Source organism: Ewingella americana (assembly GCF_006438725.1).
GTDB classification, from domain to species: domain Bacteria; phylum Pseudomonadota; class Gammaproteobacteria; order Enterobacterales; family Enterobacteriaceae; genus Ewingella; species Ewingella americana_A.
Map to the genome: position 1 here is coordinate 346,029 of NZ_RCZD01000002.1, position 230,686 is coordinate 576,714.

Annotated in this window: 218 protein-coding genes, 2 other RNA genes and 1 other annotated feature (2 of these 221 only partly in view); of the genes, 118 read left to right on the plus strand and 102 right to left on the minus strand. The window is 51.6% G+C overall.

What is annotated here, in order from left to right; all coding sequences use genetic code 11:
- The 5 genes from recR to EAH77_RS04745 form a co-directional block, all read right to left on the minus strand.
- Positions 1–588, minus strand: partial view of a recombination mediator RecR gene (gene recR, locus EAH77_RS04725; protein WP_140470651.1) — the 5' portion only. It extends 18 nt beyond the left edge of the window; 588 of the gene's 606 nt are visible here — the first part of the coding sequence; its start codon is at positions 586–588; the stop codon falls past the left edge of the window.
- Positions 588–917, minus strand: coding sequence for a YbaB/EbfC family nucleoid-associated protein (locus tag EAH77_RS04730; RefSeq protein WP_140470652.1), 330 nt, complete (start codon positions 915–917; stop codon positions 588–590). The genes recR and EAH77_RS04730 overlap by 1 nt, the downstream gene beginning before the upstream one ends.
- A gap of 42 nt (positions 918–959) precedes the next feature.
- On the minus strand, positions 960–2,903 hold the full coding sequence (gene dnaX / locus EAH77_RS04735) for a DNA polymerase III subunit gamma/tau (RefSeq protein ID WP_140470653.1): 1,944 nt from the start codon (positions 2,901–2,903) through the stop codon (positions 960–962).
- Positions 1,569–1,633 (minus strand) — a sequence feature (DnaX frameshifting element). Its footprint overlaps the gene before it by 65 nt.
- Positions 2,904–2,978: 75 nt before the next feature.
- On the minus strand, positions 2,979–3,530 hold the full coding sequence (apt, locus tag EAH77_RS04740) for an adenine phosphoribosyltransferase (RefSeq protein WP_140470654.1): 552 nt from the start codon (positions 3,528–3,530) through the stop codon (positions 2,979–2,981).
- Between the two features lie 182 nt (positions 3,531–3,712).
- Positions 3,713–4,081 (minus strand): DUF454 family protein, encoded by a 369-nt coding sequence (locus tag EAH77_RS04745; RefSeq protein ID WP_140470655.1) that lies wholly within the window; start codon positions 4,079–4,081, stop codon positions 3,713–3,715.
- 144 nt (positions 4,082–4,225) lie between these two features.
- On the opposite strand from EAH77_RS04745, the gene priC reads away from it, so the two are divergent.
- Both priC and rsmS read left to right on the plus strand, forming a co-directional pair.
- On the plus strand, positions 4,226–4,762 hold the full coding sequence (gene priC / locus EAH77_RS04750) for a primosomal replication protein PriC (RefSeq protein WP_140470656.1): 537 nt from the start codon (positions 4,226–4,228) through the stop codon (positions 4,760–4,762).
- A 231-nt stretch (positions 4,763–4,993) separates the two neighbouring features.
- Entirely contained in the window at positions 4,994–5,167 is a 174-nt protein-coding gene (gene rsmS, locus EAH77_RS04755) for a pleiotropic regulatory protein RsmS (RefSeq protein WP_140470657.1), read from the plus strand.
- Between the two features lie 84 nt (positions 5,168–5,251).
- Here rsmS and mscK read toward each other — a convergent pair whose 3' ends face one another.
- Positions 5,252–8,602 carry a mechanosensitive channel MscK gene (gene mscK / locus EAH77_RS04760; RefSeq protein ID WP_431306748.1) on the minus strand — a complete coding sequence of 1,117 codons (3,351 nt, stop codon included), beginning with the start codon at positions 8,600–8,602 and terminating at the stop codon, positions 5,252–5,254.
- Positions 8,603–8,797: 195 nt separating this feature from the next.
- On the minus strand, positions 8,798–9,445 hold the full coding sequence (gene acrR / locus EAH77_RS04765) for a multidrug efflux transporter transcriptional repressor AcrR (RefSeq protein WP_140470659.1): 648 nt from the start codon (positions 9,443–9,445) through the stop codon (positions 8,798–8,800).
- A gap of 141 nt (positions 9,446–9,586) precedes the next feature.
- On the opposite strand from acrR, the gene EAH77_RS04770 reads away from it, so the two are divergent.
- The 4 genes from EAH77_RS04770 (at position 9,587) to ykgO (ending at position 14,483) form a co-directional block, all read left to right on the plus strand.
- Entirely contained in the window at positions 9,587–10,777 is a 1,191-nt protein-coding gene (locus tag EAH77_RS04770) for an efflux RND transporter periplasmic adaptor subunit (RefSeq protein WP_140470660.1), read from the plus strand.
- 16 nt (positions 10,778–10,793) lie between these two features.
- Positions 10,794–13,946 (plus strand): multidrug efflux RND transporter permease subunit AcrB, encoded by a 3,153-nt coding sequence (acrB, locus tag EAH77_RS04775; RefSeq protein WP_140470661.1) that lies wholly within the window; start codon positions 10,794–10,796, stop codon positions 13,944–13,946.
- Between the two features lie 121 nt (positions 13,947–14,067).
- Positions 14,068–14,322: a type B 50S ribosomal protein L31 gene (locus EAH77_RS04780; RefSeq protein ID WP_140470662.1), complete on the plus strand. Its 255-nt coding sequence runs from the start codon at positions 14,068–14,070 to the stop codon at positions 14,320–14,322.
- 20 nt (positions 14,323–14,342) lie between these two features.
- A complete protein-coding gene (gene ykgO, locus EAH77_RS04785) occupies positions 14,343–14,483 on the plus strand; it encodes a type B 50S ribosomal protein L36 (protein ID WP_140470663.1) in 141 nt (46 codons plus the stop codon).
- Positions 14,484–14,605: 122 nt separating this feature from the next.
- On the opposite strand, the gene EAH77_RS04790 is transcribed toward ykgO, so the two are convergent.
- The 3 genes from EAH77_RS04790 to EAH77_RS04800 are packed head-to-tail and all read right to left on the minus strand — an operon-like array spanning position 14,606 to position 17,104.
- A complete protein-coding gene (locus EAH77_RS04790) occupies positions 14,606–15,484 on the minus strand; it encodes a metal ABC transporter substrate-binding protein (protein WP_140470664.1) in 879 nt (292 codons plus the stop codon).
- Positions 15,485–15,509: 25 nt separating this feature from the next.
- Positions 15,510–16,367 carry a metal ABC transporter permease gene (locus EAH77_RS04795; protein ID WP_140470665.1) on the minus strand — a complete coding sequence of 286 codons (858 nt, stop codon included), beginning with the start codon at positions 16,365–16,367 and terminating at the stop codon, positions 15,510–15,512.
- Complete coding sequence (locus EAH77_RS04800; RefSeq protein WP_194150477.1) at positions 16,364–17,104, minus strand: metal ABC transporter ATP-binding protein; 741 nt, start codon at positions 17,102–17,104, stop codon at positions 16,364–16,366. Before EAH77_RS04800 ends, EAH77_RS04795 begins: the two co-directional genes overlap by 4 nt.
- 409 nt (positions 17,105–17,513) lie before the next feature.
- Between EAH77_RS04800 and EAH77_RS04805 the strand changes: the two genes are divergently transcribed.
- The 3 genes from EAH77_RS04805 to EAH77_RS04815 all read left to right on the plus strand — a co-directional run bounded on the left by EAH77_RS04805 (position 17,514) and on the right by EAH77_RS04815 (position 18,726).
- Positions 17,514–17,867, plus strand: coding sequence for a hypothetical protein (locus tag EAH77_RS04805; protein ID WP_140470667.1), 354 nt, complete (start codon positions 17,514–17,516; stop codon positions 17,865–17,867).
- 239 nt (positions 17,868–18,106) lie between these two features.
- Positions 18,107–18,475: an Hha toxicity modulator TomB gene (gene tomB, locus EAH77_RS04810; RefSeq protein WP_140470668.1), complete on the plus strand. Its 369-nt coding sequence runs from the start codon at positions 18,107–18,109 to the stop codon at positions 18,473–18,475.
- A gap of 47 nt (positions 18,476–18,522) precedes the next feature.
- Entirely contained in the window at positions 18,523–18,726 is a 204-nt protein-coding gene (locus EAH77_RS04815) for an HHA domain-containing protein (protein ID WP_140470870.1), read from the plus strand.
- A 105-nt stretch (positions 18,727–18,831) separates the two neighbouring features.
- Here EAH77_RS04815 and EAH77_RS04820 read toward each other — a convergent pair whose 3' ends face one another.
- Positions 18,832–19,767, minus strand: coding sequence for a LysR family transcriptional regulator (locus EAH77_RS04820; RefSeq protein ID WP_140470669.1), 936 nt, complete (start codon positions 19,765–19,767; stop codon positions 18,832–18,834).
- Positions 19,768–19,907: 140 nt separating this feature from the next.
- Between EAH77_RS04820 and EAH77_RS04825 the strand changes: the two genes are divergently transcribed.
- Together EAH77_RS04825 and EAH77_RS04830 are read left to right on the plus strand one after the other, a co-directional pair.
- Positions 19,908–21,695 carry an adenine deaminase gene (locus tag EAH77_RS04825; protein ID WP_140470670.1) on the plus strand — a complete coding sequence of 596 codons (1,788 nt, stop codon included), beginning with the start codon at positions 19,908–19,910 and terminating at the stop codon, positions 21,693–21,695.
- 81 nt (positions 21,696–21,776) lie between these two features.
- The gene (locus EAH77_RS04830; RefSeq protein ID WP_140470671.1) at positions 21,777–23,126 is read left to right on the plus strand and encodes an NCS2 family permease; all 1,350 of its coding nucleotides are present in this window, start codon (positions 21,777–21,779) and stop codon (positions 23,124–23,126) included.
- Between the two features lie 129 nt (positions 23,127–23,255).
- On the opposite strand, the gene ffs is transcribed toward EAH77_RS04830, so the two are convergent.
- Positions 23,256–23,352: signal recognition particle sRNA small type (gene ffs / locus EAH77_RS04835), an RNA gene on the minus strand.
- Between the two features lie 206 nt (positions 23,353–23,558).
- Here ffs and EAH77_RS04840 point away from each other — a divergent pair.
- Complete coding sequence (locus EAH77_RS04840) at positions 23,559–23,867, plus strand: MGMT family protein (protein WP_140470672.1); 309 nt, start codon at positions 23,559–23,561, stop codon at positions 23,865–23,867.
- A 65-nt stretch (positions 23,868–23,932) separates the two neighbouring features.
- Here the strand turns inward: EAH77_RS04840 and EAH77_RS04845 are convergent, their stop codons facing one another.
- On the minus strand, positions 23,933–24,523 hold the full coding sequence (locus EAH77_RS04845; RefSeq protein WP_140470673.1) for a YbaY family lipoprotein: 591 nt from the start codon (positions 24,521–24,523) through the stop codon (positions 23,933–23,935).
- Positions 24,524–24,775: 252 nt separating this feature from the next.
- On the opposite strand from EAH77_RS04845, the gene tesB reads away from it, so the two are divergent.
- Complete coding sequence (gene tesB, locus EAH77_RS04850) at positions 24,776–25,642, plus strand: acyl-CoA thioesterase II (protein WP_140470674.1); 867 nt, start codon at positions 24,776–24,778, stop codon at positions 25,640–25,642.
- Between the two features lie 129 nt (positions 25,643–25,771).
- On the opposite strand, the gene amtB is transcribed toward tesB, so the two are convergent.
- From amtB to EAH77_RS04875, 5 genes are all read right to left on the minus strand, one after another.
- Entirely contained in the window at positions 25,772–27,061 is a 1,290-nt protein-coding gene (gene amtB / locus EAH77_RS04855) for an ammonium transporter AmtB (RefSeq protein ID WP_140470675.1), read from the minus strand.
- A 67-nt stretch (positions 27,062–27,128) separates the two neighbouring features.
- Entirely contained in the window at positions 27,129–27,467 is a 339-nt protein-coding gene (gene glnK / locus EAH77_RS04860; protein ID WP_009639071.1) for a P-II family nitrogen regulator, read from the minus strand.
- A 341-nt stretch (positions 27,468–27,808) separates the two neighbouring features.
- Positions 27,809–29,593 carry a SmdB family multidrug efflux ABC transporter permease/ATP-binding protein gene (locus EAH77_RS04865; RefSeq protein WP_140470676.1) on the minus strand — a complete coding sequence of 595 codons (1,785 nt, stop codon included), beginning with the start codon at positions 29,591–29,593 and terminating at the stop codon, positions 27,809–27,811.
- Entirely contained in the window at positions 29,586–31,373 is a 1,788-nt protein-coding gene (locus tag EAH77_RS04870) for a SmdA family multidrug ABC transporter permease/ATP-binding protein (RefSeq protein WP_140470677.1), read from the minus strand. Before EAH77_RS04870 ends, EAH77_RS04865 begins: the two co-directional genes overlap by 8 nt.
- Before the next feature lie 191 nt (positions 31,374–31,564).
- Positions 31,565–32,020, minus strand: a complete 456-nt coding sequence (locus EAH77_RS04875; RefSeq protein WP_140470678.1) for an Lrp/AsnC family transcriptional regulator — start codon at positions 32,018–32,020, stop codon at positions 31,565–31,567.
- A gap of 120 nt (positions 32,021–32,140) precedes the next feature.
- Between EAH77_RS04875 and EAH77_RS04880 the strand changes: the two genes are divergently transcribed.
- Positions 32,141–33,184 (plus strand): PLP-dependent cysteine synthase family protein, encoded by a 1,044-nt coding sequence (locus EAH77_RS04880; RefSeq protein ID WP_140470679.1) that lies wholly within the window; start codon positions 32,141–32,143, stop codon positions 33,182–33,184.
- Positions 33,185–33,332: 148 nt separating this feature from the next.
- Here EAH77_RS04880 and cof read toward each other — a convergent pair whose 3' ends face one another.
- Positions 33,333–34,154 (minus strand): HMP-PP phosphatase, encoded by an 822-nt coding sequence (gene cof / locus EAH77_RS04885; RefSeq protein ID WP_140470680.1) that lies wholly within the window; start codon positions 34,152–34,154, stop codon positions 33,333–33,335.
- Between the two features lie 231 nt (positions 34,155–34,385).
- Between cof and EAH77_RS04890 the strand changes: the two genes are divergently transcribed.
- Both EAH77_RS04890 and queC read left to right on the plus strand, forming a co-directional pair.
- The gene (locus tag EAH77_RS04890) at positions 34,386–36,086 is read left to right on the plus strand and encodes an SgrR family transcriptional regulator (protein WP_140470681.1); all 1,701 of its coding nucleotides are present in this window, start codon (positions 34,386–34,388) and stop codon (positions 36,084–36,086) included.
- An 89-nt stretch (positions 36,087–36,175) separates the two neighbouring features.
- Entirely contained in the window at positions 36,176–36,874 is a 699-nt protein-coding gene (gene queC, locus EAH77_RS04895) for a 7-cyano-7-deazaguanine synthase QueC (protein ID WP_140470682.1), read from the plus strand.
- Between the two features lie 84 nt (positions 36,875–36,958).
- Here queC and EAH77_RS04900 read toward each other — a convergent pair whose 3' ends face one another.
- From EAH77_RS04900 to bolA, 9 genes are all read right to left on the minus strand, one after another.
- A complete protein-coding gene (locus tag EAH77_RS04900) occupies positions 36,959–37,360 on the minus strand; it encodes a YbgC/FadM family acyl-CoA thioesterase (RefSeq protein WP_161985766.1) in 402 nt (133 codons plus the stop codon).
- A 119-nt stretch (positions 37,361–37,479) separates the two neighbouring features.
- Positions 37,480–37,872 (minus strand): ComEA family DNA-binding protein, encoded by a 393-nt coding sequence (locus EAH77_RS04905; protein WP_140470684.1) that lies wholly within the window; start codon positions 37,870–37,872, stop codon positions 37,480–37,482.
- A 137-nt stretch (positions 37,873–38,009) separates the two neighbouring features.
- Positions 38,010–39,890, minus strand: a complete 1,881-nt coding sequence (ppiD, locus tag EAH77_RS04910; protein WP_140470685.1) for a peptidylprolyl isomerase — start codon at positions 39,888–39,890, stop codon at positions 38,010–38,012.
- A 167-nt stretch (positions 39,891–40,057) separates the two neighbouring features.
- Complete coding sequence (gene hupB, locus EAH77_RS04915) at positions 40,058–40,333, minus strand: nucleoid-associated protein HU-beta (RefSeq protein ID WP_140470871.1); 276 nt, start codon at positions 40,331–40,333, stop codon at positions 40,058–40,060.
- A 216-nt stretch (positions 40,334–40,549) separates the two neighbouring features.
- The gene (lon, locus tag EAH77_RS04920) at positions 40,550–42,904 is read right to left on the minus strand and encodes an endopeptidase La (protein ID WP_140470686.1); all 2,355 of its coding nucleotides are present in this window, start codon (positions 42,902–42,904) and stop codon (positions 40,550–40,552) included.
- Positions 42,905–43,096: 192 nt separating this feature from the next.
- A complete protein-coding gene (clpX, locus tag EAH77_RS04925) occupies positions 43,097–44,371 on the minus strand; it encodes an ATP-dependent protease ATP-binding subunit ClpX (RefSeq protein ID WP_140470687.1) in 1,275 nt (424 codons plus the stop codon).
- Positions 44,372–44,565: 194 nt separating this feature from the next.
- The gene (gene clpP / locus EAH77_RS04930) at positions 44,566–45,189 is read right to left on the minus strand and encodes an ATP-dependent Clp endopeptidase proteolytic subunit ClpP (RefSeq protein ID WP_140470688.1); all 624 of its coding nucleotides are present in this window, start codon (positions 45,187–45,189) and stop codon (positions 44,566–44,568) included.
- 437 nt (positions 45,190–45,626) lie between these two features.
- A complete protein-coding gene (gene tig, locus EAH77_RS04935; protein ID WP_140470689.1) occupies positions 45,627–46,931 on the minus strand; it encodes a trigger factor in 1,305 nt (434 codons plus the stop codon).
- Positions 46,932–47,385: 454 nt separating this feature from the next.
- Positions 47,386–47,700 carry a transcriptional regulator BolA gene (bolA, locus tag EAH77_RS04945; RefSeq protein WP_140470690.1) on the minus strand — a complete coding sequence of 105 codons (315 nt, stop codon included), beginning with the start codon at positions 47,698–47,700 and terminating at the stop codon, positions 47,386–47,388.
- 353 nt (positions 47,701–48,053) lie between these two features.
- Here bolA and EAH77_RS04950 point away from each other — a divergent pair, with 353 nt between their 5' ends.
- The 8 genes from EAH77_RS04950 to EAH77_RS04985 all read left to right on the plus strand — a co-directional run bounded on the left by EAH77_RS04950 (position 48,054) and on the right by EAH77_RS04985 (position 57,185).
- Positions 48,054–48,632 (plus strand): lipoprotein, encoded by a 579-nt coding sequence (locus tag EAH77_RS04950; protein ID WP_140470691.1) that lies wholly within the window; start codon positions 48,054–48,056, stop codon positions 48,630–48,632.
- A gap of 172 nt (positions 48,633–48,804) precedes the next feature.
- On the plus strand, positions 48,805–50,283 hold the full coding sequence (gene ampG / locus EAH77_RS04955) for a muropeptide MFS transporter AmpG (RefSeq protein WP_140470692.1): 1,479 nt from the start codon (positions 48,805–48,807) through the stop codon (positions 50,281–50,283).
- Positions 50,284–50,836: 553 nt separating this feature from the next.
- Positions 50,837–51,796 (plus strand): cytochrome o ubiquinol oxidase subunit II, encoded by a 960-nt coding sequence (cyoA, locus tag EAH77_RS04960; protein WP_140470693.1) that lies wholly within the window; start codon positions 50,837–50,839, stop codon positions 51,794–51,796.
- Between the two features lie 3 nt (positions 51,797–51,799).
- Positions 51,800–53,791 (plus strand): cytochrome o ubiquinol oxidase subunit I, encoded by a 1,992-nt coding sequence (gene cyoB / locus EAH77_RS04965; RefSeq protein ID WP_140470694.1) that lies wholly within the window; start codon positions 51,800–51,802, stop codon positions 53,789–53,791.
- Positions 53,781–54,398, plus strand: coding sequence for a cytochrome o ubiquinol oxidase subunit III (locus EAH77_RS04970; RefSeq protein ID WP_140470695.1), 618 nt, complete (start codon positions 53,781–53,783; stop codon positions 54,396–54,398). Before cyoB ends, EAH77_RS04970 begins: the two co-directional genes overlap by 11 nt.
- Positions 54,395–54,727, plus strand: a complete 333-nt coding sequence (locus EAH77_RS04975; RefSeq protein ID WP_056771051.1) for a cytochrome o ubiquinol oxidase subunit IV — start codon at positions 54,395–54,397, stop codon at positions 54,725–54,727. The genes EAH77_RS04970 and EAH77_RS04975 overlap by 4 nt, the downstream gene beginning before the upstream one ends.
- Positions 54,728–54,745: 18 nt before the next feature.
- Positions 54,746–55,630: a heme o synthase gene (cyoE, locus tag EAH77_RS04980; protein WP_140470696.1), complete on the plus strand. Its 885-nt coding sequence runs from the start codon at positions 54,746–54,748 to the stop codon at positions 55,628–55,630.
- A gap of 190 nt (positions 55,631–55,820) precedes the next feature.
- Positions 55,821–57,185, plus strand: a complete 1,365-nt coding sequence (locus EAH77_RS04985; RefSeq protein ID WP_161985767.1) for an MFS transporter — start codon at positions 55,821–55,823, stop codon at positions 57,183–57,185.
- Positions 57,186–57,253: 68 nt separating this feature from the next.
- Here EAH77_RS04985 and EAH77_RS04990 read toward each other — a convergent pair whose 3' ends face one another.
- Positions 57,254–57,745, minus strand: a complete 492-nt coding sequence (locus EAH77_RS04990; protein WP_140470697.1) for a YajQ family cyclic di-GMP-binding protein — start codon at positions 57,743–57,745, stop codon at positions 57,254–57,256.
- Between the two features lie 258 nt (positions 57,746–58,003).
- Between EAH77_RS04990 and panE the strand changes: the two genes are divergently transcribed.
- Positions 58,004–58,915 carry a 2-dehydropantoate 2-reductase gene (gene panE, locus EAH77_RS04995; RefSeq protein ID WP_140470698.1) on the plus strand — a complete coding sequence of 304 codons (912 nt, stop codon included), beginning with the start codon at positions 58,004–58,006 and terminating at the stop codon, positions 58,913–58,915.
- Positions 58,878–59,483, plus strand: coding sequence for a protein deglycase YajL (yajL, locus tag EAH77_RS05000; RefSeq protein WP_140470699.1), 606 nt, complete (start codon positions 58,878–58,880; stop codon positions 59,481–59,483). The genes panE and yajL overlap by 38 nt, the downstream gene beginning before the upstream one ends.
- A 73-nt stretch (positions 59,484–59,556) precedes the next feature.
- Here the strand turns inward: yajL and thiI are convergent, their stop codons facing one another.
- On the minus strand, positions 59,557–61,005 hold the full coding sequence (gene thiI, locus EAH77_RS05005) for a tRNA uracil 4-sulfurtransferase ThiI (RefSeq protein WP_140470700.1): 1,449 nt from the start codon (positions 61,003–61,005) through the stop codon (positions 59,557–59,559).
- Positions 61,006–61,299: 294 nt separating this feature from the next.
- Here thiI and xseB point away from each other — a divergent pair, with 294 nt between their 5' ends.
- The 4 genes from xseB (at position 61,300) to EAH77_RS05025 (ending at position 65,483) form a co-directional block, all read left to right on the plus strand.
- Positions 61,300–61,542 carry an exodeoxyribonuclease VII small subunit gene (gene xseB, locus EAH77_RS05010; RefSeq protein WP_140470701.1) on the plus strand — a complete coding sequence of 81 codons (243 nt, stop codon included), beginning with the start codon at positions 61,300–61,302 and terminating at the stop codon, positions 61,540–61,542.
- A 6-nt stretch (positions 61,543–61,548) separates the two neighbouring features.
- On the plus strand, positions 61,549–62,478 hold the full coding sequence (ispA, locus tag EAH77_RS05015; protein ID WP_140470702.1) for a (2E,6E)-farnesyl diphosphate synthase: 930 nt from the start codon (positions 61,549–61,551) through the stop codon (positions 62,476–62,478).
- A gap of 19 nt (positions 62,479–62,497) precedes the next feature.
- Complete coding sequence (gene dxs, locus EAH77_RS05020; RefSeq protein WP_140470703.1) at positions 62,498–64,360, plus strand: 1-deoxy-D-xylulose-5-phosphate synthase; 1,863 nt, start codon at positions 62,498–62,500, stop codon at positions 64,358–64,360.
- 148 nt (positions 64,361–64,508) lie between these two features.
- Positions 64,509–65,483 carry an aldo/keto reductase gene (locus EAH77_RS05025; RefSeq protein WP_140470873.1) on the plus strand — a complete coding sequence of 325 codons (975 nt, stop codon included), beginning with the start codon at positions 64,509–64,511 and terminating at the stop codon, positions 65,481–65,483.
- A 77-nt stretch (positions 65,484–65,560) separates the two neighbouring features.
- Here the strand turns inward: EAH77_RS05025 and pgpA are convergent, their stop codons facing one another.
- The 6 genes from pgpA to nrdR all read right to left on the minus strand — a co-directional run bounded on the left by pgpA (position 65,561) and on the right by nrdR (position 70,044).
- Entirely contained in the window at positions 65,561–66,055 is a 495-nt protein-coding gene (gene pgpA / locus EAH77_RS05030) for a phosphatidylglycerophosphatase A (RefSeq protein ID WP_140470874.1), read from the minus strand.
- A 77-nt stretch (positions 66,056–66,132) separates the two neighbouring features.
- Positions 66,133–67,119 (minus strand): thiamine-phosphate kinase, encoded by a 987-nt coding sequence (gene thiL, locus EAH77_RS05035; RefSeq protein WP_140470704.1) that lies wholly within the window; start codon positions 67,117–67,119, stop codon positions 66,133–66,135.
- A 251-nt stretch (positions 67,120–67,370) separates the two neighbouring features.
- A complete protein-coding gene (gene nusB, locus EAH77_RS05040; RefSeq protein ID WP_140470705.1) occupies positions 67,371–67,790 on the minus strand; it encodes a transcription antitermination factor NusB in 420 nt (139 codons plus the stop codon).
- 20 nt (positions 67,791–67,810) lie between these two features.
- Positions 67,811–68,281 (minus strand): 6,7-dimethyl-8-ribityllumazine synthase, encoded by a 471-nt coding sequence (ribH, locus tag EAH77_RS05045; RefSeq protein WP_140470706.1) that lies wholly within the window; start codon positions 68,279–68,281, stop codon positions 67,811–67,813.
- 180 nt (positions 68,282–68,461) lie between these two features.
- Entirely contained in the window at positions 68,462–69,571 is a 1,110-nt protein-coding gene (gene ribD, locus EAH77_RS05050; protein WP_140470875.1) for a bifunctional diaminohydroxyphosphoribosylaminopyrimidine deaminase/5-amino-6-(5-phosphoribosylamino)uracil reductase RibD, read from the minus strand.
- Positions 69,572–69,594: 23 nt separating this feature from the next.
- On the minus strand, positions 69,595–70,044 hold the full coding sequence (nrdR, locus tag EAH77_RS05055) for a transcriptional regulator NrdR (protein ID WP_140470707.1): 450 nt from the start codon (positions 70,042–70,044) through the stop codon (positions 69,595–69,597).
- Between the two features lie 204 nt (positions 70,045–70,248).
- On the opposite strand from nrdR, the gene EAH77_RS05060 reads away from it, so the two are divergent.
- The gene (locus tag EAH77_RS05060; protein WP_140470708.1) at positions 70,249–70,818 is read left to right on the plus strand and encodes a DUF3251 domain-containing protein; all 570 of its coding nucleotides are present in this window, start codon (positions 70,249–70,251) and stop codon (positions 70,816–70,818) included.
- Positions 70,819–70,887: 69 nt separating this feature from the next.
- Here the strand turns inward: EAH77_RS05060 and EAH77_RS05065 are convergent, their stop codons facing one another.
- The 6 genes from EAH77_RS05065 to queA all read right to left on the minus strand — a co-directional run bounded on the left by EAH77_RS05065 (position 70,888) and on the right by queA (position 78,179).
- A complete protein-coding gene (locus EAH77_RS05065) occupies positions 70,888–72,282 on the minus strand; it encodes a cytochrome-c peroxidase (protein WP_140470709.1) in 1,395 nt (464 codons plus the stop codon).
- Between the two features lie 242 nt (positions 72,283–72,524).
- On the minus strand, positions 72,525–73,496 hold the full coding sequence (secF, locus tag EAH77_RS05070; protein ID WP_140470710.1) for a protein translocase subunit SecF: 972 nt from the start codon (positions 73,494–73,496) through the stop codon (positions 72,525–72,527).
- Positions 73,497–73,506: 10 nt separating this feature from the next.
- The gene (gene secD, locus EAH77_RS05075; RefSeq protein ID WP_140470711.1) at positions 73,507–75,354 is read right to left on the minus strand and encodes a protein translocase subunit SecD; all 1,848 of its coding nucleotides are present in this window, start codon (positions 75,352–75,354) and stop codon (positions 73,507–73,509) included.
- A 27-nt stretch (positions 75,355–75,381) separates the two neighbouring features.
- Entirely contained in the window at positions 75,382–75,714 is a 333-nt protein-coding gene (yajC, locus tag EAH77_RS05080) for a preprotein translocase subunit YajC (protein ID WP_140470712.1), read from the minus strand.
- Positions 75,715–75,882: 168 nt separating this feature from the next.
- On the minus strand, positions 75,883–77,007 hold the full coding sequence (gene tgt, locus EAH77_RS05085) for a tRNA guanosine(34) transglycosylase Tgt (protein WP_140470713.1): 1,125 nt from the start codon (positions 77,005–77,007) through the stop codon (positions 75,883–75,885).
- A 101-nt stretch (positions 77,008–77,108) separates the two neighbouring features.
- Complete coding sequence (gene queA / locus EAH77_RS05090; RefSeq protein ID WP_140470714.1) at positions 77,109–78,179, minus strand: tRNA preQ1(34) S-adenosylmethionine ribosyltransferase-isomerase QueA; 1,071 nt, start codon at positions 78,177–78,179, stop codon at positions 77,109–77,111.
- 135 nt (positions 78,180–78,314) lie between these two features.
- Between queA and EAH77_RS05095 the strand changes: the two genes are divergently transcribed.
- From EAH77_RS05095 to ggt, 3 genes are all read left to right on the plus strand, one after another.
- A complete protein-coding gene (locus tag EAH77_RS05095; RefSeq protein ID WP_140470715.1) occupies positions 78,315–78,896 on the plus strand; it encodes an ACP phosphodiesterase in 582 nt (193 codons plus the stop codon).
- Between the two features lie 207 nt (positions 78,897–79,103).
- Positions 79,104–79,706 (plus strand): peroxiredoxin C, encoded by a 603-nt coding sequence (locus tag EAH77_RS05100; RefSeq protein WP_101075463.1) that lies wholly within the window; start codon positions 79,104–79,106, stop codon positions 79,704–79,706.
- Between the two features lie 284 nt (positions 79,707–79,990).
- Positions 79,991–81,754 carry a gamma-glutamyltransferase gene (gene ggt / locus EAH77_RS05105; protein ID WP_140470716.1) on the plus strand — a complete coding sequence of 588 codons (1,764 nt, stop codon included), beginning with the start codon at positions 79,991–79,993 and terminating at the stop codon, positions 81,752–81,754.
- A 141-nt stretch (positions 81,755–81,895) separates the two neighbouring features.
- On the opposite strand, the gene proY is transcribed toward ggt, so the two are convergent.
- The 5 genes from proY to phoB all read right to left on the minus strand — a co-directional run bounded on the left by proY (position 81,896) and on the right by phoB (position 88,761).
- Positions 81,896–83,320 (minus strand): proline-specific permease ProY, encoded by a 1,425-nt coding sequence (gene proY, locus EAH77_RS05110; protein ID WP_140470717.1) that lies wholly within the window; start codon positions 83,318–83,320, stop codon positions 81,896–81,898.
- A 148-nt stretch (positions 83,321–83,468) separates the two neighbouring features.
- A complete protein-coding gene (gene brnQ, locus EAH77_RS05115) occupies positions 83,469–84,788 on the minus strand; it encodes a branched-chain amino acid transport system II carrier protein (protein ID WP_140470718.1) in 1,320 nt (439 codons plus the stop codon).
- 446 nt (positions 84,789–85,234) lie between these two features.
- Positions 85,235–86,338, minus strand: a complete 1,104-nt coding sequence (locus tag EAH77_RS05120; RefSeq protein WP_140470719.1) for a cobalamin-independent methionine synthase II family protein — start codon at positions 86,336–86,338, stop codon at positions 85,235–85,237.
- A gap of 237 nt (positions 86,339–86,575) precedes the next feature.
- Positions 86,576–87,901: a phosphate regulon sensor histidine kinase PhoR gene (phoR, locus tag EAH77_RS05125; RefSeq protein WP_140470720.1), complete on the minus strand. Its 1,326-nt coding sequence runs from the start codon at positions 87,899–87,901 to the stop codon at positions 86,576–86,578.
- Between the two features lie 170 nt (positions 87,902–88,071).
- On the minus strand, positions 88,072–88,761 hold the full coding sequence (phoB, locus tag EAH77_RS05130; protein WP_140470721.1) for a phosphate response regulator transcription factor PhoB: 690 nt from the start codon (positions 88,759–88,761) through the stop codon (positions 88,072–88,074).
- Between the two features lie 229 nt (positions 88,762–88,990).
- On the opposite strand from phoB, the gene sbcD reads away from it, so the two are divergent.
- The 3 genes from sbcD (at position 88,991) to EAH77_RS05145 (ending at position 94,205) form a co-directional block, all read left to right on the plus strand.
- A complete protein-coding gene (gene sbcD, locus EAH77_RS05135) occupies positions 88,991–90,229 on the plus strand; it encodes an exonuclease subunit SbcD (RefSeq protein WP_140470722.1) in 1,239 nt (412 codons plus the stop codon).
- A complete protein-coding gene (gene sbcC / locus EAH77_RS05140; RefSeq protein WP_140470723.1) occupies positions 90,226–93,477 on the plus strand; it encodes an exonuclease subunit SbcC in 3,252 nt (1,083 codons plus the stop codon). The genes sbcD and sbcC overlap by 4 nt, the downstream gene beginning before the upstream one ends.
- A gap of 143 nt (positions 93,478–93,620) precedes the next feature.
- Complete coding sequence (locus tag EAH77_RS05145) at positions 93,621–94,205, plus strand: NUDIX hydrolase (protein WP_140470724.1); 585 nt, start codon at positions 93,621–93,623, stop codon at positions 94,203–94,205.
- A gap of 9 nt (positions 94,206–94,214) precedes the next feature.
- Here the strand turns inward: EAH77_RS05145 and qhpR are convergent, their stop codons facing one another.
- Positions 94,215–95,309: an AraC-like transcriptional regulator QhpR gene (qhpR, locus tag EAH77_RS05150; protein WP_140470725.1), complete on the minus strand. Its 1,095-nt coding sequence runs from the start codon at positions 95,307–95,309 to the stop codon at positions 94,215–94,217.
- Between the two features lie 149 nt (positions 95,310–95,458).
- Positions 95,459–96,469, minus strand: coding sequence for a phosphotransferase enzyme family protein (locus EAH77_RS05155; RefSeq protein ID WP_140470726.1), 1,011 nt, complete (start codon positions 96,467–96,469; stop codon positions 95,459–95,461).
- 264 nt (positions 96,470–96,733) lie between these two features.
- On the opposite strand from EAH77_RS05155, the gene EAH77_RS05160 reads away from it, so the two are divergent.
- Together EAH77_RS05160 and eat are read left to right on the plus strand one after the other, a co-directional pair.
- Positions 96,734–98,047: an aspartate aminotransferase family protein gene (locus tag EAH77_RS05160; protein WP_140470727.1), complete on the plus strand. Its 1,314-nt coding sequence runs from the start codon at positions 96,734–96,736 to the stop codon at positions 98,045–98,047.
- 32 nt (positions 98,048–98,079) lie between these two features.
- A complete protein-coding gene (gene eat / locus EAH77_RS05165) occupies positions 98,080–99,444 on the plus strand; it encodes an ethanolamine permease (protein ID WP_140470728.1) in 1,365 nt (454 codons plus the stop codon).
- A gap of 181 nt (positions 99,445–99,625) precedes the next feature.
- On the opposite strand, the gene mak is transcribed toward eat, so the two are convergent.
- Positions 99,626–100,546: a fructokinase gene (gene mak, locus EAH77_RS05170; protein WP_140470729.1), complete on the minus strand. Its 921-nt coding sequence runs from the start codon at positions 100,544–100,546 to the stop codon at positions 99,626–99,628.
- Positions 100,547–100,722: 176 nt separating this feature from the next.
- Between mak and rdgC the strand changes: the two genes are divergently transcribed.
- Positions 100,723–101,637: a recombination-associated protein RdgC gene (rdgC, locus tag EAH77_RS05175; RefSeq protein ID WP_140470730.1), complete on the plus strand. Its 915-nt coding sequence runs from the start codon at positions 100,723–100,725 to the stop codon at positions 101,635–101,637.
- Between the two features lie 86 nt (positions 101,638–101,723).
- On the opposite strand, the gene ppnP is transcribed toward rdgC, so the two are convergent.
- From ppnP to EAH77_RS05220, 9 genes are all read right to left on the minus strand, one after another.
- Entirely contained in the window at positions 101,724–102,017 is a 294-nt protein-coding gene (gene ppnP, locus EAH77_RS05180) for a pyrimidine/purine nucleoside phosphorylase (RefSeq protein WP_140470731.1), read from the minus strand.
- Between the two features lie 247 nt (positions 102,018–102,264).
- Complete coding sequence (locus tag EAH77_RS05185; RefSeq protein ID WP_140470732.1) at positions 102,265–102,942, minus strand: AroM family protein; 678 nt, start codon at positions 102,940–102,942, stop codon at positions 102,265–102,267.
- A 5-nt stretch (positions 102,943–102,947) separates the two neighbouring features.
- Positions 102,948–103,877 (minus strand): DUF1177 domain-containing protein, encoded by a 930-nt coding sequence (locus EAH77_RS05190; protein ID WP_140470733.1) that lies wholly within the window; start codon positions 103,875–103,877, stop codon positions 102,948–102,950.
- Positions 103,878–104,041: 164 nt separating this feature from the next.
- Entirely contained in the window at positions 104,042–105,622 is a 1,581-nt protein-coding gene (locus tag EAH77_RS05195) for an OPT/YSL family transporter (RefSeq protein ID WP_140470734.1), read from the minus strand.
- Between the two features lie 95 nt (positions 105,623–105,717).
- Entirely contained in the window at positions 105,718–106,482 is a 765-nt protein-coding gene (locus EAH77_RS05200) for an IclR family transcriptional regulator (protein ID WP_140470735.1), read from the minus strand.
- A 267-nt stretch (positions 106,483–106,749) separates the two neighbouring features.
- Positions 106,750–106,941, minus strand: coding sequence for a YaiA family protein (locus tag EAH77_RS05205; protein WP_140470736.1), 192 nt, complete (start codon positions 106,939–106,941; stop codon positions 106,750–106,752).
- Positions 106,942–107,095: 154 nt separating this feature from the next.
- Positions 107,096–107,620: a shikimate kinase AroL gene (aroL, locus tag EAH77_RS05210; protein ID WP_140470737.1), complete on the minus strand. Its 525-nt coding sequence runs from the start codon at positions 107,618–107,620 to the stop codon at positions 107,096–107,098.
- 271 nt (positions 107,621–107,891) lie between these two features.
- Entirely contained in the window at positions 107,892–108,470 is a 579-nt protein-coding gene (locus EAH77_RS05215; RefSeq protein WP_140470738.1) for a class I SAM-dependent methyltransferase, read from the minus strand.
- Positions 108,471–108,759: 289 nt separating this feature from the next.
- Positions 108,760–109,035: a DUF1471 domain-containing protein gene (locus tag EAH77_RS05220; RefSeq protein WP_140470739.1), complete on the minus strand. Its 276-nt coding sequence runs from the start codon at positions 109,033–109,035 to the stop codon at positions 108,760–108,762.
- Between the two features lie 310 nt (positions 109,036–109,345).
- Between EAH77_RS05220 and EAH77_RS05225 the strand changes: the two genes are divergently transcribed.
- Positions 109,346–110,269: a DUF808 domain-containing protein gene (locus EAH77_RS05225; protein WP_140470740.1), complete on the plus strand. Its 924-nt coding sequence runs from the start codon at positions 109,346–109,348 to the stop codon at positions 110,267–110,269.
- A gap of 46 nt (positions 110,270–110,315) precedes the next feature.
- On the opposite strand, the gene EAH77_RS05230 is transcribed toward EAH77_RS05225, so the two are convergent.
- Entirely contained in the window at positions 110,316–111,086 is a 771-nt protein-coding gene (locus tag EAH77_RS05230; protein ID WP_140470741.1) for a class I SAM-dependent methyltransferase, read from the minus strand.
- A gap of 133 nt (positions 111,087–111,219) precedes the next feature.
- On the opposite strand from EAH77_RS05230, the gene EAH77_RS05235 reads away from it, so the two are divergent.
- The 3 genes from EAH77_RS05235 (at position 111,220) to sseA (ending at position 113,545) form a co-directional block, all read left to right on the plus strand.
- A complete protein-coding gene (locus EAH77_RS05235) occupies positions 111,220–112,008 on the plus strand; it encodes a helix-turn-helix transcriptional regulator (protein WP_140470742.1) in 789 nt (262 codons plus the stop codon).
- Between the two features lie 80 nt (positions 112,009–112,088).
- Positions 112,089–112,646: a GNAT family N-acetyltransferase gene (locus tag EAH77_RS05240; protein WP_241673398.1), complete on the plus strand. Its 558-nt coding sequence runs from the start codon at positions 112,089–112,091 to the stop codon at positions 112,644–112,646.
- A gap of 53 nt (positions 112,647–112,699) precedes the next feature.
- Entirely contained in the window at positions 112,700–113,545 is an 846-nt protein-coding gene (gene sseA / locus EAH77_RS05245) for a 3-mercaptopyruvate sulfurtransferase (protein ID WP_140470743.1), read from the plus strand.
- A gap of 10 nt (positions 113,546–113,555) precedes the next feature.
- Here sseA and EAH77_RS05250 read toward each other — a convergent pair whose 3' ends face one another.
- The 5 genes from EAH77_RS05250 to purL form a co-directional block, all read right to left on the minus strand.
- Positions 113,556–114,350: a phosphate/phosphite/phosphonate ABC transporter substrate-binding protein gene (locus tag EAH77_RS05250; protein WP_140470744.1), complete on the minus strand. Its 795-nt coding sequence runs from the start codon at positions 114,348–114,350 to the stop codon at positions 113,556–113,558.
- Positions 114,351–115,382, minus strand: coding sequence for a fatty acid desaturase (locus tag EAH77_RS05255; protein WP_140470745.1), 1,032 nt, complete (start codon positions 115,380–115,382; stop codon positions 114,351–114,353).
- A gap of 359 nt (positions 115,383–115,741) precedes the next feature.
- Complete coding sequence (agp, locus tag EAH77_RS05260) at positions 115,742–117,037, minus strand: bifunctional glucose-1-phosphatase/inositol phosphatase (protein WP_140470746.1); 1,296 nt, start codon at positions 117,035–117,037, stop codon at positions 115,742–115,744.
- Between the two features lie 166 nt (positions 117,038–117,203).
- On the minus strand, positions 117,204–117,803 hold the full coding sequence (gene pagP / locus EAH77_RS05265; protein ID WP_140470747.1) for a lipid IV(A) palmitoyltransferase PagP: 600 nt from the start codon (positions 117,801–117,803) through the stop codon (positions 117,204–117,206).
- Positions 117,804–118,083: 280 nt separating this feature from the next.
- Positions 118,084–121,977 (minus strand): phosphoribosylformylglycinamidine synthase, encoded by a 3,894-nt coding sequence (gene purL, locus EAH77_RS05270; protein WP_194150489.1) that lies wholly within the window; start codon positions 121,975–121,977, stop codon positions 118,084–118,086.
- A gap of 276 nt (positions 121,978–122,253) precedes the next feature.
- Between purL and mltF the strand changes: the two genes are divergently transcribed.
- Entirely contained in the window at positions 122,254–123,720 is a 1,467-nt protein-coding gene (gene mltF, locus EAH77_RS05275; RefSeq protein WP_140470749.1) for a membrane-bound lytic murein transglycosylase MltF, read from the plus strand.
- 2 nt (positions 123,721–123,722) lie between these two features.
- Here mltF and tadA read toward each other — a convergent pair whose 3' ends face one another.
- From tadA to murQ, 4 genes are all read right to left on the minus strand, one after another.
- Complete coding sequence (gene tadA, locus EAH77_RS05280; protein ID WP_277752541.1) at positions 123,723–124,241, minus strand: tRNA adenosine(34) deaminase TadA; 519 nt, start codon at positions 124,239–124,241, stop codon at positions 123,723–123,725.
- 101 nt (positions 124,242–124,342) lie between these two features.
- Complete coding sequence (gene yfhb / locus EAH77_RS05285; protein WP_140470750.1) at positions 124,343–124,981, minus strand: phosphatidylglycerophosphatase C; 639 nt, start codon at positions 124,979–124,981, stop codon at positions 124,343–124,345.
- Positions 124,982–124,985: 4 nt separating this feature from the next.
- Entirely contained in the window at positions 124,986–126,350 is a 1,365-nt protein-coding gene (locus EAH77_RS05290; protein ID WP_140470878.1) for a PTS transporter subunit EIIC, read from the minus strand.
- Between the two features lie 40 nt (positions 126,351–126,390).
- Positions 126,391–127,284 (minus strand): N-acetylmuramic acid 6-phosphate etherase, encoded by an 894-nt coding sequence (murQ, locus tag EAH77_RS05295; protein ID WP_140470751.1) that lies wholly within the window; start codon positions 127,282–127,284, stop codon positions 126,391–126,393.
- Between the two features lie 146 nt (positions 127,285–127,430).
- Here murQ and EAH77_RS05300 point away from each other — a divergent pair, with 146 nt between their 5' ends.
- From EAH77_RS05300 to EAH77_RS05315, 4 genes are all read left to right on the plus strand, one after another.
- Positions 127,431–128,279 carry a MurR/RpiR family transcriptional regulator gene (locus EAH77_RS05300; RefSeq protein ID WP_140470752.1) on the plus strand — a complete coding sequence of 283 codons (849 nt, stop codon included), beginning with the start codon at positions 127,431–127,433 and terminating at the stop codon, positions 128,277–128,279.
- A gap of 365 nt (positions 128,280–128,644) precedes the next feature.
- On the plus strand, positions 128,645–129,013 hold the full coding sequence (locus tag EAH77_RS05305; protein WP_140470753.1) for a hypothetical protein: 369 nt from the start codon (positions 128,645–128,647) through the stop codon (positions 129,011–129,013).
- Positions 129,013–129,495, plus strand: coding sequence for a YbjP/YqhG family protein (locus tag EAH77_RS05310; protein ID WP_140470754.1), 483 nt, complete (start codon positions 129,013–129,015; stop codon positions 129,493–129,495). Before EAH77_RS05305 ends, EAH77_RS05310 begins: the two co-directional genes overlap by 1 nt.
- A 678-nt stretch (positions 129,496–130,173) precedes the next feature.
- Positions 130,174–130,428: a YfhL family 4Fe-4S dicluster ferredoxin gene (locus EAH77_RS05315; protein WP_140470755.1), complete on the plus strand. Its 255-nt coding sequence runs from the start codon at positions 130,174–130,176 to the stop codon at positions 130,426–130,428.
- Positions 130,429–130,450: 22 nt separating this feature from the next.
- On the opposite strand, the gene acpS is transcribed toward EAH77_RS05315, so the two are convergent.
- The 7 genes from acpS to lepA form a co-directional block, all read right to left on the minus strand.
- Positions 130,451–130,831 carry a holo-ACP synthase gene (gene acpS, locus EAH77_RS05320; protein WP_140470756.1) on the minus strand — a complete coding sequence of 127 codons (381 nt, stop codon included), beginning with the start codon at positions 130,829–130,831 and terminating at the stop codon, positions 130,451–130,453.
- The gene (pdxJ, locus tag EAH77_RS05325) at positions 130,831–131,562 is read right to left on the minus strand and encodes a pyridoxine 5'-phosphate synthase (protein ID WP_140470757.1); all 732 of its coding nucleotides are present in this window, start codon (positions 131,560–131,562) and stop codon (positions 130,831–130,833) included. The genes acpS and pdxJ overlap by 1 nt, the downstream gene beginning before the upstream one ends.
- Before the next feature lie 104 nt (positions 131,563–131,666).
- Positions 131,667–132,404, minus strand: coding sequence for a DNA repair protein RecO (recO, locus tag EAH77_RS05330; RefSeq protein WP_140470758.1), 738 nt, complete (start codon positions 132,402–132,404; stop codon positions 131,667–131,669).
- A gap of 11 nt (positions 132,405–132,415) precedes the next feature.
- On the minus strand, positions 132,416–133,321 hold the full coding sequence (era, locus tag EAH77_RS05335; protein ID WP_140470759.1) for a GTPase Era: 906 nt from the start codon (positions 133,319–133,321) through the stop codon (positions 132,416–132,418).
- Positions 133,318–133,998: a ribonuclease III gene (gene rnc / locus EAH77_RS05340; RefSeq protein ID WP_140470760.1), complete on the minus strand. Its 681-nt coding sequence runs from the start codon at positions 133,996–133,998 to the stop codon at positions 133,318–133,320. The genes era and rnc overlap by 4 nt, the downstream gene beginning before the upstream one ends.
- Positions 133,999–134,216: 218 nt before the next feature.
- A complete protein-coding gene (gene lepB / locus EAH77_RS05345) occupies positions 134,217–135,194 on the minus strand; it encodes a signal peptidase I (RefSeq protein WP_140470761.1) in 978 nt (325 codons plus the stop codon).
- A 26-nt stretch (positions 135,195–135,220) separates the two neighbouring features.
- Positions 135,221–137,020, minus strand: coding sequence for a translation elongation factor 4 (lepA, locus tag EAH77_RS05350; RefSeq protein WP_140470762.1), 1,800 nt, complete (start codon positions 137,018–137,020; stop codon positions 135,221–135,223).
- Positions 137,021–137,413: 393 nt separating this feature from the next.
- Between lepA and EAH77_RS05355 the strand changes: the two genes are divergently transcribed.
- Positions 137,414–138,235: a DUF308 domain-containing protein gene (locus EAH77_RS05355; protein ID WP_140470763.1), complete on the plus strand. Its 822-nt coding sequence runs from the start codon at positions 137,414–137,416 to the stop codon at positions 138,233–138,235.
- Positions 138,236–138,255: 20 nt separating this feature from the next.
- Here the strand turns inward: EAH77_RS05355 and rseC are convergent, their stop codons facing one another.
- Genes rseC through rpoE form a run of 4 tightly spaced genes read right to left on the minus strand, consistent with a single transcriptional unit; the run spans position 138,256 to position 140,959 of the window.
- Complete coding sequence (gene rseC / locus EAH77_RS05360; RefSeq protein ID WP_140470764.1) at positions 138,256–138,735, minus strand: SoxR-reducing system protein RseC; 480 nt, start codon at positions 138,733–138,735, stop codon at positions 138,256–138,258.
- 17 nt (positions 138,736–138,752) lie between these two features.
- Positions 138,753–139,703: a sigma-E factor regulatory protein RseB gene (gene rseB, locus EAH77_RS05365; RefSeq protein ID WP_140470765.1), complete on the minus strand. Its 951-nt coding sequence runs from the start codon at positions 139,701–139,703 to the stop codon at positions 138,753–138,755.
- The gene (rseA, locus tag EAH77_RS05370; protein WP_140470766.1) at positions 139,703–140,353 is read right to left on the minus strand and encodes an anti-sigma-E factor RseA; all 651 of its coding nucleotides are present in this window, start codon (positions 140,351–140,353) and stop codon (positions 139,703–139,705) included. Before rseA ends, rseB begins: the two co-directional genes overlap by 1 nt.
- 30 nt (positions 140,354–140,383) lie before the next feature.
- Positions 140,384–140,959 carry an RNA polymerase sigma factor RpoE gene (rpoE, locus tag EAH77_RS05375; protein WP_140470879.1) on the minus strand — a complete coding sequence of 192 codons (576 nt, stop codon included), beginning with the start codon at positions 140,957–140,959 and terminating at the stop codon, positions 140,384–140,386.
- Positions 140,960–141,173: 214 nt separating this feature from the next.
- On the opposite strand from rpoE, the gene nadB reads away from it, so the two are divergent.
- On the plus strand, positions 141,174–142,775 hold the full coding sequence (gene nadB / locus EAH77_RS05380; protein ID WP_194150478.1) for an L-aspartate oxidase: 1,602 nt from the start codon (positions 141,174–141,176) through the stop codon (positions 142,773–142,775).
- A gap of 50 nt (positions 142,776–142,825) precedes the next feature.
- On the opposite strand, the gene trmN is transcribed toward nadB, so the two are convergent.
- On the minus strand, positions 142,826–143,569 hold the full coding sequence (gene trmN / locus EAH77_RS05385) for a tRNA(1)(Val) (adenine(37)-N(6))-methyltransferase TrmN (protein ID WP_431306745.1): 744 nt from the start codon (positions 143,567–143,569) through the stop codon (positions 142,826–142,828).
- A 160-nt stretch (positions 143,570–143,729) separates the two neighbouring features.
- On the opposite strand from trmN, the gene srmB reads away from it, so the two are divergent.
- Complete coding sequence (srmB, locus tag EAH77_RS05390) at positions 143,730–145,061, plus strand: ATP-dependent RNA helicase SrmB (protein WP_140470769.1); 1,332 nt, start codon at positions 143,730–143,732, stop codon at positions 145,059–145,061.
- 79 nt (positions 145,062–145,140) lie between these two features.
- On the opposite strand, the gene grcA is transcribed toward srmB, so the two are convergent.
- Positions 145,141–145,524 (minus strand): autonomous glycyl radical cofactor GrcA, encoded by a 384-nt coding sequence (gene grcA, locus EAH77_RS05395; protein WP_140470770.1) that lies wholly within the window; start codon positions 145,522–145,524, stop codon positions 145,141–145,143.
- A gap of 347 nt (positions 145,525–145,871) precedes the next feature.
- Here grcA and ung point away from each other — a divergent pair, with 347 nt between their 5' ends.
- Positions 145,872–146,552, plus strand: a complete 681-nt coding sequence (ung, locus tag EAH77_RS05400) for a uracil-DNA glycosylase (protein WP_140470771.1) — start codon at positions 145,872–145,874, stop codon at positions 146,550–146,552.
- A gap of 49 nt (positions 146,553–146,601) precedes the next feature.
- Here the strand turns inward: ung and grpE are convergent, their stop codons facing one another.
- Complete coding sequence (grpE, locus tag EAH77_RS05405) at positions 146,602–147,189, minus strand: nucleotide exchange factor GrpE (RefSeq protein WP_140470772.1); 588 nt, start codon at positions 147,187–147,189, stop codon at positions 146,602–146,604.
- 135 nt (positions 147,190–147,324) lie between these two features.
- Here grpE and nadK point away from each other — a divergent pair, with 135 nt between their 5' ends.
- From nadK to bamE, 3 genes are all read left to right on the plus strand, one after another.
- Complete coding sequence (nadK, locus tag EAH77_RS05410) at positions 147,325–148,203, plus strand: NAD(+) kinase (RefSeq protein ID WP_140470773.1); 879 nt, start codon at positions 147,325–147,327, stop codon at positions 148,201–148,203.
- A gap of 114 nt (positions 148,204–148,317) precedes the next feature.
- On the plus strand, positions 148,318–149,979 hold the full coding sequence (recN, locus tag EAH77_RS05415) for a DNA repair protein RecN (RefSeq protein ID WP_161985769.1): 1,662 nt from the start codon (positions 148,318–148,320) through the stop codon (positions 149,977–149,979).
- A gap of 112 nt (positions 149,980–150,091) precedes the next feature.
- Positions 150,092–150,436, plus strand: a complete 345-nt coding sequence (bamE, locus tag EAH77_RS05420; RefSeq protein WP_140470880.1) for an outer membrane protein assembly factor BamE — start codon at positions 150,092–150,094, stop codon at positions 150,434–150,436.
- 76 nt (positions 150,437–150,512) lie between these two features.
- Here the strand turns inward: bamE and EAH77_RS05425 are convergent, their stop codons facing one another.
- Positions 150,513–150,797, minus strand: a complete 285-nt coding sequence (locus EAH77_RS05425) for an RnfH family protein (protein ID WP_140470775.1) — start codon at positions 150,795–150,797, stop codon at positions 150,513–150,515.
- A complete protein-coding gene (locus EAH77_RS05430) occupies positions 150,790–151,224 on the minus strand; it encodes a type II toxin-antitoxin system RatA family toxin (protein ID WP_140470776.1) in 435 nt (144 codons plus the stop codon). Before EAH77_RS05430 ends, EAH77_RS05425 begins: the two co-directional genes overlap by 8 nt.
- A 157-nt stretch (positions 151,225–151,381) precedes the next feature.
- Between EAH77_RS05430 and smpB the strand changes: the two genes are divergently transcribed.
- The 5 genes from smpB to EAH77_RS05455 all read left to right on the plus strand — a co-directional run bounded on the left by smpB (position 151,382) and on the right by EAH77_RS05455 (position 158,269).
- Positions 151,382–151,864, plus strand: coding sequence for an SsrA-binding protein SmpB (smpB, locus tag EAH77_RS05435; protein WP_140470777.1), 483 nt, complete (start codon positions 151,382–151,384; stop codon positions 151,862–151,864).
- 49 nt (positions 151,865–151,913) lie between these two features.
- Positions 151,914–152,277, plus strand: a transfer-messenger RNA (tmRNA) gene (gene ssrA, locus EAH77_RS05440).
- Between the two features lie 193 nt (positions 152,278–152,470).
- On the plus strand, positions 152,471–153,685 hold the full coding sequence (locus EAH77_RS05445) for an integrase domain-containing protein (RefSeq protein ID WP_140470778.1): 1,215 nt from the start codon (positions 152,471–152,473) through the stop codon (positions 153,683–153,685).
- Positions 153,686–153,862: 177 nt separating this feature from the next.
- The gene (locus tag EAH77_RS05450; RefSeq protein WP_140470779.1) at positions 153,863–156,400 is read left to right on the plus strand and encodes a hypothetical protein; all 2,538 of its coding nucleotides are present in this window, start codon (positions 153,863–153,865) and stop codon (positions 156,398–156,400) included.
- Between the two features lie 12 nt (positions 156,401–156,412).
- The gene (locus EAH77_RS05455; RefSeq protein WP_194150479.1) at positions 156,413–158,269 is read left to right on the plus strand and encodes a DUF2357 domain-containing protein; all 1,857 of its coding nucleotides are present in this window, start codon (positions 156,413–156,415) and stop codon (positions 158,267–158,269) included.
- Between the two features lie 300 nt (positions 158,270–158,569).
- Here EAH77_RS05455 and EAH77_RS05460 read toward each other — a convergent pair whose 3' ends face one another.
- The 3 genes from EAH77_RS05460 to EAH77_RS05465 are packed head-to-tail and all read right to left on the minus strand — an operon-like array spanning position 158,570 to position 159,459.
- Positions 158,570–158,740 carry an ogr/Delta-like zinc finger family protein gene (locus EAH77_RS05460; protein ID WP_140470780.1) on the minus strand — a complete coding sequence of 57 codons (171 nt, stop codon included), beginning with the start codon at positions 158,738–158,740 and terminating at the stop codon, positions 158,570–158,572.
- Entirely contained in the window at positions 158,740–158,940 is a 201-nt protein-coding gene (locus EAH77_RS25470; protein WP_241673399.1) for a hypothetical protein, read from the minus strand. The genes EAH77_RS05460 and EAH77_RS25470 overlap by 1 nt, the downstream gene beginning before the upstream one ends.
- An 18-nt stretch (positions 158,941–158,958) precedes the next feature.
- Complete coding sequence (locus EAH77_RS05465; RefSeq protein WP_241673400.1) at positions 158,959–159,459, minus strand: hypothetical protein; 501 nt, start codon at positions 159,457–159,459, stop codon at positions 158,959–158,961.
- 576 nt (positions 159,460–160,035) lie between these two features.
- Here EAH77_RS05465 and EAH77_RS05470 point away from each other — a divergent pair.
- From EAH77_RS05470 to EAH77_RS05495, 6 genes are read left to right on the plus strand one after another with little or no spacing between them, the layout of a single operon-like run.
- Positions 160,036–160,296 (plus strand): helix-turn-helix transcriptional regulator, encoded by a 261-nt coding sequence (locus EAH77_RS05470; protein WP_140470781.1) that lies wholly within the window; start codon positions 160,036–160,038, stop codon positions 160,294–160,296.
- The gene (locus tag EAH77_RS05475) at positions 160,293–160,523 is read left to right on the plus strand and encodes a hypothetical protein (RefSeq protein WP_140470782.1); all 231 of its coding nucleotides are present in this window, start codon (positions 160,293–160,295) and stop codon (positions 160,521–160,523) included. Before EAH77_RS05470 ends, EAH77_RS05475 begins: the two co-directional genes overlap by 4 nt.
- Positions 160,524–160,536: 13 nt before the next feature.
- Positions 160,537–161,061, plus strand: a complete 525-nt coding sequence (locus tag EAH77_RS05480; RefSeq protein ID WP_140470783.1) for a host cell division inhibitor Icd-like protein — start codon at positions 160,537–160,539, stop codon at positions 161,059–161,061.
- The gene (locus tag EAH77_RS05485) at positions 161,058–161,321 is read left to right on the plus strand and encodes a hypothetical protein (protein ID WP_140470784.1); all 264 of its coding nucleotides are present in this window, start codon (positions 161,058–161,060) and stop codon (positions 161,319–161,321) included. Before EAH77_RS05480 ends, EAH77_RS05485 begins: the two co-directional genes overlap by 4 nt.
- Positions 161,318–161,659 (plus strand): DUF5375 family protein, encoded by a 342-nt coding sequence (locus EAH77_RS05490; protein WP_140470785.1) that lies wholly within the window; start codon positions 161,318–161,320, stop codon positions 161,657–161,659. Before EAH77_RS05485 ends, EAH77_RS05490 begins: the two co-directional genes overlap by 4 nt.
- Before the next feature lie 11 nt (positions 161,660–161,670).
- Complete coding sequence (locus tag EAH77_RS05495) at positions 161,671–163,998, plus strand: primase-helicase zinc-binding domain-containing protein (RefSeq protein ID WP_140470786.1); 2,328 nt, start codon at positions 161,671–161,673, stop codon at positions 163,996–163,998.
- Positions 163,999–164,198: 200 nt separating this feature from the next.
- Here the strand turns inward: EAH77_RS05495 and EAH77_RS05500 are convergent, their stop codons facing one another.
- Entirely contained in the window at positions 164,199–164,546 is a 348-nt protein-coding gene (locus tag EAH77_RS05500; RefSeq protein ID WP_140470881.1) for a DUF6404 family protein, read from the minus strand.
- A 1,529-nt stretch (positions 164,547–166,075) separates the two neighbouring features.
- Here EAH77_RS05500 and tssB point away from each other — a divergent pair.
- The 21 genes from tssB (at position 166,076) to EAH77_RS05605 (ending at position 188,627) form a co-directional block, all read left to right on the plus strand.
- Positions 166,076–166,561 (plus strand): type VI secretion system contractile sheath small subunit, encoded by a 486-nt coding sequence (gene tssB / locus EAH77_RS05505; protein ID WP_140470787.1) that lies wholly within the window; start codon positions 166,076–166,078, stop codon positions 166,559–166,561.
- Complete coding sequence (gene tssC, locus EAH77_RS05510; protein WP_140470788.1) at positions 166,558–168,039, plus strand: type VI secretion system contractile sheath large subunit; 1,482 nt, start codon at positions 166,558–166,560, stop codon at positions 168,037–168,039. The genes tssB and tssC overlap by 4 nt, the downstream gene beginning before the upstream one ends.
- 28 nt (positions 168,040–168,067) lie before the next feature.
- Positions 168,068–168,550 (plus strand): hypothetical protein, encoded by a 483-nt coding sequence (locus EAH77_RS05515; protein WP_140470789.1) that lies wholly within the window; start codon positions 168,068–168,070, stop codon positions 168,548–168,550.
- A gap of 56 nt (positions 168,551–168,606) precedes the next feature.
- Complete coding sequence (locus tag EAH77_RS05520) at positions 168,607–169,023, plus strand: type VI secretion system baseplate subunit TssE (RefSeq protein WP_140470790.1); 417 nt, start codon at positions 168,607–168,609, stop codon at positions 169,021–169,023.
- A complete protein-coding gene (gene tssF, locus EAH77_RS05525; protein WP_140470791.1) occupies positions 169,016–170,812 on the plus strand; it encodes a type VI secretion system baseplate subunit TssF in 1,797 nt (598 codons plus the stop codon). Before EAH77_RS05520 ends, tssF begins: the two co-directional genes overlap by 8 nt.
- Entirely contained in the window at positions 170,803–171,744 is a 942-nt protein-coding gene (tssG, locus tag EAH77_RS05530) for a type VI secretion system baseplate subunit TssG (protein WP_140470792.1), read from the plus strand. Before tssF ends, tssG begins: the two co-directional genes overlap by 10 nt.
- A gap of 26 nt (positions 171,745–171,770) precedes the next feature.
- On the plus strand, positions 171,771–173,732 hold the full coding sequence (locus EAH77_RS05535; RefSeq protein WP_140470793.1) for a type VI secretion system Vgr family protein: 1,962 nt from the start codon (positions 171,771–171,773) through the stop codon (positions 173,730–173,732).
- A 9-nt stretch (positions 173,733–173,741) separates the two neighbouring features.
- Positions 173,742–174,224 (plus strand): DUF6931 family protein, encoded by a 483-nt coding sequence (locus EAH77_RS05540; RefSeq protein WP_140470794.1) that lies wholly within the window; start codon positions 173,742–173,744, stop codon positions 174,222–174,224.
- Positions 174,224–174,523 (plus strand): PAAR domain-containing protein, encoded by a 300-nt coding sequence (locus EAH77_RS05545; protein WP_140470795.1) that lies wholly within the window; start codon positions 174,224–174,226, stop codon positions 174,521–174,523. The genes EAH77_RS05540 and EAH77_RS05545 overlap by 1 nt, the downstream gene beginning before the upstream one ends.
- Positions 174,524–174,526: 3 nt before the next feature.
- Positions 174,527–175,600, plus strand: a complete 1,074-nt coding sequence (gene tssA / locus EAH77_RS05550) for a type VI secretion system protein TssA (protein WP_140470796.1) — start codon at positions 174,527–174,529, stop codon at positions 175,598–175,600.
- Positions 175,597–176,247, plus strand: coding sequence for a type VI secretion system lipoprotein TssJ (tssJ, locus tag EAH77_RS05555; RefSeq protein ID WP_140470797.1), 651 nt, complete (start codon positions 175,597–175,599; stop codon positions 176,245–176,247). The genes tssA and tssJ overlap by 4 nt, the downstream gene beginning before the upstream one ends.
- Before the next feature lies 1 nt (position 176,248).
- Positions 176,249–177,628, plus strand: a complete 1,380-nt coding sequence (gene tssK / locus EAH77_RS05560) for a type VI secretion system baseplate subunit TssK (RefSeq protein ID WP_140470798.1) — start codon at positions 176,249–176,251, stop codon at positions 177,626–177,628.
- Entirely contained in the window at positions 177,625–178,242 is a 618-nt protein-coding gene (locus EAH77_RS05565; protein WP_140470799.1) for a DotU family type IV/VI secretion system protein, read from the plus strand. The genes tssK and EAH77_RS05565 overlap by 4 nt, the downstream gene beginning before the upstream one ends.
- A 6-nt stretch (positions 178,243–178,248) precedes the next feature.
- On the plus strand, positions 178,249–181,683 hold the full coding sequence (locus tag EAH77_RS05570) for a type VI secretion protein IcmF/TssM N-terminal domain-containing protein (RefSeq protein WP_140470800.1): 3,435 nt from the start codon (positions 178,249–178,251) through the stop codon (positions 181,681–181,683).
- Positions 181,684–181,702: 19 nt separating this feature from the next.
- On the plus strand, positions 181,703–184,243 hold the full coding sequence (tssH, locus tag EAH77_RS05575) for a type VI secretion system ATPase TssH (protein ID WP_140470801.1): 2,541 nt from the start codon (positions 181,703–181,705) through the stop codon (positions 184,241–184,243).
- The gene (locus tag EAH77_RS05580; RefSeq protein ID WP_140470802.1) at positions 184,233–185,351 is read left to right on the plus strand and encodes a VasL domain-containing protein; all 1,119 of its coding nucleotides are present in this window, start codon (positions 184,233–184,235) and stop codon (positions 185,349–185,351) included. Before tssH ends, EAH77_RS05580 begins: the two co-directional genes overlap by 11 nt.
- Before the next feature lie 377 nt (positions 185,352–185,728).
- Positions 185,729–186,046, plus strand: a complete 318-nt coding sequence (locus EAH77_RS05585; RefSeq protein ID WP_140470803.1) for an ArsR/SmtB family transcription factor — start codon at positions 185,729–185,731, stop codon at positions 186,044–186,046.
- Positions 186,043–186,573 (plus strand): rhodanese family protein, encoded by a 531-nt coding sequence (locus EAH77_RS05590; protein WP_140470804.1) that lies wholly within the window; start codon positions 186,043–186,045, stop codon positions 186,571–186,573. The genes EAH77_RS05585 and EAH77_RS05590 overlap by 4 nt, the downstream gene beginning before the upstream one ends.
- 233 nt (positions 186,574–186,806) lie before the next feature.
- A complete protein-coding gene (locus tag EAH77_RS05595; protein WP_140470805.1) occupies positions 186,807–187,361 on the plus strand; it encodes an isochorismatase family protein in 555 nt (184 codons plus the stop codon).
- Positions 187,362–187,439: 78 nt separating this feature from the next.
- Positions 187,440–188,201, plus strand: coding sequence for an ABC transporter substrate-binding protein (locus tag EAH77_RS05600; protein WP_140470882.1), 762 nt, complete (start codon positions 187,440–187,442; stop codon positions 188,199–188,201).
- Positions 188,202–188,225: 24 nt separating this feature from the next.
- The gene (locus EAH77_RS05605; protein ID WP_140470806.1) at positions 188,226–188,627 is read left to right on the plus strand and encodes a VOC family protein; all 402 of its coding nucleotides are present in this window, start codon (positions 188,226–188,228) and stop codon (positions 188,625–188,627) included.
- On the opposite strand, the gene EAH77_RS05610 is transcribed toward EAH77_RS05605, so the two are convergent.
- Positions 188,624–189,406, minus strand: coding sequence for a DeoR/GlpR family DNA-binding transcription regulator (locus tag EAH77_RS05610; protein ID WP_140470807.1), 783 nt, complete (start codon positions 189,404–189,406; stop codon positions 188,624–188,626). The two genes, EAH77_RS05605 and EAH77_RS05610, sit on opposite strands and share 4 nt — an antisense overlap.
- Positions 189,407–189,710: 304 nt before the next feature.
- Here EAH77_RS05610 and gatZ point away from each other — a divergent pair, with 304 nt between their 5' ends.
- From gatZ to EAH77_RS05645, 7 genes are all read left to right on the plus strand, one after another.
- Positions 189,711–191,006 carry a tagatose-bisphosphate aldolase subunit GatZ gene (gatZ, locus tag EAH77_RS05615; RefSeq protein WP_140470808.1) on the plus strand — a complete coding sequence of 432 codons (1,296 nt, stop codon included), beginning with the start codon at positions 189,711–189,713 and terminating at the stop codon, positions 191,004–191,006.
- On the plus strand, positions 190,999–191,523 hold the full coding sequence (gene gatA, locus EAH77_RS05620; protein WP_140470809.1) for a PTS galactitol transporter subunit IIA: 525 nt from the start codon (positions 190,999–191,001) through the stop codon (positions 191,521–191,523). The genes gatZ and gatA overlap by 8 nt, the downstream gene beginning before the upstream one ends.
- Entirely contained in the window at positions 191,520–191,804 is a 285-nt protein-coding gene (gene gatB, locus EAH77_RS05625; protein WP_140470810.1) for a PTS galactitol transporter subunit IIB, read from the plus strand. The genes gatA and gatB overlap by 4 nt, the downstream gene beginning before the upstream one ends.
- Positions 191,805–191,808: 4 nt before the next feature.
- Positions 191,809–193,188, plus strand: coding sequence for a galactitol-specific PTS transporter subunit IIC (locus EAH77_RS05630; RefSeq protein ID WP_140470811.1), 1,380 nt, complete (start codon positions 191,809–191,811; stop codon positions 193,186–193,188).
- Positions 193,189–193,223: 35 nt separating this feature from the next.
- The gene (gene gatD, locus EAH77_RS05635; RefSeq protein WP_140470812.1) at positions 193,224–194,273 is read left to right on the plus strand and encodes a galactitol-1-phosphate 5-dehydrogenase; all 1,050 of its coding nucleotides are present in this window, start codon (positions 193,224–193,226) and stop codon (positions 194,271–194,273) included.
- A gap of 4 nt (positions 194,274–194,277) precedes the next feature.
- The gene (locus EAH77_RS05640) at positions 194,278–195,132 is read left to right on the plus strand and encodes a tagatose bisphosphate family class II aldolase (RefSeq protein WP_140470813.1); all 855 of its coding nucleotides are present in this window, start codon (positions 194,278–194,280) and stop codon (positions 195,130–195,132) included.
- A 90-nt stretch (positions 195,133–195,222) separates the two neighbouring features.
- On the plus strand, positions 195,223–195,927 hold the full coding sequence (locus EAH77_RS05645) for a GNAT family N-acetyltransferase (RefSeq protein WP_140470814.1): 705 nt from the start codon (positions 195,223–195,225) through the stop codon (positions 195,925–195,927).
- Positions 195,928–195,935: 8 nt separating this feature from the next.
- Here EAH77_RS05645 and EAH77_RS05650 read toward each other — a convergent pair whose 3' ends face one another.
- On the minus strand, positions 195,936–196,490 hold the full coding sequence (locus EAH77_RS05650) for a GNAT family N-acetyltransferase (RefSeq protein WP_140470815.1): 555 nt from the start codon (positions 196,488–196,490) through the stop codon (positions 195,936–195,938).
- A 91-nt stretch (positions 196,491–196,581) separates the two neighbouring features.
- Between EAH77_RS05650 and EAH77_RS05655 the strand changes: the two genes are divergently transcribed.
- The gene (locus tag EAH77_RS05655) at positions 196,582–196,992 is read left to right on the plus strand and encodes a VOC family protein (RefSeq protein ID WP_140470816.1); all 411 of its coding nucleotides are present in this window, start codon (positions 196,582–196,584) and stop codon (positions 196,990–196,992) included.
- 5 nt (positions 196,993–196,997) lie between these two features.
- Here EAH77_RS05655 and ada read toward each other — a convergent pair whose 3' ends face one another.
- Positions 196,998–198,116, minus strand: coding sequence for a bifunctional DNA-binding transcriptional regulator/O6-methylguanine-DNA methyltransferase Ada (ada, locus tag EAH77_RS05660; protein WP_170215667.1), 1,119 nt, complete (start codon positions 198,114–198,116; stop codon positions 196,998–197,000).
- A gap of 230 nt (positions 198,117–198,346) precedes the next feature.
- Between ada and EAH77_RS05665 the strand changes: the two genes are divergently transcribed.
- A complete protein-coding gene (locus EAH77_RS05665; protein WP_140470817.1) occupies positions 198,347–198,823 on the plus strand; it encodes a GNAT family N-acetyltransferase in 477 nt (158 codons plus the stop codon).
- Here EAH77_RS05665 and EAH77_RS05670 read toward each other — a convergent pair.
- Together EAH77_RS05670 and EAH77_RS05675 are read right to left on the minus strand one after the other, a co-directional pair.
- Entirely contained in the window at positions 198,807–199,595 is a 789-nt protein-coding gene (locus EAH77_RS05670) for a transporter substrate-binding domain-containing protein (RefSeq protein WP_140470818.1), read from the minus strand. The genes EAH77_RS05665 and EAH77_RS05670 overlap by 17 nt on opposite strands.
- Before the next feature lie 23 nt (positions 199,596–199,618).
- Positions 199,619–200,806, minus strand: coding sequence for a M20 family metallopeptidase (locus tag EAH77_RS05675; RefSeq protein WP_140470819.1), 1,188 nt, complete (start codon positions 200,804–200,806; stop codon positions 199,619–199,621).
- Between the two features lie 198 nt (positions 200,807–201,004).
- Here EAH77_RS05675 and EAH77_RS05680 point away from each other — a divergent pair, with 198 nt between their 5' ends.
- On the plus strand, positions 201,005–201,874 hold the full coding sequence (locus tag EAH77_RS05680) for a LysR family transcriptional regulator (protein WP_140470820.1): 870 nt from the start codon (positions 201,005–201,007) through the stop codon (positions 201,872–201,874).
- A 17-nt stretch (positions 201,875–201,891) separates the two neighbouring features.
- On the opposite strand, the gene EAH77_RS05685 is transcribed toward EAH77_RS05680, so the two are convergent.
- Positions 201,892–202,773 carry a PhzF family phenazine biosynthesis protein gene (locus EAH77_RS05685; RefSeq protein ID WP_140470821.1) on the minus strand — a complete coding sequence of 294 codons (882 nt, stop codon included), beginning with the start codon at positions 202,771–202,773 and terminating at the stop codon, positions 201,892–201,894.
- Positions 202,774–202,851: 78 nt separating this feature from the next.
- Here EAH77_RS05685 and EAH77_RS05690 point away from each other — a divergent pair, with 78 nt between their 5' ends.
- The gene (locus EAH77_RS05690; RefSeq protein ID WP_140470822.1) at positions 202,852–204,132 is read left to right on the plus strand and encodes a lysine N(6)-hydroxylase/L-ornithine N(5)-oxygenase family protein; all 1,281 of its coding nucleotides are present in this window, start codon (positions 202,852–202,854) and stop codon (positions 204,130–204,132) included.
- Here EAH77_RS05690 and EAH77_RS05695 read toward each other — a convergent pair.
- Positions 204,129–204,662, minus strand: a complete 534-nt coding sequence (locus EAH77_RS05695; protein ID WP_140470823.1) for a class IV adenylate cyclase — start codon at positions 204,660–204,662, stop codon at positions 204,129–204,131. The two genes, EAH77_RS05690 and EAH77_RS05695, sit on opposite strands and share 4 nt — an antisense overlap.
- Positions 204,663–204,828: 166 nt before the next feature.
- Here EAH77_RS05695 and pfkB point away from each other — a divergent pair, with 166 nt between their 5' ends.
- The 3 genes from pfkB (at position 204,829) to EAH77_RS05710 (ending at position 207,416) form a co-directional block, all read left to right on the plus strand.
- Entirely contained in the window at positions 204,829–205,788 is a 960-nt protein-coding gene (pfkB, locus tag EAH77_RS05700) for a 6-phosphofructokinase II (protein WP_140470824.1), read from the plus strand.
- Positions 205,789–205,951: 163 nt separating this feature from the next.
- Positions 205,952–206,392, plus strand: coding sequence for a DUF1198 domain-containing protein (locus EAH77_RS05705; RefSeq protein WP_140470825.1), 441 nt, complete (start codon positions 205,952–205,954; stop codon positions 206,390–206,392).
- 136 nt (positions 206,393–206,528) lie between these two features.
- A complete protein-coding gene (locus EAH77_RS05710) occupies positions 206,529–207,416 on the plus strand; it encodes an AraC family transcriptional regulator (RefSeq protein WP_140470826.1) in 888 nt (295 codons plus the stop codon).
- Between the two features lie 59 nt (positions 207,417–207,475).
- Here EAH77_RS05710 and EAH77_RS05715 read toward each other — a convergent pair whose 3' ends face one another.
- Both EAH77_RS05715 and EAH77_RS05720 read right to left on the minus strand, forming a co-directional pair.
- The gene (locus EAH77_RS05715) at positions 207,476–207,811 is read right to left on the minus strand and encodes a DUF2002 family protein (protein WP_140470827.1); all 336 of its coding nucleotides are present in this window, start codon (positions 207,809–207,811) and stop codon (positions 207,476–207,478) included.
- A 164-nt stretch (positions 207,812–207,975) separates the two neighbouring features.
- Positions 207,976–209,175 (minus strand): MFS transporter, encoded by a 1,200-nt coding sequence (locus EAH77_RS05720; RefSeq protein ID WP_140470828.1) that lies wholly within the window; start codon positions 209,173–209,175, stop codon positions 207,976–207,978.
- Between the two features lie 279 nt (positions 209,176–209,454).
- On the opposite strand from EAH77_RS05720, the gene EAH77_RS05725 reads away from it, so the two are divergent.
- Positions 209,455–209,763 (plus strand): DUF883 family protein, encoded by a 309-nt coding sequence (locus EAH77_RS05725; RefSeq protein WP_140470829.1) that lies wholly within the window; start codon positions 209,455–209,457, stop codon positions 209,761–209,763.
- Between the two features lie 118 nt (positions 209,764–209,881).
- Here EAH77_RS05725 and EAH77_RS05730 read toward each other — a convergent pair whose 3' ends face one another.
- Positions 209,882–211,330 (minus strand): PLP-dependent aminotransferase family protein, encoded by a 1,449-nt coding sequence (locus EAH77_RS05730; RefSeq protein ID WP_140470884.1) that lies wholly within the window; start codon positions 211,328–211,330, stop codon positions 209,882–209,884.
- A gap of 123 nt (positions 211,331–211,453) precedes the next feature.
- Here EAH77_RS05730 and EAH77_RS05735 point away from each other — a divergent pair, with 123 nt between their 5' ends.
- The 6 genes from EAH77_RS05735 (at position 211,454) to mgrA (ending at position 217,122) form a co-directional block, all read left to right on the plus strand.
- On the plus strand, positions 211,454–211,885 hold the full coding sequence (locus EAH77_RS05735) for a carboxymuconolactone decarboxylase family protein (RefSeq protein WP_140470830.1): 432 nt from the start codon (positions 211,454–211,456) through the stop codon (positions 211,883–211,885).
- Between the two features lie 279 nt (positions 211,886–212,164).
- Complete coding sequence (nrdH, locus tag EAH77_RS05740; RefSeq protein ID WP_140470831.1) at positions 212,165–212,404, plus strand: glutaredoxin-like protein NrdH; 240 nt, start codon at positions 212,165–212,167, stop codon at positions 212,402–212,404.
- A gap of 10 nt (positions 212,405–212,414) precedes the next feature.
- Positions 212,415–212,819 (plus strand): class Ib ribonucleoside-diphosphate reductase assembly flavoprotein NrdI, encoded by a 405-nt coding sequence (gene nrdI, locus EAH77_RS05745; protein WP_140470832.1) that lies wholly within the window; start codon positions 212,415–212,417, stop codon positions 212,817–212,819.
- The gene (gene nrdE / locus EAH77_RS05750) at positions 212,801–214,963 is read left to right on the plus strand and encodes a class 1b ribonucleoside-diphosphate reductase subunit alpha (protein WP_140470833.1); all 2,163 of its coding nucleotides are present in this window, start codon (positions 212,801–212,803) and stop codon (positions 214,961–214,963) included. The genes nrdI and nrdE overlap by 19 nt, the downstream gene beginning before the upstream one ends.
- An 11-nt stretch (positions 214,964–214,974) precedes the next feature.
- Entirely contained in the window at positions 214,975–215,958 is a 984-nt protein-coding gene (gene nrdF / locus EAH77_RS05755; protein WP_140470834.1) for a class 1b ribonucleoside-diphosphate reductase subunit beta, read from the plus strand.
- A 123-nt stretch (positions 215,959–216,081) separates the two neighbouring features.
- Entirely contained in the window at positions 216,082–217,122 is a 1,041-nt protein-coding gene (gene mgrA / locus EAH77_RS05760) for an L-glyceraldehyde 3-phosphate reductase (RefSeq protein WP_140470835.1), read from the plus strand.
- Positions 217,123–217,172: 50 nt separating this feature from the next.
- On the opposite strand, the gene EAH77_RS05765 is transcribed toward mgrA, so the two are convergent.
- Positions 217,173–217,733: a C40 family peptidase gene (locus tag EAH77_RS05765; protein ID WP_140470836.1), complete on the minus strand. Its 561-nt coding sequence runs from the start codon at positions 217,731–217,733 to the stop codon at positions 217,173–217,175.
- Between the two features lie 202 nt (positions 217,734–217,935).
- Entirely contained in the window at positions 217,936–219,291 is a 1,356-nt protein-coding gene (locus EAH77_RS05770) for a 2-hydroxycarboxylate transporter family protein (RefSeq protein WP_140470837.1), read from the minus strand.
- Between the two features lie 317 nt (positions 219,292–219,608).
- On the opposite strand from EAH77_RS05770, the gene EAH77_RS05775 reads away from it, so the two are divergent.
- The 6 genes from EAH77_RS05775 (at position 219,609) to proX (EAH77_RS05800) (ending at position 227,172) form a co-directional block, all read left to right on the plus strand.
- Entirely contained in the window at positions 219,609–221,237 is a 1,629-nt protein-coding gene (locus EAH77_RS05775) for an ATP-binding protein (protein WP_140470838.1), read from the plus strand.
- Between the two features lie 17 nt (positions 221,238–221,254).
- Positions 221,255–221,998 carry a response regulator gene (locus tag EAH77_RS05780; RefSeq protein WP_241673401.1) on the plus strand — a complete coding sequence of 248 codons (744 nt, stop codon included), beginning with the start codon at positions 221,255–221,257 and terminating at the stop codon, positions 221,996–221,998.
- Between the two features lie 589 nt (positions 221,999–222,587).
- The gene (gene proV / locus EAH77_RS05785) at positions 222,588–223,784 is read left to right on the plus strand and encodes a glycine betaine/L-proline ABC transporter ATP-binding protein ProV (RefSeq protein WP_140470839.1); all 1,197 of its coding nucleotides are present in this window, start codon (positions 222,588–222,590) and stop codon (positions 223,782–223,784) included.
- Positions 223,784–224,965, plus strand: coding sequence for a glycine betaine/L-proline ABC transporter permease ProW (gene proW / locus EAH77_RS05790; protein WP_194150481.1), 1,182 nt, complete (start codon positions 223,784–223,786; stop codon positions 224,963–224,965). The genes proV and proW overlap by 1 nt, the downstream gene beginning before the upstream one ends.
- Positions 224,966–225,104: 139 nt before the next feature.
- The gene (proX, locus tag EAH77_RS05795) at positions 225,105–226,109 is read left to right on the plus strand and encodes a glycine betaine/L-proline ABC transporter substrate-binding protein ProX (protein ID WP_140470841.1); all 1,005 of its coding nucleotides are present in this window, start codon (positions 225,105–225,107) and stop codon (positions 226,107–226,109) included.
- Between the two features lie 73 nt (positions 226,110–226,182).
- Positions 226,183–227,172 carry a glycine betaine/L-proline ABC transporter substrate-binding protein ProX gene (gene proX, locus EAH77_RS05800; protein WP_431306749.1) on the plus strand — a complete coding sequence of 330 codons (990 nt, stop codon included), beginning with the start codon at positions 226,183–226,185 and terminating at the stop codon, positions 227,170–227,172.
- Between the two features lie 79 nt (positions 227,173–227,251).
- On the opposite strand, the gene EAH77_RS05805 is transcribed toward proX (EAH77_RS05800), so the two are convergent.
- Entirely contained in the window at positions 227,252–228,124 is an 873-nt protein-coding gene (locus EAH77_RS05805; protein WP_140470843.1) for a LysR family transcriptional regulator, read from the minus strand.
- A gap of 186 nt (positions 228,125–228,310) precedes the next feature.
- On the opposite strand from EAH77_RS05805, the gene EAH77_RS05810 reads away from it, so the two are divergent.
- From EAH77_RS05810 to EAH77_RS05820, 3 genes are all read left to right on the plus strand, one after another.
- Positions 228,311–229,495, plus strand: a complete 1,185-nt coding sequence (locus EAH77_RS05810; RefSeq protein ID WP_161985770.1) for an MFS transporter — start codon at positions 228,311–228,313, stop codon at positions 229,493–229,495.
- A gap of 532 nt (positions 229,496–230,027) precedes the next feature.
- A complete protein-coding gene (gene mprA, locus EAH77_RS05815) occupies positions 230,028–230,549 on the plus strand; it encodes a transcriptional repressor MprA (protein WP_140470844.1) in 522 nt (173 codons plus the stop codon).
- 22 nt (positions 230,550–230,571) lie between these two features.
- Positions 230,572–230,686, plus strand: partial view of an efflux transporter outer membrane subunit gene (locus EAH77_RS05820; RefSeq protein WP_140470845.1) — the 5' portion only. The gene runs 1,340 nt beyond the window's last position; the window shows 115 of its 1,455 coding nt (coding positions 1–115); its start codon is at positions 230,572–230,574; its stop codon lies off the right edge, out of view.

Consider the following 230,686-nt stretch of genomic DNA (forward strand, 5'->3'; position numbering starts at 1 on the left):
GCGCCCCGCCAGAGAGTGCGACAGCGTAGTGCCATCAACCATCTCCAGTTCACCGCCCACCGGCACGCCATGGGCGATCCGGCTGGCCATGACACCATACTGGCCGCACATTTCAGCGATGTAGTTCGCCGTCGCGTCCCCTTCCACCGTCGGGTTGGTCGCCAGAATCACCTCTTTCATGCTTTCGCTTGCAAGACGGTGCTCAAGACGATCCAGACCGATGTCATCAGGGCCAATGCCGTCCATCGGAGACAAGTGGCCCATAAGCACAAAGTAACGGCCGGAGAACTGACCGGTTTGTTCTACCGCGTGAATATCAGCCGGGCTTTCCACCACGCAAATCTGACCGTTTTCTTTACGCCGTGGGTTGGCGCAGATGGTGCAAATTTCCTGTTCGGTGAAAGTACGGCAATCGGCGCAGTGGCCGATTTCAGACATGGCACGCGTCAACGACTGCGCCAGCCGCATTCCGCCACTGCGATCGCGCTGCAGCAGTTGGAACGCCATACGTTGCGCTGATTTTGGGCCTACGCCCGGCAGGCAACGCAACGCCTCCATTAGTGATTCAAGGAGAGGGCTGGTTTGCATCAGAACGGCATCTTAAAGCCCGGTGGCAATTGCATGCCGCCCGAAACGGTAGCCATTTTTTCTTTCTGGGTTTCGTCGATACGACGCGCCGCATCATTGAATGCCGCAGCGACCAAGTCTTCCAGCATGTCTTTATCGTCTTCCAGCAGGCTTGGGTCAATTTCAACACGACGGCAGTTGTGCGCGCCGTTGATGGTGACTTTAACCATACCTGCACCAGATTCGCCGGTCACTTCCAACTGGGCGATTTCTGCCTGTACCTGCTGCATTTTTTCCTGCATTTGCTGGGCCTGTTTCATCAGGTTACCAATGCCGCCTTTTCCAAACATAATCATCTCTCTTTGCGTCGGGCCGCAGGGTAATTGCGGCGTTTAAACGGGGCGAATACTCTCTTCATCCAGTTCTGCGTCGAAGAAACGGCGCAGGGTTTGAATGTTGTTATCCGCAACAATCGACTGACGCGCCTGCGCCAGTTTTTCTTCATAAATGGCCTGTCGCCACTCTAGCGGCGTTTTGACCTCCAGATTATCATCTTCCAGCACGGTCAGTTCAACCGGCAACTGATGCAGGGCTGACAAAGCCTCCGCCAGCACCTTCTGCGCAGACGGTGAATTCAGATGGCGCTGCGAAGCGCGTAAATGAAGACAAATATTGCCGGGTTCCGACTGTTCACGCCAGGCGTTTAGCGCCAGTTGCTGTACCAGTTTAGGTATGGTCATCTGGTTGATTTCAGCTGCCCACGCGTCACGCTCGGTGGCTTCAACCGCCAGGCGCGCCGCCAGTTCCGGGGATTTTTCATGCTCCAGCGCGGTACGTAATGCTTTGGGCGTGGTCACCGGCTCCGGTGCTTCGTCCGGTTCGTTCAGCGCCTTCCAGCGGTAAGCTTCTTCTTTTACCGGCTGTTCGGGTTGCTTGTCTTTTTTGGCGCTGGCCTGCGTTTGCACACGCTCAGTCACCGAGGCGAGACGCTCCAGCGCTGAGTTTGCCGGCCGCGCTTTTCCTGGCGCCGCCGGCTCAGCTTTTTTTGGGGTGGTATTTCCCTGCTGTCGGAGTAATTGCGTACGCGCCTGCAAAAGTTGAGCGGTGGCATCAGGCATTCCCGATTGCCCCCCTCCCTGCGGCGGTGGGGTGTCTTGCTGAGCCGCTCGCACAGGCTGCGGTGCTGCCGGGGCGGCGAAAGCCTGCGGTGCAGATACCTGAGCAGGGGCTACCGGTTCAGCAATAAATACTTTTGGGTGGAAGGCCAGCGCACGCAACAGCGTCATTTCGACGCCCATACGCTTGTCTGGCGCATAGGCCAGCTCTTTGCGGCCAATCAGCAGCGTCTGGTAATAGAGTTGAACGTCAACCGGTGGGATCACCCGGGCCAGCTCGCGCAAACGTTGCTCGATGGCAGCGTAGTGGTTGTCGAGCACCGTCGGCAGCAGTTGTACCATTGCAATACGGTGCAGTAACGCCAGCGTCTCTACCAGCAGGTTTTCCCAGTCAACGCCGCGCGAAGCGGCCTGCTCAACCTGCGCCATCATCTGTGCGCCATCGGCGCTGACCAGCGCTTCAAGCACCGCCAGCGGTTGTTCGTCATCCAGCGTACCGAGCATCTGTGCCACGGTTTCTGTGGTGACGGCCCCCTGCCCCATGGCTATCGCCTGATCGGTGAGGCTTAAGCCATCACGCATGCTGCCGTCAGCAGCGCGCGCCAGCAGTTGCAGGGCGCGGGGTTCGCTGTTGATTTGCTCAGCAGTCAATACCCGCTCAAGCTGATGGCGGATCTGTTCGACATCCAGCGCTTTCAGATGAAATTGCAGGCAACGGGATAAAATAGTCACCGGCAGCTTTTGCGGATCGGTGGTGGCCAGCAGGAATTTAACGTGCGAAGGCGGCTCTTCCAGCGTTTTCAACAGCGCATTGAAGCTGTGACGCGAGAGCATGTGCACTTCATCGATCAGGTAAACTTTGAAACGGCCACGGGCTGGCGCGTACTGGACGTTATCCAGCAGTTCGCGGGTATCTTCCACTTTGGTGCGGGAGGCCGCATCGATTTCAATCAGATCAACAAAACGGCCCTGTTCGATTTCACGGCAATTATCACACACGCCGCACGGCGTAGAGGTGATGCCGGTTTCACAGTTCAGCCCTTTCGCCAGCAGGCGCGCAATAGAGGTTTTACCCACACCGCGCGTGCCGGAAAACAGATAGGCGTGATGGATGCGTCCGAGCGAAAGGCCATTAGCCAGCGCGGTCAGCACGTGTTCCTGTCCGACGACGTCGGCGAAAGTTTGGGGGCGCCACTTACGGGCCAGGACCTGATAGCTCATTAATACCGGAGAAGTTGAGTGGTCGGGAGGGTCATGCTATCACAGCCTCGCCTGAGCAGGCGAGGCTTGTCTGAATCAATGCCCAGCGAAGGAAACCAGGCTATAGCAGTTGATATTCAGATTGTTCAAACGCTGCTCACCACCCAGTTCTGGCAGGTTAATAATGAACGCCGCATCCGTCACTTCGCCCCCTAAACGGCGGATCAGTTTAGCCGTCGCTTCGATGGTGCCGCCGGTCGCCAGCAGGTCATCGATCACCAGAATTTTCTCGCCAGGTTTGATAGCGTCGGTGTGAATTTCAAGACTGTCAGTACCGTATTCCAGTTCATAGCTTTCGCTGATCGTAGCACGTGGCAGTTTGCCCGGCTTACGCACAGGGACAAAACCCACACCCAGCACCAGCGCGACAGGTGCGCCGAACAGGAAACCACGGGCTTCGGTACCCACGACTTTGGTCACACCGGCGTCACGGTAGCGGTCGGCCAGTAATTTAATGCTGGCGGCGTAAGCTTCTGGATTTTCCAGCAAGCTGGTGACGTCACGAAACAGAATACCCGGCTTCGGGTAGTCAGGAATGGTTTTGATGCTGCTTTTGATAAACTCTAGCTGCTGTGCGGTAGCTGTCATAGTAATTGCCTGATAAAGCTGCTGTTCATACTTAAACGCGGGCGGTCAAATGTCCCCCGCCGTGCCACGTGATACCGGCTGTTTAAGGAAGGAAAATGGGCGCGTAACGCAGTACGCGAGATGCCCAAATCTATGCAAAGCCGCGCTAAAAAGCAACCCGCAGCCGGACATGATCGCCTGTTTTATTGCTTCAGGTCAACCACCGGTAGACGCCACATCACAATCAGTAAAGTAATCATCATGCAGAGTAATAGGATCCGTGCCCACCCTAAGGGGACAAAATAGAGCGAAACAGCGAACGTCAGAAGGATCACCACCACGGCTTTGCTTTTCGCCCCCGGCGGTAAAGCACGGTGCGCCTGCCAGTGGCGCAGGTAACTGCCAAACCATGAACGATGCAGCAGCCAGTCATGAAAACGCGGTGAGGAGCGAGCAAAACACCAAGCGGCAAGCAGCAGAAATGGCGTAGTCGGCAATAGCGGCAGAACGACGCCCAGCGTGGCGAAAATTACCGCCAGCCAGCCGATAATAATCAGTAATAGACGTTTCATTTCACTCCCTGCGAAACCCTTCGGACGTTAATGCCTGGTGAAGAAAAACAGTGTAAACAACCGGGCGGCGGCTGCCAAATTCCGCATGCCTTGTTTCTGGTGGTGTACAGGTTAAGCTAGGCAGGTCGATATCGGAGAAACCCTGTGAGCACTGAACAAATTCTGCACGCCCTCAGCCAGCAAATTGAAACGCTGGCGAGCGAGATTGAACCTATCGGCCATGTTTCAGCCCAGCAGGCCCGTTTCGACGTGGCGCTGTTTGCGACCAAAGGGACACGTCTGCGAGATTACCTGGCAGAAATCCGCCTTAATCTCAGCCAGCTGAATCAGGTGGTCAGGGAGAAACGCCAGGCTCAGGTTGCCTTTGTAGCCGAAAGACTGGTTTCTCAAATCACCGCTCTGCAACGAGAACTCGCAACGCAGGCCGTGCGTAAAAATAATCAGTCCCCCGAACGCAAAAGTCATGACAACTATACCCGGCTGGCAGAGCATCAGCAGTTCGAACGCCGCCTGATGGCGATGATTCAGGACAGGGAGAGTACGCTGGGCCAGCTCGCCACCTTTAACGAACAGCAGCAGATGCAGAAAGAGTTGGCCGCGCTGGAAGGGCGTTTAATGCGATGCAGACAGGCGCTGGCAAAAATAGAACGACAGATTGAAAGGCAGGAAAAAGGTTTTTAAATCTTTATCACAATTTTTGAAAAGGGTAGGCCAGCCACCGGCGTTTATATCTATAATCAGTTCTCGACCCTGAATCATTAATATTTCCAAAATGCGGTGAATAGCGTGTAAACATTCTCGCAGAACCTGCGTCAGGTTAGCTTCGGATCCGGTGATAAGGACGTTTTGCTGCGTCGTTGATCATATAACACGGGATCTTTATATCGCACACTACAATGAATGTTGGCTTCCATGTCTGTTGAAAACGCATCACCCGAGCTACAGCTCGCTGTTGATTTGATCTACCTGCTTGAGAGCAATGAAATTGCCCCCGAGACAGCACTGGCTGCGCTGGAAATTGTGCGCCGTGATTATCAGGAAAAGCTCAAAGCCAGCAAAAACACGCTGTCCGTCAGCTATTTATAGCGCTAAAGAACATCGTTCTTATGCCCCTTTACGGCGGCAGAAAATGCAGGGAATGCCACATGACATTCCCTCAGACCCACTGAATTAATTCTGGTTTTGTGGCAAGGCATCGGGTTCATCGCCAGGCTGGCGCACGCTGCGTTTCACTTCCTGTACTTCCTCATCACCGTTCTGGTTATGCAAGTAAACCTCAAGCTGATTGAAAGCAATACTGATGCCATTTTCGCGGCACAGTTTATCGATGCTGCGGTTCAATTCATCAACGGTGTAACTGCGGTCGCCCAGTTCGCGCACATACAGACGCAATTCGTGATCGAGCGTGCTGGCACCAAAATTGAGGAAGAAGACCTGAGGAGCCGGATCACTCATCACGCGTGGGTTATCGTGGGCGGCCTGTAGCAGGATCTCTTTCACTTTTTCCAGATCCGATCCATAAGCCACACCAATTTTGATCAAGACGCGGGTCACCGTGTCAGACAATGACCAGTTGATCAGTCTTTCCGTGACGAAGGCTTTGTTTGGAATGATCACTTCTTTTCGATCGAAATCAGTAATAGTTGTGGCGCGGATGCGGATACGGCTGACCGAACCTGAATAGGTGCCGATGGTGACCGTATCACCAATGCGGATCGGGCGTTCGAACAAGATGATCAGGCCCGATACGAAGTTGGCGAAAATCTCCTGCAAACCAAAGCCCAACCCCACCGACAGCGCGGCGACCAGCCACTGCAGTTTGTCCCAAGATACGCCAAGCGATCCCAGCACGGTGATAATACCGATCACGGTGATCGAATAACTGAGAATGGTCGTGATGGCGTAAGAAGCCCCCTGCCGTAATTGCAGTCGCGAGAGCACCAGCACTTCCAGTAAACCGGGTAGGTTTCGGGTCATCACGTAGGCGACGATGATAGCAACAAACGCCAGCAGCAGATTACCGAGCGTGACCGTTTGCTGCACCACCGCGCCGGCAACATTACTTGAGTAGTGCCACAGGCTGATGCTGTCAAGATAAGAGATAACCGTCAGTAAGTCGGACCAAATCCAGTAGAACACCGAGGCAAAGACAAAGAACAGTGCCATGGTGGTCAGACGCAGAGATTGTTGGTTAATTTGATCCAAGCCGAGTGGCTGCTCTTCGATGACCTCGCTACCTTCCGCCCCCTCTTTGGCACTATTACTTTGACGCCGTGCCAGCGCACGCCGGTAAGCCAGCCGACGCGCAGCAACGCTTAAGCCGCGCAATGCGGTCTGATAGGTGAAATTCCACAGGATCAGCAAATAGAGGCTGTCTATCCAGCGCCCGGCCAGACGCAGGGTCGTATAGAAATACCCGGCCAGCATCAGGCCAATCAAAAATACCGGCGCAAGGGCAATCGCGGTCACAATCGTGAGGCGCACGGTTTGCGAGTTTTTCTCACGCCAGCCGTCGCGGCAGATAGGGAAAACCAGGACGGCCAGCACCGCCAGCGTCAGTAAAATCACCACCTGCCCGATGATGTCATCAACCAATCCCAGTGGTGCTTTTTCGCCGCCTACCGACCAGAATATCAGCGGCAACATCACCAAACTCAACCGCACCACAGACCTGCGATAATGGGCACACTGTTTAGCTGGCGTGTTGAAATGACGCTCGCTCACACCATTTGGCTTGAGCAGGCGGTAACAAAAACCCATGATCAGCAGGAAAACGGCCAGCCGCTGTGACAGCGTCCACAGGAAGTCACTGAGATGAATGTCGCACTGTGAGAACCAATACCCTACGCCAATAACAAATAGCACCAGCGGCAGCGTGTTCAGCAACGTAAGCAGCAGAGCACGTGGTGTATGCATTTGCGTATCGCGCTTTAGCTGCCCCACATCGTTGTTGAGGTTGTCGATATGCTTATCAATGGATTTTTTGCGCCAGAGCAGGACTAAAATAACCAACAAGAGAGGGACGGTCACCGGCAAAGAGTGCAGCGCACCTAGCATCAGTTCGCCCCGCGGCATATTCAGGTGAAACTCGCTGACCTGCGTTTTTACCTCACCAGGCAAAGACTTTATGAACTCCCAGTTCATTGGTTTGTTACTGCTCACCCAGAAAATCTGCTGCGTCAGGGTTTGAGTCAGCGACTCATTAATGCTCATTAACTGCTGCTGGTTGATTTGCAGGTTAATCGCCAGAGAGAGCTGGTTACCAAGTTGCTTATTGAGCTGATCAAGCAGTTCACGGCGCATATCCACAATCTGGTCCAACGCGTCACTGATATTTTCGTTGATCTTCTCTTTGCTGCTATCCACCACACTCTGAATATAGGTGTCCCCCTGGAATAACGCATCACGCTGCTGGTTTATGGTGAACTGCTCAAGGCGCAGGTCCGCAATACGGGTGCTCATGTCGGTGATAAGGCCCGTCGGCGGAGTGGTATTTTGCTGCTGCTGGTAAAGAATGCGGGACAGCAACAGGCTACCTTTCAGCACGCTGATCTGCTCTTTCAGGTCATGTTCAGCCTGAGAGGAACGGTCGAGCCAGTTTTTGATGGTGATGTTCTTTTGAACCAGCTGATTGCCCGCTTCCGTCGCGGCAATCAGGCGCTGGCTGAGCGTGCGGTTGATCCCCAACTCCTGCGCCACCAACGGATCATTTTGAATGTTAGAGTTGTCATCCGGCGTTTGCGCCGCTTTGGCCGTACGCTCAGACAAGGTCAGCCGTTTACCATTCACCACCTGCTGGAAAATCTGCGCCACGCGCTCCAGTTGGCTGATATGAGCATTAGTGAAGTCACGCTGCTTTTGCAATAAATCCTGCAAGGTGGTGTTGGCTTCAAGACTTTTACGCTGGAAGTCTATCTGCGCACTCAACAATGCCTGCTGCGCCATCAGCATGGTCTGCTGGCTCGCCCTCAGGTTCTCCTGACTTGGTGACAACCCATTGAGTTGATTTCGAATTTTCTGAATACCCAGCGAATAAGTGTACATCGCGTTTTGCACACGCTCAGGCTGGGTTTGTAATGAGATCAGTTGGGTATTGAAGGTGGATAAATCATCCTGTGATGACTGGAGATCATCAAGTGTGTCAGTCAGGTGGCTTTCCAACTGACGCAGCGACAGCGCAGCCAGAGACTCCTGAGTCACACCATCATTATTACCATTTTTCAGTTTTTCCAGGCCGTCAGTGGCAGCCCGTAACTTAGCGGGGGCCTCGCTGACCTGCTGGCGCAGTTGCGCGGCATCCTGTTTGACACGCTCAAGCGCATCCAGATATTCAAGGGTATGAATTAAATCCTGCTGGGAAAGTTTCTCGACCGGGGTCAGGCTTTTCTGCTTAGTCAGTGAATCGAGCTGATTTTGCACTTCATTACGCGTGGGTAAATCATTGCTGACTGCCGCGCTGGCGGGTGAAAGGCTGAAAGCGCCGAGGAATACGGTCAATATAAATGCCAGTACACGCCACAGTCTCAGCGAAAACAAAGATAACCACAGTGTGGAGAACAACGCGCAAAATCGGCTAAGCATGAGTTAACTTCATGTCAAAAAAGAGAGAATGATATTAACACCACAATAACAGCTGACCCAGAGCCAAAAGAGGGGAAAAGCGTGTCAGAATACAACAAAGCACAGCAGGAAAACCGGGGAAAAGGCCAGGGGAAATCAGAGGGCTTTTTTAGGCAGCAAGAGACTGGGACACAATTGTAACATTTCTATATAAGTATCAATGAACTGGCCTGCCTGACACTCCAAATCAAAGCTCTCAGGGATAAACAACCAGTTCTCCATCAACCCGGTCAAATAGGCGCGCAATATAATGGCCGCCTGTCGCGGGTGAAGATCTTTCGGCAATTGTTCAGCCTCAATGCATCGCTGCAGGATCCGCTCCACTTTGCCATAGCCTTCCATATAAAGCGCTTTTCGTGCGTCATGAACCGAGGTCATCTCCCCCACAAATTCACATTTGTGAAATATAATTTCCATCAATGCCCTACGACGGGTATCCGTTGCTGTGGCACGTAAAATGTAAATCAGTATCTCACGCAGAATACGCAGTGGATTATTAGGAAACTTTGTCTGATACTCTAATTCGAGATCATGTATCTGGGATTCACATTGTTCCCAGACGCCGTTAAACAGTTCCACTTTATTTTTGAAATGCCAGTAGATAGCGCCCCGTGTTACACCGGCTGCATTAGCAATATCGGTCAACGAAGTAGAAGCAACTCCGCGGGCAGAAAATTCCCGTACCGCAGCATTAATAATCTGCTGCCGTGTTTCAAGTGCCTGTAATTTGGTTTTTCGTGCCATAGGGTTAGCTTTTGGGGGCGTTTGATTTACATACATTCGGGAATGTATGTAACATAGCATGCACATATAAAAAGCGCAGCAATGGGTTTAAAAGCTTGTGATCCATTGGACAATTTGAAATCGGACACTTGAGGTTTATTTATGAACAAAAACAGAGGGTTAACGCCTCTGGCGGTAGTTCTGATGCTTTCCGGAAGCTTAGCACTTACAGGATGTAACGATAAAGAAGCTCCACAGGGTGCGCATAAAGCGCCAGACGTCGGCGTTGTTACGCTAAAATCTGCGCCTTTGAATGTGACAACTGAGCTTCCGGGTCGTACTGCCTCTTTCCGTATCGCAGAAGTCCGCCCACAAGTCACCGGAATTATCCTTAAACGTAACTTCGTTGAAGGCAGTGACATTAAAGCAGGCATGTCCTTGTATCAAATTGACCCGGCTACCTATCAGGCTGCCTATGACAGCGCTAAAGGTGATCTGGTTAAAGCTCAGGCTAATGCTCAGGTTTCCCGTGTGACAGTTAACCGCTACAAGTCATTGCTGGGCACCAACTACATCAGTAAACAAGACTATGACACGGCCTTCTCTACCGCTGCCCAGGCTGATGCGACAGTTGTCGCGGCTAAAGCGGCTGTTGAATCTGCCCGTATTAATTTGGCCTACACCAAAGTGACTTCACCGATTTCCGGCCGTATTGGCAAATCGTCGGTGACCGAAGGCGCACTGGTGACTAATGGTCAGGCGAATGCTCTGGCGACGGTTCAACAACTTGACCCTATCTATGTTGACGTTACTCAGTCCAGCAATGATTTCCTGCGTCTGAAACAGGAACTGGCTAACGGTTCGATTAAACAAGCTAACGGTAAAGCCCAGGTTAAATTGCTGTTAGATAACGGTAGTGAATATTCGCAGGCGGGTACATTGGAATTCTCTGATGTTACCGTTGACGAAACCACTGGCTCCATTACGCTGCGTGCTGTCTTCCCTAACCCGAAAGATGAGCTGTTGCCTGGCATGTTCGTTCGCGCCCGTCTTGATGAAGGTGTGAATGAGAATGCGTTACTGGCACCTCAGCAAGGTATCACCCGTAATCCACGCGGTGATGCGACTGCGATGGTCGTTGGCGCAGATAACAAAGTTGAACTTCGCACTGTCGTGACATCACAAGCCATTGGCGACAAATGGGTTGTGACCGATGGTCTGAAATCGGGTGACAAAATCATCGTGACCGGATTGCAGAAAATCAAGCCAGGCGTGCAGGTCAATGCGCAGGAAGTCGATCAAAACGCAGGTGCTGATAAAAAGCCTGCATCTGATACAGCGCCGAAGTCTTAATAGGAGCCGGTAATTCATGGCTAAGTTTTTTATAGATCGCCCGATATTTGCATGGGTTATCGCCATCATCATCATGTTGGCGGGTGGGTTGGCAATCATGAGTTTGCCAATCGCACAGTATCCAACCGTTGCGCCACCGGCTATCCAGCTGACCGCAACTTATCCGGGCGCAGATGCGCAAACGGTTCAGGATACCGTAACTCAGGTTATTGAACAGAACATGAACGGCATCGATAACATGATGTACATGTCCTCGACCAGTGACTCGTCGGGTACCGTTCAGATAACTATCACCTTTGCCTCCGGCACTGATGCGGATATCGCGCAGGTGCAGGTGCAGAACAAACTGCAGTTAGCAACGCCGTTGCTGCCGCAGGAAGTTCAACAGCAGGGTATTTCGGTTGAGAAATCGAGCAGCAGCTTCCTGATGGTGGCAGGCTTTATTTCCAACAACGGTACGATGAACCAGGATGACATCGCCGACTACGTTGGTTCTAACATCAAAGACCCTATCAGCCGAACTAACGGTGTGGGTGATGTTCAGCTGTTTGGTGCTCAGTACGCAATGCGTATCTGGATGGATCCAAACAAACTGAATAATTTCCAGCTGACGCCGGTTGATGTTATCAATGCGATTAAAATTCAGAACAACCAGATTGCAGCAGGTCAACTGGGTGGTACTCCACCGGTTCCAGGCCAGCAGTTGAACTCATCCATCGTGGCGCAGACCCGTCTGAAGTCTACGGATGAATTCGGTAAAATCATTCTGAAAGTGAATACCGACGGCTCGCAGGTTCGTCTGAAAGACGTGGCAAAAATCGAACTGGGTGGTGAAAACTACGACGTTATTGCCCGCTTCAATGGACAACCGGCATCAGGTTTGGGTATTAAACTCGCCACTGGCGCTAACGCCCTTGATACTGCAGCATCCGTCAAGGCGACGCTGGCTAAGCTTCAGCCGTTCTTCCCGGCGGGCTTAGAGGTTGTTTACCCGTATGACACCACGCCGTTCGTTAAAATCTCGATTAAAGAAGTAGGCAAAACGCTGTTCGAAGCCATCGTTCTGGTCTTCCTGGTGATGTTCCTGTTCCTGCAAAACTTCCGCGCCACGTTGATCCCAACGATTGCCGTGCCGGTGGTTCTGTTAGGTACATTTGCGATCCTGGCCGCGTTTGGCTATTCGATAAACACCCTGACGATGTTCGGGATGGTGCTCGCGATAGGCCTGTTAGTAGATGATGCTATCGTGGTGGTAGAAAACGTCGAGCGTGTCATGGCCGAAGAGGGCCTGCCGCCAAAAGAAGCCACTAAGAAGTCGATGGAGCAGATCCAGGGCGCACTGGTAGGTATTGCCATGGTGCTGTCAGCGGTATTTATCCCGATGGCCTTCTTCGGTGGTTCTACCGGTGTTATCTACCGTCAGTTCTCCATTACCATCGTTTCCGCGATGGTGCTGTCAGTGCTGGTAGCGATGATCCTGACCCCGGCATTGTGTGCCACCATGCTTAAACCTATTGCCAAGGGCGACCACGGCGAGAAAAAAGGTTTCTTCGGCTGGTTTAACAAGAAATTTGACCAAAGCGCACACCACTATACCGACAGCGTAGGCAACATTCTGCGCAGCACTGGTCGTTACTTGCTGATTTATCTGCTGATCGTAGTTGGGATGGCGTTGCTGTTTATCCGCCTGCCAACCTCCTTCCTGCCGGAAGAAGACCAGGGCGTATTCCTGACCATGGCGCAGTTGCCTGCAGGTGCGACTCAGGAACGTACGCAGAAAGTGCTCGATGAAGTCAGCAACTATTATCTGACCAAAGAAAAAGCCAACGTGAACTCAGTGTTTACCGTTAACGGCTTTGGCTTCGCCGGTCGTGGACAGAACACCGGTATAGCGTTCATCAGTCTGAAAGACTGGTCTGAGCGTAGCGGTGCTGAAAACAAAGTTCCTGCTATAGCAGGCCGTGCAATGGGTGCGTTCAGCACCATTAAAGATGCATTGGTGTTCCCGTTCAACTTACCCGCAATTGTTGAGTTGGGTACGGCGACAGGTTTTGACTTCCAGTTGATTGACCAGGCTAACCTTGGACATGACAAACTGACGCAGGCACGTAACCAGTTACTGGGCATGATTGCTCAACATCCTGACTTGCTGACTCAGGTGCGTCCAAACGGACTGGAAGATACACCACAGTTTAAAATTGAAATCGATCAGGAAAAAGCCACCGCGCTTGGTGTGTCCATTTCTGATATCAACACCACGCTGGGTGCGTCGATTGGTGGTAGCTATGTCAACGACTTCATCGACCGTGGTCGCGTGAAGAAAGTGTACATTCAGGCCGACAGCCAATACCGTATGTTGCCGAAAGACATCGATAACCTCTATGTCCGAAACAGCACCGGTCAGATGGTTCCATTCTCCTCGTTCTCGAGCGCGAAATGGGAATACGGTTCGCCGCGTCTGGAACGCTATAACGGTTTACCGTCGATGGAAATCCTCGGCCAGCCATCACCAGGCAAGAGTAGTGGTGATGCAATGGCGATGATGGAATCCCTGGCGTCGAAACTGCCTAGCGGTATCGGTTACGACTGGACAGGTCTGTCCTATCAGGAACGTTTATCTGGTAACCAGGCCCCTGCCCTGTATGCCATCTCCCTGATAGTGGTCTTCCTGTGTCTGGCCGCCTTGTATGAGAGCTGGTCTATACCGTTCTCGGTTATGCTGGTTGTTCCACTCGGCGTTGTGGGGGCATTGATCGCGGCCACCATGCGCGGCCTGAGCAATGACGTTTACTTCCAGGTGGGCCTGTTGACCACCATTGGATTGTCAGCGAAGAACGCCATATTGATTGTAGAGTTCGCCAAAGACCTGATGGACAAAGAAGGTAAGGGTCTGATTGAGGCGACACTCGAAGCTGTTCGTATGCGTTTACGTCCGATTCTGATGACGTCACTGGCATTCATCCTCGGTGTTATGCCGCTGGTTATCAGTAGTGGTGCCGGTTCAGGTGCACAGAACGCCGTAGGTACTGGCGTAATGGGCGGGATGATCACCGCAACGCTGCTGGCGATCTTCTTTGTTCCGGTCTTCTTCGTGGTGGTTCGCCGCCGCTTCGGTAAGAAGAACGTGGATATCGAACATACGCATGCACCAGAGCACCACAATCCGTAACGGATGAAAGAACATCATGAAGGCCGCGCAAGCGGCCTTTTTTTTTGCCTAAAGAGGCTTGAACCACAAAACGAACCGGTGCATACTATTGTTATAGTATAACATAACAATAGAGGCCAATATGAAACCCGGTATCCATCCTGCTTACCGCACCGTGGTATTTCACGACACCAGCGCAGACGAATATTTCAAAGTCGGCTCCACCATCAAAACCGATCGCACCATTGAACTGGAAGGCAATACCTTCCCGTACATCACTATCGAAGTCTCTTCTGCCTCGCACCCGTATTACACCGGTAAGCAGAAAGAGTACTCAAAAGAAGGCAGTACCGCGCGCTTCAACCAGCGTTTCGGCAGCTTCCTGGGTAAAAAGTAATACGTATTTAGGGAGTCAAGATGCAGGTATTAAGTTCATTGCGCTCGGCCAAAAATCGTCACCCGGACTGCCGGGTTGTTCGTCGCAAAGGCCGTATTTACGTGATTTGCAAAAGTAATCCACGCTTTAAGGCTGTACAGGGTAAGAAGAAGAGACGCTAATTTTCTTAAAACGCTTCTTTTTCTGAAGATAAAAAAAGCCCCGTCGCTTGCCCGACGGGGCTTTTCGTTATGACAGAAATGATGATCCCCTTTCCGCACTGGGTACGGAAGGGGGTTGGCACTTACTTCATGCTGGCGACAATAGATTCAACGTTGTGTTTAAAGGCTTTCTCATAGGTAGTTGCCGGTCCTTTCGGTCCTGACAGCGCTTCTGGGTAAAGTTCGCCCCCCGCCTGCGCGCCTGTTGCGGCAGCGATTTGCTTCACCAGACGAGGATCCGTCTGATTCTCAATAAAGTAGGTTTTGACCTTCTCTTCCTTGATCTGTTTGATCAACGATGCCACACCGCTGGCACTGGCTTCTGACTCGGTTGAAAAACCGACCGGTGCCATAAAGGTAACCTTGTACTCACGACCAAAATAACCAAAGGCATCATGGCTGGTCAGCACTTTACGCTTCTCTTGTGGAATACCGGCGAACTCAGACTTAGCCCATTCATCCAACTTTTTCAGTTGGTCTATATAGGCACCGCCACGCTGACGGAAATAATCCGCGTCTTCAGGATCCGCCGCAATTAGCGCATTCATTACGTTGGTCGCATAAATGACACCATTCGCCATACTGTTCCAGGCATGCGGATCGGTGATTTGTTTCCCGTCGTCTACCATCTGACGCGAGTTCACGCCGTCTGATGCGGTAACCACTTTGCCTTTATAGCCTGAGGCGGAAACCAGACGGTCGATCCACCCTTCCAGGCCCAGACCACTGACGAAAACGACGTCGGAGGCGTTGATGGCTTTACTGTCTTTTGGCGAAGGCTCGAAGCTGTGCGGATCACCATCGGGACCGACCAGGCTGGTGACTTTCACATGCTCACCACCGACTTCGTGGACGATATCCCCTAAAATTGAAAAACTGGCCACAGCATTAACAGTTTTCGCCATGGCCAGCGGGCTCGACAGCAGGGCAGCTACTGCCAGAGCAACAGGTAAACGTTTCATCATTTCTCCTTTCTTGTGGTACTGCTTAACGACGCGATGCAGTCAACATGCCGCCCCGCGTTCCAAATAAGACTGAGATAAAGAAAATAACGCTGGCGCTGAGAACAATCGCCGGCCCTGCCGGCAGCGATGCATAGTAAGACCACACCAGGCCAACCACGCTGCTGATGACGCCAATCACCATCGCGCTGAGAATGGTATGCGGCAGGTCACGCGCCCAAAAGCGTGCACTGGCAGCGGGCAACATCATCAGCCCGACGGACATCAATGTGCCGAGGATTTGGAAGCCGGCCACCAGGTTCACCACCACCAGCGCCAGGAATATCCCATGGATCGCCGCCAGCCATTTACCGGCACTGACTCGCAGAAAAAGCGAGTCAAACGATTCAATCACCAGCGCACGGTAAACCGCAGCCAACACCAGCAGTGAAACGCTGGTAATAATGCCCACCATGACGATGGCCGAAGAGTCGATCGCCAGAATCGAACCAAACAACACGTGCAGTAAATCCACGCTGGAACCGCGTAACGACACCAGCGTCACACCGAGCGCCAAAGAGCCCAGATAGAACCCGGCAAAACTGGCATCCTCTTTCAGTTGGGTGCGGCGACTTACCAGCCCGGAAAGCATGGCGACAGCCAGACCGGCAATAAACCCGCCGATCCCCATCGCCACCAAAGACATTCCTGAGATTAAATAGCCAATAGCCGCCCCCGGTAAAACGGCGTGAGATAAGGCATCGCCCACCAGGCTCATCCTGCGCAGCAAGAGAAAAACACCTAACGGCGTGGCGCTGATGGAAAGCGCCAGACAGGCAATTAAGGCACGGCGCATAAAGCCGAATTCGATAAAAGGATCAGTAAGGAGATGTAAAAGTATCATGACGCGGTGACCCCGGCTGCCAGACTAAAAGTCTCAGTAGAGACGCAGGCATGCGTCCGGTTGGGGAAATTATTGAGGACATCATCGGTGGTTCCCCAGATATTGCGCTCAGCACTGAGATATAAAACCTGAGGGAAATGACGCGCTACCATGGAAATATCGTGCAAAACTGCAATGACCGTTTTTCCTTCACGGTGCCACAGGGCAATCACCTTTAGCAGCAGTTCAATGGTCTGACTGTCGATGCCAGTGAATGGTTCATCTAGCATAATAAGCGGCGCCTGCTGAATAAGCAGTCGCGCAAACAGTGTACGTTGCAATTGCCCACCGGACAGCTCACCGACAGGCCAATGCGCCATATCACTCATACCGACTGTCTCCAGTGCCTCTGTCACCTGCACTACCGACCGGCGGCTAATGCCGCCAAATAATCCACTTTGCGGCCAACAGCCCATGGCAACCAGATCAAAAACGCTGATAGGAAACGCGCGGTCCAGCTCAGCCTGCTGAGGTAAATACGCCAACCGTGGCCGCTTACCGTCGCAGCCTGTGTCCTCGAAACTGACTTTTCCCGCGACAGGCGCCTGTAGCCCTGCCAGCGTTTTCAGGAAGGTTGATTTACCTGCACCATTCGCGCCGATAATGGCGGTCAGCGACCCCATGGCAAAACGTCCATTGATTGGCATCGCCACTGCGCGCCGGTCATAGCCGACGGAAAGTTCATTAACTGAAATCATGGCAATGAAATAGCCCAATAAATACCACCCCAAAGCAATGCCAACAGAGTGATAGCAGCACCGCAGCGGGTAAGTGCAGAGAGAGTAAATAGCGTTTTGTGCATGGGAAGCCTCTTTTTTGTTATAGTATAACATCACACACAAGACTTTTATTCAATGGCTGAGGTTGTAATCTTTTATGTCCCGCCGCGTTACTGCCCGTGAGAAAGCCCCCTCTGCGTCTGGAGCGCAGACAGCGCTTAGTTGAATTCATGTAAGTAAAAGGTAATTAAATATGAACTAACAATAAAAAACCTATAAATCATAAAGATATAAAACAAGCTGGGGTAAAAAAAATTTCAAGCCCAGACACATTCTGTTGGAAAATATGTAATAATAAGATTACGACCATTTCAAAGAGGGGAATCGCATGAAGAAATTAATCCCTTATGAAATCGATGGGAAAGAACTTTCCGTCGCGTATTTACAACATGTAATTGAAGGGCATCTTTCAGATATCGAAGACCCTTTGGTTGGCGATTTGAGTTATTACTCTGAAAATGCCCAATATACGCCCAGCTCTTTGAAGGTTACGTCTATCACCCCGATGGGTAACGAATCATATTCAATGAGTTATCAGTTCAAATGGACAATTTTTAATGGTTGTCTGGACATAAATTCTGATGAGTCCACCACTGAACGCGTGTCATTTAACGTTAAACCTCATGCACTAGAATTTGATATTATTGATACAATACGCTCTACAATGACGGATGAATTGTAAGTTTGAGTAATACGTTTGCGTAAGTTTGGGAAAATGAATTACATTTATAATGTGGTCATTTTAATAAACCCTCTTTTCAACGTTTCACTGTTATCTGTGTTTATTGTTGAGTAGCAACAAATGTTTTAGTTTGTCGTTCAAAGCGTTTCGACGTTGCTGTTATCCCGTAAGCCACCAAGTTTTGTTGTTTACTCACTGAGTGTTATCAACACCGAATAAGCCATTACGGAGGGGATGATATGGATGAGTACTCGCCTAAGCGACATGATATAGCACAGTTGCGGTTCCTGAATGAAAACCTGTACGACGAAGGAATTGCGACGCTGGGGGACAGCCACCACGGCTGGGTTAACGACCCGACATCAGCGGTCAATCTGCAACTTAATGAACTGATCGAACACATTGCGTCTTTCGTGATGAGCTTCAAAATAAAATATCCTGATGACAACCACCTGAGCGATCTGGTTGAAGAGTATCTGGATGATACCTATACCTTGTTCAGTAATTATGGAATTAATGATTCTGATTTACGTCAATGGCAAAAGACCAAAAAACGACTATTCAGAATGTTCTCAGGTGAGTACGTCTGTACCCTGATGAAAACTTAAGTAATACTTTACCCGCAGTATTTGAGATTAATAACGAAAAGGCCATGATGAACAAATTCGACTATTTGATGCGTTTAAGAAAATGCACCACAATTGATACACTTGAGCGCGTCATTGAGAAAAACAAGTATGAACTTTCCGACGATGAACTAGAGTTGTTTTACTCCGCAGCCGATCACCGCCTGGCAGAGCTAACCATGAATAAGCTCTACGACAAAGTGCCGGTTGCCGTTTGGAAATTCGTACGTTAACGTTGTTCATAAATGTCTTCATTGGGCCAGTAATATGACTGGCCCAATGGTTATTATATCAGCAAAAACATTCCTCGCCCTTAACTGTTCTGTTTATTGAAATGCTTAACTATCTTTCTTAATTCTTTCCTGAAAAGCCCTTAATAAAAATTGAAAACACTGCTCCGTTTGCGGCGAACGCAAAGGTGCAGGTTTACGCATCATGGCGACAGTTCGACTCAGCGTTGGTTGCTGCAACGGAATGACCGTTAATTCATCGTCATTGAGCGAGGCTGTATACAATTGGGGTAAAATGGCCAGCGCCAGCCGTGAACGCACCAGTCCGTACAGGGTTTCCTGAAAATCGACGCGATAGTTTATGCTCAGGTTGATTTTGTGACTCTCGACTATTGCCGTCACCAGCCTGCTGACATTCCCTTTCAGAAACAGCGCAATGGGCCTTTTAGCTAATTGCCGCCAAGGTAAATTGTGCGTTTCTGCTAATACATCGTCCTTACGCATCACCACCACAAATGGATCCTCAAGCAGAGGATAAACCGTCAGGCTGTCAGGCACCGTGCTGTCTGCCGCGCCAATGCCGAAATCCAGTGAACCATTATCCAACTCAACCAACAGCGCATCGTTGGTCAGATCGTGAAATTCGACGCGCATTGTAGGGAAGTGTTCGGAAAGTAACTGCGGTACAGCAGGAAACAACAACGTACTCACCGAAGGCACTAATCCGATGCGCAGCGTGCCATCACCGCCCTGCTGCATGATTTGCTGCATATCATCAAACGCACTGTGTGCAACATTCAGCAGCCGTTCCGCATGAGGCAATATCGCCACACCAAGCTCCGTTAGTGTCACGGCCTGCGCAGTGCGATTAAGCAGCTTCCCACCCAATACCGACTCTATTTGCCGTAACGCACTGCTGAGCGCAGGCTGGCTGATCGCCAGCCTGTTTGCGGTTTCCGTGAAACTGCGCAACTGCGCCAGAGTCACGAAATATTGCACCTGCTTGAGGGATAACGCAGGCAGTCGGCGCCAGGGTTCAGACATAGCTTGCGGTGATCCTGTCATAAAGGGAAACGATTGCTCAGCATAACCCCTTCTTATAGAGCGATAAAATAAATCATCTGTGCAAACCCCATTCCGCTCCCTACATTAGCCTGATGACTTTCCGCTTACGGACTTTATCCATGAATAATTATGCTTCTGACATCGCCCTGCGTCAGCGCGCGGTACAGGCAGCTTTAGGCAATATCCCTTTTGACCGTCTGCTAGTTAACACCCGGGTTATCGATATGGTCACTGGCGAAATCCGCAACGCCGATGTAGGCATGACCGGCAGCATGATTGCCAGCGTGCATCCGTGCGGAAAGTTTACTCAAACCGAAAACGTTGATGACCTGGCAGGCGCCTACTTATCTCCGGGGCTGATTGATACTCACGTTCATATCGAAAGTTCGCATCTGCCACCGGAGCGCTACGCAGAGATCGTCGTCGCACAGGGCACCACGACCGTGTTCTGGGATCCCCATGAGCTGGCGAATGTGCTGGGCGTAGACGGTGTGCGCTATGCGGTGGACTCCAGCCGTAATCTGCCCTTGAGAGTGATTTGCGCCGCGCCATCCAGCGTCCCTTCCACCCCTGATCTTGAAATGTCAGGGGCTGAATTCGGCGGTCTGGAGATGGAAACCATGTTGAGCTGGCCGGAAGTGGCGGGTGTGGCAGAAGTGATGGACATGCACGGCGTACTCAATGGCAGCGAGAAAATGCTGGAGATCCTTGAGGCAGGCTTGCGCAGTGGCAAACTTATCGAAGGTCATGCGCGCGGCCTGAAAGGTGCCGGGTTACAAGCGTACCTCGCCGCCGGAATCACCTCCGACCACGAACTCACCTCGGCAGAAGATGCTCTCGAAAAGCTTCGCGCCGGCCTGACGCTGCAAATTCGCGGTTCGCACCCCTATTTGTTGGCTGACATTGTGGTCGCACTAAAAACGCTTCCGCACCTCTCCTCGCAAATCACCCTGTGCACCGATGATGTCCCGCCGGACCATTTATTAGAAAAAGGCGGTTTGATCGCGCTAATTAAACTGCTTATATCCCACGGTCTGCGGGCTGAAGACGTGCTTCGCATGGCAACTTTCAATGCCGCAATCCGTATGCAGCGTCCTGACTTAGGCTTGATCGCCTCCGGGCGCATCGCCGATCTGGTCATCTTTGACTCACTGGAAACGCTCAATCCGCTGCGGGTCTACGTGGCGGGCAAGTGCGTTTCGCTCAACGGTAAACTGCTGTTTAGCCCACCAGCCGCCAGCGATGTTCTGCCACCGCGCGACACGATGCGCCTTTCAGCGCAAGTTGCCGAAGATTTCCAGCTGCACATTCCTGGCCTGAAAAACGGTCAGGCGCGGCTGCGTAATATTAAAGGCGCACGCTTTACCCAGTGGGGCGAAGTGACGGTAGAAGTTCGTGAAGGCGTAGTGCAGATCCCCGCGGGCTTTAGCCTGATTTGGGTCAAACACCGCCATGGCCGCCACGACGCCACGCCGCGCATGGCTCTGCTGGAAGGCTGGGGAGAGTTACGCGGCGCGATTGCTACCTCCTATTCCCATGACTCGCACAATCTGGTGGTGCTGGGCCGTGACCCGGCCGACATGATGCTGGCGGCAAATCAGCTTATCACCAGCGGCGGTGGCATGGCGCTCAGTCAGAACGGTGCGTTGCTGGCCCATATCGCTATGCCAATTGCAGGCATGTTGTCAGACTTGCCTGCCGCACAGCTGGCCGAACAGTTTAAAAACCTGCGGGAACTCAGCGGCCAAATCGCCGATTGGGAACCCCCTTATCGGGTATTTAAAGCCATTGAAGGCACGTGTCTGGCTTGCAATGCCGGCCCGCACTTGACGGATTTAGGCCTGACCGACGGTGAATTACGCGAAGTTGTCGACCCTGTCCTCGAAATTTGGGAAAACGACGCGTAACGGCGTGCACAAACACGCCGTTGAAACAGTGATAGCAAAAACAACATCATAATAAACAGAACGTTTCAGGGAGTTTTCATCATGACTGACAGTTCCATTAAAAACGTCGCGACGGCCAGCGACGAAAGCTGGTTACAGCGACGTTTTCAATTGCGCCAGCGTGGCACGCGGGTAAAAACCGAGTGTCTGGCGGGTATCACCGGTTTCCTGGCAGCGGCCTATTTATTGGTGGTGATCCCCGGTCTGCTGGCGACCGGCGGTATCGATAAAGGTGCAGCCACTACCGGCGTGATCCTGGTATTTGTGCTGGGGACGCTGCTGATGGCGTTCTATGCCAACTTGCCTTTTATGGTCGGCCCCGGCATAGGCGGTTCGGTACTGGTTGGGATCACACTGGCGGGAGATGGCATCAGTTGGCCCGTTGCGCTGGGGATCGCCTGCTGGTCGGGAATTCTGTTCTTCGTGATGACGGTGTTTGGGCTGCGGGAAGTGGTGACGCGCTCGGTGCCTCAGTCAATCAAGCTCGGGCTGACAGCATCCATCGGCATTTTCATCGCGCTGCTCGGGTTTCGTAATGCCGGTCTGGTGCTGGCGAATGCCAAAAACAGTGCACTGGCGTTGGGTGATTTCACCTCACCCGGCGCGCTGATAGCCCTGCTCGGCTTACTGGCCGCAGTTGGTTTAGAGGCAAGAAAAGTACCAGGCGCAATCTTATGGGCGATTTTGTTATCCACGCTGGTCGGTATTCCTTTTGGCGTAACGCATCTGCCGCCGCAATGGCTTTCGATGCCGCACTCGCTCGCGCCGCTGTTAGGTAAAGTTGATCTGATCGGTGCCATTAATATTGCTTTCTTACCCTTCCTGTTCATTTTCTTTGCGTCGGAATTCTTCTCTACCATGGGAACCACGCTGGCAGTCGGCGGTGAAGCCGGCCTGCTGGATGAACAAGGCAATATGCCGCACATCAACCGTCCGTTTATGGTGGACTCGATTGCTGCCGCACTCGGTCCCCTCGTCGGTATTCCGGCGGCCACTGCGCTGATTGAATCCTCTGCAGCGGCAGAAGCGGGCGGAAAAACCGGGCTGACGGCACTGACGGCCGCAGTGATGTTCCTGCTGACACTGCTTTTCACACCCATTGCGTTGATGATCCCCAAAGAAGCCACCGCCCCTGCGCTGATTCTTATCGGCCTGAATATGTTCAGCGGCCTGCGCAAAGTGGACCTGGCGAATTTCACCGACGGTTTACCGGTGCTGATGATGGTGATGATCACCCTGATTTCCAACAGTTTTGGTACCGGTATTGCCGGCGGCCTACTGTTTTACATCATCATTAAAGTGGTGGCGGGAAAAGCGCGGGAGGTACCGCTGGGGCTGTACATTTTGGCGATTCCGCTGGCCTACTACTTCACGACACTCGTGCATCACTGACGATTGGAAATCGTGTTAAAAACAGGGTGCGATGATCGTGCCCTTTTTTATGGGCGCAGAAAATGACTCAGGGAAAATACAGGGGGGAAAATACGGGTAAAAAAGAGGGTATGACAGAAATGGTGGAGGCCCTGCCAGCTACATCCCGGCACACACGACGCCTGCTGCGGCTGCTTCCTTCCGGACCTGACCGAGTTAACAAGTTAGTGTTGCGGGAGAACCAACAGGGCCCCCATTGTCATTACTGGCTCCGTGTCCCCATGCAGGAGAATCGAAGCGGTCTGCATTATCAGGGATGGGCGCGCCAAAAGCAAGGTAACCGCCGACGACCGTTGTTTTCTTATACAACCCCCCGATTCCTTCGCCATGTAAGAAGCTTTATGAAATCAGGGTTTACGGCATAATGGGGGCATCCACACTGAGGAGCCAACCATGTCGGAGACAGATAATTTTCGCCAGCGCGTCTATCAGATAATCGCGGCCATTCCGCCGGGGCAAGTCACGACTTATGGCAACGTGGCGCAGTTGGCCGGTTCTCCACGCGCCGCTCGTCAGGTCGGCGGGGTACTCAGAAGATTACCCGAAGGCAGTTCGCTGCCCTGGCACCGGGTGATTAACCGTCACGGCGAGATCTCCCAGCAGGGTGAAGATTTCAAACGTCAGCGGCAAGCGCTGCTATCAGAAGGCATTATGTTTGAAAACGGACGTATTGATCTGGAGAAATATGGTTGGAAGTGGTGATTAACATCCATAAAAAAACACCGCCGCAGCGGTGTTTTTGACGCTCATTGTCCTTTCGCCGGGTATTAATACATTGGCTGAGCTGGCGCCGGATCGACCGGTGCCGGAGCAGGTGCGGTCGGTGCAGCTTCAAGCCCCGGGTTATTCGGATTGCTCATCGGTCCCAGGCCTGCTGGTTTGGTAGCGACTGGTACGGAAGCAACGGGCACTAACTGCAAGTCAGCACGGGTACCCTGTCCACGGTTGACCACTTCTTTCACCGAGTCGGTGATGAAGGTCATCTGACCATTTACCGTCACAGCTGCACTCAAGATCACGCGTGCGTTTGGCGCGATATCCTGAGGGTTGTATGGCAGAATAAAGGTAAAGGGTGACTGTTTACCACCGGTACGGGCCACTTTCTGCGCAATGACGCGGGATGGTGCATCGGACATCGAGGCATCAGACATCGTTACCGTCAAAACGGCGTCAGGCGGCAGAGCAATGCGTTGAGAAATATTCACCGTACCGGATACATTCGGGCCGGTTATCGCCGGGCCTGACGGACTTGCCGAGGTATTGGCAGGAGCTTCCTGCGCTGGAGTAGAGTGCTGCGAAGCGCAACCGGCCAGAGTGAGAGACAGCGCGGTTCCACCTACAATCTGCCAAAGTTTCATTGATCGTTCTCCTTTTTATTTTCGCTTGTCGACCAACTCTAATAAACGCCGACTATGAGCAGTGGCTTTCACCACCTTACGCATTAATCATGGCACAAAAATCTGGTTCCCGCCTCCCGACCGCCAAATTCAGCTTCTTGGCTTGGTTTTTTTCTACTATTATGAAAGAGATAACGCACCGTTCCTCCTGCTGTTGATGAATTTATCGGAGTTTTCCGAACAGTCAGGCGACCTACTTTCATGAGGCCACCTATGAGTCAGGCACTGCAAAACTTACTGGATCTGCTTGATCTGGAAAAAATCGAAGAAGGGTTGTTTCGTGGTCAAAGTGAAGATCTTGGTTTACGCCAGGTCTTTGGCGGGCAGGTTGTCGGGCAAGCGTTGTATGCCGCCAAGCAATCCGTACCGAGCGACCGTGGGATCCATTCGTTCCATAGCTATTTTTTACGTCCCGGCGACAGCAGCAAACCGATCATTTATGACGTGGAAATCCTGCGCGACGGCAACAGTTTCAGCGCCCGCCGGGTGAAAGCCGTACAGAACGGCAAACCGATTTTCTATATGACTGCGTCTTTCCAGAGCCACGAAGAAGGGTTTGAACATCAGAACACCATGCCGGACGTGCCACCACCGGAGTCACTAATTTCGGAATCCGATATCGCCAAGAGTCTGACACATTTGATCCCGGAAAAAGTGCGGGAGAAATTCATCGGCCAGAAGCCTATCGAAATGCGCCCGGTGAAATTCCACAACCCACTCAAAGGCAGCAAAGAAGAACCGAACCGCGCGGTGTGGTTCCGCGCCAATGGCACCATGCCTGATGACCTGCGCATCCACCAGTACTTGCTCGGTTACGCGTCAGATTTCAATTTCCTGCCCACCGCGCTGCAACCTCACGGCATCGGCTTTCTCGAACCAGGCATGCAGGTCGCCACTATCGACCATTCGATGTGGTTCCACCGCCCGTTCCGTATGGATGACTGGCTGCTCTACGCGGTTGAAAGTACTTCAGCGTCGGGCGCGCGCGGGTTTGTGCGCGGTCAGTTCTATACCCGTGACGGCGTGCTGGTGGCCTCAACGGTGCAGGAAGGGGTTATCCGCAAGAGAACCCCAGAGTGAATAAGACCTTAGGGTAAAAGAAAAGGGGCGATACCCTCAGGTATCGCCCCTTTTACTTTCATCATTATTTTTTAATTATGTTCTGTTCATCAAAGAATCAAGTAGCACACTGCTTTCTCTGACCCCATTTTATTGGTTGTAAGCGTTTTCGCCGTGGCTGTTGACGTCCAGACCTTCGCGTTCCTGTTCTTCAGGGACACGCAGACCGACCAGCATATCCGCCACTTTGTAAGCGATGAAGGCGACAACACCAGACCATACCAGCGTAACACCGACGCTTAACAGCTGAATCAACACCTGATGACCCATAGTCACGCCTTCTGCGTAGCCTACGCCGCCCAGAGAGCTGGAAGTAAATACGCCAGTCAGGATACAACCCACAATACCGCACACGCCGTGGACACCGAATACGTCACAGGTGTCATCCACATTAAGCCATTTCTTCAGGGTAACCACACCCCACAGGCCGGCAACACCCCCAATCAGACCGATGACTAACGCACCACCCACACCGACCGTACCGCACGCAGGGGTGATAGCAACCAGACCCGCGATAGCACCAGAGCTCGCACCCAGCAGTGAAGGCTTACCACGTACCATCCACTCAACGAAGGTCCAGGAGAGGATTGCACCCGCTGTCGCCATGACGGTATTCAGGAAGGCCAGCGCAGCGATGGAACTTGCTGCACTTGCTGAACCGGCGTTGAAGCCAAACCAACCGACGTACAGAATTGAAGCGCCAGTGAAGACCATTGGCAGGTTGTGCGGTTTGAATGCTTCTTTACCAAAGCCTGCACGTTTACCCACCAGGTAAGCACCCACCAGACCCGCGATAGCGGCGTTGATGTGCACGACAGTACCGCCAGCAAAGTCCAGCGCACCATCTGCAGCCAGGAAACCACCTGCCCAAACCATGTGTGCAATCGGCAGATAAGAGAAGGTCAGCCAAATCACAGTGAAAATCAGGACTGCAGCGAAGCGTACACGTTCTGCCAGACCACCGACGACCAGCGCCACGGTGATACACGCAAATGAGCATTGGAAAGCGACGTGGATCAACTGCGAGAAGGTACCGGTGACAGAATCCAAGCCAATGCCTTTGAGCATGGCATTACCGAAACCACCAAAGAAGGCGTTGCCTTCGCTGAAGGCCAGACTGTAGCCATACAGCATCCAAAGGACACAAACCAGAGCAAAAGTGACGATGACCTGAGTCAGCATCGACAACACGTTTTTAGAACGCAGCAAACCGCCGTAAAACAGTGCCACACCCGGAACGGTCATGAACAAGACCAATGCGGTACAAATCATCATGAAGGCGTTATCAGCACCGTTCGCGACTGCTGGCGCAGCGGCCATTGCGAGTGATGGCAGCATGGCTACAGCGCCGAGTCCCATCATCGAAAGAAGTTTTTTCATTATTAACCCACCCCTGTTTCTCTAAGCTATTGTTCTAAAATTATGTTCTAAAGTCATGAGCCCGAAATTACAGTGCTGCTTCGTCAGTTTCGCCGGTACGAATGCGAATAACGCGTTGCAATTCAGCAACAAAAATTTTGCCATCACCGATCTTGCCGGTGTAGGCCGCTTTACTGATAACATCGATCACTTCATCAAGTTGATCATCAGCAATCGCAATATCAATTTTGACTTTTGGCAGGAAATTAACGCTGTACTCCGCACCACGATACAACTCCGCATGTCCCTTCTGACGACCAAAACCTTTAACTTCGGTCACGGTCAACCCTTGAATTCCTACAGCAGACAGCGCTTCGCGCACGTCTTCCAGCTTGAAAGGTTTGATCACCACAGTAACCAGTTTCATTTTGCCACTCCTCGAATTAAGAGCTTGTCGCGAGGGGATTCGCGCCCGATACGCATTGATTAAAGCAAAGGCTGTGCCAGAGTTGTGCTCAAGGTAGGATTAACAGCTTTGCCGCACGGCAACGCCATCTTCAGAATATTGTGATGTGGAACACAGTTGCTCGAGGGCGTATTAAACAGTCCGCCATGCACCATAAAAGTGCAGCACGCAATTTTTCAGTGCATTCGGGGAGCAGCGGCGAAGGCGGTGCCTGATGATGGTGCGGGAGTGATGCAGCGAGATAAAAAGGACAGGAAAGATGAAAACTGAAAGCCGCGCGAAACGCGGCTTTCAGTGGGGCGTCAAACGTTCTCAGGAACCGGTAATTCGTGCTGGCCAGAAGCCAGTTCTTCGCCCACCAGTTGCAACTGATACATTTGATAATAGCGGCCTTTTTCTGCCAGGAGCTGTTGATGATTCCCCTGCTCAACGGCCTGACCTCGATGCAACACCATAATATTGTCAGCATCGACAATGGTCGATAAACGGTGCGCGATCACCACCAGCGTAGTTTGTTGCCTGATGGCGCGAAGCGCACGCTGGATCGCCTGTTCTGTTCCCGAGTCAATATTAGCGGTTGCCTCGTCAAGGATCAGAATTTCTGGCGCTTGCACCAGAACACGTGCCATCGCCAGTAATTGCTTCTGCCCTACCGAGAGATTATTGCCCTGCTCGCCCAGCCGGGTATATACACCGTCAGACATCGCGCGGACCAACGGCGCAAGTTGCACGGTTTCCAGCGCATGCCAGACTTGCTCCTCGTCGATATCACGTCCTAATGTCACGTTAGCATAGACAGATTCAGCCAGAACCACCGGGTCCTGCTGGACCATCGCAATGCCTTTTCGCAGGCTGGTGTGAGATAGCTCAGAAAGCAAGCGCCCATCCACCCGAATCTCACCGTGGTTGACCGGGTAATAACCCATCAGTAAATTCGCCAGTGTGCTTTTACCACTGCCGGTATGACCGACTAACGCCGCAAAGCCACGCGAAGGCACATGAAGGGAGATGTTCTCCAGTACCCACTGTTCCTGGCGATAAGCAAAACTCAGGTCACGAATATCAATCTCGCCGCTGGCCAGTGGTTTGACGTCTTCACCATATTGCTGCTGCGTCCGGTCCATCAGATCAAAGATGCGCTCGCCGGCCACCACCGCTTGCTGGAAAATCGACTGCTGTGAGGTTAGCGCAATCAGCGGCTCATTAAGACGCCCCAGGTAATTAATGAAGGCATACAGCACACCGACGCCAATGGTTCCCTCGGCACTGAAGCCGAATAACAGCAAAAGACCGCAGAGGATCAGCGAGGAGAACAGGCTCAGCAGCGGTCGCAACAAGAAACCTTCCAGTTTGAGGGTCTGCATACGGGCAAGATAGTGCGACTGACTGGCTCTCGCCAAACGCTCACCAAAGCGCTTCTGCTGACGAAATTGCTGAATAACGCCCATACCGTTGATCACTTCATTGAAGCCATCATTAATGTCCGCCAGATAGCTGCGAACCCGGCGCACAACGGGCGTGCTGTATACCTGATATACCGCCATGACGATGAACACTGCCGGGAAAATACAGATGGCAATCGACGCCAGGCGCCAGTCGAGACTGTACATCGCCACCAGCATGGCACCGATCAGCGCCATACTGCGCAGCACCGTCGACACCACCGTGACATAAAGGTCACGGATCACCTCAGTGTCATTGGTCACGCGTGAAATTAACTGCCCGACCGGCTGAGTGTCGAAAGCGCTGAGAGGCTGGCGCAAGGCGGCATCCATCACATCGGTTCGCAGTTGCTGCACCACGCCAACCGCTGCACGGTTAAATAGCAGCGCCTGTGAGTAGTGGAGTCCGGCGGCCAGGAATTGCAGCAAAATAAAGGCAATCGCCAGCAGACTGACCATCCCAAGTGGCAACTCCCCTTTCGAGACATAGTGATCAATAAAAAAGCTGATAAGAATGGGCCCCAGTACTTCAGCCGCTGCGGCCACCCAAAGCATGATCACCGCGATCGACAATGGCTTGCGGTAGGCTTTGCCGTAACTCAGGAGTCTTTTCAGCGTCGGCCAGCTTTTCTGAATTTTAATCATGTTTATTTTCAACCAAAACCTGTGGAACCTGTTCTACCGGAACATCGTCAAGCGCGGCTTCAAGCTGCTGATAACGGTACATATCGCGATACCAGCCGGGTTGTGAGGACAGATGGTCATGATCGCCCCGCTGAGCCACGGTGCCGCTGTTAAACACCAAAATCTCACTGGCTTCGGTCAGGGCTGACAAACGGTGGGCGCTGATGATCACCGTGCGGTCACTGCCCCACTGGCGCAGATTGTGAAGAATTTGATGTTCGGTGCGCCCGTCCACGGCAGAAAGTGCGTCATCGAGGATGAGAATTTCCGCCTGCAACAGCAGCGCTCGGGCAATCGAAATACGCTGCTTCTGACCACCGGAAAGCATCACACCACGCTCACCCACTTCCGTTTCATACCCCTGCGGCAGGCGCAGAATATCGTCGTGAACGCTGGCTAGACGGGCGGCTTCCTCGATCTCCTGCTGGGTGGCTTGCGGGCGACCAAGAGCAATATTTTGCGCCACGGTGTCAGAGAACAGGAATGGCGTCTGACTCACCACCGCCATGCGGCCACGCCAGTCATCAAGCCTGACTTTTTTCAACGACATACCGTGATAGCTAATATCACCCTCACTCACATCAAACTGGCGTTGAATAAGCCCGAGCAACGTACTTTTACCCGACCCCGTCGGCCCACATAACCCCAGCATCTGGCCGGGCCGCAGAATGAATTCTACAGCGTGCAAAGCAGGCTGGCTGTTTTCGGGATAATGGAAATCAACAACCTGCACCTCAAGGCTGGAACGCCCGGCAGGCAACGGCGTTTCGCCATCAACTACACTTGGCGCTTCCTGCAATAAACTGCGGATCCGGCTGTATGCCGCGCTACCACGTTCAACAATATTGAACATCCAGGCCAGCGCCAGCATCGGCCAGATCATCAAACCGAGGTACATGACGAAGCTAGTCAGTTGCCCCAGCGTAAGATGGCCGTTCACCACCATCCAACTTCCCCCACCGATAGCCAACAGGTTGGCCATACCGATGGCGACATAGATCGTTGGGTCAAAACGCGCATCCACACGCGCGACACGCATATTTTTAACCCCGGTATCCGCCGCGACATCGGCAAACTGCGAGGACTGATGATTTTCCAGGCCGAAAGCTTTGATCATGCGGATACTGGTCAGACTCTCCTGTGCCTGATCGTTTAGCGAGGAGAACGCCGCCTGTGCAGTTTTAAAACGCTGATGCAACTGGTCGCCATAACGTTTGATGACAATCGCCATGATGGGCATCGGCACCAAAGAAAGCAGCGTCAGTTGCCAGCTGATCTGTGTGGCCATGACAATCAGCACTACCAGCCCCATCACCATCGAATCGACCAGCGTCAGTACCCCTTCGCCTGCGGCAAAAACAACGCGATCCACGTCATTGGTGGCACGGGCAATCAGATCCCCGGTTCGGTGACGCAGATAGAATGCCGGATGCTGACGGCTGAGCTGTTTAAAAAAGTTCTGACGCAGTTCGACGGCCAACTGATAGGAGGCTCCAAACAGCAGAACGCGCCAGACATAGCGCAACAGATACACCACAATAGCCGTGCCCAGCATCAGCCCGAGCCAGCCGAATAAGACTTTTGGGGTCATTTGTTTTGAGGCCACGCCATCAATGACAATCCCCACCAGTTTTGGCGGCAGTAACTGCAAAATAGCGATGACGATCAGCAGAGCGACAGCACCGAGGTAACGTCGCCATTCACGGCGGAAATACCAGCCTAATTGAGCAAACAATCTCACGCAGATTTATCCATTTATTGATGACCAACACATTGGCCTTCTAACACCCAGAATGATTTTTATTATCGAGCAGCGACCAGAATACCATTGTTAACATGCCATTCTGATGAAACTTTTTGCTGAAACATGGCATAACAATTTGACTTCAGCGGCGCCACAACACGGCAGCAATAGCGAAGATTTTGATGTGCTTACAATGGTAATGCAGTGGTGGATTTAATCCGTTCCATTGCAAAACTCGAAGTCACGTCGATCAGGCCAGGAACGCCGTTGACCAACCGCTTGTAAAAGTTGTCGTAGCTTTTCATATCCGCCACCTGCACTTGCAGCAAATAATCATATTCACCCGCCATACGGTAAAAGCTCAGCACCTCGGGCAGCGCGGCTACCTGATCAACAAAATTTCGATACCAGTCGCTGCTATGGTGCTGAGTTTTAATCAGCACAAATGCCGTCAGGCTCAGCCCCAGCTTTTCGTTATCCAGCAGCGCGACCCGGCCGCGAATGATCCCCTGATCCTCGAGGCGTTTCAGACGTTTCCAGCAGGGCGTAGTGGTCAGATTTACGGCGTCTGCCAGCACGGTGATCGACTGAGTGCAGTCTTCCTGCAACATCGCCAATAGTTTGCGGTCAATTTTATCTACCATTTATCCACTCTGGAGAAAAAAATTCTCTTATCATGTAATTTTATAGTCTAAAGAGTAACTTATTTCTCCGTTGAATACGTTAACCTAAAGACAATCAAAATCCTTTCCACGGACTTCAACATGACCAATGCCTGGGTGAATAACGCCATTAAAGAGATCGACGCAGATTTTCAGCGTTCTGCCGACACCCATCTGATGCGCCTGAATCTGGCGGATTTCCCCGGCATATCACTCTACCTGAAAGATGAAAGTACCCATCCGTCCGGCAGCCTGAAACACCGCCTGGCCCGTTCGCTGTTTTTGTATGGACTGTGCAACGGCTGGATCCGTGAGAATACGCCGATCATTGAAGCCTCTTCGGGCAGCACGGCTATTTCAGAAGCCTATTTTGCCCGCCTGCTCGGCCTGCCGTTTATCGCCGTCATGCCATCATGTACCGCGCCGCGTAAGATCCAGCAAATCGAATTTTACGGCGGACGCTGCCATTTCGTTGAGAATTCCGGCCAGATTTATGCTGCCTCCGAACAGTTGGCGCGCGAGTTAAAAGGCCACTATATGGATCAGTTTACCTATGCCGAGCGCGCGACCGACTGGCGCGGTAATAACAATATTGCCGACAGCATCTTCCGTCAGATGTCTTTGGAGCCACACCCAATACCGCGTTATCTGGTGATGAGCGCAGGAACCGGCGGTACTTCCGCCACGCTCGGCCGCTATATCCGCTATCAGGGGCATGATACGGAACTGGTCGTCGTCGACCCTGAGAATTCAGTGTTTTACGATTATTATCAGCAACGCGATCCGTCGGTTACCGCACAATGCAGCAGCCGTATTGAAGGGATTGGCCGCCCGCGCGCCGAACCGTCGTTTATTCCCAGCGTGATTGACAGTATGATCCGCGTGCCAGATGCCGCCAGCATTGCCACCCTGCGTTGGCTGGAAACCGTTCTGGGCCGCAAGGTCGGCGGTTCCACCGGTACCAACGTGTGGGGTGCGCTTGAACTGGCAAAACAGATGCGTGAGAAAGGCGAAACCGGCTCAATTGTGACGTTGCTATGCGACAGCGGCGAACGGTATCTGAATACCTATTTCAATGAAGAGTGGGTGGCAGCGAATATCGGCGACATCAGTCATTACAGCCAGCAATTAGCTGGCGTGTGCTGATTATTGATTGATACATAAAAGCCGGAATGAGTCACAGACAGGCTGGGTCAGCTCAGGTAACTGTATGAAATTCCTATGAGAATTTGACGGCAGAGGTACGGCAGACAGAAAAAAGCCGGGACAGATAGCCCGGCTGGCTGAAATAACCTTAATATTCGGGGGAATAGGTGAGGTGTGGTGAATGCAGCCAATGTTGTAAAAAGTGGGACACTGCCTGATTCTGGCAATGGCCGATAACTTGCAGATGAGGAGAATGTTGTTTCAGCACCGGCAACGCGTTCCCCATAACCAGCCCCATGCCGACGTTCTCCAGCATTTCGCGGTCATTCATCGCATCACCAAACGCCATGCATTCAGACATCTCAATTCCCAGTTTGCCCGTCAGCAGCGCCAGCGCACTGCCTTTATTACTGCCCGCGGGCATGATGTCCAGACAGTCAGCGGCGGAGAAACAGAGATCAACGCGTGAGCCGAAGTGAGCTTCTATCGACGGCACCAATTCAAGCAGCACTTCATGCGGCGCGGTAAAACAGACTTTGCTGTTACCGGTGACGGGCAGCGTTGACAGCTCGCATAACTGATAGCCAAAACCGCTGAACTCATGCGGCACCAGCAGCTGCGGGTCATCGAGGTCGGTGAACCAACCTTCATCACGAAAAACATGCAGACTGGCAGGCGTATTCCAGCGGGTATTCAACAGTTCTTCAGCACAATCTGACGATAAATCACTGGCATGCAGGCGGTGCCCGGCCAAGTCATGGATACGTGTTCCGTTGCCAGTGATCAAGTATCCTTCCAGATTCAGGTTCGCCAGAATGTCCTTCATTTCAAGGTAATGGCGTCCTGTCGCAAACGTCAGCGTCATCGGTTTATTAGCCAATTGACGCAAAGTAGACAGCGTTTTTTCACCCAACCGGTGATCTGGCATTAGCAGCGTGCCATCCATATCAAAAGCAGCCAAACGGAACATAAAACCTCGCAATTACCAGACAGAACGGCATGAAAGAGAGTTTCCTGACTGACTGCCTTCGAAAGAGTTCACCCTAAGAGTATGCCCCCGTATTTACGGAAGTAATAGGGAACACTTTATAAATACTGTTCCTGATTTAGCTCACATTCCGCCTTTCCGCCAGATGTGCCAGTGCGCAGACTCCGTTATGCTAACCCCCTAGCCTATATTATCTGAACGTTGCGAATTCCTATGCGATTGCAAAACCGTCTTAATCAGTATCAGCGGCTGTATGTGAACGTCGGCAATCAGCCTTCAGCATTAACCGTTGCCGATCTGGCTGAAATCTTTTGTTGCAGCGAACGTCATACACGCACTTTACTGGCGCAGTTTCAGCATGCAGGCTGGATAAGCTGGCAGTCACAGCCGGGCCGTGGAAAACGCGCCTCGATTCAGTGCCTGACATCGCCCGAAAGTTTGCGCGAGTCCTATCTGCAACAGTTGCTGAAAAATGGCGATCACTCAGCCGCTTTGCAACTCAGTGAAATGGATCCTCAGCATCTCAATGCCTTGCTGTCACCGCATCTTGGCGGGCAGTGGCAGGCAGATGCCCCGACGCTGCGCATTCCCTACTATCGCACTATGCAACGGTTGGACCCGCAAACCCTGACCGGAAGAGCAGAACAACATCTGGCGCATACTCTCCATGCGGGTCTGACGCGCTTTATTACCGGAGAACCCCTGCCGCAACCCGATCTGGCACACCACTGGCAGATCAGTAACAACGGGAAAACCTGGCGTTTCTTTCTGCGCAGCCAGCTCTATTGGCACAATGGTGAACCGGTGACCGCCAGCCAACTGTGCAGTTGCTTTGAAGTCCTGCGCCAATCGCCGCGCAGCAGCCACGGGCTGGCGAGTGTGGCTCAGCTCAGTCAACCTCATGCTCTTTGCCTGCAATTCGATTTAGAGGTCCCGGATTACTGGCTGGCCCACCGCCTTGCGGACCTCAACTGTCTGTTGTCGCATCCCAATGATCCGACTTGCGGGGCCGGGCCTTTTCGTCTGGCAAGTTTTGCGCCGGAATTGGTCCGCCTGGAGCAACATACTTATTACCATTTGCAGCATCCTTTTTTGGCCGCCATTGAATTTTGGATAACACCACAACTGTTCGCGCAAAAAGACAATGTCAGTTGTCAGCACCCCGTGCGGATCATGTTAGGTGAACAGAACGAACTCGATGAGGTAAAACCGGTAAAGCGCAGTACCAGCCTGGGGTTTTGCTATATTGCAGCCAACCTTCGGCGAGGGCATTTGTCCTGCGAGCAGGCACAGAAAATCATTATGATCATTCAGCATTCAGGCCTGCTGAATAGGTTGCCGATCGATCACGATCTCGTGAAACCCAGCAAAGAGATGCTGCCTGGATGGCCAATTCCTGAGCACGATGTGGCGCAGGTATCTCTGCCAAAAAAACTTAAATTAGTGTTTCATCCGCCAATAGAACTTGAATTTGTAGCCGAGGCACTGAAAACCTGTTTGGCTATTGAGGGTTGCGAGTTGGAGGTTCTCTATCATCCCGGCCGCTTGTGGGATGATGTTGAATCGATCGCGTCTGCCGATCTGCTGCTTGGCGACCGTCTGATTGGCGAAGCACCTGAAGCCACGCTGGAGAACTGGCTGCGTCAGGACCCGCTGTGGCCCGGTATTCTCAGTGATGAAGATCTACGGGAGCAAGAGTGTCGCTTGCGGTCGATTCAGCAAATTCCTCTCGCCAATAAAAGAGCAGAAGAGCTGCGGGAGCATTTTTATCGCTGGATGAAACGCGGGATCATCACGCCGCTGTTTAACTATCAATATCAGGTCAGCGCGCCGCCTCGCGTAAATGGCGTTCAGCTGACCGCGTGGGGTTGGTTTGATTTTTGTCAGGCGTGGATCCCGCCGCCTCTGCCCTGACCTTTTATATCAAGCGAAAGGGCAGTAACATGGGCGTGATTTTTATTGTCAGCGCATCGGGCAAACACTCGAATCAAACAGGTAAAAAAATGAAAAGAGCAGTGGTGGTTTTTAGCGGGGGTCAGGATTCAACGACCTGCCTTATTCAGGCATTGACGCAATATGATGAAGTGCAGTGCATTACCTTCGATTATGGTCAACGACATCGCGCTGAGATCGACATTGCCCGCCAGCTTTCCGTTAAGTTGGGTGCGAAAGCCCATAAGGTGCTGGATGTCGGCCTGCTGAACGAACTCGCGGTCAGCAGCCTGACCCGCGACAACATTCCCGTCCCTGCTTTAGGTGAGACGGAAGATAACGGCCTGCCTAGCACCTTTGTTCCGGGCCGCAATATTTTGTTCCTCACGCTGGCAGCGATTTACGCCTATCAGATTCAGGCTGAGGCAGTCATAACCGGCGTGTGTGAAACTGACTTCTCCGGCTACCCTGACTGTCGCGACGAATTCGTTAAAGCACTAAACCATGCGGTATCACTGGGCATCGCCCGTGAAATCCGCTTTGAAACGCCACTGATGTGGCTCAACAAGGCGGAAACCTGGGCACTGGCTGACTATTACCAGCAGTTGGAATTGGTACGCCACCAAACGCTCACCTGTTATAACGGCATTGCGGGTGAGGGCTGTGGTGAATGCGCCGCCTGTCATTTACGTGCCAACGGCCTGCAACAGTATCAGCAGGATAAAAACGGTGTGAATGCCAGTTTGAAAAAGAAAACGGGCCTGCGTTAAGGTCAACTATCTCATGGCTGGGTTGTGACCTCACGCCCGGCCAGTCACCTTCCCAGCCTTTAGCCTACTTTTCACCGCAATACCTTAATTCTCCTTCAGCTCCAGCTCACGCAATCTTTCCAGCAGTTCACCTTCAAGCGGCAAGGCTTTTTGTGTTCGCAAATCAATACAGACAAAGGTCAGGGTGGCGTCGGCGACAATATCACCTTCACGGGTGATCACCTGTTCTATGACGCCGCTTCGGCCATTGAGCTGTTGAAGGCTGCTGTCGATGCGTAATACATCGCCTAAGGTGGCTGGCTTGCGGTAGTTGATATTAATGTTAACTACGATGAACGCGATGTTATTGGCGCTCATCCACTTGAAGCCGCTTTTATTATCAAGCCACTCCCAGCGGGCAGATTCTAAAAACTCAAGATAGCGGGCATTATTAACATGTTGATAGACGTCGATATGAAAACCGCGAACGGTGATAAATGTATGCATAATCTCTTCGGCACTCCTGCGAAAGGGGTCAGATAAGGCATCTGTACTGGTCAGACGTCTTGAAAGATTAGCAGAAGAAAACGGCGATAACCTTTATCAGGTTATCGCCGCGACATCCGTCACAGTTTCAGACGGTCCTTGTTACGTTCAAATAATGCTGCACCAATTCCCGGGACTTCCTGCAACTGCTCTATCGCGGTGAACTGCCCCAACTCTTCGCGATAACTGATGATCGCCTGCCCTTTTTTGAGCCCCACGCCGTTCATCACCCGGGCAAAATCTTCGGCGGTTGCCGTATTGATGTTGACCGAAGCGTCATCCGTGGTGATAGCTTGCTCTTTTTTAGCTACAGACGTTCCCACCTTGTTGATCGGAGCCTGAGCTGCAGCCGACGTTGATGCCGTGGTGGCAACCGAACTGACCGCCGTTGGCGCTGCCTGAAGCATGACAGGAAGAGTAGAAAGACCCAAAGCCAGGGCCAGTGAGAGTGAAGTAATGCCTAATTTTTTCATGCTGTATCCTCCATGTGTTTTCAGCACGGACAGAGTGCAGCAAGTTTTATCAGGCAACAACGGGCAGATTCAACATATGGAAAAGGCCGCGAAAGCGGCCTTTGGTTGTTGCAACGCGTTGCAAATGTTTGCGGCGTTTACTGGACTTGAGCGGCAGAACCCAGCTTGATTTTGGCTTCCTGACGAAGGTTCGTCAGCAACGCATCAAAAGTAACGTTAGACGAAGACTGCTGCAATTCCTGCTCAAAGCGTGCCGTTTCATTATCTGGCAGCTTGCCCGGATTAACCGCAGTCAGCTCAACGAGAACACTGTTACCTTTCTCATCCTGCGATAAGCCGTATACCGGCTGGTCTTTTTGTGGATGCGGCAATGCATAAACGTTTTGTTCAAACGCGGATGGCTGCTGAGTGCGCTGGACTTTCAGTATGTCGCCAAAGCTCAGACCTGCGGCCTTCAACGCTTCATCACCTTTACCGGCTTTAAGTGCCGTCAGTAGCTTCTCACCATCGATACGTGCCTGGTTTTCCGCTTTCTGACGTTTCACTAATGCAACCACTTGATCTTTAACGTCAGCGAAAGGCTTGAAGCCTTCAGCTTTGTGAGCATCAACGCGCACAACAAACGCACGGTCGCCGTCAACAGTAATGATGTCTGAGTTGTTGCCCGGCGTGCCGTCCTGACCAATCAAACCACCTTCGAAGATAGCCTGAACGACAGGTTTGAAGTTAATGCCCGCGGGGATAGCTTGCTGAGTAAACCAGTCAGTATGGGTCGCTTTCACGCCAGCGACTTCTTCGGCCGAGGCCAAAGACTCGTTGTCGTTAGTCGCGGCTTCGCTGACTTTTTGCTGTAACGCATAGTATGCGTCAACGGCTTTCTCTTGTTTCAGCTTATTCACGATGCTGTCGTGTACCTGAGCCAGGGGCTTGGTCTGCTCTGGTTTAATGTCTTCGAGACGCAGAATGAAGAAGCCACTGTCAGATTTAATCACACCGGAAACCTGACCTTTGGTTGTCAGATTGGCGCTTTTGAATTCCGGCAGTGTCGTTTCAGGTTCAACCCAATCCATTAAGCCGCCCTGCTTACCGCTCAGCGTATCAATCGACTTGGATTTTGCCAGTGCGGCAAAATCAGCACCTTTGCTCAATTCAGCAGCAACGGCATCGGCATCCGCCTGGGTTTTGAGAACGATGACGCTATAACGACGTCGCTCTGGCTGACCGAACTCGCTCTTATGCTGGTCATAGTAAGCAGTTACATCGGCATCGCTTACGGTTGATTTTCCCTGCATAACCGCGGCATCCATTTGGATGTAGCTGACTTTTACCTGTTCAGGAGAGACAAAGTTATTTTTGTTCTGCTCGTAAAACGCCTGCGCTTCACTGTCGCTAACCTGCTGTTTCGCAGCCAGCGCTGCGGTATCCAGGGTTGCCGTACGCACGTCGCGTTCCTGCAAAAGCAACTCAGACATGGTTTTAGTTTCAGCCGGCAGAACGAAATCTGACGTGCCAAAAGCCTGAGCCAGCTGTTGACTGACCAATTGCTGTTTCATCAATTTAGCAAAATTGTCTGCGCTGTAACCCATACCCTGGATACTTTGCAGGTATTTGGTATTGTCGAAATGGCCATCAGTCTGGAATTGTGGGGTCGCCAGAATAGCGTCTTTGATCTGTTGATCGCTGACGGTGATACCCAATTTTTTGGAATACTGGTCGAGCAAAGTCACGTCAATCAGGTTATTAAGGGATTCCTGACGCAGTTGCTGCATGTAGCCATCACTGCCTGCCAGCGCAGAGAATTGATCCCCAAGCTGTTGCTGCAGTCGGCTACGCTGGCTTTGCACCGCTTCTTCCAACTGAGCACGTCCAATTTCCTGACCATTCACTTTCGCTGCATAGTCGCCCGAACCGCCGGTCAAGTAGCTACTCATCCCTGTCAAAACAAAGGACAGAATAATCAAGGCCAGAATGATTTTGAGCGCGACGTGACTGGAGGCCGCGCGTAAATTGTCCATCATAGTGAGGCAACACTCCGCTGTAATAAAAAAAGCGCATCGATTCCGATGCGCCTTGTATCTTACCTTACCAGCCCGGTGACGTCAGGTTATTGTTTAACAACCAGACCTGGGAATAAAGCACGCTTTGGGCTTTCGTCTCGCAGGTTTGACGCCTGACCTGCAGGTAATTAACCGTTGACGGCGTCTTTCAACGCTTTACCAGCACGGAAACCAGGTACTTTTGCCGCAGCAATACTGATTTCTTTCCCAGTCTGCGGGTTGCGTCCAGTGCGCGCAGAACGCTCACGAACAGAGAAAGTACCAAAGCCTACCAGTGCAACTTCTTCCCCAGATTTCAAGGTGTCTGTTACCGATCCAAGTACAGCATCCAATACACGCCCAGCAGCCGCTTTAGAAATATCAGCACCGGCGGCAATTTTGTCGATCAGTTGTGACTTATTCACTCTATTCATCCCCTCTTGAAATTCTATCGTCATATCGCATTTTCCCTGCAAATATGACAGCGCAGCTGTTATATCAAGCTTGTCAGGGCTATGCAAGCGGCTGAAAGCAGCCTGAAACTTCCTGACAGCTAACTAACTTAACGACACAAAAAAAGGCTGGCAAGTGAGATTTCACCTGCCAGCCTGTGTTTTATCTAACTGTGACGGTCATGATCACTATTTTGCTGCAACGGGTAAGGCACCGAAGGCTGGATTTTGTAGTGCAAAATTCAACACCTCATCGATACGTTTCACCGGATGTATCTCAAGATCACCCAACACGTTAGCCGGAATTTCTTCCAGATCACGTTTGTTGTCGTCTGGGATCAGCACCACTTTGATACCACCGCGGTGTGCGGCCAGCAGCTTCTCTTTCAGACCACCGATCGGCAGAACCAGACCACGCAGTGTGATCTCTCCTGTCATCGCCACGTCTGCACGCACCGGGTTCCCCGTCAGACAGGAAACCAGCGCAGTACACATCGCAATACCGGCACTTGGACCATCTTTTGGCGTTGCCCCTTCAGGTACGTGAACATGAATATCACGTTTTTCGTAGAAGTCAGGGTTGATACCCAGCTTCTCCGCACGTGCACGCACCACGGTCAGCGCCGCCTGAATGGATTCCTGCATCACTTCGCCCAAAGAGCCGGTATAGGTCAGTTTACCCTTACCTGGTACGCAGGCGGTTTCAATGGTCAGCAGTTCACCCCCCACTTCGGTCCAGGCCAGACCAGTCACCTGACCTACGCGGTTTTCGGTGTCAGCACGGCCGTAATCGACTTTCTGTACACCGAGGAAGTCTTTGAGGTTGTCACCGTTGATCTCAATATGCTTGAGGGTTTTATCCATCAGCAATTGTTTGACTGCTTTACGACACAATTTAGAAAGTTCACGTTCCAGACTACGCACGCCCGCTTCACGGGTATAGAAACGGATGATACCTATAATGGCGCTGTCGTCGATCGTCAGTTCGGTCTTCTTCAGGGCATTACGCTCTATCTGTTTCGGCATCAGATGCTGTTTGGCGATATTCAGTTTTTCATCTTCGGTATAACCGGAAAGACGAATCACTTCCATACGATCCAGTAAAGGTGCCGGGATATTCATTGAGTTGGACGTCGCCACAAACATCACATCGGACAGGTCGTAATCCACCTCCAGATAGTGATCGTTGAACGCGACGTTCTGCTCAGGATCCAGGACTTCCAACAGAGCGGAAGCCGGATCACCGCGCATGTCCGAGGACATTTTGTCGATCTCATCCAACAAGAATAGCGGGTTTTTAACGCCCACTTTGGCCATTTTCTGAATCATCTTGCCCGGCATGGAACCGATGTAAGTACGGCGATGCCCGCGGATTTCCGCTTCATCACGCACGCCACCCAGCGCCATACGCACATATTCACGACCTGTCGCACGGGCAATAGATTGCCCCAGTGAGGTTTTACCCACACCTGGAGGCCCAACCAGACAGAGGATTGGTCCTTTAATTTTGCTGACGCGCGTCTGCACTGCAAGATATTCAAGAATACGATCTTTAACACGTTCGAGGCCAAAGTGATCGCTATCGAGAACTTCCTGCGCTTTACGCAGATCTTTCTTCACTTTGCTGCGCGCGTTCCACGGTACCTGAAGCATCCAGTCGATGTAACCGCGCACCACGGTGGCTTCAGCGGACATCGGTGACATCATTTTCAGTTTTTGCAGCTCAGATTCGGTTTTTTCACGCGCTTCTTTCGGCATTTTTGCCGCTTCGATTTTGCGTTTCAGCGCTTCATGTTCGTCAGGTGTATCATCCATTTCACCCAGCTCTTTCTGAATCGCTTTCATTTGCTCATTCAGATAGTACTCACGCTGACTCTTTTCCATCTGTTTTTTGACACGGTTACGGATGCGTTTTTCAACCTGAAGCAGGTCGATTTCCGATTCCATCATCGCCATCAGATATTCCAGACGCTCGGTGATATCAAACATTTCCAGTACGGACTGTTTGTCGGCGAGTTTCAATGGCATATGTGCGGCAATGGTGTCAGCCAGACGGGCTGCGTCTTCAATACTGTTGAGCGACGTCAGCACTTCCGGCGGGATCTTTTTATTCAGTTTGATATAGCCTTCAAACTGATTAATAGCAGTACGAACCAGAACTTCCTGTTCCCGCTCGTCCACGGCCGGTGATTCAAGATATTCGGCCTCAGCAGCAAAGTGCTCACCGCTGTCAGACAGCGTGGTAATGCGTGCGCGCTGTAAACCTTCAACCAGGACTTTAACGGTACCGTCAGGCAGTTTAAGCATCTGTAATATGGAGGCAACGGTGCCTACAGAGAAGAGATCGTTAATGCCTGGCTCATCGGTAGACGCTTCTTTCTGCGCTACCAGCATGATTTTTTTGTCGTGATCCATCGCAGCTTCGAGGCAGCGAATCGATTTTTCCCTGCCAACAAACAACGGGATCACCATGTGCGGATAAACCACCACGTCGCGCAAAGGCAAGACGGGGATTTCTATGCGTTCGGAACGCTCAGGGTTCATAGAGCTCTCTCTTAGTTTAGCTTCCGCCAGGTTAAGGAAATCTCGTGAAACACGAGTCAGACGGGTTTCAGCAAGTCGTTATCTGAGTATATGGGGATGAATATCTGACATTCAACGACAAGAATGCGAGTAAAAAAAAATGGGGGACAAAATCCCCCATTTCTTCACTAACCTTATGGAACAGTTGGCTAATTATTCGCCAGATGCCTGTTGCGCTTCAGGTTTACCATAAATCATCAGCGGTTCTGACTGACCCAAAATAACGGATTCATCGATAACCACTTTCTCTACGCTGTCCAGTGATGGCAGGTCATACATGGTATCTAGCAGTGCGCCTTCAACAATTGAACGCAGACCACGGGCACCGGTTTTACGCACCATCGCTTTTTTGGCAATCGCCACCAGCGCTTCATCACGGAATTCCAGCTCAACGCCTTCCAGATTGAATAATGCCTGATACTGTTTGGTCAGGGCATTTTTCGGCTCTTTCAGAATCTGGATCAGCGCGTCTTCGCTGAGTTCGCTCAGGGTTGCGACCACAGGCAGGCGACCAATGAATTCAGGGATCAGACCAAATTTGATCAAATCTTCCGGTTCTGCCTGAGCAAGCAACTGACCTTCGGTGGCTTTTTCAGATTTGCCTTTCACTTCAGCACCAAAACCAATACCAGTACCGGTATTAATACGCTGGCCAATCACCTTATCCAGTCCGGCAAATGCACCGCCGCAGATGAAGAGGATTTTAGAGGTATCAACCTGCAGGAATTCCTGCTGTGGATGCTTACGCCCACCCTGAGGTGGAACCGCAGCCACGGTACCTTCGATCAGTTTCAACAGCGCTTGCTGTACACCTTCACCGGACACGTCACGCGTGATCGATGGGTTGTCAGACTTACGGGAAATTTTATCGATTTCATCGATATAAACGATCCCGCGTTGCGCTTTTTGTACGTCGTAATCACATTTCTGCAACAGTTTCTGGATGATGTTTTCCACATCTTCACCCACATAACCAGCTTCGGTCAGCGTGGTGGCATCAGCCATGGTGAATGGTACATCCAGGAAACGTGCGAGCGTTTCAGCCAACAACGTTTTACCGCTACCTGTTGGGCCGATCAGCAGAATGTTGCTCTTGCCCAATTCGATACCATTGGTGGTATCGCCATTACGCAGGCGCTTGTAGTGGTTATAAACCGCCACAGCCAGAACCTTTTTAGCGGGTTCCTGCCCGATGACATAGTCATCCAGGTGCTGGCGGATCTCATGTGGTGTAGGCAGTGCACTGCGTTCGCGGTGCGGCGCGACTTCTTTAATCTCTTCGCGAATAATGTCGTTACACAGATCGACACATTCATCGCAGATATACACTGACGGCCCGGCAATCAGCTTACGCACTTCATGCTGGCTTTTGCCGCAAAAAGAGCAGTACAGCAGCTTTCCTGAACCGTCTTTGCGCTTATCTGTCATCAGTAAACCTCTTCTTTAGTATCTGTTCCGCAAAATACGCGGCACGGCCATAATTAATCGCTACCGTTTTGGCGGCGGATGGCTGTTACGTCGGTGATGGGCAAAACCCAGGCTCACAGTAAAAACCTCCCTGTCAGCCTGCGTTGCCTCTGTATGACTTAACTATAGACCATCAGCCCGGCAGATTTAAGCCGTCAGACGCGATGGGAAAATACGGAGTCAACCAATCCATACTCTACAGATTCATCCGCTGACAAGAAACGGTCACGCTCAGTATCACGTTCGATCTCTTCCAGAGACTTGCCAGTATGTTTCGCCATAAGCTCATTCATACGGGCTTTCACTTTCAGGATCTCTTTGGCATGAATTTCAATATCCGTAGCCTGTCCCTGGAAACCGCCCAACGGCTGGTGGATCATAACCCGCGAATTAGGCAGGCAGAAACGCTTACCTTTCGCCCCTGCAGTGAGCAGGAATGCCCCCATTGAACAGGCCTGTCCCATACAAATGGTGCTGACGTCCGGCTTGATGAATTGCATGGTGTCATAGATAGACATCCCTGCAGTGATCACGCCACCCGGAGAGTTAATGTACAGGAAAATGTCTTTTTCTGGGCTTTCCGCTTCAAGGAACAGCATCTGAGCCACAATCAGGTTAGCCATATGGTCTTCAACCTGACCGGTCATGAAGATAATACGTTCCTTCAACAGGCGGGAGTAGATGTCGTAAGAACGCTCACCCCGTGAAGTCTGCTCCACAACCATGGGTACCAGAGCCATGTTCGGTGCAAATTGATCTCGTCCACTATTGTATGACATAACCGTCTCCTAATAGAATTCTCTTTGGCGCTAGTTAAACCGATTCTACTTGAGATAAGCATTGATGACTATGCTCAAGCGGCCAAGTCGCCATTTACACGGCTGACGGTTGTTATCAGTCAGAATTTAACAGCAAGTTACTCTGTATTTGTAATTAACAATTGGGGGAATAAAGACCTTTTTTCAAGTCTGGAGTGAGATTTCTTTTCACGACCGACACATTTTGTTCATCCCCCTGCAATGTAATAAATACCCGGCTCGCCTTCAATTTTGTCAGCCACTGACCCGCTTATCGGTTATCTCGTCTCTCTCGGATAAATATAGTGCAAAAACAACAGCAAAAAAGAAAATGTCATCGCTGACGCATAAAAAAACCCGCAGTAAAAACTGCGGGCTCTCATTTTGAGCATTTGAAAGCTCAACAACGTGCAAACACATTATGCAGGTTGAGTTTGGTTCATCAGTTCAGTAAAGGTCGTGGCTTTTTCAGTCACTTTCGCTTTAGACAACAGGGTTTCGACCGCTTGTTCTTCCAGCGCGACGTTACGCATGTTGTTCATCAGCTCTTTATTTTTGCTGTAGAACTCAACAACTTCAGAAGGATCTTCGTAAGCTGAAGCCATTTCTTCGATCAAAGCTTTAACGCGATCTTCGTCAGCTTTAAGTTCGTGCTGGCTGATCACTTCACCCAACAACAAACCAACAACTACGCGGCGCTTAGCCTGCTCTTCGAACAACTCACGCGGTAATTCCAGCGCTTGTTTTTCGTTGCCGCCAAAACGCTGTGCAGCCTGACGACGCAGAACATCAACTTCACCGTCGATCAGTGCAGCAGGAACGTCGATGTCGTTGGCGTTAACCAGACCGTCGATTGCCTGAGTTTTGATGCGGTTACGTACTGCACCTTTCAGTTCGCGTTCCATGTTTTTACGCACTTCAGCACGCAGACCTTCAACAGAACCATCAGCCACGCCGAAACGTTTGATGAATTCAGGTGTCAGCTCTGGCAGCTCACGCTCTTCAACTTTCTTCAGAGTAATGACGAACTTAGCCGCTTTACCTTTCAGGTTTTCAGCGTGGTAATCTTCTGGGAAGTTTACGTCGATGGTGAATTCTTCACCGGCTTTGTGACCAACCAAACCGTCTTCGAAGCCTGGGATCATGCGGCCCTGGCCCATCGCCAGAACGAAATCAGAGGCTTTGCCGCCTTCGAAATCTTCACCGTCGATTGAACCGGAGAAATCAACAGTGACACGATCTTCTGCAGTTACTGCAGCGTCAGTTTCTTTCCAGTCAGCTTGTTGCTTACGCAGAGTTTCCAGCATGGTGTCAACATCGGCATCGTTAACTTCAACGACTGGTTTTTCAACTTCGATGTTTTCAAGATCCTTCAACTCAACTTCTGGGTACACTTCAAATTCAACGGTATAGTTGAAATCTTCGCCCAGTTTGTATTCACCCGGCACATATTTAGGTGCGCCAGCTGGATTGATTTTTTCTTTGATGATGGCGTCAACGAAGTTGCGCTGCATCAGATCACCCAGAACGTCCTGACGAACAGAAGCACCGTAACGCTGCTCGATGATGTGTTTTGGTACTTTGCCTTTACGGAAGCCGTCAATACGTACTTTTTTAGATACGTTGACCAGTTCGCTGCTCACTGCTTTTTCAATGCTGTCAGCAGGAACAGTAATCGTTACACGGCGCCCAAGGCCTTGAGTGGTTTCAACAGAAACTTGCATCTTGTTACCTCAAAAAAATTACAGTGCTCGGTCAACTCCAGAAGTCGTTCTCAAGATGAGAAGCGTGGAAAAGAACGAACTTACCTTGAAAACGACTTCTAAGAACCGGGACAGTCCTCTATTAAGAACGTAGCCCTGTATTCGAAAGCGTCCCGAAACCATTCCGGAAAAATAAGACGCGACATTATAGCGGCGCATAGACGGCGAGTCGAGGACGGTAATCTACTGCGTGGGAGGAAAAATCGCATCGCGGTCGATCCCTCGTAACATGTCATCGATGCAAAGGCTTAAACAACCCTGTCGCCTGCCCGTCATTTATCATTCACGGCTAAAACAGAAACGGCCCGCAGGCCATTTCAATATTTGCCCCTACTAATACCGCATCTTGTGGATAAAGTTCCACTGATACCGTATCCAGAAAAGGATATTTGTGGTTTTTGAGAGCAGGGCCCTGTCAGGCCAACATACCGGCACCGCGACACGGCGGCGAGGCCGGGACAGTATCCTGTAAACCTTCCCACTCTTTTTGCGTATAAGTATGCAGTGCCAGCGCATGTACGCTGCCCGCAAGCTCCACTGACAGCTCACCGTAGATGGCGCGGTGGCGTGACAGGAAACGTTCGCCGACAAACTTATCAGACACCATCACTACTTTGAAATGGCTCTCAGAGCCTGCGGGAACGTTGTGACGATAACTCTCATCGGTCACTTCCAGGTACGCAGGTTCAAACGCTGCAACTAATTTTGCTTCTATTTGCTCGCGAATCATAGCAATCTCCTTTACACCGCTTTAGCAGAGAACTGCGCCCTCACAGGAACATCTGTCACATTATAAGGATAGGCGGTTTTGTGACGTATTAGTATGTTACAGAAACAAAATTTCTGCGGCGATTGATAAAAAAGGTAATTAGTTTGTCTTACCCAATGATATTTAGCCATCAATCCGTGTAATGGGTAAAATCATTAAATATCAATAAGTCAGTTAGGCTTAAATTTAGGCAAATGTTGTATTTCCAGACCGTCAACACTTCCCCCGTAAAAAGGCGATGTTATGATGTGCGAACTTTGCGTAACCCGTCCCATTTTACATCTTGAATCAGATGCATTAATAGAGAACTTAACATGTTGAAAAAAATCATTTTTCCCGTGCTGGCATTATTGATGCTTGCCGGTTGCGCCACCAGCACGAATACCCTGAACATTGCTCCAAAAATTTCTTTGCCAACGCAGGATCCGACCTTGCAGGGTATCACTATCAGCATCAATGGAGCCGATCAACGTCAGGATCAGGCGCTGGCTAAAGTGAACCGTGATGGGCAGTTAGTTTCTCTGACCCCTTCGCGCGACCTGCGTTTCCTTTTGCAGGAATCATTGGAAAAACAGATGACCGCACGCGGTTATATGATTGGTGCGGCTGGCGCAGTGGATCTGCAAATTGTCGTCAACAACCTGTTTGCTGACGTTCAGGAAGGCAATTTGCGCTACAACATCACCACTAAAGCAGACATTTCTATCATTGCGACGGCGAAAAATGGCAACAAACAGGTCAAGAACTATCGCTCGACCTATAATGTCCAGGGCGCACTTACTGCCACCAATGACAAAATCACTAATGCGGTTAACAGCACACTGGGCGATGTCATCAACGACATGGCACAGGACACCAGCATCAGCGATTTTATCAAGGCCAATGCCCGATAATTTCGCCCGTTTTATCTGACGTACATCTTCTGCCCGGCATTGTCGGGCAGAATTGTTTTAGTCGCCACGACCGACATATTCGCTGTTCCGGCAATCCCTTCTTTATTATCTCCCTGCATCCTTTATTATGCCCCTGCGACACTCTTTCACCGGTCTGCGGGAACATATTTTCATGGTAAGTCAGTACTTCAACATTTTCACACAACGCAACACCCTGATCCTGTTGTTGCTGGGTTTTGCTTCAGGCTTACCCCTCGCTCTGACTTCCGGCACGCTGCAGGCGTGGATGACGGTGGAGAATGTCGATTTAAAAACCATCGGCATCTTTTCGCTGGTCGGCCAGGCTTACGTGTTCAAGTTCCTCTGGTCCCCGATGATGGACCACTACACCCCTTCTTTCTTTGGCCGCCGCCGTGGATGGTTAATCCTCACGCAACTGCTTTTAGTTGCCGCCATTTTTGGCATGGGTTATATGGATCCGTCGAAAGAACTATTCTGGCTGGCGGCACTGGCGGTGTTAATAGCCTTTGCTTCGGCTTCTCAGGACATCGTTTTTGACGCTTACAAAACCGATTTACTGCCAGCAGCAGAGCGAGGCAGCGGTGCGGCGGTATCGGTACTCGGCTATCGGTTGGCGATGCTGGTGTCCGGTGGCCTGGCATTGTGGCTAGCCGACCGCTACCTAGGTTGGCAGCACATGTACTGGTTGATGGCCGGGTTGATGTTAATTGGCGTAATCGCCACTATTATGGCACCGGAGCCTGAGGTCTCTGAACCGGCACCCCGTACCATCGAAATCGCCGTTGTCGCTCCGCTAAAGGACTTTTTCGGGCGTAATAACGCCTGGCTTATTCTGCTATTGATTGTGATGTACAAAATGGGCGATGCCTTTGCCGGCAGCCTGAGTACCACGTTTTTAATCCGCGGAGTCGGCTTTGATGCCGGTGAAGTTGGGCTGGTGAACAAAACCCTCGGCTTGCTGGCGACTATCATTGGTGCGCTCTATGGCGGTATGCTCATGCAGCGCCTGAGCCTGTTCCGTGCCCTGATGATTTTTGGCATTTTGCAGGGCGTTTCCAATGCCGGATACTGGATTTTAGCGGTCACCGACAAGCATCTTTATTCGATGGGCACGGCGATTTTCTTTGAAAATTTGTGTGGCGGAATGGGGACCGCAGCCTTCGTTGCCCTGCTGATGACGCTGTGTAACAAATCTTTTTCTGCCACCCAGTTTGCCCTTCTTTCCGCGCTTTCTGCCGTGGGTCGTGTGTATGTCGGCCCAATTGCAGGCTGGTTTGTTGAAGCACACGGCTGGCCGTTGTTCTATCTATTTTCTATCGTGGCAGCCGTGCCGGGCTTGCTGCTGCTGGCGGTGTGCCGTCAGACACTGGAATATACTCAGCAGACTGACCGCTTCCTGCCAAGAAAGGCTTTCCCTGGCAGCTATAAATTGGCGTTGCGTATGCTGCTGCTCGGATGCGTTCTGCTGGCCGCCTGGCTTATCACGCTGGTGAGCAACGGGTTAGCCTGGACAAACTGGGACACACTGCCGCAGCGCCTGGTTGAAGCCGCTTCCTTGATTTGTCTGTCTGGGATCGCACTCGGCAGCACCTTGGATTTTCTGGCCTTGCGGCGCGAAAAGATGGCCTGACATCTGTTCGCTTAAATTTTAGGAATGAGTGTCGTTGCCCGGTAAATCAAAATCTGGCCTGATGTACCTTGTTGATCGGCAAGAGGGTTTCGGGTCGTTTTAGCGCTAACTGACGGAATTTAGTATTGTTATCCAGATAGTAAATTGGGGTTAATTTCCCTGCGCTAAGATAAGTTTTCCGCAATAAATAATATTTAATAAGTTACAGCATCTTTCAAATACACTTTTTTTTTACCTGGTTTGTATTTTTAAATTCACCGCATTTATACATTGCATTAACATTAATTAAACCTACCCAGAACATTACACTCAGCGTTAAATATCCTTCCTGACTGCTATACCTTGTTTTTGCTCACCATAGTAAAAGAACCTACTGCAACATATTGTTGACATTGAGAAATTGTCACTCTCCGTGACATCTGTGACTTCGTTAACATAATGTGGCAACGGCCTGCTGACACTTCCTTAAGCGTGTTTACAGTACTGCAACCTTCCCGTAAAATGCCCGCACACATGGAGCGACAATAGAGCCCTGATTTATTGAGGTCGTTAGATGAGACTTAAGAAATACAATAAAAGTATTGGGATGTTGTCCTTATTTGCCTCTGCGTTAATGTTAAGCGGTTGCAATACGGCATTGATGGATCCCAAAGGAGCAATTGGACTTGAGCAGAGAACGCTGATACTGACCGCCATCGGATTAATGCTGATCGTGGTTATACCGGTTATTATCATGGCCTTGGCGTTTGCCTGGAAGTATCGTGCTTCTAACACAAATGCTAAGTACAGCCCGAACTGGTCCCATTCCAACAAAATCGAAGCCGTGGTTTGGACTGTGCCGATTATCATTATTGCCATTCTGGCAACGATAACCTGGAAAACCACTCACTCGCTTGATCCGTTCAAGCCTATCGTTTCAGACCAAAAACCGATGACGGTTGAAGTCGTTTCTCTGGACTGGAAATGGTTATTCATTTACCCAGAACAGGGCATCGCCACTGTTAACGAATTGGTGATCCCAAAAGACGTCCCCGTTCAGTTCAAAGTCACCTCTGACTCTGTGATGAACGCGTTCTTTATTCCTCAGTTAGGCGGACAGATTTACGCGATGGCCGGTATGCAGACTCAGTTGCATTTGATTGCAAATGAAGCCGGTACCTATAAAGGCATCTCGTCAAGCTTCAGTGGCCGCGGTTTCTCTGGCATGAAGTTCAACGCAATTGCGACCCCAACCCGTGCCGATTTTGACACTTGGGTAGCAAAAGTGAAAAGCGCACCGAACCAACTGGCAACCACTGAAGATTTCAACAAACTGGCTGAACAGAGTATCGACAACCCGGTCGAATACTTCTCCACAGCAAAACCTGGTTTGTTTAAAGAAATCATTGGCAAATACTCCATGCATGACATGAAGGCTGCGCCAGAAGGTCACACCATGCCAATGCCTGCTGGCACTGACATGAAAGGCATGGATATGGGTGGGCAGTCTCACGCAGCCGGAGCCGAGGAATAAACGATGTTCGGAAAATTAACGCTTGATTCGGTTCCGTATCATGAACCGATTATCATGGTCACCGTTGCCGCGATAATTCTGGGTGGGCTGGCAGTAGTTGCCGGCATCACCTATTTCGGTAAATGGAAGTACCTGTGGACCGAATGGCTAACCTCAGTCGACCACAAAAAAATTGGTATCATGTACATCATCGTTGCTTTCGTCATGCTTCTGCGTGGCTTTGCTGATGCCATCATGATGCGTAGCCAGCAGGTACTCGCTTCAGCGGGTGAACCTGGCTTCTTACCGCCTCATCACTACGACCAAATCTTTACCGCGCACGGCGTGATCATGATCTTCTTCATGGCGATGCCTTTCGTTATCGGTTTGATGAACGTCGTCGTTCCTCTACAGATCGGTGCACGTGACGTAGCGTTCCCGTTCCTGAACAACGTCAGCTTCTGGTTCACCGCCGCCGCTGTGATTCTGATCAACATCTCTCTGGGTGTCGGTGAGTTCGCACAAACGGGTTGGTTGGCCTATCCGCCGTTATCAGGTAAGGAATACAGCCCTGGCGTGGGGGTCGATTACTGGATATGGAGTCTACAGATATCCGGTATAGGGACCTTGCTGACCGGTGTTAACTTCTTCGCCACCATCCTCAAGATGCGTGCGCCGGGTATGCCGCTGATGAAAATGCCGGTATTTACCTGGGCTGCACTGTGTACCAACGTCCTGATTATCGTGTCGTTCCCTATTCTGACTGTAACCGTTGCGTTGCTGACCCTGGATCGCTATCTGGGCACCCATTTCTTCACGAATGATATGGGCGGCAACATGATGATGTACATCAACCTGATTTGGGCCTGGGGCCATCCGGAAGTGTACATTTTGGTTCTGCCAGTGTTTGGGGTGTTCTCCGAAGTTACCGCGACCTTCTCCAAAAAACGTCTGTTCGGCTATACCTCACTGGTATGGGCAACCATCGCCATTACCGTGCTGTCATTCGTTGTTTGGTTGCACCACTTCTTCACCATGGGTTCAGGCGCCAACGTCAATGCCTTCTTCGGCATCATGACAATGATCATTTCTATCCCAACAGGGGTAAAAATCTTCAACTGGTTATTCACCATGTATCAGGGCCGTATCCAGCTTAACGCTGCGATGCTGTGGACCATCGGCTTCATCATCACCTTCTCCGTCGGTGGTATGACCGGTGTTCTGCTGGCGGTGCCGGGTGCAGACTTCGTGCTACACAACAGTCTGTTCCTGATTGCACACTTCCATAACGTGATTATCGGTGGTGTCGTCTTCGGTTGCTTCGCGGGTCTGACTTACTGGTTCCCTAAATCTTTCGGCTTCACGCTGAATGAAAAATGGGGTGTGCGTTCATTCTGGTGCTGGATCATCGGCTTCTTCGTTGCCTTCATGCCGCTCTACATTCTGGGCTTCATGGGCATGACCCGTCGTATCAGCCAGAATATCGACCCTGAGTTCCACCTGTTGCTGGTTATTGCAGCCTGTGGTGCAGCGTTGATCGCACTCGGTATTCTGTGTCAGTTGATCATGATCTTTGTGAGCGTGCGTGACCGCGATCAAAACCGTGATCTGACCGGTGACCCGTGGGGCGCCCGTACTCTGGAGTGGTCTACCTCTTCACCTCCTCCGTTCTATAACTTCGCTATCGTGCCGCAAGTTCACGACCGCGATGCATTCTGGGACATGAAAGAGAAAGGCGAAGCTTATGTAAAACCGGCTAAATATGAAAAAATTCATATGCCACGCAACAGCGGCGCAGGCTTCATCATCGCCATGCTCAGCCTGGTCAGCGGTTTTGCATTAATCTGGGACATCTGGTGGTTGGCGCTCGTGACCTTCATCGGCATCGTTGTGACCTGGATTGTAAAAAGCTTCGATGAAGATGTTGATTACTACGTTTCGGCTGAAGAAGTGGAACGTATCGAGAACCAGCATTTTGAACAAATCAGCAAAGCAGGCGTGAAACATGGCAACTGATACCCTGACTAACCACGACGCAGCCCATGCAGAGCATGGGCACCACGACGCAGGTGAAACCAAAGTCTTCGGCTTCTGGATCTACCTGATGAGCGACTGCATATTGTTTGCGAGTTTGTTCGCAACTTATGCAGTACTGGTGCACGGGACCGCTGGCGGCCCAACGGGTAAAGACATTTTCGAACTCCCGTTCGTTCTGGTCGAAACTTTCTTCCTGCTGTTTAGTAGTATTACTTACGGCATGGCGATGCTGGGCATGACCAAAGGCAGCGTAAAAGCTGTTAATACCTGGTTGTTCCTGACTTTCCTGTTCGGTTTAGGCTTTATCGGGATGGAGCTCTATGAATTTCATCACTTGATTAAAGAAGGTTTTGGTCCTGACCGCAGTGGCTTCCTGTCAGCCTTCTTCGCGCTGGTTGCCACTCACGGTATCCACGTGACCTGTGGTTTGATTTGGATCGTTGTGATGATGATTCAAGTGAGCCGTCGTGGCCTGACTGCCGTTAACCAAACCCGTCTGATGTGCCTAAGTCTGTTCTGGCACTTCCTGGACGTGGTCTGGATTTGCGTATTCACCGTTGTTTACCTGATGGGGGTATTAGCATGAGTCATTCTGCCACTTCCCATGGCGGCGCAAGCCACGGCAGCGTGAAGTCATACCTGATTGGCTTCATCCTGTCAGTTATCCTGACGGTTATCCCGTTTGCCATGGTGATGAGCGACACTGCTTCGCATTCGTTGATCATTGGCACCGTGGTAGCATCTGCGGTCATCCAGATCGTGGTCCATCTGGTGTTCTTCCTGCACTTAAGTACTGCGTCGGAAGCACGCTGGAACCTGGTGGCATTTCTGTTCACCGCTGTGATTATCTTTATCGTCGTTGTGGGCTCATTGTGGATTATGTATAACCTCAACCTCAATATGATGGTCAGTTAAAGAGCCGAGCTGCACGTGATGATTAAGCAATACCTGCAAGTAACGAAACCAGGAATTATTTTCGGCAACTTAATTTCTGTCATCGGGGGATTTCTCCTTGCTGCCAAAGGCAGCATCGACTTCCCACTCTTTCTCTCCACGCTGGTGGGTGTTTCGCTGGTCGTTGCCTCGGGTTGTGTCTTTAACAACTTCATCGACCGCGACATCGACCGGATCATGGAAAGAACGAAAAACCGGGTCCTGGTGATGGGGCTTATACCGCCGAAAACAACCCTGGTTTACGCGACCATTCTGGGTATTGTGGGCTTTGCGTTGCTGTATCTGGGCGCCAATCCGCTGGCAATGTGGCTGGCAGTGATGGGCTTTGTGGTTTATGTCGGCGTTTACAGCCTGTACATGAAGCGCAAATCAGTTTACGGCACGCTGGTTGGTAGCTTGTCAGGCGCTGCACCTCCGGTGATTGGTTACTGTGCCGTTACCGGCCAGTTCGATATGGGCGCTGCAATCTTGCTTCTGATCTTCAGCCTGTGGCAGATGCCGCACTCGTACGCGATTGCCATCTTCCGCTTTAAAGATTATCAGGCAGCGGGTATCCCGGTTTTGCCGGTGGTGAAAGGCATTTCTGTCGCCAAGCATCATATTACCGTCTACATTCTGGCGTTTATGATTGCCACGCTAATGCTGACCCTGAGCGGTTACGCAGGTTATAAATACCTGATTGTCGCCGGTGCTGTCAGTATCTGGTGGCTGGGCATGGCCCTGAAAGGGTACAAAGCCGAAAACGACATTGTCTGGGCGAGAAAGCTGTTTGGATTCTCCATCATCACGATCATGTCACTCAGCTTTATGATGTCTGTTGATTTCAACTCAGCACCGACATCGATGTTAACCTACGTTTGGTAACGCGAGCGGGTAGCCTAACGCGCTGTCATTTAGTTGGATAACGAGCATATCGAAAGGCCAGTAGCGATACTGGCCTTTTCTTTTGTTCTGCCGCTATGGCTCAACCCGTAATATCTGCTAAAGATCCATCGTTTTACCCTAACTGGCTAAGAGCACTACAATGTGCAGAATGTGATTTTGAGGTAGTAATGTGAACGATAACCAAATGACCCCGCAGGAAAGCCGGGCGACATGGGGATTAGGGACAGTTTTCTCCTTGCGCATGCTCGGCATGTTTATGGTTTTACCCGTCCTGACCACTTACGGTATGGCCCTGACAGGCGCCAGTGAAACCCTTATCGGCATTGCTATTGGCATCTACGGACTGGCTCAGGCCATCTTTCAAATTCCTTTCGGCTTGCTCTCTGACCGCGTTGGTCGCAAGCCGCTGATCGTCTTTGGCCTGATTATCTTCTGCATCGGCAGCGTGGTGGCCGCTTCCACAGATTCCATCTGGGGCGTGATCATCGGCCGCGCTATGCAAGGTTCAGGGGCAATTGCCGCCGCCGTGATGGCGCTGCTTTCAGACCTGACGCGCGAACAGAACCGCACCAAAGCGATGGCCTTTATCGGCATTAGCTTCGGCGTGACTTTCGCGATTGCCATGGTACTCGGCCCGATCATCACCCATGCCTGGGGCCTACACGCCCTGTTCTGGGCCATTGCACTACTGACACTGGTCGCGATCGTGATAACGCTGATGGTGGTCCCCTCCCCTTCCACGCACCTGCTCAACCGTGAATCAAGCATGGTCAAAGGCAGTTTCAGCAAAGTGCTGTCCAACGGCAAGTTGTTGAAACTCAACTTTGGCATTTTGTGTTTGCACATTTTGTTGATGTCGAGCTTCGTGGTATTGCCGCAGGTGATGGAACACGCGGGTTTCCCGCCGAGTGAGCACTGGCGCGTCTATCTGGTGACCATGTTGGTTTCTTTTGTTGCGGTGATCCCGGTCATCATTTACGCCGAGAAAAAGCGCCATATGAAGCAGGTGTTCATGGGCTGCGTAACGGTTATTCTGTTGGCAGAAATCGTATTGTGGTACGCCGGTTTACGCCTGTGGGTGGTGATCGCGGGTATTCAACTGTTCTTCCTGGCCTTCAACGTGATGGAGGCGATTTTACCGTCGCTCATCAGCAAAGAATCCCCCGCAGGATACAAAGGTACGGCAATGGGCATCTACTCTACCAGCCAGTTTCTGGGTGTCGCCATTGGCGGCAGCCTCGGTGGTTATGTTTACGGTCACGCGGGTGCCGGTGCAGTATTTCTGGTCTGCGCCGCCGTTGCCGTAGTCTGGCTGTTTGTCAGTTCAACCATGAGTGAACCGCCCTACGTCAGTAGCCTGCGTATCACTTTGTCTGAACTGGCCGTCAAGGATTCAGCCCTCGAAGCCCGTATCAAAGCCCAGCCTGGCGTAGCCGAAGCGGTGGTGGTGCCAGAAGAGTTGAGTGCCTACGTAAAAGTGGATACCAAACAGACTAACCGCCAAAAATTGGAACAACTGGTGGCTGTCGTCTGACTGCATCACCAAACAATGAAAAAGGACGCTGACAATAGCGTCCTTTTTCATTTCCAAAACAGTAAAAATCAGTCGCGGAAGTTTTTAAACTGGAAAGGCTGGCCTAACTCACCGTTACGCACCAGTGCCATGACCGCCTGCAAATCGTCACGGGCTTTGCCGGTCACACGCACTTCGTCGCCCTGAACCTGCGCCTGCACTTTAATTTTGCTGTCTTTGATGAGTTTCACAATCTTCTTCGCCAGCGTGGATTCAATCCCGGAATGCAGTTTGGCTGTCACGCTGTACGTTTTACCGCTGTGCTCCATCTGCTCAGGCACCTCCAGCGCCCCGCCTTCAATACTGCGTTTGGCCAGTTTCTCGCGCAGAATATCCACCAGCTGATTAACCTGGAAATCAGATTCGCTGGCGCACTTGATAGACTCGTCCTTTTCGTTCAGCTCGAAGCTGGCAGGAATGTTGCGAAAATCCCAACGAGTGGTCAGTTCACGGCTGGCATTCTCGACCGCATTGCGGACTTCCTGCATGTCAATTTCGGAAACAATGTCGAATGACGGCATAATCGCTTCTCCCTGGGATATTAACCCATGTCGTTATGATGATAAGTCGTTTGATGGCGTGCATAATACCGCCTTCGCCCTTTGATGCCAAAACCAAGCCGCATCCTTTTGTTGACTGAAGCCCGAACAGGCATAAAATCCCCGAAAAAGTGTGACGCACAGCACAAACAGCTATACTAATAACTACAAATAAATAACAAACAAGAAACATAACATTCGATTCACTGAGTGCGTTCATTCAATTGCTCAGGAGGCATAATGAAGATTACAGTACTTGGCTGCGGGGCTTTAGGCCAACTTTGGCTTTCCGCTTTGTATGAGCAAGGACACGATGTTCAGGGTTGGATCCGCATTGCACAGCCTTTCTGCGCGGTAAACGTAATCAATGCCGACGGCGGGGCATTTAACCGTAATTTGCCCACCAATGATCCGCAGCATCTGGCTGAAAGCGAGCTTTTGTTAGTCACCCTCAAAGCCTGGCAGGTTTCAGGCGCGGTCAGCGCATTAATGCCAATGCTGAATGATAACTGCACTCTGCTCCTGTTGCATAACGGCATGGGGACAATAGAAGAGCTACCGGCAAACCGCTTCTCGATTTTACAAGGTGCTACCACCCACGCCGCTCGCCATGAAGGCAATTCTATTCTTCACGTGGCCAGCGGCGTAACGCATATTGGTCCGGTATCCGCACGCGGTGCGGCGTCAAGCCATCTGGCGGACGTTTTGCATAATGCCCTGCCTGACGTCGCTTGGCATGACAACATCTATCCCTCGCTGTGGAATAAGCTGGCGGTAAATTGCGTGATCAATCCGCTAACCGCCGTACATAACTGTACGAACGGTGATCTTATGGCGTACTCGGGTGAAATCGAACAAATCTGTGCCGAAGTGGCCGATGTGATGGCCATTGAGGGATACCAGACACATACGGAATCGCTGCTGAGTTATGTTTATCAGGTAATCGACACCACTGCGGCCAATCACTCATCAATGTTGCAGGATATCCGGGGCCAACGTCATACCGAAATTGACTACATCACCGGCTACATTATTCGCCGCGCCCGTAAGCATGGGCTCACCCTGCCAGCAAATACCCGTTTATTTGAAATGATTAAAAGAAAGGAAAATAACTATGAGCGTTTCGGTTCTGGTTTGTCTGGCACCTGGTAGCGAAGAGATTGAAGCGGTCACCGCGATTGATTTGCTGGTCCGTGCAGGTGTCAACGTAACAACGGCCAGTGTGGCGGGTGACGGCAATCTGGAGATCCGCTGCTCGCGCGGCGTGCGTATTCTGGCAGATGTTGCACTGGTGGATGTGGCTGACAACCACTTTGAGGCCATTGTCCTGCCCGGTGGCCTTAAAGGCGCGGAGTGTTTTCGCGACAGCCCACTTTTAGTCGAAACCGTGCGTCAGACCCATTTTGCCGGCAAGATTGTAGCGGCCATCTGTGCTGCTCCTGCCCTGGTTCTGGAATATCATGACCTGTTCCCTATCGCTAATATCACCGGATCACCCTCTTTAAAAGAGAAGATCTCGCCATCAAAATGGTCCGATCGCCGCGTCATGTATGATCCGCGCGTCAATCTGCTGACCAGCCAAGGTCCTGGCAGCGCGATAGAGTTCACCCTCAAACTGATCGAACTGCTGCTTGGCAGACCCAAAGCGGCTGAAATTGCGGCACAGCTCGTGATGTCGCCGGGAATTTATAATTTCACTGACGAAGGAGCGCGGGAATAAGTGCCTGTTCTGATGTAGAAAAACACATAAAAAAACCCGGCAATGCCGGGTTTATATTTCGTTCCCGCAAAACTTACGGGCGATAGACTTTCACGTTTTTAAAGCCCTGCTCGATCAGGTATAGCGCCTGTAACCGGCTCATGACGCCACGGTCGCAATACAGCAGATAGGTTTTGCTCTGGTCGAGATCCGCAAACTGCGCACTGAGTTTGTAGAAAGGCAAGGTTTTGACCTCTACGTTGTCCAAATCCAGCGGCTTATCTTCGGCTTCGTCCGGTGCACGGATATCCAGCAGGATGTCCGTAGAAGCAAACGCGTCCACCGTTTCGACTTCTGCCACTTCCTTGGCGGTTTCTTCGGCGATATGGCGAATGTCATAGTTCTGCGCTTCACTGACCACTTTGTCGAGCACTGAGAAGTCAAACAGCTGCTCTTCGGCTTCGATTTTAGCTTTTACCGCTTTTACGGTCGGACTTTTAGAAATTACACCACAATATTCCGGCATCGTTTTGGCAAAGTCTTCGGTACCAATTTCACGGGCGATATTGATGATGTGCTCTTTATCGTGGGAAATTAGCGGGCGCAGAATCAGGGTATCAGTCGCATTGTCGATCAAACGCAGGTTGGTCAGCGTCTGGCTGGAAACCTGGCCCAGCGCTTCGCCGGTCACCAGCGCCTGCACACCATAGCGTTCAGCGATTTGCGACGCCGCGCGCACCATCATACGTTTCAGCACCACGCCCATCTGGCCATCTTCGATTTTTTCGAGAATTTCGCCCACTACCGGTTCGAAATCGATAGCAATAAAACGCACTTTGTGCGAACTGCCAAAGCGTTTCCACAGATAATACGCCACCTGCTTGACGCCAATCTCATGAGCAGAGCCGCCAAGATTGAAGAAGCAATAGTGTACGCGGCAGCCACGACGCATCAGCATGTAACTCGATACACCGGAGTCGAAACCACCTGAAATCAGTGACAACACGTCTTCCTGCGTACCAATCGGGTAGCCGCCCTGACCTTCATGACGGCTCTTAATCAGTACAAGCTGGTCGTCGTTGATTTCCAGCTTCACTGTGACTTGCGGCGCGGTCAGATTCACCTTCGCCGATTCAATATGCTGATTCAAACCGCCACCCACATAACGCTCGACATCACCGGAGCTGAAGGTATGTTTGCCACGGCGCTTTACGCGCACGCAGAAGGTTTTACCCTCCACTTCAGAACGGTAAGCTTCCAGCGCCTGCTCGAAGATATTGTGGACATCGGTATAAGGGCGGTCTTCCACTTCTTCAACGTGGCGGATGCCGGGGATGCGACACAACAATTCGATGATCAAGTCGTGTTTGCTTTCGTCTTTGCTGCGAACTTCGATATGATCCCAGTGGCGCACCACCGCGAGGGTCTCATCATGAGGCTTCACGATGTTACGGATGCTACTTGCGAGGATCTTAATGAAGCGCAAACGCACAGATTGACTCTTGATGGTGATTTCTGGGAACAATTTAATGATAAACTTCATGGCAGTCTTTTGTCAGCGGTGAGAATTAGGGGTCATGAGTGGCTGTATATGGCTCAGAGAGCCTATTATTGTTAAGCCAATAGCCATTTATGCAAAATGATGGGGCTTAACAATACTTTTTAAGTAAACAAAAACAACAGCGGCGCGGAGTATATCACCTAAACTGAGGACTCTGCGCGCAAAACCACATATCGGATGTGACGTCGATACGGAATTTCTACCGGGGCTTCACTCAGCATCGCAACGCCATATTGCAGCTCCGCCCATCGGATCCAACGAGTTTGAAAGAGAATTATGCCAAAAAAAGCTGCACCACCTGCCAATTTTGAAACCGCACTGACCGAACTGGAACAGATTGTCATCCGCCTGGAATCAGGTGAATTACCGCTGGAAGACGCGCTGAACGAATTTGAAAACGGCGTACAGCTGGCACGTCAGGGACAACAAAAATTACAACAGGCGGAGCAACGGGTGCAAATCCTGCTCGACAGCGACAACGACGCTGCGCTGGTGCCTTTTACCCCGGATGCTGAGTGATCTGTTATGGCTGATATTGAACAACAAGCCGACATCACCGATTTCAACAGCCAGCGTCGTGTGCTGCAAAAACGGGTTGATCGGGCACTGGCATCTTATATTGATGAGCAACCTTTTGCTGACAGCCCGCTGGTTGGCGCGATGCGCCACGGTGCCCTGCTCGGCGGCAAGCGCCTGCGCCCTTACCTGGTGTATGCTAGCGGCACGCTTTTCGGTGTTGATCTCAGTAATCTGGATGCACCGGCGGCGGCGATCGAATGTATTCACGCCTATTCGTTGATCCACGATGATCTCCCGGCGATGGACGATGACGATCTGCGCCGTGGCCAGCCGACTTGCCACATCAAATTTGGCGAAGCCAATGCGATTTTGGCCGGTGATGCCCTGCAAACCCTGGCCTTTACGCTGTTGGCCGACAGCCCGATGCCCGATGTCCGAATGCAAGATCGCCTGTCGATGATCTCTGAACTGGCCGCGGCAAGCGGTGTGGCAGGGATGTGTGCTGGTCAGGCACTGGACCTGGCTGCGGAAGGTCAGGACATAAATTTACAGGCGCTGGAGCAAATTCATCGCCACAAAACCGGGGCGCTTATCCGCGCCGCCGTGCGCCTGGGCGCGCTGGCAGCCGGTGAGGCGGGCAGAGCAGTACTGCCGGTGCTCGACCAATATTCCCAGGCCATCGGGCTGGCTTTCCAGGTACAGGATGACATTCTGGATGTCATTGGCGATACCGAGAAACTGGGTAAACGTCAGGGAGCCGATCAACACCTCGGCAAAAGTACCTATCCGGCCCTGCTGGGGTTGGACGGCGCACAGGCGAAAGCCAGGGATCTCTATCAGGAAGCCGTCTCTGCGTTAGACCAGTTGGCCGCACTTTCCTACAACACAGCGCCGCTTCTCGCGTTAGCCAGCTTCGTTATTGAACGCGACAATTAATAATTACTATGAGCAACTGATGAGTCTTGAACTAGCCAAATACCCGACACTGGCGCTGGCGGAGAACCCTGAAGAACTCCGTTCGCTCCCAAAAGAGAGCTTGCCTAAGCTTTGTGACGAACTGCGCCAATATCTGCTGGCCAGCGTCAGTCAGTCCAGCGGACATTTTGCGTCCGGTTTGGGCACGGTGGAACTGACCGTCGCGATGCATTACGTCTACAACACGCCGTTTGATCATCTGGTGTGGGACGTGGGTCATCAGGCTTACCCACATAAAATTCTGACGGGCCGCCGGGATAAAATCTCCACTATCCGCCAGAAAGGCGGGTTGCATCCGTTCCCATGGCGCGGTGAAAGTGAGTTTGACACGCTGTCCGTCGGCCACTCTTCGACGTCGATCAGTGCAGGTTTAGGCATGGCGGTAGCGGCCGAGCGCGAAGGCAAAGGCCGCCGCACTATCTGCGTGATTGGTGATGGTGCCATTACTGCGGGCATGGCTTTTGAAGCCATGAATCATGCGGGTGATATTAAGTCTGACATGCTGGTCGTGCTCAACGATAACGAGATGTCGATCTCCGAAAACGTCGGCGCGTTGAATAATCATCTGGCGCAGCTGCTTTCCGGCAAGCTTTACTCGCGACTGCGTGAAGGCGGCAAGAAAGTCTTGTCTGGTATTCCGCCAATCAAAGAGTTGGTGCGACGCACCGAAGAGCACCTGAAAGGGATGATGGTACCTGGCACGCTGTTCGAAGAGCTTGGTTTCAACTATATCGGCCCGGTTGACGGCCACGACGTGCTGGCGCTGGTGCAAACGCTGAAAAATATGCGTGACCTGAAAGGGCCACAGCTGTTGCACATCATGACCAAAAAAGGCAAAGGCTACGAGCCAGCCGAAAAAGATCCGATCGGCTGGCATGCGGTACCAAAATTTGATCCGGCACTGGGCACACTGCCAAAAAGCAAAGAAGGCCTGCCGACCTACTCGAAAGTTTTCGGTGACTGGTTGTGTGAAACTGCGGCCAAAGACAGCAAGCTGATGGCTGTTACGCCTGCCATGCGCGAAGGTTCTGGCATGGTGCGCTTCTCACGTGAATATCCGCAGCAATATTTCGACGTGGCGATCGCCGAACAGCACGCCGTCACCTTCGCTGCCGGTTTGGCGATTGGCGGCTATAAGCCTATCGTCGCCATATACTCCACGTTTCTCCAGCGCGCTTATGATCAGGTGATCCACGATGTGGCGATCCAAAATTTGCCGGTGCTGTTTGCCATTGACCGCGGCGGTATTGTCGGCGCTGACGGCCAGACCCACCAGGGCGCATTTGATCTGTCATTCCTGCGTTGTATTCCGAACATGATCATCATGGCGCCAAGCGATGAAAACGAATGCCGCCAGATGCTGCATACCGGTTATCACTATCAGGGCGGCCCGGTTGCTGTACGTTATCCGCGCGGCAGCGGAACGGGCGCGACCTGCGAAGCTCTGGCTTCGCTGCCAATAGGTAAAGGTATTGTGCGACGTGAAGGCGAGAAAATCGCCATCCTTAACTTCGGCACATTATTGCCAGAAGCGCAGGCCGTGGCCGAGAAACTGAATGCGACACTGGTCGATATGCGTTTTGTTAAACCCCTTGACGACGCGCTGGTCCTCGAACTGGCGGCCAGCCATGAAGTACTGGTGACGCTGGAAGAAAATGCCATCATGGGCGGTGCAGGCAGCGGCGTAAACGAACTGTTGATGGCAAAACGCACCATAGTGCCGGTGCTCAATATCGGCCTGCCAGACCACTTTGTTCCACAGGGAACGCAGGATGAAATTCGCGTTGATTTAGGTCTTGATGCCGCCGGCATTGAGCGTCAAATTACCGATTGGTTAGCCTGACCCCTCAAATTCCCCTCTTTAACCATTAAAGAGGGGCTTCTCTGCCTCTTCTCCGTAATTTCCTCAATTTCACCGCACGGTGAGCTACAGTTATAGCGTGCTAAGTATTTAACTTTTTCACTGATAAGAATAAAAACCAGGAGGAATGATGCAATTTATTACCCTCGGAAAAACCGATCTCAAGGTTTCGCGCCTGTGTCTCGGCTGCATGACGTTTGGCGAACCGGATCGCGGCACACACGCCTGGACATTGCCCGAAGAGAGCAGCCGCCCGATCATCAGACAGGCGTTGGATGCGGGGATTAACTTCTTCGATACCGCCAACAGTTATTCTGACGGCAGCAGCGAAGAAATTGTGGGCCGTGCCCTGCGCGATTTTGCCCAGCGCGACAACGTTGTGGTGGCGACCAAAGTCTATAATGCGGTAACCGGGCTGAAACCCGGTCTTTCTCGTGCTTCAATAATGCAATCCATTGACGACAGCCTGACGCGGCTCGGCATGGACTACGTTGACTTGCTACAAATTCACCGCTGGGACTACGAAACACCGATTGAGGAAACGCTTGAAGCACTCAATGACGTGGTCAAAGCCGGGAAAGCACGCTATATCGGGGCGTCATCCATGCATGCTCATCAATTCAAACAGGCGTTGGATGTCTCAGCAAAAAATGGCTGGGCGAGTTTTATTTCGATGCAGGATCAATACAACCTGATCCAGCGTGAGGAAGAAAATGAGATGCACCCGCTGTGCCTGCAGGAAAATATCGCCGTGCTGCCGTGGAGCCCGCTGGCACGAGGTAAATTGACCCGCCCGTGGGGTGAAACTACCGCCCGTTCAGTGTCGGATAAATTTGCCAGCCAACTCTATGACGCCACCGAAGCCGCCGATGCGAAAATCGCGGAACGCGTAGCAAAAGTGGCAGAAGATCACGGCGTGCCGCGCGCGCAGATAGCGCTGGCCTGGCTGCTGGCTAAACCGGCAGTGACAGCACCGATCATCGGTGCGTCGCGCGCAGAGCATCTTGACGATGCGATCGCAGCCTTACAGGTAAAACTGTCGCGAGAAGAGATCGCCGAACTGGAAATGGCCTATCAGCCACATGTTGCAACCGGCTTCCAGTAACACTTCCCCTTCGCTAACCAAAAATAAAAAGGGCGCTGAACGTACTGCATCAGCGCCCTTTCCTTATCTGGTCGTGATCAGAACAGGCCAAGTGGCCAGTGATGCCCCACCAGATAAATAATGCCTGCGGCAATAATACCGGCCACGACATCATCAATCATGATACCCATGCCGCCCTGCACGTTGCGATCAAACCAGCGGATCGGCCAGGGTTTCCAGATATCCAGAATACGGAATATCACAAAACCGGCCAGCACCCATTGCCAGTCATTGGTGGGCAACGCCATCAGCGTGATCCACATCCCGACAAACTCATCCCAGACAATGCTGCCATGGTCGTGTACGCGCATGTCTCTGGCCGTTTGACGACAAAGATAGACGCCAATACAGATGCTAAACATCACCACCAGTGAATAAACCTGCCACGGCAGATAAGTCAGCAGGATCCAGAAAGGAATGGCGGCAATCGAACCAGCCGTACCGGGGCCGACAGGAAATAAACCGCTGCCAAAACCGGTCGCCAGTAAATGCCACGGATTGCGTAAATCCAGACGCTTCTTCGCCGCAGCCATATCCTGCACGTGGTCGCCGGTTTTACCTTTGTAATTGGCCGGACGTTTTTTATGGCCGATAGGTTTTTGTTCGTTTGTCACAAGGTTTCTCCTGCAGCAAAGTGATCAAACCCGTGCCAGTCCAACTTAACCGGTGCGCCTGAACGCATAAACTTCATGCCTTCAGAAAGCGGGGCTATCTGGCCAACACAGGTAAAATCGACACCGAGATGGCTCAGCGCGACGTCCAATGCACCGCGATTGATTTCAGGAACCGTAAAGCAAAGTTCGTAGTCTTCACCCCCGGTCAACGCCCATTTCAGCGCTTGTTCTTTGTCCACACTGGCCAGCAGCGACTCAGACAGCGGCAGTGCATCGAGATCCAACCGGGCGCCACAGCCACTGGCGGTGAGCACATGCTGTAGATCAGAAATCAGGCCGTCGGAAATATCAATGGCAGACGTCGCGAGATCACGCAGTGCCTGCCCCTGAAGTATGCGCGGTGTCGGGCGCAAATGACGTTGCAGCAAGGTTTTACGGTACTGCGGGGAGCTAACCTCAAGCTTGTCGAGCAAAATCGCCAGACCAGCTGCGCTGTCACCGAGGGAGCCGGTGACAAAAATCCAGTCGCCTACGCCAGCCCCGGAGCGCGTTAGCGCCCGGTCCATCGGGATAAGGCCCTGAATGGTGAGAGTCATGCTTAGCGGACCGCGGGTAGTGTCACCACCAATCAGCTGCATACCGTAATAATTCAGTTGTTCAAACAGGCTGTCACTGAAGGCTTCAAGCCAGTCAGTGTTCACTTCGGGTAAGGTCAGCGCCAGAGAAACCCAGGCAGGGTCAGCGCCCATAGCAGCCAGATCGCTAAGGTTCACCGCCAACGCCTTGTAGCCAAGGTCTGCCGGATCAATTGTCTTGAGGAAGTGGATGCCTTCTACCAGGGTATCGGTGCTTACTGCCAATAACTGCTTTTCTGCCACAGTCAGCAAGGCGCAATCATCGCCAATGCCTAACTGTACATCCCGGCGTGCTGTTCTATACCGGTTAAAATAGCGCGCTATTAAATCAAATTCGCCGCATGCCATAGTACAATTCCAGATCGAGTGCTCCAAATCATTCGGGGTACAGGAAGACGGCGACGAAGCGCATCCCGATGAACTTACTAAAGTAAGTGATTCGGGTAAGCGAGGAAGCCAACACACCTGCAACCTGAAGGATGAAGGAGATAGAATGAATTAAGGCCGGATATCCGGCCTTAACAGGTTAGTCAGCGCCTATGGTAAGCGATGTAACATCACACGATTATCAACGAGCAGTGTGACTAACACATTTTCAGTTACTTCTTATTCGTACGAATGTGTGGGCCTGCTTTATCCAGCACGCCGTTAACAAACTTGTGGCTATCTTCTGCGCCGAAGGTTTTCGCCAGTTCGATCGCTTCGTTGATGGCCACTTTATATGGGACGTCCTGACGTTTGCTCAGCTCAAACAGAGCCAGACGTAAAATCGCTCTTTCCACCTGACCCAGTTCTTCGAGTTGACGAGAGAGGTACGGAGCCATCAGCGCATCAAGTTTCTCAGCATTGGTAGCTACACCGGTCAGCAACTCGCGGAAATAGGTGATGTCGACATCTTTGACATCCTGCTCAGTCAAGAATTCTAATTCAACATCGGCGATGTCATTTTTCGACAACTGCCAGGAGTAAATTGCCTGTACGGCACATTCACGGGCGCGGCGACGAGCAGCAGGTTTCACGGATTTCCCCTTAACTAGATTCAGGCCTTAATAGCCTTGATAACATTAATCATTTCAAGCGCGGTCAGGGCTGCTTCAGCACCTTTATTACCGGCTTTTGTCCCTGCTCGTTCAATGGCTTGCTCAATACTTTCAGTCGTCAGCACACCAAACGCAACCGGGATCTCGCTGCTCATGGCAACGCTGGACAGGCCAGAACTGCATTCACCAGCAACGAATTCGAAATGGGCAGTGCCCCCACGGATGACAGTACCCAGTGCGATCACGGCATCGTATTTGCCGCTGTTCGCCAGTACACGGGTAGCCAAAGGCAGTTCATAAGCGCCTGGGACCCATACAACGGTGATGTTGTCGTCGCTAACCTGACCGATACGTTTCAAGGCATCAATGGCGCCAGAAAGCAGGCTGTCGTTGATGAAATTGTTGAAACGGGCAATAGCGATTGCTACGCGCGCGTTCGGCGTGGCTACAACACCTTCGATAACGTTCATAGGTTTTCCTTTAAATGGGTTCAAGAGTTCAGCGTTTAACAACCCCAGCCTGGCCCAGCCGCAGGGGGGCGGATTCTATCATATTATTCTCTTGTCTGGACATGCGATTTATAAACCCATGTCAATCACAAGGATATCACCGGCGAGGCAATGTCCACCGGCTCTTTATTCAGTACCGTTTCAGTAGGAGGGTTTCAGACGCAGACGCAGATCCGCCCCGACTTGCCGCACGTCGCTGAGGGTGAATTGTGGCGCATCGGACAGGCTTTGCAAGCCGGGGAGCACGCAAAGCGCACGGCCATTTTCACCGAGTAATTTCGGCGCCATATAAACAATCAGCTCATCGACCAGCCCGGCCTGTAACAGCGCGCCAGCTAGCTCAGCACCGGCCTCAACCCACACCGAGTTCACCTGCCGTTTAGCCAGCATCATCATCATCAGGACCAGATCGACACGGTTGTCACGCCCCGGCACCACCCATTGCTGAGTGGCTTCAGGCCAGTCCTGCGTATCCGCCTGTAAACGGGCCAGCCAGGTCTCCCCCGCTTGATTCACCAGCTTATGCTGCGGCGTCACGCGGTTTTGGCTGTCGATAACAATGCGCAGTGGTTGGCGCAGATTCTCCTGCGGATAGCGTGCCTGGGTATCGCTGTCGAATTCGCTCCAGCGCACATTGAGGGAGGGATCATCTGCCAGAACCGTGGCGCTGGAGCTGAGGACAGCCGAGCTTTGGGCGCGAAAGCGCTGAACGTCCGCGCGGGCGGCGGCTGAGGTGATCCACTGGCTTTCACCGGACGCCATCGCAGTACGACCATCGAGCGAAGCGGCCATTTTCAATTGCACATAGGGAAAACCAGTGCGCATACGCTTAAGGAAACCCAGGTTTACTGCTTCGGCTTCGCTGTGCATCAGCCCGTGGCTGACCTCAATACCGGCCTGTTTAAGACGATAAAGTCCGCGCCCCGCCACTTCTGGATTGGGGTCCTGCATGGAGGCCACAACCCGTGTGACACCTGCACTAATCAGTGCATCAGCGCAAGGCGGCGTGCGGCCATGGTGACTGCACGGTTCGAGCGTGACATACGCCGTTGCGCCCTTTGCGCGGTCACCGGCCATGCGCAGTGCATGAACTTCCGCGTGAGGTTCTCCCGCACGCAGATGGTAGCCTTCGCCAACAATCTCGCCGTCACGGACAATCACACACCCGACGTTAGGATTAGGGGTCGTGGTGAAGCGCCCCCGGCGCGCCAGTTCAAACGCGCGCGCCATGTATTCTTCATCTGCATGCAACTGTTCAGCGGGCATAACGTTCCTTAATCTTGCAGGCGGGCGATCTCTTCACCAAACTCGCGAATATCTTCAAAACTGCGGTATACCGAAGCAAACCGAATGTAGGCGACTTTATCCAGCCCTTTGAGTGCATCCATTACCAGGTTGCCGATCATTTTGGCCGGAACTTCCCGCTCCCCCGTAGCACGCAGTTGCGATTTGATATGGCTGATGGCCATTTCGACGTCATCAGAACTGACCGGGCGCTTTTCCAGTGCTTTCAGGAAACCGCGGCGCAGTTTGTCTTCATTAAAAGGCTCACGAACGTCATTACTTTTAATGACTCGCGGCATCACTAATTCAGCCACTTCAAAAGTGGTGAAGCGTTCATGACACACCAGGCACTGGCGACGGCGGCGAACTTGTGATCCATCGCCAACCAGGCGGGAATCGATGACTTTCGTATCAACAGCAGCACAAAATGGGCAATGCATAGCACTTCCTGATGGCGGACCCGATTGACCCCTAGTTTAGCGCGAAGTGACACGACAACAAAGGCTGTCGCTACTTTGGCAGACATCGGGTTAAACTTAGCCACCCGTCAGAGGGGGCAGCGAGCATTCGCAGCACCCTCTCTATGACTTTATATGCCCTGACGGATGAACAATAACAGGGCAGCAGAAAAGGAAATCACTGACATGACAAGATATTTTGGCGCAGCATTTGCCGTTTCGGCTCTGCTGGCACTGGCTGGTTGCGCACAGCAAAATCCGCAATTGCCTGAACTGAAAACCGAAGTCAGCCAGTTAAATCAGAAATTACAGCACCTGACCGATTTAGCCAGCGCACTGGAGCAACAGACCACCCTTAACCGCCAGTCAAACAATGGCTTGTACTTGTTGCCTGCCGCCAAGAGTGCTGCGGTGCTAAAAAGTGACATCGGTGAGTTAAGTGTATCCCTGACTAACATCATGCCGGACGCCAGCGGTGTGCAGGGTATTTTGCATATTAAAGCTCTGTCCGGCCAGCCGTTACCGATGTTCACGGCCTCCGTTGACTGGGGGCAAATGGATCCGGTAACCGGTAAACCGCTCACCGTAGATATGCAAACGCAGAACATTACTAGTTCTCCAACCCTGCTGCCAAGCGCTGAGCAAACGCTGGATATTAGTTTGCGTAATATTCGCGTTGAAACCCTGGGCTTTATCCGCTTGCATCATATTACCGCCGTCCCTGAGCCAGCACCGCAGGTGGTCACTCAGCCCTGAGCGGCCTTAACGTTGACATAAAAAAACCGACGGCATAAATGACGTCGGTTTTTTTTATTCAGTCAGATATTAATTTCTCATAAGAACATAGGGCTGGTAGTGACCCTGCAAACTGCCAAGAAACGCCACAATATCATCCACATCTTGTTGTGACGGTGTTTCGCCAACCTGATACACCATCATCTGCTTCACGGCCTCGTCCAGCGTTGCAACATCTCCCCGGTGGAAATACGGAGCGGTCAGGGTAACGTTCCGCAGCGTTGGGACTTTCTGGCGAAAACGGTCGCGCTCGTTTTTAGTCACATTCAGACGGCCAATATCTGCATCTGTTATCTCAGCGTTAAAGTAATCCTTCCTGAGGCCAAGCGGCTCATAAGACTGACCTCCCAGGGTTTTACCAGTATGGCAAGTAGCACATTTATTCTGTTTGAAGAGCTGATACCCATGCGCCTGCTGAGTGATGATGGCATGTTCATCACCGCGCAGGTAGAGGTCAAACGGACTGTCCGGCGTCAGCAAGGTTTTTTCAAACTCACTGATGGCGTCGGTGATGGTTGAGGCCGTTAAGCCCTGCGGATAACTTTCGAAAAACTTCGCCTTCAGCCCTGCATCCTGGTCAAGTTTGGCTATGATCTCATCCCATGACGCGGATCCCATCTCTTTAGGATTGAGCGGCGGCCCACCGGCCTGAGCCTGCAAATCACCGGCACGACCGTCCCAGAACTGCTGATGATTAAACGCGGCGTTAAATACTGTTGGCGCATTGATAGGCCCCGTTTGCCCTCTTATTCCGATCGATGTTTTCCGGCTATCAACGCCCCCGGAAGCCAGTGCATGGCAGCTGGCACAAGAAACCGTACCATCGCCGGAAAGTCGGGGGTCATGAAACAGACGTGTTCCCAACGCCACCTTATTGCCATCCACGCTCAGCGAATTAGGCAGAATTTGTACAGGTTCATTCTGCCATTTTACCGCTCCCCCCGGCGTGCTGTAGTAGGTTTGGCGCTGATATTTTACCCAACCGAGTATGTCGTCACGCTCTGCCTGGGTCATTTTTCCCGCCCAGTGCAGCGCGGTATAGCGCGTCGGAGGCATTGCGTTGTACTGCATCACCCATTCGATCTTCGCCAGATCGGCCTCGGGGGCAGCCGTCCCTTCCAGCAGACTCTTGCGGATCGGCTGCAGGTCAAAGAGTTTGGTGCCGGTACGGATGTCGTAATCCATCAGTTGTTTGGCAACCGGCAGAGAGGCATAAAAAGGTAAAGGCGTGGAAGGTGTATGGCAGTAGTCACACCCTTTTTGATTGAGCGTTTTCAGGATCTTGGCATTTTCAGGCGTGAGTCCCGCCGCCGGGGATACACCACTACGTTGCGTGTCGAAATGATAAACATAGACGACAGTGCCCAGATAGCACAAGCCTCCGGCCAAAACGGCACCCGCTATGATTTTCTTAGTTTTTGTCATGAAATTTCCCTATCCAGATAACTTCCCGATAGCCTGCCGCAGCAGGCTATATTTTTCCGTTGAATTTCCGGCAAGTTATAATGAGGACGGGCAGACAGGCAAAGATTGATTAACGTCAAATAGCGCGGTGTCCATTACCTATCGCTGTAATAGAATTCAACGATTAATCATTAAATTAGCGGATTAGCAGGTATAAAAAAGCCCCGCAGTGCGGGGCTTTTAGTGACTCACGTCAGAACAACTTAAGGCAGAATTGAAGGCTGATCTGCGCCCTCTTTCTCGACTTTCTGTTGCAACATGTGTTCGCGTCTCATCCCGAGTTTCAGGGCCAGCGCGGACGCCACGTAGATTGACGAAGCAGTACCAATCGACACCCCAATCAACATGGTCAGTGAGAAGCCACGTAACATTGCACCACCAAACAGATACAACATCAGGATCACGACTAACGTCGTACCGGATGTGATTAATGTTCTGTGCAACGTCTGGGTCAACGACACGTTAAAGATTTCGTAAGGTGTCCCGCGACGGATCTTGCGGAAGTTCTCACGAATACGGTCCGATACCACGATGCTGTCGTTAAGCGAGTAACCGATAACCGACATCAACGAAGCGACAATGGTCAAGTCAACCTCGATATGGAACAACGAGATAACGCCCATGGTGATCACAACGTCGTGAGCAAGCGAGATAACAACACCTGCGGCCAAACGCCACTCGAAGCGGAAACCGACGTAAAGCAGGATAGCGATCAACGCCACTAACAGCGCCATAGCACCGTTCTGCGCCAAATCGGCCCCTACGCTCGGCCCAACGAACTCGATGCGTTTCACCTGGGCATTCTGGCTGGTCGTTTCGTTAATCACGCTAAGAACTTTGGTACCCAGAACCTGGCCGCCTGTTTCACCCTTAGTCGGTGGCATGCGTACCATGATGTCACGGCTGCTACCAAAGTTCTGTACCAGCGGTTCTGCGAATCCTGCTTTCTCAAGCGCTGCGCGCATCACGTCCAAATCCGCAGGTTTTTCCAGCGAGATTTCGATGACTGTACCGCCAGTGAAATCCAGACCCCAGTTGAAACCTTTCACACCGATAATGGCGATAGAAAGGATCAACAGGAAACCGGAGATACCGAAAGCCCAGTAATCCCAGCGCATAAAGTCATAGACTCTACGGCCATGGTTTAATTGTTCAACAGTATATTCCTGTGCCACAACGCACTCCTCAGATAGACAGCTTTTTGATGCGCTTGCCGCCGTACAACAGGTTTACGATGGCACGGGTACCGATGATTGCGGTAAACATTGACGTCGCTACACCAATACCGGTTGTAATCGCAAAGCCTTTAATTGCCCCGGTGCCGACGGCATACAGGATGATGACCTTGATTAGCGTCGTAACGTTGGCATCAAAGATGGAGCTGAACGCGCCTTTGTACCCTTCCTCAATGGCCTGCTGTATTGAACGTCCGTTACTAAGTTCTTCCTTAATACGTTCGTTGATCAGCACGTTGGCATCAACCGCTACCGCAAGGGTTAATACGATACCCGCAATACCCGGCATGGTGAGCGTCGCCCCTGGTATCAGAGACATGATCCCAACAATAAGCACCAGGTTAGCAATCAGCGCAGAGGTCGCAATCAGGCCAAACTTCTTATAGAAGAACAGCATGAAGATAATTGAGACCGCAAGTCCTGCCAGACAGGCTTCCAGACCTTGCTTGATGTTTTCCATACCCAAGGTCGGACCGATAGTACGTTCTTCAACAATCTGAATTGGCGCAATCAGGGCACCAGCGCGCAGCAGCAGAGAGAGCTGACGGGCTTCATTCGGATCATTAACGCCGGTAATACGGAAGCTGTTACCCAGACGTGACTGAATCGTCGCCACGTTGATCACTTCTTCCTGCTTAGCCAGAATCGAACGACCGTTGGCATCTTTATTACCGCTGTCTTTGTACTCCACAAACAGGGTCGCCATCGGTTTACCGATGTTGTCCTTGGTGAAGTTAGACATGGCGTTGCCGCCTGCGCTGTCAAGGGAGATGTTAACCTGCGGCTGGTTGTACTCGTCCATGTTGGACGTTGAGTCAGTGATATGATCGCCGGTCAGGATCACGCGCTTGTACAAGACAACCGGGCGACCTTCACGGGTATTTTTCACTTCGCTGTCACCCGGCACGCGGCCAGATGCTGCAGCAGTGGCATCAACGTTGGTATTAACCAGACGGAATTCCAATGTCGCCGTCGCACCTAAAATTTCTTTAGCGCGTGCTGTGTCCTGAATACCAGGCAGTTCAACGACGATGCGGTCAGCACCCTGACGCTGTACCAGTGGCTCAGCGACACCCAACTGGTTCACACGGTTACGCAGAATATTGATGTTCTGCTGAACAGCGTATTCACGGGCTTCGTTCAGACGCTCATCGGTCATCACAACGCGTGCAGCGTTACTACCGCTGGCACTGATCACCAAATCACGGTGGCGTGGAGAGAGATAGCTGATGGCACTGTCACGGGTCGCGGCATCACGGAAAGTGACTTCAGTACCGTAATTGTCGATTTTACGCACCGTCGCGTAAGGAATATTTTTCTCGCGCAAATCGCTACGCATGTTGTCCATGGTCTGCTCTTGCAGCTTGCTCAGTGCGGTATCCATGTCAACTTCCATCAGGAAGTGCACACCACCACGCAGGTCAAGACCGAGCTTCATCGGCTCAGCACCCATCATGCTTAACCATCGCGGCGTTGCCGGCGCAAGGTTAAGTGCAATAACAAATTTGTCGCCCAGGGCGCTGGTGAGGGCTTCGCGTGCGCGCAGCTGTACATCAGTGTCTTTAAAGCGGGCAAGGATCTGACCATTTTCCAGGGCAATAGATTTGCTCTGGATCTTGTCTTGATCTAATACGTTTTTGACTTGGTCCAGCGTTGCAACACTGGCGTCGGAGCCCCGAGCGCCAGTAATTTGAACAGCCGGATCCTCACCATAAAGGTTGGGAAGTGCATATAGCAGACCGACGATGATCACAACGATCAGCATCAGATACTTCCACAAAGGATAACGGTTTAACACGGCAGTTCCCTTCGGGAAAATCGAAAATTAAAGAGCCTTCATCGTACCTTTCGGCAGAACGGCAGCCACGAAGTCACGCTTGATCATCACTTCAGTGGTGTCATTCAGCGCGATAACAACATAACCGGTTTCGGCTACTTTGCTTACGCGACCGATCAGACCACCGGTGGTCATCACTTCGTCACCTTTACCGATGGAGTCCATCAGTTTTTTGTGTTCTTTAGAGCGTTTCTGTTGCGGGCGCAGGATCATGAAATAGAAAATCAGACCAAATACCACCAGCATGATGACCAGAGAGTAAGGACTTCCCTGTGACGGTGCGCCGGAAGCAGCGACTGCATCGGAAATGAAAAGACTCATTTAAATTCCCTCATTGTTGTTATGAAACATGACGATAAGCCGCCTGTTTCTGTTGAATCGACGCGTTTAAAAGCACCGCCAAAATGGCGACGCCAGGTAAATTGTTGACATCAGCTTGTGATATCAAAAATCTGCTATCAGAACGTGGTTTTCCAAAACTTTTACGAATCAGAAGTTTAGAGGCGGAACCTCTTTCCCTTTACCCTCGTAGAAGTCTTTTACAAACAGCTCTAATTTACCCTCTTCAATGGCCTGGCGTAAACCCGCCATCAAACGCTGGTAATAACGCAGATTATGAATAGTATTCAAACGTGCACCCAGTATTTCGTTGCAACGGTCGAGATGATGCAAGTAGGCACGGCTATAATTGCGGCACGTGTAACAGTCACAATGCTCATCAAGGGTCGTGGTGTCGTCTTTATATCGGGCATTACGGATTTTCACGATGCCATCGGTGACGAACAAGTGGCCGTTGCGCGCATTACGCGTTGGCATAACACAGTCAAACATGTCTACGCCACGACGCACGCCTTCGACCAAATCTTCAGGTTTCCCGACACCCATCAGATAACGCGGTTTGTCTTCTGGGATCTGCGGGCAGACATGCTCAAGAATGCGGTGCATGTCCTCTTTCGGCTCGCCCACTGCCAGGCCGCCCACAGCGTAACCATCAAAGCCGATATCTACCAGCCCTTTTAATGATACATCTCGTAAATCTTCGTAAACACTGCCCTGAATAATTCCGAACAAAGCATTCTTATTATTCAATTCGTTGTGACGATCACGGCTGCGTTTTGCCCAGCGCAGTGACATCTCCATCGAACGCTTGGCGTAATCCCAGTCAGCAGGGTATGGCGTACATTCATCAAAGATCATCACGATGTCAGAACCGAGATCATTTTGGATCTCCATCGACTTTTCAGGGCTGAGGAACACCGGATCGCCGTTGATCGGGTTGCGGAAATGCACGCCCTCTTCTTTGATCTTACGCATCGCGCCCAGGCTGAATACCTGGAAGCCGCCTGAATCGGTGAGGATCGGGCCATGCCAGTTCATGAAATCATGCAGATCGCCATGTAACTTCATGATCTCCTGACCTGGGCGCAACCACAGGTGGAAAGTGTTGCCGAGCAGGATCTGCGCGCCAGTCTCTTTCACTTCTTCCGGCGTCATACCTTTTACCGTGCCGTAAGTACCAACAGGCATAAAGGCAGGGGTTTCAACCACGCCACGTTCGAAAACCAGACGTCCGCGACGCGCGCGGCCATCGGTGGTGCTTAATTCGTACTTCACATTGCCTCCAGCATCAGAGAAACAGTCTGATGAGGTTTACTCCGCGACACTATGCGCGGAAAAATTAAGCCCAAATGTACCGAGTACGTCCGGGCCGGTGATCACTGGCTGACCACTTCAAGCGGTGCCAGAGGATTACGGTTGATGAACATCGCATCACCGTAACTAAAGAAGCGGTACTGCTCAACCACCGCCTGATGGTACGCATTCATCGTGTTTTTATATCCGGCAAACGCGGATACCAGCATGATTAACGTCGATTCAGGCAGGTGGAAATTAGTGATCAGGGCATCAATCACCTGATAATGATAGCCGGGATAAATGAAAATTTTAGTATCGCCAAAGAATGGCGCAATCAATGCATTCTCTGCGGCTTTGGCTGCACTTTCCAGTGAGCGCACAGATGTAGTGCCCACGGCGACAACCCGCTTGCCACGGGCTTTACAGGCCAGCACCGCATCCACCACGTCCTGAGGCACTTCGGCATACTCCGCGTGCATCACATGTTCTTCGATAGTCTCTACTCTCACCGGCTGGAAGGTGCCGGCACCCACGTGCAGCGTCACAAAAGCAAACTCAACACCCTTCTCTTTCAGGGCATCCATCAGCGGTTGGTCGAAGTGCAGACCGGCGGTCGGTGCGGCGACAGCGCCGAGACGCTCGCTGTAAACCGTCTGGTATAACTCACGGTCAGCGTCTTCATCAGGGCGATCGATATAAGGAGGCAACGGCATATGGCCGATTTCATCAAGCAACGTGAAGACATCGCGATCTTCATTAAATTCGAGTTCAAACAGCGTGTCGTGGCGTGCCACCATAGTGGCTTTAATATTTTCGTTATCGCCTAACAGCAGTTCTGCGCCCGGTTTGGGCGATTTTGAGGCCCGAACGTGCGCCAGAATGCGTTTAGTATCGAGCACGCGTTCGACCAGGACTTCAATTTTACCGCCGCTGGCTTTACGGCCAAACACGCGTGCAGGGATAACCCGGGTATTGTTGAAGACCAGCAGATCACCCGCCTCCAGTTTGTCGAGCAGGTCCGTAAAAATGCCGTGCGTCAGTTCGCCGGTCGGTCCATCCAGCGACAACAAACGGCAGCCGCTGCGCTGGGTCTGCGGATAGCGGGCAATCAGGGACTCGGGGAGTTCAAAAGAAAAATCGGCAACGCGCATGGCTTTTCACTTCACTTAACGGACAAAAACAGGCGGCTTAGTCTAGAGGTCCGGGCCTTTTGCTGCAAGCTTCTACCGTAATTAAGCGGGCGGCAAACGTGTCCTTTGTCATGTTTTCCGCGCTATAATGCCGGAATGAATTTTTTAGCTCATCTCCACCTGGCCTCACTGGCCAACAGCTCACTGCTGGGTAACCTGCTGGCTGACTTCGTACGTGGCAATCCCGAAGGGCTTTATTCTGACACCATTGTCAGCGGGATCCGCATGCACCGCCGGGTTGACGTTATGACCGACAGCCTGCCGGAAGTCAAAATCGCCCGCAGCTATTTCCGTGAAGAGTTTCGCCGCGTCGCCCCCATCACACTTGATGTGATGTGGGATCACTTCCTGTCACGCCACTGGGACATGCTGGTGCCAAATATTTCACTGGAAGAGTTTATCGGCCATTGTCAGTTGGAAATTGAGCCGCAGTTACCGCACATGCCTGAGCGCTTTCAAAATCTGAATGCCTGGTTGTGGCCAGACCGCTGGATGCAACGCTATGCCGCCCTGCCGTTTATCAGCCAGGTATTAAAGGGGATGGCGTCACGTCGGCCTAAACTTAGCGCACTGTCAGGTTCTTTCCATGACCTTGAACTGAACTATGACGCACTCGAACAACTTTTCTGGCAGTTTTATCCGCAAATGATGCAACAGGCGATAAAACAACAGATCTGACTCACCGCCTGAAATAGTGTGAGGCAGGACGCAATTCCATGCAATTCAGTCGGTTATTCATAGATTAAACTGGGATCTGACTCACAGACTGATAGCCAGATACTATCTGATTGATTGGTCTGATGGGGTTTATTCGCTTGTCTTCAGCCCCTATACTAGCTAGCGAATTATACATCCTATTCTCTTACCTACTATAAAGGAGTTCTTATGGTCCTGGTAACTCGTCCAGCCCCAGATTTCACCGCAGCAGCAGTTCTTGGTAGCGGCGAAGTTGTTGAAAACTTCAACTTCAAAAAACACACTGCAGGCAAACCTACTGTTATTTTCTTCTGGCCAATGGACTTCACCTTCGTGTGTCCTTCTGAGCTGATCGCTTTTGATCACCGTTACGAAGAATTCCAGAAACGTGGCGTAGAAGTTGTAGGTGTTTCCTTCGACTCCGAATTCGTTCACAACGCATGGCGTAACACGCCGGTTGAGAAAGGCGGTATCGGTCCGGTTAAATACGCGATGGTCGCTGACATCAAACGCGAAATTCAGAAAGCCTACGGTATTGAACATCCGGACGCTGGCGTTGCACTGCGCGGCTCTTTCTTGATCGACAAAGAAGGCGTTGTTCGTCACCAGGTCGTTAACGACCTGCCACTGGGCCGTAACATCGACGAAATGCTGCGCATGGTTGATGCATTGCAGTTCCACGAAGAGCATGGCGAAGTGTGCCCGGCTCAGTGGGAAAAAGGCAAAAAAGGCATGGGCGCATCTCCAGATGGCGTAGCTAAATACCTGTCTGAAAACGCTTCAAACCTGTAATCCTCTTTCGGATTTTAAGGTCAATAACGGTCAGCTTCGCTGGCCGTTTTTTTTACCTGCCCTCCAACTCCTTCACATATTCGTAACAAATCTCTGCGCCTTCCCCTGAATAAAAGCTACTCTCAATACGTCCTTTTGCCTGCTGTGCAACGCCTGAAGAACTGGCGCGTACCTTGCATAGATCCTCTGGGCGAAATGGACGCGATCGCCATCAAAAAAGCGTTATCACACAAGAGCCTGAAGGTTCTGATATTAAAATGACAGGGTAATAAACAGGAGTTTATATGTGGGTAATTCCATGGAAAAAATCGCTCATCGCGCTGGCCATGCTGTCCAGTGCACCGCTGTATGCGGCCTCTAACCCCGCAGTCGAAGCCAAAAACGGCATGGTGGTGACCTCACAATACCTGGCCTCACAAGTGGGCGTGGACATTCTGAAGATGGGCGGCAACGCCATTGATGCCGCCGTCGCCGTGGGCTATGCGCAGGCCGTGGTGAATCCGTGCTGTGGCAATATCGGCGGAGGCGGCTTTATGACCGTCCATCTGGCGGATGGCAAAGATACCTTTATCAACTTCCGCGAAACCGCACCGGCCGCAGCCAGCGCGGACATGTATCTCGACGCCGACGGCAAAGTGAAGAAAGACGCCAGTCTGTATGGCTACCTGGCCTCCGGCGTCCCCGGCACCGTGCTCGGCATGGATACCGTTCAGCGCGAGTACGGTAAGCTGACCCGCAAACAGGTGATGGCACCGGCCATTAAGCTGGCCCGCCAGGGCTTTGTTCTGACCCGCGCCGATACCGACATTCTCGATACCACCGTAAAACGCTTTAAACAAGACCCGGAAGCCGCACGTATTTTCCTGCGTAAAGATGGCACTGCCCTGCAACCGGGCGACAAACTGGTGCAAAAGGATCTGGCGAATACGCTTGAAGCCATATCTCAGCGCGGCCCGGATGCGTTTTATAAAGGCAAAATTCCTCAGGCAGTAGAGGCGGCTTCCAAGAAAGGGGGCGGGATTCTTACCGCTGCCGACTTCGCCAGCTATAAAGTCACCGAAACAGCACCCATAACCTGTAGCTATCGTGGCTATAAGTTTGTGTCAGCACCACCGCCGAGTTCAGGCGGTGTGACGATGTGTGAAATTCTTAATATCGTCGAAGGCTATGACCTGAAAAGCATGGGCTTCAACTCAGCGGCGTCTATCCACTATTTAACCGAAGCCATGCGTCACGCCTATATGGACCGTAATACCTATCTGGGTGACCCGGAATTCGTTAAAAACCCGATTGACCGCCTGGTCAGCAAAAGCTACGCGGAAGAAATTCGTAAAAAAATTGAAGCGGATAAAGCCACACCATCGGCTCAGGTTCAACCCGGGATGGAACCGCATGAAAAACCGGAAACCACCCATTACTCGATTGTTGATAAAATGGGCAATGCGGTCTCCACCACTTATACCGTTAACGGCCGCTTTGGTTCCGTAGTGATAGCCCCTGGCACTGGCTTCTTCCTCAATGACGAAATGGATGATTTCACGGTAAAAATTGGGGAGAAAAACCTCTATGGATTGGTACAGGGCAGCCGCAACTCTATCGCCCCCGGTAAGCGCCCACTTTCGTCGATGAGCCCGAGTTTAGTGACCAAAGACGGCAAAATCTTTATGGTGCTCGGCTCTCCGGGCGGTTCCCGCATCATCACCATTACGCTGCAAACCGCACTCAACGTCATCGACTATGGAATGCCACCACAGGAAGCGGTCGATGCACCGCGTATCCATCATCAGTGGTTGCCGGACGAAGTCTATTACGAGCAGCGCGGTGTCTCGGCTGACAGCCTGAATATTCTGGCCAAGATGGGATACAAAATGGTTGAACAGACCCCATGGGGCGCAGCAGAGCTGATTCTTGTCGGATTACCGGGCGCAGCTGGCGTAGTCTCAGCGAACTCGGGTAACGACTCGGCAGTATCAGGAAAAGTCCGTGAGGGCTATCTGTATGGCGCGAACGATGTACGCAGACCCGCGGGTGCGGCCATCGGCTATTAACCCTCATCCTTAAAGTTGTCTCTGCATTGGCTGCCTTGATACAACTCGAATGATTTTGGTTAACGGTAACTCATTAATAAAAAAGCCCCCGATATCGCAATGATATCGGGGGCTTTTCTTTACCCTAAGGTAAGTGCTTGCTTACGCCTGGTTGCTTAGCGCCAGTGCTTCTTTCTTACGATCGTTACGCAGCTTAAACGCGTAACCGACCAGCAGCACCACTACCCAGACCAAACCGACATAGAGAGATACGCGGGTATCCGGGAAGTAACCGATCAGGCCGATGATGAACACCAGGAAGAGGATGCCAAATACCGAAGTGTACATGCCGCCACGCAACGGAAATTCCAGCTCTTTAATCTGTTGTTTACTGAGTTTTCGGCGAAAACCAATCTGCGAGAATAGGATCATAATCCACACCCAGACGGTGGCGAACGTCGCCAGAGACGCAATCACCAGAAATACGTTGGAGGGCATAATGTAGTTAAGATAAACCGCAATCAGCAGTGCGCCCATCATCACCAAAACCGTGACCCACGGCGTCCCCAGACGTGACACCTTGCTGAACATTTTAGGCGCCTGCCCTTGTTCGGCCATCCCGTGCAGCATACGGCCAACGCCGAAAACGTCACTGTTAATGGCAGAAAGAGAGGCGGTGATCACCACGAAATTCAGAATACCCGCCGCCACGGTGATACCCATATGCTGGAACGTCAACACGAACGGACTGCCTTGCGTGCCCACCTGATCCCACGGGAAAATCGACATAATCACAAACAGCGTCCCCACGTAGAACACCAGAATACGCAATGGAACAGAGTTAATCGCTTTAGGAATCGACTTCTTCGGATCTTCAGCTTCACCGGCGGTAATACCAATGATTTCAATGCCACCGTAGGCAAACATCACCAGTTGCAGCGAGAAAATCGTGCCCATAATCCCCTGACTGAAGAACCCACCGTGGCTCCACAGATTGTGAATGCCGGTCGCCTGCCCGCCGTTGCCGATGCCCCAGAAAATAATGCCAAAGCCCGCCACAATCATGATGATGATGGTAAAGACTTTGAAAAAGGAGAACCAAAATTCCAGTTCGCCGAAAACCCTGACGCTCACCAGATTAATCGCGCCGATAATCAGTACCACGCTCAGCACCCAGGTCCACTGCGGGACATCCGGGAACCAGACGCCCATGTAAATGCCGAACGCTGTCACGTCGGCAATCGCCACGATCAGGATTTCAAAACAGTAGGTCCAGCCGGTGATGTAACCCGCCATCGGCCCGAGATAATCTTGCGCGTAACGCGAGAAAGAGCCGCTCTGAGGATTGTTAACCGACATCTCACCCAGGGCGCGCATGATAATGAACGCGATAATCCCGCCGACCAGATAGGCCAGCAATACACTGGGACCGGCCATTTTGATGGCATCCGCCGAACCGTAAAACAGGCCCGTACCGATAGCCGAACCGAGGGCCATAAAGCGGATATGTCGGGTAGTCAGACCGCGCTTTAGCTTGGTTGCAGGCGGCTCTTTCTCAACAGACGTTTGCTCAACTGATTGCTGCATGTGAATTAATCCAATTCCTGTTTTCATCAAAAGTGATGAGAGGCGGTGATCTAAACCAATGAAAAAGCCACGGAAGGGATCCCGTGGCCTGTGTGGCGAAAATCAATTATATGATCTAAACATCACGTCCGTGAACCATCAATACACATCACTGATGGGCGGTGACACTGCGCGGACCGCTGATTTTGTCATAGATACCGACCAGAACCAGCATCACCAGCGAAGGCGGTAACCATGCCAGCCCCTGAGCTGCCAGCGGCAGATGTGAGGTCCAGGCGGGCATGAAGTCAGCCAACGCGGACGCTTTTACGCCGTCGAGGATGCCGAACACAAAGCTGACCAGCATCACCGGCGCCACAATACGAGTGGTGTTATTCCACCAGCGCAGTGTGAAGCTCAGGACCACCAGTGCGATACATGGCGGGTAAATCGCCGTGAGTACCGGAATGGAGATCTGAATCAGGTGGCTCAGGCCGAGATTGGACACCAGCATGGAGAACAGCCCCAGAATAAACACCAGTGACTTATACGAGAGCGGCAGATATTGTGCGAAGAACTCGGCACAGGCGCAGGTCAGGCCAACCGCCGTCACCATGCAGGCGACAAATATCAGAGCGGCCAGGAAGAAGCTGCCGACACCACCGAAAGTATGTTCAACATAGGCATGCAGGATCACCGCACCGTTGGCAGCATCCGGCACCAGTGAAGCACTGTTTTTACCGAGTTTAAACAGGCTCAGGTAGACCAGCATCAGGCCAACACCGGCAATCAAACCCGCCAGTATGGTGTAACGGGTCAGTAATTTGGCATCCGTAACGCCACGTGAACGCGCCGCATTGACAATGACAATCCCGAACACCATCGCGCCCAGCGTGTCCATGGTCAGATAACCATTGACGAACCCGGTGGAGAACGGCACAGCATGATAGGCGTCGGTAGCCGGAATGCTCTGCCCAGCAGGCCACAACACGGCAGCAATGCCCAACACAGCCAGTGCGACCATCTTCAGCGGTGCCAGGAAGTGACCGACAGTATCAAGTAATTTCCCAGGATAAAGGGAGATACCAATCACCAGCGCAAAATAGAGCACGCTATAAATAAACAACGGCAGCGGGCCATCACCGGTCAGGGGCGCGATACCCACTTCGAAAGAAACGGTTGCGGTACGCGGTGTTGCAAACAGAGGGCCAACGGCGAGATAGCAGACCGTGGCCAGCAGTAAACCGGCAGCGCGGCCAATCGGCGTACTCAGGGCGTCAACACCGCCACCGACGCGCGCCAGCGCAATGACGGTCATGACAGGAAGGCCGACCGCCGTCACCATAAATCCGGCAGCAGCCCACCAGACTTCATGCCCGGCTTGTAAACCGACCATCGGTGGGAAAATGATATTCCCGGCACCGACGAATAAGGCGAAGGTCATAAAACCCAGCGCCAGAATATCTTTGCTTGCTAAACGAGTACTCATGATAGGTGTCGTGATGCCTGTTCAAATGAATAAAAGTAACCAATGCTGGCACCCTGCTCTTTCGTCATGAAGATAATGCCGTGAGGTGCGGCCATTAACGCCAATGTGAGGGCAGAAAGGAGCTTATAAACGCCTGATGATATGCAGATAAAGAAGTTGTTATACAGGGAATATCGAGCGACAGCGCGGGCTAAGGTAAACGTTTATAGTGCGGAAAGGCAAGTCGCGATCCAAAAAGCAGAGTCTTTCACCAGATAATTACTTAAAAGCAGTAAATAGTACTAAATAAGCATCGAAACACATCACATGATATGTATGATTTTTCAACAAGCAAAGCACAAGATATACACGAATGCCCCTAAAAGTGCGTGAAACAACCAGGTTACGGTCATTTCACGCACGTTTATAAAGTGTTAACCAAGCGTTAAGCTACTGATTTTCAACCATCACCAAACCCGGGCAGCGATATCCACCACCAGTTTCAGCTTCGCCCACTGCTGCTCTTCAGTCAGGCTGTTTCCCTCTTCCGTCGAGGCAAAACCGCATTGCGGGCTAAGGCAAATCTGGTTGATATCAAGAAATTCAGCCGCTTCCGTCAGACGGTTTTCCACCGTTTTCGCCAGCTCCAGTTGGCCTGATTTCGTCGTAATCAAGCCAAGCACCGCCTGCTGATGGCCCGGTTTGATGAAACGTAACGGTTCAAATCCACCGGAGCGCTCGTTGTCATATTCCAGGAAGAAAGCATCGATATTAACGCCGCCGAACAGAATTTCAGCCACTGGCTCGTATCCGCCTTCGGAGATCCAGGTGGAGCGAAAGTTACCACGGCACACGTGCAGACCAATCACCAGATCGTCTGGTTTGCCGGCAATGGCTTTATTAAGCACATCGGCGTAAGTACGCGCTAACTCCTCTGGCGAATCACCGCGTTCGCGGATCTGCTGCTTCTGATCTTCGGAACACAAGTAAGCCCACACGGTGTCATCAAGTTGCAGATAACGGCAACCGGCGTCGTAGAACGCTTTGATTGCGTCACGGTACACCTGCGCCAGATCGTCAAAATACGCTTTCAGATCCGGGTAAATCTCTTTGCTGATCGCATCACGGCCACCGCGGAAATGCATCACGCTTGGGCTCGGAATGGTCATTTTCGGCGTGGCAGAACCGCTGATGCTTTTCAGGAAGCGGAAATCTTCCAGCATCGGATGATCGCTAAACCCCAGCTTGCCGGTGACTTTGATGCTGCGTGCCTTGGTCTGCACGCCGTTGAACTGGATCCCCTGCACCGCATCGTAGCCTTCCACGCCGTCCAGCCCCTCGAAGAAATCGAAATGCCACCACGCGCGGCGGAACTCGCCGTCAGTCACGACCGCTAAACCGGCTTCCCGTTGCAACTCAACTACTCGGCGAATTTCTTTATCTTCGACCGCACGCAACTGCCCGGCATCGATCTCACCTGCCTGAAACTGCTTACGCACCTGTTTGATGGCTGCCGGGCGTAAAAAACTGCCAACGACGTCAGCACGGAATGGAGGGGTTGTACGTTGCATGAAAATCTCCTGAATGCGCACCCCGCCGCTGGCGAAGAGCGAATAATTTACAAAGTAAATAATCACCTTAAGTTACATAAAGCCATCTGGATGGCTAAACATCTTTAAGGCTATCCTGTCACGCAAAGGTTTCACCGACAAACGAGGATTTTTCATAGGACGTGAAGGAAATTCATGATGAAGAGGAGATTCGCGCAAGGCAAAAATAGAAAGCTGCCAGATCAGCAGCTTTCAGATTTAATCCGGATGTTTCACCCGCACACCGCTGTTTTGCCCCGCTGGCACAATCAGCCGCTGCGGCAGAGTGAACATAAAGCGGGTGCCAGTGCCCACTTCACTGATGATATCCAGCTTGGCGTTGTGATGGCTCAGCGCATGTTTAACGATCGCCAGCCCCAGTCCGCTGCCGCCGGTCTGGCGTGAGCGGGCTTTATCCACACGATAAAATCGTTCAGTCAGGCGCGGCAGATGCTGCGGTGCAATTCCCGGCCCGTTATCACTGACCTGAAACTGCGCACCCAGCGGCGTCTGCTGCCAGCTGACTTCAATACGGGTGCCCGCGGGGGTGTGGTTCACTGAGTTATACACCAGGTTCGACACCGCACTGCGCAGTTGATCTTCATTGCCGAATACCTGCAGCTTGTCGTTTACGCGGAACACAATCTCATGACGGCCACTGCTCAGCGTCTGCACTTCCCGCTCAAGCATGCCCAGCATCAACGGCATATCCACCCGTTCATTGAGATCAATATTGGTGGCAGCCTCGATGCGTGACAGCGTCAGCAGCTGTTTCACCAGCCCGTCCATGCGCCGCGTTTGCTCCTGCATCGTATCCAGTGCCTTGGTGCGGAAAGGCTCTTCCAGTTTGGCGTCTTCCATCATTTCGAGATAACCCTGCAACACCGTCAGCGGTGTACGCAGTTCATGGCTGACGTTGGCGAAGAAGTTGCGCCGCGCGCCTTCGAGTTGACGCATCTGAGTGACATCGCGCGCAACCATCAGCAACTGCCCTTCCGAATAAGGCATGACGCGAAATTCTACGTAGTGATCGTTGTTCAACTGTAAATTCAGCGCCCGGTCAAATTCGCGGGCCTGTACCCAGGCGCGAAATTCGGGATAACGCAGCAGGTTAAAAAGATGCTGCCCGCTGTCTTCCGGCCAGCGAAAGCCCAGCAGTTGCTGTGCCAGACCATTACACCAGAAAATATTCCCCTCTTCCGTCGCCAGCACCACCGCATCGGGCAGGGATTCTGCTCCGCTGCGAAAACGCTTAATCAACTGACCCAGTTCACGCCGCCGCCGCCGGTTGCGCATTTGCATCTGGTTGAGACCGTAAAACAGCGGTTCCCAGCTCCAGCGGCCATTCGGGGGAGTAATGCTGCGATCGAGCCACAACCAGTGAGAGAGTTTCAGCTGGTTATAATAGTTCCAGCCCAGCGCCGCCAAAAGAGACGCGAAAAGCAGCCATCCGAAATGGCCGAAGAAAATACCGATGATCAGTGCTGGCAGGCAAAACAGAAACAGTTCACCGGCCAGTCGTTTCCAGGAAAGACGTTCTAACACACCGTGACTCCATCAGTTGTTCTCGACCCTAAGTAATTCGAGTCGCCTAGAGGCGCCTACTTTTGGTGCAGGCAGGCGGCAAACGAAGGCATCCCGATAAGCTTACTCAAGTAAGTGATTCGGGTAGCTGAGAGAAGCCAACGCACCTGCAGCTTGAAGTATGACGGGTATTAGTAGCGCGTTGAGAACCGGTATCCGGTCCCACGCACGGTTTGGATCATCCGGTCGTGCCCGCTGCTTTCCAACGCTTTACGCAGGCGACGAATATGAACGTCCACCGTGCGGTCTTCCACATACACGTTAGTGCCCCAGACATTATTGAGCAACTGTTCGCGGCTGTAGACGCGTTCTGAATGTGTCATAAAGAAGTGCAGCAATTTAAATTCTGTTGGCCCCATGTCAAGCGCCTGCTCGTTCGCCATCACGCGGTGTGAGGACGGGTCGAGGATCAGCCCCTGCATGTCGATCACCTCTTCCACCGCCATCGGCGAAATACGGCGCATCACGGCTTTAATTCGCGCCACCAGCTCTTTGGGTGAGAATGGCTTGGTGATGTAATCGTCAGCACCGACTTCCAGCCCGCGCACCCGGTCTTCTTCTTCACCGCGCGCCGTCAGCATCATGACAGGAATTTCACGCGTCAGGGCTTCGCGTTTAAGATGTTTGATGAACTGAATGCCGGAACCGCCCGGTAACATCCAGTCGAGCAAAATAAGCTCGGGGAAAGGTTCGATCAACCGGGCGATAGCCGAGTCGAAATCTTCTGCTTCAATTGCCTGATAGCCATTCTGTTCCAGAACGAAGCAGACCATTTCACGGATCGGAGCTTCATCTTCAACCACTAATATACGTCTAGCCATCGTAGATCCTGCCAATAGGTTAGCGATCAATTGTTTGATTGCGGAGGGCATTATGCGTCACTTTTGTGACAGATTTATGAAATAAACCCAGCCGACGAAGTAAGTGTAGTTAAGCCTTCATTATTACGTCATGCCGCTGAAACGCGGTCGATTTTTCGGGGACAGCAGCTGGCGCTGGCGTTTATACTTTGCCGCACTACGTTCCGGCACATTACACCACGGGAGTCTCATGCGCCTGATCCACACCTCAGACTGGCATCTTGGTCAGTATTTTTTCACCAAAAGCCGCGCCGCCGAACATCAGGCGTTCTTACGCTGGCTGACGGAACAAGTGGAACATCATCAGGTTGACGCCGTGATTGTGGCCGGGGACATCTTCGATACCGGGTCGCCGCCGAGCTATGCCCGCGAGCTGTACAACCGCTTTGTCGTGGAGTTACAGCCCACCGGCTGTCAGTTGATTGTGTTGGCAGGCAACCATGACTCCGTCGCTACGCTGAATGAATCACGCGAACTGCTCTCCTGCCTGAATACCCAGGTGATTGCCACCGTAGGCGAGGACCTGTCGCAGCAGATTTTAGTGCTCAATCAGCGTGATGGCACCCCCGGCGCGGTGCTGTGTGCCATTCCGTTCCTGCGCCCGCGTGATTTGATTGCCAGTCAGGCGGGTCAGTCCGGTAGCGACAAGCAGCTGGCCTTGCAGGAAGCCATCGCCGCGCACTACGAGACACTTTATCAAGCCGCCCTGGCCGAGCGCGAACGCCTCGGCGTGCCATTACCGATCATCGCCACCGGCCACCTGACTACCGTGGGCGTCAGTACCTCAGACTCCGTGCGCGATATTTATATCGGCACGCTCGACGCCTTCCCGGCGCAGGCTTTTCCGCCGGTAGATTACGTCGCCCTCGGCCATATTCACCGCGCCCAGTGCGTCGCCAAAACCGAACATATTCGTTACAGCGGCTCGCCGATTGCCCTGAGTTTCGACGAACTGAGCAAAGCGAAAAGCGTCTATTTACTCGATTTCGACGGTGCAACGCTTAACGCCATCGACACGCTGGAGATCCCGCAATTTCAGCCGATGCAGATGATCAAAGGCCCGCTCGCCGACATCGAACAACAGTTAACCCAGTTTGCGGATGCCGATAGCAGCAGGCCGGTGTGGCTCGATATTGAAGTCGCCACGCAGGATTACCTCAGCGATATTCAGCGCCGCATCCAGGCCCTGACCGCCGACCTGCCGGTCGACGTGGTGTTACTGCGCCGCAGTAAAGAGCAACGGCAAAACAGCATTTCGCAGCAGGAAAAAGAGACGCTCAGCGAACTGAGCGTCGGCGAGGTGTTTGAACGCCGTCTGGCGCTGGAAACGGAGGTGGATGAAGATCGCCAGGCGCGGATGCGTACGCTGTTCGCGCAGGTTGTCGATCAGGTCACCAGCGGCCAACCCGCAGAGGATGCTGCACCATGAAAATTCTCAGCCTGCGTTTAAAGAACCTGAATTCGCTGCAAGGCGAATGGAAAATCGATTTCACTGCTGAACCTTTCGCCAGCAACGGTTTATTCGCTATCACCGGCCCGACCGGCGCAGGGAAAACCACCCTGCTCGACGCCATCTGTCTGGCGCTGTATCACCGCACACCACGAATAAAGATTATTTCTAAATCACAAAATGAATTAATGACTCGTAATACCGCCGAGTCTTTAACTGAAGTTGAGTTTGAAGTTAAAGGAATTGGATATCGTGCTTTCTGGAGCCAGAGGCGCTCAAGAGATTCCATTAATGGCGGATTATTAGAACCTAAGGTTGAATTAGCGTTATTGGCTGATGGAAAAATCCTTGCGGATAAAGTCAGTGACAAGATTCGTTTAACTGATGAAATAACTGGCTTAAATTTTTCTCGCTTCACCAAATCAATGATGTTGTCTCAAGGTGATTTTGCAGCCTTTTTAGAAGCAGATCCTAAAGAAAAGGCGGGACTATTGGAGGAGCTCACGGGCACAGAGATCTACGGTCTCATTTCTGAACGTGTGTTTGAGCAAGAAAAAGAAGCACGGATTGCTATGGATAGTTTGCATCAGCGCATGGCGGGCATTGAACTGCTCAGCGAAGAACAGCGCCAGTTGCTGGAAAGCCAGCTGGCGGCGGTCAGCTGGCAGGAACAGCAGCTAAGCCAGCAATCTCAGATTCGCCAAAAGGATCTTAACTGGCTGCACCAGTGGCAACTGGCACAGCAAAAACAGGCCGAATACCAGCGCCAGCTGGCAGCCACAGAACAGGAAGTCGCGCAGGCCGCGCCGCAGTTACAGCAACTGGCGCGCAGCGAACCGGCTGAAAAACTGCGCCCGTTGCTCAATGACCGCAACCGTATTCGTCAGGAAAATCAGGCACTGTCTCAGCAGATAACTGACCTGACGCAGCAGCAGGAACAGCAGCTGGCACAGATGGCGCCGTTGAATCAGGCGCTGGAACTGGCACGTACCGCCCGTCAGCAACAGCTGCAAGTTCAGGAGCAACAACAAAAGCTGATCGACGAGCAAGTGCAGCCGCTCGACAACCAGCTCGCCCAGTGGCGTAAAACGCAAGCCGAAACACTGCAATCGCTCACTGAAGCGAATAATCAGGTCCGGGAACAACACACCGCCCTCGAACAACTGACCGCCCAACGCGCTCAACTGGAAACCCAAAGCAGCCAGCATCAGACTCAACAGACCCAACTGACCGCAGCCCTGACCACCCAACAGCAGCAACAGGCCGAGTTGGAGCAACAGCAGCCGCTCGCCGCGTTGCGTTCACGCCAGGCAGAACTGGCGCTACTGCGTCCGGTGCGCCAGCAGCTGTTTTCGCTGTCCCAGCTGTACCCGCAAATCAGCCTGCGGGTCGCACAGCAGGCCCAGGAATTCACTCAGCGCCAAGCAGAACTGGCCGCTGCAGAACAGCAGCTTGAGCTTACCCGCCAGCAATTTAAGCAGCAGAAGGCGCATCTCAATGATGTCGAAAAATTGCATGATCAGGAAAAGCTGATTGTCAGTCTGGAGGCCGAGCGTGCCCGTCTGCAAACCGGAGAAGCCTGCCCGCTGTGCGGCTCAACGTCCCATCCGGCGATTGAGCGCTATCAGGAAATCAAACCCTCTGAAACGGCGCAACGCGTGGCCGAAATGCGCGCGAAAGCCGAGTCGTTGCATACCGCCGGTACAGAACTACGGGCCAGAACAGAAAGCCTGAAAGAGCAGCAGTTACGTCTGCAAACCAGCCTGATGCAAGACCAGCAACAGCTGGACTCTCACCTGAATACCTGGCAGCAACTTAGCGCGCCGCTGAAATTATCCTTCGCTTTGCAGGACACTGAGAAACTCGGGCAATGGCTGGAAAGTTGCGAGCAGGATGAACAGCAGTGTCAGCGGCACATCGCCACTCATGAGCAGGCTGAACGCACGCTGCAACAGGCCAAGGATGCGCTGGCAGCCGCCGTCAATGAACAGCAAAATGCCCGCCAGCAGGCCGCGCTGTTAACTGAACGCTTTACGCTGATGCAGAAAAATCAGGCGCAGATGCAGCTTCAGCTTACACGCCTGCAACAGCAGTTCAGCGATAGCGAAAAAGCGCTGGCGGAACTCAGCGCTCAGCGCACCGCCCTGTTTGGCGAACAGCAAATTACTCAGGTGCGTGAACAGCTGCGAACCCAAACGCAGGCGTGCGAGAAAGCGTTCCAGCTGGCATCGGAACAATTACTGAAAGCACAGGAGCAGCGCGATCGGCTGGCCGGTCAGTTGGCAACGTTGAACCAGCAACAGCAGCAATCTGCTTTACGTTTGCAGCAGGCCGAAGAAACGTTGCAGCAGGCGCTGAACGCCAGCGAGTTCAGCGACGAAGCGGCACTCGCGCAGGCTTTGCTCGACGATGCTTTGCGCCAGCAGTTACAACAGCGCAAAGAGCAGCTCCAACAGCGTCAGGCTGAGCACCGCGCCCTGCTCGAACAGGCCAACGCCACGCAGGAACAACTGCGTCAGGTGCGTCCGAAGACACTCGGTGATAACGACAGCGATGCCGCCACGCTGACGGCTGAGCTGGAACTGCTCTCCCAACAGTTGAAAACCCTGCAACAGCAGCAAGGCGAGATCCGCAACCAGCTGACCAGCGACATTACGCGTCGCGAAGGCCAGCAGGCGCTGTTCGCGCAGATCACGCAGTCGCAGCAGTTTTGCGATGACTGGGGTTATCTCAATGCGCTGATAGGCTCCAGCGACGGCGCGAAATTCCGCAAATTTGCCCAGGGGCTGACGCTGGATCATCTGGTCTATCTGGCCAATAAACAGCTGGAGAAGCTGCATGGCCGTTATCTGTTGCAGCGCAAAACCAGCGACGCGCTGGAGTTACAGGTGGTGGATACCTGGCAGGCCGACGCGGTGCGCGACACCCGCACGCTCTCCGGCGGCGAGAGTTTCCTGGTCAGTCTGGCGCTGGCGCTGGCATTGTCTGATCTGGTCAGCGACAAAACCCGCATCGATTCCCTGTTCCTTGATGAAGGTTTCGGCACGCTCGATGCCGATACGCTGGATACCGCCCTCGATGCGCTCGACAGCCTGAATGCTTCAGGTAAAACCATCGGCGTTATCAGCCATGTCGAAGCCATGAAAGACCGCATTCCGGTGCAGATCAAAGTCACTAAAGTGAACGGGTTAGGCGTCAGCCGCCTGAGCAGCCAGTTTAAAGTCTGATTGCCCTCCCCATCACGCCCGTCAGCCTTCAGGCCGACGGGCCAACATTTCTCGTCTAATGGCATCATCCTTCTGGCCGATTTTAACCGGCGCCGTGATCAATAACACTGTGGATCCCAACGGTTAACAAGTAAGGAAATACCATGCCTCAGGTCTATGTTTTTGTTTACTCCAGTGCCAACCAAACCTGTCTGATCGCCGAAAAAAAGCAACGCGGATTCTATTTTTCCAGAGCCGCCATCGCGCCGGCAGGACAGATTCTTAATTACTCCGGTCAGGATGTATTACCCGGGGGAGCCTTACAAATCAATCCATTACCCGCCGGTGAAAATCCCCAAACAGGGGCAATCCGTGAATTTAATGAAGAGACGGGCGTGGCGCTTGGCGGGATTGTTTCGGTGGCTCATGAAGTGAGATCGTTTAATGCGCAGGGAAATAACATTACCGGCGTAGCGGGTTTACCCGGGCTGGCATTTCATTGCCTCTATTTCAATGTTTCCGCCGCTGTTTTGGCTCAAATGGTGGTCACTATCACCAACAATCTGGCGCTCGCGCTGCCCGGCAAAATGGCCGTGGTGGCCGACGACGAACTGGCGAGGGTCTTCACTGCGCCCTATCCCCAGTCGAGGAATGTGTTGACGGCATTTGTGAATAACCGGGCAGCCCCTGGCTACGCGGGCAGCACAAATAAAGGCTGGTTTGGCAGCATTATGGATGCAAGGCCCTGATTGAGGGTATCAACCTGCGCCAGACTGCCGCCACTGGCGCGGGCTGATACCAAACCAGCGACGAAAAGCGCGCGAAAAAGCGCTGACTTCGGAATACCCAAGCAGCAACGCCATTTCAGAAATCGGCAGTTGCTGCTGTTGCAAGTAATGGGTCGCCAGTTCACAACGAACTTTATCCACCAGTTGAGTGAAGGTCAGGTTCTGTTCACGCAGGCGGCGCTGTAACGAACTCGGTGACAGCCCCATATTCTCCGCCACATCATCCAGCGCCGGCTCCCCGCGCAGTAACGCCTGGCGTACCCGCGAACGAGCGCTGTCCACCACAGACTGCTGCGCCGGTGCATCCGCATTCAGACGGCGAATAGCATCCTGCATCACCAGTAATAGCGTCTGGTCTCGTTCGGGCATGGTGCGCTGCAAATCCCGCTTGGGGATCAGCAGCGAGTTGTACGGCTGGTCGAAATAGACCGGCGCATCAAAGGCTTTACAGTGCTCGTGCCACTGCTGCGGGCGCGGATGCTCAAAATGCACTTCGCGCGGTGCCCAGTTTTTGCCCAGCCCATGACGCAATAAATTGAGGATCATGCCCAGCGTCAGCTCGGCGTCCTGCCGTTTACATAAAATACTGCCGTGACGGATCTGATAATCGAAGCGGTAATGATCGCCCTTGTCGACCAGGCGGGTCAGCGTGTTGTGCTGATGAAAAGGAAAGGCATTTACCACATTCTGAATCGCCGTTTCTACCGTGGTTGAACACAGTCCAATATAACCAATCAGCCCTAATGACTGCGGTTTGAACTGCTTGCCGTAATGCAAACCGAAGTTATCGCAGCCCGACTGCACGGCGGCCTCTTCCAGTACCTGGCAGTAATTGGTCAGCCCGAGGCTTAGCGTAGGCTGTTGCAGCAGTTCGGGATTGATACGGCAGATGCCAAGCACGCGGTCAACATCGGCCCCTTTGGAAAGAATAAATTCGCTCAACCCTGAAGCGGCCGCCGCCAGTACACCACGGTTGCTGGTATCGCGCGGGTCGAGCGCACCGAACGCCCCTCTCAGACCCGGTTGAAGACCAATGGATGCCTGAAGTAAAGGTTCAGTGTGCATTCTCTTTCACTCCATCACGCAAACAGGTGAAAGGTTTCTGCAAGTTTCGTACCAGCGTTGAGGAAATGATAAACCGAGCGATGACAGACACTTAGCACAGCACCCAAACGTATGGCTGCACGAAGCGCACGAAATACGTGCAGTCTGCCTCAGGCCAGCGCCTGCCCGACGCGCACCGTTGCCAGATAGTCGCGGCACAGTCTCAGGCTTTCGGCTTCCCATTCACTTCCCAGACTTTGCGCCATGTCAGTGGTGGCGTGTGAGCCGCGCCAGGCAAGCAGTTGGATCCGCCGCTGGACGATCATCGTCGGGATCACGGCCAGGTCGGCCTCGCTCAGCGGGCAGATTGTCTGGTAACCGCGCAGCCAGTGTTCAACCCACTCTGCCGCGCGGGGATGATGCTCAACGAAGCTGATTGCCGCCGCCGCATCATGCATATACCAGCCCATCCCGCAGTCATCAAAATCGATCACCCGCGTTTCTCCGTTAAGTAACAACAAATTGGTCAGCCGCAGATCGGCATGGATCAGGCCATAACGTTGGGCACTTTTGCCGTAGCCATGCAGTACGCGGCGGATCTGCGCCAGCGTCTCTTCAATCAGCGGGAAATCCTGTTCGCTCAGACCCGGTGCGTCCTGCCAGCGCCCCCAGTGCCCCTGCGGGCCAACCATGGTGTCGTTGTCCCAGACAATGCGGCGAAAACCGACAGGTGGCATCCAGCGCTGGCTGTGCTGATGCAAACGGGCGGTGACCGCGCCCAACTGTGCAAAGGCGCGCGGGTCAACGTCGGTGGTCGGCATGTCACCGTCAATCCAGTGGAACATCACCACGTGGCGACTTTCCGTGGCGTTGACGGGCAGCGTCTGCACAAGCCGCCCATCCATCCCGGTTAACGGTTCGGGCACCACCATGCCGGTACTGCGCAGCGCATCCAGCCACGCCAACTCGCTCTCTATTTCATCACGTTGATGATAATCCCCGCGATGGATCCGCATCGCAAAGCGCAGACCTTCGGTACCCTGCACCCTAAATGTGGCGTTTTCAGAACGACACAACAACGAAAGCGAGCCGTGGAAGGCCGCGGGGTAACGCTGCAACGCTTCAGTGGCAAGCTGATTCAGGCTGGCTTGATCGAGGGTATCAGACTGTTTGGCATTCATGGGTTTCACTCCGGCAGGTGGCGATGGCTCACTTCAATGAGCCTTCAGAATGAAAGCCGCCCGCCTTTACTGCTTGACCCGGCAGCAGCAAATATTGACCGCAGAACACGCGCAGGCCGGTGAAGGTGAAAACTTGACCGCAGGGCACGTCGATCGCGGCGTTAGGGTCAAGTTTTGCCGCCGCACCGGGCGCATTATCGGAAAACGTTCAGCACCGGACCCTCCGGTAATGAAGCCCACACAGCCCGCCAGGAGATGACGACCATGTTGAAAACCAATGCTTTTGATGCTGCGACCCGCGGTAATATTCCGGCAGAAAGTCTGGCGATGATCGAACGTCGCCGCCGCTTGCTCGGCCCCGCCTATCAGCTGTTTTATAAGAACCCGGTGCATCTGGTGCGCGGCGAAGGGGTCTGGGTGTACGACGCCGAAGGCCGCCGTTATCTGGATGTTTACAACAACGTGCCGTCAGTGGGGCATTGCCACCCGCACGTCCTGGAAGCGCTGGTGCGTCAGGCTTCCACTCTCAATACTCACACCCGCTATCTGCATGAGAATGTGTTGAACTTCGCCGAGAAGTTGATCGGCACGATGCCTGCCGAGTTGAGCCAGGTGATGTTCACCTGCACCGGCAGCGAAGCCAACGATCTGGCGCTGCGTATTGCTGAAGATTTTACCGGCGGCACCGGCGTTATCGTCACCGAATTCAGTTATCACGGCATGACGAAAGCCATCGCGGGCTTGTCAGCGTCGATGGGGCCTTACGTCAAAGTGAACGGCGATGCGCGGGTGATCCCGGCTCCGGTGCATAACCCGGCAAATCCGGCCGCAGTCGGCAAGAAATTTGCCAACGATATTCGCGCCGCCCTGGCTGATATGCAGCGCCACGGCATTAAACCAGCAGCACTGATGATTGACACCTTTTTCACCAGCGACGGGGGGTTCTTCGATCCGGCAGGTTTCTTGCAAGAAGCTATTGACGTGGTGCATGACGCCGGGGCGCTATATATCGCCGACGAAGTGCAACCGGGCTATGGCCGCTCAGGCGAGCACTGGTGGGGTTTCCAGCGTCACGGCGTGCTGCCGGACATCGTGTCGCTCGGCAAACCGATGGGCAACGGTCACCCGATGGCAGGCATTACCATTCAGCCGCATATCCTTGAGCGTTTCGGCAATGAGTCGAGCTATTTCAATACCTTCGGCGGTAACACGGTGTCATCCGCCGTCGGGCTGGCGGTGCTGGAAGTGATTGAGCAGGAGAACCTGATCCCAAGCGTGGGACGCGCAGGAAAAGCCATTGTTGAAGGCATCAGTGCACTGGCACAACGCTTCCCGGCAATTGGCAATGTACGCGGTGCCGGGTTGTTTGTCAGCGTCGACTTCGTGACCTCTGACGGTGCACCGGGCTGCGCCACTGCACTGGCAGTGGTCAATGCGTTGCGTGAGGAAGGTGTATTGATCGGCGCGTCAGGCCCTCAGGCCAATATTCTAAAAATTCGTCCGCCGCTGGTGTTCACCACCGAACACAGCCAGATCCTGGTCAGCGCGCTGGAAAATGTCTTAAGCAAAATGTTCTGACCTTCCCTTTTATCTGGTTTCAGGAGAGCACGATGACATCACAACTTAAACCGACGCTCGGCACGCTGCATCTGTGGGCGATTGCCGTCGGGCTGGTGATTTCCGGTGAATATTTTGGCTGGAGCTATGGCTGGGGCGTGGCAGGGACACTGGGTTTTCTGATCACCACATTGTTGGTCGCCACCATGTACACCTGCTTTATTTTCAGTTTTACCGAGCTGACCACCGCCATTCCTCACGCAGGTGGACCTTTTGCCTATAGCCGCCGCGCCTTCGGGGAAACCGGTGGGTTAATCGCCGGGATGGCGACGCTGATTGAGTTTGTTTTCGCACCGCCAGCGATTGCGCTGGCGATCGGAGCTTATCTGAATGTGCAATTCCCGGATCTCAATCCGAAAATCGCGGCGGTCGGTGCCTATGTGGTGTTTATGGGGCTGAACATTTTAGGCGTCAAGCTGGCGGCAGTGTTCGAGCTGGTGGTCACCGTGCTGGCGGTTCTTGAGTTACTGGTGTTTATGGGCGTAGTCGCACCAGGGTTCAGCGTGAGTAACTTTGTACTCAACGGCTGGGCCGGTGGCGAGCACTTCGGTATGTCGGCATTCTCGGGCATATTTGCTGCTATTCCCTTTGCTATCTGGTTTTTCCTGGCCATTGAGGGCGCCGCAATGGCCGCCGAAGAGGCTAAGGATCCGAAACGTACTATTCCTAAAGCCTATGTCAGCGGCATTCTGACGCTGGTGGTATTAGCCCTCGGCGTCATGGTGATGGCCGGTGGTGCGGGCGACTGGAGCAAGCTTTCCAATATTAATGATCCCCTGCCACAGGCGATGAAAATGGTGGTGGGTGAGAATTCCGGCTGGATGCATATGCTGGTGTGGATTGGTCTGTTCGGCTTAGTGGCGAGCTTCCACGGTATTATTCTGGGTTATTCGCGCCAGTTCTTTGCACTGGCCCGCGCCGGTTATCTGCCGGTTGGCCTGGCGAAATTGTCACGCTATCAGACACCACATCGCGCGATTCTACTGGGTGGCGTCATTGGTATTGCGGCAATTTTCAGCGACGGCTTAATCAACTTACAAGGCATGTCCCTGACAGCAGCCATGATCACCATGGCGGTATTTGGCGCCATCGTGATGTATCTGATGAGCATGTTGAGCCTGTTCCGGTTGCGTAAGACTGAGCCGAACATGGAGCGCAGTTTCCGCGCCCCAGGCTATCCGGTGGTACCGGCTATCGCGCTGATTTTAGCGGCGGTATGCCTGGTGGCGATGCTGTGGTTCAACCTGGTGATTGGCGGCGTATTCGTGCTGTTTATGGCCTGCGGTTATCTCTATTTCATGGCAACCAAAGTACAGCGTAGTAATGCACCCAAAGATCTCATGCTGGAGGGGGAGTGAAAGAAAAGGGTCTGCTTTTGGGCTGAGTTCTGTGCTGGATAGAGGCTCGAGACTCACGGGCATACTAAGGGGTGAGGCATACCTCATCCCCTTAGTCTCCCTGTAATTTAGCTTTATCGAACGGTCTGCATGGGTGATCCCGCAGACCGTTTTCTTTTGGGAGAGGGAAGGAATAAAAAAGTTAGAGGGAGAACCTGCCTTGCGGCCATAGCCACGCCGCGCCGCGCACGCCGCTGGAGTCGCCGTGGGTGGCTTTAAGGATTGGCGTTTCGCATTCACCGCCGAATACCCACTGTTTCAGCAGCAAAGGAACGGTCTGATACAGACGGTCGACGTTGCTCATGCCGCCACCGAGGACAATGACATCCGGGTCGAGGATATTAACCACGTTCGCCAGCGCCTTGGCTAAACGACGCTCGTAGCGGCCCAGTGCCAGTTCGGCGACCGGATCGCCACCGTCAGCAAGTTTGATGATTTCGGCACCCTTCAGGCGCTGAGTGGAGAGACGGAAATAATCCTCCTCAAAACCGGTACCTGAACAGAAGGTTTCTACGCAACCGGACTTACCGCAATAACAGGGCACTTCCTGCGCGAAGCGGATCTCGTCTTCGTCCGGCCACGGCAGCGGGTTATGCCCCCACTCGCCGGCGTTGCCGTTGCCCCCGGCATGCGCTGCGCTGTTCAATGCAATGCCTGAGCCACAGCCCGTGCCGATAATCACCGCAAATACTGTCATCTTGCCTGCGCCTGAGCCATCGGTCGCTTCAGACACGGCCAGACAGTTGGCATCGTTGGCAATCCGCACTTCGCGCCCCAGCAGTGTGGCGAGATCTTCGTCCAGTTGCTGGTTATTTAGCCACACCGAGTTAGCATTTTTAACTTTGCCGGTGAACGGTGACAATGTACCTGGAATACCCAGCCCCACGCTGCCGCGATGGCCAGTGGCTTTTTCGGCATCCAGAACCAGACCCTGGATGGCTTTCAGAGTCTTTTCATAATCGTTGCGCGGCGTGTCTACACGCTTGCGAAACAATTCACGGCCTTCATCAGACAGCGCGATCACTTCAATTTTTGTCCCACCTAAATCAATGCCAATTCGCACGGGTGCCTCACTTGGTTTATGTCTGCGGTTTAGGGTGTTCAGGTAACTCAGTGTAGAACCCGACGGCGAGTCTGCGGGAAGATTTCCTAACGACGCCCGCCGCTCAATTGGGTATCATGCCGCCCTGCATTCGATAAATCAGCGTACCACGGGTGCGCACGGACAGGGATAACATCATGTTATGGTTTAAAAATTTGTTGGTCTACCGTTTGAGCCGTGAAGTCTCTTTGTCTGCCGACGAGATGGAAAAACAGTTAAGCGCATTTACCTTCACGCCTTGCGGCAGTCAGGACATGGCTAAAACCGGCTGGGTCTCGCCAATGGGGTCTCACGGCGGCGATGCCCTGACGCATTCGCATAACGGCCAAATCCTGCTGTGTGCCCGTCAGGAGCAAAAAATCCTGCCCTCGCCGGTGATCAAGCAGGAGCTGCAAGCCAAGATCGAGCAGATTGAAGGCGAGCAGCACCGTAAGTTGAAGAAGACCGAAAAAGACTCGCTGAAAGACGAAGTTCTGCACTCGTTGATGCCGCGCGCATTCAGTCGCTTCAGCCAGACCTATATGTGGATCGACACCGTTAACGAACTGATCATGGTTGATGCCGCCAGCGCCAAGAAAGCCGAAGATATGCTGGCACTCCTGCGTAAAAGCCTGGGTTCACTGCCTGTGGTGCCGCTGACCATGGAAAGCCCGATTGAACTGACGCTGACCGAGTGGGTTCGCTCTGGCGTCACCCCGGCCGGTTTTACCTTACAGGATGAAGCTGAGCTGAAAGCGATTCTGGAAGAGGGTGGCGTGATCCGCTGCAAGAAGCAGGCGCTGGTCAGCGATGAAATTGCCACCCATATCGAAAACGGTAAGCTGGTGACCAAGCTGGCGGTAGACTGGCAGGAGCGTATCGCCGTGATGCTGGCCGATGATGGCAGTATTAAGCGTCTGAAGTTCAGCGATGTGATCCGCGAACAAAACGATGATATCGACCGCGAGGATTTCGCACAGCGTTTCGATGCAGACTTTATCCTGATGACCGGTGAAATTGCCGCGTTGATCAAAAACCTGGTAGAGGCTTTAGGCGGCGAAGCACAACGCTAATCGCGCAGTGCTGCTTTTGCCGGTACAAAAATGACTAAAGGACGCCAATGCGTCCTTTTTTATTGCTCACCGTATTCGGTCAGAAATTATTTATTCAGGTATTTGCATAGGTAAGCGGTAGGTTCAACCACTTGCAGATTAAACTCGCCGTGAGCCGGTACATAGAATTTTTCACCCGGCATAAACACCTGCCAGTCCAGCGAGCCAGGTATTAACACTTTCAGCGAGCCGAGCACGACGGTCATCTCTTCAGGTTTTTCAGTACTGAAGGTGTACTCCCCTTTTTCCATCACGCCGACGCTGACGGCACAACCGGCGCTGTCGCTGTCAAAACCAATCGACTTAACCTTCCCTGCAAAATACTCATTATTTTTCAACATAGATTGGCCCTTCGCGATAAGTTTCAGAAACTCCATATTAGGGTCAGGAAAGGGCTGCTGTCACTGATTATTGTTGATTTCTGGACGACTCCAGAGACATGCCGCAAAGACATGATACTGATTTGATTTTATCGGGTAGCAGTGCCATTGTGGACAGTTGCCATCGTATCTGTCCCGTTTCACCCACAGACTGCGCGCATAAAAAAGGCCTGAATCTCAGGCCTTTTGGGATCTCAATGCCTCGACCTCAGACAATCAGCTCTGCGGCCAGTTTGGCCACCAGCACGTTGGAGAGTAAAACCGGGATACCGAGCTTACTTTGCAGCAGATCGCTATGCTGACGATGATAGCCAATGCAGTCGAGCACCACGACCTGCGCGCCTTGCTCTTCCAACGACAGTGCCGCAGCAGTCAATTTGGCTTCATCGGCCAGATACGGGCTGGCGACGGCAAAACAGGGCGCTTTCGGCAGCTTCGACCACTTGATGGCCTGTTCAGCAATTTGCGATTCAATGGGCACCACGATACCGACTTGATGCGTGCCAACAATGGCGCGTATCAGCGGTGGAATAATACGGTCCGGTTCGAGCAACATGGCATTTTGAGCCCGCAGACTCTCAAATACGCCAGTACACAGCAGCAGTATGGTTTCGCAGCCGAGTGCTTCCAGCCAGTCGATCTTCTCCTGCAACCCCTGCTCAACACTGCGTGATCCGAGCGCGATCTGCGTACCATCCAACAAACGTGACACCAATACAGGCTCACCCTCTTCGGGGGAATAACGCAGCTCAATCTCCTCTGCCGTCATGGCATCAAGCAGACCAATGTGGGTCACTGACTCTTCGGGAAGGTATTCCATCAACAACGGCATGATGTCGCTGCGGGGGGCCTGGCCGATGGTTAGGGTGGCGAAGGGTGTCATCATAGTGATCAGCTCCGGCTTTGCAGGTGACGCAAGCTTCCGTACAGCGACAACAACAGTTGATATTCGTCGGCATCAAACAACTGACAGCTGCCGCGACCAAATTCTTTTGCCACTTCGACGACAAATTTTGCCGCCAGCGCGATGTCTACTTCATGGCTTGCGCCCGTTCCACAGCCCGGCACGACCGATTCGGCCGTGATCGCCACGCCCACGACAGGAACGTCAGTCGCCGTGGAAGGTTGCAGAATACTGTTGAGGTGGTGGACACCATTGCCGTAAGGCGTGATGTCCTGAGTGGTGATCGGGAAGGTTACCGCCGGTTTTCCGGTGGTCATCTCCATAATGCGCAACAGGTCTTCGGACACACGCAGGATGTAACCCTCTTTCACCGTTGGCGATATAGCAAAGCCTTTGTGATTGATAATGCGGTTACCTTTGGTGGTGTCGATGGACAAAATCGCGTCCACGCCCTCCACCACTTCATGGTCATTCATGGTGACGTCGTCGATAGGCGAGTCCATAAAATCTACCGGGTCATGCGGTCGGGTGGGTGCGTTGGGGCAGATGTGGGTGGTGATAATCACATCGCCATCGAGGACATCGCCTTTGCGTTGCATATCGGCCAGCTTCAGCGCACTGGCGACGGCCGCAATGGCGCCATCAGCGTCAGATACCACGCCGATACGCGTTGGCCGCGCACCAATACCGCCCAGACGGCCAATAATCCCAAGTGTCGGCGCAGTGCCCCCACGGCTTTTGCCCTGACTGCCAGGCACCGTGATGCGTACAAAATCGGTGCCGCCCTTCGGACCGTCGGCACGATGCGTGCTGGCAGTGACAGCGGGATAGCCCGCGAACAAATCCACTACGTCCTGGCCGCTGACGTAAGCACTGTCGATGACTTCGAACACGGTCAAGGTCTGTTGCAAACTCATGATGCTTTCCTCTTAACACATCGCGGCAGGCGCTGCGGGAGCGCACCAACCAAAACTGTCGCGAAAACTGTCAGCTGTTCATTTCATCTTTTCATTTCAGAAAGGTCTGAATGAATCAGTCTGTTTTTTCATTTGGCTTTAAAAGCCCTGGTGTTGACGCAGTATTACTTGGTTTTTGAACTGAAAATCGAGTTAAAGAAGCTGTACAGGGCATCACCGGCAATAAAACCGGCAGCCAGAATTTCCATCGGCGTGCGCCCTTTTTCACCCCAGATACGGATGATGATGATGCGCAGCACAATACCGGCGATCACTGCCCAACCGGCCATGACGCTGTTGATCAGCAAACCGGTAGCCAGCAGAACACCAAGCTGGCGTTTCGGCCCGCCGATCAGCTGAATAAGTGCGCCCGGAATGGCCCAAATCATGAGACTGTAAGCGATACCCGGCTGCGCACCGGCCTGAATAGTTTTGGCATACACGCGGGCAACCGGCGGGACCAAATCCTGAGCGAAGTAACCAATGTGCGCGAACCAGACCACCGGGATGGCAATGACAAAGGCGATCAGTGCAGCAAATAACTGGATGCGCCGCCCGGTGAGTTCAGCCTGTAGGTCTTTGCCATAACCGCGCAGGATAAACCCGGCTTTAAGATCAAAACCCATGTCGGCAAAAGCCGGACCCGTCGCGGCGGTAAAGCCTGTCAGTACGCACAGCGCCAGCGGCGGGAAGCCAATCAAAATCCCGACAATCAGCGTGATTAAGGCCACCGCGAAAGCAGGGAACCAACCAGAGTGCATCGCGGCAATGCCGACAATCAATTCGTGGAAGAAAGCGGCAAACGCGGCATAAACGATGAAGGCAACCAACATACCAACCGACATTTCGCTGTACAGACCACCCGCCAGTGCCAGCAATGCGGCGATAGCAATATAGCCCACCGCACCCAGCCCGAGTGCTTTACGTACTTCGGTGGCCGGTTGAGTGAAGCTGGTTCTGGCATCAGCATTTTTCGCCCGCACCACCTGAATCACCTGAATCAACGACACCAGCCCCGCGCCCACCATCATGCCGTGCGGAATATACATGGCACTCAAATCCAAACCGGCAATCGGCTGCGCATACGCGCGGATCAGCAGGCCAATACCAAACATGCTTAAGGCCCAGATATTACCAATGAACGCCGTACCAAAGGCCGCCATCGGGATTTTGAGCATCGCACCGCCCAGTCCAATCACTACGCCCACCACCAGCAACCAGGCCTGACGCCCGCCCTTGTCACCCGCTTTAATGGCTTCAGCGGCAGCAACGCCCGGTGGCCAGGCATTGCTGGCAGGGAAAACTTTGGTGTCAAACAAACGGTAAAGCAGGTAGGCATCAAGCAACATGGCGGCGGCGACACCGACAAACATCGGTAAAATCAGCTGCGGTTGGCCCATAACGTAAGGAATGGCAATCGGCATCAACAGGCTGTTGGCCGCGCCAAAGGTGGCGGAGGAGATGACCGTCTGAGCCAAATTCTGGGTGTGGATTGAGCGGTAACGCTGGAAAGCCTGCATCGGAATACGCGCCAGCAGCATGGCAAACAGCGCACCAATAATTGACGTATTTGGCGTAACACCTAATGTGGTGATCAACTGCACGCCGATGATGGCGCCCAATATAGAGAGCAAAATCATCACCAATAACGTGCCAATATCCCTGAGTGGATTGTGTTTATTATTCTGAAAATCGTTTTCTGACATAACGGCCCCTGAAGTTGGTGCAAATAAACGCGTTATTTTTCACGCCGGAGAAGACATGGATGCTCTCTGGCGAACAGTCGCAGTGCGGTATCAGTCTATTGCCAATACTCATCACCCAATTTCTCAGCTAATTGCTGAGTGACGGCGATCAGACCTTCTTTAATTCCAGCGGGAATATCCTGCCCTTCTTGCGGCGAAGGAAAGGATAAACACAATCCCACCATTTCATTACGGTGTTTATTGGTAATGCTAGTGGCTAATGTACTGATTCCATGCAAGGTTTCATTGCAGGCATGAGACACGCCGGTTTCCCGTATGGGTACTAGTCGGGCTAAAAGAGCCTCTAAGGTTTGTGGAGAATTAACTGAATTCACCTGGTAATCCAGGCCAAAACGTTGAATCACTTCTTCGTCAGTATAACGCGCCAGAATGGCGCGACCGATGGCGGTTTCATGCGCCGGAAGCAGACTGCCGGCGGGCGTAACCACCTGCAAATAAGTGCGTCCAGGGAACATGCGCATCACCATAATATCCCGCCCGGTCAGCATCGAAATATAACCCGTGCACTGGGTTAATTGCCCCAACTGCGTCATATAGGGTGAAGCTGCATCCACCAGCGGCGCTGAAAGATAATGACTGGCGACAGACAGAATCAATTTTCCAATGCGATATAAACGGCTATCCGGGTCGCGCTCCAATAACCCTTCACACTCCATGGTCATTAATAATCGCGATGCCGTACTTTTTGGCAGCTTTAAATGCTCCACCACCTCACTGAATGACAACCCTGGGTGGCCCTGTCTGCTTCCCTGCCGGGAAAATAATTGTAATACCGCAGAGGCGTTTTCTAATGTTGTCATGCAAGAGGTTCCGCTATATGGAACTCAGTTCCTGATTAGTTAAATAAAAGTTAAGGCTGATACCGGGAATGGTCAAGTTGTTTATTTCCTGGCAGGTGAGGGGCAGTAAGCAAATATGCTTATTGTGGAATAAAAAACACAGATAATGAGATGAGGTATAGCAATAAAACCGATTATTATTATGTTTTTTAAATTTTTGCCAGCAGAATGTTTTGATGAGGAAAAACAAAAAGGTCCGCCTCAGGGCAGACCGTTTTGAAAAAGTGCTTAACTGATACTTTGATCTTCGTAACGCCTTTTGGAGTCCAGTGCTTCACTTTCTGTTTCGTGTTCGCTTATCAGTGTGTCGGGTTTGGGATGGTCGGCCCGCAGCTCGTACCAAGTTTGCGTTTTACCTGGCTCACCCTTTTCAACCGGAACAATATAGGCACTGCGTGGGTAGGGAGGCTGACTCGGCATGTAAACTCCTTAGCGGATGATGAATACCTGAATGCTTCAGAGTTTAAGTATAGACAGTCAGCCGCCACGCTTCGCAAAGTCTGAGTCGGAAGCCTCTGAAAAGTAAAACGGGCCATCAAGGCCCGTTATCACACACCTTCTCGGCAGGCTGGCTTCAGCGTGCGACGGGAAGCGCCAGGGCATCAAGAATGGCGTCAACGACCAGGGCGGGGTCTTGCGCGCCATCAACGACAATGTGCGCCGCCGCCTGATACAGAGCTTCACGCTCATTCAACACTTCCTGCATCTCTTCGGTGATCGGTTTGCCGGTCAGCGTCGGACGCTGATCCTCCAGCGGGGACGCTTGCAGACGATGCGCAAGCGTTGAGGCTGGAGAACGCAGATAGATAACCGTTCCGCTGCGGCGCATAAAGTCACGGTTATGCTCCGCCAAAACCACGCCACCACCGGTCGCCACCACGGTCAGCGGCGAACTGATGCTTTCCAGCGCCTGAGTTTCACGACGGCGGAACCCTTCCCACCCTTCGCGCTCAACAATTTCAGCCACGCTGAGTCTGGAGGTTTGCAGCAGATAACTATCCGTATCGACAAATTTATAGCTCAGTGCAGTAGCCAGCGCACTGCCCACCGTGGTTTTACCTGCGCCGCGCGCGCCTATCATGAAAATGGGTTGAGTCATTAACGCTGTCCTTAATCCCCGGGAGCTTCGTTCATCCGCTGGATGACCAATCTAAGATTGTCTGATGAGTGTAAAACCGTCAAATCGTACTCGCAAAAGAGTACAACAAAAAAGCCTCATCAACAGGTCTATATTGCCCGCTGGTGAAGCCTTAAGTCAGTACTGCTTTGATACTAATAATAGTCTTACTTGAAGGCATCATACTGATAAATGCCGCAGGTGCAACGACTCCCCAGCCCCTGTAAAGAAGAAAGGCGGGCAGACCGTGATTTCAGAGTGGTTTACATACGTAGACCAGCGCGGGAGGAAAATTTTTCACCACGCGGACTTTTTGCCAGCTGAAGTAGCGTGACAACATTTTTTCAGAAAGGTGACTGTATTGAAACTGCACCATGACGCCGTTGTTTGCTTTCAATCTCTGTTGCGCTTTTTGCAAAATTCTCATGCTGATACGCGTTGGCATTGACAGTAATGGCAGGCAGGAAAAAATGGCATCGAAATCCCCATCCAGATGTTCGGCGGAATGCGCCATCACCTGCAGACGCGAATCATCAATTTGATTCAGCTTATGCACAAACCCGGATTGGATCTCAAACGCCTGGAGCTGGGCATCCACCCGCATATTATTGAGAATGCGCTTGGTCAGCACGCCGTCGGCGGAACCCAGTTCGGCAATCTTCAGTGATTTCGCCCAGTCAATCTGGCTCAGCATTGAGCGACATAACCAGGGAGAAGACGGTACCAGCGTGCCCATCGTGCGTGGTGACGAGATAAAATTCTGCAAGTAATAAAATTGATTCTGTAACGATACCCTGGTGTTTTTGATAGTCAGTCTTGTGGCATTTAGCATTTTTTATAACCCCTGGGGAAGTAGACCACTATCACATAGAAAAATTCTTAAGGAATAATTAATTAGCAGTATTATTTCCAAATCAAGGAGAGTTCACGCAACGAAATGAGAATATTCTCTTTTTCAGCACATTAAATTTATTCTTAGCCGGTGTTTTGTAAGAAAATATTGGCAGATTTAGATGAAGGGAAAAGAGATGATTTTTGCACAAATAAATAACCGGCTCAGATGACCTGATGCCGGTTATTTGTCTTGAGACGGAGAAGTGCCGGTTTCCCGGCAGCTTGACTTAACGATACAGTTCAACGCTGGCACGTTCGAGGCTGGAGTCGCCTGGGGTGCTCATGCCAATCACACGGTAGTGGTTGGCGCCTTTGTCAGTCGCTTCAGCATTCAGCTGTTCCTTAATGCTACCTGGCGCACCACTCATCTGACTGATAGAGACAACGCCCAGTGATTGATAATTACCGCTAGCGGCCTGTGCGGCGGTTATCTGAGTCGCTGCCAGAGCAGAGAAAGACGCGGTAGTAATAATGGCTGCTGCAAGAATCGGTAAGAGTTTCATAATGCACACCTTCTGCTGTTTTAATTACTGTTCTAAATAAATTAAGTTTGCGGATGTTTTCCGTTGAGTTAATTATCGGCCAGCCAATGCAAGAAGACGTAATGCGCAGTAAAGATGTTTAATCTTTGTGACGGAAATAAGGAGAGAGTGAAAGTAAAAATGTCAACACCAGGAAGAGGCTGGCAATTGAGGATATTTGATGGATTTTAAACGCGGATATTACAACCTGATCAGAAGATTCGCACAAATCGACGCCTGATAGCAATCACTGTTATGATTCTTTTTATTTACGACAAAACGGAGTTCGTTTATGGCTGGAACCAGCCTCCTGGCACTGATTGATGATATTGCATCAATTCTTGATGACGTTGCTGCGATGAGTAAAGTGGCGGCGAAGAAAACCGCGAGCGTACTGGGTGACGATCTGGCCCTGAATGCTCAGCAAGTCAGTGGCGTAAAAGCCGACCGTGAACTGCCGATCGTCTGGTCCGTTGCCAAAGGTTCTTTGATTAATAAAGCAATTTTAGTCCCACTGGCCCTGTTGATCAGCGCCTTTGCCCCATGGGCTATCACACCGCTGCTCATGATTGGTGGTGCTTATTTATGTTACGAGGGTTTCGAAAAGGTCGCGCATAAGCTTCTGCACGGCAAAAAAGAAGAGCATCACGAAAAACCGGATACCTCGAGCGAGGTGAAATCCGAGGCTGACGTGGCCAAAGTAGAGAAAGAGAAAATCAAAGGCGCAGTACGCACCGATTTTATTCTTTCCGCAGAGATCATTGTGATTTCGCTGGGCACCGTCGCTGCCGCACCATTCATGAGCCAGGTGACCGTCATGGTGCTGATTGCCGTGGCGATGACGCTCGGCGTTTACGGCCTGGTGGCGGCGATTGTCAAAATTGACGACGCCGGTTTATATCTGAGTAAATTGAACGGCGAAAGTGGTTTCATGAATGTTGTGCGCAGTTTTGGCGGGATGATCGTCAATGCCGCGCCATGGCTGATGAAAACCTTGTCCGTCGTCGGCACATTTGCCATGTTTCTGGTGGGTGGCAGCATCATCAGCCACGGCCTGCCGTTTATGCACAGCCTGATTGAAGTGCTCAATCATGGGCATCAGGGCTTTGTCAGCACGCTGATCACTGGCGCTACCGATCTGGTGGTTGGCCTGATTGTCGGGGCGCTGGTATTGGCCGTCGTGATGCTCGGGCAGAAGATCTTCAGCAAAAAATAACGGTTCAGGGCGCAGTATTCACCTTTTACTGCGCCCTGGCTCGCCGTCAGCGGTTGGTGGCCACGATCATCGCCAGATCGACAGTAAATGAGCCATCGGTCTGGATATCAAAGTGCTTAACGACGTCGTCCGGCATGACTTTTTGCAGCTCCCGAATCGCCACCACAAAATGTTCCGGGGTACGCATTCTCGCTACCCAACTGCTGAATTCCAGCACCAGACGCCCACTCGTCAACGCTTCTATCTGTAATCCTGCCTCCGTGAATAACCTCAGCCACTGGCCCGGTGCATAGTTGTGCACATGTGACGTATCACGCAGCTTTTCCACCGTTTGCAGATAGATATCCAGCAGCGGATGACCCGGTGAGGCGACATCCATCATGATCATTGTTCCGCCCGGCTTCAGCACGCGGCGAACTTCACGCAGCGCCTGACCGACATCATGCCAGTGATGCGCCGAATAGCGGCTGATGATCACATCAGCAAAGTTGTCGGCAAACGGCAGCGATTCCGCCACACCCTGTTGCACCGAGATATTGTTCAGGCCTTTGTCTTTCGCCGCCTGTGCCACCACCTCGAGCATCTGGGCTGACAGGTCATAGGCGATCACCTTGTGCACCACCGAGGCAGCGATAAAGCTGGCATGTCCTGCACCACAGCCTAAGTCAATAACCTGTGCTTCAGGATAAGACTGCAACAATGTCGCCAGCCGCTGTAAGTCGGCCCCCTGAGAGTGTACTGCGCTGGTCAGGTAATCCTGCGCTTGCGAACCGAACTGCTTTTCTACCGCCTGACTGTGACTGTTTTTGCTCTCCATTTTCTGCTCCTGTTATTGTGGTTTTTATAGGCTGACCCGTTGGCCGCAAAACTACTATAGGCAGCGTTATATACGAGTACAACATAAGCACTTATACTGGTATGAATAACACCCTGTCTAAGGTATCCAGTCTATGAACAGCACGGAATCCCTGAACGGCCCGAAAGCGCTGGGCGCCTTTTTACGCGCCCAGCGGGAACGCACAATGCCTCAGGACGTCGGCCTGCCTACATCGGCGCGCCGGCGAACCAGCGGATTACGCCGCGAAGAGTTGGCACAAATCAGCGGCATCAGCACCACCTGGTACACCTGGATTGAACAGGGCCGCGATGTGTCTATCTCCCCTGCCACCCTGGACCGCATGGCCGTCGCCCTGCGGCTTGAGGCAGCGGCACGCGAATATCTGTTCAGTTTAGCCGCAGTCAAAGATCCGCAGGCTCGGCTGGCCGCCGATGCCCCCGACGCACGGGTCAGCGCCTGCGTTAATCAGCTCACCTGCCCCGGTTATTTATTGGACAGCGCCTGGAACGTACTGACATGGAACCCACAGGCCGGGCAGCTTTTCTCCGGCTGGTTGGGGGTGGATCCACAGCCCAATTTACTGCGGTTTATGTTCCTGCATCCGCTGGCCCGCACGCTGGTGGTGGACTGGTCGGAGCGGGCGAAACGCGTGGTGGCAGAGTTTCGCGCAGAATCAGGTCATTTCGCTCAGTCCGACGCCATCCGCCAATGTGTGATGGCGTTACGCGAAGAGAGCGATGCCTTTAATCAGTGGTGGAATCAGCAAGATGTGCTGGGGCGTGAAGGCGGTGAACGGCGCTTTATGCACCCGACTCACGGCGAGGTGGTTTACCGTCAGCAAACCTTTTTCCCTGCCGGTCATGCGGAATTCAAGCTGGTAATGTTGGTCGAGCAGGTCTAATTGACAGAGTACCTGCGGATGTGTGAGGCTGAATTCGTTATCAAAATAACGACTTCTTTAACGCAGATGACAAGGAAACAATGATGATAATTCGTCAACTGTATCAGGACAGCGATACCGAGATCCGCATTGCCACTGAGCTGGAAGCCGGACTGCACCTGGAGGCGATCCGTGCTTCGGTGCAGGAGATCGGCCTCTGGGAAACCTGGTGTACCGAACAATACCGGTTGGAAGACAGCCGGAAGTACCTGATTGATTCAGAGCAAAAACGCCAACGCGGCGTCGAATTCAATTTTTTCCTGTTTGATCGCGCCAGCGGCCAGATGATTGGTTCTGTTGGCGTTAACCGCATCAATCAGGATTATAAGCTCGCCAACGTCGGTTACTGGATCCGCACCGGTTTCACCGGCCGGTCACTGGCACCGCTGGCGGTCCATGCTGTAGCACGCTTCGTCTTTGATGAACTGGCCCTGACGCGGCTGGAGATTGTCGCAATGGAAGGCAACCACCGTAGTTGCCGCGTGGCTGAAAAAGCCGGTGCCGTGTCCGAAGGTCTGCATCGCAACCGTCTTTATTATCGCGGAAAGCCGAGGAATGCCTGGGTATATTCACTTATCCCCGACGATCTACCGGCCTGATCCCCAAATCAGTTTCCAATCTCTCCCTACAAAATCTGGATAAGGCACTGAACATGACCTCTTCTACCCATATCGTCTCCACCGAGTGGCTGGCAAAAAACCTCAATTCACCGGACGTGGTGATCATTGACTGCCGAAAGTCAAAACCGGGTATCACTCCACCCATCGATTTCCACGGCAAATACCTCGAAGCGCATATTCCCGGCGCAATCTATGTTGAAGTCGATAATATTTCCGACTGCTCCACCGGGTTGCCACATATGATGCCAACGGCAGAAGAGTTCTCTGCCTCAATGAGCCGCCTCGGCGTTGCAGACGGTCAAACCGTGGTGCTTTATGACGAAGGCGATTTATTCTCTGCCCCGCGCGTCTGGTGGATGCTGACCAGTTTTGGCGCGAAAAGCGTACGGGTGTTGGACGGCGGTTTAAACGCATGGCTGGCCGAAGGCCGGCCGACAGAGAGCGGTGAAATTGTCCGCGTTCCCGCCACCTTCACGGCAAAACTGGTGCGCCCGGTGGTAGTCAGTGCTGAGCAGGTACAGGATTCTCTTGGCAAAGTGCAGATAATCGATGCTCGTTCTCTGGGCCGTTTCAAAGCCGAACAGCCTGAACCGCGCCCGCGCCTGCACGGTGGTCATATCCCCGGCAGTCTGAGCGTGCCCTTCACCGAACTGACGGAAAACGGCCACCTTAAATCGCCGCAGGCGTTAAAGGCGACTTTCGAAAGACTGGGCGTGGATTTGAATAAACCGGTGATCACCAGCTGCGGTTCCGGCGTTACCGCCGCTGCGCTGGCATTTGGACTGGATTCACTCGGTGTAAAAGAAGTGATGTTGTACGATGGCTCATGGGCCGAATGGGGCAATATCGACGAAGATTACCCGATAGAAACGCACTGACTCCCGCATTTTACAGCCCGGTGACGCCCCGTTGCCGGGCCTGTTCTTTCATCTGCTGAATCACCTGATACTCCTCACGCGGCAGCACGCTGAAATGGTGAATGAGCAGACGTTCGCACAGCGCCTCGTTGGGTGGATGAGCGACGGTTTCCAGCAAAGCCAGACGCAGCAGACTGAGGGTTTCAGGTGGCGTAGACGCCGACGCGATCAGCGGCAGCCCCGGTGCGGCGGCCGTTTCGCCAATGATACACAACCCCTCAAGTTCCTGTGGCTGATAGCGGCGCAGCAGCTCCAGCGTGACGCAATCAATAGCCGCGATATCCGCCTGACCTTGCCGGACAAGTTCCAGCGATTGCCGGTGTCCTCCACTTTCGACAGCCAGACCAAAGAACTGACCCTTTTCAGCCAAAGGCGCGACCAGCGCCCGCAAACTGTTGTATCCCGACTGCGAATCTGTGCTGTTAAACGCAGCCCTGCGCCCGCGAAAGTCACTCAGGCTGGCCAGCCTGTCTTCATCACGGACGACCAAAAAGCTGCGGTAATAAGGGCCGCTGCAACCCGGTGCGTCATAGCTGAAGGTACCGACCAGTTGCACCTGCGGCAAAAACTCGACCAGCGGAAATCCGCAGGTCTGGCTGAGGAGTAAATCCGGCTGTTGCCAGTGCGCAAGCAGTTCACCAGGCCAGTGCAATGCCAGGGGATAATCACGCTCACCGCTCAGTTGAATAAGCTGCTGGCGCAATGCCCGCCAGAACTGCTCGACATCGCCGGGCACGATGCCATACATCGGCAAAGAAATCAGCATTCACACCGTCCGCTCATTCACACCTCCCGATAAGTTGCTGCTGATAATCATAGCCGATGTACGGCGCGCCGCATCGGGTTCACCGGGTGCCAGCGGATGCACTTCCACCGCGAGCGGATTCAGCGCGTGGTCACTGAACCACTGCGCATACCCTTCAACCAGAAACCCTTCACTGCGCTGAATATAAGCTTCACGCTCAGCAAGATAGACTTTGCGCAAACCGAACCACGGCAGGCCGGGTAAGTCATGGTGAACCAAATGGTAATTCAGATTGAGGAACAGCAAGCGCCACCCCAGACCCGCTTCGTTAAGCGTTGAACGCGCTTGAGGTGCATCATGAGCGCGATGCTCAAAGAAAGAGCGCAGTTTGGTCAGGCTCAGCGCCGGATAACTCACCGCCAGCACAAAATAGAGCGGCGACAGCCCACGCTGTGACATCCAGTGAAACAGCCCGGCCAGCAGAACAGCATGAATCAGCCACATCAGTATGGTTTTGGGTTCGCCTCGTGCCACACTCAGCAATGCGCCTTTCATCGTGGCGCCGATATCCAGTAACGGGCCAATGATCATTCTTCCCGGCAAGGTATTACGCAGTTTAATCACCGCGATACACCAGACCGGAAATCTTTCCCAACGAGCACGGGTAAAGTAATAACCTTCCGGGTCATCCTCCGGTAACGTCAGGTGGTCATTACGGTGATGGCGCAGATGAGAATCGCGGTATAAACCGTACGGATACCACACCGCCAGCGGCAAGATACCGAAAAGCTGATTGAGCCACGCGTGGCGTGTCGGATGTCCATGGATCAGTTCATGTTGCAGCGACATATACCAGGTGGTGAAGAGAATAAGTAAAGGCGTTGCGGCCCAACTTCCCAGTGCCTGCCAGAAAAAAACCACGCCAAACCAGCCGCCATAGACCGTCACCATTAATAGCCAGGTCGGCAGTTCCAGACGCCACCACCAGACCTGAGAATGCCGGTGGATATCGGCCCGCTGGCGGGCATGCAGGTAATGAGCAGAAGAGGACATAAGGACACGCCTGAAGATAACATGGCGCAATTATCAGGTAGCGAAAAGAGTAAGTTAAATGACTAATAACGCATTGATAAGTGAATAAATTGCTAAGCAAGAAAGGGCAATAATGGCTTGTAGGGCGGGTTGAAATTAATACACTTCGCGCGTGTGCTCAGGATCTTTCTGTTCTGAGCATAAGTTTAGCAAGGCGCAGAAAGAGAAAAGCCCCGAATTGCTAATCACATATTAAACAAGAAGATACGGAGGTTGCGGCCACTCTGACTTACGAATCCAACAGGTAAGGCAACCCAATGGCGGGGTCATACCCGCCTTGGGTTGTTGTGCATCGATCCCTGAGCACCCATTCACTCCACTCAGCCTTGCAGATCTTTTTGCAGCGCCTGGGTAAACTGATCCATCGGGCAGAATCCTTGCTTATCGATCTCACAACCTGCAATTTGCAAGGTGACGCGCTGTGGCGGATTTTTCATGCTCAGCGGGGTGTTATTGCGGATCTGTTTTGCCGTCGGATAGACATATTCGATCTTCATCAGATCCTTGTTAGCTTTCTTATCATGCCAGCGCTGGAACACCACTGCGCCACTGATAGGCGTACGTTCGTACTGACCCGGCAAGGTGTAATCTTTGGTTTTCAGCGCCGCCAGCAAAGACGCAATGTTGGAGTCATGCCCGACCAGCAAGGCCAGTTTTGCCTGCTGTGCTGATTGCTGATCGGCAGATTTCGCGTCACTTTTATTCAGCGCGCCGGAAATAAAGGTCAGCAGAGGTTTTGCCGCATTGGCCGCAATGGCAGGCGAACCGAATAGCGTCTCGTGGTAGAGATTTTTGATGGTTTCCAGCTTCGTCCACTGCTCAGGCGTGGTGATCTGCCCCCAGGCGACATCTTTCAGCGGGAAGCCTTCGTAATACTGCAACATAAAGGCGTCAGTCGCGCCGGTCGCCATTCGCAAAGGCCCGGTAATGCCCGGTTCTTTACCCTGAACTAAAACCACGGCCGACGGCTGAGAAGCCAAATCGCACTGTTTATCCTGCTGACACAGTTTAGAATTCTGATAATCCATCACCTTTTGCAGCAGCAGGTAGTTCGGTTTCAGCCGCTGATTCAGCCCGTCAATCCCCCCCTCACCTGCATGTTGATTAATCGAATTCAGCGCATCCGTCTTAAACTTCTCGTTCACGTCTGCGGTAATAATCGGGTTGAACACCGGGTCCATTTTGCCAACGTCAACCCGGTTAACCACCGCCACATCACAGCCTGGGAATGCGCCAGTGACGAAGTGCTTTGCGGTGTCAATCGTACGCGGCAGGCTGTTTGCGTAAGCAAAAACCTGGCCGCCCGTAGGACATTGTGCCGCAGGCAGCAACTGACTTTTCGCCAGCCAGGCGCGGAAATACTGGCCCATATGCTCTTCAATTTCGCCGCCTTTCGGCGTCAGCAACCCACCTTCTGTCTGCCATTTTGGCCAGGTATGGGGTGTCGATTCCGCCAGCACGTCACCGTAATTGACCAGCGGTGCGCGGATCCCGTGGCGGCTCATCACCAGCACCTGTTGCAGTTCAAGAGAGGTGTTGGCAGCAAAAGAAGGGGCGGACATTGGCAGCAGACAAGCTAGCGCCGTCAGTGCAAAAACGCGGGGTAATGTTTTCACGTGTTGTTCCTCGATGGTTTCCTTGGCAATAGATATCCACCTCTGGCTCAACCTTTTCAACAGATTGATTCCAGAGATGAATTTCCAGCATAGGCGAAAATGAGATAACAGAGAGGGATCAAGCTCACATCAAAACATTAACAATGACACTTTTATGACAGCACAGTCAGAACTGGTAACGCAGCCAGGCAAAAAACACATTCCCGTTATTGTAAGTGCCTGGAATATACGTGGCCTGAAAGCTCAGCTTGTCATAACTTATAGAGGCTAAAGGCAACACAATAGGTATGGGAATATAAGAATAATCGTCACGCGCGGTAACAGCGGCGGTGTACCCCAGCCCCAGTCGGAAATTTTTATCTTTAGCCGGTTGCCATATTTTTTCATAGCCATAGCCACCGATAGGCTCCCATTTATTATGGGAGTCCTTAAAAGCCATAAAATAAAGACCGTGCCAGTCGCCATTTTCATCATAGCGGGAAATACCATAACCCCCGCCCCAAGGGCGCTCATTATAATTGTCCGTTTTCGCCTTATCATAGGTCAGGCGGTTATGCCAGGTGATAACCGGCAAATAAATATTGTCATCCGGTGAGTTGTTCCAGGTTGTAGCGACGTCATGTGACCATGAGTCCCACCACCCCATAAAACCGGGTCTGGCTGGTGTTGAAGGTGTGGCCGTGCTGACGGAACTGGCGAAAGCAGGCATAACCAAAAAATGGGATAATATAAATACCCAGCAAATCTTCTTTTTAAAAAAAACCATTTAATATAAAGCTCCATTTGTTATGGAACCATTATATCAATTTTCACTTAAATAGGTTTTAAACATCATAGAGCCATTTTGTAAGGAAACGTTCAAGCCCTTATTATTTGGGGGATTTTCATTTATATATTGGGATAATTCTTAGTATTAACAGGACGGGGAATTAACGCCTTTATATATTCACTGCCGATTATTTTCAACTTATATACCGTCATCTGGACGTGATAAAAAAATCCAGAGCCAACCCGCGCTCTGGATTTTTTATCACTCAGCCAGACGATCAGCCAAGCTGTTTACGCGCATTGCGGAACATGCGCATCCACGGGCTGTCTTCGCCCCACTCTTCAGGATGCCAGGAGTTACTGACGGTACGGAAAACGCGCTCAGGGTGAGGCATCATCACAGTAACGCGGCCTGAAAGGTTGGTGACTGCGGTGATACCGTTAGGTGAACCGTTAGGGTTCGCCGGATAGTCTTCTGTCACGCGCCCATGATTATCCACGAAGCGCAAGGCGATCAGGTTGGCATGTTCAAGCTGAGACAGATGCACAGCATCACGCACTTCCATATGACCTTCGCCGTGTGATACCGCAATTGGCATACGCGACCCGACCATCCCCTGCATCAGCAGCGACGGACTGGCAGTCACTTCTACCAGGCTGAAACGCGCCTCAAAGCGATCGGACAGGTTACGCACAAAGCGCGGCCAGTGTTCTGCGCCCGGAATAAGCTCTTTCAGGTTGGACATCATCTGGCAACCATTGCACACGCCGAGTGCCAGCGTTTGCGGACGATGGAAGAAGTCTTCGAACTCATCACGCACGCGGTCATTAAACAGCACTGACTTCGCCCAGCCTTCGCCCGCGCCCAACACATCACCATAAGAGAAGCCACCGCACGCGACCAGCGTGTGGAACTCCTGCAAATCGCGACGACCGGCCAGCAGGTCACTCATATGAACGTCTACCGCATCAAAGCCCGCACGGTGGAAAGCTGCAGCCATTTCAATGTGAGAGTTAACCCCCTGTTCGCGCAGAACCGCCACTTTTGGACGCACACCTTTAACAATATAAGGCGCGGCCACATCATCGTCTGGCGCAAAGCTCAGTTTAACGTTCAGACCTGGATCACGATCGTGGGTCTTGGCTTCATGCTCCTGATCGGCGCATTCCGGGTTGTCGCGCAGACGCTGCATCTGCCAGGTGGTTTCAGCCCACCAGGTGCGCAACGTGGTACGGCTTTCGCTGTACACCGGTTTGTCACCCTGGGTGATGACAAAGCGATCGCCCGCTTCGGCACGCCCCAGATAATGGGTGCAGTCGCCCAATCCGAACGTCGCCAGTGTCTGCTCAACGCCCGCGCGATCTTCGGCACGTACCTGAATCACAGCGCCCAGCTCTTCATTGAACAGTGCGGCCAGCGTATCTTTGCCTAATGCCGCGATGTCCGCCGTCAGGCCGCAGTGGCCGGCAAACGCCATTTCGGCCAGCGTCACCAGCAAACCGCCATCAGAACGGTCGTGGTACGCCAGTAGTTTACGGTCCGCTACCAGCGCCTGCATGGCGTTGAAGAAGCCACCCAGTTGTTCTGCACTGCGCACGTCAGCCGGGATATTGCCCAGTTGGCGATAGACCTGTGCCAGCGCCGTAGCGCCTAATGCATTGTGACCGCAGCCGAGATCCACCAGCAATAATGCGGTGTCCCCCTTATCGGTGCGCAATTGCGGTGTCACCGTGCTGCGCACGTCTTCGACCCGGGCAAACGCGGTGATCACCAATGACAGTGGCGAGGTCATTTCACGCTGTTCCGTGCCTTCCTGCCAGCGGGTTTTCATCGACATAGAATCTTTGCCGACCGGAATAGTAATGCCCAGCGCAGGACAGAGTTCCTCACCCACGGCTTTCACCGCCGCATAGAGACCGGCATCTTCACCCGGATGACCGGCAGCAGACATCCAGTTCGCGGAAAGCTTCACCCGTTTCAGATCGCCGATTTCGACGGCAGCCAGGTTAGTCAGCGCTTCGCCCACAGCCATGCGGCCAGAGGCAGCGAAGTCCAGTAAAGCGATTGGCGCACGTTCGCCAAGCGACATGGCTTCGCCATGGTAGCTGTCGAGACTGGCGGTAGTCACCGCGCAGTCGGCTACCGGGATTTGCCACGGGCCGACCATCTGGTCGCGTGCAACCATGCCGGTCACGGTGCGGTCACCGATGGTGATCAGGAAGGTTTTTTCCGCCACGGCAGGCAGATGCATGACGCGTTTTACGGCTTCAGTGAGCTGAATATTTTCTGCATTCAGGCTATCACCCACGGCTTTCAGCGTGGTGACGTCGCGGGTCATCTTCGGCGTTTTACCCAGTAACACATCAAGTGGCATGTCGATGGGCTGATTGTTGAAATGGCTGTCCTCAAGGGAAAGGTGCAGCTCTTCGGTCGCTTCACCAATCACCGCATAAGGTGCGCGCTCACGTTGACAGATAGCGTCAAACTCAGCCAATTGAGCCGGAGAAACCGCCAGCACGTAACGCTCCTGCGACTCGTTACACCAGACTTCCAGCGGGCTCATGCCCGGCTCGTCGTTCAGAATGTCACGCAGCTGGAAACGGCCACCACGGTTACCGTCGCTCACCAGTTCAGGCATGGCGTTGGACAAACCGCCGGCGCCCACGTCATGAATAAACAGAATCGGGTTGGCTTCACCCCGCTCCCAGCAACGGTCGATCACTTCCTGGCAGCGGCGTTCCATTTCCGGGTTGTCGCGCTGTACGGAAGCGAAATCCAGATCGGCATCAGACTGGCCAGAGGCCATCGACGAAGCTGCCCCACCACCCAGACCGATATTCATCGCCGGGCCACCGAGGACAATCAGTTTCGCGCCAACCGTGATCTCGCCTTTCTGCACGTGATCGGCGCGGATATTGCCGATCCCCCCCGCCAGCATGATCGGCTTATGGTAACCACGCAGCTCAGGGCCATTGTGACTGTTGACGTTTTCTTCGTAAGTACGGAAGTAGCCCAGTAGCGCCGGACGCCCAAATTCATTGTTGAACGCCGCGCCGCCCAGCGGACCGTCGGTCATGATTTCAAGTGCGGTCACGATGCGATCCGGCTTGCCGAAGTTCTCTTCCCACGGTTGTTCAAAACCGGGGATACGCAGGTTCGATACGGAGAAACCGACCAGACCGGCTTTCGGTTTGGCGCCACGCCCGGTGGCGCCTTCGTCACGGATTTCGCCGCCTGAACCGGTAGCGGCACCCGGCCACGGAGAAATAGCCGTTGGGTGGTTATGAGTTTCTACTTTCATCAGGATATGTGCCTGTTCCTGATGGAAGTCATACAAACCATCAGCCGCATTGGCATAAAAGCGCCCTACCTGCGAACCTTCCATCACGGCGGCGTTGTCTTTATAGGCCGAAAGCACGTGATCTGGCGTATGTTCAAAGGTGTTTTTAATCATCTTGAACAACGACTTTGGCTGTTCCTGACCGTCGATTATCCAGTCAGCGTTGAAAATTTTATGGCGGCAGTGCTCGGAATTCGCCTGCGCAAACATGTACAACTCAATGTCGGTCGGGTTGCGCCCCAGCGACGTAAAAGCGTCCATCAGATAGTCGATTTCGTCCTGGGCAAGCGCCAGCCCCAGTTTGATATTGGCGGCTGCCAGTGCGCCGCGGCCTTCGCCGAGAATATCGACGTGCTGCACCGGAGCGGGCTGATGGTGAGCAAACAGCGCCTGTGCCTCTTCGAGGCTTTCAAATAGGGTTTCCATCATGCGGTCGTGCAACAACGCACCTAACAGCGCCCACTGCTCGTCGGTCAGCGTCGGGGCCTGAACGTAGAACGCCAAACCGCGCTCAAGACGCAATACCTGAGACAAACCGCAGTTGTGCGCAATGTCAGTGGCTTTGGAAGACCAGGGAGAAATCGTGCCCGGACGCGGGGTAACCAGCAATAAGCGACCTGCGGGAGCGTGTGCGGCGAGAGAGGGGCCGTATTTGAGAAGGCGTTGTAACTTGGTTTGTTCGTCCGGGTTCAGCGGTGCGCTGACGTCGGCAAAGTGTACATATTCGGCGTAAATATCACTGACTGGAAGGCGGATATCCTGACAGCGGGACAATAACTTGTTAATGCGAAAAGCCGACAAAGCGGGCGAACCACGCAGTATTTCCATAATCACAGATCTCTCGTCTTCGAAGCAACTGACCGCAGTGCTTCATTGGGCGCAACAGGGGGAAAACGCGGGCTATTATAAAGAAAGCCAGAGCCAGACGAAACCGTTTGCGCAGTGAATATTCATATTAACTATAAGACTCACTTTACGCATGGCTATTGTGAATAAAGTTGCAGACTGCCGTTTTGTTGAGCAAAATGCGTCGACACTGGGAATATAACCATAGTAATGACAGAGCATAAGCTCATTAAAATAATAGCGCCGCAGAGAGATAACTATTTGACGCGCATAAAATTAAACTACTTTCTGGTCGGTCTTGCGGCCCTGTTGCTGGCGTTGGCTCTATGGCCAACTATCCCATGGCATCGGGGTGAAGGCGACCAGTTGGCACAGATAAAATCCCGTGGAGAATTACGCGTGAGTACGCTTAATTCTCCACTGACTTTTTTCAGCAGCCCCGATGGCAACCTCGGATTCGACTACGAATTGGCCAAGCGCTTTGCAGATTACCTTGGCGTGACGCTGGTGATGTCGCCACATAACAACGTTAATGCGATCTTCAACGACCTGGACAACAACAAAGCCGACATTCTGGCGTCTGGCCTTATCTACAATGCTGAGCGCCTGAAAAACTACCGCACCGGGCCAGAATACTACTCCGTGGCACAACAGCTGTTGTATCGCCAGGGATCTACGCGTCCAAAAACCCTGGCTGACGTCAAAGGAGAGTTGCTGGTCTCTTCCGGCACTGCCCACGTTGTTGCGCTGCAGGCGGCGAGTAAAAAATTCCCTGATTTACAGTGGAGCGAAACCGATAAGCTCTCGCCGCGTGATTTATTGCAGCAAGTCGCCGAAGGCAAACTGGATTACACATTGGGTGATTCCGTCACCGTGGCGCTAATGCAGCGCGTCTACCCGCGATTAGCCGTGGCGTTTAACGTCACCGCCGATGAGCCAGTGACCTGGTATTTCAGTAAAAAAACCGACGATGACAGCCTCTATGCCGCCATGCTGGACTTTTTCAGTCAGATTTCAGAAGACGGTACGCTGGAAAAACTGGAGGAGAAATACCTCGGGCACGTCGGCGAATTCGATTATGTGGATACACGGACTTTCTTGAAAGCCATCGACACCACCCTGCCAGCGCTGCAGCCGCTGTTTGAAAAATATGCCGTTGATATCGACTGGCGCCTTTTGGCAGCCATTTCCTATCAGGAATCACATTGGGATCCGCTGGCGAAATCCCCCACAGGGGTGCGCGGGATGATGATGCTGACCCGTGCGACAGCGTCAGGCCTGGATGTTGATGACCGCACCGACGCCGAACAAAGTATTCAGGGAGGTGCTATCTATCTGTCACGCCTGATGGAAAAAATGCCCCCTACCATCCCGCAGGATGAACGGATCTGGTTCGCCCTGGCGGCTTACAATATGGGGTATGGTCATATGCTGGATGCACGGAAGTTGACGGCAGATCAGAAAGGCAATCCTGACAGCTGGCTGGATGTGAAGCAACGTTTGCCGATGCTCAACCAAAAGCGCTATTTCAGCCGCACCACCTACGGCTATGCACGAGGTACGCAGGCCTACAAATATGTCGAAAACATCCGTCGCTATCAGTTGAGTCTGGTGGGTTATCTGATGGAAAAAGAGAAAAAACAGGCGCAGGAAGCGGCGTTGCAGGCTCAGTTGGGTTCCGGGTATCCGGCGGTGGATGCGGCGCAGGCTTTGGCTCCTGCACCATAAAATCAGGCCGGGTCGGCTGGCCCTGCTGCTTCGCGCTGCGCCAGTTTAAGGGCTTTGTGCTGACTGCGACGCTGGCGGAAAAAGGCGCTCAGCATCGCCGAGCAATCGTCCGCCAGAATACCTGAAATAACCTGCACCTGATGGTTCATCCCCGGATGGCCTAAAATATCCAGCAGTGACCCTGCCGCACCGGTTTTATGATCCGCTGCGCCGTAAACAACCCGCCGAATGCGGCCGTGGATCATCGCCCCGGCACACATCACGCAGGGTTCCAGCGTGACGTATAAAGTGGCATCTAGCAGACGGTAATTCTGAACGTTTTGCCCGCCCTGCCTCAGCGCCATGATTTCAGCATGGGCGGTGGGATCATGGTGACCAATAAGTCGGTTCCAGCCCTCGCCAATCACCTGGTTGTCTAACACCAGCACAGCCCCAACGGGCACTTCGCCCTCATCCTGCGCCTTAAGGGCCAGATTCAATGCGTAGCGCATCCAATCTTCATCGCTGTATTGCTCTGTCACTCTCACCTCATCCCGATCTCTGCGGTGGTCATTATACCGAAGGGAACCGGGGCAACCAATGCGTTGAATAGCCGTAAAAAAAGAATTCGACCGGATCTTATTTACTCAAGCTGCTGCAATTCACCGTGTTTACTGACGCGAAAGCGGTGCTCACAAAAGAACAACAACGGGTTGTCCTGTTTGCTGTCGCTGTAGCCGCTGTAGAGTTTCAATGGGGAACCGATGCGTTGTTCGAGCTGCGCCACTTTCTCCTCGCCGAGACAGCGTAAGGGCAGAACCCAGCCGCCTTTGCCTCTTGCCATACGGCTTCCCACCAGGCGTACCCGCGGCAGGAAAGGCGATGTGTTATACACCTGCTGCACCAGATTTTCCGGCGAGCCGGTGATCAGCCAGACTTCGGCATCGTGGTTTTCAATGTAGTCACGTAAACGCATCTGCACTACGGGAAAGACCACCACTTTCTGGCGAAACCAGTTCACAAAACGCAGTTCGAGATCTTTAAGTTTGGCTTCGCGGTGACCAAAGGTGATTGACCACAACAATAAACTCATCGGCCAGCGCGTCGCCCGCCCCTGCACCAGCATACCAAGACCCACGACGGGCAACAGCGGCACCACCAGCAGCAGGTTTTGTGGCATCCGCCACAACAGAAACCGCATAAAAGTGCCGAACATATCCTGCTGATGAAGCGTGCCATCCAGGTCAAAAAATACTACTCGTCGATCCGCCTTCGCGCTCAATGCGTTACTCCTCGGGATCGTTGAACCCCATCATCCAGGTGAAAATAAATCCGGCTAATACGGTAATCAATATCCCCGCCAGGTACAACATCACTTTTCCAGAGACAATGGTCAACGCCAGCGGCAAACCGGAGATGCCAAAAGTGATCACCGTGGCGACTTTCCAGTAACAGATTAGCGCACCACCGACTGCGCCGCCTAAACAGGCGCCGATAAATGGCCGGCCAAGAGGCAGCGTCACACCGAAAATCAGCGGCTCACCGATGCCGAGGATCCCCACCGGCAGCGCACCTTTAATCACTTTTTTCAGCCGCGGATTGCGGGTTTTCATATAGACGGCAATGGCCGCGCCCACCTGCCCAACACCAGCCATGGCTAAAATAGGCAACAGCGGATTAGAACCGTGGGCCTGAATCAGTTCGACGTGAATCGGCACCAACCCCTGATGCAGACCGGAGAGGACCAGCGGCAGGAAGAACCCAGCCAGCACCGCCCCCACCACTAAACCGCCTTTATCAATCGCCATATTGACGCCGTGCGCGATGGCATCTGAGATTACGCCACCTAGCGGCTGAAGGATCACAATCGCCAGCGTGGCCGTAATCAGCGTGGTGATCAGCGGATTAAGTATCAGCTCAACGGATTCCGGTAGCCACTGGCGCAGGCGTTTTTCCAGCCAGCACATCAAAGCCACCACGAATAATACGGCGATAACCCCGCCGCGCCCCGGCTGTAACGTCTCACCAAACAGGGTAATTTGCGCCAACGCCGGGCTGGAGAGGATACCGGCCATCACGCCCCCCATGGCCTGAGAGCCGCCAAATACTCGGGCGGCGTTCACGCCGACCAGAATATTCATAATGGCAAATACGGCACCGCCGAAGATCGCCAGCAAGCCCAGAATATTGGGGTAATCGAGTGCCAGTGAACCGGCGATATCCGGCCGCTTGAGCAAATTGATGATGCCCATGATCAGGCCCGAGGCGATAAACGCCGGGATCAGCGGAATAAACACATTGGCGAGTTGGCGCAGCGCCCCGCTCATCGGGGCGGAATATTTTGCTTTGGCCCGAGCCTTATTACGTGAAACGGTATCTTGTGCTGGAGCACTTTCTCCCCCCACCAGCAGCGCACGCATGGCATCCACGACTTTGGCCGCCGCTCCGGGGCCAACAATGAACTGATGCTGTTCACCTTGCTTGATATAGCCCTTGATGCCGGTCAGCGTTTTAATGTCGGTGAGATCAAGCTGCTGCTCGTCGTGGACTTCAACCCGCACGCGGGTCATGCAGTTTTCCAGCTTGCTGATGTTCGCCTCTCCGCCCACTCGTTGCAGGATTTGCGATGCCAGAAGTTGCGTTTTATCCATTGCCGTCGCCATACCCTTCCCCTTAATCAGTCTGAATGCATCAACCCGCCAGAGCGGCGCGCAGGAAGCCGTGATGTGTTGCCAGGCGCTGAATGGCCTCTTCGGCACTGATTTGACTTAGCAGCATCAGGATCGCCGGCTTAACTTCAAATTCAGTTTGCGCCAGTGCCGCTTCGGCATCGGCGCGCGCGGCACCGGTGGCCTCAACCACGATGCGGCAGGCGCGGTCCACCAGTTTGACGTTGGTGGCTTTCACATTGACCATCAGGTTCTGATACACCTTGCCGGTTTTCACCATCGCACCGGTGGAGATCATATTGAGCACCAGCTTTTGCGCGGTGCCGGATTTCATGCGGGTTGAGCCGGTCAGCGCTTCAGGCCCAACCACCGGAGAGATCGCCACTTTCGCTTCATGTGCAATGGGTGAGTCCGGGTTACAAGAGATAGCCACCGTCGCACAGCCAAGCTGGCTGGCATAACGCAGGGCACCGATGACATAAGGTGTGCGCCCCGATGCCGCGAGGCCGACTACAGTGTCGGCAGCGGTGAGTTTAATATTCTGCAAATCTTCAACGCCCAACGCTTCACTGTCTTCAGCCCCTTCGACGGCTTTGAGCAAAGCACCTGGACCACCGGCAATCAGACCAATAACCCTTCCGTGCGGGACACCAAAGGTTGGCGGGCATTCAGAGGCATCCAGTACGCCTAGTCGCCCGCTGGTACCGGCTCCCAGATAAATCAAACGGCCACCGGCGTTGAAAGAGGCCGCCGCCATATCGACGGCCTGCGCCACTTGCGGCAAAACCACGCGTATAGCCTCGGGGACTTTGCTGTCTTCATGATTAAAAACAGCCACCATATCGAGCGTCGACATTTCGTCGAGGCCCATTGTTGCCGGATTACGGCTTTCGGAAACCAGAGCGCCTAAATTCATAACATTACCTCGTGAATTTTTAATTCAAAAATATTAATCGATATTTGAATATTTTATTCTTAAAGGCGAGCAATATTTGCTACTTTAGATAACATAATTCTTAAATCGTGATGACGGTAGAGTCGCCATGGCAAGGGGTTCGAACAATGAGCAGCATGATCCGTATCCGCCAAATCTATCCGGCGTTGGCACAAAATGATCGCAAACTGGCGGATTTCCTGCTTGAACAGCCGGAACAGGCCAGGCATCTGAGCTCGCAAAAATTGGCTGAGCTGGTGGGGGTCAGCCAGTCCGGCGTGGTGAAATTCGCGCAAAAACTGGGGTACAAAGGTTTCCCCGCATTAAAGCTGGCTATGAGCGAAGCGCTGGCGCAGCCACAAACTGAGCTGGCGGTGACGGTGCATAATCAGATTATCAGCACCGACAGTTTGCAGGTGGTAGGCGAGAAGTTACTGGCCGAGAAGCAGTCCGCTCTGCGCGCGACCCTGGATATCAACAGTGAGCAGCGGCTGCAACAAGCCCTGGCGATGCTGGTCGGTGCACGAAAGATAGTCCTGACCGGGATTGGTGCATCCGGGCTGGTGGCAAAAGATTTGGCGTATAAACTGCTTAAAATTGGTCTGACGGCTATCGCGGAGTCGGATACGCATGTGCTGCTGGCGACCGCTCAGGCGTTGTCAGAAACAGACTTACTGTTGGCCATTTCTTCCAGTGGTGAAAGGCGGGAGATTAATCTGGCGGCGGATGTCGCACGTCAAAGCGGCGCAAAAGTGCTGGCGCTGACCGGGTTTTCACCCAATTCGCTTCAGCAGCAGGCCGACCATTGTCTTTATACCGTGGCAGTGCTGCCCGCAACCCGGGGCGCGGCAGTGTCAGCCACCACGGCGCAATACTCCCTCACCGATCTGCTGTTTATGGCCCTTATTCAGCAGGATACCGCTCATGCGCCGGAAAGAATCAAACATAGCGAAGAGTTGGTGAAAAAGCTGGTTTGATCCGGATCATTTCAGGGAGGAATAGGCAATGCGCAAAGGCGCTGCGGCAGTCAAATCTGCTATACTGCGCGCCCGGATTATTGCTGACACGAGAGAAATTATGGCCCTGCTTATCACACACAAATGCATCAATTGCGACATGTGCGAACATTCATATAAATCCAATTAATTAAATTAACGTGTTACTTTTCGCGTAACTTAAATCCTCCATATTTTTCCATTATCTCTCCTTCGCAACACAAAAACACCTTAATAAGAACGCTGCACCACGTCGCAATCTTTGAATTGTTACAATAAACCATGAGATTTATAAGGTTAATTATTTAAACTCGTCTTTAACTCAAATTTACGCCATAGGAGGCATTATGAGTTGGAACAGAGACACTGCAGTTTCACACATCAGATTGCGCGCGGGGGCAACTTCTCATCATCGATGCGCGGAGTTCACCGGTGCAGCCATTAGGGCTGGAGGCGTTGATCTTGGCTATGAAAGGGATGCAAAAAACTATGGCCGTCCGCTCGAGCGGGCTGGTTTTCATGAAGTTCCGGCTGGCTCAACATTACAAGCTGGAGACGTCGCAGTTATCCAGCCTTATCCTGGCGGGAATCCGTCTAGTCATATGACGATGTACGATGGAACAACTTGGTATTCAGATTTCAGGCAAAGAAGCATGTATCCGGGTGATGGATACAGAAACTTCCATCCGTCTTATAAAATTTACAGGAAAAACTGATGCGCATACTCATTCTGCTGGCCATCGGCCTGTTAGCGGCGTGCAGTTCTGGAGAGTCAGAAAATCAGCAGGCTATTAAACAAGTGGCCGATTTTTATGAATTTTATTTGCCAACTTTTGCTGGTGATCCGCCTTCAAATGATTCGGTGCAGATGCGGTGCTATGTATCTGCTGAAACACTCAGACAATTTGCAGTGATCGACAAAATCCCGGAACAAGAAATTCTTGGTTCTGATTACTTCACGTATACGCAAGATTACGATCAGGCGTGGATACCAGCGTTAAAAGTTGGGCCTGCACATGATCTAATGGGCGGTAAAGTCGTAGATGTTTCATTAGGTATAGAAGAAGGGAAGCATAAGCAACTTGAGGCTTATGTGAGGAAAGAAGCTGGGGCCTGGAAGATATACCGCGTTCGCGATATTTCGAATAACTATGAGGCTCCAATTTTCGATGCGGGTCGGATTAAGCGCGGTTGGTGATTTAACTTTGCGGCGTAAATGGGGCTCAAATAATATTTATTCGAACTCCATATTGATTGTGCCCCCTGGACACCAAGCTCAATATCAAACTTTGCTATGTACCACTCCTGATCTTCCGTGTCGCCAAAGCCTTGCGTTGCTACCAGGCACTGGACGGTTAGTGTCATGAGCTCAGGTAAAGTAATCAACGTAACGCTCATCCCCTTTAATTTCTTTTTGCTGCTTGTCGTAAAGCTACCTGCTATTTCTTGCGCATGGGCTAAGTTATCTTCGGGCCAGTACGCAGGTAGCTTTCTTTTCGTACTTTGATCTACGGGGTTGATCGATGTGTGCCGGAATGATTTTAGCCGCCGCACATGCGCGCCTCGGTGCAGGGTGGCTTACATGACTCTCAGCGTTCAGATGCGGCTATAAAATCGGCGTTATTGGGGTCAATTGGCTTTTGTGTTACAGTGCTCGGCATTAATATTTCCTTGCATCAGAGCCACCAGCGCATAAGCACACACATGCGGATAAAATGGCGCTCAGAAAAAGGCATATGTTGCCATTCCGTGTTACCGAGCAAGGTTTTATAACGTATTTAACGGTTGTTTTGCATCCGCATGGTGCGCAATGGCACTCAATGCGAAAGCACCATAAATACATGATATAACAGGATTTAATGGGTAAGTTATTGAAATGGCTCTATTGATTACTAAAAAATGCATCAATTGCGACATGTGCGAGCCGGAGTGTCCGAACCAAGCCATCTCGATGGGCGATGAGATTTACGAAATTGACAGCGACCGCTGTACCGAATGCATCGGCCACTATGATAAACCGACCTGCCAGAGCGTCTGCCCGATCGATAACACTATCATCATCGATCCCGCGCACAGCGAAACCAACGAACAGCTGTGGGATAAGTTTGTGGAATTACATCACGCTGTTTAGCTTAACAACGTGATGTAACGGATCAACTCTCTATGATGACCGTCGCGCACGCATAACGCCGTTCGTCGGCCAGCGTAACGTGTACCGCTTTGACCCCTAACTCTGCCGCCATTTCCGCTGCACGGTCGTGAAATATCAACCCCGGTTTCCCCAGCAGATCGTTGACCACTTCAAATTGTTCAAACGCCAGACCGTTGCGAATCCCGGTTCCCAACGCCTTGGCCGCAGCCTCTTTTACCGCAAAGCGCTTGGCCAGAAAACGCACCGGTTGCTGATGGTTCTGATAAAGCAGCCACTCGTTGTCACAGAGAATGCGCTTCGCCAAACGGTCACCGCTGCGCTCAACCACGGCTTCGATACGGGTGATCTCTACAATGTCAGTGCCAAGCCCGAGGATAGCCATTACCGGCGTGCTTCACGCATCAGCACTTTCATTTCGCGCACCGCACCTGACAGACCATCCATCACTGCCTGGCCGATGATAGCGTGGCCGATGTTCAATTCATGCATTTCCGGTAACGCGGCAATTGGCTGCACATTGTGATAGGTCAGGCCATGACCGGCGTTCACCTTTAGCCCCTTGCCCGCAGCATAAGCGGCTGCCTGTTTAATGCGCTCGAGTTCAGCACGGCGTTCAAGATCATTTTTCGCATCGGCATAGGCACCGGTGTGGATCTCAATGTAGGGTGCGCCGACAGCGACAGCTGCGTCGATCTGGCGCAGGTCAGCATCGATAAACAACGACACCAAGATGCCAGCTTCGGTTAAACGGGAGACGGCCACGGTCATTTTTTCTATCTGACCGGCAACATCCAGACCGCCTTCCGTGGTCACCTCTTCGCGTTTTTCAGGCACCAGACAGCAAAAATGTGGTTCGATTTCGCAGGCAATCCCCACCATTTCGTCGGTCACAGCCATCTCAAGATTCATGCGGGTCTGGATGGTCTGACGTAGCAAACGTACGTCGCGGTCGGTAATATGCCGGCGATCTTCACGCAGGTGCACGGTAATACCGTCAGCACCAGCCTGCTCGGCAATAAACGCAGCCTGAACCGGATCCGGGTAAGCCGTACCGCGCGCATTACGCAGTGTTGCGATGTGATCGATGTTAACGCCCAGCAGCAATTCAGCCATAACAGCTCCAGATTTTAGAATGGGTTGATTTAAGGATGGATCAAAAAAAGCGATTCCCGCAGTTTACACCTTACAGCGCACTGGGGTGTAGCCCGCAGGATAAATTAGCTGGCAGAATTGCCAGAAGAGGTGTCAGGCTTTTTAACGAAAAATTGACGAAAGAGTTCACGGCTTTTCAGTGGTTTACCACCCAAATACGGCTTCAGCGCCATACGGGTAAAACGCTTGGCTGCGCGCAGGGTCAGCGCATCGGGGAACTCCCGGTTGGCCAATGCCTTGAGGTCCCGCCCGGTGAAGCTGGTGTTATCGATAACCAGACTGGCAATAAAGCCTTTTTCTTCACGATAGCGGTACGTCATGGTGTCGCTCACTTCTTCCCCGCTGCCTGCACAATGCAGGAAATCGACCCCATAGCCGAGATGACTGAGCAAAGCCAGTTCGAACTGGCGCAGAGGCTGCTCAGGCGAACCGCTGGCACCAGCCAGATTCTGCAAACAGTTGAGGTAATCGAAAAACAGAGAAGAGTAGTTGGTCTCCTGCTCAAGCACACGAGAAACCAGCTCGTTGACGTAAAGGCCGCTGTAAAGCATCGAACCCGTTAGTGGTAATGCGAGGGAAACTGGCTCGGCGTTACGTAGGGTTTTCACTTCCCCTCGCCCGCTCCAGCGCACCAATAAAGGCGTAAAAGGCTGCAAGCAGCCTTTTAAATTTGACCGACGACCGCGCGCACCTTTTGCAAGAATGCGCACCCGCCCTTGTCCTTCAGTGAACAGATCCAGCATTAAACTGGTTTCACTGTAAGGTCGCCCATGCAAAACAAATGCGCGTTGCCAGCCTTCCATAGGCGCGGACCTTATAAGTCGTCTACATAACCCAGGCTGCGCAGTGCACGTTCGTCATCTGCCCAACCGGATTTAACCTTGACCCACAGCTCAAGATGGACTTTCGCTTCGAACATGTTTTCCATGTCCTGACGTGCTTCGATACCAATGGTTTTGATTTTCGAACCTTTGTTACCGATGACCATTTTCTTCTGGCCTTCACGTTCAACCAGAATCAAGCCATTGATGTCGTAGCCGCCGCGAGCGTTAGTCACGAAACGTTCGATTTCCACCGTCACCGAGTATGGCAGTTCTTCACCCAGGAAACGCATCAGTTTTTCACGGATGATTTCAGAGGCCATAAAACGCTGTGAACGGTCAGTGATGTAATCTTCAGGGAAATGATGAACAGCTTCTGGCAAGCGCTTACGAACAATGCTGGCGAGGGTATCAATGTTAATACCTTTCTCGGCAGACATTGGCACGATGTCGATGAAGTTCATCTGCTCGCTGAGGAACTGCAGGTGTGGCAACAGCTTCGATTTGTCAGTGACATTGTCGATTTTGTTAATCGCCAGCAGAACCGGGGCTTTACTGTCGCGCAGTTTATTGACGACCATTTCGTCGTCAGGCGTCCAGTGGGTGCCTTCAACCACGAAAATCACCAGCTCAACATCACCGATGGAGCTGCTGGCGGCGCGGTTCATCAGGCGGTTAATCGCCCGTTTTTCTTCAATATGTAACCCAGGGGTATCAACGTAGATAGCCTGATAAGGACCTTCTGTGTGGATGCCCATAATACGATGACGGGTTGTTTGTGGTTTCCGCGAAGTAATGGAGATCTTTTGCCCCAGTAATTCGTTCAGCAAGGTCGATTTGCCGACGTTTGGACGGCCCACGATGGCTACAAAACCACAATAATTTTTTTCTTCGCTCATTCAAGCTCCAGCTGTATCAGCGCTTGTTCCGCTGCCGCCTGCTCGGCTTTTCTGCGACTTGAACCGGTTCCTACAACCGGCTGGTTCAAGCCACTGACCTGGCAGTGGATAGTAAACTCCTGATCGTGCGCTTCACCGCGAACCTGCACAACCAGATAAGAAGGCAACGGCAGATGACGGCCCTGTAAAAACTCCTGTAAACGGGTTTTCGGGTCTTTCTGCTTATCACCGGGACTGATTTCGTCAAGACGACTGCGATACCATTCGAGAATCAGCCTTTCGACGTTTTGGATATCACTGTCCAGGAATACGCCGCCAATGAGCGCCTCCACCGTATCCGCAAGAATGGACTCGCGGCGGAAACCACCACTTTTCAATTCTCCCGGCCCTAAACGCAAACATTCGCCGAGATCAAATTCACGCGCCATTTCAGCCAATGTATTGCCACGCACCAGCGTCGCACGCATCCGGCTCATATCGCCTTCATCAACGCGGGGAAAGCGGTGATAAAGCGCATTGGCGATAACATAACTAAGGATTGAGTCACCCAGGAATTCTAACCGCTCGTTATGTTTGCTGCTGGCGCTGCGGTGAGTCAGTGCCTGCAATAAGAGCTCCTGCTGTTGAAAAGTGTAGCCCAGCTTTCGCTGTAGCCTATTTATTACGATGGGATTCATGAGTTACCAATAGATCAAGAATGCGTCAAAAACTTCAGCATACGGAACAGGCCTGCTTCGCCTAAAGCAAATCCAAAGCTGTTTCGTTTGCAGTGGCCCCCTCTGTTGTTCTTTCTTTCTAATAAAAGAGAACAAATCAGGGGAGCCAACTTTTATCGCTCGAAAGGGTATTCTACAACGTGTGGAAATATAATGCTGCGGAAATAGCCGGCATTAAATTAATGAATTCCACCGATACGGCTCAGGCGGACGCCCGTTGGCCACTCACCTTCCTGCTTTTTAAAACTCATCCAAATAGCGGATGCGCGGCCGACCAGATTTTTCTCCGGTACAAAGCCCCAATAACGGCTGTCAGCGCTGTTATCACGGTTGTCGCCCATCATGAAGTAATGGCCGGCCGGAACAACCCAGGTGCCCATAGGCTGACCCGGTTGCTGATAGTAAGCACCAAGCTGATCGCGTGCGCCGGGAACGGTCAGGATAGGATGCATCACGTTGCCCAGTGTTTCCTGACGTTCAAGCAAACGAATGCCATCTTGCGGCACGTTCGCCGAAGGGGGAATTTCAAAGAAGCCGCTGCTCGTTTCGCTGCCAGAAGACTGACCAAAAGTCTGCACGAAGTCACTCGCATGACCGGTACTGTAAGTTACCGCCAGCGCGGTACTGCAATTCTGACCACTGTTACAAGCTGGCTGAATAGTGACTTCCTTATTGAACGGATCATAAGTCACTCGGTCACCCGGCAAGCCGACTAAACGTTTGATGTAATCCAGACTTGGATCCAGCGGATATTTAAACACCACTACATCGCCGCGTTTAGGTTCACCGGTTGGAATAAGCTTGGTTTGCGTGATGGGGTCTTTCAGGCCGTAGGCATATTTCTCAACCACAATAAAATCGCCAACCAACAGCGTTGGCATCATAGAACCGGATGGGATCTGGAAGGGTTCGTAAATAAATGAACGCACCACGAAGACCACCAGCAATACCGGAAAAACAGAAGCACAAGTTTCCACCCAGCCTGGCTGTTTAGCCGCTTTGCTCAACGCTTTTTCATCCACTGTACCGGCAGTTTCAACTTTGAGTCTGGCAATTTTCGCCCGGCGAGCCGGAGCGAGCTTGAAACGATCAAGACACCAGATGATCCCGGACACCAGCGTTGCAACCGCCAGGATCAAGGCAAACATGTTAGCCATGCATACTCCTAAGACTTAATGAGAACTTATTTGCTGTCTTTACCAACATGAAGAATAGCCAGGAACGCTTCTTGTGGTAACTCAACGTTACCAACCTGTTTCATGCGTTTCTTACCATCTTTCTGTTTCTGCAGCAGTTTCTTCTTACGACTCACGTCGCCACCGTAACATTTCGCCAATACGTTTTTACGTAATTGCTTAACGGTTGCACGCGCGATGATATGGGCACCAATAGCTGCCTGAATCGCGATATCAAATTGCTGGCGCGGGATAAGTTCCTGCATCTTTTCAACCAACTGACGACCACGGAACTGAGAGTTACCGCGGTGCGTGATCAGCGCCAGCGCATCAACCCGCTCGCCGTTGATCAGAACATCAACACGCACCATGTCTGAAGTCTGGAAACGTTTAAAATTGTAGTCCAGCGAGGCGTAACCACGGGAGGTGGATTTCAGACGGTCAAAGAAGTCCAGCACCACTTCGGCCATTGGGATTTCATAGGTCAGCGCAACCTGGTTACCGTGGTAAACCATGTTAGTCTGCATGCCACGTTTCTCAATGCACAAGGTGATCACGCTGCCCAGATATTCCTGGGGCATCAGCATGTGACATTCAGCGATGGGCTCACGCAGCTCTTCGATGTTATTCAGCGCTGGCAGCTTAGACGGGCTATCAACGTAAATGGTCTCTTTACTGGTAGTTTCAACTTCATACACAACCGTCGGTGCGGTGGTGATCAGATCCAGATCGTATTCACGCTCCAGACGCTCCTGAATGATCTCCATGTGCAATAAGCCCAGGAAGCCACAGCGGAAGCCAAAGCCCAACGCAGTAGAGCTTTCTGGTTCATAGAACAGAGAAGCATCATTCAGGCTGAGTTTGCCGAGTGCATCTCGGAAGTTTTCGTAATCGTCAGAGCTGACCGGGAACAGGCCCGCATAAACCTGAGGTTTTACTTTCTTAAAACCAGGCAACGGTTTGTCCGCAGGATTACGGGACAAGGTCAGGGTATCGCCCACTGGCGCGCCCATAATTTCTTTGATAGCACAAACCAGCCAGCCAACTTCCCCGCAACCCAACACATCACGGTCGACGCGTTTTGGCGTGAAGATACCCAGACGATCTGCGTTGTATACCTGACCAGTACTCATCACTTTAATTTTGTCGCCCTTTCTCATGGTGCCGTTTTTAATACGGACCAAAGAAACCACGCCAAGGTAGTTATCGAACCATGAGTCGATGATCAGCGCCTGCAAAGGAGCTTCAGGATCACCTTCTGGCGGCGGAATATCGCGCACCAAACGTTCCAGAATGTCTGGCACACCCACGCCGGTTTTGGCAGAGCAGCGCACGGCGTCCGTGGCATCAATACCGACGATATCTTCGATTTCCTGTGCTACGCGATCGGGATCCGCCGCTGGCAGGTCAATCTTATTCAAGACCGGCACGACTTCGAGATTCATTTCCATCGCGGTGTAACAGTTCGCCAGCGTCTGGGCTTCTACGCCCTGCCCGGCATCAACCACCAGCAATGCGCCTTCACAAGCAGCGAGGGAGCGCGAAACTTCATAAGAGAAGTCGACATGGCCAGGGGTATCAATGAAGTTCAGGTGGTAAATCTCACCATCTTTTGCTTTGTAGTCCAGCGTCACGCTCTGGGCTTTGATGGTAATACCACGCTCACGCTCTAGGTCCATGGAGTCAAGAACCTGGGCTTCCATTTCACGATCGGACAAGCCACCGCAGATTTGAATAATACGGTCGGACAGCGTCGACTTACCGTGGTCAATGTGGGCGATGATGGAAAAGTTTCTTATGTTCTTCATTATAAAGATTTTCTACCTTGGTATTTCTGAATCATTCGCCATAACAACACAGCGACGGTTTGTAGGTTGGCTGTCTTTCGCCTGAGTCGCAGCATTCTACATGTGAGGGCCGTGAAAACCTAGTCTCCCCGCCACCTAACTGAGGATTATGCCTATCTTCTCGTTACACCCTGCAGCAGCAAATGCAATAAGTTGTAAGCAAGTCTGCATCATTGAAATCCCCCGCCGATGCCAGAACCGATGAGTCGCTGGATTTTAGGAAAATGCTCATTTACTCAACAACAAAAAAAGCTTTAAATGACTGTTATAAAAGCATTTATCTTCAGTCCATTTCAGTTCCTTTGATTCCCTGTTTTGTCTTACTTTTCTCAATCCGGTCACAAGGTTAGCATCATGATCAATGAAGGACGGCTGCTCAGTCAGCATGGCTTTGCCAGAGCCAACTCGTGGATCACTATGGTATTTGCCACGCTGTTAATCGTGGGAGGGGCAGTACAGTTCGTTTTCCTTCTTGCTTTTGGAAGAACGGGAAGCGGCGGCCTGCACATTATTACGACATCGGCTATTTTCAGCATCGGCTTAGGCACCCTTTTATTTTTTATCAGGCACTACATCAAACCTAAACAAATTTACCAATTACACGAAAATGGAATATCGGTGATTAATGAAAGGGATCAAAAACATCGTTTTGTCCCTTTTGACACAATAACCGAGATATACCGTTACAGAACTGGTAAATATAGCCGGAAAATATTAAATACGATGGTGTTTCGTGAAGGAAAGGATAAATCCTGGCACAAGATAACCCCGAACATCACGCATTCCGAAAGACTGATTGAAGTGATAAAGAATGAACAATTGATGTCACGTGGCCCACAGTCGCTGACTATTCTGGCTAACGATGGCAGTGTTTCCTTCACTTATCTGGCTGAATCAAAGTATAAATTTCAGCACATCTTCAGTCGTAACCTGCTGATGCTAAATGAGAAAAAACTAAGACTTAGTGCAAGACTTATTACATCAGATGATGGGCTTTGCGTACAGGTCGAGGATATACACTATATTAGCGGGGGTTGTAACAGTCAGAGGGTTCGTCTACTCGATGCTCACGGGCGGATTCTTTTTTCCATACTTTATACATCACTGTTCAGCGCCGATCTTTTCATCGCACTTATTGAACATATGATTCAAAACAGGATTCCGATCAGGGATTAGAATGACCACGCAATCGATCATCAGGAAGGAAGCTGAGTATTTTTGGGTTGAAATCGAAAGGCATCAGGGGGTAAACCGATTTGTAATATAACCGGCTGATACCCCGCCTGATCTTCCAGCTTCGACGCGAGCGCGCGCGCAATAACAAAACCCACTGCGCCCCCGGTAACCGCCCCAATCACTGAGTAGAGATCTCCCTGCGTCAACCATTGCAGTAACCCTCCCCCAAAAATAACGCCCAGCAACGGGGTCATATACACGAGAAAGGCGGAACGAAGTAAGCTGCCTTCCGTAATGCCAAGTTCAACTTTTTGACCAGGCTGAAGAGGCTCGGCAATATTGACCTGAAGATTATGTTCAGTCTGTGGACCAAGCTCGTTGAGAACCCGTGCTCCGCAGCCAGATCGCGAATGGCAGCTGCTGCAACCTGCTTGCGTTTCACAACGCAACGTAGCAATACCGTCCTGCCACGAAATCACAGTGGCCCATTCTTTCATCATGTTAATAACCTGACCTTTTATTGCGCAGCAAACACAATGCTGTCAGCAATTCTCTTGGCAGTTGCAGGGGGTAACTCACCTACAACGGTAATTTCATTGGCGTCACGGATCTCTGTTTGCACTGTACGACGTCCCTGCCTGACCAACTGTTCAGCAGGCGCACTGGTTGTCGTATTCACGTTGACCGAGAAACTAAAAAGCCCGTCGGAGTAAAGACGTGATTCTATCGCGACCGGCATATTTGGCAAGTTTCTGCGGCTGCTAGCGACTTCAGTCACGCCATCCGGTAACCATTTGGGCTGCCAGGAAAACTGAGCTTTGTCACCGGCTGGCACAGCAAGCACTGGCGGCAGTGTCGCTTTCTCTAACGTCGTGAGTGATTCTTTAACCGCTGCATCAGCAACAAAAGAGATGATCCTGAATTGTTCCAGCGTCTCACCATCGCGGTCAAGGAGATCAACGCGCAACGGCAGCCTGGTGGTTTCATCAATCCAGATCACGTAACTAAACCGGGTACCATCACGAGAGACAACACGAATAACCTGGCTAAGACGGTCAACCGCACGTGCCCTGCCCACCGGGATGAAATCATAATATTTTGTCAAACGACTGAAATCACTGAAAACAATCGCAGGCAAAGAATCAACAATGTGGTCACCATCAAGCGTGAAAGGCTGTAAGCCAGTTTCAAAATAGCTGATGTCTTTACCACGTTGAACGATTTCACGTCGGGGTCCGTCCATGAGGACTAACTGCGCGAGAGGCAAATTATTGGAGATAGCATGACGATAGCGATAGGAATCAATCCCTTGCTTAGTAATGCTAATAAATGAAATTTCATAATTTAATGACTGGCTCGCCTTACTCATTCCCTGCAATAACGCCTCGGGCGTTGGTACTGCCGAGGCGATTGCTGGAATATGCAGGCTGCCGGTCATTAAACAGACGGCAAACCAAAATTGCTTCATTACTGCGTTTGCATTCCTAAAGACTGAGTTCCGGGTACCTGAACGCCGGCCTGTTGTGGCGTGGCCGATTCCAACTGGAGCTGATCAGAGTGCAATCTGCGCTGCAGTTCGTAATCCTGCAACATGGCATTAACGCGTTTGCGTTGTTCCTGCACATTCTGCTGTCCACTGATCGACGTACTGTCGCTGTTAGGCACACCAAAACTTACCGGCGACGCTTTACCCATCATCGGCAACGTATTGAACGCTGGCGTTTCAGGTGAAGCACCTGATGCATCTGGCTGGTTGTAATATTGCACACCGACGATCACTGCCAGTGAAACACAAGCCGCAACACCAACCTGAGTCAGTTGGCTTGCCCATGGGCGCACTTTATGCCAGAACGGCATTTTTTGCCAGGTATGGGGCTGTGGCTGTGATTCTGGAACAGCGCCAGGAACCAAACGGGCAGGCTCATTAGCTAACGCAGCGGCTACACGATCTGCGATATCCAGATGCACAACATTTCCCATATCACCGCGCATACTATCGCGGATCAAGTGATAACTCTGCCAGCTTTGTTGAAGTGTTTTATCTTCCGACAGCGAACTCAGCAGTTCGGAATCTAAGACTTCACCATCCATTAGAGCGGAAAGCTTTTCTTTCTGCATGCCTAAGTACCCTTCCTGTGTCCGCCATCGTTAACGCTGAATCAGCGGTTGAACTTTATTATCAATAGCTTCCCGGGCGCGGAAAATACGCGATCTCACCGTGCCCACGGGGCAATCCATGATGGCGGCTATCTCTTCATAGCTCAAGCCATCTAACTCCCTCAAGGTGATCGCCATACGGAGATCTTCAGGAAGTGCTTCAATCGTGCGGAAAACTATTTGCCGCAACTCTTCTGACAACATCAAATTCTCAGGGTTCGAAATTTCTTTCAATGCGCCGCCACTTTCGAAGTTTTCGGCATCACTGGCATCCACATCACTGGCCGGTGGGCGCCGTCCCTGAGCAACTAAATAATTTTTCGCTGTGTTGACCGCGATACGGTACAACCACGTGTAAAAAGCGCTGTCGCCACGGAATGAATCCAGTGCGCGATAGGCTTTAATGAATGATTCCTGAACCACATCAGGCACATCGCCCTGCGGTACGTAGCGGGAAACCAGGCTCGCTACCTTATGCTGGTAACGAATAACCAGTAAATTGAACGATTTTTGATCACCCTTCTGGACCCGCTCAACCAGAATCTGATCGGCTAACTGCTCGCTCATCCGAGGTAAAATCTCCCCAAAACCATCTCCGCGCATAAAGTCGTACTGCCAGCTGCCATCATTATATTCCTGAGCAAGTACTGCTTGGAGTTCACATGGAACGTTAAGTTCCACATCGCCATTGTTTTTTCTATTGAAGTCTCAAGTCCGTGGCTTTTGCCAGGGCGTTTAGGCTAACATGAATTTCCCTCTTCTTCTGCAAACATCATACGTTATGCAACCTTCATCTGAATTTGTCAGCGATGTATTGATTATCGGGAGTGGCGCTGCCGGCCTGTCTTTGGCTTTACGACTCGCAGACCACTGTAGCGTTACTGTACTCAGCAAAGGACCCTTAAACGAAGGCTCAACCTTTTATGCTCAGGGCGGCATTGCCGCTGTGTTTGATGAGAAAGACAGCATTGCCTCTCACGTCGACGACACACTTATCGCAGGCGCAGGGTTGTGTGATAAAGATGCCGTCGAGTTCATCGCCGGTAATGCGCGCCACTGTGTACAGTGGTTGATTGACCAGGGTGTGTTGTTTGATACCGAAACGAACGCAAGCTCTGAGGAGCGTTATCACCTGACTCGCGAAGGCGGTCACAGTCACCGGCGCATACTGCATGCTGCTGATGCTACTGGTAAAGAAGTAGAGACCACCCTGGTAGGGAAAGCAAGATCACACCCCAATATTTGCGTTAAAGAACGCTATAACGCGGTTGACCTGATCACATCCAGCAAGATTGGTTTGGCAGGAACGCAGCGCGTGGTGGGTGCGTATGTCTGGAACCGACAAAAGGAACTCGTGGAAACCCTGCGAGCAAAAGCGGTGATTCTCGCTACCGGCGGCGCAGCAAAAGTATACCAGTACACGACTAACCCCGACATTTCTTCAGGTGATGGCATTGCGATGGCCTGGCGTGCGGGTTGCCGTGTCGCTAATCTGGAATTCAATCAATTCCATCCCACCTGTTTATACCATCCACAAGCCCGAAATTTTCTGCTGACCGAAGCCCTGCGTGGCGAAGGTGCCTTCCTCAAACGCCCCGATGGCAGCCGTTTTATGCCCGATTTCGATCCGCGCGGCGAACTGGCTCCCCGTGATGTAGTAGCTCGGGCCATCGACCATGAAATGAAGCGGCTTGGCGCAGACTGTATGTACCTTGATATCAGCCATCGCCCACCCGAATTCATCATGCAACATTTCCCGATGATTTATGAAAAGCTAATGTCGCTGGGGATTGACCTCACGAAAGAAGCTATTCCTATCGTCCCAGCCGCGCACTACACCTGTGGCGGCGTCATGGTAGACCAGCATGGCCGCACCGACCTGGATGGTCTCTATGCCATTGGGGAAGTGAGCTATACCGGTTTACATGGTGCTAACCGCCTGGCGTCAAACTCGCTGCTGGAATGTCTGGTGTATGGCTGGTCAGCCGCCGAGGACATTATCAAGCGCCTGCCACACGCCAAGCTGGCGAAGAATTTGCCACTATGGGATGAAAGCCGTGTCGACAACTCTGACGAACAGGTAGTCATTCAGCATAACTGGCATGAACTGCGTCTATTTATGTGGGACTACGTAGGCATTGTTCGCACGACTAAGCGCCTTGAGCGCGCCTTGCGCCGTATCACGACCCTGCAACAGGAGATTGATGAGTATTATGCCAATTTCCGCATTTCCAATAACTTACTGGAATTACGTAATCTGGTTCAGGTAGCGGAATTAATTGTGCGTAGTGCTATGGCGCGTAAAGAAAGCCGTGGATTGCACTTCACGCTCGATTATCCTGATCAGTTGGAAAACCCGCAGCCAACCATACTCCAGCCATAAGCACGACACTAAAACAGTGCGAGGGACCGCACCGTTTTTCAGCCTACGATTTAATAATTCAAATAAAAATCTGCGATCAGCGCGCGAAATGCCGGGCTGTAGACCCCTTCTCTTTCGCGTAAATCCAGCTCATGGGAATCGGCTTCGGCGGGCTGACGTGATAACGCCAACAGCAAACGGTTCAGCACCTTACCCGGGCGATCGCGAACGGCCAGGCGACGGACCGTGAACCACCCTTGCTGATGCGCGTTGCTTTCCAGCGCAAGACCCAGCTCATAAGGCAGCACAACGCAAAATACCCCCCGAGACATCAGTAACTTTTCGGCACACTTCAACAGCGCGGAGTGAGTCAGCGTTTGGGTATAACGCGCTGTGTTACGCGCTTCATCGCGACAGGCAACGGCAGATTCAAAATAAGGAGGATTACTGACGATTAAATCGTATTGGGCCGGGTGCGTTTGTGCGACGACATTGATATCCTGCGCAAAGACATTCAGGCGTTTAGCCCAGGGCGAGGCCTCAAAATTTTGTTTAGCCTGCTCCGCAGCGGGAAGATCCAGCTCAGCGGCGTCAATCATTACGGACGAGGGTGTGCGCTGTGCCAGCATTAGGGCAATCAGGCCACTGCCGGAACCAATATCCAGAATGCACGATGCCTGCTCAACCGAGGCCCAGGCTCCCAACAACACACCGTCAGTGCCCACTTTCATGGCACAGCGATCATGGGCGACAAAAAACTGCTTAAAAGTAAAACCATTACGCCGCAAAGGCTGACTGACACTGACTTCGTTCACCACATTATTCACCGTTATAACCATCAGCGAGACGGTCTAATATCCAAAACTGTCGTAGCATAGGGCAAACATCCGCCAAGGAAAAGCTGCGCTATCCGCTTAAATAGGTGAAGATCGCGTCTAACACGTCTATAATCGGCGCCCCAAGTAGAGGTAGACCATGACTGTAACCAATTTTTCCGAACTCGAACTCGATGAACGCCTGCTAGACGCCCTGGGCGAAAAAGGCTATACCCGTCCCACTGTCATTCAGGCAGAGGCAATTCCGCCTGCAATGGACGGACGCGATGTGTTGGGTTCGGCTCCTACCGGCACCGGCAAAACAGCGGCATTCTTGTTGCCTGCATTGCAACATTTGCTGGATTTCCCGCGTAAGAAATCTGGTCCGCCACGTATTCTGATCCTCACGCCAACCCGTGAGTTAGCCATGCAAGTTGCCGACCAGGCTCGCGAACTGGCTAAGCACACTGATCTGGATATCGCCACGATAACAGGCGGTGTGGCATACATGAACCATGCCGAAGTATTCAGTGAGAATCAGGACATCGTCGTTGCAACGACCGGTCGTTTGCTGCAATACATCAAAGAAGAAAACTTCGATTGCCGCGCGATTGAAACACTGATCCTCGACGAAGCCGACCGCATGCTGGACATGGGTTTTGCTCAGGATATCGAAACCATTTCTGCCGAAGCCCGCTGGCGCAAACAGACGTTGCTGTTCTCCGCAACGCTGGAAGGCGAGGCAATCCGTGAATTCGCCGAGCGCATTCTTAAAGAGCCGGTAGAAATCGAAGCCGACCCTTCGCGCCGTGAACGCAAAAAAATTCTGCAGTGGTACTACCGCGTCGATGATGTTGCGCACAAGACCCAGATGTTAATCCATTTGCTCAAGCAAGAAGATGTCACCAAATCGGTGATCTTCGTGCGTAAACGTGAACGTGTGCATGAACTGGTTGCCTGGCTGCGTGAAGCAGGGATCAACTCCTGTTACCTCGAAGGCGAAATGGTGCAGGTTAAGCGTACAGAAGCCGTGAAGCGTATGGTTGAAGACCGCGTTAACGTCCTGGTTGCTACCGATATCGCCGCGCGCGGACTGGATATCAATGATATCAGCCATGTATTTAACTTCGACCTGCCGCTGACTGCTGATACTTACCTGCACCGCATCGGCCGTACGGGCCGTATGGGCCGCAAAGGCACAGCGATTTCGTTTGTTGAAGCGCACGACCACCTGTTGCTGGGTAAAATCGGCCGTTACCTCAATGAACCGTTAAAGCCACGTGTCATTGATGAACTGCGTCCGAAAACCAAAGCGCCAAGCGAGAAGACTACCGGCAAGCCATCCAAGAAAGTATTGGCGAAGCGGAAAGAGAAGCAGAAAGAAGCTCAGGTGAAGTCTAAGGTGAAAGTAAAAGTTCGTCACCGTGACAGTAAAAACGTCGGCAAACGTCGCGTTAAAGCCGAAACTGAAACCAAAGATTCCTCTAAATAATCTGCTGATTTCACTCATAAAAAAACCGCCTTTCGGCGGTTTTTTTATTGCATCACAGACTGTATTTCGTCCGAAGCTTTTACAGGCTTTCGGTGAAAGTACGGGTGATGACATCACGTTGCTGTTCAGGCGTCAGTGAGTTGAAACGCACTGCATAGCCGGATACGCGAATAGTCAGCTGCGGGTATTTTTCCGGGTGCTTAACTGCATCTTCCAGAGTCTCACGACGCATCACGTTAACGTTCAGGTGCTGACCACCTTCAACGCGAACGGTCGGCTGAAACTCCATCGGTACTTCGCGATATTCGATCTGACCCAGATCACTCACTGCGACGATTTGATCTTCTTCATAACCGGCTTTGGCACAAACGCAACGTGCTTCTGCTTTCTCATCATCAAGAAGCCAGAAAGAGTTTTTCAGCGCTTCATTGTTTGCTTTGGTAATTTGGATTCCGGTGATCATGTGTTGCCTCCGTTAATGGCTACGAAACTAAGATTGTTAACATGACTGCCGTGCAAAACTGACGCCAGTCTTCTGTTCCTGATATCAGGTATAACAGTTGAAGACCCCGCATTCTTTGATAAATATCAACTTTAAACTTGTGGGTATTTATACCCGATGGCAAATTAATGTTTTATATCAATTTTTACTCGTCAGTAATTTCAATTTAATTTGAAAAATATCAATTAATTTTGCAATCACAGAGTCTGTGCAAGCCTTCTGCGCAATCATCGCACCGCATGGTTTCCCTGCTATGCACATGCAGGTAAGCTAACGCGATTGAAATCATAGAGAAAAGGAGCGCGTTAATGTCTACGACTCTCACATGGCATGACGTCATTGGTGCCGAAAAAGAACAACCCTACTTCGTTGACACCCTGAAGTACGTCGCCAGCGAACGCGCTGCCGGCAAAATTATTTATCCGCCTCAGGCGGATGTATTCAGTGCCTTTCGCTCAACGGAACTCTCAGACGTCAAAGTAGTGATCCTCGGCCAGGACCCCTACCACGGTCCAAATCAGGCGCACGGCCTCTCGTTCTCCGTCCGTCCAGGCATTCCAGCACCGCCTTCACTGGTCAATATCTACAAAGAACTGGTGACAGATATCCCAGGCTTCGAACGCCCCGCGCACGGCTACCTGCAGAGCTGGGCCGATCAGGGTGTATTATTGCTCAATACAGTATTAACCGTTGAGGGCGGTCAGGCCCATTCCCATGCAAAACTAGGCTGGGAAACCTTCACTGATAAAGTTATCGCCGCGCTCAACCAACATCGTGAGGGCATCATTTTCCTGCTATGGGGCTCCCACGCACAGAAAAAAGGCAACTTTATTGATGCACAACGTCATCATATTCTGAAAGCACCGCATCCTTCACCGCTGTCAGCACACCGCGGTTTCTTGGGGTGCAAACACTTCTCCGCAACCAATGCATTGCTGGAAAAGCAAGGTCTGGCCCCCATCAATTGGACGCCAATCCTGCCCGCTTAAAACAGAAAAGGCATCCCGCAGGATGCCTTTTTATCGGATCACAACGGGATCATGCCTTAGCTTTAGACACCGCCACCATGGCAGGACGAAGCAAGCGACCGTTCAGCGTGTAACCTTTTTGCATCACCATGATCACGTGGTTCGGCTCAAGATCCTCCGATTCCATCAGCGTCATAGCCTGATGCAATTCAGGATTGAATGGAACGTGAACATCACTCACCACTTCCATACCAAACTTACGTACTGCATCGAGCAGTGATTTCAGCGTTAATTCCACACCTTCAATCAAACCAACCAGTTCAGCATTGGACTTGTCAGCCAGGTCCAGCGCGCGTTCCAGATTGTCGATCACTGGCAGCAATTCGCTGGAGAATTTTTCCAGCGCGAATTTATGCGCTTTCTCGATATCCATCTCAGTACGGCGACGGATATTCTCCACTTCCGCTTTGGCACGCAACAGACTATCGCGTTCGCGTTGCTGAGCCTCTTTCAGCTGGGCTTCAAGTTCTGCAATACGCTCGTCGCGCGGGTCAACGACGTCTGCCGCCTCAGTTTCCGCTTCCGTATGCAGCGCTTGTCCCTGATTTAACTCATCTGAGACTTGCTCGTTGGGCGTCTTATGTTCTTTACTACTCATGAATATCTCCGCGTTTTAGCATTAATCTTGCTACTTGGCTTATTATGGGGATCAAAACTGCCGTTTCAAGGTTTGCTTTCAAAGGTTCGGACATAATGTAGGCGTCGCAAAGCCCTACTGAGGATAACCACCGCGATGAATAAAAAATTTGAGTGCATAGGCATTGTCGGCCACCCGCGTCATCCTTCTGCGCTCGCTACCCATGAAATGCTTTATCACTGGTTAATCTCAAAAGGTTATGAGGTTGTGGTTGAACAGCAGGTCGCACAAGATCTTAAGCTTGAAGGCGCGCAAACCGGCAGTCTGGCAGATATCGGTAAAAAGGCCGATCTGGCCGTAGTGGTCGGTGGCGATGGCAATATGCTTGGTGCCGCGCGCGTTCTGGCACGTTATGACATCAAAGTTATCGGCATTAACCGTGGGAATCTCGGCTTTCTGACCGATCTCGACCCAGACAACGCCCTACAGCAGCTGGATGATGTTCTTAAAGGAGAATATCTCAGCGAGCAACGTTTTCTTCTGGAAGCAACGGTGCGTTGCGAAGATCGCCAATGCCGGGTAAGTACTGCCATTAACGAAGTGGTCCTGCACCCTGGTAAAGTCGCACATATGATTGAATTTGAAGTCTATATAGACGAAAAATTCGCCTTTTCCCAGCGTTCAGATGGGTTGATCATATCTACCCCTACAGGTTCCACAGCCTACTCATTATCTGGCGGTGGCCCGATCCTGACCCCCACGCTGGATGCCATCGCGCTGGTACCGATGTTCCCGCATACTCTTTCAGCCCGCCCGCTGGTCATTAACAGCAGCAGCACTATTTGCCTGAAGTTTTCCCACATCAGCAGCGATCTGGAAATCAGTTGTGACAGCCAGATAGCGCTACCGATTCAGCAGGGTGAGGAAGTGGTGATCAGGCGCAGTGAGTACCATCTCAATCTTATTCATCCTAAAGATTACAGCTATTTTAATACTTTAAGCACTAAGCTGGGATGGTCGAAAAAATTGTTCTGATGGAATAGCTCTCGCAGAATATTAAAAAATAGTGCGCCGAAGACTTTACTGTATATAAAACCAGTTTATACTGTATGTAATTACAGGTCTGTTGTTATGTACAGGAAGGTGATCATGCTGGCGCAATTAACTATCAGTAACTTTGCCATTGTTCGTGAGTTAGACATCGATTTTCACCGTGGTATGACGGCAATCACCGGCGAAACCGGCGCGGGTAAGTCCATTGCGATTGACGCACTGGGTTTGTGCCTAGGTAACCGTGCAGATGGCAACACAGTACGTCTGGGCGCCACGCGTGCCGATATCTGTGCGCGCTTTACGCTGGTAGACACGCCTTCCGCAAAACAATGGCTGGCTGACAATCAACTGGATGAAGGTAATGACTGCTTGCTCCGCCGGACAATCAGCGCTGATGGCCGCTCGCGTGGTTTTATTAACGGCACGCCGGTACCGCTCTCCCAATTGCGGGAAGTCGGTCAGCACTTAATCCAAATCCACGGTCAGCATGCTCACCAGCTTTTGCTCAAACCAGAACATCAAAAGCAACTACTCGATGCCTATGCTGATCAGCCCGTGCTGCTGTCACAAATGCGACAGGCCTATCAGAATTGGCATTACAGCTGTCGCCAACTGGCGCAATATCAGCAACAGGTGACTGAGCGCGAAGCACGCCGTCAATTGCTGCAATACCAGCTAAAAGAGCTCAATGAATTCTCTCCACAGGCTGGCGAGTACGAACAGATCGATGAAGAGTACAAACGCCTGGCTAACAGTGGGCAACTGTTATCATTAAGCCAGAGTGCGCTCTACCTACTCGCTGACAGCGATGATCAAAATATTGTCAGCCTGCTCTATACCGCAAAAAACCAACTGGCCGAACTGGCCGAACTTGACAGCAAAATTAACGATCTGATCACCATGCTTGATGATGCATCGATTCAAATCAGCGAAGCGAGCGATGAACTGCGCCATTACAGCGAGCGTCTTGAGATGGACCCAAATCGTCTATTCGAGTTGGAGCAGCGGCTCTCACGCCAGCTAAGCCTGGCGAAAAAACACCATGTCAGTGCAGAAGATCTGCCGGAATTACATCGTCAGTTGCTTGAAGAGCAGCAGGTACTGGATGATCACGACATCAATCAGGCTGAACTGAGCGAAACGGTCAATCTACACTATCTTCAGGCACTCAAGATTGCCGAAGAACTCCATGAGAAACGACAGTTCTTTGCTGATGAACTTACACGACTTATTACCGACAGTATGCAGGCGCTCTCCATGCCACACGGTAAATTCAAAATTCAGGTTCAGTTTGTCCCTGAACACCTGAGTCAGGAAGGCGCTGACCGTCTGGAGTTCCAGGTGACCACTAACCCCGGACAACCGTTGCAGGCATTGGCTAAAGTGGCCTCAGGCGGCGAGCTTTCTCGTATTGCTCTGGCGATCCAGGTTATCACCGCGCAGAAAATGGAAACCCCGGCGCTTATTTTTGATGAGGTGGACGTAGGTATCAGCGGTCCTACAGCTGCCATTGTCGGCAAACTGCTACGCCAGTTAGGCGAATCAACTCAGGTTATGTGCGTAACGCATTTACCTCAGGTTGCTGGCTGTGGTCATCAACATTATTTTGTCAGCAAAGAGACCGATGGCGAAGTAACAGAAACACAGATCAACCGGCTCGATAAAAAGGCCAGATTGCAGGAACTGGCCCGTCTGCTGGGGGGTAGCGAAGTGACGCGTAATACGTTGGCGAACGCAAAAGAACTGCTGGCAGCGTGAAAAGCTCAACTTTTTTACATTTATGCGGTCATACAGGTGCCCCGCAAAGGTTTCAAACTGATGAAAGGTCTATTATCATCGGCATCTTATGCCCTAAAGGAATGTAATGACTATGCGCTGTAAAACGCTAACTGCCGCCGCAGTAACTCTTGTAATGCTGACTGCGGGCTGTTCCACACTGGAAAAGGTGGTTTATCGGCCTGACATCAATCAGGGGAACTATCTCTCTCCTGCTGATGTACAAAAAATTCATACCGGTATGACCAAGCAACAAGTTGCTTATGTTCTTGGCACACCGATGCTGGATGACCCATTCGGCAATAACACCTGGTACTATGTTTTCCGCGAACAGCCGGGCCATGAAGGCGTAAAACAGCAGACACTGACGCTGACCTTCAACGAAGCGGGTACGTTAACTAACATTGATAACAAACCTAAATTAGACAGTAAGAATTAATTTCCCCGTCAGAGAGTAATGGCAATTAGTCGCCAGCACTCATCCTCAGGGTAAAAACTAAGGCGCTCAAGGCGCCTTAGTTTTTGGAGCGTTCTGCACGCAATCGCCGGAGTTCTTTGGGGTCAGCAATTAGTGGGCGGTAAATTTCAATACGATCGCCATCATCAAGAATGTCTGTGAGTTTCACAGGGCGGCTATAAACGCCAACCTTGTTACTTTTAAGATCAATGTCCTTTCGTAACTCCAGCAGGCCTGAGGCCATAATAGCCTGTTCTACCGTACTGCCTGATTCCAGCTTGACCGTGCGCAGATACTGACGTTCAGGCAACGCATAAACTACCTCGACGCAGATCTCAGACACTGTAAACCTCTTTGGCGCGCACAGTGAAAGCCTGCACCATGCTACCGGCCAGCTCTTTGAAAATCTTACCGAATGCCAGTTCAATCAATTTATTGGTAAATTCGAAATCCAGATTAAGTTCGACCTTACAGGCCTCGGGGCTGAGCGCGATGAAATTCCAGCCGCCCATCAACTTACGAAATGGCCCATCAACCAGTTGCATATCAATGCGTTGATTATTGATCAGCGTATTTCGAGTTGTGAACGTTTTGCTGATACCCGCTTTGGAAACATCCACTGCGGCAATCATTGACTCGGGGCTTTGTTCTAAAATGCGGCTACCGGTACAACCCGGCAAAAATTGCGGATAAGCATCGACATCGTTTACTAAATTGTACATCTGCTCCACGCTGAACGGCACAAGCGCAGAACGACTTATCTGTGGCATATCATTTTCCAGGTGTCATAAATCGTACAAATCATACCATTTATCCACCTTGAGACAAAAAACTACCTGGCCGCTATAGCAACAATGGCCAAAATCCTCCGGCTGTAGACCGGTGGGGATTTCATTCGCCAACGCTTACAGTATAATAAGTATCACTATGACAAATAAAAAAGCACATAAACCCGGTTCCGCAACCATTGCGATGAACAAACGCGCTCGCCATGAATACTTCATTGAAGAAGAGTTCGAGGCGGGGCTTGCTTTGCAAGGTTGGGAAGTCAAATCGATGCGCGCTGGTAAAGCCAACATCACGGACAGCTACGTCACCTTCAGAGATGGGGAAGCCTTCCTGTTTGGTGCAACTATTCAGCCTTTAAGTGTCGCATCCAGCCACGTGGTCTGTGACCCGACGCGCACCCGAAAATTATTGCTTAACAAACGTGAACTTGAAACGTTGTTTGGCAAAGTGAGCCGTGATGGCTACACCGTTGTCGCCCTCTCCATGTATTGGAAAAATGCCTGGAGCAAAGTCAAAATTGGTCTGGCTAAGGGTAAGAAAGAACACGACAAGCGGGATAACATCAAAGATCGAGAATGGCAAGTAGACAAAGCGCGAATCATGAAGAACTCAAACCGCTAAGCTACTGGCTTAGCGTACCTATTTTCTGATATAGTGTTAAATAGTACTTGGGGCTGATTCTGGATTCGACGGGATTTGCGAAGCCCAAGGAGCATGCCGAGGGGCGGTTTGCCTCGTAAAAAGCCGCAAAAAAATAGTTGCAAACGACGAAAACTACGCACTAGCAGCTTAATAACCTGCTTAGAGCCCTCTCTCCCTAGCCTCCGCTCTTAGGACGGGGATCAAGAGAGGTCAAACCTAAAAGAGATCGCGCGGACACCTTGCCTGGGGTGAAAGCGTTAAACCCAATCAGGATAGTTTGTTAGTAGCGTGTCTGTCCGCAGCTAACCGGCGAATGTAAAGACTAGACTAAGCATGTAGTGCCGACGGTGTAGTAATTTCGGACGGGGGTTCAAATCCCCCCAGCTCCACCAAATAATGATCCGGTTATTACCAGATAAGTCCGGAGAAGTCCTGAAAGCCCGCATCCCTTCTAGGTTTGCGGGCTTTTTTGTGTCTGTAGTAGTCCGAGGAGATCCGCCTGAAACCGGAGTCTATTGGTATACGAATTGGTATACGCTAAGATGTATACCAATAAACGTATACCAATTAAGGGAAGATCCTTACATGGCGCGGACTACACGCCCCCTCACCCACACCGAAGTACAAAAAGCTAAAGCCCTCGACAAAGACCTCACCCTGCACGATGGTGACGGACTCTTTTTGTTAGTCAAAACCACCGGCAAGAAAATTTGGCGTTTCCGCTACCAACTTCCTAACAGTAACAAACGCACCATGATCAGCCTCGGTGCTTACCCTGCCCTCTCCCTTGCCGATGCCAGAGAGATTCGCGCTGAGAAGTTAGCGATGTTAGTCCGTGGAATAGATCCGCAGGCAAGTGCTGAAGAAGAGGCGGAGAAGCTCCAGATTGCTCAGGAAAGCATTTTCGTGAATGTAGCGCGTAAATGGTTCGAGCTGAAAGAAAGTCGCGTTAGCGCGGACCATGCTAAGGATATTTGGCGTTCTATCGAAAAGGACATTTTACCCAGCATCGAAAACGTTCCTGTTCACGAGCTTAAAGCGCGCACCCTGATTCAAGTATTAGAACCAATTAAAGCACGCGGAGCATTAGAGACTGTCAGGCGGTTAGTACAACGCATAAACGAGATAATGATTCACGCGGTTAATGTCGGGTTAATTGACGCCAACCCAGCCTCAGGTATTGGCAATGCTTTCGAACGCCCGAAGAAGCAGCATATGCCGACCATACGTCCCGAAGAACTACCTAAGTTGATGCGCACCATTTCTATGAGCAATTTATCTATACCAACCCGCTGCCTGCTTGAGTGGCAGCTACTGACGCTTATACGCCCTGCCGAAGCATCAGCAACAGCATGGGCAGAGATCGATATAGAGAATAAGCAGTGGTGTATTCCGGCAGAACGTATGAAGGCAAAGCGCGAACATATCGTTCCCTTGTCAGAACAAGCTTTAGAGCTGCTGGAAATCATGCGTCCAATTAGTGGACATCGTCAGCACGTATTCCCTAGCCGTAATGACCCACGTAAGCCAATGAATAGCCAAACGGCAAATGCTGCATTGAAACGTATTGGGTATGGGGGAAAGCTCGTTGCTCATGGCCTACGTTCTATCGCAAGTACAGCTATGAATGAAGCAGGTTTTAATGCAGATGTGATTGAAGCCGCTTTGGCGCATAGTGATAAAAATGAAGTTAGGAAAGCTTATAATCGCTCAACTTATCTTGAGCAACGGCGTAAACTAATGAGTTGGTGGGGGATAACTGTGATAACCCCCAAAAATTCTCAGAATCAAACAATATAGTCTAAACCGTGATGCACCATACATTCTAAGTAACAGATTGAAAGTTTTAGACCTTGTGTCACGAAGCATCTAGAAGTATATATATTGTGAGATAGATATAACCTTAGCAATAATAAGCAAAATAATAGTTTTCATTGTAAATCATTTAATTATCAGCAATATTTTTTAAGGACAAAAATGAGTAGAATTCTCGTAGTTAAAGAAGAAAATCATTCAGCCAACCCCGATATCGGGTTAGTTATCCCTGTTGCACATATTGAGGATGATGGCTCATTATCAGAAATAAGACCTGACGAGTTCCCGAATGGTGGAATATTCATATCCAAAGGTTTCTTAAGCATTAATCAACAGTTTAATTCAGATGAAATATTTATAATAAATGAATACCATGAAAGTAATGATGATGATTGGAAATCAAACTCGCGCCATCAAAAACATTACTCACTTGGAAATAAGGTCGAAAGATTAGATAGAAATGCCTTAGTCCCAATTATAAACATGGCCCTACCAGACTTGGCCTCAGGCTTTATAAATCATGACATGGACCTCCCAAATAGCCATTTTTTCATAGAAAATGACAATTTCTTATTTGGCCCGTTAAAAGCCTCCAAGCAAGATAATAACTGGCTTGTTTCGCCACTAACGACACCTTCCCCTTTGCAGCTAAAAACGGACTATATCGCAAAAATAACAAGCAGTGAACTTATTGGAGATGGCCTTATATTTTCCGTTAAGGTAAAGGGAGTAAATAAAAAATTCATTAGAAACCTCAAAGAAATATCCCACCTCGCTTTTGAACAAATTGACTTTATTTCTGATGTTAGATTAGTTTCTTACTTTACAAAAAACGGCTTTGGAAAAGGCAAAAATCCATTAGGTAAAAGTGAAGCGCAGAAACTATCGCAAGGAATTGATGAATACGTTAAAAAAAATAAAGTTCTCGGAAATAGCGAAAGACTGAAGAGATTAACAGATCTTCTTGAAAAATTCTTAGATGATAGTGGACTAGGGCAAGAAATCGTACAAGACTTCTTAGCTGACACCAGAGATGGAAGACTTTATCTAGACAACTACTTAAGAGAGAATAAAGGTATTCTTCTAAAGGATAAAGAAATTGAACTTGAGGAGCGAACAGAAGTTCAAAGACAAAGACTCGAACAAGAACTCAAGGAGATTGAGAGGCATATAAATTCTAAAAAGAAAGATTTAGAAAATGAAACCAAGGCTGTTGAAATTGCTAAAAAAAAGGCAAAGGACAGAATAGAAGAAATTAGGAAACAGTCTGACGAAGATGCACATCAGGTCCTTTTAGAAAAGCAGAAAGAGTTGACTGAAGAGAATTCTCGTCTAGAAAACAAGGCAATTGATTATAAAAATGAAATCAGTGAATTTTATACAAACTCAGAAAGAATTAAAGATTTTGAAGCCCTTAATAAAGAAATTGATTATTTAAAAAGACGAAAACAAGAAATAGATAAAGAGACTCGAGCTGTTGAAAAGGCCCTTACAACTCAAAAGGCAACGTTAGAGTCACCACAATTACCGGATAAGCTTGCAGAAATAAGCACACTCACATCATTATTAAATGGGAAAAAAAAGAAAGAGGATCATCAGAAAATAGATGTATTACCACTTAAGAAGTCAAAGATAGAATTAACAAAGGATAATAGAAGAGAATATATTGATTTCCTTGTAGATAGTTTCAGTAATGATTATGGACGTGACTTCTCTTTTGATGAGATGTCTAATTTAGTTTTATGCGTTTCGCAGTCATTTTTAACAATACTTGCCGGGCCACCAGGAACAGGTAAAACTTCAACTGCATTACGAGCTGCACGATATCTTGGCCTTACAGAAGAGAATAATAATTTTTCTTCAAGTAATTTCTTAAATGTTCCAGTAGGTAGAGCGTGGGTATCAGGAAGAGATGTACTTGGATTTTATAATTCCCTTAAGGATACATACCAGCCAGCAAGGACGGGCCTATATAATTTTTTGAAGAATGAAAACACTGACAACTATTTGAAGATGATCCTTCTTGATGAAGCAAATTTATCAAGCATGGAGCATTACTGGTCTGATTTTCTTGGCATGTGTGACCCCGAAGGTATGAATCGAAAAATAGATCTTGGCATACCGATCATTGACGAGCGTTATCTCAAAGTAAATGGAAATGTAAGATTCATTGCAACAATTAACAATGATTCTACAACTGAAAAATTATCGCCACGTCTTATTGATAGAGTCCCCGTTATTACGCTAAACCACAATAGTCATTATAAATCAATATCAAAGAAAACTTTGACTTTCGATGGCGCTATAAGCTTTAACGATTTCGATAATTGTTTCAACATTTCTGCCACAGAAGCAACGTTTACCCAAGAAGAACAGGATTCATTGAATCAAATAATTGATATATTAGGAAATCCAATTAATAGAACTACTGCTGTCAGAGTTAGCCAGAGAAAAATAAATGCAATCAAAAGATTCTGCCATGTAGCAAATGAAGTCGACGGAATGAGAACCCCGCCACTTGATTACGCTATAAATCAGCATATACTGCCGCTTATCGAAGGATATGGAAACTCCTTCAGAGAAAGATTGTCATATGTAGAGGAAAAACTTACTGAGCTTGACTTCAACCTATCAAAATCCACATTAAAAAATATAATTGAGAGTGGTGATGTATACAGTGATTCATATTCATTCTTCTAAGGAAATATGGTAATGATGAAAATGAAAATATTAAATGGCCAACGGATTGGCCATGTAATTACTCTCAATAATGGAGATATTTTAAGCACGCCTAAGGAATACATACTAGAAGATGAAGCCATTGAAATAATATTAGAAGTTCCGAATTTCTATAATCAGGTCCAGATAGTTCTTCATGAAAATGAAGTGGAATCTAATTCGATACTGGAAAATGATAACATATGGTTTTATAAATGGTATCCTAAAAGAATAGGCAGAAACTCCTTTGAGTGTTTTTTTCATAACTATTTTGGTATTGCAGAGTTGCAAATTAAATTAATTTCTGGAGAAGAAATTGAATTTATACGATTCCCGCAAATTGAAATTTTAGCAAAAAAAATAAATGCTGAAAGAGTAAATGATATGTTAAGTTTTCTTGCAAAGCACAATAGTGATGCGTTATGCGCATTTTTCCGAGTGACACGTCGCAGTGCGGGTTATAAAGAAGGTGACACTCCTGTGGATATTTTAATTGAGCAACTAGAAAAAGTGGTTTTAACTATCCATCCGCTTTTAGATAAAATAATTAAAAAACCCATAACAAAGTTAACTCTTAAAGACAAATATATTTTCCCTAACGAAAGTACAAAAATTGATGACATAACTTTGGCGTGGATATCAGATAACACTGATGAGCTGTATGAAACAGATAATAGTAATTTAGCGATACTTGAACATGAAGATAAGTTATTTGGCACTCAAAAACTTCGGGAAAACTCACTAGTTGAGGATTGTAATGTTTACGAAAATCAAGTAATACATGGATTTATCAAGACACTTATTATAACAACATCATCAATGCTGACAAACTTTGAAAAACCAAAAGTCGGTAATTCTAAATTTGAAAAAGTCTCAGATGGCTATTCTAGTTTTTTTTCTCAGATTAATAAATTCCACAGAAATATTAACCTTAAGAAAGTGGAAAAATGTAAGGAAATACTATCAAACCTTTCATATTTAAGAAAAAAAATTGATACAAACATGTATGTTTCGAAAAAAATAACCGGCATACCCAGTTTCACAATGAAAGCTAAGCACAACCCAAGTTATTTAATAATTTTCAACAAGATAGCTAACTGGCATAGATTTGGAAAACCGGATTGGAGTATAGAGGATGAATTATTTTCTATAAAAAGCATACCTAAGTTATTCGAATATTACACATTATTTTATATAAAAGGAGTTATGGATAGTATTTTTAAGGCGTCGCCTTCGTTACCATCTGTAGGTGAAAAAATTAGATTTAAATACACATTAGAAGATTTTGAATTCTCTTTAGATTATGAACCGAAATATTGGGTTGTTGGTCATCCTAAAACCGACCATAGAGATCTAATAAACTCAGAACAATGGACTATGTATAATGGGAAAGCGACTAGGAGATCTACAACAAACATAAATGCTAACAGATCCCCTGATTTTGTTATAAACCTCACCCATGAAAATAAATTAATACATAGTTACATTTTAGATGCTAAATACACCTACGATGACAAGGTTTTTTCTCACTACATCCCGGAACTTACCTTAAAGTACCTTCACGGACTTCATCCCATTGGGGGAGACAATAAGGTAATTATTGGGTTAATGATCATCAACCCAAGTAATGCTCACATTACGAGACATTTCCATAATAACGTATTCAATATATTCTCCGACAACCCTGTTTATCCTTCAATTATTTCAAGCTCAGTTAAACCCGGCGATGAAGAGTCAGTTAACTCAGAATTTGAAAGAGTAATAAAACGAATTATAGCACTTATGTTACTTGGAAACGATGTGAGAAAGGATCTGATAGACGAGAATGTCCATAAAAAATTATTAGCTTGATAGAATAAAGCCAGCGGCTTAAATGCAATCCTCTCCCGCCTGCCCGCTGTGACTTTACCATGCGTTTTTCATGCATGATGCAGAAGGTCTCTAAGCCCTTGTAGCAAGGGCTTCCTGCCAATTTCACCTTTGTTTCATGCATGCAAAACCATGCGCCCTATGCATGCAGAGGTCTTTAAAGACGGCTAGCCAGAGAAAAGGGGCTGCAGAAACGTAGACCTTGCGGATATGTCGTGAAAAAGCCACCTTAATTGAAAGCGGCTAATCGTAATATTTAAGTAGGTAACTGAAATTACACTTTCAGCTAATTCGGCTCTCTCTGTTTATTACCTTGCTTATGCTCTCAATCGTTTTAAAGGCACATGAGCAATCGAGATTGGCGCATTGATAATAAGCCTCTTTCGTCTTATCTGTAATATAACGACTGGTTCGAATATAAGAGACATGAGTACACAACGGGCAACGCATCATTATTTACTTTCTCGTTGCTGTAAATGAAGGCGTTGTTCGGCAAGCTTTGTTACAGCCTGCATCCGACGCATTGGACTATTTTGCAGCTCCGCCAATACGCCAGAAGCCTCGGGCCGTATTGGTCCTATTTCTTTCAATACTGGATGTTCGACGCGCTGTACTGCCATAGCTGCAGCGATACGCTCGCCTAGTACTTTCATCAGTCGGTTTCCGATAATTTACGTCGCGTTGCTCTGATATACACTATAGGCACATGCAGCTACTACACAGGCATTAATAACATCGGTATTTAGAATGAGCTTGGTGAAGGCATCCACAGCATTATCCATTGTATGTTCTGCAAATGCTGTCATCGCCGTTCTATGGGCATTAAGCAAAATGGGAGCAGACGAGCCGCACCTTAAATGGAGTTCCATCTTGTCTAGTTCCATTTCTTCAATCAGGCCATCGAATTCTTTCGCCAGTTCACGTTTAGAAATCCGGCTATCGTGCTGCGCTTGTAACTCCGGGGTTATTTCTCCTCGCAGCTTGCGGAACAAAGTACGCCACTGACTTTCAGCCTCATGGCTTTCTAGTTCCGTGTCTTTCTGCTGCTGCTGGCAACGGGCTATGCCCGCTACAACGTCAGACAGTGCCTGAGCGTTTTTGTTATGAGCGGCTCTCGCGTTATGCAGGACTTGCAGCTTTTCGGTGACATGTTGGGGTAAAGCAGTGTTCATGATGGAATTTCCTGTGTCAGTAAATATGAATCTATTGTGCGGAGGCTGACACAACATTTCTATTGAAGGGTTCTTGCTGGTCGCTAGTACAACAACCCCAAAGTCGCCCTCATGAGACAATGGTTTAGTTTTAGTTATATAAATACTGTTCACTACTATTCACTATAAAATTAAAACCATATAAATCATATTATTACATAGTGAACACTTAACTAGATACTCGTCACCAACCATTCACAAGTGTTCATTACTAAGAACATGACCTTTTTCTGGCTAGCTATATTTTTGAATGTTTATATCAATCAATTTCCTTACATTAATAACTATAAACTATAAAAAATGTATATTTAACCATCACCGCTGTATTAAATTTCATCGCGCACTTTGCCAATAATTGCCATTAAGTTCCACCCAGTGTCATGTGATGTCACCTGAAAAATGCAATCACTTTTTTGCAGGACAAAAGTCGCTGTAGGCCTTGTTGCCACCCTGAAAAAAATTCACATAATAGGGCGCTACTTAACGAAACCACCGGTATTGGACAGATCCAGCCGGACCCAAAAAAGAGGTAGCACCATGCTTTCCATCGCTCCAAATACTCCCCCTGCATCATACTCAGTCATGCCGCCTGCGTTTCCCCGTGACCGCTTTATGCGATTGCCGGAAGTCATCCATACCACCGGCCTGTCCCGGTCAACCATTTATGATTTGATCAGTCGCCAGCAGTTTCCCGCTCAGATCTCTCTCGGTGGTAAGAACGTTGCATGGCTGGCCTCAGAGATTGATGGCTGGATGAATGACCGTATCGCAGCACGCGTTCAGGGGACGGTTCAATGATTTCTCTGTCTGTCGGTCACCATAATATCCAGCTCAACGCAGAAGAAGCCGCCTACCTCGCTGAAGGCCTTATGGCTGCTGCTTGTGGCCGAAGTAATCCATTGCCTGCTTTCACCAGCAACACCCTTGGAGTGCTGTCGGTCAACTTAAAAGGCGATGCTCAAGACAATACTTCGCGCTTCCGATCAAATCCGCAGCAGTCCGATCAAGTCCTGACCGATTGCTAAGAGGGAAAGGCTAATGCACCAAAAAAGGCTTTTCTCTGGCAAGCGGCTGGTCTATAGTTTTTGGGCTGCCGAAAAATCGGCAGTCGGGCGTAGGAACCCGAGTTACTTATTGGCGACACAACACGCGCCAGGCGTGTTTTTTTATGTCGTAGCCTCAGCGCGCCTATTTTGTGCACAATGGTTTTTTTACCGTTGTACACATCAAACTATGGTAGCTCAGGCGGGGCAGCCTTCGGGCTGGCCGGTTTCCAATAAGGCCGGTATTCCTACCCCCGTCTGGGCTACCACCCATAAGCGTAGGAACTTTGGTGGTAGCAATAACCAATACTTATTGGAGGCTGCCACTATGGCTACAACCCTCGCGTTCCCACATCCGAAATTTACGTTCCTATTTGCTGCTGTTCGCCGTTCTGAACCTGCCGCACGTATCTGTATGCTCCGGTCTGCCGCAGACAGCGAACATTGCGCCCGCCGCCTGTACTCTCGCGATTATGTGCTGTGTTTCGCCGGTCGTCTGCCAGTACAGGAGGCCGCATGAACAAGCTGGCTTCCTTTTATTTTCCAAACACCCACTACCCTATTCCCCATGCTGATTTCCTGCGTCTGCAGCATGCGCATAACGTCGGCGTGATGTTCCTCGACATGCTTGATACGCAAGAGACATTCGGGCACACCCCGGATAAAAATCAGCTTAATTCCATGGCCTCAATGGTCGCGCTGCTCACAGACCAATTAGGGAAAGTCGTAGACACCTGCGAAACAGCCATAAAAACGCAGATGGAGGATCTCTACGAATGAACAGCACCCAACAATCATGCCTGCCTGTGGAAGTACTCACCGCCCTGTATCGCCGAGCACTGGCACAGGCTTATCTCGATGCCTGCGCCTCTCATGGTCTTGAAATTGGCTACACGCTTGATGAACTGCAAATGGCTATCGCGGCAGAAGTCGAAAATTATTACGTCGGTCAGCACGGTCCGAGGATTGGCATGGAGATGGCCTGCGCCATGCTCCGCGATATGGTTCAGCCGGATATTCTGGTAGCGAAACCCCGCCTGACGCTGCTCGGTGAATCCATGATGGACGAGTTGTGCCATCAACATATCGCATCTACACCTAACACAACGCTGCACTGATGGAGGCGCACATGACACAACTTACCGTTTCAAACACCGTCAGCGCAGCAAAAGGGCGTTGGCCTCAACTTTTGCCGCTGCTGGGTATCAACGTTGCCGTCAATGGCAATCACTCCCCCTGCCCTGTATGCGGTGGCAAAGACCGTTTTCGTTTTGATAATCAGGAAGGAAGAGGGACATGGGTCTGTAATCAATGCGGGGCCGGTGACGGGCTGAATCTGGTAGAAAAGGCATTTGATGTGACCACAAAAGACGCTGCCGGTAAGGTGGCGGCTATTCTTGGTAATACGCAAGCAGCTCAGGCGCCGGTTGAACGTTCTATGAATGCACAGGAAAAAGAGGCTGCCCGCAACAAAGCGATTGAAAGAGCCAAAGATCTGATCCGAACATCCTGTAAACAGACAGGTAATACCTATCTCACGACAAAAGCATGGTCCGATAAAGAAGTACCCACCTTGCAAGGGAATGAATTGCGGATCGCCGGCATTAACTACCGCGCAGGTGATTTATTGATACCGCTGACTGACCTGTCTGGCAGCTTGCTCAACGTGCAGCTCATTAACGCAGAAGGCATTAAACGCATGTTAGCGGGCGGTCAGGTGAAGGGGGCTTGCCATCACTTTGCCGGTAAAAGCGATGCCGTTATATGGCTTACCGAAGGTTACGCTACCGGACTGACCGTGCACGAACTGACGGGCGAAACGGTATACGTGGCGCTTAGCGCCAATAATTTCCCGTACCTTGCGCAGCGCCTGCGCGATGAGTATCCCGATGCCCTGCTGCTTATGGCCGCCGATAACGACGAAAATGGGATCGGCCAGAAAAAAGCCGAAGAAGCCGCCAGCCTGACCGGTGGCAAGGTAGCACTACCCTTCATAATCGGTGACTGGAATGATGTATTTATACAGGAAGGTCGTGTGGCAGCACTGGAACAACTCAGAGTGTTTACCCAACCTGAGGTAAAGAGTCCTTTCGAGACACTCAGTGAAGCAGATCTAAAATCCATGAGCGTCAGTGAAAAAGCTGAAATGTTGAATGTGCATTACAACTACCAGATAGCCGTTCCAATGATTGGTGAAGATCTGTGCCGCTATGAGAACGGCGCATGGCAGATATTGCCTCACCGCCTACTCAGTCGGGAAATTGCTGCCTTATTTCAGAAAATCCATGCGCCTTTCTCCGCGCCATCGATCAGCGGCATGATCGATACACTCAAATTAATGGTCCCAGAAATGGGCAAACCGGCGCGAAGACTGATTGGTTTTCGCAACGGCGTGTTTGATACCGTCACAGGCAAGTTTGGCCCACACAATCAAACCCACTGGTTGCGCACCGTAAACAGCGTCGATTTCACCCAACCCAAAGCCGGTGAAAACCTTGCCGATCATGCGCCGAACTTCTGGCAATGGCTGACGCGGGCGGCAAATCATCAAGTTGAAAAACAAGAGCGTATTCTCGCGGCGCTTTTTATGGTTCTGGCAAACCGTTATGACTGGCAACTCTTTCTTGAAATCACTGGGCCGGGCGGCAGCGGTAAAAGCGTAATGTCTTCGATTGCGCGAATGCTGGCAGGTGATGACAACACGACTTCCGCCAGTATCGAAACGCTGGAGTCAGCTCGGGAGCGTGCTTCGGTCGTCGGATTCTCATTGATTGTCTTACCCGATCAAGAGAAATGGAGCGGTGACGGCGCGGGGATTAAGGCGATCACCGGCGGCGATGCAGTAGCCATTGACCCGAAATATCGTGATGCTTATTCAACACATATTCCGGCGGTTATTCTGGCAGTGAACAACAACCCAATGCAGTTCAGTGACCGCAGCGGCGGTGTCTCGCGCAGGCGCGTGATCATCACTTTCCCCGAGGTGATACCCGCGAATGAACGAGATCCACAGCTGATAGAGAAAATAGGTCAGGAGCTGGCCGTCATTGTTCGCCACCTGATGCAACGCTTTGCAGTTCCCAGTGACGCACGCGAGCTGTTACAGGCACAGCAGAATTCCGATGAAGCTTTGGAGATAAAACGCAGTGCCGATTCGTTGGTAGATTTCTGCGGTTACCTGCTGGCTGTCAGCACACCAAACGGCCTTTATATTGGTAACGCCAACATTATTCCAGCTAACCCGCGCAAGTATCTCTATCACGCCTATCTGTCGTTTATGGAAGCGCGGGGGCATCAGCGCCCTATGAGCCTGACGGCCTTTGGTCGGGCCGTGCCGCAAACGTTAAGGGAGTATGAGATTGAATTTTTGAAGCGGAAGACTAATCAGGGAATGCAGACCAACCTCACCTTAAACGAGGATAGCGAGGCGGATTGGTTGCCGAAGTGTGACACTTAAACAAATCTAAACAGAAACCGGCTCAGGCCGGTTTTTTCATTTAGAAGTAGTAACTGGTCACTTGAAGTGATGAGTTATGGACAGTTCAGAGCAAACTAATCACCACATAATATAATGAAATTAAACAAAAAAAACCAAAAGTGAACACTGTGAACAGTTTTTATATAAATCTTTTTTCTGATGTTCAGATTATTGCCTTCTTAGAGACTCTTCCAGTCAGGCAACTTGTTGGCCCGCTTGCGCCAATAGTGGAGTAACGCCATGAATAAACCAAACAGCAAACCGGCAAAGAGGGCGCTGAATACCGCATGCAATACGCTGAAGTCTTGATTTTTCCAGCTATTAAACCACATGAAAATGCCCCATAGAGGGCTGTACCAGGCGGCGAAGAACATCGTATTCAGCCAGAAAGGGGCAAACGGAGGCGGTGGCATTTTACCCCCCATTTTCCAAAACAAGCGCAAGATAGGTGGCGCATAATTGCTCCGCCACATCTTTTTATTTTCCATCAGGTCTATTGCCTTTTTCTTCTTTTCTTCAAATACCATCATCCGACTCCTTTCATTAGATACCAATAAAGACTTTCTAATGATATGCCTTATTCAACGTAAGCCATTAGAGTGAAATAAACTAAACACTCAGCCTCCTATATCAGAATCAGAGCAGCCGACATCATCGTGAGCAGCACCTCAATAATCGGTTCAAGCCGGAATTTTGCATTTTTTGGCTAACTGTTCATTGTAAGTGATCAGTTAGGGTAAACTAACCACCAACCAATCACTGTTTAGATTTTGTTTTTAAACAAAAAAAATCAAAAATGAACAGTGTGAACAGTTTTTCCATAAATCTTTTTTCTGAGCTAGATGACGTATTTTCTCTGTCAAGGAGCAGATCCAAAAACAGACTCATTTAAGGGATAACTGCTGATGCCGGATTCTAAAATCGCCATCTAAATCCGTATTACTTTCCGGCATTGGTATACGTTTAGGTATACACTGAAAACATTAATTTATAATTATTAATACAAAACAATAAGTTAACAAATAATCTCAACTTCCCCCAGCGTTTCGGTTATTACCAGATAAGACCGTTACCGCAAAGAAAGCCGCAGCCCGCAAGGGTTTGCGGCTTTTTTATTGTCGATGACCTACTGGTTGGGCCTATATACAGCCGGCATTTTTAGATATACCTTTCGCTATATGGCCCCATATAGCTACTGAGCGTATAACTAAAATAACGCTGATCCTTTCCCCGATTTAAGTCCAGCCAACATCTGGATTTAGGGGTAGGATCAGGTCATGCGAAACTTAAGGATCTTGCTTCTGGCATCTCATGACACCCTGGTGTGTTGTTCATTATTATCTGCTGTCTAGTGCGTAGACATTTATGTACTTAATAATAAAACAACTTGAATTGACTAGCCTGATAATATACCAAAAACACTCGTTCATCAGGCTAACACAATAATCATTGATAATGAGGGCTCGGCTTTCCAAGCTATAATTCAGTGAGGAAAAACTAAGGGTTACATGATTATTATCATCACGAATGAATATTGAAAAATAAAAATCGCAGACTTCAGGCCATCCAAAAATATATTTTTATAATTCCTACCGTGACATTATTATTACTCTGAATGTATTAAAACTCACGTAAAGCAATAAATATTCCATATAAACACAATGACTATCATTTGCCGCGTGAATTAAAAAAACAAAACATCAAATTAATTTTACTTCAATCGATAAAAAGTTGGATATTACTTTGTTGTTCATGTTAGTGTGCACGCCTTAATTATATATCAAACAATCATACATCAGTTAATCAAACTCCACATATAGGCCCTACATCGAGTTGAGAGCACAAGAGAAATCTTGAGAACTAATAACTTTTATAGTGAAAGCTCTCAATTATTTCCTTTGTTGAGTGTCGCTCATTGGAGGGTATTAAGAACAGTGCGTTGCTCAGTGCTGGATTACCCAGATAAACACATTGATTACGACCACTGAAATATCGGTACGTTATAGCAACCATTCACTTGAGTTATAACATTGGTCACATATTGTCGGATGAGCATATGAGTAACACACAGCATAAATTAGATAAAGCAAGACCACCTCGCGTACAGATCACTTATGACGTTGATATAGGCGATGCCCAAACGGTAAAAGAGTTACCTTTGGTTATTGGCGTGATGGGTGATTTTACAAAAAGTAACGATTCACTGCGCGAACGAAAATTCCTCAATATTGATAAAGACAATTTTAACAGAATTATGTCGTCAATGAAGCCTGAGGCTGAATTACTCGTAAAGAGTGTTTTACCAGAGCAAAGCGGTGATCTCGCCGTGTCGCTAACCTTCAATAGTATGGAGGATTTTTCGCCGGATAGTATTGCTCGTCAAGTTGATCCCTTGCGAAAACTTATTGAACTGCGCGAACAACTCTGTGATTTACGTAACCGTGCAGCCAGCAATGAACGCTTAAAAGAGCAGCTTTCAGAGCTACTGCAGCAGGACCTCACATCGTTAAACCTGGATGAAACGAAAGGAGACGAAGAATGAGTGCTGAACAAACGCTGAATGCAACAACTGAGTATGCTATTAGCGAAGATTACCTAGATCAAATTATTGATAACACTCAGGCGATTCGCCGTGAATCTGATCGTGGGCGTATGAAATCGCAGTTGAACAACTTTCTTGCGGAAGTGGTTTCTGGGGCCGTGGTGGTTTCAAGCGATCTTATTGGCAGTATCGAAGACCGAATTACCGCCATTGATGAACTGCTCTCAAACCAGATTAGCCTGATCATGCACGCACCTGAGTTCCAGAAAAAGGAATCATCATGGCGCGGCCTACATAAATTGGTTGAGACAAGCTTAACTGAAAATACCCAGGTTCGCCTACTGCAATGTACAAAAAACGATCTAATCAAAGACTTTAAATCAGCGTCCGATTTCGATCAGTCGATGCTATTTAAATGCGTATACGAAAGCGAGTACGGTACTTTTGGTGGTGTGCCTTTCTCCGCCTTTGTAGGCGATTTTCAGTTCGATAATACTCCTCAGGATATTGATCTACTGGAGCAAATATCTCATGTTGCTGCCGCAGCTCATGCGCCCTTCCTGAGCGCTATTGCTCCGGGCATGCTGTCGATGAACGATTTCTCCGACATGCCACGTCCACGTGATCTGGCGAAAATGTTCGACACGACGGATTACGCGCGCTGGCGCTCATTCCGCCAGACAGACGACAGCCGCTACATCGGCCTGACCCTGCCAGCGGTGCTTGGCCGTATGCCTTATGGGGCTAAAACTATTCAGGTGGAAACCTTCGGTTTTGAAGAACAAATCCTGGAAAACGAAGTAGGCTCCGACTACCTGTGGATAAACTCCGCCTACGAATTAGCTGGCCGGATTGTGGACTCTTTCGAAGAGTATGGCTGGTGTGCCTCCATTCGTGGTGTAGAAGGTGGTGGTCTTGTCAATGCCTTGCCAGCCTATAACTACGTCTCTGAAAGCGGCGAGCGTGTGATGCAATGCCCAACGCAAATCGCCGTTTCCGATCGTCGTGAGAAAGAGCTGTCTGACCTCGGTTTTATCCCGCTGGTTTACTGTAAAGGTACAGATTACGCCGCATTCTTTGCCGTGCAATCTGTCAACAAACCGCCCCTTTATAGTTCCGATCAAGCCAACGCCAATGCACGGCTTTCCAGCCAGTTACAATATCTCCTCGCTACGTCACGTTTTGCACACTATCTGAAGTCCATTGTGCGCGACAAAGTCGGTAGTTTTATGTCACGCAGCGAGTGCGAAGAATATTTGCAGAAATGGATCATGCAATACGTGGTGGCCTCGGATAACGCAGGTCCTGAAACCAAAGCGCGTTACCCGCTGCGTGAAGCAAGCATCGAAGTCATCGAAGTGCCTGGTTTCCCTGGCACTTACCGCGCAATAGCCTATTTGAAACCTCACTTCCAGTTGGAAGGATTGAGTATGTCATTACGGTTAGTAGCAGATTTACCTGCTGCAGCCAGTGCTTAACTTTTATCAACAAATCGGGAAATAAAAAATGTCAAAATTAGAAAACTGTCAGTTCATACAAATCAGTATCGACGGTAATACTGTCGATGGTAACTGTGAAGAAGCAGATTATAAATCATGGAACGAAGGTTACTTACCGGTTAGTTTGTCTACCTATTCTGGTCCCGATGGAACTTACTTTGATTCCGCTAGCATCTCAATTCTGGTGACGGAAAAAACCAGTACACTGTACGAAAAATATTTAAGCCGCGGCTACAAAAAAATAAATATCACCTTGGTTTATCGTGGTTCAAACAAGTTAAATGCGAATTATGAAATCCAGCGTACTGTTTATACCGACTGCAGACTCAATTCTCTGAATTTTGAAATGAGGGATCATCTGTTTTTGAACCTTAACTTCAGTGTCGAACAAGAAATTGAGGTGACCTTTAACGTCCCTAATAAGGATGATTCAGCTCTGGATAAAGTCGGGCCAGTTAAATTCGACATTCCCACCAAAAAACTTAAATAACATCGCCATAATAAAGCAGTGCGCAAGCACTGCTTTACCTGGAAGAAGAACATACTATGCCATCATTATTATGCCGCCTGAGTGATAACCACCCGCGCATTGAAAAGGATGATTATCGGACTGAAGAAAAAAGCACCTGGCTGCTGAATGAGCTTAAGATGCTTTTTTCTTCACGTTCGCGTTTTTCCCATATTGAAACTATTCCACTGGTGAATTCTTCAATATTAAACTACGGCATCGACGAATCCGTTTCACAAATTCATGAAGTTGAACATCGAAAAATTGTTATTGAAGAACGGATAAAAAACGCCTTGCAACGCTTCGAACCTCGGTTAACTGAGGTAGACGTCATCACCAGAACGGATAATCCGTCTAGCGTCATGTTTGAAATAAATGCCATGCATAAGGAGTTGCCGATCAAGATTGAACTGGTCTGGGACGACTGCACAGGTAAGTTTTATTTCAATGAATAAGCTGCTGTCGTATTACCAGAAAGAACTGTCCTTTCTGAAACAACACGGTAAAGCTTTTGCCAGCCGTTTCCCTAAGATCGCTCGCCGCTTGGGGATGATCGACGGAGAATCCGAAGACCCGCACGTAGAAAGAATTATTGAATCTTTTGCGTTATTAACCTCACGTATTCATCAGCGTTTAGACGACGATATGCCTGAGCTAACTGAAGCATTACTCACCAGTATCGCTCCGCAGTTTTTGCGGGCTATGCCGTCAACCTGCATCGTGTCTATTGAACCGAACCGGCAGACCAGCGGTATCACGGATAAAAATATTATTGAGGCAGGTGCTTCGCTATTATCTCGTCACATCAAAGAGGGTGTCTGCCAGTTTCAGACCGTTTATCCCGTAACCCTGCTGCCACTGTCAGTGCATCATACTCAGTTGCGCTTTGATGAAGACGATCTTAGCTGGCATCTGCACTTAAGTTTTCAGGTCTGGTCCGGGGCTACCGTTGCGGGTGAATCACTGCGACTGTTTCTGCATGGCCCCAGTAATGCAGTGAACATCCTTTACACCCTGCTGTGCTCGGAAATTTATCAGCTGAATTTACATCAGGGCGAGGCGCTCTATCCGCTAAAAAGTACAGCGATTGGCGCAGCAGGTTTTAAGCAGCAGGATGGATTAATTACGCAGGATCCACGCGTGGCCCCCATTCATGCCCTGCTACAGGATTATTTCTTCTTCCCACAAAAATTCTATTTTCTGGATATCCAGTTACCGGACTCTTTCAGCGCCTCTGCTAATTCCACCTTCAGTCTTGAAGTCATGTTCAACCGTACACACCTAAACCACCATCTGGAGAAGTTGGCGCAAATCATTGATGCACAGTTCTTCAGGCTAAATTGTACTCCGGCCATCAATCTGTTCCCACAGCGTGCAGAACCCATAACCCTGACAGAAAACACGGCAGAGTACCCGGTGATACCGGACATTCGTCGACAGACGCAGATAGATGTCTGGGCCATCAATCATGTTTTTATCCAGAATAAGCAGGATAACGATATCGTGATGCTTCCTGTCCAGCCGCTATTTGGTATTGATCATTCGCGTATTGAGGGTGACGTGGGTATTTATTGGCAAAGTTTTCAGCGTGAAAGCATGACTGCAGCAGGTACCGAACACAAAATTTTTATCGCCTTTGCCAACCGCAATAGTAAACCCGCGACACCAAAGGCCAACATCATCACTCTCAGCTTAACGTGTACTAACCACGCCATCCCAAACCAGATGAAAAACGGGCATCCTGACGGAGACTTTGATTCAGACCTGCCCCTTGCAGGACTGAAGATCAGCGCACTGAACCGCCCGACAAGGCCCACATTGCCGCCAGAAAAAAGTGCTGTGCGCTGGCGATTAATCTCTCAACTCTCGCTTAACCATATGCTGTTAAGCGGCAGCCAAGGCGTGCTGATCCTGCGTGAAACGTTGATGCTGTATAACTTCAACGATCTCCCGGCGATCACCAGAATGATCAATATGATCCTGCATCTGGAGGTTAAACCGATCACCGCAAGATTGATGGCAAACGACCCGCAGACCCTGGCGCGCGGCATCGCCATGACACTAACGTTCAGCCATGAGGCGCTAAACGAACCGGAATACTATCTGATGTGTTGTTTCCTGGATCATTTCCTCGGGCTTTATGCACCAGTTAACAGCTTCACCCGCGTGACAACCCTTGTTGAACACGAAGAATATACCCGCCGCACCTGGCCGGTTCGTGCTGGGAAACTGTCATGGATTTAACGCGCATCACTAGCCGATTTAATTTTTACCAGCAAGTCAGAACCTTGCTATATAAGCTGCGCGACGGCAAAACGGCCGCTTCTGAAATGCTGGATAGCAAACTACATCTCGTCTCCACGCTCTCCCTTGAAGCTCCGGTCGGACAAATTGCCAGCATAAAACAAGAGACACAGGGAGACCCGCTCAATGTCACGCTGTGGCAAAACGGGCTAACCGGTGCGATGGGCGCATTACCCACTGTCTACAGCGAATGGATGATTGAGCGCCATTACCGCTATGGCGATCATAGTGCAAAAGCCTTTCTGGATATGTTCGGACACCGGCTTTATTGCCTGGACTATCTCGCATGGCAAAAAAATCACCTCTACGCCAGCGCAGAATCAGAAACACACCCGCCATTACAGCAAGCAACCTTGGCTCTGACGGGGTTATTAACCTCAATGTCGATGTTTGGCGGGGAAAACTACGCCCATCTGTTTTCATCGCCGGTCCGATCGCTTGTGAATCTGGAAGTGTGGCTCAGCCATTACTACGGTGTCCCTGCACATATCACGCCTTTTACGGGCGGCTGGAAAACCGTAGATGAAATAGAGCATTGCCAGCTAGGTAAACCGGGTCAGACCCTGGAAACAGCCCCCATGATTGGCAGCATGCGCTGGGAAGTTCAGTCCCATTTTGATGTCACTCTCGGACCAATGGAACAGGACAAGTCACAGCACTTCATCCCGCAAGGAAAGTTTTATTCGGAGATTTGGGGGCGCATTCGAGAATACGTTGGGCCAGGGCTCGACTTCACGATTCACCTCAGTATCCGCAGCCACAACAGCCTCCCTATACCGCTAGGTGAAGGCCAACTGGGACTGGATATTTGCCTTGGTCGCCGCGACCCCTCGCAGTTACGCCAGGTTTGCCTACCGACCTATACCGCATAAGTGCACCTCTTAAAAGGAAGATAAGAATGCTATTAACCGCACAACTAAAAGAGATGCAGAAAAATCACTTTCTGCACTGGAATGGGTCCGTCGCCGCCGATTTGTTGCTGCTGTCATTAACAGGCAAGGAGTCTGTTTCTACGCCTTTTTGTTTTGAGCTGCGCTCTCTGACTGAACTTGACGAAAAAGGGATAGCGGCGCTGCACGGCAAACAAGTTTCCTGCCAGATTGGCGACAGTTTGAACAACTTGCCCCAGCGCTATATCCACGGCGTCGTCACCCATATCCTGCGCGAGCGGGATGCCGATGACCAAGCGGTATGTATCCTCAGGCTGGAGCCCACTTTTGCGCTGTTGCATATGGGACGTTCGATGCGCGTCTGGCAAAACATAACGGTCCCAGATTTGGTCAGCAAGCTGCTCGGCGAGCGCGGTATCAACCAGATTGATATGCAGCTCCACAACACCTATCAGATCCGTGAATATTGCATTCAGTACCGCGAGTCAGACTTCGATTTCATCTGCCGCCTGCTGGAAGAAGAGGGCATTTACTACTTCTTTAAACATCAGGAAAATCAACACCAAATGGTGCTGGCAGACCACCCTGCCAGCCATCCAACCGCCAAAGCCGCCAGCCTTCTCTGGCATCATCAGGGTCAAACTCTGACACCCGGCAATATTGATAGCTGGTCGTCCAGCTCGGTACTTATTCCCGGTGAAGTTGCGCTTTCCGGCTACAACGTGCAACAGGCGGCAGGCATTGCCGATAATTACACCTCGAAATCAGAAAACCAGAGTATCGATCAGGTAAGTTTCACCGACATTACACCGTTGGTAGAGCGATCGCAGCTCACAAGCAAAGCTAAAAACGCCATGGAAGCCTTTGAGGCGAACGCCACGTTTTACGAGGCATCTGTCAACGCCCACTGGCTAACCTGCGGCGAGATATTCACTCTGACAGACCACCCAACCGACAGCGATAGCTATCGTATTCATGCGCTTAACATCGAAGCCACAAATAATTTCGACAGCAGCGCGGGCAACTGCCGCTGTGAGATCAAGTCACTGCGCAATAGCGTGAAATGGCGTGCAGCCTGCACACGCACACCGCCAGATATCGCGGGTGTACTAATAGCTAAAGTCGTTGGCCCATCCTCTGAAGAGATCCATACCGACGAGTCCGGGCGGATCAAAATTCAGTTTCCGTGGGACACCGAAAACAAAAATGACGACACCAGCTCCTGTTGGGTCCGCGTCTCTCAGCCGTGGACAGGCAGCAAATTTGGTGGGCAGTTTATCCCGCGCATCGGCAGTGAAGTATTGATCAGCTTTATTCAAGGTAATCCAGACTACCCGCTGGTCACCGGCTCGGTTTACAACGGCCAAAACAAACTTCCGTTCACCTTACCGGATGAGAAAACCGAATCCGGCTTCGCTTCACGCAGCACCAGTAAAGGCGGTATGGAAGAGGGTCATCGTCTAAGTTTTAACGACAAAAAAGGCGAAGAAAAGCTGACCATTACCGCGCAAAAAGATCTGCTGCTGACTGTAAAAAATGACGTCATAAGTGAAGTCACACATGAAGTAAAAAGCAAAGTTGGCGCAAACCGGGACACCGAAATCACCAAAGGCAACGACAACCTGGTACTGAAGCAAGGCAACCTGCTGGTTACGCTTAATAAAGGTGATATGGAGCAAAAAATCACCGGCAACGTCACCACCAGCTTGAGTAACGGTAACTATACCCTTACCGCCACGGGCGGCAGTGGCAAAATCAAAACTGACAAAACCTGCGTCATCGAATCAACCCAATCCATCGAGCTAAAAGTCGGCTCTAACAAAATCGCCATCTCGCCGAGTGGCATCACTATTAGCGGCACGATGATCAAAATAGAAGGATCCGGTACCGCCGAGCTGAAAGGGGCGATGACCACAGTGCAGGGCAGCGGCATGACGCAAATTAAAGGCGGCATCATCAATATTGGTTAAGGAGGCACCATGTCTGAATACACTTATCCCCGCAGCACCCCGGCAGCAAACTGGCAGAGTGATGCGCTCCAGCTTGTCGCAGCCGGGCGGTGGGAAGAGGTTCTTACCCTCTGGGTACAACAGGCCACGCCTCGTGCGTTGAGCCTTTGGCTGCTAGAACGTTTGCGTGAAATCGAGCCACCCGCTTTCGCACTGCTGCTTACAGAAATGCACCGCTGGAATACGCACCCCGAGGAAAAACTGCGCTGGCAGATATTTCACCACGCAGAAATTCTGGGTTTCGACACGCCGGCGGGTGCGCTCGCCCTGTCACTCTTCTGGTCAGAAGGCAGTATGAGCCCTGAAGGGCTGGAGCCGATCTATCCCGAGCCCCACCTTAGCGCAGAGATGCGCCGCTGCGTATTACTGATGCTGGCAACCCGCAACACTGACACCCCCGCGGAAGGCACCAGGCATCTGCTGGCACAGTGGAATAATCAGGAGAAAGCGTAATGGCACAACCCGCTGCTCGTGTTTCAGACATGCACGTCTGCCCGATGGTTGCCCCCGGGCTGCCACCGATTCCCCACGTTGGCGGCCCCATTCTGCCGCCCGGCGTACCCACGGTATTGATTGGCGGAATGCCCGCCGCCACCGTCGGCTCGATGGCCGTCTGTGTTGGCCCGCCAGACAGCATTGTGATGGGCAGCGTCAAAGTGTTAATCGGCAAAAAACCCGCAGCCCGCATGGGCGACAGTTGTGCTCATGGCGGCACGATCGTCGCGGGCTGCCCTAAAGTTCTTATTGGATAAAACATGCCAGTGATTCAGCCAGAAATAGCGGCTCTTTTAGTGCCCATCAGCCCGGAAAAACCGGCAGGCATCAACCTTGAGTATGAACAAATCTATGACGATATCCGCAAGTCGCGGGAAAGCGATCCTGACTATCTCCCGCAGGATGAATGGGCGGTAGCCGAACCACGGCGCGCAGACTGGTACAAAGTGCGCAAACTGTGCGAAACAGCGCTGTCGCAGCAAAGCAAAGATCTGCAAGTTGGCTGCTGGTTTGTCGAAGCCCTGACGCATTTGCAAGGCATCGAGGGCACGGAAGTCGGCTTTCATTTTCTGAGCGAATTCATCACCCGTTTCTGGTTTCAATGCTGGCCGGAGCTGGATGAGGACGGCACCACTTTTCGCTACGGCAAACTCATCCGCCTCGATCGTGACATCAGTCAGATACTCCACAGTCGCCCTCTCATGAGGCAACCAGAGTCCGCATTAGCCCACTGGAAAAAGGTTTTAGCCTTCGAGCATAAAATCTGCACCTGGCCGGATTCACGCAACGAGTTGATTGCCAAAGAAGGCGATCTGACGATGGAGAGTTTCGACAGACTTGTCTCCGGGTTTTCATCGATAGAAATCAGCCAGTTGGCCGATACCCTCGGACGGCTGCAAGAACAACTCGGTCGACTGGAAGCCTGCTATTTCTCGCTAAGCCAGGAAGAGCCACACGCCCTGTTTGCACAGACTCACCAAACCCTTAGCGACATTACGGATTTCCTGCAACGTCTGACGCAGCGCGCCATCCCTGTCGGCAACGAGATGATGAATCTGAACCTTGCAGACACAGTGGACGAACCTTCTGTCAGTGAGGTCAGCGAGATCCCGAGCAGAAATCAAGCGCTCTCACGAGATTTAGCCATCAGCCAGATGTTGTCGATTGCTCATTTCTTCCGCCAGACCGAACCTTCAAGCCCAGTCCCGTTCCTGATGGAGCGGGCAGCACGCTGGGCCAACATGACGCTAACTGAGTGGCTCGAAGAGATGTTGACCGACAACAGCAGCCTGCGTGAAATAAACAATGTGCTAAAAGGACAACATCAAGAGTGAAATCCATAAGCACAATCTTACTCGTGTTAATCGCCGGTATATCGCTGGGCGGCTGCTCAAGCGATATACCTAATACCGTGTCAACGGAACAGCAGGCGATAGACCAAGTCGCCGCGCCATTTTCTCAAGGGGCCATCACCCTCAACATCACGGCAGAACCCGGTCTGAATGCCTGGAATGAGATAGCCAACAGCTGCACCGTGCTGATCATTCAGGCGCAAAAATCCAGCTCGCTGAATAAGGTCCTGTCCAACCCGGCGCAATTAAAAAGCTTATTTAACGGCGCTGGAGCCGAGGACGATATCTTAAAAGTCGACAGATATGCCGCTATGCCCGGCCAGCAAACCACCCTGCACATTGACCGCAGCGAAAACGCCCGCCAGGTGGCGATTGTCGCCGGGTATTATCCGTTTCCGAAACAGCAGCACATGACGCTATTTAGCATCCCGGCCACTACCAGGAGTGAAGGGTGGTGGACTAAAAAATGGTCTGCTGAGCTTGCACCGTTGACGCTCAGCATCACACTCGGCAGCCAAAGCATCACGCAGATTAAAGGAGTGCAGCCCGAACCGGTCGTCCAGACGCAAGCCGAGCTTGCAGCCAGCCCCGGACAATCTCAGAACACGCCAGCACAGGAAGTGAAATAGCATGTACCCAGAACAACAACAGATTTACTGGTACTCGGGGCTTTATCTTCAGCCGCAGCATTTCCAGTCGGTGGATTTGCATCACAGCTATATGCTGGCACAACAGCGCCAGCTTGCACAGCCGTGGAACATGGGCGTGATCCAATGCGACATCAATCACGAGACCCTGCTGGATTTTTCATTAAAAATCGACCACCTGCGCCTGATTCTTCCCTCCGGTTATTACCTGGAATATCCGGGAAACTGCCTGATTGAGTCACGCCAGTTTCGCGATGCCTGGAAGCAGCGCGAGAAACCCTTCACGCTTTGGCTTGCCCTGCGTCGTTTCGATCCGGGCCACCCGAATGTCAGCACAGGCAACAGCAGTCGCTGGATAAACCACGCCGAAGACGGGGTGATGAAAGACGTTTATCACCATGGGCCAGAAAGTGCCGTGCCACGCATCGCCTATAACGTGCGGATCCTGAGCGAAGAAGAGAAAGAAACGGCAGTAGATTGCGAATGCCTTCCGCTTCTGCAACTCCGCTATGACAATGATCGCGTGATCCTCGATCAACATTTCAGCCCTCCAGCGATCACGTTGGCAGGATCTCCGGCGCTGCATAAAATACTTGAAGGCCTTTGCGCCGAACTCAGTAGCCGCGCCCATAAACTTGAAGAATATAAACGCCCGGACCATTTAACCCAAGGCAGTAAAAGTGCCGGTGACATCACGCAACTGCTGGCAATGCGCTCGTTAAACCGCGTAATACCGTTGCTCGACCACTACTGCCGGGCACCCACCATACACCCGTGGTTAATCTACGGCCTGTTAGTACAACTGGTGGGTGAACTCTCCTCCTTTAACGACATGTGCTCGTTTACCGGTGAGTGGCTCGACGGTGGGCCATCACTGCAGCCTTATGATCATTATCATTTGATCGACAGCTTTAACAGTGTGAAAAAAACGCTTATCACGCTGCTAAATGGCCTGGCGCTGGAAGACAACACTTACATCACGCTTAAGCCCGACGACCAAGGGATCTATCGCGGCGAGTTGCTCTCGATGAACACTCGTCGGGCCAACAGCGTTCTGCTGTTACTTCGCTCGGAAAAACTCACTTCCTGGCAGGCCAGCTTCCCGGCAAGCGCAGAATTTAAAATCGCCGCGCAGGAGTCGATCAGCGCGCTGATTCAGCATGCGTTACCCGGTGTTTCCTCGGACTGGGTAAATCCATCACCACGCGGTGTACCAAACCGAAAAGACTCCTATTACTTTGTGCTTAATCAGCATGAAGATGCATGGAAAAGCGTTGAACAGCAGCAAAACATCGCTTTTTATTGGGCAGATGCACCTGAAGATTTACAGGTGCAACTGGTATTCATGGTGCCATCACAATGAAATTGCTCGACTGCTACCTGCCGGTATTCAAACTGGCCGCGCATTTTGCGCATCAACCTGAACTTTTTGCAGATTACGACAGCTTCCGCACGCTTTGCATCACCCGGCTCGAACAAGCGGTGCAGGAAGCTGAGTATCAGGACGTTTCTGATTTTGAACGGGACCAGGCATTCTTCGCCACCGTAGTCTGGTTGGATGAAACCGTTCTGTGTTCTGGTCAGCCCTTTGCGCAAAGCTGGCGTGCCGATTTACTCCAACGCAAATACTTTCAGACCTCCATCGGCGGCGAGGCGTTTTTCGCCCGACTGAGCCACTTAAAAGAAGAACATCAGCAGGCAAGACAGGTTTTTCTGTTCTGTCTACAAAGCGGCTTCCACGGCAAATACAGCTCCGGGCAGGAGCGTTCGGCTCTCGCCTCGCTTATCGAGCAGCAACGCCAACACTCCCTGCCCGAAGACTGGCGGGCGTGGCCAAACGATGCACAGATAACACCGATCAACATAAAAAAACGCTCACTTACAGCGTCAGCAAAGAGCCGCGTTGGGCTGGCCGTGCTGAGTCTGGCGTTGATTTACGGTGCCCTTTTCCTTCTTCAGACCCATTATTTTTCATAAGAACGTATGCTGAAAAAATTATTCGTTTTTGCCGGATGGCTGCTGTTGTTGTGCCTGGTGTTACTTTTTTGTTGCACCGCAGGTCTTTGGCTTAACTGGAGTACCCCTACCATTTTTATGGTCTGGCTTGGGCTACTGGTGGCAGGAGTCATGCTGTGGGGGGCTTTGCTCTGGCTGACGCAGCTTATCAAAGAGAAAAAAGTTAACCGTTTTTTCCAGAAATTTCGCCTCTCACACCGGGAATATGTCCTTTTCGATTATTGGAAAACCGGTGCGGCGGTGGTCAAACGCATTCAACGTAAACGCCCTGCTATCCCATGGTATATCCTGCTTGGCGACCGCTGTGGTAAAACATCGTTGCTGGCTGGATCAGGCTTGCCGATGTTCTCAAGCGACGGAGAGGACAGCACCGTTGTGCACACACATACCTTACGCTGGTGGTTTTTCCGCAACGTTTGCTTCCTTGACCTCTCAAGCAACTTTCTGAATGGCACGCCCACCTTCCACCGTGCATGGGGAAAACTGGTTGGTTGGATCGCCCGTATTCCAGCACCGTCGGGCGTCATGATCTGCCTGTCTATTACCGATTTACTGAATGAAGATGTCAGCACGTTGCATGATAAAGCGCGTAAAATCCGTGCACAAATCGAACCCCTGACGCGTAAACTCAAACGTCAACTTCCGCTCTACATCACGATAACGCAGTGCGATAAATTCCTGGCATTCAGCCTTTGGGCGCAACAGCTATCCACCGCCCAGCGCCAGCAAGTTTTGGGTTATTACTGGCAGACGCCGCCCAACATTGACGGCAAAGATGCCTCCACGCTGCTGCCACTGTTTACGGCACTGAAAAATGGCCTCGATCTCGCTCGCCTCAGCATGACCGGCACACCAATGCCGCCGGATGTGCATGCTGCCCTGCTCGATTTCCCAGAGTCATTTACCCGACTGCAAAAACCGTTGCAAGTATTCCTGGCATCCCTGTGCGAACCTAACGCCTACTTCACCCGCACCTCACTCGGCGGCGTGTGGTTTACCGCCAGCGAACAACAGGATAAAAACAAAAGTCGCCGCACCGCTTACTTCGTTCACGATTTGCTGATGCACCATCTCCCGGCTTTCAGCACCTCCCGCGAAGTACTTTGGCAGTACAATAAAAGGCTGCGCGTTGTGTTCGGCAGTCTGCTGTTGCTGGGTTGCGTAGGAGTGCTGGGGTATAGCGCAGTGAAAAGTGCTGCCTTGATGCAACGTGACACAGCCAGCCTTACCCCGACAGAATTGGCTGATTTGCTGATGAAGAACGAAAGTCATCGTGACTCTCCCCTGCTCTACCTGCCGTTCTCCCCGGTGCTAAACCAACAACATCGACAGATTGAACAACAGTTGAGGGCGAAGCTTCCGCCGCGCCCGAGCAACAGCGAGCAGATGTCTATGGCTTATCTGCAACAATTCGTCACGGCCCCGACACAGACTCAGCGCCAGATGGTACTCGATCTCGCGCAAACCATTATTACCCGGCAAAGTATGCGCGATGGTGCCACCCTTGAAGCACTCAGTCTGCAGCCGATGACACCTGACGCACTGCGCCTTAATGCAGGCGATCCTGGGTCATCCCCGCACACTCTGCTGGCCCTTGACCGCTGGGTGATGCAACAACCTGCGGGTGCTGACCAGCTCGCGGCACTTCATGGCCTGCTGTCGACCCTCATTAATTATGATCAGACACTGGCGTGGCTTACTGCACCGGTTGATTCCCTGCCAGCGATTCAGGACAGCGATTTTTGGCCACAGGCCTTGGGCGTGGTCTCACTTTCAGGTATCTGGACACGGCAAGGCGAGCTGCAAATTAGCGAATGGGTTGCCCTGATAAACCAGGCGAATAACAAAACGCAACCAGAACCATTGTTGCAAAACTTTATGCAGACCCTACCAGCCCAACGCCAGAACGCATGGCGTCAACTGCTGCTGGACGTAACCCCTTGGCTCCAGGACAAAAAACCTCAATCTTTGCCGCAAAACCAACTTATCGCCCTGAGCCAAGGGCAAAGCCCGGCGATGAAATTCGCTCAACGTATCGCCTTCGAACTCGACAACATCCCGGACCAAAGCACCCAGCCCTGGTTGAGCGAACTACGTCGGCTACAAAAACTCCCGTCTCAGGCCGCAGAGAACCCTGCTCTACAGAAGATGCAGCAAGTGGATGCAAAACTGCGTAGCGGGTTTATAAAATGGTTACAGGGTGGAAAATTAATCGCTCTGGCCCATAATCTCACACCGCAACCTAACGCATGGCTGAAGTGGCAGACCTCGCTCAATGCTGCTGCCAGCAAGGCGCTTAACCAGGCAGTACTTAGCCCTGCGCTCACCGAGGGGCTTTTCGCCCCGCAGGCGGAGGCTAAGGCCATCAATCCATTGGTCACGCTGTTCGCCAGTTTTGACCAATTGCACAAAGCGCTGGAACCGCGCAGTCAGGAGATCGGCGTTGAGGCGGTCTGGTCGCTGTATCAAAGCGACGCCAGTTCGCTGCTCGCCCACGCCGTGGCTCGCTCCGGCTGTTGGCTTAACGACCAGTGGCAAAGCAAAGTCATGTGGCCAATGCGTAAAAATGCCGCAGAACAGGACTATGACACCCAACAAACGCTGGCCTGGCAATACCTCGCTGATTTTGTGCGTGGTCCGGCTAAAGGGCTGCTAACAGTCAGCGATCTGGGGCCGCAAGCCGGTGAATTCCACGGACAAACCTTACCTCTGACTGAAGAGTTTCTGAGTCTGGCTCGTCATATGCTCAACCCAGAAGACGTGTTGGATTCGCCGGTGCATCAGAATACGCAGAGCGAGGATCGACTCACGACCCTTAACGACCAGATCGGGCAGATCACCCAGCAGCAAAAAACGCTGGAAACCAAAGCTTATAACATCAGCATCGTGAGCGGACCGGCCACCATCGCAGAAGGTGCACGCTTAATCCCGATCGGTGAGCGTTTGACACTGGAATGCACAACCGGCACTCAAGTCCTCGACAGTATGAACTTTGCCGAACAGGCGCAGTTCATCTGGCACCCAGGCCAGTGCCAAAACGTCAAACTGGAGGTCAAGTTCCCCAATTTTAACGCGACCTACCGCTTCGAAGGTAATAACGCCTGGCCTGATTTCCTTCAACAGTTTATCCGTGGCGAAGCACTGCTCAACGCCCGGGATTTTGAGGACAACGCCGATTTACTGGCGGAGTTAAACATCAAGCATGTGCTGGTTCGCTTTAAGATTTCCGACCAACAGCTTCTGCAAAACGCCTGGGGCGAGTGGCTATATTTGGATGAGCAACTCAACACCCTTAAAGAACAAAAACAGGCCCTTGAAGAGCAAAAAATCAACCAACAACCTTCAGCTGCCCTGCGAGGGCGCCTCGCTGAACTTCCAGAAAATGCGGCAGAGTGCCGGTAACTTATTGAAAGGGATCTTTATGAGCAGTTACTTAAAACACATCGTTGACAAACTTACCCGCGAAAGCCGGGTATGTCTGGATACCGCTGTCAGCCAGGCCGTTTCGCGCACCCATCATGAGGTCGATGTTGAGCATCTCTTACTGGCCGTGATAGTTAATCATAGCGACCTGATGGAAACCCTCAGTTTAGGCGCAGGCCTGAAACCGGATGCACTGCTTAACGCCACGCAACAAACACTGAACACCTTACGCAGCGGCAACAGCCGTGCTCCGGTGTTCTCCACCGGCCTGGTTCAGTGGTTGGAAAAAGCCTGGCTTCACGCCAGTGCCAACTGGGGGCAATCACATCTCGCACCTCCGGTTCTGCTGGCCTGTCTGCTCGATGAAAATACTGCCCCAGATTTACCCAGCGGCGTGCGCGAAGCCCTGAGTTGCTCCCGAGATACGGCTGAACATCTGCTGCATAGCGCCTGCCAGACCACGGCCAATGTTTCCAGTTCTCCTGCGGAGATGGGCAATACTGCACTTGGCAAATTTACCCGTAACCTGAGCGCCCAGGCCCGCAAAGGCGAACTGGATCCGGTGCTGGGGCGCGAAGCTGAAATTCGTCAGATGATCGACATCCTGCTCCGTCGTCGCCAGAACAACCCCATTCTGACTGGCGAACCAGGTGTGGGGAAAACCGCACTGGTTGAAGGTTTGGCCCTGCGCATCGCTGCCGGTAATGTACCGGACGTTTTAAAACCGATGGAAGTACTGACGCTGGATCTGGGCCTGCTCCAGGCGGGCGCAAGTGTAAAAGGTGAGTTTGAAAATCGTCTTCAGGCGTTGATGAAAGAGATCGCCAGCGCAGCGCAGCCTATCATTCTGTTTATCGACGAAGCCCATACGCTGATTGGCGCAGGCGGCCAGGCGGGGCAAAACGACGCCGCCAATCTCCTTAAACCTGCACTTGCTCGCGGCGAATTGCGCGTAGTGGCCGCCACTACCTGGGCGGAATATAAAAAGTACGTCGAAAAAGACGCTGCGCTGGCCCGCCGCTTCCAACTGGTACAGGTAGCCGAACCCAATATCGACAGCGCCACCGCCATGTTACGTGCCATTGCTCCTGCCATGTCTCGCCACCACGGCGTGTTGATCCTGGAAAGCGCGATTCATGCTGCTGTTACACTCTCCAACCGTTACATCGCCGGACGGCAAATGCCGGATAAATCCGTCAGCCTGCTTGATACGGCATGCGCCCGCGTGGCAGTTTCCCAATCTCACAGTCCAAAAGAGATTGAAGATATCAATGCTCTGCTCAGCAACCTGAATACCGAACATGATGCGCTGCTTAAAGAGGGGCAACACGACCAGCGTCTGGCAAAACTGGCACTGCGTGAAAGCCAACTTCTGGCCGATCTCGCGTACCTTCAGCCACAGTGGGAAAAACAAAAAACATTGGTGCAGCAACTGATGCAAAGCAACGATGAAAGCGCCACCGCCCAGTGGCGAAAAGAACTCACGCAGCTTCATCAGGCACAGGCACTGGTATTTGACTGCGTAGACGCTACCTGCATCGCCGATGTTGTTTCTGGCTGGACCGGCGTGCCGCTAGGGCGCATGGTTGAAAAAGAACATCAACAGTTAGGCGAACTGCTCCATCGCCTGGAACAGCGCGTTTTGGGTCAACGCCACGCGCTCTCAACCATTGCCACACAAATACGCATCAGCCGCGCCAATCTTAGCGACCCGTTAAAACCGACCGGGGTGTACATGCTGGCAGGTCCGTCTGGGATCGGTAAAACAGAAACAGCCCTGATGTTGGCCGATTTACTCTATGGCGGCGAACAAAGTCTGGTGACGATCAACATGTCGGAATACCAGGAGGCCCATAGCGTTTCGGGTCTGAAAGGCTCGCCACCGGGCTATGTGGGTTACGGTCAGGGCGGGGTGCTGACTGAAGCGGTGAAACGCAATCCGTACAGCGTGGTCCTGCTCGACGAAGTGGAAAAAGCTCACCCAGACGTGATGGAGTTGTTTTATCAAGTGTTCGACAAAGGAGTGATCGAAGATGCGGAAGGTCAACGCATTAACTTTCGTAACACGCTGATAATAATGACATCAAACCTGGCAAGTGCGAGGATCACGGCCGCCTGCGCAGCAGGAGAAACGTCGCCAGAGGCACTCTGCACACTGATCCGCCCAGAGTTCGAACACGTTTTCCGCCCGGCGCTAATGGGCCGCGTCACGCTCATCCCCTATCTGCCACTGCAACCCAAAACGTTGGCGAAAATCATCAAGCTCAAACTTGAGCATATCTGCCAGCGTTATGACACTGCCAGCAACGGTGAGGCGCAACTCAAATATAGCGAGAGCGTGGTCGCCTGGGTGGCTGATTTGTGCCAGGTGAACCAGAGCGGTGCCCGTGATATTGATCAGGTATTGAACCAACATATTCTGCCGCTGCTGGCAGACAACCTGCTACAGGAAGAGAAAACTACGCCTGGGGGTCGGAAACTAAGCATCGTTAAAGGGGGATTGGTTATCACCACAGCAGGGAAAAAAAATGGCGAATAATAGCTACTCCGTGAAGCCAGGCGAGGTAAAAATCAATTGTCACGATCCTCGCCACCACAATGAATTTTTGCTGCTCAGTAACAGCGTTAACAACTGGAAAGGTCATGTTCACGATCGGTCCTGGTGGTTGACGCAGGAAAACCAGTGCCTGGAAATATTTCAGCGCCACGGCTATGACCTGCAAAGTGGCGTCTGGTTCTGCCTGATAAGTTGTCAGCGCCACGGTTGGGCGGGCATGGCGAACGCCACGCTGTTGCTGGCCGAAGGATTTAGCAAGAAACAGCGCCAGTGTTGGCCCCCCATTGCAGCAACCAATCTGCGTCAGCAAATTATCGAATGGTATTGCACACACGCTGCTACCTGTATTTATGGCTTACCGTTAACCAGTATTGAAGTAAAAACCCTTGAACAGCTTGAAGGAGCAGTGTCACTGATGCTCCAGCAGGCGTTAAGCCTGCAATCGCGCAGCCAGGCGGCATTGCGTAACCTTCTCGACTATCTTCAGTCATGTAGGCAATCGCTACAGAAAAGGGCATTGGTGGCCAAACTCGAAATCCAGGAATCACCTCGGCCGCCAGTCACCCCAGCCCCAATATTGGTTCCTGAGCAGACTCCGCTACCGGTTCAACGCCCGTGGAAAGCGTTGCTTACTGGTGGCGCTATCGGTATCGCCCTTACGCTTGGCATAGTTAGCGCGTCAAATTGGCTGGAGCAACCTTCGGCGGCGATCAGTTTATATAAGCTCTGGCCCGGCAATCCTGTCTCCGCACGCTGGCAAAAACATCTCGCCGAACAAATCGCCAGCTTGCCCAATACCAACAGCTGGGCGTTGGTAAACAAGCAGTTAAACGACCTCGAACAACGCCTGCTGGATGCCGAGCAAAAACGTAAACCTTATATGACGATTTCCGAGCTGAAAACCGCCATTTACCAGATGCGTCAGACACTGCAACAGGGCGGTGAACCTGCACTGGCGCAGCTTGATGCTTTGCAAAGTAAGCTGGATAGCCAGCAGCCGGTCAGCAACGCTGAAATAAATGCTGTCTCCCAGCATCTTGAAGCGTTAAACAGCCGGTTGATTCAGATAACGAGCAAACTACAGGAATGACCCCATCATTTTACGTGGAGTCTGTAATGAAAAAATTGCGGGCTAATTGGGGAGAGCGGTGAAAGTATCATTGTCGCGAATACCTCTTCAGGTATGTTTTGGCGGAGAACATTTTAATATATTCTCCGCCAGTTTTAATTTGGATAAAAATAAAAGACGCTGAGGATGGGAATCGACACATCAAGAAAATGTTTGCCGACCCCAGCCTTGAAATCGCGTGCAGTAAGATGTCATCGAAAAAACGTTAAGACCCGCGTTTATCGCTCAAATAGCCTAATCCTCCGCAAATCAGCCCATCTGCAAACCTTTTTTGTTGCATTGACGCATTAATTATTTTAGATTTTACTAAAATTAGATAAAGCTAAAATAAAGGACCTATGGCAAATACGGAACCTGGCCTGTTGCAAGAGAGCGCCTCACAGGCATCAAAACTGCTTAAATCCATGAGCAATGCTAACCGGCTATTGATCCTGTGCATGCTGGTTGATTCACCGGGCACATCGGCAGGCGACCTTTGCAAATTGACCGGATTAAGCCCTTCAGCAACCTCTCAGCACCTGGCCAGAATGAAAGAAGAAGGCTTGATTGAATGCGCCAGAGAGGGGCAAAAGATGAACTACTTCATCAAAAATGCATCCGTTAAAACCATCATTAGCACATTAAGGGACATTTACTGCCCTGAGGATTTAACATGACGCCTAAATTCGTTACCCCTGTAGAAGCGAAAGCACTCATCGAACATGGGGCCGTTCTGATTGATATTCGCGAACCCGCTGAGTTTTTGCGTGAACATGTCCCTGGTGCTACCTCCTTCCCTGTATCAGACATGATTGCAGGCAAAAGCATTACAGGCTTACCGACGCAGCAAACGGTTATCTTTTACTGTCAGGCGGGGTCTCGCACGTCCCAACATGCTGAAATCCTTATCAAGTCCGCACGGACTTCCCCAGTGCTGTTACTCACCGGCGGAATTAACGGCTGGAAAAGCGCAAACCTCCCTACGTTGGAGGATAAAAAACAACCCATTCCTGTCATGCGGCAAGTCCAGATTGCCGCAGGGATACTGATCCTCGTTGGTGTCGTGCTGGGATATACCCTGGATAAAAGCTTATTTTTACTCTCTGGATTAGTAGGAGCAGGCTTGATCTTTGCTGGTATCAGTGGCTGGTGCGGTATGGCGATTTTGCTTGCAAAAATGCCATGGAACACATTGAAGCGTTAACGAATGGGCCCGTTTTGCCCTCAGGAAAAAGCCTTTGACTTGTTCACAAGGCAAAGTCATATTCAGGTTATGAATATATCTCAGAACGTCTTACATACGACCACCCTAACGACCGCTCAAGGCGGGACGTAAGGTTGGTTCGTCGATGTAAAACGCGCTGACCCCAAGCCCCCGCCCGACAGGACGGGGGTTTTCTTTTCTCCGTACTTGAAGGCTATTTTAGGAGAAAAGAGATGAACCCCTCTTATCCTGTCAAAAAAGCTCTGGTTATCATCGATATGCAAAACGGTCTGTATTTCGCTGAACCAGCGGCTTATATGAAAGAGCATGTCCTTAAAAATATCAACTTCCTGATCAGGGAATTTCGCCGCAGAAACGAGCCCGTTATTTTTGTTCAGCATACCGGTCCGAAAGATTCCCCCATAGAACAGGGAAAGGCCGCCTGGCAACTCGTTAGTGAAATGGAGTCCAATCCAGCCACTGACCTGATCTTCAGTAAATTCAAAGCCAGCATTTTTACTGAGACACCCCTGCTCGAATGGTTAACACATCACGGCATCACCGATCTCTGTATCGCGGGGATGAAAACACAATATTGCGTTGATACCGCTTGCCGCGCTGCATCAGGTTTTGGGTTCAACGTGGTACTGGCATCCGACGCACATACCTGCATGGATACGCCGGCACTCACGGCTCAGCAAATAATCAACCACCATAATATGACACTCAGCGGCCCCTTTGCCAGGGTGAAAAGCACTGCCGAAATAGTCGGCACAGATATTGCTTAATCATCAGGGGATTTTATTTTTTTCAACAACGCTTCATCTATTTAACGGGGAAGTACTTTGAACAAATACAGTACGGTAATGTTCGTTTTGATGGGGTCTTTCAGTGCGATAAGTCATGCTGAAACCGTGATTAAGTTCGGCGTCGATCCCTCTTTTCCTCCGTTCGAATCAAAAGCGGCGGACGGTTCGCTGACCGGTTTTGATATTGATCTGGGGAATGCTATTTGCCAGCAAGCCCAAGCAAAATGCGTGTGGGTCGAAACGGCTTACGACAGTATTATTCCTGCGCTGAATGCCAAAAAGTTCGATGCCGTACTCTCCGCCATGGCCATTACCGAAAAACGTAAAGCTCAGGTCAATTTCTCCAACGTGCTCTACAACATCCCCAGCGTTTTGGTGGCAAAAAAAGGCAGCCAGCTTGATACCACCGTTGACTCACTAAAAGGAAAAGTGATCGGCGTGGCGCAAGGCACCACTCAGGAAGCTTACGCCATGGGCGTGTGGCAGTCGAAAGGCGTGCAGGTGGTGTCTTACCAGAATCAGGATTCGGTCAATCTGGATTTAGAAACAGGCAGAATTGATGCCACTTTCACCAATGCGGCGGCTGCAGAAACAGGATTTTTGAAAACACCACAGGGCGCTGACTTTGCTTTTGTCGGTAAAACCGTGCTTGACCCGCAATACTTAGGCGGCGGCGCAGCGATTGCTTTACGTAAAGAGGATCAGGCCCAATTGGCGATGATCAACAAAGCCCTGGCCGGTATACATGCTGATGGCACCTATACGAAGCTTGAGAAAAAATACTTCACCTTTGATGTCTTTAGTAATAACAAACCCTGAACCCCCTTGAGGTTAGGAGCAAGAATGTTTTCCCATCTTTGTATTGGCGTAAACGATTTTGATCGGGCATTCACCTTTTATTCTGCGATAGCCAAAATTCTGGGTCTGGAGCTCAAGTTCAGCGATAGCGAACGGGCATGGGCTGGCTGGCAAAGGCCAGCGATACCGCGTCCGCTATTGGTTATCGGTAAACCTCTGGACGGCCAAATCGCCACGGCTGGAAACGGGCAAATGGTGGCATTACTTGCTGATAACCGCACCCAGATTGAGCATGTCTATCAGGCGGCACTGAAACATGGTGCGACCTGCGAAGGCCCACCAGGCTTGCGTCCGCATTATCATGAACACTACTTTGGTGCCTACTTTCGCGACCCTGATGGCAATAAACTCTGCGTTTGTTGCCATCAGCCGGACGCAGACAGTTAAACAATCGTCACATTAGTCTGGGTTTGTGCCAGTGCCAGAGAGTCTTCTTCACTAATCCCGCTGTCGGTAATGATCGTGTCGATTTTTTCCATCGGCAGCACCAGATTAAAACCACGGCGGCCAAACTTACTGGAATCCGTCACGACAACGACCTGCCGGGCAGCTTCAGCCATTTTTGCGCTAATGGAATAGCCCTCATTGAACGTCGTAATACCACTGCTCGCATCCAGACCATCGGCCCCAACAAACATCAGATTAGCCACAATGCCCTGCAACGCGAATTCAGTAATGCTGCCATGAAGTGAACGGGTTTTATGACGCAACGTTCCTCCACATACCACCAGCGTAATATCCGGGTTTTCCGAAAGTACGAACGCGGCCGGCAAGTTGTTGGTGATCACCGTGATCTTGGCTGATTTGACCAACTCCTCAGCGATGAGCATTGTCGTGCTACCACTGTCGAGAATTACCGTATCACCCGGTTTCACCATCGCGGCGGCAGCCAGCGCGATACGTTTTTTCGGATCTTCCGCCTGTCGGTAACGCTCCTCAAGGACTAACTCCCCCGCAGTATTTGGGCTACTCACTTCAGACACGGGAACCGATTTTCCCGCCCCCCCGTGAAATCTCGTCATTAATCCTTTCTGTTCCAGCAACCGTAAGTCCGCACGGATAGTTACCTCAGACACTCCGAAAGAATTCGAAATATCGGAAACTAAAACGCTGCCATTTTCATTCACCATATCAATGATTTTGTGGCGTCTCTCATAAGAATTCATCGTTTCATGCCTGTTCCTTAACATTGCCATCAGTTTAAACAAAAGAATTCGAAAATGGGAGGAAAATAACTTCACTCTGTGAAATTCCCCACACCCCCGTACTTATGGTGGATCACCTCGTCTATCAATACCTTCATCGCAGCATTAACGTACCCCCGGACTTGTTCGAGATAACGCGAAAAACGAAAGCAACACCTTGTCGAAAGACAACGAAATATTTCGATCTCTATCACGAAATAAATACAACGACATTGTACGCATTACGAAATAAAACGATTATTTTCGGAAATAATCGGAGATAGAAATGAAAGACATTCTAAAAAGACATAAAAACGGCGAGCTAATAGGTATCTGTTCAGTCTGCTCAGCCCACCCTCTCGTCATTGAAGCGGCATTACGTCTGGATCTGCATTCAGATCGCCATGTGCTGATCGAAGCCACATCGAATCAGGTCAATCAGTTTGGTGGTTACACGGGCATGCGGCCTGTTGATTTCAGGGGCTTTGTACTGGCCATCGCAGAAAGCGTTGGTTTCCCGCAGCAACGATTGATCCTGGGGGGCGATCATCTGGGCCCGAACTGCTGGCAAGGTGAGGATGCAGAAAGCGCTATGGCCAAAGCGGAGGTATTGATCGCTCGCTATGTAGAGGCCGGGTTCAGTAAAATTCATTTAGACGCTTCAATGTCATGTGCTGATGATCCGGTTCCTCTGGATCCCTGGACTGTTGCAACCCGCGCAGCCCGTCTCTGTCAGGTTGCCGAACGCGTAGCGACACCCCAGCAGAAGGAAAAGCTGACCTATGTCATTGGAACTGAAGTCCCGGTTCCAGGCGGGGAATCTGCCGCTATTGAGCAGGTACATATCACGCTCGCTAAGGATGCACAGGCTACCATCGACCTGCATCATCAGGCGTTCGCTGACGCCGGACTGACGGAGGCAATTCGTCGCATTATTGCGGTTGTCGTCCAGCCAGGTGTGGAGTTCGACCACAGCAGCGTTATCCATTATCAACCACAGCAAGCCCGCCAGCTCTCCACGTTTATCGCATCGACGCCGCTGGTCTATGAGGCCCACTCAACCGATTACCAAACCCGCGAGTCTTACCGCCATCTGGTGGAAGATCACTATGCCATTTTGAAAGTCGGCCCGGCACTCACGTTTGCGCTGCGTGAAGCTATTTTTTCACTGGCAAATATCGAACAGGCCATCGTTGCCCCAGGTGAACAGAGCCAGGTTATGGCGGTTATCGATCGCGTGATGCTCGATGAACCCGATTATTGGAAAAAATATTATCACCCCACTTTCAGCCGTTCACTGATCGACCTGCACTTCAGTCTTTCCGACCGGATCCGCTATTACTGGCCTCACCCACGTATCAGCATGGCGGTAAATACCATGCTGAATAATTTGCAGATGTCTGATATCCCGCTCGGCCTGCTCAGTCAGTACATGCCGGTGCAGTTTGATCGCGTGATGTCCGATGTGCTCAGCGCAACACCACACGATCTCATCATCGACAAAATTCAGGACGTACTTCGCGCCTATCGTTATGGCTGTACGGTGGCCACACCCAATACGGAGGCTGGCAGCCATGCATAACTGCGAAGTCTTCGTTAAAACTGGCATCAGATTTTGCGATGCGCAAGAAGCCCTCAGGCACATTGGAAAAGAGATGCTGAGTGCAGGCGTTGTGCACATTAGCTATCCCCACGCATTGATCCGTCGTGAAGCTGAATTCCCTACCGGCATCATGCTGGAAAACCATGCTATCGCGATCCCCCATTGCGAAGCCGTTCATGCCATCAAACCTGCGATCTATCTGATCCGTCCTGAAGATGCCGTGCCATTTTCGCAGGCCGATGGCGATGAACCGGTCTCTGCCTTATTAATTATTGCGCTGATCGTCACACATCCGTCAGAGCAGTTGGTTTTACTCCGCACTCTGTTCAATCAGTTGCAGGATTCACAATTTATTGAACAGCTACTGTCAGCCCCTGAGCACCAATTGGCCGATCTTTTTAAGCAGCAGGTTTCCCCCACCCCGAGTACCCCGTCAGACCCTATAGCACCCAAAACAACAACATCAAAAACAGAACACCAAGGAGCCTTATCGTGAAAAGAAAAATCATCGTTGCCTGTGGCGGTGCCGTTGCCACCTCAACACTGGCCGCTGAAGAAATTAAAGAGCTGTGTGCAGAACACGGGATCACATTGGACCTTATCCAGTGCAGGGTCACCGAAATCGAAACCTATATGGACGGTGCAGATCTCATCTGCACTACGGCACGAGTCGATCGCCAATTTGGTGACATTCCCGTCGTTCACGGCATGCCCTTTGTTTCCGGTGTCGGCATCGACGTTCTGAGACAACAAATACTGACGCTGTTGCAGGAGTAACCCCATGTTTACTGACATCATGCGCTACATATTGGACCTGGGGCCAACGGTGATGTTGCCGTTGGTGATCATCATTTTCTCCATGATTTTGGGGATGAAAATCGGTGATTCCTTTAAATCTGGCCTGCATATCGGTATTGGTTTTGTCGGTATTGGGCTGGTTATCGGCCTGATGCTGGACTCCATCGGCCCCGCAGCCAAAGCGATGGCTGAGCATTTTCAAATTAACCTCCAAGTCGTCGATATTGGTTGGCCGGGTTCGTCGCCGATGACCTGGGCTTCACAAATCGCTCTGGTTGCCATTCCGATTGCCATCGGCGTCAACATTGTGATGCTGGTGACTCGTATGACCCGCGTAGTCAATGTCGATATCTGGAATATCTGGCACATGACATTCACCGGGGCCATGCTGCATCTGGCAACCGGATCCTATTGGCTGGGTATTATGGGTGTGGTGGTTCATGCCGCCTTCGTTTACAAACTTGGCGACTGGTTCGCCAAAGATACCCGCGATTTTTTCAATCTCGACGGTATTGCAATACCGCACGGTTCCTCGGCTTACCTCGGCCCGATAGCCGTGCTGGTTGATACCATTATTGAAAAAATACCCGGTCTGCGAAAAATCCACTTCAGTGCAGATGACGTGCAGAAGCGCTTTGGTCCCTTTGGGGAACCGGTGACCGTTGGTTTTATCATGGGCCTGATCATTGGTTACCTTGCCGGTTATGACATCAAAGGCATCATGCAACTGGCCGTCAAAACAGCGGCTGTCATGTTACTGATGCCCAGGGTCATCAAACCGATCATGGATGGCCTGACGCCAATTGCCCGCCATGCCCGTAGCCGTTTGCAGTCTAAATTCGGCGGTCAGGAGTTCCTGATTGGTCTGGACCCGGCACTGCTGCTCGGCCATACCGCCGTGGTATCCGCCAGCCTGATCTTTATTCCACTCACCATCTTAATTGCCGTCATTGTTCCGGGAAATCAGGTCCTGCCTTTTGGTGACTTAGCGACGATCGGTTTCTTTGTGGCGATTGCCGTGGCTGTCCATCAGGGCAATTTATTCCGCACCCTGATTTCCGGCGTGATCATCATGAGTATGACGTTGTGGATAGCGACCCAAACCATTGGTTTACACACCCAGTTGGCGGCAAATGCCGGGGCACTGAAAGCCGGTGGCCAGGTGGCCTCCATGGACCAAGGGGGCTCTCCGATCACCTATCTGCTGATTCAGCTTTGTACCTGGCAAAACATCGCGGGTCTGACAGGTATTGGTGTGATCTACGCCCTTGGTGTTTTCCTGACATGGCGCCGTGCGCGAGGTTTCCTGCATGAAGAACGCCAGGCAGCCGCTGCGATACTGAACAAATCTAACGCCCTTTAACCTGCGGGGGCGAAAGCCCCTTTATGGAGTTTTCAATGAAATCAGTTGTAGTTCACGTTGGTGGGAGCCTGGTTGTCGAAGAGAAACCCGCGCCCGAAATACAGCATCCGGATGACGTACTCGTCAAAATTGCCTATTCAGGACTCTGCGGCTCAGACATTCCGCGTATTTTTTCTCAGGGCGCTCATTTTTATCCGATAACGCTAGGCCACGAGTTCAGCGGTGAAGTGGTTGAGTGCGGTAGAAATGTCAATGATTTAGCGGCCGGTGACACCGTCGCGTGCGTTCCCCTACAGCCCTGCTTTACCTGCCCTGAATGCCAGCGTTACGCCTTCTCACAGTGTAAATACTATCAATTTATTGGTTCGCGCAGCGGTGGCGGCCATGCCGAGTATCTGGCAGTACGTCGCACCAGCCTGTTCAAACTGCCTAAAGGTACATCCCTATTGCAGGGCGCCTTTCTGGAACCCATCACGGTGAGTCTGCATGCGTTAAAACTGGCGGGCGGTTGCGAAGGCAAAGAAGTGATTGTGATTGGTGCAGGCACTATCGGCCAGTTAGCGATTCAATGCGCCAATGCGTTGGGCGCCAAAACAGTGACGGCTATCGACATCAACCCGCAACGCCTGCAATTGGCGCAGGAGACTGGTGCCTCTTTTGTTTACAACAGCGGTGAAATGAGTCCTGAGGAGATAGCCAAAGATCTGCACCCACGGCGCTTTGATCAGTTGATCCTCGAAACCGCAGGCACGCCACAAACCGTTACCTTAGCGCTGGAGATAGCCGGGCCACACGCGCAGGTTGCGTTAGTAGGCACGCTGCACAAAGACCTCACGCTCACTGCGGCGACCTTCGGTCATATCCTACGCAAAGAGCTGACTCTTCTCGGCAGTTGGATGAATTACTCCGCGCCATGGCCGGGCAGCGAATGGCAACAGGCGGCGACGTTATTCCAGCAAAAAAAGCTCCAACTGGAACCGCTGATCGCCAGCATTGGCGATGCACAAACTTTCGCGGACAGCGTCAATGCGCTCGCTGGCCAGCCGATGCAGGGAAAAATTCTGCTCAACATGACGGAGAGCTAAAAAAATGTATCTGATTTCAAACCGGGAAATGCTGAAAAAAGCCCAGCGCGGTGGTTATGCCGTACCGGCCTTTAATGTACACAATCTTGAAACCGTGCAAGTCGTAGCTGAAACCGCCGCCAGAATGGGTTCTCCGGTCATTATGGCGGGAACACCGGGGACCTTTAGTTATGCTGGTGTCGATTTTATGGTGTCAATTTGTCAGCAGGCCGCGCAACTTTATCGCCACCCCTTTGCTCTGCATCTCGACCACCACGAAGAGCTGGACGATATTGAAAGTAAAGTCCGGGCGGGGATCCGCTCGGTGATGATCGACGCCTCGCATTTCAACTTTGAACAAAACATCGATAAGGTCACGCAAGCCGTTCGCCTTTGTCACGGGTTTGATGTCAGCGTCGAGGCCGAACTCGGCCGCCTTGGCGGTCAGGAAGATGATCTTAACGTGGATAGCGCCGACAGTTTCTTTACCGATCCGCTGGCGGCAAAAGAGTTTGTCGCCCGCACGGGGATCGACTCGCTGGCGGTAGCGATTGGTTCAGCGCATGGCCTGTACGTGGGGGAACCTCATCTGGACTTTATGAGGCTGGAAAAAATTCGCCAGCAGGTAGAGATTCCGTTAGTCCTGCATGGCGCATCTGGAATCCCCGAATGCATGGTCAGAGAAGCGATTGCTCTGGGGGTCTGTAAGGTGAATATCGCCACGGAATTAAAAATCGCATTTGCTGACGCCGTAAAACAGTATTTTGGCGAACACCCGGATGCCAACGATCCGCGTAAATACATCGTGCCAGGGAAAGCCGCCATGCAAACGGTCGTGGAGGAAAAAATCCGAATCTGCGGTAGTGCAGGCCAACTTTAAACGTAACGTGGTCATACTTCGGGTTGCAGCGTTGTCAGGCTTCTGATTTTATAGAGACTATTCACTGGCGAAATGGAAACGGAATCAGACATGACAACGCTCAATCACTTTGGTCAGCCTATTGGCGACGCTCTACCCGACTGGAAACCACGCGAACTGCCGCAATCTCACCAGCTCGATGGCCGTTTTTGCCGGCTTGAACCGCTGGATAGTGCACTTCACAGCGAGGCTCTCTTCTCAGCCTGGCACAGCATTGATGACAACCGCGACTGGACCTATTTTTCCTCCGATCGCCCGGCAACCCAGGCAGAGTGTGATTCGCTGATCTCCCGCAACGCGGCAAGCCAGGATCCGCTGTTTTTTGCTGTTGTCGATAACACCACCCAACGCGCGATTGGCAGTGTCGCGCTGATGCGCATTGACCCGCTAAACGGCGTGGCTGAAATTGGCTGGGTGAATTGGTCGCCGCTGATGAAACGCTCGTGTCATGGAACTGAAGCTATCTTCCTGCTATTGAAATACCTGTTTGACGATCTGCAGTACCGCCGCTGCGAATGGAAATGCCACATCATGAACGCCGCGTCCAATGCTGCGGCAAAAAGATTCGGCTTTCAGTTCGAGGGGATATTCCGTCAGGTGATCGTCAACAAAGGCCACAACCGTGATACCTGCTGGTATTCCATGCTGGATAACGAATGGCCACAGCGCAAACCGGCGTTTGAACAGTGGCTAAGTGCGGAAAATTTTGATGCCGAAGGCCAGCAGAGAAAACGTCTGGAGGCCTTCAGAGAGTAACCAGAGTCTTAGCGGCGCTGCGGCTTCAGGGAGGTAGACAGAAGCTGGTCGATATCATCCCAGGCGTAAATGACATTTTTGGAAAGCCACAGTGGGCCGGAATCTATATAGCGTCCGGCCTCTTTGCCACCCAAAGCGGTATAGAAGCTGATAGCCGGGTCGTTTTCTTCAACGACACCCAGACCCACGCCAGTGAAACCGTTATTTTTCAGTCGCTGGGCTATCTCGGTCAGCAGGCAACGCCCGATTCCCTGACGCGCAAACTGAGTGTCGACATACAACAGTTTTATCTCGGCCAGTGCACCAAACTCAGCGTTACCTGAAGTCGAAGCCAGTGTGAACCCAGCCAGTTCACCGTTAATTTCAGCCAGCAGCACACACTGTTTTTCTGCCGGATGCGCAAACTTATCCTGCCAGAACGCCAGACGGCGAGCCTCGTCCAGCGCAGCAAAAGCGTCGGCCGGGGCGAGTTTACGGTAGGTTTCACGCCAGACAGCCACATGTAAACGGGCCAGTTCAGCGGCGTCAGAGGGTTTTGCATCTCTGATGGTAAGCGTAGTCACAGGAAATATCCTTAAATTTAACGGGTTAGCTTTCACTGATAGAAAGTCTATTCCGCCAGTATAAACCGACTTTCTAGTTAAAGGAGATAACATGCTGACTGGTTTCAATCATCTGACGCTTTCTTGCAGTAACCTTGACCAAAGCATCCGGTTTTACTGCGAACTATTGGGGCTGAAATTGAATGCCACTTGGGCTGGCGGCGCTTACCTTTCGTTGCCGGGCTTATGGTTGTGCCTGACTAACGAAACCACTAAAACCGCCCTCCCGCAGCCGGAATATACTCATTATGCTTTTAGCATCAAGAGTGAGAACATCAGCAAATTCAGAGAAATATTACAGGCCGCAGGCGTTACGGAATGGAAGCAGAACCATAGCGAAGGCGGCTCCTATTATTTTCTCGATCCCGATGGGCATAAACTGGAAGCCCACGATGGCGATTTATCGACTCGTCTGGCGGCATGCAGACTAAAGCCTTATTCGCAGATGACGATCTACGACTGACTGGGTTATTCGCTTTCGGTTTTCTTCTCATGTGCCAGCAATGCCTGTTTGCGCTCAACCCCCCAGCGATAGCCGGAAATCTGCCCGTCATTTTTCACCACCCGGTGACAGGGAATAGCCACCGCCAGTAAATTGGCGGCACAGGCGCCCGCCACTGCGCGAACTGCTGTCGGAGCCCCCATATTCTGCGCTATCTGCGAATAACTGGCCGTCGTGCCGAAGGGAATTTCACGTAATGCCTGCCAGACACGCTGCTGAAAAGCGGTGCCGCGAATGTCCAAAGGCAGATCTAACCCTTTTTGTGGCGCATCGACGAACCCGATGATTGTTGCCATCCGTTGCTCAAAATCTGGGTTTGCGCCCTGTAAAACTGCATGGTGGAAACTGTCCTGCAATTGTTGAATCAATCGCTCCGGGTCATCGCCCAACAAAATGGCACAGATCCCCCGCGAACTTTCGGCGACTAAAATATTGCCTAAAGAGCATTTCCCGATAGCAAACCACACCTCAACGCCGCGTCCGCCAGACCGGAAGGCATTAGGCGTCATGCCCAGCACAGCAGGTGAGTTTTCGTAAAATCGCCCATCCGAACCATAGCCCGACTGGTAAATCGCCTCAGTGACCGGCACATTCTCCAGCAAGTTTTCACGCATACGACGGGTACGCAGCGCTAACCCATACTCTTTCGGCGTGACCCCGGTTTGGGCTTTGAATAAACGATGAAAATAGTAAGGGCTGATACCCACGCTGGTGGCAAGATCATTGAGCGTAAGAGCCTGATCGGCTTGCTCAATCAGGCGGCAAGCGCGTTCAACTTGCCGTGTATGGTGCTGTACCAGCGAAATCAGCCCCTGACGGCAGCGCTTACAGGGACGAAAACCCGCCCGTTCTGCCGCCTCGGCATCGGTAAAAAACACCACATTTTTAGGATTGGGTTGCCGCGAGGCGCAGGACGGCGCGCAGTAAATACCGGTGGTTTTCACCGCATAAACGAATTGCCCATCGGCGGAGGCATTACAATCCACCACCGCCTGCCAGCGTGGATCATTGTGAGTCTCTGTTAGGGTATTTGACGGGTCAATTTGGCCGGACAAGGTTGTCACTGGCATGTTTTTTGCTGACATAGCGGAACCTCTTAGGTTTTCAGCGGGTTGAATAACAGCATATCCAGCCTGGTTTAGCTGCGCCCTCCGGCCCTTGCTTTCTCATTCTGCATCAGCCAGAAGCCGGCGTCATTAGGAGACAAACAATATTCACCCAGGTCACGCCAGCCCTGATACCTGCCCGGCACTTGCCCACGCAGAGGTTTATCATTATAAATCGTAGATTGTTTGCACCGTACGGAGTGGGTTTTATGTCCTTGAGTATTTTCCCGGTAGCCCTGATCGATCCCAGATTGACGGCACTGGTCGCCGAACTCGACCACTATCAGTCTGCGCTCTACCCCAATGGCAGCGATTACAGTATGCCACTGGAAGTGATGGCGAACGCGGTGACCTACCCTTTTCTGGCCGAAACAGAGGGTCAACCGGTGGGCTGCGCCTGCCTCTATCTGGGTAATGATGGGATTGCTGAAATTAAACGGGTTTATGTTGCACCCAACGGACGTGGCAAGGGCGTGGCCTCCCGGCTTATTCACTCTCTGGAGGACCACGTTCAAACCCTGAAGATTGCGGCGGTATATCTTGAAACCGGTATCCACCAGCATGACGCCATCAGCTTATACAAAAAACATGGCTTCAGCCTTACCGGGCCCTTTGGCAATTATGCCAATGACCCGCTCAGCGTATTTATGGTGAAGACCTTCTCCCCGGCTATTGCGAGCGCTTAACCGCCATTTCCAGCGAACCGAAATAGTGGGTTTTGATTTTTTCCCAGGTGCCGTCGGCAATAATTTTCGCCAGCCCCTCGTTAATCAGTTTTTTGGTTTTTTCGTCACCTTGGCGCATGCCGTAGGCTGAACCTATACTAAACAGCTTATCGTCACGGACTTCAGGGCCGGTCAGGGCGAAGTCTTTGCCCTCCGGTTTATTGAGGAAACCAAAGGTCACGGCCACGCCTGGACTGAGGGACGCATCAAGACGACCGGCGATCAAATCCTGATAAATCGTATCCTGATCGGCATAAGCCACCACGTCCACCCCCTTTGGCAACCAGAATGTATTGGCATACATTTCCTGAATTGAACCTTGCTGCACTGCGACGCGCTTACCTTTGAGGGACTCAGGTGTGGGTTGCAGCGGGCTGCCTTTACGCGCTACCAGTTTGGTCGGAATGTGGAAGACAAAGTCGCTGAAGTCGATCACTTTACGACGTTTTTCTGTTGCGCCCTGCGGCGAGATAAAATCAACTTTCTTGGCCATCAGCGAAGGAATTTCGGCGTCAAAGCTGCTGACCACAAACTCACATTTAACCTTCATCTCTTTGCAGATGGCATTGGTAATATCAATTTCGAAACCGCTCGGCGTGCCGTTGGCGTCACGAAACTGGAAAGGTGGGAAAGCCAGATCGGCGCCCACGCGCAGGGTTTCGCCTTCGGCGTGCACCATCGAACTGCCCATCATCAGGCCAAATGCGGCCAAAACCAGTGTTCTCTTGATCATTATTGTTCTCTCATTCCCAGGGGTTATCTTTGTGACTGCCAGTGTAAAAATTCTTCCCGTACCGCATGCAGCATGTCGGGGTTTTGACACAGATCGACAGCGGTCATCGCCAGCGCTTTCGCCGCCAGCAACATGGCATCCAGACCGGCTGCAGAACCCGCTGCTTCGGCAAATTCAGGGGTGTGGGGCAATACATCACCGATGCGTAAATAGGGGTGAATCGCCGCGGTTATTTGGCTGACATTGCCGATATCGGATGAACCAATACCGCCGCTGAGTGGGGGGGGAACCACGGCCATGCCGAGGGTCTCCAGGTTTTGCTGGAAGTATCCGGCCAGCGTCAGGTTGTTATTTCGCTCGGCGTAAGTCAGTCCTTCTTCGATTTCCAGCCGTGCACCGCTCATATCTGCTGCCCCCTGCGCGGCGGCGAAAACTTTCTTTTTCACCGAAGCCAGCCCACCGACGGTGTTGGCGCGCATCAAAAATTTAGCCTCCGCATACGCCGGAACAATATTGGTGGCGCTGCCGCCGTCGGTAATAATGCCGTGGACGCGCACGTCGTCGGTGAACAGCTGGCGCAGGGCGTTAATGCCGGTGAAGGTGTGGATCACCGCGTCCAGCGCGCTGATCCCATTTTGTGGAGCAGAGGCCGCATGGGCCGCTTTACCGAAGAATTTGAAGGTGGCATCGACACAAGCCAGACCGCCACGCGTCACCATGGTTTTATCGCGCGGGTGGAACATCATCACCGCGTCTATGTGGTCGAAAAAGCCTTTTTCGGCCAGAATAATTTTGCCTCCGCCCTCTTCCTCTGCCGGTGTCCCTATCACCTCGAGCTTGCCGGTCATCGCTGGGAAACCCACCTTTAACGCCAGCGCAGCCGCCACCGACGCCGTGCCGATCAGGTTATGGCCGCAGGCGTGTCCTAACCCTTCCAGCGCGTCATATTCCGCCAACATCGCAATGGTCGGGCCGGGTTTGCCGCTGTCGAAGGTGGCGCGAAATGCCGTTGCCAGTCCGCCAATTTGCTCTTCAATCGTAAAACCGGCGGCACGTAACGGAGCAATCAGCGCCGCCGACGACATTATCTCTGCAAAACTTAGCTCAGGATTGGCGTGAATCTTCAGCGCCAGCGCGATGAGTGGTGCCGCGTTTTGGTCGACACTGTCGATGACCTGCTTTTTTTGATCCGTGGTGGTGCAAAAAGACATTTTTAATTCCCTGCTCTGGTGCAAAACCAAAAAATATTTTGGCCTGAACGGATAAGTACGACGCAACAACTCGCTTTAATGCCTTAGAAATAGGGCTTTTATGGCGTTTGGTCAAATTCAGGCTTTTTATCTGTTGTGCTTTCTTCGCAAAAATTATTTTATGGGTATAGGTTTTTACACCCAACCCAGAGGGGCGGAATGAACGAGAAAGACTGGCTGATCCTGCGTGCCGTCTGGCAGCACAAAAATATTACCCGCGCCGCTGAGCAGCTCTATACCTCGCAACCGGCGCTGAGCTATCGCCTGCGGCAGATTGAACGCAAGCTGGCGATCCGGCTGTTTGTGGACGGGCAGAAAGGGTTGGTGTTCAGCGCGCAAGGAGAATATCTCGCCCAGCACGCGCTGACCGTATTGCGGGATTTACAGCAGCTAAAAATTACCCTGCACAGCATGGATCAGGGGCAGCAGGGGGAGATTTCCCTCGGCGTGTCGAGCAACTATGCAGCGTATCGCCTGCCCGCATTATTGAGTCAGTTCCGCCAGTCGCACCCAGGGATCCGCGTGAATCTGATGAGTGGTTTCAGCGAGGAGATATTTCAGAAGTTATTGCGTAATGAGATTGATATGGCGCTGGTCAAAGATGACTTTAACTGGAAAGAAGGCAAGCATCTGGTTGAAGAGGATGACTATTTTCTGGTGAACCGGCAGGATTTTGATTTTGCCCTGCTGCCACAGATGCCGCAAATCAAGATTCATCACGGCGCGCACGTCACGCAGTTAATTGAACGCTGGTGGAACGCCAATTTCTCTCATGCACCCAACATTGCCATGGAAGTGGACAAGCTCGAAGTCTGTCTGGCGAAGGTGGAACATGGTCTCGGTTACGCCATTGTTGCCACCTATTTGCCGCTGGCTGAGCATCTTTACCGCCGCCCGATCAGCGTTGACGGGCAGACGGTAAAAAACCGCACCTGGCTGCTGCACCGTCACACACTGAATACCTCGCCAGTAATGCAGGCGTTTATTCATCTGATGCAAACTGCGCAGCACGGCGAGAGCAGAGGCTGATCGTCATAGACTGACAGTTAAAGCGTCAGCGTCCCGTCGATCAGCGTGCAGGTATGCCCGCCGATCCACGGCTCGCCGCCGACATACTCTACCGCCACACAGCCTAGGCGCTGGCGCAACGTGCCCTGCCGCACCTGATAACTCTCTGCGCTATTTTCGCCATCGGGGAAGCCCTGCATTTTCAGCACCCGCGCCAGACAAGCGTTGGCACTGCCCGTCACCGGGTCTTCCACCAATACGCCCTGCTCTACCAGCAGCGCCCGCACTTCGTAATCTGCCGGGCCATCTGCTGCATGCGTGCCAAAAACGGCCACGCCATCCACACCGCAGCCCTGCTGTAATTGCTCGATCGCCTGCATATTGCCCACAATATCCAGACAAGCCTGCGCACTTTCCATACGCACCACCAGCCAGCGGATGCCCATATTTACCACCAACGGGATCACATCTGACTGAATCTTGCCGCCCGCCAGTGCCACGGTGAGCAACGGGCGATGTGCGTCATCGAGCGGAGTGATTTCCGCCGCAGGTGCACTAAATGCCAGCCCACCGTCATCGAGCATTTTGACCGGAACCAGCCCCACGCCGCACTCCTGAATCACAAACCCCGGACGTTTGGGCTGCAAACCTGCTTCCAGTAAGGCATGCGCAGTGCCGAGCGTCGGGTGTCCTGCAAAGGGGAATTCAGTATCCGGCGTGAAAATACGCACGCGATAGTCTGCCGTTGGGTCCGTTGGCTTGAGAACAAAGGTGGTTTCAGAAAGATTGGTCCAGCGCGCCATGGCCTGCATTTCGCCATCGGTAAGACCGTCGGCATCGAGAATAACCGCCAGCGGATTGCCTTTCAGCGGGACAGAGGTGAAGACATCAACTTGTTTAAAACGGCGCATTTGCGTCATGAAAGGTCCTATTTAAAATCCGCTTTGAGGGCATTGTTCTATGATTAAGAAATCATAAAGGGAAAAGGAATTTAAATCATGTCGGCAGTCGATTTGATTGGTGTAGGTATCGGTCCGTTTAACCTGAGTCTGGCAGCCCTGGCGAAGGATACCGGCAAAATTCAGAGCGCCTTTTTTGATGCCAACAAAGAGTTTAGCTGGCACCCAGGCATGCTGTTGCCCACCGCCACCATGCAGACCTATGTCTTACAGGATTTGGTGACCACGGTTGCGCCACGTAGCGCGTTTTCGTTTATCAATTACCTGGTGGAACAGAAGAAGATCTACCGTTTCCTCGCCACTGAGCAGTTGATCATCAGCCGCGATGAGTTTTCCGATTATCTGCGCTGGGCCTGCGCGCACATTGATCACCTGCACTTCTCGCAGCCGGTCGATGCCATCGATTTTGATGACGCGAAGCAGGAGTTCATCATTCATACCCAAAAAGGCCTGCACCGGGCACGCAACATTTGTCTCGGCACCGGCCACGCGCCCTGGGTGCCAAAATCGGCCCGCTCAGCGATGGGCAAAAACTGTTTTCACGCCTCGGAAATGGAACTGCGCGAACCGGACTTTACCGGTAAACGGGTGATGGTTGTCGGCGGCGGTCAGAGTGGCGCCGACATTATTCTTAACGCGCTGGATAATCACTGGGGAGCGTTCGCCGAACTGAGCTGGCTGTCGCGCAGACCGAACTTTCAGCCGCTGGATGAGTCGATTTTTACCAACGAATATTTCACCCCTGAGTACGTCAATTACTTCTATACCCTGCCGGAAGAGATCCGTGAGCAGGAGATAAAAACCCAGAAACTGCCCTCCGATGGCATCAGCTATCACACGCTGGAAGCCATTTACAAACAGCTTTACCACCGCTTTGACGTGCTACATCAGCCGCGCAACGTACGTTTGTTGCCGCACCGCGCGCTGGACAACATAAAGGACGAAGCCGACGGCAGCTACCGTTTACAGGCGCTGCACGGGCTGGAGAATTGCGAAGAGCACTTCGAGGCCGACATGGTTATTCTCGCGACGGGTTACCGGCCGGGCCTGCCGGATTATCTGGAGCCGCTGCTGGACCGCATCCCTTACGATCGCGAACAACATTTGCCGCTGCGCCCCAACTTTAACCTCGAGTGGGAAGGCCCGGCGAACAACCGTATTTATGCGGTCAACGCCGGTATTCATAGCCACGGCAGCGCCGAGGGACAACTGACGCTGACGGCCTGGCGGTCGGCAAAAATCCTCAACCATCTGCTGGGCGAAGATCATTACGATCTCAGCCCAGGCCCGTCGCTGGTGCAATGGTGGAGCGGCGATTAGTCCGCCCTGGTGTGCTTTCCTTTCGCATTGAGTAAATCCACATAGGCCTGATCGATCAGCTCCTGACGGTCTATGTGTAATTTCTCCAGCAGATCTTCCGCTATCGCGATGCCCTGCTCAGGCGTTTCGTTATCGGCCAGCACCACTTCAAATTCCAGATAATCCCCGAGCCCCTTCACGCGATCCAGATGCAGACGGGTCTGCCCCACCATAAACAGGGTACGCTGTTTGATTACCCGTCCGGCAGCACCGTAGGCCAGCGTCAGAGTGTTGCGCAAGCCGTCAGGATCGGCCGTTTCGGTGAGCACATAAAAGCTGGGTTTGGGACCGGCCTGATCCGGGCGCTGATAGAAGATCAGTTCACCGCGATCGGCCGCCAGCGTGCGCAGTTTAAGGCGCCCATGCGGACAGATGAAGAACGTATCATCCTGGTCGATAAGATCCGGCAGACCTTCGGCCATCAGGCCGATTTTTTCGTACATCGCTGAAAAATCATCAATTCTGGCTTTTATCTCAATATTTCTGGCCATGCTATTTCCTTTTATACCGCCCATGGATACTGCGTTTTACCCTATCACCATGACGCTAAAGTGGCATCTGCTGATTTGATCTGGGGCGCTAAAACGGCGATAAAACAACCCGCTTAATGTGTCAGGTGCTAGGCTGGGGATCGGAAATATCATTGAGGGAATAACCATGATACAGAAAGCTGAAACCCGTATTGTCACGCTGACTCTGGCACCTTCACTCGACAGCGCGACTATCACGCCGAAAATCTATCCCGAAGGGAAATTGCGCTGCACCGCGCCGGTGTTTGAACCCGGCGGCGGCGGTATCAACGTGGCGCGTGCCATCGTGCATCTTGGTGGAAAAGCCACGGCATTATTCCCCATCGGCGGCCCGACGGGTGCCCATCTGGCGCAGTTGCTGGAACAGGAAGGCATCACCACCGAGACACTGGAAACCGAAGACTGGACACGCCAGAATCTGCATGTCCATACCGAAAACACCGGTGAGCAGTACCGCTTTGTGATGCCGGGCGCGAAGCTTACCGCCGCCGAATTCGACGCATTGAGCGTCAAAGTGACGCAGCTTCCGGCGGGTTCTATTTTGGTGGTCAGCGGCAGTTTACCGCCGGGAACGGAGGTCGCGGCACTGACCGGGCTGCTGCAAAAAGCCAAACTTGCCGGGCTGCACTGTATTCTCGACAGTTCCGGCGATGCGCTGGCCGCCGGACTGAAACTGGGCGGGCTGGCGCTGGTCAAACCCAATCAGAATGAGCTGGCACAGCTGGTCGGTCATCCGCTGGAAAAACCGGGTGACGTACTCGATGCAGCGCGCCAAATTATTCGTGACGGCGGTGCTGAACGCGTGGTGGTTTCTCTTGGGCCACAAGGCGCGCTGGCGGTAGATGCCGAACGCTGGTTCCAGGTGATCCCGCCACCAGTGAAGAAAATGAGCACCGTCGGCGCAGGGGACAGCATGGTCGGCGCGATGACGCTAAAACTGGCAGCGGGTGCAGACCTGCTGGATATTGTGCGCTACGGCGTGGCGGCAGGCAGCGCGGCGACGCTCAACATCGGCACCCGCCTGTGTTCACATACCGATACCCAAGGTATTTACGATTACCTTTGCCAGCAGACCCCGGCTCACTAGCTGGGCGGACGTCCTTCACTTTGCGCCCTGCTATTGCGTCGGGGCGCAAATTCTTCCTCTTTCCCCTTAGGCTTTTCAGGTGATAACCAGATAAACTCGCCGCATCGGGTGTCGCGCACACCTTTTCCGTCACGCCAGATTAGGCCGGAGGCCAACGTCCAGAATGATATGGATTATGCTTGCAGCAATTGTTGTGGTTTTCATCGTAGGGTATTGGTTCATGACCGCTGACACCCGCAAGGCCAATGATTCCCTTGCCAGTCTGCTGAAAATTAAGCCGGTGTATATTGATTCTATGTTGCTGGAAATGGGTAAACGCCAAAGTCAGATGTTTATCCGCTCCATCAGCGGGGGTTATGCTGAAGAGATCCGCAAAGCCGCCTATATCGTATTCATCTATCACACTTTTATTAAAGACGCGTCAGATGAAAACATCACCAAATGGCGTGAGGTATTGATCCGTGCGCACCTGCCGCCCCATCTCACCAGCGAACATGCCGAGCTGGCGCTATTCTATTTTGCCGAACTGGATATAGAACCTTTTGAATTGGCCCAGTTCCGCCGTCAGTACAACGAAACCTATAATCAGATCCATCTGGTGTGAATTTGCACCCAGATGACCACATTTGACTGAAAATGGCCCTGTTTGGGCCGTTTTCTTTTCCGTCCCACAAAGAGCAATCTCAGTCAGGAAATAGGCTGGCCCCGCAGGCAAAGTAGAGGTCTTGAAGAGAGGGAAAATGAGCAGCGACAAAGACGATCTTTATGCCCGGCGTTTTAAAAGGGTGTTTGCCTATATTGAGCAGCATCTGGACTGCGAGCTCTCGGTTGAAAAATTGAGCGAAGTGGCCTGTTTCTCACGGTTTCATTTCCACCGTCAGTTCAGCCAATACTGCGGCGTCAGCGTCAGCCGTTATATCACGCTGATGCGGTTAAAACGCGCCTCGTACCGGCTGGTTCAGCAATCGCCAGAAAAGATTATCGATATTGCGTTAGATGCAGGGTTCGAGAATCCTGAATCGTTTTCCCGCGCCTTCAAAAATACCTTTGGCCTGACCCCCAGCGAATTTCGCAAGGATCCGGCCTGGGTCGACTGGCACAGGCATTTCCAGTTTCCCGGCAGGGAATATCAGAAGAGGATGGAAAATATGGATGTAAAAATTATTTGTGTTGAGCCAATTCAAGTCGCGGTGCTGGAGCATCACGGCGAGCCAATGCGGGTGACTAATTCGGTGGCGACGTTTATTGAATGGCGTAAAGCCTCAGGGCTGTCAGATCACACAACACAGGGTACCTATGGTGTTCCATACAGTGACCCTTTGACCACGCCGGGTGAGGAATTTCGCTTTGATATTTGCGGCGAGTTGAATGCCGAGGCTAAAGGAGAGGTTCCCGCTAATCCGCAGGGCGTTATCAGCAAAACCCTGCCAGGTGGACGTTGCGCCGTGGTGCGACACGTGGGTTCCTACGATCGCATCAGCGAAAGTGTTTACTACCTGTACCGCCAGTGGTTGCCGCAAAGTGGTGAAGAGCTGCGAGATTTCCCGGTCTATTTCCGCTATCTGCAACTTGATGAAGAGTTACCTGAACATGCGCAGCAGACGGATATTTTGTTGCCGCTAAAGTAAGAAAGGCAGGCCTGAGGCACAAAAATAGACAGCGCTGAGATTTCAGCGCTGTTGGCATTTTACCGGAAGACGTTTTCGAGATAGCTGGCCAGGATCTGACGCGAACTGAACCCATGACAAATGCCGTAATAGGCTTCGCTGTCGCTGGCGACATCCAGAGGAAAACGGGTGTAAACCTGACTGCTGCGAAAGGAGGCCGTTGGATCGGCAAAACGCTCACTGCGCTCTTTCAGCGCCGGGTGAATAACCAGGGCAGTCCGACCAAACCGCGCTTCCCGGTTCACATACACATAGTGCTCGCCACGGCAGTAACCGTAAGCTTTATCATCAACAAAATCGCGCTCAAAACCTGATGTTTCTAACACGCGCGCCACTTCATCTGGCCGTAAATACATGGTTGCTCCTCGCTTCTTTAACCGCAAGGGACCTTAACGTATTCAAACCTGTGAATAACCTCTTTATCCTGAGATTTGGCATATTTAGGAATTATCTATATCGAGATAAGATAAATTCTTCGACGTTATGCACTATGTGTCTTCAGATAGACTCACAGCAGGATTTACACCTCAGGCTCGCAGCTACGTTGTTGAATTTTATATAAACGTAGCGTCAGTAACCACGCCAGCACCACCATCATGGCGGCGGCCAGATAAATAGAAGGCGTTCCGGCGTGGGCAATCAACAGACCCGCCACCGGGCCGGTCAGACCGAGGCCCAGATCCAGAAATGCCGAATAGGTGCCGAGCGCCGTTCCCTGATTTTGCGGCGGAACCTGTTTGACCGCTTCGACTCCCAGCGCCGGGAAAATCAGCGAGAAACCACAACCGGTCAGGAACGCCCCGAGCTGAACGATAAGCGGATCACTGCCCTGCCAGATCATCAGCAGGCCGATCGCTTCGAAAACAAAAGAGAACAGCGAGACGCGCAGGCCACCAAAACGGTTAATCGTATTGGCAAACACCAGACGAGCGCCGACAAAACCCAGGCTGAATAAAGTCAGCGTGAAGGCTGCCCCGCTCCAGTTTTTATCCGCATAAAAGAGGGTGATGAACGTGGCGATCACGCCAAAACCAATGGTGCCGAAACCCAGCCCAAGGCCATGCAGCCAGATACGCCCGACCACCGCACTGAAAGCGATACGCTTACCGGTGCTGACCGAAATCGCCGCTTTTTGGCTGGCGAGGCAGATAGCGATAGCCACGCAGACCACGATCAATACCGCCACGCCCATCAACCCGAAGTGCGCATTCAGCAGCACGCCAAGCGGTGCACCTACGGCCATCGCGCCATAGGTTGCGACGCCATTCCATGAGATAACCCGCGCGGTATGCAGCGCACCGACCGCGCCAATGCCCCACAGCGTCGTCCCGGTGCTGGCAAAACTTTCGCCGACGCCGAGAAAACCCCGCCCGACACACAGCAACAATAAACTGACCAGCGGATGTCCGGTGAAGACAAAGGCCAGTGCATAAAACAGGCCACTCACCCCGCAACAACTCAGGCCGAAGATCACCACTTTTTTCGGGCCCAACTGGTCGGCATAGCGCCCGGCATGCGGGCGGCTGGCCAGCGTTGCAAAATATTGCACGCTGATAATCAGCCCAGCCAACACCGAATTATACCCGAGCGAGTTATGCACAAAACCCGGCAGCACGGCCAGCGGCAAACCGATCGTCAGATAACAGACAAAGGTAAAAGTCATAAATGACAGGATGCGTTTATTTAATTGCAGGTTGGAGCGTAGCGTACTTAACGACATGGGCGGACCCGGACCAAGATCACAGTTTGAGGAAATAACAGCATAGACAGGTTTGCCTGCCGAGGGAACGTTAAAACCCGGAAAAATGTTATCGGCTGTAAACCTGTACATACTTACAGAAAAATCTGATCTGCATCACGCCAACCCGCGCCGGGCCTGAGTTTACCAGGCAGTCGCAACCACTGATAACGGCTAAAATGGCGGAGGTTTTCGCTGGGGATCTTCACCTCGCACTATTTTGGACTATGCTTTAAACACAGTTCAAACAAGGAGAGGCACATGTTTAAGAAATCAGAAAAAGTCGAACGCGACATTGATCAGGATGTCACTCTGCTGGCCGATACCCTTGATGAGGTACTTCAGTCATCGGGGACCAAAACGAAAGATGAGCTGGAAAAAATTCGTGGTAAAGCGGAAGGCGTATTACGCGATGCCCGCGCACGATTTAACGGCAACAGTAGCCTGAAACAGCATGCCCGCGACGCCGCCGATCAGGCCACCAGCTACGTAAAAGATAATCCGTGGCATGGCGTCGGTGTCGGTGCCGCAGTGGGTATCGTGCTCGGCGTACTACTGGGACGTCGTTAACACGTTCCTGCAAGAAAGGTGCTATTTTCCTGTGTCGGGTACCAGCACCTAAGCGCTAAGCGGATGTTTCATTCCCTCATTAATCCGCTTTGACGACGGGGCCATCTGGCCCCGTTTTCTATGTTAAGCAGCCATTCACAAGGATCGCCAGTTGCTGACATAAATTGCTGGCCGCTTCCTCTGAAACAATATTTGGAAAGCCCATCAGCAAACCATTGGGGCGCAATGCGTCGCCCGGCTCACGGCGTAATACCTGCCAGTCTGACAGCGCCTGTACCGCCAGCCCCTGCTCCCGCGCATTCTTCGCAATCAACGCATCATCCAGACCTGAATTCAGTGTTGCACACAGCTGGATGCCGCCGACCTGTTGATTCACCTGCAACACATCCGCCGAAAATGCCGCTGTCAGCGCCTGTTCGAGATAGCCGCGCCGCTCTGCATAGAGCTGACGCATACGTTTAAGGTGCCGGTAGAAATGCCCCTGCTCGATAAATTCCGCAATGCTACTTTGCAACAGAGGCGGCGTGCCGCAGATGCGTAGCGGACAATAGGCTTCTATTTTTTCCACCAGGCTATCCGGCACTACCATGTATGCGCAGCGCAACGCCGGGAACATCACTTTGCTGAAGGTTCCGGCGTAAATCACCCGCCCTTGCGTATCCAGGCTTTTCAGCGATGGAAGCGGCTGGCCGCGATAGCGGAACTCACTGTCATAATCGTCTTCGATGATCCACGCCTGCTGGCTGGCCGCCCAATCCAGCAACGCCATACGTCGCGACAGGCTCATGGTCACGCCGGTTGGGCTTTGGTGTGCGGGCGTCACCACCGCAAAACGCGCATGCGCAAACTGCTTCACCGCCTGCGGCACGTTCATGCCCTGGTCATCCACATTTACCGCCATCGGCGTGGCGCCCGCCGCGCGGAAAAAGGCCTGCGTCACCGGATAACCGGGATCTTCCAGCCACACGCCATCGCCCGGTTGTAACAGGCTGCCGATAATCAGATCCAGAACCGGCGCATAGCCACCGCAGATAAAAATCTGTTCGGGGCGGCAGGTAAAACCACGGGAAAGTTGCAGATAACGCGCAATGGAATGGCGCAGCGCATCGACGCCGGTCAGCGGCGGATGGCCCAGGTCATTCATGTTGGTATGGCGGATTTGCCGCGACACAATGCGCGACCAGATAGCGCGGGGAAAGGCATCCAGCGCGGGCAAACCGAGCTGAAAAGGCAGTGAGGAAACCGAAGGCAGCATCGGGTTAATCGGCTTACGGGTTTGGGTTTCCCTGACCGGCGATGGCGCGGGCAAGCTTTTCGGCGCACTGACCACCGTGCCTGCCTGCCCGTGGCTTTGCAGAAAACCTTCCGCTATCAGCAAACCATAAGCATTTTCGACGGTGGCGCGGGCGACGCCCAGATCGCTTGCCAGAGCACGCACCGAGGGCACGCGGCTGCCGGTCTTCAATTGCCCTTCCATAATCGCCGTTTTCACCCGCTGGTAAATCTGCCGGTAAAGCGGGGCTTTTTGTTGCGGATCGAGGTGAAAGGAGAGGCTGAAGCGGCTCATCATGACCTGCTTAAATAGACATTTTATGGCTCTATTGTATAGACCATGCAGGGCGTAAAGTAGCACTTATTGAGACGCGCTGTGCGTCCATTTTTAAAAACCTATGAACTACAGGAAAACATCATGACCGCACTTCGCCTGCCTTACTTCACCCTCTCTTCAGCCGTGATGGACCCAATGGTCGCAGCACTCGGCGCGCTGGAAAATGGCCCGCTGGATAACGTCATTATCGAGCTGGCGTTCCTGCGCGTTTCGCAAATTAACGGCTGCGCGTACTGCCTGGATATGCACGCCAAAGCGTTGCGCAAAATGGAAGTCGCGCAGACCAAACTGGATCAGCTGGCGGGATGGCAAGTCAGCCATGCCTATTCAGAGCGCGAGCGTGCGGCGCTGGCATGGGCGGAATCCATGACGCTGATTGCCGCCACCGGTGCACCGGACAGCGTTTATGAGCCACTGAAAGCGCACTTCAGCGATGTGGAAATCTCCGAACTGACCTTCGCTATCGGCCTGATGAACGCATTTAACCGTCTTGCCGTCAGCATGCGTCAGTAATATCTCAGGAAACATACTGTTCGAATTTTAATCAAAAAATTGCACTGAAAAAATTTTCCTCTCCCAGCCCGCGCCCTGCGGGCTTTGTCATTTTTGCAATAAGCATTTTTGAAATATCTACATATTGTGTGGTTGAAAAATTTAATCACCACATCTAGTATTCAATGCATCGGGACGCCATGAAGGCACCGACTCTCGCGCCTGATAACCGTCTGACGCAGTGGCACAGCGGGCAGGCAAAAATCGTCTCTGATTTCTTACTAGATGGAAATACGAATCATGAGCATTATTATTTACAGTAAACCAGACTGTGTCCAGTGCAATGCAACCTACCGTGCATTAGATAAACACGGCATTGCCTATGAAGTGATCGATCTGACGAAAGACGCCGTGGCCCTCGGCCAGGTTCGTGCCATGGGTTATCAACAAGTGCCGGTGATTGTCGCCGGTGACGATCACTGGTCAGGTTTCCGCCCGGACAAAATCAGCGCCCTGCGCCAGCTTCAGAACGCGTTTTGAGGACCGGCGGATGAATCCGTTGGTCTATTTTTCCAGCAGTTCAGAAAACACCCATCGCTTCGTCGGCAGGACCGGTTTGCCGGCGATACGCATCCCGATTGACCGTCAGCCTGAAAAATTGCGCGTCACGTCACCCTATATTTTAGTGGTGCCGAGCTACGGCGGCGGTTCGGCCAAAGGGGCGGTGCCGACTCAGGTGATCCGTTTTCTGAACGATGAACAAAACCGTTCACTCATCCGCGGCGTTATTGCCGCCGGGAATACCAATTTCGGCGCAGCGTATTGCATTGCCGGTGACATCATCGCCCAAAAGTGTCAGGTGCCTTACCTGTACCGCTTTGAATTGCTGGGTACGCCGGAAGACGTTGCAAAGGTTACACAGGGAGTTACTGAATTTTGGCAACGACAGAAATGAATCTCACCGAGGCGGACACCTCCAGCCCCGATTATCACGCGCTCAACGCCATGTTGAATCTGTTCGATGCCGATGGCCGCATCCAGTTCGACAAAGACCGGCTGGCCGCGCGTCAGTATTTTCTGCAACACGTGAACCAAAACACGGTGTTTTTCCACAATCTGGCGGAGAAACTGCGCTATCTGGTGGAAGAGGGTTATTACGACGCCACGGTGCTGGATCAATACGCTTTTGACGATATCAAAGCATTATTCAAACAGGCTTACGCCAAAAAATTCCGCTTCCAGACCTTTCTGGGCGCTTTCAAGTATTACACCAGCTACACGCTGAAAACCTTCGATGGCAAACGTTATCTCGAACGCTACGAAGACCGCGTATGCATGGTGGCGCTGACGCTGGCACGCGGTGATATTCAGCTCGCCGGCCATTTTGTCGATGAGATCATTTCCGGGCGCTTCCAGCCTGCGACGCCGACCTTTCTCAACTGCGGTAAGAAGCAGCGCGGCGAGCTGGTCTCCTGCTTCCTGCTGCGTATCGAAGACAATATGGAGTCGATTGGCCGCTCGGTGAACTCGGCGCTGCAACTCTCGAAACGCGGCGGCGGCGTGGCTTTCCTGCTGACGAATATCCGCGAAGTGGGCGCGCCGATTAAGCGCATCGAAAATCAGTCCTCCGGCGTTATTCCGATCATGAAGATGCTGGAAGATGCCTTCTCTTACGCCAACCAGCTCGGTGCGCGTCAGGGCGCGGGCGCGGTGTATCTGAACGCGCATCACCCGGACATTCTGCGTTTCCTCGATACCAAACGCGAAAACGCCGACGAGAAGATCCGCATCAAAACGCTGTCGCTCGGCGTGGTTATCCCGGATATCACCTTCGAACTGGCGAAAAACAACGAAGATATGTACCTGTTCTCGCCGTATCACGTCGAGAAAGTCTATGGCGTACCGATGTCGGAAATCAGTATCACCGAAAAATACCGTGAGATGGTCAACGACAAGCGCATTCACAAAAGCAAAATCAACGCGCGCGAGTTTTTCCAGGTGCTGGCGGAGATCCAGTTCGAATCCGGCTATCCGTACATGATGTTTGAAGACACGGTCAACCGCGCCAACCCAATTAAAGGCCGCATCAATATGAGCAACCTGTGCTCAGAGATTTTGCAGGTCAATACCGCGACGCTGTATGGCGAAGACCTCTCCTATCAAAAGGTCGGCAAAGATATCTCCTGTAACCTCGGATCGCTGAATATCGCCTCAGCCATGGATTCACCCGATTTCGGCAACACGGTGGAAATGGCGGTGCGGGCGCTGACGGCAGTCTCTGATATGAGCCACATCCGCTCGGTGCCGTCTATCGATCAGGGCAATCAGGATTCGCATGCCATCGGCCTCGGCCAGATGAACCTGCACGGCTATCTGTGCCGCGAGCAGATTTATTACGGTTCCGAAGAGGGTCTGGACTTCACCAATATCTATTTCTGTGCCGTGGCTTTCCACGCTATCCGCGCTTCTAACCAGATCGCCATCGAGCGCCAGCAATCTTTTAAAGGATTTACCGATTCGACTTACGCCAGTGGGTCTTATTTCGACAAATATGTCGATGACGCGCAGGCCGAAAAATGGCAGCCGAAAACCGCCCGCGTACGTCAGCTATTCATCGACGCAGGGATTGCGATCCCGACCGCAGATGACTGGGCGCAGCTGAAAGCCTCGGTCATGCAGCACGGCCTGTATAACCAGAACTTGCAGGCGGTACCGCCGACCGGTTCAATTTCGTACATCAATAATTCGACGTCGAGTATTCACCCGATTGTTTCCCGCGTGGAGATCCGTAAAGAGGGCAAAATCGGCCGCGTGTACTATCCGGCGGCATTTATGACCAACGACAATCTGGATTACTACCAGGATGCCTACGAAATCGGCCCGGAAAAGATTATTGATACCTACGCCGAAGCCACACAGCACGTCGATCAGGGGCTGTCGCTGACGCTGTTCTTCCGCGATACCGCCACCACGCGCGACATTAACAAAGCGCAGATCTACGCCTGGCGCAAAGGCATCAAAACCATTTATTACATCCGTCTGCGTCAGATGGCGCTGGCAGGCACCGAAGTTCAGGGCTGCGTGTCCTGCACGCTTTAAGGAAAGAATTTATGAGTGGAATTAAACAACTGCTGGTGCCACAGCCCATCAGCAAAGCTATCAACTGGAACAAACTGCAGGACGATAAAGATCTGGAAGTGTGGAACCGTCTGACTTCCAACTTCTGGCTGCCGGAGAAGGTGCCGCTGTCCAATGATATTCCGTCCTGGGCGACGCTGAGCGCGCAGGAAAAGCAGCTGACCATCCGCGTATTTACCGGCCTGACGCTGCTCGACACCGTGCAAAACGTGGTGGGTGCACCAACGCTGATGAAGGACGCGGTGACGCAGCACGAAGAAGCGGTTTACTCAAATATCTGCTTTATGGAAGCGGTGCATGCGCGTTCGTACAGTTCGATCTTCTCGACGCTGTGCGCCACCGTGGACGTCGATGAGGCTTACCGCTGGAGCGAAGAAAATGTCGCGCTGCAAAACAAAGCGGCGATCATTCTTTCTTATTATGACGGCGAAGATCCGCTGATGAAGAAAGTCGCCAGCGTGTTCCTGGAATCCTTCCTGTTCTACTCTGGCTTTTATCTGCCGATGTACTGGTCGAGCCGCGCCAAGCTGACCAACACCGCCGATTTGATCCGCCTGATCATCCGCGATGAAGCGGTTCACGGTTATTACATCGGCTATAAATTCCAGAAAGCGCTGGCGCTTGAAAGCGAAGAGCGTCAGCGGCAGGTGAAGGATCAGGCCTTTGATCTGATGCAGGACTTATACGATAACGAGATCCGCTACACCGAAGAACTGTATGACGGCGTAGGCTGGAGCGAAGACGTGAAGAAATTCCTGCACTACAACGCCAACAAAGCGCTGATGAATCTCGGCTACGAAGCGCTGTTTCCGGCCAGCATGGCGGACGTGAATCCGGCGATCCTCTCCGCTTTGTCGCCGAACGCCGACGAAAACCACGACTTCTTCTCGGGTTCAGGATCGTCGTATGTGATTGGTACCGCGGTCAACACAGAAGATGAGGACTGGGATTTCTGATTTTTCACGGGGAGGAAGTGCTTCCTCCCTTTCCCGATTTATCCGGTTGCTGTAATTCCTCTCCGCGCTACTATAGAAACAGTGTTTCAAAACCCTACATATATAAAGAAAGGAGAGACAATAATGCCATATCAGGCCTCACCCTCCCGCTATGAAACCATGCAATACCGCCGCTGCGGTCAGAGCGGTCTAAAACTTCCTGCACTTTCGCTTGGCCTGTGGCACAACTTCGGCCATGTGAACCCGCTGGAGTCACAGCGCGTATTGCTGCAAAAAGCCTTTGATTTAGGTATTACCCATTTCGATCTGGCGAATAACTACGGGCCGCCTCCGGGTTCGGCGGAAGAGAATTTTGGCAAGCTGCTGCGTCAGGATTTTTCGTCGTATCGCGATGAGCTGATCATCTCCACCAAGGCCGGTTACGACATGTGGCCTGGCCCTTACGGCGCGGGCAGTTCACGTAAATATCTGCTGGCGAGCCTCGATCAAAGCCTGCAACGCATGGGGCTGGATTACGTCGACATCTTCTATTCACACCGCGTGGATGAAGAAACGCCGATGGAAGAAACCGCGGCGGCGCTGGCCTATACGGTGCAAAGCGGCAAAGCGCTGTATGTGGGGATTTCGTCATATTCCACAGAACGCACAAAAAAAATGGCTGAGCTGCTGCGCGAACTGAAGGTGCCATTGCTGATCCACCAGCCGTCTTACAATCTGCTGAACCGCTGGGTGGATAAGAGCGGTTTGCTGGATACGCTGGAACAAAACGGCGCGGGGTGTATTGCGTTTACGCCGCTGGCACAGGGGCTACTGACCGGTAAATATCTTAACGGTATTCCTGATGGTTCCCGGATGCAGGTTGAAGGGAATAAAGTGCGTGGCCTGAATGCCAAAATGCTCACCGACGCCAACCTGAGCAGCCTGCGGTTACTGAATGAAATGGCGCAACAACGCGGCCAGAGCATGGCACAGATGGCGCTGAGCTGGCTGCTGAAAGACGATCGCGTGACATCAGTGCTGATTGGCGCCAGCCGCCCGGAGCAGTTGGAAGAAAACGTGAAAGCGCTGGAGAATCTGCATTTCAGCGCCGAAGAACTGGCGGCGATTGATAAGCATGTGGCAGAGGGTGAACTGAACCTTTGGCAGGCGTCGTCAGATAAATAATCGGAGAAATATTGGCGGATAGCCTTTTTATCCGCCTGTTACATAAAAAATCAACTCATCAACTCCAGGCGACGTGCGGTTTCGTAATGATTAATCCAGTACTGATCATCCAGGGACGAAATTGTCACACCATGCGATTTGGAGGCATGGATAAACTGATGATCGCCAATATAGACCCCCACATGGCGTATATCAGGCTCCGTTTTGAAAAACACTAAATCCCCCGGTTTCAGATTTTCCTTTCTCACCTTCTCCCCATTTTTTATCTGCTGAAAGGTGGTGCGCGGTAATTGTTTATGCATGGAATCATTAAATATTTGCTGCATCAATGACGAACAATCCACGCCAGCATGCGTTGTCCCGCCCCAGTGGTACTGCGTACCTTTCCAGTTGGAATATTGGACTAAGAGTGCAGTTTTGATGGCTTCCGCACGCCCGCTCTGCCCCGGTTTAATAGAGGATAATTCAGGCGTAAATAGTGCGGGTTCAGAATAACTGGGGAGATCAAAAGACGCGAATTCCTTTGGAATATCAAAGGCAAAAGAATTTGAGCTAAAGAATACGGGTGTTAACAATAAGATTGCGCAGGTGAAGGTTTTAATGCGAGACATAGAAGATTTCTTTGAATGAAATTAATACAAATCCTTACCGGGGCACCACAAAACAGAGTGATGGACTCCTCTTTGAGTGGATAAATAATAACCATCGTATGAAAATTAATCAGTTTTAATTGAGTCCAAAAAAGGATGCTAAAATTTTGCCTTATTAAACCGGGTTATGATTGTGATTGCCCCCTTCGCTGGGGGCGCAAGATTATGAGAAGAACTTCGCCAGCACCAGCAGGCCGACCGTCACATTAATAGCACCGCCGATACGGGTGGCAATTTGCGCGAACGGCATTAATACCATGCGGTTACCTGAGGTGAGGATCGCCACATCGCCGGTGCCGCCCTGCCCGCTTTGGCAGCAGGAGACAATAGCCACGTCGATCGGATGCATACCCATTTTTTTGCCGACGAAGAAGCCGGTACCGACCAGCGCGCAGACGGTCGTGACGATCACAAACAGATTTTGCACGGTGAAAGCATTGACCAGTTCCTGCCACGGCGTAATAGCCACCCCAACGGCAAACAGCACCGGGTAGGTCACGGCAGTGCGGAAGAATTTATAGACCACCATCGACCCCTGCTGAATAGACGGTGAAACACCGTTGACCAGTTTGAGTACCACGGCTGCAAACAGCATCCCGACCGGCGCAGGCAGGCCAATCAGACGCTGGCCGAGCATCCCTACCATATACAGCAGGATCGCCAGCAGTGCGCCACAGGCCAGCGCGTTAACGTCAGGCTTGCCGGTAAACTCCTCCAGACCATGGGCGATCACCCCCTTTTTAGCTGGTATCAGTTGGCCTTCACCGGTCAGATGTGGATAGCGTTTCCCCATTCTATTCAGTACCCCCGCCAGCACGATAGCAGTCAGGCCGCCCAGCATCACGATAGGCAAAATACGTCCCAGTGCCACGCCCTGCTCCATGTGCAGAATGGTCGCGTAACCCATCGACAGCGGGATCGCCCCTTCGCCGACGCCACCGGCCATGATCGGCAGGATCAGGAAGAAAAAGGTCTGGAACGGTGGCAAGCCCAACAGCGTGCCCATTGCCAGGCCAGCGACCATGCCGACAATCTCACCGCAAAGCATCGGCACAAAAATCCGCATAAAGCCCTGGATCAACACCTGACGGTTCATGCTCATGATACTGCCGACAATAATGCAGCAGATATACAGATAGAGAATGTTGGTGGATTTGTAGAATTTGACGGTGGAATCCACCACGACGTCCGGCAGCAGGCCGTAATGCACCATGGCAGAAGGGATGAATGTGGCGCAGATCGCCGCCGCGCCAAGTTTGCCCACCAGCGGCAGGCGCTTGCCCAGTTCACCACAGGCGAAACCAAAAAACGCCAGCGTGGCCACCATCACCACAATGTCGCTGGGCAGTTTTCCGTTCAGGCAATCGAGCAAAATCAGCACGCCCGCCAGCAGGAAAAAAGGCAGCGGAATGATCCCTATTTTGTAGTTGTCCAGAATATGCCACCAGCGATCCTTGGCTGACAGGGTTGGCTTTTCAGGGTCTTTGGCGACCAGATAGGAGTCATCGGTTGTGCTCATGGTGTTGCTCTCTTTTCTTATAAATGACGTTACAGAGAGCGAGCATAGAAAATCATCAGCCTCAGCCGTTGTGAGATTGCTCTAATTAAAAACGCTGATTTAAAGGTTGTAATGGTGTTAATGACGTTAATGTTACTCCGGCAATAATCCTTATCAGCTTTGTAGCAAAAAGCTGGATTAGTCTTTTTATTAGTAGGCTTATTTAAGGCATTCTGTGTGCTGTTTGCGCTTTTGCTCACAACCTGACTCTGCGGGGAATGTTACCGGTGAAAAACGCGTGTTAGGCTTATTCTTCACCTTCCGTTCTGGCATCCTGAATGAAATTACGATTTACCTTCCAGATAAAACTTTTCCTCAGTCTGCTGGCTTTTTCCTGTGTGTTGCTGGCGCTGGTCGGCGCATTCCTTTTTCACAATATTGATCGTCAACTTAATCACGATCTCGGCAACCGCGCCAAAGTTCAGGCAGCGCAAATCGCCCTGATGCCCGGCCTGTCTGAATTAGTGGCAGCTCACGACAGCGCAGGGATCGCCCGTCTGGTCGCGCCGCTACGGGCAAAAAGCGATGCCAGCTATATCGTCGTCGGTGATGCTCACGAAAATCACCTGTACCACTCGCAGTCACCGGATCGCGTCGGCAAGCCGATGGTCGGCGGGGATAACGCAGGCGTGCTGGCGGGGAAGACCATTATTTCGGTGCGGCAGGGTGGGATCGGGATTTCATTACGCAGTAAAGCGCCGGTGCTGGATGAAAACAATAAGGTGATCGGCATTGTCTCGGTCGGTTACCTCACATCCTATATCGACGACATTAGTGTCAGACAACTCGCCCAGGCGGCGCTCTCCGGCCTGCTGTTGTTGGCGCTGCTGTTTATCTTCTCGTGGCTGTTCAGTAAAAATCTCAAAAAACAGATGTTCTGGCTGGAGCCAAAGGAGATCGCCCTGCTGGTCCGCCAGCAAAAAGCATTGTTGGAAGCGATTTATGAGGGGGTGATCGCCATTGATGACCGTCAGCGAATTATTTCGATTAACCATGCCGCCCGCGAATTACTGGAGCTGTCTCAACCGGAGGCGGCGCTGATTGGTCAGGAAATCACTGAGATTATTCATACTGATTCCGCCTTTTTTACCAGCGATAGCGCGACCCCCAACCGCCACGACGAAGTGGCGCGGTTTAATCAGCGCCTGGTGATTGTCAATCGGGTGCGCATCGAACTGGAACCCGCCTCGCAAACCGGCTGGGTGTTCAGCTTTCGTGATAAAAATGATATTAACACCCTCAGCAGCCAGCTTAGCCAGGTGAAGCGTTACGCCGATAATCTGCGCATTATGCGCCACGAGCAGCTTAACTGGACGGCAACGCTGGCCGGTTTACTGCATATGAAGCGCTATGATGACGCCGTCGACTATATTCAGGCGCAATCAGAAGGTGCCCAGGCGGTGCTGGATTTTGTCTCAGCACGTTTCGCTTCACCGACACTTTGTGGTTTATTGCTGGGTAAATACGCCAGTGCGCGGGAAAAAGGGGTGGAACTTAACTTCGACCCGGCCTGCCAATTTCGCCGCCTGCCTGCAGCATTGACAGAATCTGAACTGATGTCGATTATCGGTAATCTGATCGACAACGCCGTGGATGCGACCCTTGCCGCACCAGCACCGCATCAGCCGGTCGAGTTCTATCTGTCGGACAGTCATGATGAGTTGCTGATCGAAGTGGCCGATCAGGGTATCGGGCTAACGCCTGCGATCCGCCCACAGATTTTTGAGCCCGGTGTGACGACGAAGCCGCTATTGGCCTCTGACACCACCGGAGGCGAACATGGGATCGGCCTCTATGTGGTATCCCGTTATGTCCGTCAGGCCGGTGGTGTGATTGAAATTTCGGACAACACGCCGCGCGGAACGGTGTTTTCGCTGTTCATCCCCAATCCGCCGCAGGGCGTGTGAGTCAGTCAGGAACGATAATGAACAACAGTAATATGCAAAATAGCAGTATCAATCAGGGCAGCGCGCTGGACGTGCTGATTGTCGAGGATGAACCCTATCTGGCAGGGCTGCACCGTGATTTCATCGAGCAGAATTTTAATCTGCGGGTCGTGAGCATCGCCGCGACGCTGGCGCAGGCCAGAACGCAGTTACAGCTTTACCGGCCACGGTTACTGCTGCTGGATAACTATTTGCCAGATGGCCAGGGCATTGAGCTTATAGACAGCTCGTTGCTGAAAAACCTCGACTGCTCGGTGATTTTCATTACTGCAGCCAGCGATATGCATACTTGCAGCCAGGCCATGCGCGGTGGCGCGTTCGACTACATCATCAAACCGGTTTCCTTCCAGCGTCTGCGCAATTCACTGGAACGTTTTTTGCAACTGGTGCATCAGCTGCGCCATGTCAAAGTGCTGGACCAGCAGGCGCTTGACCGTCTGTATAACTTGCCCGCCAGCGATACGCCTGCGCCCCCTGCAACCAAAGGGATTGAGCCTAATACGCTGGAACTGGTGCAACGTGTTTTTAGCGACAGCGACGATCGTAACTGGTCGGTTGACGAGGTCGTGGAAAAGGTCGGGATCAGCAAAACCACCGGCCGCCGTTATCTGGAATATTGCGTGGAGATTGGCTTTATTGCGGTAGAAATGCAGTACGGGAATATTGGCCATCCGCGGCGCCTGTATCGCAAAATAGCGAGTGGAGAAAAATCCGCATCCTGACTAAGAATTTCCGCCATTTCCCATGACACATTCCCCCCTCACTGCCGGTGGCAACACCGGTCAATTTACCGCACATCGCGCCATCTCACGCCATTAATTCACCTCATTGTCACCTTTCAGACAACCGGTAAATTCACCGTTTTCACTCGCGTCTGAAATCACTATTTACACCCAAAAATCCGCGCTCATTATTTCGTATTATACCGCCTTATATCCGGCAATTACGGCCGGACAAAACCCCACAAAAACAAAAGTCATTAATTACTTTAAATTCAATCAATTAGATATATTTCAATCACAACTGAGTGTCGAGTTAATTAGCAAAAAAGATCAATCACTGGCACGCGGTAATTTGTCATTAAATGTCAACGATACGGGTACAAAATTAGACACGCCAGATATGTACATATACACAACCAGAATCGCAACCACGAATATTCTTCAGAAACATTGAGACTTGTCTCAGAATTTCGATGTGTTAGGGTATAACGCGTTCACTATTTCGCTACAGGTAAGACTCTATACGCCCCAACACAAAAACTAGACATCGAGCCGACACGGCTATTTATATCCAAGGAATGCACATTGCATGGCAATTAAAATCGAAGTAAAGAACCTTTATAAGGTATTTGGCGAGAACCCGGATCGCGCTTTCAAGATGATTGACGCAGGTAAGGGTAAAGAAGAAATTTTTGAGAAAACCGGTCTGTCACTTGGCGTTAAGGATGCCAGTCTGGCCATTGAAGAAGGCGAGATCTTCGTCATCATGGGGTTGTCCGGTTCAGGGAAATCCACCATGGTACGCCTTCTCAATCGTCTGATAGAACCTACCCGGGGTGAAGTGCTGATTGACGGCGAAGACATCGCCAAGATCTCCGAATCGAAACTGCGTCAGGTTCGCCGCAGCAAAATCAGTATGGTGTTCCAGTCGTTTGCCCTGATGCCCCACCTGAACGTGTTAAATAACACCGCGTTTGGAATGGAGCTGGCTGGCGTTCCGGCACAGGAACGCCACGAAAAAGCCCTCGACGCACTGCGTCAGGTCGGTCTGGAAAACTACGCCAACTCCTATCCCGATGAACTTTCCGGCGGGATGCGTCAGCGTGTAGGCCTGGCCCGCGCCATGGCCAACAACCCCGACATCCTGCTCATGGATGAAGCCTTCTCGGCACTTGATCCCCTCATCCGTACCGAAATGCAGGATGAGCTGGTGAAATTGCAGGCGCAGCATCAGCGCACCATCGTGTTTATTTCCCATGACCTCGATGAAGCCATGCGCATTGGCGACCGTATCGCCATTATGCAGGGCGGCGAAGTGGTACAGGTCGGTACGCCGGAAGAGATCCTCAACAACCCGGCCAATGACTATGTGCGCACCTTCTTCCGTGGCGTGGATATCAGTCAGGTATTCAGTGCCAAAGATATCGCCCGTCGTCGTGGCACGTTAATTCGTAAAACCCCTGGTTTTGGTCCGCGTGCAGCGCTCAAGCTGCTGGAAGACGAAGACCGCGAATATGGTTATGTGCTGGAGCGTGGTCAGAAATTCATCGGCGTGGTGTCGATTGATTCTCTGAAAGTTGCACTCAAAGCCAATCTGCCACTGGAGTCCGCGCTGCTGGAACTTCCCGCACCGGTGCTGGCTGATATGCCGCTCAGTGAGCTGATTTCTCATGTTGCCGCCGCGCCTTACGCCGTACCGGTCGTCAATGAGGACAATAACTATATCGGGATTATTTCCAAGGCCATGCTGCTTCGTGCCCTGGATAAAGAAGGGGGTAACGAATAATGAAGAATTCAATTAACGATAGCATCGTTCAACATGCTCAGGCCGCGTCACAAACACTGGACGCGACGGTCGATCCCTGGAGCGCTGACAACGCCAGCGGCGGTCACGTCGCAGCGGCACAACCGGCAACCGATGCCGCCAGCAGCAGTGACCCCTGGGGCGGTGCCAACGATGCAGCCACCAGCGCACCCGACGCCACCCACCATGCCGCCGCACAGGCCAATGACTGGCTGACCGTGGCGCCAGCGCAACATGACCAGTTCAATATTTTGGATCCGTTCCACACCACGCTTATCCCGCTGGACCGCTGGGTAACCGAAGGGATCGACTGGCTGGTCACCAACTTCCGCCCGGTATTTCAGGGTATTCGTGTGCCGGTCGATTTCGTTCTGAGCGGTTTTCAGCACGGACTGGAGTCCCTGCCCGCGCCGATTGCCATGCTGATTTTTGCGCTGATCGCCTGGCAGATGGCCGGTCTTGGTATGGGTGCCGCGACGCTGGTTTCTCTGGTGATCATCGGTGCTATCGGTGCCTGGTCGCAGGCCATGGTCACGCTGGCACTGGTGCTGACCTCGCTGTTCTTCTGTGTGTTGATAGGACTTCCGCTCGGCATATGGCTGGCGCGCAGCAAAGGCGCGGCGAAAATTATCCGTCCGCTGCTTGATGCCATGCAGACCACCCCGGCGTTCGTCTATCTGGTGCCGATCGTGATGCTGTTTGGTATCGGTAATGTGCCGGGCGTCGTGGTGACCATTATCTTCGCCCTGCCGCCGATTGTGCGACTGACCATCCTCGGGATTAATCAGGTGCCGGAAGACCTTATTGAAGCCTCACAGTCCTTCGGGGCCAGTCCGAGCCAGTTGCTGTTCAAAGTGCAGTTGCCGCTGGCGATGCCGACCATCATGGCCGGTATTAACCAGACGCTGATGCTGGCGTTGTCGATGGTGGTTATCGCCTCGATGATTGCCGTAGGCGGTCTGGGTCAGATGGTTCTGCGCGGCATCGGCCGTCTGGACATGGGTCTGGCGTCGGTCGGTGGTGCGGGTATCGTTATCCTCGCCATCATCCTCGACCGTCTCACCCAGTCGATGGGTCAGGACAGCCGCAGCAAAGGCGGCCACCGCTGGTTCACCCGTGGGCCGGTTGGCCTGCTGGCAAAACCTTTTGTGAAAAAAGCCTGATCACCAGCAGTACCTTCCCGGCGGTTTCGCCGCCGGGAACTCTCCACTAAGCAGAAGTCCACTCTTACGTATTCATAAACAATACCCAAAATCATTCGAGAAGCTCGAAGGATAAAGGGGATAAGAATAAGGGTTCACCATGCGCACCAACCATTACAGGGCCATCGCTCTCGCTATATCAATCACCACACCCGCCGCGTTTGCCGCTGACCTTCCGGGTAAAGGCGTCATCGTCAAACCCTTGCAAAGCACCCTCGCTGAAGAAACGTTCCAAACCGAGCTGGTCAACCGTGCCCTGCAAAAATTGGGTTATGACGTGCAACCCACCGGCGAAGTCGATTACAACGTGGCCTATACCGCCATCGCCGCCGGTGACTCAACCTACATGGCGGTGAACTGGGATCCGCTGCAAGTGGATATGTATGCAGCCACCGGCGGCGACAAGAAGTTCTATCGTCAGGGCACGTTCATCAGCGGCGCGGCGCAGGGTTATCTGATCGATAAGAAAACCGCCGACCAGTACCACATTCACGATATCTCGCAGTTAAAAGATCCGAAGCTGGCCAAACTGTTTGATGCCAACGGCGACGGCAAAGCCGATCTCGCCGGTTGCGATCCAGGCTGGGAGTGCGCAAAAGTCGTTACCAAGCAGATTGAAGCTTACGGCCTGAGTAACACCGTGCAGCAGAATCAGGGCAACTATTCGGCCATCATCGCCGACACCCTGACCCGCTACAAAAGCGGCAAGCCAGTGCTCTATTTCACCTGGACGCCTTACTGGGTCAGCAACGAGTTGAAGCCAGGCAAAGACGTGGTGTGGCTGACGGTGCCATTCTCGGCGAATCCGGGTTCAAACAAAGATCTCGATACCACGCTGCCTAACGGCAAAAACTACGGTTTCCCGGTCAATAGCGAACATATCGTGGCTAACAAACCGTGGGCCGAAGCCAATCCAGCGGCCGCCAAACTGTTTGCCATCATGAAATTGCCACTGGCAGACGTGAATGCGCAAAACCTGCGGATGCACGAGGGCGAATCTTCGTCCGCCGACATTCAGCAGCACGTTGATGGCTGGATCAAAGCGCATCAGGCCACCTTTGATGGCTGGGTCTCCGAAGCCACTGCGGCAGCGAAAAAATCATAATCGGACTGGCGCTGCCCTGCGCGGCGCTTTTAAAACATAACAACGACGATAAACAGGACATGACTTTATGCGAATGACAAACCTCTGGGCGCTTGCCGCCCTGACCACACTGGCTTCAGCTTCCTCCTTCGCCGCTGACCTGCCGGGTAAAGGCGTTACCGTAACACCTATCCAGAGCACCATCAGCGAAGAGACTTTTCAGACTCAGCTGGTCAGTAAAGCGCTGGAAAAACTCGGCTATGACGTTCAGCCCATTCGTGAAGTCGACTACAACGTCGGCTACACCACCATTGCAGCCGGTGATGCCACCTTCACGGCGGTGAACTGGTCGCCACTGCATGACGAAATGTACAAAGCCGCAGGCGGTGACAAAGTCTTTTATCGCGAAGGCACTTATGTAAACGGTGCAGCGCAGGGTTACCTGATCGATAAGAAAACCGCTGAGAAATACCACATCACCAATATCGAACAGCTGAAAGATCCAAAGATCGCCAAACTGTTTGATACCAACGGTGACGGTAAAGCCGATCTGACCGGTTGTACGCCGGGTTGGGGCTGTGAAGCGGCGCTGAATGCGCAGCTGAAAGCTTATGACCTGGAAAAAACCGTAACGCACAATCAGGGGAATTACTCGGCGATGATTGCTGACACCATCACCCGTTATAAAGAAGGTAAACCTATCTTCTATTATACCTGGACGCCGTACTGGGTCAGTGACGTGCTGGTGCCGGGCAAAGACGTGCTGTGGATGCAGGTTCCCTTCTCTGTTGTTCCTGGCGATAAAAATGCCGATACCGCTTTACCGAATGGTAAAAACTACGGTTTTAAAGTCAGCACCATGCATATTGTAGCGAATAAGAAATTTGCCGAAGCTAACCCGGCAGCGGCAAAACTGTTTGCCATCATGCAGTTGCCATTGAAAGACATTAACGCGCAGAACTCTGCGATGCATGCTGGTAAAAGTTCTGAAGCCGACATTGCGAGTCAGACCGACGGCTGGATCAAAGCCCACCAGGAAACTTTCGACGGTTGGGTAAAAGAAGCGGCTGCGGCAGCGAAGTAAGCCAGCAGAGATGCCTTAATGGTTAAGATTTTACGTTAGTGAAAAGGCGCTGAATGCAGATTCAGCGCCTTTTTTATCGTCACTCATCTTCTTGCGCAAAAGCCAGAAAGCGCCCGGCGGCGGCGGAGAGGCTGTGCTGCCAGACACAGAACACCTGGCGACGTGGCGCGTTCTCTATCGGGATCGCCACCAGATCGGCGGCGTGGCGGGCGCGGGACAGCGGCACAATGCCGGCAGCCAGTGAACGCCGCACGATACTTTCCAGCCATTCGATGTGGTCGATTTCAAAACTAACGTGGCGGGTGACACCGGCCTCACCGAATGCGTTGTCAGTCTGACGCCGCGCACCGGCACCGGCGTAGAAGTCCACCAGCGGTACCTGAGCGAGTTCGGAAAGCGTAATAGTCGCACGCATGGCATAGGCATGTGACGGGCTGACCAGCGCCACCAGCGGCTCGTCTGCCAGCTGACGGTGCGGCAGGCGCAGCGTGGCTTTGTCTCCCGGCCAGATGCCGACGAAAGCCACGTCGGTGCGCAACTGCTGGACATCTTCCAGCAATTTTTCACTCATGCCGACGTACATCCGAATATTCACCAACGGATAGCGTTGAGTAAATTTCGCCAACTGGCCGATCACATCAATCGCGTTCAGCGTTGAAATAATGCCCACCGTCAACGTACCGGTCACTTCGCCTTTCAGCGCTTCCATGGTATCGAGCAGGTGGCTATGCGCGGCCAGTAGTTGTTCCGCTGGTGCCATAAATGCCCGCCCCGCCGCCGTCAGCTTCACCTGTCTTGAGGTGCGCTCAAACAGCGCACTACCGAGCTCAGCCTCTAGTTTGGCTACCTGATGGCTGAGCGCCGACTGCACGGTATGGCAACGCTGCGCCGCCCGGGTAAAGTTCTGTTCCTGCGCCACGGCGAGGGCAAAGCGGATCTGTTTAAGGTTCATCGATGCATCGCAAAATGAGATAGTTGAGATGAAAATTATACATTGGTTTACTCTTTATGGCTGAGCGATACTCGCCGACGCTCCAACAGCGCGATGCTGATATTCAAATACAACCTGCAGCTTTATCTGACACGCTTTATTTAAAACAAAAAGCTTAAAACCAAAAACTTAAAACGAAAAAAAATCATGAAAAACTCGACCCAACACTCTCCACTCACGCCGGGACTGATCATTCTGATGGCTGTCGCCACCGGGCTTGCCGTCGCCAGTAACTACTATCCTCAGCCCCTGCTGGAAACCATCGCCAGAGCTTTTGGTCTTTCCGTCAATCAGGCCGGTTTTATCGTCACCATTGCGCAGCTCGGCTATGCCTTTGGCCTGATGTTCCTGGTGCCACTGGGCGATATGTTTGAACGCCGCAGCCTGATCGTGGTGATGACGATTCTGTCCGCCGCCGGGCTGCTGATCACCGCCATGGCACCGACGCTGTCGATCATGCTGATCGGTACCGCGCTTACCGGTTTGTTCTCAGTGGTGGCGCAGATCCTGGTGCCACTGGCCGCCACGCTGGCCGAGCCTGAACGACGCGGCAAAGTAGTTGGACTCATTATGTCTGGCCTGCTGCTGGGGATTTTGCTGGCGAGAACCGTGGCCGGTGCATTGGCATCGCTCGGAGGCTGGCGTACCGTGTACTGGGTGGCCAGTGCGCTGATGCTGGCGATGGCGCTGATCCTCTGGCGTCATCTGCCCACCCATAAGCAGCATACCGGGCTGAATTATCCGCAGTTGCTGAAATCCATTTTTAGCCTGTTTTTAAAGACCCCGGTTTTGCGTACCCGCGCGCTGATCGGCCTGTTCTCTTTCGCCAACTTCAGCATTCTGTGGACCTCGATGGCATTTCTGCTGGCAGGCCCGGCGTATCACTACTCCGAAGGCGTGATTGGTCTGTTTGGTCTGGTGGGCGCGGCCGGTGCGCTGGCAGCAACCCGCGCCGGGCAGTTGGCAGACAAAGGCAAAGCTCACCTGACCACCACCATAGGCCTGGTGCTGTTGCTGCTGTCATGGGCGGCGATTGCCTATGGTCAGCATTCGGTGATTGCGCTGGTCGTAGGGATTATCGTGCTGGATCTGGCCGTGCAGGGCGTGCATATCACTAACCAAAGCGTCATCTATAAGTCGATGCCGGAAGCGCGTAATCGCCTGACCGCCGGGTATATGACCACCTATTTTATCGGCGGTGCAATAGGCTCACTGGTCTCAGCGTCGGCGTTTCAATGGGCAGGTTGGTATGGTGTTTCCGCCGCAGGCGTGGTCATGAGCATCCTGAATTTGCTGACCTGGTGGTCCGGTCATAAGCATAAAATGGCCTGATAAGTCGAGTGCAATTTACTTCGCTGAAGAAAACTGACACCCTGGGGCAATCATCACGCCCCTGATTAGCTTGCGAATAATCAGCGATGAAATTTATTTCCCCCTGAGGGTATTCTCACCCTTTCCAGTCTGGTAATGTTTGACCCACAAATTATTCACGGGTGAAATTACCCCCGTCTTTAGTGCCCTGATTACCTGATGCAGACCCACAATGCACAAGACAGCTCAGCGTCTCTTCGCGTTTCCACGTTAAAGCAAGGCACGGTTGACAGTCTGCCTTTTGTTATCGATCTTCCTGTCGCTTTTGGACTGCATGCGGTGAGGATATCCTGGCCTTCAGCGTGGATGTTACTAACTGGCTGAAAAAAAACGTTTTGGCCACAATTGGGTACATCGTATCTACACATTAATCTTTGAATAATTCACCGTAGTTATGAATCACACTTAATGCTAAAGCTTTGGGGGTTCATAACATTGATATTATTAATTACAGTCGTTACTATGTCATTCGTAACTAATGAGGCTTCTCGTCATGGACAGCTCCTTCGCGCCAATTGAAAACATGTTAAATTTCCGAGCCAAAAAACAGAAAGATTTCCCTTATCAGGAAATTCTCCTCACCCGGCTCTGCATGCACATGCAAAGTAAATTGTTGGAAAATCGCAATAAAATGCTGAAAGCACAGGGGATTAATGAAACCCTGTTTATGGCCTTACTGACGCTTGATGCACAGGAAAGCCACAGTATTCAGCCGTCGGAGCTGAGTTCTGCGCTGGGTTCTTCACGCACGAATGCCACGCGAATTGCAGATGAGTTGGAGAAGCGCGGCTGGATAGAGCGCCGTGAAAGCGATAACGATCGTCGATGCCTGCATTTGCATCTGACGCCGGACGGGGAAGCCTTTATTCAGAAAGTTTTACCCCCTCAACATAAGAGCTTGCATCTTCTCTGGTCTACTCTCGACGCCGAGGAACAGAAGCAGTTGGAAACCCTGACCCGCAAACTGTTAACTCGCCTTGATCAGATGGATGTCACCGCGACACCATTACTCTAATTTCTGTTCAGGTAACCCAAACATGTCACTCCAAGCCAGCTGGAGACTTACGCCGCTGTTCGCCGTTTTACTTTTGGCGGGCTGCGCCTCCAGCGATAACATCGCGCCTCAGTCAACTCTGATGGACAATCAGCAGT

What these genes read in the sequence shown, in the direction of transcription:
- EAH77_RS04730 (WP_140470652.1), bottom strand. Translation starts at nt 917, where the DNA reads ATGTTTGGAAAAGGCGGCATTGGTAACCTGATGAAACAGGCCCAGCAA.
- dnaX (WP_140470653.1), bottom strand. Translation starts at nt 2,903, where the DNA reads ATGAGCTATCAGGTCCTGGCCCGTAAGTGGCGCCCCCAAACTTTCGCC.
- apt (WP_140470654.1), bottom strand. Translation starts at nt 3,530, where the DNA reads ATGACAGCTACCGCACAGCAGCTAGAGTTTATCAAAAGCAGCATCAAA.
- EAH77_RS04745 (WP_140470655.1), bottom strand. Translation starts at nt 4,081, where the DNA reads ATGAAACGTCTATTACTGATTATTATCGGCTGGCTGGCGGTAATTTTC.
- rsmS (WP_140470657.1), top strand. Translation starts at nt 4,994, where the DNA reads ATGTCTGTTGAAAACGCATCACCCGAGCTACAGCTCGCTGTTGATTTG.
- acrR (WP_140470659.1), bottom strand. Translation starts at nt 9,445, where the DNA reads ATGGCACGAAAAACCAAATTACAGGCACTTGAAACACGGCAGCAGATT.
- EAH77_RS04770 (WP_140470660.1), top strand. Translation starts at nt 9,587, where the DNA reads ATGAACAAAAACAGAGGGTTAACGCCTCTGGCGGTAGTTCTGATGCTT.
- acrB (WP_140470661.1), top strand. Translation starts at nt 10,794, where the DNA reads ATGGCTAAGTTTTTTATAGATCGCCCGATATTTGCATGGGTTATCGCC.
- EAH77_RS04780 (WP_140470662.1), top strand. Translation starts at nt 14,068, where the DNA reads ATGAAACCCGGTATCCATCCTGCTTACCGCACCGTGGTATTTCACGAC.
- ykgO (WP_140470663.1), top strand. Translation starts at nt 14,343, where the DNA reads ATGCAGGTATTAAGTTCATTGCGCTCGGCCAAAAATCGTCACCCGGAC.
- EAH77_RS04790 (WP_140470664.1), bottom strand. Translation starts at nt 15,484, where the DNA reads ATGAAACGTTTACCTGTTGCTCTGGCAGTAGCTGCCCTGCTGTCGAGC.
- EAH77_RS04795 (WP_140470665.1), bottom strand. Translation starts at nt 16,367, where the DNA reads ATGATACTTTTACATCTCCTTACTGATCCTTTTATCGAATTCGGCTTT.
- EAH77_RS04800 (WP_194150477.1), bottom strand. Translation starts at nt 17,104, where the DNA reads ATGATTTCAGTTAATGAACTTTCCGTCGGCTATGACCGGCGCGCAGTG.
- EAH77_RS04805 (WP_140470667.1), top strand. Translation starts at nt 17,514, where the DNA reads ATGAAGAAATTAATCCCTTATGAAATCGATGGGAAAGAACTTTCCGTC.
- tomB (WP_140470668.1), top strand. Translation starts at nt 18,107, where the DNA reads ATGGATGAGTACTCGCCTAAGCGACATGATATAGCACAGTTGCGGTTC.
- EAH77_RS04815 (WP_140470870.1), top strand. Translation starts at nt 18,523, where the DNA reads ATGAACAAATTCGACTATTTGATGCGTTTAAGAAAATGCACCACAATT.
- EAH77_RS04820 (WP_140470669.1), bottom strand. Translation starts at nt 19,767, where the DNA reads ATGTCTGAACCCTGGCGCCGACTGCCTGCGTTATCCCTCAAGCAGGTG.
- EAH77_RS04825 (WP_140470670.1), top strand. Translation starts at nt 19,908, where the DNA reads ATGAATAATTATGCTTCTGACATCGCCCTGCGTCAGCGCGCGGTACAG.
- EAH77_RS04830 (WP_140470671.1), top strand. Translation starts at nt 21,777, where the DNA reads ATGACTGACAGTTCCATTAAAAACGTCGCGACGGCCAGCGACGAAAGC.
- EAH77_RS04840 (WP_140470672.1), top strand. Translation starts at nt 23,559, where the DNA reads ATGTCGGAGACAGATAATTTTCGCCAGCGCGTCTATCAGATAATCGCG.
- EAH77_RS04845 (WP_140470673.1), bottom strand. Translation starts at nt 24,523, where the DNA reads ATGAAACTTTGGCAGATTGTAGGTGGAACCGCGCTGTCTCTCACTCTG.
- tesB (WP_140470674.1), top strand. Translation starts at nt 24,776, where the DNA reads ATGAGTCAGGCACTGCAAAACTTACTGGATCTGCTTGATCTGGAAAAA.
- amtB (WP_140470675.1), bottom strand. Translation starts at nt 27,061, where the DNA reads ATGAAAAAACTTCTTTCGATGATGGGACTCGGCGCTGTAGCCATGCTG.
- glnK (WP_009639071.1), bottom strand. Translation starts at nt 27,467, where the DNA reads ATGAAACTGGTTACTGTGGTGATCAAACCTTTCAAGCTGGAAGACGTG.
- EAH77_RS04865 (WP_140470676.1), bottom strand. Translation starts at nt 29,593, where the DNA reads ATGATTAAAATTCAGAAAAGCTGGCCGACGCTGAAAAGACTCCTGAGT.
- EAH77_RS04875 (WP_140470678.1), bottom strand. Translation starts at nt 32,020, where the DNA reads ATGGTAGATAAAATTGACCGCAAACTATTGGCGATGTTGCAGGAAGAC.
- EAH77_RS04880 (WP_140470679.1), top strand. Translation starts at nt 32,141, where the DNA reads ATGACCAATGCCTGGGTGAATAACGCCATTAAAGAGATCGACGCAGAT.
- cof (WP_140470680.1), bottom strand. Translation starts at nt 34,154, where the DNA reads ATGTTCCGTTTGGCTGCTTTTGATATGGATGGCACGCTGCTAATGCCA.
- EAH77_RS04890 (WP_140470681.1), top strand. Translation starts at nt 34,386, where the DNA reads ATGCGATTGCAAAACCGTCTTAATCAGTATCAGCGGCTGTATGTGAAC.
- queC (WP_140470682.1), top strand. Translation starts at nt 36,176, where the DNA reads ATGAAAAGAGCAGTGGTGGTTTTTAGCGGGGGTCAGGATTCAACGACC.
- EAH77_RS04900 (WP_161985766.1), bottom strand. Translation starts at nt 37,360, where the DNA reads ATGCATACATTTATCACCGTTCGCGGTTTTCATATCGACGTCTATCAA.
- EAH77_RS04905 (WP_140470684.1), bottom strand. Translation starts at nt 37,872, where the DNA reads ATGAAAAAATTAGGCATTACTTCACTCTCACTGGCCCTGGCTTTGGGT.
- ppiD (WP_140470685.1), bottom strand. Translation starts at nt 39,890, where the DNA reads ATGATGGACAATTTACGCGCGGCCTCCAGTCACGTCGCGCTCAAAATC.
- lon (WP_140470686.1), bottom strand. Translation starts at nt 42,904, where the DNA reads ATGAACCCTGAGCGTTCCGAACGCATAGAAATCCCCGTCTTGCCTTTG.
- clpX (WP_140470687.1), bottom strand. Translation starts at nt 44,371, where the DNA reads ATGACAGATAAGCGCAAAGACGGTTCAGGAAAGCTGCTGTACTGCTCT.
- clpP (WP_140470688.1), bottom strand. Translation starts at nt 45,189, where the DNA reads ATGTCATACAATAGTGGACGAGATCAATTTGCACCGAACATGGCTCTG.
- tig (WP_140470689.1), bottom strand. Translation starts at nt 46,931, where the DNA reads ATGCAAGTTTCTGTTGAAACCACTCAAGGCCTTGGGCGCCGTGTAACG.
- bolA (WP_140470690.1), bottom strand. Translation starts at nt 47,700, where the DNA reads ATGATTCGCGAGCAAATAGAAGCAAAATTAGTTGCAGCGTTTGAACCT.
- EAH77_RS04950 (WP_140470691.1), top strand. Translation starts at nt 48,054, where the DNA reads ATGTTGAAAAAAATCATTTTTCCCGTGCTGGCATTATTGATGCTTGCC.
- ampG (WP_140470692.1), top strand. Translation starts at nt 48,805, where the DNA reads ATGGTAAGTCAGTACTTCAACATTTTCACACAACGCAACACCCTGATC.
- cyoA (WP_140470693.1), top strand. Translation starts at nt 50,837, where the DNA reads ATGAGACTTAAGAAATACAATAAAAGTATTGGGATGTTGTCCTTATTT.
- cyoB (WP_140470694.1), top strand. Translation starts at nt 51,800, where the DNA reads ATGTTCGGAAAATTAACGCTTGATTCGGTTCCGTATCATGAACCGATT.
- EAH77_RS04970 (WP_140470695.1), top strand. Translation starts at nt 53,781, where the DNA reads ATGGCAACTGATACCCTGACTAACCACGACGCAGCCCATGCAGAGCAT.
- EAH77_RS04975 (WP_056771051.1), top strand. Translation starts at nt 54,395, where the DNA reads ATGAGTCATTCTGCCACTTCCCATGGCGGCGCAAGCCACGGCAGCGTG.
- cyoE (WP_140470696.1), top strand. Translation starts at nt 54,746, where the DNA reads ATGATTAAGCAATACCTGCAAGTAACGAAACCAGGAATTATTTTCGGC.
- EAH77_RS04990 (WP_140470697.1), bottom strand. Translation starts at nt 57,745, where the DNA reads ATGCCGTCATTCGACATTGTTTCCGAAATTGACATGCAGGAAGTCCGC.
- panE (WP_140470698.1), top strand. Translation starts at nt 58,004, where the DNA reads ATGAAGATTACAGTACTTGGCTGCGGGGCTTTAGGCCAACTTTGGCTT.
- yajL (WP_140470699.1), top strand. Translation starts at nt 58,878, where the DNA reads ATGAGCGTTTCGGTTCTGGTTTGTCTGGCACCTGGTAGCGAAGAGATT.
- thiI (WP_140470700.1), bottom strand. Translation starts at nt 61,005, where the DNA reads ATGAAGTTTATCATTAAATTGTTCCCAGAAATCACCATCAAGAGTCAA.
- xseB (WP_140470701.1), top strand. Translation starts at nt 61,300, where the DNA reads ATGCCAAAAAAAGCTGCACCACCTGCCAATTTTGAAACCGCACTGACC.
- ispA (WP_140470702.1), top strand. Translation starts at nt 61,549, where the DNA reads ATGGCTGATATTGAACAACAAGCCGACATCACCGATTTCAACAGCCAG.
- dxs (WP_140470703.1), top strand. Translation starts at nt 62,498, where the DNA reads ATGAGTCTTGAACTAGCCAAATACCCGACACTGGCGCTGGCGGAGAAC.
- EAH77_RS05025 (WP_140470873.1), top strand. Translation starts at nt 64,509, where the DNA reads ATGCAATTTATTACCCTCGGAAAAACCGATCTCAAGGTTTCGCGCCTG.
- pgpA (WP_140470874.1), bottom strand. Translation starts at nt 66,055, where the DNA reads ATGGCTGCGGCGAAGAAGCGTCTGGATTTACGCAATCCGTGGCATTTA.
- thiL (WP_140470704.1), bottom strand. Translation starts at nt 67,119, where the DNA reads ATGGCATGCGGCGAATTTGATTTAATAGCGCGCTATTTTAACCGGTAT.
- ribH (WP_140470706.1), bottom strand. Translation starts at nt 68,281, where the DNA reads ATGAACGTTATCGAAGGTGTTGTAGCCACGCCGAACGCGCGCGTAGCA.
- nrdR (WP_140470707.1), bottom strand. Translation starts at nt 70,044, where the DNA reads ATGCATTGCCCATTTTGTGCTGCTGTTGATACGAAAGTCATCGATTCC.
- EAH77_RS05060 (WP_140470708.1), top strand. Translation starts at nt 70,249, where the DNA reads ATGACAAGATATTTTGGCGCAGCATTTGCCGTTTCGGCTCTGCTGGCA.
- EAH77_RS05065 (WP_140470709.1), bottom strand. Translation starts at nt 72,282, where the DNA reads ATGACAAAAACTAAGAAAATCATAGCGGGTGCCGTTTTGGCCGGAGGC.
- yajC (WP_140470712.1), bottom strand. Translation starts at nt 75,714, where the DNA reads ATGAGTCTTTTCATTTCCGATGCAGTCGCTGCTTCCGGCGCACCGTCA.
- queA (WP_140470714.1), bottom strand. Translation starts at nt 78,179, where the DNA reads ATGCGCGTTGCCGATTTTTCTTTTGAACTCCCCGAGTCCCTGATTGCC.
- EAH77_RS05095 (WP_140470715.1), top strand. Translation starts at nt 78,315, where the DNA reads ATGAATTTTTTAGCTCATCTCCACCTGGCCTCACTGGCCAACAGCTCA.
- EAH77_RS05100 (WP_101075463.1), top strand. Translation starts at nt 79,104, where the DNA reads ATGGTCCTGGTAACTCGTCCAGCCCCAGATTTCACCGCAGCAGCAGTT.
- ggt (WP_140470716.1), top strand. Translation starts at nt 79,991, where the DNA reads ATGTGGGTAATTCCATGGAAAAAATCGCTCATCGCGCTGGCCATGCTG.
- proY (WP_140470717.1), bottom strand. Translation starts at nt 83,320, where the DNA reads ATGCAGCAATCAGTTGAGCAAACGTCTGTTGAGAAAGAGCCGCCTGCA.
- brnQ (WP_140470718.1), bottom strand. Translation starts at nt 84,788, where the DNA reads ATGAGTACTCGTTTAGCAAGCAAAGATATTCTGGCGCTGGGTTTTATG.
- EAH77_RS05120 (WP_140470719.1), bottom strand. Translation starts at nt 86,338, where the DNA reads ATGCAACGTACAACCCCTCCATTCCGTGCTGACGTCGTTGGCAGTTTT.
- phoB (WP_140470721.1), bottom strand. Translation starts at nt 88,761, where the DNA reads ATGGCTAGACGTATATTAGTGGTTGAAGATGAAGCTCCGATCCGTGAA.
- sbcD (WP_140470722.1), top strand. Translation starts at nt 88,991, where the DNA reads ATGCGCCTGATCCACACCTCAGACTGGCATCTTGGTCAGTATTTTTTC.
- sbcC (WP_140470723.1), top strand. Translation starts at nt 90,226, where the DNA reads ATGAAAATTCTCAGCCTGCGTTTAAAGAACCTGAATTCGCTGCAAGGC.
- EAH77_RS05145 (WP_140470724.1), top strand. Translation starts at nt 93,621, where the DNA reads ATGCCTCAGGTCTATGTTTTTGTTTACTCCAGTGCCAACCAAACCTGT.
- qhpR (WP_140470725.1), bottom strand. Translation starts at nt 95,309, where the DNA reads ATGCACACTGAACCTTTACTTCAGGCATCCATTGGTCTTCAACCGGGT.
- EAH77_RS05155 (WP_140470726.1), bottom strand. Translation starts at nt 96,469, where the DNA reads ATGAATGCCAAACAGTCTGATACCCTCGATCAAGCCAGCCTGAATCAG.
- EAH77_RS05160 (WP_140470727.1), top strand. Translation starts at nt 96,734, where the DNA reads ATGTTGAAAACCAATGCTTTTGATGCTGCGACCCGCGGTAATATTCCG.
- eat (WP_140470728.1), top strand. Translation starts at nt 98,080, where the DNA reads ATGACATCACAACTTAAACCGACGCTCGGCACGCTGCATCTGTGGGCG.
- rdgC (WP_140470730.1), top strand. Translation starts at nt 100,723, where the DNA reads ATGTTATGGTTTAAAAATTTGTTGGTCTACCGTTTGAGCCGTGAAGTC.
- ppnP (WP_140470731.1), bottom strand. Translation starts at nt 102,017, where the DNA reads ATGTTGAAAAATAATGAGTATTTTGCAGGGAAGGTTAAGTCGATTGGT.
- EAH77_RS05185 (WP_140470732.1), bottom strand. Translation starts at nt 102,942, where the DNA reads ATGATGACACCCTTCGCCACCCTAACCATCGGCCAGGCCCCCCGCAGC.
- EAH77_RS05190 (WP_140470733.1), bottom strand. Translation starts at nt 103,877, where the DNA reads ATGAGTTTGCAACAGACCTTGACCGTGTTCGAAGTCATCGACAGTGCT.
- EAH77_RS05195 (WP_140470734.1), bottom strand. Translation starts at nt 105,622, where the DNA reads ATGTCAGAAAACGATTTTCAGAATAATAAACACAATCCACTCAGGGAT.
- EAH77_RS05200 (WP_140470735.1), bottom strand. Translation starts at nt 106,482, where the DNA reads ATGACAACATTAGAAAACGCCTCTGCGGTATTACAATTATTTTCCCGG.
- EAH77_RS05205 (WP_140470736.1), bottom strand. Translation starts at nt 106,941, where the DNA reads ATGCCGAGTCAGCCTCCCTACCCACGCAGTGCCTATATTGTTCCGGTT.
- aroL (WP_140470737.1), bottom strand. Translation starts at nt 107,620, where the DNA reads ATGACTCAACCCATTTTCATGATAGGCGCGCGCGGCGCAGGTAAAACC.
- EAH77_RS05215 (WP_140470738.1), bottom strand. Translation starts at nt 108,470, where the DNA reads ATGCTAAATGCCACAAGACTGACTATCAAAAACACCAGGGTATCGTTA.
- EAH77_RS05220 (WP_140470739.1), bottom strand. Translation starts at nt 109,035, where the DNA reads ATGAAACTCTTACCGATTCTTGCAGCAGCCATTATTACTACCGCGTCT.
- EAH77_RS05225 (WP_140470740.1), top strand. Translation starts at nt 109,346, where the DNA reads ATGGCTGGAACCAGCCTCCTGGCACTGATTGATGATATTGCATCAATT.
- EAH77_RS05230 (WP_140470741.1), bottom strand. Translation starts at nt 111,086, where the DNA reads ATGGAGAGCAAAAACAGTCACAGTCAGGCGGTAGAAAAGCAGTTCGGT.
- EAH77_RS05235 (WP_140470742.1), top strand. Translation starts at nt 111,220, where the DNA reads ATGAACAGCACGGAATCCCTGAACGGCCCGAAAGCGCTGGGCGCCTTT.
- EAH77_RS05240 (WP_241673398.1), top strand. Translation starts at nt 112,089, where the DNA reads ATGATGATAATTCGTCAACTGTATCAGGACAGCGATACCGAGATCCGC.
- sseA (WP_140470743.1), top strand. Translation starts at nt 112,700, where the DNA reads ATGACCTCTTCTACCCATATCGTCTCCACCGAGTGGCTGGCAAAAAAC.
- EAH77_RS05250 (WP_140470744.1), bottom strand. Translation starts at nt 114,350, where the DNA reads ATGCTGATTTCTTTGCCGATGTATGGCATCGTGCCCGGCGATGTCGAG.
- EAH77_RS05255 (WP_140470745.1), bottom strand. Translation starts at nt 115,382, where the DNA reads ATGTCCTCTTCTGCTCATTACCTGCATGCCCGCCAGCGGGCCGATATC.
- pagP (WP_140470747.1), bottom strand. Translation starts at nt 117,803, where the DNA reads ATGGTTTTTTTTAAAAAGAAGATTTGCTGGGTATTTATATTATCCCAT.
- EAH77_RS05290 (WP_140470878.1), bottom strand. Translation starts at nt 126,350, where the DNA reads ATGGATAAAACGCAACTTCTGGCATCGCAAATCCTGCAACGAGTGGGC.
- murQ (WP_140470751.1), bottom strand. Translation starts at nt 127,284, where the DNA reads ATGAATTTAGGCGCTCTGGTTTCCGAAAGCCGTAATCCGGCAACAATG.
- EAH77_RS05300 (WP_140470752.1), top strand. Translation starts at nt 127,431, where the DNA reads ATGAGCAGCATGATCCGTATCCGCCAAATCTATCCGGCGTTGGCACAA.
- EAH77_RS05305 (WP_140470753.1), top strand. Translation starts at nt 128,645, where the DNA reads ATGAGTTGGAACAGAGACACTGCAGTTTCACACATCAGATTGCGCGCG.
- EAH77_RS05310 (WP_140470754.1), top strand. Translation starts at nt 129,013, where the DNA reads ATGCGCATACTCATTCTGCTGGCCATCGGCCTGTTAGCGGCGTGCAGT.
- EAH77_RS05315 (WP_140470755.1), top strand. Translation starts at nt 130,174, where the DNA reads ATGGCTCTATTGATTACTAAAAAATGCATCAATTGCGACATGTGCGAG.
- acpS (WP_140470756.1), bottom strand. Translation starts at nt 130,831, where the DNA reads ATGGCTATCCTCGGGCTTGGCACTGACATTGTAGAGATCACCCGTATC.
- pdxJ (WP_140470757.1), bottom strand. Translation starts at nt 131,562, where the DNA reads ATGGCTGAATTGCTGCTGGGCGTTAACATCGATCACATCGCAACACTG.
- recO (WP_140470758.1), bottom strand. Translation starts at nt 132,404, where the DNA reads ATGGAAGGCTGGCAACGCGCATTTGTTTTGCATGGGCGACCTTACAGT.
- era (WP_140470759.1), bottom strand. Translation starts at nt 133,321, where the DNA reads ATGAGCGAAGAAAAAAATTATTGTGGTTTTGTAGCCATCGTGGGCCGT.
- rnc (WP_140470760.1), bottom strand. Translation starts at nt 133,998, where the DNA reads ATGAATCCCATCGTAATAAATAGGCTACAGCGAAAGCTGGGCTACACT.
- lepB (WP_140470761.1), bottom strand. Translation starts at nt 135,194, where the DNA reads ATGGCTAACATGTTTGCCTTGATCCTGGCGGTTGCAACGCTGGTGTCC.
- lepA (WP_140470762.1), bottom strand. Translation starts at nt 137,020, where the DNA reads ATGAAGAACATAAGAAACTTTTCCATCATCGCCCACATTGACCACGGT.
- EAH77_RS05355 (WP_140470763.1), top strand. Translation starts at nt 137,414, where the DNA reads ATGATCAATGAAGGACGGCTGCTCAGTCAGCATGGCTTTGCCAGAGCC.
- rseC (WP_140470764.1), bottom strand. Translation starts at nt 138,735, where the DNA reads ATGATGAAAGAATGGGCCACTGTGATTTCGTGGCAGGACGGTATTGCT.
- rseB (WP_140470765.1), bottom strand. Translation starts at nt 139,703, where the DNA reads ATGAAGCAATTTTGGTTTGCCGTCTGTTTAATGACCGGCAGCCTGCAT.
- rseA (WP_140470766.1), bottom strand. Translation starts at nt 140,353, where the DNA reads ATGCAGAAAGAAAAGCTTTCCGCTCTAATGGATGGTGAAGTCTTAGAT.
- rpoE (WP_140470879.1), bottom strand. Translation starts at nt 140,959, where the DNA reads ATGAGCGAGCAGTTAGCCGATCAGATTCTGGTTGAGCGGGTCCAGAAG.
- nadB (WP_194150478.1), top strand. Translation starts at nt 141,174, where the DNA reads ATGCAACCTTCATCTGAATTTGTCAGCGATGTATTGATTATCGGGAGT.
- srmB (WP_140470769.1), top strand. Translation starts at nt 143,730, where the DNA reads ATGACTGTAACCAATTTTTCCGAACTCGAACTCGATGAACGCCTGCTA.
- grcA (WP_140470770.1), bottom strand. Translation starts at nt 145,524, where the DNA reads ATGATCACCGGAATCCAAATTACCAAAGCAAACAATGAAGCGCTGAAA.
- ung (WP_140470771.1), top strand. Translation starts at nt 145,872, where the DNA reads ATGTCTACGACTCTCACATGGCATGACGTCATTGGTGCCGAAAAAGAA.
- grpE (WP_140470772.1), bottom strand. Translation starts at nt 147,189, where the DNA reads ATGAGTAGTAAAGAACATAAGACGCCCAACGAGCAAGTCTCAGATGAG.
- nadK (WP_140470773.1), top strand. Translation starts at nt 147,325, where the DNA reads ATGAATAAAAAATTTGAGTGCATAGGCATTGTCGGCCACCCGCGTCAT.
- recN (WP_161985769.1), top strand. Translation starts at nt 148,318, where the DNA reads ATGCTGGCGCAATTAACTATCAGTAACTTTGCCATTGTTCGTGAGTTA.
- bamE (WP_140470880.1), top strand. Translation starts at nt 150,092, where the DNA reads ATGCGCTGTAAAACGCTAACTGCCGCCGCAGTAACTCTTGTAATGCTG.
- EAH77_RS05430 (WP_140470776.1), bottom strand. Translation starts at nt 151,224, where the DNA reads ATGCCACAGATAAGTCGTTCTGCGCTTGTGCCGTTCAGCGTGGAGCAG.
- smpB (WP_140470777.1), top strand. Translation starts at nt 151,382, where the DNA reads ATGACAAATAAAAAAGCACATAAACCCGGTTCCGCAACCATTGCGATG.
- EAH77_RS05445 (WP_140470778.1), top strand. Translation starts at nt 152,471, where the DNA reads ATGGCGCGGACTACACGCCCCCTCACCCACACCGAAGTACAAAAAGCT.
- EAH77_RS05450 (WP_140470779.1), top strand. Translation starts at nt 153,863, where the DNA reads ATGAGTAGAATTCTCGTAGTTAAAGAAGAAAATCATTCAGCCAACCCC.
- EAH77_RS05455 (WP_194150479.1), top strand. Translation starts at nt 156,413, where the DNA reads ATGATGAAAATGAAAATATTAAATGGCCAACGGATTGGCCATGTAATT.
- EAH77_RS05460 (WP_140470780.1), bottom strand. Translation starts at nt 158,740, where the DNA reads ATGATGCGTTGCCCGTTGTGTACTCATGTCTCTTATATTCGAACCAGT.
- EAH77_RS25470 (WP_241673399.1), bottom strand. Translation starts at nt 158,940, where the DNA reads ATGAAAGTACTAGGCGAGCGTATCGCTGCAGCTATGGCAGTACAGCGC.
- EAH77_RS05465 (WP_241673400.1), bottom strand. Translation starts at nt 159,459, where the DNA reads ATGAACACTGCTTTACCCCAACATGTCACCGAAAAGCTGCAAGTCCTG.
- EAH77_RS05470 (WP_140470781.1), top strand. Translation starts at nt 160,036, where the DNA reads ATGCTTTCCATCGCTCCAAATACTCCCCCTGCATCATACTCAGTCATG.
- EAH77_RS05475 (WP_140470782.1), top strand. Translation starts at nt 160,293, where the DNA reads ATGATTTCTCTGTCTGTCGGTCACCATAATATCCAGCTCAACGCAGAA.
- EAH77_RS05480 (WP_140470783.1), top strand. Translation starts at nt 160,537, where the DNA reads ATGCACCAAAAAAGGCTTTTCTCTGGCAAGCGGCTGGTCTATAGTTTT.
- EAH77_RS05485 (WP_140470784.1), top strand. Translation starts at nt 161,058, where the DNA reads ATGAACAAGCTGGCTTCCTTTTATTTTCCAAACACCCACTACCCTATT.
- EAH77_RS05490 (WP_140470785.1), top strand. Translation starts at nt 161,318, where the DNA reads ATGAACAGCACCCAACAATCATGCCTGCCTGTGGAAGTACTCACCGCC.
- EAH77_RS05495 (WP_140470786.1), top strand. Translation starts at nt 161,671, where the DNA reads ATGACACAACTTACCGTTTCAAACACCGTCAGCGCAGCAAAAGGGCGT.
- EAH77_RS05500 (WP_140470881.1), bottom strand. Translation starts at nt 164,546, where the DNA reads ATGGTATTTGAAGAAAAGAAGAAAAAGGCAATAGACCTGATGGAAAAT.
- tssB (WP_140470787.1), top strand. Translation starts at nt 166,076, where the DNA reads ATGAGTAACACACAGCATAAATTAGATAAAGCAAGACCACCTCGCGTA.
- tssC (WP_140470788.1), top strand. Translation starts at nt 166,558, where the DNA reads ATGAGTGCTGAACAAACGCTGAATGCAACAACTGAGTATGCTATTAGC.
- EAH77_RS05515 (WP_140470789.1), top strand. Translation starts at nt 168,068, where the DNA reads ATGTCAAAATTAGAAAACTGTCAGTTCATACAAATCAGTATCGACGGT.
- EAH77_RS05520 (WP_140470790.1), top strand. Translation starts at nt 168,607, where the DNA reads ATGCCATCATTATTATGCCGCCTGAGTGATAACCACCCGCGCATTGAA.
- tssF (WP_140470791.1), top strand. Translation starts at nt 169,016, where the DNA reads ATGAATAAGCTGCTGTCGTATTACCAGAAAGAACTGTCCTTTCTGAAA.
- tssG (WP_140470792.1), top strand. Translation starts at nt 170,803, where the DNA reads ATGGATTTAACGCGCATCACTAGCCGATTTAATTTTTACCAGCAAGTC.
- EAH77_RS05535 (WP_140470793.1), top strand. Translation starts at nt 171,771, where the DNA reads ATGCTATTAACCGCACAACTAAAAGAGATGCAGAAAAATCACTTTCTG.
- EAH77_RS05540 (WP_140470794.1), top strand. Translation starts at nt 173,742, where the DNA reads ATGTCTGAATACACTTATCCCCGCAGCACCCCGGCAGCAAACTGGCAG.
- EAH77_RS05545 (WP_140470795.1), top strand. Translation starts at nt 174,224, where the DNA reads ATGGCACAACCCGCTGCTCGTGTTTCAGACATGCACGTCTGCCCGATG.
- tssA (WP_140470796.1), top strand. Translation starts at nt 174,527, where the DNA reads ATGCCAGTGATTCAGCCAGAAATAGCGGCTCTTTTAGTGCCCATCAGC.
- tssK (WP_140470798.1), top strand. Translation starts at nt 176,249, where the DNA reads ATGTACCCAGAACAACAACAGATTTACTGGTACTCGGGGCTTTATCTT.
- EAH77_RS05565 (WP_140470799.1), top strand. Translation starts at nt 177,625, where the DNA reads ATGAAATTGCTCGACTGCTACCTGCCGGTATTCAAACTGGCCGCGCAT.
- EAH77_RS05570 (WP_140470800.1), top strand. Translation starts at nt 178,249, where the DNA reads ATGCTGAAAAAATTATTCGTTTTTGCCGGATGGCTGCTGTTGTTGTGC.
- tssH (WP_140470801.1), top strand. Translation starts at nt 181,703, where the DNA reads ATGAGCAGTTACTTAAAACACATCGTTGACAAACTTACCCGCGAAAGC.
- EAH77_RS05580 (WP_140470802.1), top strand. Translation starts at nt 184,233, where the DNA reads ATGGCGAATAATAGCTACTCCGTGAAGCCAGGCGAGGTAAAAATCAAT.
- EAH77_RS05585 (WP_140470803.1), top strand. Translation starts at nt 185,729, where the DNA reads ATGGCAAATACGGAACCTGGCCTGTTGCAAGAGAGCGCCTCACAGGCA.
- EAH77_RS05590 (WP_140470804.1), top strand. Translation starts at nt 186,043, where the DNA reads ATGACGCCTAAATTCGTTACCCCTGTAGAAGCGAAAGCACTCATCGAA.
- EAH77_RS05595 (WP_140470805.1), top strand. Translation starts at nt 186,807, where the DNA reads ATGAACCCCTCTTATCCTGTCAAAAAAGCTCTGGTTATCATCGATATG.
- EAH77_RS05600 (WP_140470882.1), top strand. Translation starts at nt 187,440, where the DNA reads ATGTTCGTTTTGATGGGGTCTTTCAGTGCGATAAGTCATGCTGAAACC.
- EAH77_RS05605 (WP_140470806.1), top strand. Translation starts at nt 188,226, where the DNA reads ATGTTTTCCCATCTTTGTATTGGCGTAAACGATTTTGATCGGGCATTC.
- EAH77_RS05610 (WP_140470807.1), bottom strand. Translation starts at nt 189,406, where the DNA reads ATGAATTCTTATGAGAGACGCCACAAAATCATTGATATGGTGAATGAA.
- gatZ (WP_140470808.1), top strand. Translation starts at nt 189,711, where the DNA reads ATGAAAGACATTCTAAAAAGACATAAAAACGGCGAGCTAATAGGTATC.
- gatA (WP_140470809.1), top strand. Translation starts at nt 190,999, where the DNA reads ATGCATAACTGCGAAGTCTTCGTTAAAACTGGCATCAGATTTTGCGAT.
- EAH77_RS05630 (WP_140470811.1), top strand. Translation starts at nt 191,809, where the DNA reads ATGTTTACTGACATCATGCGCTACATATTGGACCTGGGGCCAACGGTG.
- gatD (WP_140470812.1), top strand. Translation starts at nt 193,224, where the DNA reads ATGAAATCAGTTGTAGTTCACGTTGGTGGGAGCCTGGTTGTCGAAGAG.
- EAH77_RS05640 (WP_140470813.1), top strand. Translation starts at nt 194,278, where the DNA reads ATGTATCTGATTTCAAACCGGGAAATGCTGAAAAAAGCCCAGCGCGGT.
- EAH77_RS05645 (WP_140470814.1), top strand. Translation starts at nt 195,223, where the DNA reads ATGACAACGCTCAATCACTTTGGTCAGCCTATTGGCGACGCTCTACCC.
- EAH77_RS05655 (WP_140470816.1), top strand. Translation starts at nt 196,582, where the DNA reads ATGCTGACTGGTTTCAATCATCTGACGCTTTCTTGCAGTAACCTTGAC.
- ada (WP_170215667.1), bottom strand. Translation starts at nt 198,116, where the DNA reads ATGTCAGCAAAAAACATGCCAGTGACAACCTTGTCCGGCCAAATTGAC.
- EAH77_RS05665 (WP_140470817.1), top strand. Translation starts at nt 198,347, where the DNA reads ATGTCCTTGAGTATTTTCCCGGTAGCCCTGATCGATCCCAGATTGACG.
- EAH77_RS05670 (WP_140470818.1), bottom strand. Translation starts at nt 199,595, where the DNA reads ATGATCAAGAGAACACTGGTTTTGGCCGCATTTGGCCTGATGATGGGC.
- EAH77_RS05675 (WP_140470819.1), bottom strand. Translation starts at nt 200,806, where the DNA reads ATGTCTTTTTGCACCACCACGGATCAAAAAAAGCAGGTCATCGACAGT.
- EAH77_RS05680 (WP_140470820.1), top strand. Translation starts at nt 201,005, where the DNA reads ATGAACGAGAAAGACTGGCTGATCCTGCGTGCCGTCTGGCAGCACAAA.
- EAH77_RS05685 (WP_140470821.1), bottom strand. Translation starts at nt 202,773, where the DNA reads ATGACGCAAATGCGCCGTTTTAAACAAGTTGATGTCTTCACCTCTGTC.
- EAH77_RS05690 (WP_140470822.1), top strand. Translation starts at nt 202,852, where the DNA reads ATGTCGGCAGTCGATTTGATTGGTGTAGGTATCGGTCCGTTTAACCTG.
- EAH77_RS05695 (WP_140470823.1), bottom strand. Translation starts at nt 204,662, where the DNA reads ATGGCCAGAAATATTGAGATAAAAGCCAGAATTGATGATTTTTCAGCG.
- pfkB (WP_140470824.1), top strand. Translation starts at nt 204,829, where the DNA reads ATGATACAGAAAGCTGAAACCCGTATTGTCACGCTGACTCTGGCACCT.
- EAH77_RS05705 (WP_140470825.1), top strand. Translation starts at nt 205,952, where the DNA reads ATGATATGGATTATGCTTGCAGCAATTGTTGTGGTTTTCATCGTAGGG.
- EAH77_RS05710 (WP_140470826.1), top strand. Translation starts at nt 206,529, where the DNA reads ATGAGCAGCGACAAAGACGATCTTTATGCCCGGCGTTTTAAAAGGGTG.
- EAH77_RS05715 (WP_140470827.1), bottom strand. Translation starts at nt 207,811, where the DNA reads ATGTATTTACGGCCAGATGAAGTGGCGCGCGTGTTAGAAACATCAGGT.
- EAH77_RS05720 (WP_140470828.1), bottom strand. Translation starts at nt 209,175, where the DNA reads ATGTCGTTAAGTACGCTACGCTCCAACCTGCAATTAAATAAACGCATC.
- EAH77_RS05725 (WP_140470829.1), top strand. Translation starts at nt 209,455, where the DNA reads ATGTTTAAGAAATCAGAAAAAGTCGAACGCGACATTGATCAGGATGTC.
- EAH77_RS05730 (WP_140470884.1), bottom strand. Translation starts at nt 211,330, where the DNA reads ATGAGCCGCTTCAGCCTCTCCTTTCACCTCGATCCGCAACAAAAAGCC.
- EAH77_RS05735 (WP_140470830.1), top strand. Translation starts at nt 211,454, where the DNA reads ATGACCGCACTTCGCCTGCCTTACTTCACCCTCTCTTCAGCCGTGATG.
- nrdH (WP_140470831.1), top strand. Translation starts at nt 212,165, where the DNA reads ATGAGCATTATTATTTACAGTAAACCAGACTGTGTCCAGTGCAATGCA.
- nrdI (WP_140470832.1), top strand. Translation starts at nt 212,415, where the DNA reads ATGAATCCGTTGGTCTATTTTTCCAGCAGTTCAGAAAACACCCATCGC.
- nrdF (WP_140470834.1), top strand. Translation starts at nt 214,975, where the DNA reads ATGAGTGGAATTAAACAACTGCTGGTGCCACAGCCCATCAGCAAAGCT.
- mgrA (WP_140470835.1), top strand. Translation starts at nt 216,082, where the DNA reads ATGCCATATCAGGCCTCACCCTCCCGCTATGAAACCATGCAATACCGC.
- EAH77_RS05765 (WP_140470836.1), bottom strand. Translation starts at nt 217,733, where the DNA reads ATGTCTCGCATTAAAACCTTCACCTGCGCAATCTTATTGTTAACACCC.
- EAH77_RS05770 (WP_140470837.1), bottom strand. Translation starts at nt 219,291, where the DNA reads ATGAGCACAACCGATGACTCCTATCTGGTCGCCAAAGACCCTGAAAAG.
- EAH77_RS05775 (WP_140470838.1), top strand. Translation starts at nt 219,609, where the DNA reads ATGAAATTACGATTTACCTTCCAGATAAAACTTTTCCTCAGTCTGCTG.
- EAH77_RS05780 (WP_241673401.1), top strand. Translation starts at nt 221,255, where the DNA reads ATGAACAACAGTAATATGCAAAATAGCAGTATCAATCAGGGCAGCGCG.
- proV (WP_140470839.1), top strand. Translation starts at nt 222,588, where the DNA reads ATGGCAATTAAAATCGAAGTAAAGAACCTTTATAAGGTATTTGGCGAG.
- proW (WP_194150481.1), top strand. Translation starts at nt 223,784, where the DNA reads ATGAAGAATTCAATTAACGATAGCATCGTTCAACATGCTCAGGCCGCG.
- proX (WP_140470841.1), top strand. Translation starts at nt 225,105, where the DNA reads ATGCGCACCAACCATTACAGGGCCATCGCTCTCGCTATATCAATCACC.
- proX (WP_431306749.1), top strand. Translation starts at nt 226,183, where the DNA reads ATGACAAACCTCTGGGCGCTTGCCGCCCTGACCACACTGGCTTCAGCT.
- EAH77_RS05805 (WP_140470843.1), bottom strand. Translation starts at nt 228,124, where the DNA reads ATGAACCTTAAACAGATCCGCTTTGCCCTCGCCGTGGCGCAGGAACAG.
- EAH77_RS05810 (WP_161985770.1), top strand. Translation starts at nt 228,311, where the DNA reads ATGAAAAACTCGACCCAACACTCTCCACTCACGCCGGGACTGATCATT.
- mprA (WP_140470844.1), top strand. Translation starts at nt 230,028, where the DNA reads ATGGACAGCTCCTTCGCGCCAATTGAAAACATGTTAAATTTCCGAGCC.